This window comes from Alkalispirochaeta alkalica DSM 8900 (assembly GCF_000373545.1).
In the GTDB taxonomy this organism is placed as follows: Bacteria; Spirochaetota; Spirochaetia; order DSM-27196; family Alkalispirochaetaceae; genus Alkalispirochaeta; species Alkalispirochaeta alkalica.
This window is the reverse complement of sequence record NZ_KB891692.1, coordinates 2,097-232,782: the sequence shown is the minus strand read 5'-3', so window position 1 is coordinate 232,782 and position 230,686 is coordinate 2,097. Positions and strand designations below refer to the sequence as shown.

168 protein-coding genes and 2 tRNA genes are annotated in these 230,686 nt (G+C 62.8%); 75 read left to right on the top strand and 95 right to left on the bottom strand.

Annotated features, from left to right (window positions below; all coding sequences use genetic code 11):
• Nucleotides 1-793: 793 nt before the first annotated feature.
• The 3 genes from B071_RS0102555 (at nucleotide 794) to B071_RS15480 (ending at nucleotide 5,576) form a co-directional block, all read left to right on the top strand.
• On the top strand, nucleotides 794-3,301 hold the full coding sequence (locus B071_RS0102555; RefSeq protein WP_026244918.1) for a FecR family protein: 2,508 nt from the start codon (nucleotides 794-796) through the stop codon (nucleotides 3,299-3,301).
• 7 nt (nucleotides 3,302-3,308) lie between these two features.
• A complete protein-coding gene (mutL, locus tag B071_RS0102550) occupies nucleotides 3,309-5,264 on the top strand; it encodes a DNA mismatch repair endonuclease MutL (RefSeq protein ID WP_018525538.1) in 1,956 nt (651 codons plus the stop codon).
• Between the two features lie 39 nt (nucleotides 5,265-5,303).
• A complete protein-coding gene (locus tag B071_RS15480) occupies nucleotides 5,304-5,576 on the top strand; it encodes a heavy-metal-associated domain-containing protein (protein WP_018525537.1) in 273 nt (90 codons plus the stop codon).
• Between the two features lie 7 nt (nucleotides 5,577-5,583).
• On the opposite strand, the gene B071_RS0102540 is transcribed toward B071_RS15480, so the two are convergent.
• The 4 genes from B071_RS0102540 to fabV form a co-directional block, all read right to left on the bottom strand.
• The gene (locus B071_RS0102540; RefSeq protein WP_438829536.1) at nucleotides 5,584-6,420 is read right to left on the bottom strand and encodes a cyclic nucleotide-binding domain-containing protein; all 837 of its coding nucleotides are present in this window, start codon (nucleotides 6,418-6,420) and stop codon (nucleotides 5,584-5,586) included.
• Between the two features lie 665 nt (nucleotides 6,421-7,085).
• Entirely contained in the window at nucleotides 7,086-7,700 is a 615-nt protein-coding gene (gene rpsD, locus B071_RS0102535) for a 30S ribosomal protein S4 (RefSeq protein ID WP_018525535.1), read from the bottom strand.
• Nucleotides 7,701-7,780: 80 nt separating this feature from the next.
• On the bottom strand, nucleotides 7,781-9,553 hold the full coding sequence (locus B071_RS0102530) for a DEAD/DEAH box helicase (RefSeq protein ID WP_018525534.1): 1,773 nt from the start codon (nucleotides 9,551-9,553) through the stop codon (nucleotides 7,781-7,783).
• 151 nt (nucleotides 9,554-9,704) lie between these two features.
• Nucleotides 9,705-10,901 (bottom strand): enoyl-ACP reductase FabV, encoded by a 1,197-nt coding sequence (fabV, locus tag B071_RS0102525; protein WP_018525533.1) that lies wholly within the window; start codon nucleotides 10,899-10,901, stop codon nucleotides 9,705-9,707.
• Between the two features lie 714 nt (nucleotides 10,902-11,615).
• Here fabV and hisD point away from each other — a divergent pair.
• From hisD to amrB, 4 genes are all read left to right on the top strand, one after another.
• Complete coding sequence (gene hisD, locus B071_RS0102515) at nucleotides 11,616-12,941, top strand: histidinol dehydrogenase (RefSeq protein WP_018525531.1); 1,326 nt, start codon at nucleotides 11,616-11,618, stop codon at nucleotides 12,939-12,941.
• Nucleotides 12,938-14,401, top strand: a complete 1,464-nt coding sequence (locus B071_RS0102510) for a bifunctional folylpolyglutamate synthase/dihydrofolate synthase (protein ID WP_018525530.1) — start codon at nucleotides 12,938-12,940, stop codon at nucleotides 14,399-14,401. The genes hisD and B071_RS0102510 overlap by 4 nt, the downstream gene beginning before the upstream one ends.
• Nucleotides 14,392-15,870 carry an NFACT RNA binding domain-containing protein gene (locus tag B071_RS0102505; protein WP_018525529.1) on the top strand — a complete coding sequence of 493 codons (1,479 nt, stop codon included), beginning with the start codon at nucleotides 14,392-14,394 and terminating at the stop codon, nucleotides 15,868-15,870. The genes B071_RS0102510 and B071_RS0102505 overlap by 10 nt, the downstream gene beginning before the upstream one ends.
• A 141-nt stretch (nucleotides 15,871-16,011) precedes the next feature.
• Nucleotides 16,012-16,812: an AmmeMemoRadiSam system protein B gene (gene amrB, locus B071_RS0102500; RefSeq protein WP_083914359.1), complete on the top strand. Its 801-nt coding sequence runs from the start codon at nucleotides 16,012-16,014 to the stop codon at nucleotides 16,810-16,812.
• A gap of 1,512 nt (nucleotides 16,813-18,324) precedes the next feature.
• Here the strand turns inward: amrB and B071_RS18150 are convergent.
• Nucleotides 18,325-19,380 (bottom strand): FecR domain-containing protein, encoded by a 1,056-nt coding sequence (locus B071_RS18150; RefSeq protein WP_438829535.1) that lies wholly within the window; start codon nucleotides 19,378-19,380, stop codon nucleotides 18,325-18,327.
• 433 nt (nucleotides 19,381-19,813) lie between these two features.
• Between B071_RS18150 and B071_RS0102485 the strand changes: the two genes are divergently transcribed.
• From B071_RS0102485 to B071_RS0102475, 3 genes are all read left to right on the top strand, one after another.
• The gene (locus tag B071_RS0102485) at nucleotides 19,814-20,776 is read left to right on the top strand and encodes a hypothetical protein (protein ID WP_157702984.1); all 963 of its coding nucleotides are present in this window, start codon (nucleotides 19,814-19,816) and stop codon (nucleotides 20,774-20,776) included.
• Between the two features lie 65 nt (nucleotides 20,777-20,841).
• Complete coding sequence (gene murD / locus B071_RS15465; protein ID WP_083914374.1) at nucleotides 20,842-22,278, top strand: UDP-N-acetylmuramoyl-L-alanine--D-glutamate ligase; 1,437 nt, start codon at nucleotides 20,842-20,844, stop codon at nucleotides 22,276-22,278.
• Nucleotides 22,279-22,363: 85 nt separating this feature from the next.
• On the top strand, nucleotides 22,364-23,572 hold the full coding sequence (locus tag B071_RS0102475; RefSeq protein ID WP_018525523.1) for an adenosine deaminase family protein: 1,209 nt from the start codon (nucleotides 22,364-22,366) through the stop codon (nucleotides 23,570-23,572).
• 13 nt (nucleotides 23,573-23,585) lie between these two features.
• Here the strand turns inward: B071_RS0102475 and B071_RS0102470 are convergent, their stop codons facing one another.
• The 4 genes from B071_RS0102470 to B071_RS0102455 form a co-directional block, all read right to left on the bottom strand.
• Nucleotides 23,586-25,778, bottom strand: coding sequence for a formylglycine-generating enzyme family protein (locus B071_RS0102470; protein WP_094354932.1), 2,193 nt, complete (start codon nucleotides 25,776-25,778; stop codon nucleotides 23,586-23,588).
• Nucleotides 25,697-26,731 (bottom strand): lipid II:glycine glycyltransferase FemX, encoded by a 1,035-nt coding sequence (locus B071_RS15460; RefSeq protein ID WP_018525521.1) that lies wholly within the window; start codon nucleotides 26,729-26,731, stop codon nucleotides 25,697-25,699. Before B071_RS15460 ends, B071_RS0102470 begins: the two co-directional genes overlap by 82 nt.
• A gap of 7 nt (nucleotides 26,732-26,738) precedes the next feature.
• Nucleotides 26,739-29,150, bottom strand: coding sequence for a methionine--tRNA ligase (gene metG, locus B071_RS0102460; protein WP_018525520.1), 2,412 nt, complete (start codon nucleotides 29,148-29,150; stop codon nucleotides 26,739-26,741).
• 101 nt (nucleotides 29,151-29,251) lie between these two features.
• Nucleotides 29,252-30,295 (bottom strand): foldase protein PrsA, encoded by a 1,044-nt coding sequence (locus B071_RS0102455; protein WP_018525519.1) that lies wholly within the window; start codon nucleotides 30,293-30,295, stop codon nucleotides 29,252-29,254.
• Nucleotides 30,296-30,482: 187 nt separating this feature from the next.
• On the opposite strand from B071_RS0102455, the gene hflK reads away from it, so the two are divergent.
• The 4 genes from hflK (at nucleotide 30,483) to B071_RS0102435 (ending at nucleotide 35,264) form a co-directional block, all read left to right on the top strand.
• Entirely contained in the window at nucleotides 30,483-31,493 is a 1,011-nt protein-coding gene (hflK, locus tag B071_RS0102450) for an FtsH protease activity modulator HflK (RefSeq protein WP_018525518.1), read from the top strand.
• Nucleotides 31,490-32,491 carry a protease modulator HflC gene (gene hflC / locus B071_RS0102445; protein ID WP_018525517.1) on the top strand — a complete coding sequence of 334 codons (1,002 nt, stop codon included), beginning with the start codon at nucleotides 31,490-31,492 and terminating at the stop codon, nucleotides 32,489-32,491. The genes hflK and hflC overlap by 4 nt, the downstream gene beginning before the upstream one ends.
• Nucleotides 32,492-32,566: 75 nt before the next feature.
• Complete coding sequence (locus tag B071_RS15455) at nucleotides 32,567-34,120, top strand: UDP-N-acetylmuramoyl-L-alanyl-D-glutamate--2,6-diaminopimelate ligase (protein WP_157702983.1); 1,554 nt, start codon at nucleotides 32,567-32,569, stop codon at nucleotides 34,118-34,120.
• A gap of 10 nt (nucleotides 34,121-34,130) precedes the next feature.
• Nucleotides 34,131-35,264 carry a D-alanine--D-alanine ligase family protein gene (locus B071_RS0102435; protein ID WP_018525515.1) on the top strand — a complete coding sequence of 378 codons (1,134 nt, stop codon included), beginning with the start codon at nucleotides 34,131-34,133 and terminating at the stop codon, nucleotides 35,262-35,264.
• A 30-nt stretch (nucleotides 35,265-35,294) separates the two neighbouring features.
• Here the strand turns inward: B071_RS0102435 and B071_RS0102430 are convergent, their stop codons facing one another.
• Entirely contained in the window at nucleotides 35,295-35,804 is a 510-nt protein-coding gene (locus tag B071_RS0102430; RefSeq protein ID WP_018525514.1) for a nitroreductase family protein, read from the bottom strand.
• Between the two features lie 58 nt (nucleotides 35,805-35,862).
• Here B071_RS0102430 and B071_RS0102425 point away from each other — a divergent pair, with 58 nt between their 5' ends.
• Nucleotides 35,863-38,061, top strand: coding sequence for a hypothetical protein (locus B071_RS0102425; RefSeq protein WP_018525513.1), 2,199 nt, complete (start codon nucleotides 35,863-35,865; stop codon nucleotides 38,059-38,061).
• The gene (gene dinB, locus B071_RS15450; RefSeq protein ID WP_018525512.1) at nucleotides 38,039-39,352 is read left to right on the top strand and encodes a DNA polymerase IV; all 1,314 of its coding nucleotides are present in this window, start codon (nucleotides 38,039-38,041) and stop codon (nucleotides 39,350-39,352) included. Before B071_RS0102425 ends, dinB begins: the two co-directional genes overlap by 23 nt.
• Here the strand turns inward: dinB and B071_RS0102415 are convergent.
• Complete coding sequence (locus B071_RS0102415) at nucleotides 39,324-39,827, bottom strand: GAF domain-containing protein (RefSeq protein ID WP_018525511.1); 504 nt, start codon at nucleotides 39,825-39,827, stop codon at nucleotides 39,324-39,326. The two genes, dinB and B071_RS0102415, sit on opposite strands and share 29 nt — an antisense overlap.
• 231 nt (nucleotides 39,828-40,058) lie before the next feature.
• On the opposite strand from B071_RS0102415, the gene B071_RS0102410 reads away from it, so the two are divergent.
• The 4 genes from B071_RS0102410 to B071_RS0102395 all read left to right on the top strand — a co-directional run bounded on the left by B071_RS0102410 (nucleotide 40,059) and on the right by B071_RS0102395 (nucleotide 43,756).
• Nucleotides 40,059-41,282: an LL-diaminopimelate aminotransferase gene (locus tag B071_RS0102410; protein WP_018525510.1), complete on the top strand. Its 1,224-nt coding sequence runs from the start codon at nucleotides 40,059-40,061 to the stop codon at nucleotides 41,280-41,282.
• A gap of 59 nt (nucleotides 41,283-41,341) precedes the next feature.
• Nucleotides 41,342-41,866, top strand: a complete 525-nt coding sequence (locus B071_RS18145) for a hypothetical protein (RefSeq protein WP_018525509.1) — start codon at nucleotides 41,342-41,344, stop codon at nucleotides 41,864-41,866.
• A gap of 43 nt (nucleotides 41,867-41,909) precedes the next feature.
• Nucleotides 41,910-42,308 carry a cytidine deaminase gene (gene cdd / locus B071_RS0102400; RefSeq protein WP_018525508.1) on the top strand — a complete coding sequence of 133 codons (399 nt, stop codon included), beginning with the start codon at nucleotides 41,910-41,912 and terminating at the stop codon, nucleotides 42,306-42,308.
• Nucleotides 42,309-42,421: 113 nt separating this feature from the next.
• Nucleotides 42,422-43,756, top strand: coding sequence for a hypothetical protein (locus tag B071_RS0102395; protein WP_018525507.1), 1,335 nt, complete (start codon nucleotides 42,422-42,424; stop codon nucleotides 43,754-43,756).
• 120 nt (nucleotides 43,757-43,876) lie between these two features.
• Here the strand turns inward: B071_RS0102395 and B071_RS0102390 are convergent, their stop codons facing one another.
• The 6 genes from B071_RS0102390 to B071_RS0102355 all read right to left on the bottom strand — a co-directional run bounded on the left by B071_RS0102390 (nucleotide 43,877) and on the right by B071_RS0102355 (nucleotide 52,557).
• Nucleotides 43,877-45,937, bottom strand: a complete 2,061-nt coding sequence (locus B071_RS0102390) for an alpha-amylase/4-alpha-glucanotransferase domain-containing protein (RefSeq protein WP_018525506.1) — start codon at nucleotides 45,935-45,937, stop codon at nucleotides 43,877-43,879.
• A gap of 172 nt (nucleotides 45,938-46,109) precedes the next feature.
• A complete protein-coding gene (locus B071_RS0102385; RefSeq protein WP_040586988.1) occupies nucleotides 46,110-46,706 on the bottom strand; it encodes an Rnf-Nqr domain containing protein in 597 nt (198 codons plus the stop codon).
• A 2-nt stretch (nucleotides 46,707-46,708) separates the two neighbouring features.
• Entirely contained in the window at nucleotides 46,709-47,281 is a 573-nt protein-coding gene (locus tag B071_RS0102380) for an Rnf-Nqr domain containing protein (protein WP_018525504.1), read from the bottom strand.
• A 460-nt stretch (nucleotides 47,282-47,741) separates the two neighbouring features.
• The gene (locus B071_RS0102370; RefSeq protein WP_018525502.1) at nucleotides 47,742-48,746 is read right to left on the bottom strand and encodes an RnfABCDGE type electron transport complex subunit D; all 1,005 of its coding nucleotides are present in this window, start codon (nucleotides 48,744-48,746) and stop codon (nucleotides 47,742-47,744) included.
• A gap of 73 nt (nucleotides 48,747-48,819) precedes the next feature.
• Nucleotides 48,820-50,157 carry an RnfABCDGE type electron transport complex subunit C gene (locus tag B071_RS0102365; RefSeq protein ID WP_157702981.1) on the bottom strand — a complete coding sequence of 446 codons (1,338 nt, stop codon included), beginning with the start codon at nucleotides 50,155-50,157 and terminating at the stop codon, nucleotides 48,820-48,822.
• A gap of 1,920 nt (nucleotides 50,158-52,077) precedes the next feature.
• Nucleotides 52,078-52,557, bottom strand: coding sequence for a divergent PAP2 family protein (locus tag B071_RS0102355; RefSeq protein ID WP_245534036.1), 480 nt, complete (start codon nucleotides 52,555-52,557; stop codon nucleotides 52,078-52,080).
• 64 nt (nucleotides 52,558-52,621) lie between these two features.
• On the opposite strand from B071_RS0102355, the gene B071_RS0102350 reads away from it, so the two are divergent.
• On the top strand, nucleotides 52,622-53,800 hold the full coding sequence (locus tag B071_RS0102350; RefSeq protein WP_083914356.1) for an RluA family pseudouridine synthase: 1,179 nt from the start codon (nucleotides 52,622-52,624) through the stop codon (nucleotides 53,798-53,800).
• A 942-nt stretch (nucleotides 53,801-54,742) separates the two neighbouring features.
• Entirely contained in the window at nucleotides 54,743-56,020 is a 1,278-nt protein-coding gene (locus B071_RS15440) for a tetratricopeptide repeat protein (RefSeq protein WP_018525496.1), read from the top strand.
• Here B071_RS15440 and B071_RS15435 read toward each other — a convergent pair.
• Nucleotides 55,988-57,187 carry a tRNA nucleotidyltransferase/poly(A) polymerase-related protein gene (locus B071_RS15435; protein ID WP_018525495.1) on the bottom strand — a complete coding sequence of 400 codons (1,200 nt, stop codon included), beginning with the start codon at nucleotides 57,185-57,187 and terminating at the stop codon, nucleotides 55,988-55,990. The two genes, B071_RS15440 and B071_RS15435, sit on opposite strands and share 33 nt — an antisense overlap.
• Before the next feature lie 297 nt (nucleotides 57,188-57,484).
• Nucleotides 57,485-58,225, bottom strand: a complete 741-nt coding sequence (locus B071_RS15430; protein ID WP_018525494.1) for an HAD family hydrolase — start codon at nucleotides 58,223-58,225, stop codon at nucleotides 57,485-57,487.
• Between the two features lie 195 nt (nucleotides 58,226-58,420).
• Here B071_RS15430 and B071_RS0102325 point away from each other — a divergent pair, with 195 nt between their 5' ends.
• From B071_RS0102325 to B071_RS0102305, 5 genes are all read left to right on the top strand, one after another.
• Nucleotides 58,421-59,968, top strand: a complete 1,548-nt coding sequence (locus tag B071_RS0102325; protein ID WP_083914349.1) for an ABC transporter substrate-binding protein — start codon at nucleotides 58,421-58,423, stop codon at nucleotides 59,966-59,968.
• A 76-nt stretch (nucleotides 59,969-60,044) separates the two neighbouring features.
• Nucleotides 60,045-60,965: an ABC transporter permease gene (locus B071_RS0102320; RefSeq protein WP_018525492.1), complete on the top strand. Its 921-nt coding sequence runs from the start codon at nucleotides 60,045-60,047 to the stop codon at nucleotides 60,963-60,965.
• Complete coding sequence (locus tag B071_RS0102315; protein ID WP_018525491.1) at nucleotides 60,955-61,854, top strand: ABC transporter permease; 900 nt, start codon at nucleotides 60,955-60,957, stop codon at nucleotides 61,852-61,854. Before B071_RS0102320 ends, B071_RS0102315 begins: the two co-directional genes overlap by 11 nt.
• A gap of 1 nt (nucleotide 61,855) precedes the next feature.
• A complete protein-coding gene (locus B071_RS0102310; RefSeq protein WP_018525490.1) occupies nucleotides 61,856-62,929 on the top strand; it encodes an ABC transporter ATP-binding protein in 1,074 nt (357 codons plus the stop codon).
• Nucleotides 62,926-64,029 carry an ABC transporter ATP-binding protein gene (locus B071_RS0102305; RefSeq protein ID WP_018525489.1) on the top strand — a complete coding sequence of 368 codons (1,104 nt, stop codon included), beginning with the start codon at nucleotides 62,926-62,928 and terminating at the stop codon, nucleotides 64,027-64,029. The genes B071_RS0102310 and B071_RS0102305 overlap by 4 nt, the downstream gene beginning before the upstream one ends.
• 103 nt (nucleotides 64,030-64,132) lie before the next feature.
• Here the strand turns inward: B071_RS0102305 and B071_RS0102300 are convergent, their stop codons facing one another.
• The 5 genes from B071_RS0102300 to B071_RS15425 form a co-directional block, all read right to left on the bottom strand.
• On the bottom strand, nucleotides 64,133-65,293 hold the full coding sequence (locus B071_RS0102300; RefSeq protein WP_018525488.1) for an ABC transporter ATP-binding protein: 1,161 nt from the start codon (nucleotides 65,291-65,293) through the stop codon (nucleotides 64,133-64,135).
• Nucleotides 65,294-65,314: 21 nt separating this feature from the next.
• Nucleotides 65,315-67,003 carry an ABC transporter permease gene (locus B071_RS0102295; protein WP_026244915.1) on the bottom strand — a complete coding sequence of 563 codons (1,689 nt, stop codon included), beginning with the start codon at nucleotides 67,001-67,003 and terminating at the stop codon, nucleotides 65,315-65,317.
• Between the two features lie 113 nt (nucleotides 67,004-67,116).
• The gene (locus tag B071_RS0102290; RefSeq protein WP_018525486.1) at nucleotides 67,117-68,130 is read right to left on the bottom strand and encodes an ABC transporter substrate-binding protein; all 1,014 of its coding nucleotides are present in this window, start codon (nucleotides 68,128-68,130) and stop codon (nucleotides 67,117-67,119) included.
• 187 nt (nucleotides 68,131-68,317) lie between these two features.
• A complete protein-coding gene (locus B071_RS0102285; protein ID WP_040587084.1) occupies nucleotides 68,318-69,067 on the bottom strand; it encodes a response regulator transcription factor in 750 nt (249 codons plus the stop codon).
• Between the two features lie 5 nt (nucleotides 69,068-69,072).
• A complete protein-coding gene (locus tag B071_RS15425; RefSeq protein ID WP_018525484.1) occupies nucleotides 69,073-69,873 on the bottom strand; it encodes a sensor histidine kinase in 801 nt (266 codons plus the stop codon).
• Between the two features lie 193 nt (nucleotides 69,874-70,066).
• Between B071_RS15425 and B071_RS0102275 the strand changes: the two genes are divergently transcribed.
• Together B071_RS0102275 and B071_RS0102270 are read left to right on the top strand one after the other, a co-directional pair.
• Nucleotides 70,067-70,387 (top strand): Dabb family protein, encoded by a 321-nt coding sequence (locus tag B071_RS0102275; RefSeq protein ID WP_018525483.1) that lies wholly within the window; start codon nucleotides 70,067-70,069, stop codon nucleotides 70,385-70,387.
• Nucleotides 70,388-70,571: 184 nt separating this feature from the next.
• Nucleotides 70,572-70,645: transfer RNA gene (locus B071_RS0102270), tRNA-Ala, on the top strand.
• 84 nt (nucleotides 70,646-70,729) lie between these two features.
• Here B071_RS0102270 and B071_RS0102265 read toward each other — a convergent pair.
• A complete protein-coding gene (locus B071_RS0102265; RefSeq protein WP_018525482.1) occupies nucleotides 70,730-72,364 on the bottom strand; it encodes an ABC-F family ATP-binding cassette domain-containing protein in 1,635 nt (544 codons plus the stop codon).
• 105 nt (nucleotides 72,365-72,469) lie between these two features.
• On the bottom strand, nucleotides 72,470-74,254 hold the full coding sequence (locus B071_RS0102260) for an AMP-dependent synthetase/ligase (RefSeq protein ID WP_018525481.1): 1,785 nt from the start codon (nucleotides 74,252-74,254) through the stop codon (nucleotides 72,470-72,472).
• Between the two features lie 262 nt (nucleotides 74,255-74,516).
• On the opposite strand from B071_RS0102260, the gene B071_RS0102255 reads away from it, so the two are divergent.
• The gene (locus B071_RS0102255; RefSeq protein ID WP_018525480.1) at nucleotides 74,517-75,005 is read left to right on the top strand and encodes an FKBP-type peptidyl-prolyl cis-trans isomerase; all 489 of its coding nucleotides are present in this window, start codon (nucleotides 74,517-74,519) and stop codon (nucleotides 75,003-75,005) included.
• Between the two features lie 67 nt (nucleotides 75,006-75,072).
• Here the strand turns inward: B071_RS0102255 and B071_RS0102250 are convergent, their stop codons facing one another.
• Nucleotides 75,073-76,416 carry a glycosyltransferase gene (locus B071_RS0102250; RefSeq protein WP_018525479.1) on the bottom strand — a complete coding sequence of 448 codons (1,344 nt, stop codon included), beginning with the start codon at nucleotides 76,414-76,416 and terminating at the stop codon, nucleotides 75,073-75,075.
• A gap of 51 nt (nucleotides 76,417-76,467) precedes the next feature.
• Here B071_RS0102250 and B071_RS0102245 point away from each other — a divergent pair, with 51 nt between their 5' ends.
• The 6 genes from B071_RS0102245 (at nucleotide 76,468) to B071_RS0102210 (ending at nucleotide 85,932) form a co-directional block, all read left to right on the top strand.
• A complete protein-coding gene (locus B071_RS0102245) occupies nucleotides 76,468-77,001 on the top strand; it encodes a DUF2721 domain-containing protein (protein WP_018525478.1) in 534 nt (177 codons plus the stop codon).
• A complete protein-coding gene (locus B071_RS0102240; protein ID WP_018525477.1) occupies nucleotides 76,998-78,368 on the top strand; it encodes an MFS transporter in 1,371 nt (456 codons plus the stop codon). Before B071_RS0102245 ends, B071_RS0102240 begins: the two co-directional genes overlap by 4 nt.
• A 1,711-nt stretch (nucleotides 78,369-80,079) precedes the next feature.
• Nucleotides 80,080-81,609, top strand: a complete 1,530-nt coding sequence (locus B071_RS0102225) for a sodium:solute symporter family protein (RefSeq protein WP_018525474.1) — start codon at nucleotides 80,080-80,082, stop codon at nucleotides 81,607-81,609.
• A 35-nt stretch (nucleotides 81,610-81,644) separates the two neighbouring features.
• Nucleotides 81,645-83,159, top strand: coding sequence for an AMP-binding protein (locus B071_RS0102220; RefSeq protein WP_018525473.1), 1,515 nt, complete (start codon nucleotides 81,645-81,647; stop codon nucleotides 83,157-83,159).
• A complete protein-coding gene (locus B071_RS0102215) occupies nucleotides 83,152-84,069 on the top strand; it encodes an AMP-binding protein (RefSeq protein WP_018525472.1) in 918 nt (305 codons plus the stop codon). Before B071_RS0102220 ends, B071_RS0102215 begins: the two co-directional genes overlap by 8 nt.
• Nucleotides 84,070-84,171: 102 nt before the next feature.
• Entirely contained in the window at nucleotides 84,172-85,932 is a 1,761-nt protein-coding gene (locus B071_RS0102210; RefSeq protein WP_018525471.1) for a response regulator, read from the top strand.
• Here the strand turns inward: B071_RS0102210 and B071_RS15420 are convergent.
• The 3 genes from B071_RS15420 to B071_RS0102195 are packed head-to-tail and all read right to left on the bottom strand — an operon-like array spanning nucleotide 85,888 to nucleotide 89,768.
• Nucleotides 85,888-86,565 (bottom strand): HD domain-containing protein, encoded by a 678-nt coding sequence (locus B071_RS15420; protein ID WP_018525470.1) that lies wholly within the window; start codon nucleotides 86,563-86,565, stop codon nucleotides 85,888-85,890. The two genes, B071_RS0102210 and B071_RS15420, sit on opposite strands and share 45 nt — an antisense overlap.
• The gene (purD, locus tag B071_RS20030; RefSeq protein ID WP_018525469.1) at nucleotides 86,562-88,280 is read right to left on the bottom strand and encodes a phosphoribosylamine--glycine ligase; all 1,719 of its coding nucleotides are present in this window, start codon (nucleotides 88,278-88,280) and stop codon (nucleotides 86,562-86,564) included. Before purD ends, B071_RS15420 begins: the two co-directional genes overlap by 4 nt.
• 45 nt (nucleotides 88,281-88,325) lie before the next feature.
• Nucleotides 88,326-89,768: a lyase family protein gene (locus tag B071_RS0102195; protein WP_018525468.1), complete on the bottom strand. Its 1,443-nt coding sequence runs from the start codon at nucleotides 89,766-89,768 to the stop codon at nucleotides 88,326-88,328.
• A 100-nt stretch (nucleotides 89,769-89,868) separates the two neighbouring features.
• Here B071_RS0102195 and B071_RS18140 point away from each other — a divergent pair, with 100 nt between their 5' ends.
• Nucleotides 89,869-90,663 carry an NUDIX hydrolase gene (locus B071_RS18140; RefSeq protein ID WP_018525467.1) on the top strand — a complete coding sequence of 265 codons (795 nt, stop codon included), beginning with the start codon at nucleotides 89,869-89,871 and terminating at the stop codon, nucleotides 90,661-90,663.
• Here the strand turns inward: B071_RS18140 and B071_RS18135 are convergent.
• Entirely contained in the window at nucleotides 90,596-91,438 is an 843-nt protein-coding gene (locus tag B071_RS18135; RefSeq protein WP_018525466.1) for an aminotransferase class IV, read from the bottom strand. The genes B071_RS18140 and B071_RS18135 overlap by 68 nt on opposite strands.
• 165 nt (nucleotides 91,439-91,603) lie before the next feature.
• Here B071_RS18135 and B071_RS0102180 point away from each other — a divergent pair, with 165 nt between their 5' ends.
• On the top strand, nucleotides 91,604-92,092 hold the full coding sequence (locus B071_RS0102180) for an RrF2 family transcriptional regulator (protein WP_018525465.1): 489 nt from the start codon (nucleotides 91,604-91,606) through the stop codon (nucleotides 92,090-92,092).
• Here B071_RS0102180 and B071_RS15400 read toward each other — a convergent pair.
• On the bottom strand, nucleotides 92,031-93,335 hold the full coding sequence (locus B071_RS15400) for a mechanosensitive ion channel family protein (RefSeq protein ID WP_018525464.1): 1,305 nt from the start codon (nucleotides 93,333-93,335) through the stop codon (nucleotides 92,031-92,033). The genes B071_RS0102180 and B071_RS15400 overlap by 62 nt on opposite strands.
• Nucleotides 93,336-93,352: 17 nt before the next feature.
• On the opposite strand from B071_RS15400, the gene B071_RS0102170 reads away from it, so the two are divergent.
• Both B071_RS0102170 and nifJ read left to right on the top strand, forming a co-directional pair.
• Nucleotides 93,353-93,898, top strand: coding sequence for an isochorismatase family protein (locus B071_RS0102170; RefSeq protein ID WP_026244913.1), 546 nt, complete (start codon nucleotides 93,353-93,355; stop codon nucleotides 93,896-93,898).
• Between the two features lie 1,617 nt (nucleotides 93,899-95,515).
• Nucleotides 95,516-98,725: a pyruvate:ferredoxin (flavodoxin) oxidoreductase gene (gene nifJ / locus B071_RS0102150; protein WP_018525461.1), complete on the top strand. Its 3,210-nt coding sequence runs from the start codon at nucleotides 95,516-95,518 to the stop codon at nucleotides 98,723-98,725.
• Nucleotides 98,726-98,880: 155 nt separating this feature from the next.
• Here nifJ and phnE (B071_RS0102145) read toward each other — a convergent pair whose 3' ends face one another.
• The 13 genes from phnE (B071_RS0102145) to B071_RS0102075 all read right to left on the bottom strand — a co-directional run bounded on the left by phnE (B071_RS0102145) (nucleotide 98,881) and on the right by B071_RS0102075 (nucleotide 114,850).
• On the bottom strand, nucleotides 98,881-99,714 hold the full coding sequence (gene phnE / locus B071_RS0102145; RefSeq protein WP_040586983.1) for a phosphonate ABC transporter, permease protein PhnE: 834 nt from the start codon (nucleotides 99,712-99,714) through the stop codon (nucleotides 98,881-98,883).
• A complete protein-coding gene (phnE, locus tag B071_RS0102140; protein ID WP_018525459.1) occupies nucleotides 99,711-100,514 on the bottom strand; it encodes a phosphonate ABC transporter, permease protein PhnE in 804 nt (267 codons plus the stop codon). The genes phnE (B071_RS0102145) and phnE (B071_RS0102140) overlap by 4 nt, the downstream gene beginning before the upstream one ends.
• Nucleotides 100,507-101,310 (bottom strand): phosphonate ABC transporter ATP-binding protein, encoded by an 804-nt coding sequence (gene phnC, locus B071_RS15390; protein ID WP_215730265.1) that lies wholly within the window; start codon nucleotides 101,308-101,310, stop codon nucleotides 100,507-100,509. Before phnC ends, phnE (B071_RS0102140) begins: the two co-directional genes overlap by 8 nt.
• 63 nt (nucleotides 101,311-101,373) lie before the next feature.
• Nucleotides 101,374-102,384 (bottom strand): phosphate/phosphite/phosphonate ABC transporter substrate-binding protein, encoded by a 1,011-nt coding sequence (phnD, locus tag B071_RS0102130; protein ID WP_215730264.1) that lies wholly within the window; start codon nucleotides 102,382-102,384, stop codon nucleotides 101,374-101,376.
• A gap of 189 nt (nucleotides 102,385-102,573) precedes the next feature.
• Nucleotides 102,574-103,584: a hypothetical protein gene (locus B071_RS0102125; protein ID WP_018525456.1), complete on the bottom strand. Its 1,011-nt coding sequence runs from the start codon at nucleotides 103,582-103,584 to the stop codon at nucleotides 102,574-102,576.
• 44 nt (nucleotides 103,585-103,628) lie between these two features.
• Nucleotides 103,629-104,543 (bottom strand): cation diffusion facilitator family transporter, encoded by a 915-nt coding sequence (locus B071_RS0102120; protein WP_018525455.1) that lies wholly within the window; start codon nucleotides 104,541-104,543, stop codon nucleotides 103,629-103,631.
• 115 nt (nucleotides 104,544-104,658) lie between these two features.
• Nucleotides 104,659-105,324, bottom strand: coding sequence for a metal-dependent transcriptional regulator (locus B071_RS0102115; protein WP_018525454.1), 666 nt, complete (start codon nucleotides 105,322-105,324; stop codon nucleotides 104,659-104,661).
• A gap of 80 nt (nucleotides 105,325-105,404) precedes the next feature.
• Entirely contained in the window at nucleotides 105,405-107,606 is a 2,202-nt protein-coding gene (locus B071_RS0102110) for an MFS transporter (RefSeq protein WP_018525453.1), read from the bottom strand.
• 88 nt (nucleotides 107,607-107,694) lie between these two features.
• The gene (locus B071_RS0102105; RefSeq protein ID WP_018525452.1) at nucleotides 107,695-108,603 is read right to left on the bottom strand and encodes a DMT family transporter; all 909 of its coding nucleotides are present in this window, start codon (nucleotides 108,601-108,603) and stop codon (nucleotides 107,695-107,697) included.
• A gap of 47 nt (nucleotides 108,604-108,650) precedes the next feature.
• Nucleotides 108,651-109,877, bottom strand: coding sequence for a cyclic nucleotide-binding domain-containing protein (locus B071_RS0102100; protein WP_018525451.1), 1,227 nt, complete (start codon nucleotides 109,875-109,877; stop codon nucleotides 108,651-108,653).
• A 201-nt stretch (nucleotides 109,878-110,078) separates the two neighbouring features.
• The gene (gene glyA / locus B071_RS0102095) at nucleotides 110,079-111,365 is read right to left on the bottom strand and encodes a serine hydroxymethyltransferase (protein WP_018525450.1); all 1,287 of its coding nucleotides are present in this window, start codon (nucleotides 111,363-111,365) and stop codon (nucleotides 110,079-110,081) included.
• Nucleotides 111,366-111,398: 33 nt separating this feature from the next.
• Nucleotides 111,399-113,012, bottom strand: coding sequence for a transglutaminase domain-containing protein (locus B071_RS0102090; protein ID WP_018525449.1), 1,614 nt, complete (start codon nucleotides 113,010-113,012; stop codon nucleotides 111,399-111,401).
• Between the two features lie 1,307 nt (nucleotides 113,013-114,319).
• The gene (locus tag B071_RS0102075; protein WP_018525446.1) at nucleotides 114,320-114,850 is read right to left on the bottom strand and encodes an RNA polymerase sigma factor; all 531 of its coding nucleotides are present in this window, start codon (nucleotides 114,848-114,850) and stop codon (nucleotides 114,320-114,322) included.
• A gap of 42 nt (nucleotides 114,851-114,892) precedes the next feature.
• Here B071_RS0102075 and murB point away from each other — a divergent pair, with 42 nt between their 5' ends.
• The 5 genes from murB (at nucleotide 114,893) to B071_RS0102035 (ending at nucleotide 121,673) form a co-directional block, all read left to right on the top strand.
• On the top strand, nucleotides 114,893-115,873 hold the full coding sequence (murB, locus tag B071_RS15385) for a UDP-N-acetylmuramate dehydrogenase (protein ID WP_018525445.1): 981 nt from the start codon (nucleotides 114,893-114,895) through the stop codon (nucleotides 115,871-115,873).
• 1,636 nt (nucleotides 115,874-117,509) lie between these two features.
• Nucleotides 117,510-117,580: transfer RNA gene (locus B071_RS0102060), tRNA-Gly, on the top strand.
• A 145-nt stretch (nucleotides 117,581-117,725) separates the two neighbouring features.
• Entirely contained in the window at nucleotides 117,726-118,355 is a 630-nt protein-coding gene (locus tag B071_RS0102055) for a hypothetical protein (RefSeq protein ID WP_018525443.1), read from the top strand.
• A 1,025-nt stretch (nucleotides 118,356-119,380) separates the two neighbouring features.
• On the top strand, nucleotides 119,381-120,478 hold the full coding sequence (locus tag B071_RS0102040; protein ID WP_018525440.1) for a hypothetical protein: 1,098 nt from the start codon (nucleotides 119,381-119,383) through the stop codon (nucleotides 120,476-120,478).
• A gap of 193 nt (nucleotides 120,479-120,671) precedes the next feature.
• Nucleotides 120,672-121,673 (top strand): adenylate/guanylate cyclase domain-containing protein, encoded by a 1,002-nt coding sequence (locus B071_RS0102035; protein ID WP_018525439.1) that lies wholly within the window; start codon nucleotides 120,672-120,674, stop codon nucleotides 121,671-121,673.
• 91 nt (nucleotides 121,674-121,764) lie between these two features.
• Here the strand turns inward: B071_RS0102035 and B071_RS20570 are convergent, their stop codons facing one another.
• Both B071_RS20570 and B071_RS20415 read right to left on the bottom strand, forming a co-directional pair.
• Nucleotides 121,765-123,180 (bottom strand): MutS-related protein, encoded by a 1,416-nt coding sequence (locus B071_RS20570; RefSeq protein WP_498365792.1) that lies wholly within the window; start codon nucleotides 123,178-123,180, stop codon nucleotides 121,765-121,767.
• A 236-nt stretch (nucleotides 123,181-123,416) separates the two neighbouring features.
• On the bottom strand, nucleotides 123,417-124,325 hold the full coding sequence (locus B071_RS20415) for a MutS-related protein (RefSeq protein WP_438829533.1): 909 nt from the start codon (nucleotides 124,323-124,325) through the stop codon (nucleotides 123,417-123,419).
• 910 nt (nucleotides 124,326-125,235) lie between these two features.
• Here B071_RS20415 and B071_RS15370 point away from each other — a divergent pair.
• Nucleotides 125,236-126,315 carry a GGDEF domain-containing protein gene (locus tag B071_RS15370; RefSeq protein WP_018525436.1) on the top strand — a complete coding sequence of 360 codons (1,080 nt, stop codon included), beginning with the start codon at nucleotides 125,236-125,238 and terminating at the stop codon, nucleotides 126,313-126,315.
• 40 nt (nucleotides 126,316-126,355) lie between these two features.
• Here B071_RS15370 and B071_RS0102015 read toward each other — a convergent pair whose 3' ends face one another.
• From B071_RS0102015 to B071_RS19825, 3 genes are all read right to left on the bottom strand, one after another.
• On the bottom strand, nucleotides 126,356-128,506 hold the full coding sequence (locus tag B071_RS0102015) for a chemotaxis protein CheA (RefSeq protein ID WP_018525435.1): 2,151 nt from the start codon (nucleotides 128,504-128,506) through the stop codon (nucleotides 126,356-126,358).
• On the bottom strand, nucleotides 128,506-128,838 hold the full coding sequence (locus B071_RS0102010; protein WP_018525434.1) for an STAS domain-containing protein: 333 nt from the start codon (nucleotides 128,836-128,838) through the stop codon (nucleotides 128,506-128,508). The genes B071_RS0102015 and B071_RS0102010 overlap by 1 nt, the downstream gene beginning before the upstream one ends.
• Before the next feature lie 13 nt (nucleotides 128,839-128,851).
• Nucleotides 128,852-130,978 (bottom strand): methyl-accepting chemotaxis protein, encoded by a 2,127-nt coding sequence (locus B071_RS19825; protein WP_438829532.1) that lies wholly within the window; start codon nucleotides 130,976-130,978, stop codon nucleotides 128,852-128,854.
• Between the two features lie 504 nt (nucleotides 130,979-131,482).
• On the opposite strand from B071_RS19825, the gene B071_RS18125 reads away from it, so the two are divergent.
• Nucleotides 131,483-132,631: a GAF domain-containing protein gene (locus tag B071_RS18125; protein ID WP_083914343.1), complete on the top strand. Its 1,149-nt coding sequence runs from the start codon at nucleotides 131,483-131,485 to the stop codon at nucleotides 132,629-132,631.
• Nucleotides 132,632-132,684: 53 nt separating this feature from the next.
• Here the strand turns inward: B071_RS18125 and B071_RS0101995 are convergent, their stop codons facing one another.
• Entirely contained in the window at nucleotides 132,685-133,926 is a 1,242-nt protein-coding gene (locus B071_RS0101995) for a sensor domain-containing diguanylate cyclase (protein WP_018525431.1), read from the bottom strand.
• 229 nt (nucleotides 133,927-134,155) lie between these two features.
• Between B071_RS0101995 and B071_RS0101990 the strand changes: the two genes are divergently transcribed.
• From B071_RS0101990 to B071_RS0101975, 4 genes are all read left to right on the top strand, one after another.
• Nucleotides 134,156-134,662: a flavodoxin gene (locus tag B071_RS0101990; RefSeq protein ID WP_026244908.1), complete on the top strand. Its 507-nt coding sequence runs from the start codon at nucleotides 134,156-134,158 to the stop codon at nucleotides 134,660-134,662.
• 358 nt (nucleotides 134,663-135,020) lie between these two features.
• On the top strand, nucleotides 135,021-135,935 hold the full coding sequence (locus B071_RS0101985; RefSeq protein WP_026244907.1) for a DUF7973 family transport facilitator: 915 nt from the start codon (nucleotides 135,021-135,023) through the stop codon (nucleotides 135,933-135,935).
• A 295-nt stretch (nucleotides 135,936-136,230) separates the two neighbouring features.
• The gene (locus B071_RS0101980) at nucleotides 136,231-138,354 is read left to right on the top strand and encodes a ribonucleoside triphosphate reductase (protein ID WP_026244906.1); all 2,124 of its coding nucleotides are present in this window, start codon (nucleotides 136,231-136,233) and stop codon (nucleotides 138,352-138,354) included.
• Complete coding sequence (locus B071_RS0101975; RefSeq protein ID WP_018525427.1) at nucleotides 138,344-138,943, top strand: anaerobic ribonucleoside-triphosphate reductase activating protein; 600 nt, start codon at nucleotides 138,344-138,346, stop codon at nucleotides 138,941-138,943. Before B071_RS0101980 ends, B071_RS0101975 begins: the two co-directional genes overlap by 11 nt.
• Before the next feature lie 85 nt (nucleotides 138,944-139,028).
• Here B071_RS0101975 and B071_RS19385 read toward each other — a convergent pair whose 3' ends face one another.
• Nucleotides 139,029-139,913, bottom strand: coding sequence for a ribonuclease D (locus tag B071_RS19385; protein ID WP_018525426.1), 885 nt, complete (start codon nucleotides 139,911-139,913; stop codon nucleotides 139,029-139,031).
• Nucleotides 139,914-140,068: 155 nt separating this feature from the next.
• On the opposite strand from B071_RS19385, the gene B071_RS0101965 reads away from it, so the two are divergent.
• Both B071_RS0101965 and B071_RS0101960 read left to right on the top strand, forming a co-directional pair.
• Nucleotides 140,069-140,824, top strand: a complete 756-nt coding sequence (locus B071_RS0101965) for a YaaA family protein (protein WP_018525425.1) — start codon at nucleotides 140,069-140,071, stop codon at nucleotides 140,822-140,824.
• The gene (locus tag B071_RS0101960) at nucleotides 140,821-141,990 is read left to right on the top strand and encodes an MFS transporter (RefSeq protein WP_018525424.1); all 1,170 of its coding nucleotides are present in this window, start codon (nucleotides 140,821-140,823) and stop codon (nucleotides 141,988-141,990) included. Before B071_RS0101965 ends, B071_RS0101960 begins: the two co-directional genes overlap by 4 nt.
• A 38-nt stretch (nucleotides 141,991-142,028) precedes the next feature.
• Here the strand turns inward: B071_RS0101960 and B071_RS0101955 are convergent, their stop codons facing one another.
• The 6 genes from B071_RS0101955 to B071_RS0101930 form a co-directional block, all read right to left on the bottom strand.
• Nucleotides 142,029-143,078: a GGDEF domain-containing protein gene (locus B071_RS0101955; protein WP_018525423.1), complete on the bottom strand. Its 1,050-nt coding sequence runs from the start codon at nucleotides 143,076-143,078 to the stop codon at nucleotides 142,029-142,031.
• Nucleotides 143,079-143,100: 22 nt separating this feature from the next.
• On the bottom strand, nucleotides 143,101-143,613 hold the full coding sequence (locus tag B071_RS0101950) for a nitroreductase family protein (RefSeq protein WP_018525422.1): 513 nt from the start codon (nucleotides 143,611-143,613) through the stop codon (nucleotides 143,101-143,103).
• 40 nt (nucleotides 143,614-143,653) lie between these two features.
• The gene (locus tag B071_RS0101945; protein ID WP_018525421.1) at nucleotides 143,654-144,490 is read right to left on the bottom strand and encodes a carbohydrate ABC transporter permease; all 837 of its coding nucleotides are present in this window, start codon (nucleotides 144,488-144,490) and stop codon (nucleotides 143,654-143,656) included.
• The gene (locus tag B071_RS15355; RefSeq protein WP_157702977.1) at nucleotides 144,483-145,334 is read right to left on the bottom strand and encodes a carbohydrate ABC transporter permease; all 852 of its coding nucleotides are present in this window, start codon (nucleotides 145,332-145,334) and stop codon (nucleotides 144,483-144,485) included. Before B071_RS15355 ends, B071_RS0101945 begins: the two co-directional genes overlap by 8 nt.
• Before the next feature lie 133 nt (nucleotides 145,335-145,467).
• Nucleotides 145,468-146,628, bottom strand: coding sequence for an ABC transporter substrate-binding protein (locus B071_RS0101935; RefSeq protein WP_438829531.1), 1,161 nt, complete (start codon nucleotides 146,626-146,628; stop codon nucleotides 145,468-145,470).
• Nucleotides 146,629-146,825: 197 nt separating this feature from the next.
• On the bottom strand, nucleotides 146,826-148,124 hold the full coding sequence (locus B071_RS0101930; protein ID WP_026244904.1) for a Gfo/Idh/MocA family protein: 1,299 nt from the start codon (nucleotides 148,122-148,124) through the stop codon (nucleotides 146,826-146,828).
• On the opposite strand from B071_RS0101930, the gene B071_RS0101920 reads away from it, so the two are divergent.
• The 3 genes from B071_RS0101920 (at nucleotide 148,047) to B071_RS15350 (ending at nucleotide 153,724) form a co-directional block, all read left to right on the top strand.
• Nucleotides 148,047-149,147, top strand: a complete 1,101-nt coding sequence (locus tag B071_RS0101920; RefSeq protein WP_083914331.1) for a helix-turn-helix transcriptional regulator — start codon at nucleotides 148,047-148,049, stop codon at nucleotides 149,145-149,147. The genes B071_RS0101930 and B071_RS0101920 overlap by 78 nt on opposite strands.
• Before the next feature lie 276 nt (nucleotides 149,148-149,423).
• A complete protein-coding gene (locus B071_RS0101910) occupies nucleotides 149,424-150,599 on the top strand; it encodes an efflux RND transporter periplasmic adaptor subunit (RefSeq protein WP_083914328.1) in 1,176 nt (391 codons plus the stop codon).
• Complete coding sequence (locus B071_RS15350) at nucleotides 150,596-153,724, top strand: efflux RND transporter permease subunit (RefSeq protein ID WP_018525413.1); 3,129 nt, start codon at nucleotides 150,596-150,598, stop codon at nucleotides 153,722-153,724. Before B071_RS0101910 ends, B071_RS15350 begins: the two co-directional genes overlap by 4 nt.
• 831 nt (nucleotides 153,725-154,555) lie before the next feature.
• Here B071_RS15350 and B071_RS15340 read toward each other — a convergent pair.
• From B071_RS15340 to B071_RS20410, 4 genes are all read right to left on the bottom strand, one after another.
• Nucleotides 154,556-154,972 (bottom strand): response regulator, encoded by a 417-nt coding sequence (locus B071_RS15340; RefSeq protein ID WP_018525411.1) that lies wholly within the window; start codon nucleotides 154,970-154,972, stop codon nucleotides 154,556-154,558.
• Nucleotides 154,965-155,915, bottom strand: coding sequence for a sensor histidine kinase (locus B071_RS0101890; protein ID WP_438829530.1), 951 nt, complete (start codon nucleotides 155,913-155,915; stop codon nucleotides 154,965-154,967). The genes B071_RS15340 and B071_RS0101890 overlap by 8 nt, the downstream gene beginning before the upstream one ends.
• Nucleotides 155,916-156,340: 425 nt before the next feature.
• Nucleotides 156,341-157,528, bottom strand: a complete 1,188-nt coding sequence (locus tag B071_RS0101885) for an ABC transporter substrate-binding protein (RefSeq protein ID WP_018525409.1) — start codon at nucleotides 157,526-157,528, stop codon at nucleotides 156,341-156,343.
• An 89-nt stretch (nucleotides 157,529-157,617) separates the two neighbouring features.
• Entirely contained in the window at nucleotides 157,618-158,307 is a 690-nt protein-coding gene (locus B071_RS20410) for an OmpA family protein (protein ID WP_438829529.1), read from the bottom strand.
• A 939-nt stretch (nucleotides 158,308-159,246) separates the two neighbouring features.
• On the opposite strand from B071_RS20410, the gene B071_RS0101875 reads away from it, so the two are divergent.
• Complete coding sequence (locus tag B071_RS0101875; protein WP_018525407.1) at nucleotides 159,247-159,981, top strand: substrate-binding periplasmic protein; 735 nt, start codon at nucleotides 159,247-159,249, stop codon at nucleotides 159,979-159,981.
• Between the two features lie 140 nt (nucleotides 159,982-160,121).
• On the opposite strand, the gene B071_RS0101870 is transcribed toward B071_RS0101875, so the two are convergent.
• Both B071_RS0101870 and B071_RS0101865 read right to left on the bottom strand, forming a co-directional pair.
• On the bottom strand, nucleotides 160,122-161,312 hold the full coding sequence (locus B071_RS0101870) for a methyl-accepting chemotaxis protein (RefSeq protein WP_438829528.1): 1,191 nt from the start codon (nucleotides 161,310-161,312) through the stop codon (nucleotides 160,122-160,124).
• A gap of 686 nt (nucleotides 161,313-161,998) precedes the next feature.
• Nucleotides 161,999-162,718, bottom strand: a complete 720-nt coding sequence (locus tag B071_RS0101865; RefSeq protein WP_018525405.1) for a substrate-binding periplasmic protein — start codon at nucleotides 162,716-162,718, stop codon at nucleotides 161,999-162,001.
• Between the two features lie 213 nt (nucleotides 162,719-162,931).
• Here B071_RS0101865 and B071_RS0101860 point away from each other — a divergent pair, with 213 nt between their 5' ends.
• A complete protein-coding gene (locus B071_RS0101860) occupies nucleotides 162,932-165,007 on the top strand; it encodes a cation:proton antiporter domain-containing protein (RefSeq protein ID WP_245534033.1) in 2,076 nt (691 codons plus the stop codon).
• Here the strand turns inward: B071_RS0101860 and B071_RS0101855 are convergent.
• A complete protein-coding gene (locus tag B071_RS0101855) occupies nucleotides 164,964-166,571 on the bottom strand; it encodes a xylulokinase (RefSeq protein ID WP_018525403.1) in 1,608 nt (535 codons plus the stop codon). The genes B071_RS0101860 and B071_RS0101855 overlap by 44 nt on opposite strands.
• A gap of 261 nt (nucleotides 166,572-166,832) precedes the next feature.
• Here B071_RS0101855 and B071_RS18120 point away from each other — a divergent pair, with 261 nt between their 5' ends.
• Nucleotides 166,833-167,783, top strand: coding sequence for an AraC family transcriptional regulator (locus B071_RS18120; protein ID WP_018525402.1), 951 nt, complete (start codon nucleotides 166,833-166,835; stop codon nucleotides 167,781-167,783).
• On the opposite strand, the gene B071_RS18870 is transcribed toward B071_RS18120, so the two are convergent.
• Complete coding sequence (locus tag B071_RS18870; protein ID WP_040586972.1) at nucleotides 167,704-167,988, bottom strand: hypothetical protein; 285 nt, start codon at nucleotides 167,986-167,988, stop codon at nucleotides 167,704-167,706. The two genes, B071_RS18120 and B071_RS18870, sit on opposite strands and share 80 nt — an antisense overlap.
• Entirely contained in the window at nucleotides 167,985-168,515 is a 531-nt protein-coding gene (locus B071_RS0101840) for a hypothetical protein (RefSeq protein ID WP_018525401.1), read from the bottom strand. Before B071_RS0101840 ends, B071_RS18870 begins: the two co-directional genes overlap by 4 nt.
• A 194-nt stretch (nucleotides 168,516-168,709) precedes the next feature.
• Here B071_RS0101840 and B071_RS18115 point away from each other — a divergent pair, with 194 nt between their 5' ends.
• Nucleotides 168,710-170,173, top strand: a complete 1,464-nt coding sequence (locus tag B071_RS18115; protein WP_083914321.1) for a sensor domain-containing diguanylate cyclase — start codon at nucleotides 168,710-168,712, stop codon at nucleotides 170,171-170,173.
• Here B071_RS18115 and B071_RS0101825 read toward each other — a convergent pair whose 3' ends face one another.
• On the bottom strand, nucleotides 170,174-171,043 hold the full coding sequence (locus tag B071_RS0101825) for an HAD-IIA family hydrolase (RefSeq protein WP_018525398.1): 870 nt from the start codon (nucleotides 171,041-171,043) through the stop codon (nucleotides 170,174-170,176).
• 1,425 nt (nucleotides 171,044-172,468) lie between these two features.
• On the opposite strand from B071_RS0101825, the gene B071_RS15320 reads away from it, so the two are divergent.
• Entirely contained in the window at nucleotides 172,469-173,941 is a 1,473-nt protein-coding gene (locus tag B071_RS15320) for an MATE family efflux transporter (RefSeq protein WP_018525395.1), read from the top strand.
• A 9-nt stretch (nucleotides 173,942-173,950) separates the two neighbouring features.
• On the opposite strand, the gene B071_RS0101805 is transcribed toward B071_RS15320, so the two are convergent.
• Nucleotides 173,951-176,032, bottom strand: coding sequence for a DUF4954 family protein (locus B071_RS0101805; protein WP_051075244.1), 2,082 nt, complete (start codon nucleotides 176,030-176,032; stop codon nucleotides 173,951-173,953).
• Between the two features lie 370 nt (nucleotides 176,033-176,402).
• Between B071_RS0101805 and B071_RS0101800 the strand changes: the two genes are divergently transcribed.
• The 3 genes from B071_RS0101800 to B071_RS0101790 all read left to right on the top strand — a co-directional run bounded on the left by B071_RS0101800 (nucleotide 176,403) and on the right by B071_RS0101790 (nucleotide 178,696).
• Nucleotides 176,403-177,140: a nucleotidyltransferase domain-containing protein gene (locus B071_RS0101800; protein WP_018525393.1), complete on the top strand. Its 738-nt coding sequence runs from the start codon at nucleotides 176,403-176,405 to the stop codon at nucleotides 177,138-177,140.
• Nucleotides 177,137-178,033: a TPM domain-containing protein gene (locus B071_RS15315; protein WP_018525392.1), complete on the top strand. Its 897-nt coding sequence runs from the start codon at nucleotides 177,137-177,139 to the stop codon at nucleotides 178,031-178,033. The genes B071_RS0101800 and B071_RS15315 overlap by 4 nt, the downstream gene beginning before the upstream one ends.
• A gap of 90 nt (nucleotides 178,034-178,123) precedes the next feature.
• Complete coding sequence (locus B071_RS0101790) at nucleotides 178,124-178,696, top strand: LemA family protein (RefSeq protein WP_018525391.1); 573 nt, start codon at nucleotides 178,124-178,126, stop codon at nucleotides 178,694-178,696.
• Here the strand turns inward: B071_RS0101790 and B071_RS0101785 are convergent.
• Nucleotides 178,677-180,590 (bottom strand): MinD/ParA family ATP-binding protein, encoded by a 1,914-nt coding sequence (locus tag B071_RS0101785; protein ID WP_157702975.1) that lies wholly within the window; start codon nucleotides 180,588-180,590, stop codon nucleotides 178,677-178,679. The genes B071_RS0101790 and B071_RS0101785 overlap by 20 nt on opposite strands.
• Between B071_RS0101785 and B071_RS0101780 the strand changes: the two genes are divergently transcribed.
• Entirely contained in the window at nucleotides 180,589-181,413 is an 825-nt protein-coding gene (locus B071_RS0101780) for an HD domain-containing protein (RefSeq protein WP_040587025.1), read from the top strand. The two genes, B071_RS0101785 and B071_RS0101780, sit on opposite strands and share 2 nt — an antisense overlap.
• A 102-nt stretch (nucleotides 181,414-181,515) precedes the next feature.
• Here the strand turns inward: B071_RS0101780 and trxB are convergent, their stop codons facing one another.
• Nucleotides 181,516-182,532, bottom strand: a complete 1,017-nt coding sequence (trxB, locus tag B071_RS0101775) for a thioredoxin-disulfide reductase (RefSeq protein WP_018525388.1) — start codon at nucleotides 182,530-182,532, stop codon at nucleotides 181,516-181,518.
• A 77-nt stretch (nucleotides 182,533-182,609) separates the two neighbouring features.
• Between trxB and B071_RS0101770 the strand changes: the two genes are divergently transcribed.
• The gene (locus tag B071_RS0101770; RefSeq protein ID WP_018525387.1) at nucleotides 182,610-183,644 is read left to right on the top strand and encodes an Ldh family oxidoreductase; all 1,035 of its coding nucleotides are present in this window, start codon (nucleotides 182,610-182,612) and stop codon (nucleotides 183,642-183,644) included.
• Nucleotides 183,645-183,706: 62 nt separating this feature from the next.
• A complete protein-coding gene (locus B071_RS0101765) occupies nucleotides 183,707-184,681 on the top strand; it encodes a dihydroorotate dehydrogenase-like protein (RefSeq protein ID WP_018525386.1) in 975 nt (324 codons plus the stop codon).
• Nucleotides 184,682-184,805: 124 nt separating this feature from the next.
• Here B071_RS0101765 and B071_RS0101760 read toward each other — a convergent pair whose 3' ends face one another.
• From B071_RS0101760 to B071_RS15310, 7 genes are all read right to left on the bottom strand, one after another.
• Nucleotides 184,806-185,378: an electron transport complex protein RnfA gene (locus B071_RS0101760; protein WP_018525385.1), complete on the bottom strand. Its 573-nt coding sequence runs from the start codon at nucleotides 185,376-185,378 to the stop codon at nucleotides 184,806-184,808.
• A gap of 10 nt (nucleotides 185,379-185,388) precedes the next feature.
• On the bottom strand, nucleotides 185,389-186,012 hold the full coding sequence (gene rsxE, locus B071_RS0101755) for an electron transport complex subunit RsxE (RefSeq protein ID WP_018525384.1): 624 nt from the start codon (nucleotides 186,010-186,012) through the stop codon (nucleotides 185,389-185,391).
• A complete protein-coding gene (locus B071_RS0101750; RefSeq protein WP_438829527.1) occupies nucleotides 186,009-186,545 on the bottom strand; it encodes an RnfABCDGE type electron transport complex subunit G in 537 nt (178 codons plus the stop codon). Before B071_RS0101750 ends, rsxE begins: the two co-directional genes overlap by 4 nt.
• Before the next feature lie 26 nt (nucleotides 186,546-186,571).
• Nucleotides 186,572-187,582 carry an RnfABCDGE type electron transport complex subunit D gene (locus B071_RS0101745; RefSeq protein WP_018525382.1) on the bottom strand — a complete coding sequence of 337 codons (1,011 nt, stop codon included), beginning with the start codon at nucleotides 187,580-187,582 and terminating at the stop codon, nucleotides 186,572-186,574.
• On the bottom strand, nucleotides 187,579-188,958 hold the full coding sequence (rsxC, locus tag B071_RS0101740; protein ID WP_018525381.1) for an electron transport complex subunit RsxC: 1,380 nt from the start codon (nucleotides 188,956-188,958) through the stop codon (nucleotides 187,579-187,581). The genes B071_RS0101745 and rsxC overlap by 4 nt, the downstream gene beginning before the upstream one ends.
• A 30-nt stretch (nucleotides 188,959-188,988) precedes the next feature.
• The gene (locus B071_RS0101735; RefSeq protein WP_438829526.1) at nucleotides 188,989-189,738 is read right to left on the bottom strand and encodes an RnfABCDGE type electron transport complex subunit B; all 750 of its coding nucleotides are present in this window, start codon (nucleotides 189,736-189,738) and stop codon (nucleotides 188,989-188,991) included.
• 125 nt (nucleotides 189,739-189,863) lie between these two features.
• Nucleotides 189,864-190,358, bottom strand: coding sequence for a SoxR reducing system RseC family protein (locus B071_RS15310; RefSeq protein WP_018525379.1), 495 nt, complete (start codon nucleotides 190,356-190,358; stop codon nucleotides 189,864-189,866).
• A gap of 239 nt (nucleotides 190,359-190,597) precedes the next feature.
• Between B071_RS15310 and B071_RS18110 the strand changes: the two genes are divergently transcribed.
• The gene (locus B071_RS18110) at nucleotides 190,598-191,674 is read left to right on the top strand and encodes a succinylglutamate desuccinylase/aspartoacylase domain-containing protein (protein WP_018525377.1); all 1,077 of its coding nucleotides are present in this window, start codon (nucleotides 190,598-190,600) and stop codon (nucleotides 191,672-191,674) included.
• Nucleotides 191,675-191,702: 28 nt separating this feature from the next.
• On the opposite strand, the gene flcA is transcribed toward B071_RS18110, so the two are convergent.
• Nucleotides 191,703-195,290: a periplasmic flagellar collar protein FlcA gene (gene flcA, locus B071_RS20405; protein WP_018525376.1), complete on the bottom strand. Its 3,588-nt coding sequence runs from the start codon at nucleotides 195,288-195,290 to the stop codon at nucleotides 191,703-191,705.
• 118 nt (nucleotides 195,291-195,408) lie between these two features.
• On the opposite strand from flcA, the gene B071_RS0101710 reads away from it, so the two are divergent.
• A complete protein-coding gene (locus B071_RS0101710) occupies nucleotides 195,409-196,266 on the top strand; it encodes a glycogen-binding domain-containing protein (RefSeq protein WP_018525375.1) in 858 nt (285 codons plus the stop codon).
• Between the two features lie 1,047 nt (nucleotides 196,267-197,313).
• On the opposite strand, the gene B071_RS0101700 is transcribed toward B071_RS0101710, so the two are convergent.
• Both B071_RS0101700 and proS read right to left on the bottom strand, forming a co-directional pair.
• Nucleotides 197,314-198,279: a GNAT family N-acetyltransferase gene (locus tag B071_RS0101700; RefSeq protein ID WP_438829525.1), complete on the bottom strand. Its 966-nt coding sequence runs from the start codon at nucleotides 198,277-198,279 to the stop codon at nucleotides 197,314-197,316.
• A 37-nt stretch (nucleotides 198,280-198,316) separates the two neighbouring features.
• Nucleotides 198,317-200,038 (bottom strand): proline--tRNA ligase, encoded by a 1,722-nt coding sequence (gene proS / locus B071_RS15295; RefSeq protein WP_018525372.1) that lies wholly within the window; start codon nucleotides 200,036-200,038, stop codon nucleotides 198,317-198,319.
• Between the two features lie 170 nt (nucleotides 200,039-200,208).
• Here proS and eno point away from each other — a divergent pair, with 170 nt between their 5' ends.
• Complete coding sequence (gene eno / locus B071_RS0101690) at nucleotides 200,209-201,504, top strand: phosphopyruvate hydratase (RefSeq protein WP_018525371.1); 1,296 nt, start codon at nucleotides 200,209-200,211, stop codon at nucleotides 201,502-201,504.
• A 129-nt stretch (nucleotides 201,505-201,633) separates the two neighbouring features.
• On the opposite strand, the gene B071_RS15290 is transcribed toward eno, so the two are convergent.
• From B071_RS15290 to B071_RS0101635, 10 genes are all read right to left on the bottom strand, one after another.
• The gene (locus B071_RS15290; protein ID WP_146049458.1) at nucleotides 201,634-202,125 is read right to left on the bottom strand and encodes a peptidase S1; all 492 of its coding nucleotides are present in this window, start codon (nucleotides 202,123-202,125) and stop codon (nucleotides 201,634-201,636) included.
• Entirely contained in the window at nucleotides 202,118-202,417 is a 300-nt protein-coding gene (locus B071_RS0101680; protein ID WP_018525369.1) for an acylphosphatase, read from the bottom strand. Before B071_RS0101680 ends, B071_RS15290 begins: the two co-directional genes overlap by 8 nt.
• Nucleotides 202,418-202,562: 145 nt before the next feature.
• Nucleotides 202,563-203,183 carry a response regulator gene (locus B071_RS0101670; protein WP_018525367.1) on the bottom strand — a complete coding sequence of 207 codons (621 nt, stop codon included), beginning with the start codon at nucleotides 203,181-203,183 and terminating at the stop codon, nucleotides 202,563-202,565.
• A 60-nt stretch (nucleotides 203,184-203,243) separates the two neighbouring features.
• Entirely contained in the window at nucleotides 203,244-203,822 is a 579-nt protein-coding gene (locus B071_RS18105) for a regulatory protein RecX (protein WP_018525366.1), read from the bottom strand.
• A gap of 142 nt (nucleotides 203,823-203,964) precedes the next feature.
• Entirely contained in the window at nucleotides 203,965-204,351 is a 387-nt protein-coding gene (rpsI, locus tag B071_RS0101660; protein ID WP_018525365.1) for a 30S ribosomal protein S9, read from the bottom strand.
• 4 nt (nucleotides 204,352-204,355) lie between these two features.
• Nucleotides 204,356-204,802 (bottom strand): 50S ribosomal protein L13, encoded by a 447-nt coding sequence (gene rplM, locus B071_RS0101655; RefSeq protein ID WP_026244897.1) that lies wholly within the window; start codon nucleotides 204,800-204,802, stop codon nucleotides 204,356-204,358.
• An 88-nt stretch (nucleotides 204,803-204,890) separates the two neighbouring features.
• The gene (locus tag B071_RS0101650) at nucleotides 204,891-205,172 is read right to left on the bottom strand and encodes a hypothetical protein (protein ID WP_018525363.1); all 282 of its coding nucleotides are present in this window, start codon (nucleotides 205,170-205,172) and stop codon (nucleotides 204,891-204,893) included.
• Nucleotides 205,173-205,199: 27 nt separating this feature from the next.
• Nucleotides 205,200-205,502: a hypothetical protein gene (locus B071_RS0101645; RefSeq protein ID WP_018525362.1), complete on the bottom strand. Its 303-nt coding sequence runs from the start codon at nucleotides 205,500-205,502 to the stop codon at nucleotides 205,200-205,202.
• Nucleotides 205,483-206,163: a hypothetical protein gene (locus tag B071_RS0101640; protein ID WP_018525361.1), complete on the bottom strand. Its 681-nt coding sequence runs from the start codon at nucleotides 206,161-206,163 to the stop codon at nucleotides 205,483-205,485. Before B071_RS0101640 ends, B071_RS0101645 begins: the two co-directional genes overlap by 20 nt.
• On the bottom strand, nucleotides 206,160-208,388 hold the full coding sequence (locus B071_RS0101635; RefSeq protein ID WP_018525360.1) for an ATP-dependent helicase: 2,229 nt from the start codon (nucleotides 208,386-208,388) through the stop codon (nucleotides 206,160-206,162). The genes B071_RS0101640 and B071_RS0101635 overlap by 4 nt, the downstream gene beginning before the upstream one ends.
• Nucleotides 208,389-208,541: 153 nt before the next feature.
• Between B071_RS0101635 and B071_RS20020 the strand changes: the two genes are divergently transcribed.
• The 4 genes from B071_RS20020 to B071_RS0101615 all read left to right on the top strand — a co-directional run bounded on the left by B071_RS20020 (nucleotide 208,542) and on the right by B071_RS0101615 (nucleotide 216,308).
• Nucleotides 208,542-209,471, top strand: a complete 930-nt coding sequence (locus B071_RS20020) for a helix-turn-helix transcriptional regulator (protein WP_018525359.1) — start codon at nucleotides 208,542-208,544, stop codon at nucleotides 209,469-209,471.
• 224 nt (nucleotides 209,472-209,695) lie between these two features.
• Nucleotides 209,696-212,110, top strand: coding sequence for a TolC family protein (locus B071_RS20150; protein ID WP_094354929.1), 2,415 nt, complete (start codon nucleotides 209,696-209,698; stop codon nucleotides 212,108-212,110).
• Entirely contained in the window at nucleotides 212,107-213,237 is a 1,131-nt protein-coding gene (locus B071_RS0101620) for an efflux RND transporter periplasmic adaptor subunit (protein ID WP_018525357.1), read from the top strand. The genes B071_RS20150 and B071_RS0101620 overlap by 4 nt, the downstream gene beginning before the upstream one ends.
• Before the next feature lie 2 nt (nucleotides 213,238-213,239).
• Nucleotides 213,240-216,308 (top strand): efflux RND transporter permease subunit, encoded by a 3,069-nt coding sequence (locus B071_RS0101615; protein ID WP_245534037.1) that lies wholly within the window; start codon nucleotides 213,240-213,242, stop codon nucleotides 216,306-216,308.
• 194 nt (nucleotides 216,309-216,502) lie between these two features.
• Here the strand turns inward: B071_RS0101615 and B071_RS0101610 are convergent, their stop codons facing one another.
• Nucleotides 216,503-217,663, bottom strand: coding sequence for an ROK family transcriptional regulator (locus B071_RS0101610; protein WP_018525355.1), 1,161 nt, complete (start codon nucleotides 217,661-217,663; stop codon nucleotides 216,503-216,505).
• Nucleotides 217,664-217,781: 118 nt separating this feature from the next.
• A complete protein-coding gene (locus B071_RS0101605) occupies nucleotides 217,782-218,051 on the bottom strand; it encodes an amphi-Trp domain-containing protein (protein WP_018525354.1) in 270 nt (89 codons plus the stop codon).
• 466 nt (nucleotides 218,052-218,517) lie between these two features.
• Here B071_RS0101605 and B071_RS0101600 point away from each other — a divergent pair, with 466 nt between their 5' ends.
• Nucleotides 218,518-219,816 carry a DEAD/DEAH box helicase gene (locus B071_RS0101600; protein ID WP_018525353.1) on the top strand — a complete coding sequence of 433 codons (1,299 nt, stop codon included), beginning with the start codon at nucleotides 218,518-218,520 and terminating at the stop codon, nucleotides 219,814-219,816.
• 1,359 nt (nucleotides 219,817-221,175) lie between these two features.
• Here the strand turns inward: B071_RS0101600 and B071_RS0101590 are convergent.
• Together B071_RS0101590 and B071_RS0101585 are read right to left on the bottom strand one after the other, a co-directional pair.
• Entirely contained in the window at nucleotides 221,176-228,483 is a 7,308-nt protein-coding gene (locus B071_RS0101590; protein WP_157702972.1) for a FlgD immunoglobulin-like domain containing protein, read from the bottom strand.
• 778 nt (nucleotides 228,484-229,261) lie between these two features.
• Nucleotides 229,262-230,236 (bottom strand): Rpn family recombination-promoting nuclease/putative transposase, encoded by a 975-nt coding sequence (locus tag B071_RS0101585; protein ID WP_157702971.1) that lies wholly within the window; start codon nucleotides 230,234-230,236, stop codon nucleotides 229,262-229,264.
• Nucleotides 230,237-230,686 lie beyond the last annotated feature (450 nt).

The following is a 230,686-nucleotide window of genomic DNA, read 5'->3' as shown; positions in this document are numbered from 1 at the left end:
GTTCTGCTCTCCCGCATCCAGACAGGAGCCACCCTGGCGGTGGACCGGGACCCCTACTACCACGTCCAGAAACAGGAGACCCCCCAGAACCCCTTCGCCGACGAGTCCACACCGGACCCGGTGATTATCTGGGGGGTGGATACCCGCATTCCCCTGGTCGAAGCGGAGCGGCTGAGCCTGGCCGTCTTCGGCGATGTGGTGAACCAGGACAACCGCCTGGGGGGAATGGTCGGCACGGGGGGAGTCCTCCAGACGGGTCCCCTGGGGCTTATCTACGGCGGCCAACTCCGCCTCTACGAGGACAACTTCGTTCCCACCTATTTTGACGGCACCTACGACCGGCGCAGGGTCGAACGCTTCCGGATCTACGACGGAGAGCGGGACGTGAAGGGAACCCTGGGCTGGCTCGCCCGCCTGGGCTTCTCCTCTGCCCGGGAGGGCCTGCGGTTTGTCACCACCATGAGCGGTCCCTTCGAGGATGGAACAGGAACGGGTCCGGACCTGAAGAGCACCCTCACCATCGCCGAGGGGGCCTTCCCGGGGTTCCCCGGCCTGAGTGTCTCCGGCACCTACCAGGCCTTCGACCTGACCGAACCGGCCGATATCGTGGAGGCAGAAAACACCCTGATGGGCCTGCGTCTTAACATCCGTTCCGGTCCGGTGGTGATCTCCCTGGTAACGGATTTGCGCCACGACCCTCTGGCTCAGGGCGATCCCTGGACGGTCACCTCGGGGCTGGAGACGAGCATTGCATTTTAGGATCTTCGCACGGGCGGCGAGGACAGGAGGCATCATGAAGCGCGGTTACAGATCTTCTCTTCTCCTTCTGGCGGGGCTCCTGGCTCCCCTGGCGGGAGGATTTCTTTCCCCGGAAGGTTCGTTCCTCTGGGCCCAGGAAGGGGCCGTGGCGGTTCTGGAGTACGCCGATGATCTCCAGGAGCTGGAGGTGGTCGACTCCGACGGCTTCACGGTGGAACTCTTTCTGGGGATCGGTCTCTCGCCGGGGGACCGGATCACCACGGGAGAGAGCGGGGCAGAGCTCCGCCTGGACCCTGCGGGGAGCCTCCTGCGCATCGCACCCCGCACCGTCTTCGAGATCAACTCGATTCAGGGGCACCGGGGGGCCACCACCACCCGGAGCACCCTCCGCAGGGGCGCCGCCAGGCTCGTGGTAGCTCCCTCGGGGGACCGCAGTGCCCGCTACACCCTGGAGACCCCCGGGGCCGTCCTGGGCGTTCGGGGTACGGACTTCGCCGTTTCCCTGGGGCCCCGCGGGAGCGAGCCGCCCCGGGAAGGCCCTGAGGAGGGCCCTCCGGGTGAGGAAGGCCCGCCCACGGAGGAGCCCGCCCCGGAGGGAGATGGCCCACCGGAAAGAATCATCCCGCCGGAAGGAACCCTTCTGCCCGGGGAAGACGCCTCGCCCGAGGGAACCGCCTCACCCGAGGGAACCGTCCCGCCTGAGGGAGACGCCGCCCCGGAGGGAGCAAACTCCCCGGAAGACCTCCCCCTGGAGGATGTTTTTGTCTTCTCGGGACAGATCATCGTCACCGAACGCGCCCGGGAACGGGAGATCTACCTGGCGGCCCGGCAGGGCGTTACCCTGGGCAGGGAACCCTTTCTGCCCCAGACCTGGAGCGATGAACGAATCCAGGCCTTCCAGGAAGAGCTGGAATTCGAGTTTCTCAACCCCGCGAGCCTTGTGGAGCAGGAAACCGACACAACCGAAGCAGACGATCCCGACCGGGAGGATACCCGGGAAGGAGCCCCGGACCTCTCCGCCACCGTGGCGGTACCGCTGGAGCGTCCCCGCGATNNAGCCCCCGAAGCAGAAGAACCAGCTCCCCCGGGGGCCCTCGAACGCGGTCTGGGCCGGGTTGTCCAGGCCACGGGAATGCAGGTGGGGGCCGTCACGATCAANCGCGAGACCTANGGGCAGGTGGTCTTCCAGCCCCGGATCACCACGGAGCGCCTGGACGCGGCCTTCTACCTCCCCTTTACCTATCGGGAAAACCTCTTTGACCCCGACGACTGGTACCAGCCCGAAGGAAACAACGAGTGGACCTTCGGCAGCGACCAGGACTGGTCGGGCGATCCNGCCGGAGCGCTGCACGATCTGCTCACCGACCTGGCNCTGAAGGTCCAGTACATCCGCTACGGCCGGGAGGGGGACCCCTTCCAGCTTCATCTGGGAAACCTGGACTCCTTCACCATCGGCCAGGGCCTTCTCATGAGGGACTACGCCAACGACCAGGAGTTTCCCACCACCCGCCGGCTGGGNGTTTTCCTGGCTATCGACCGCCCCGACTGGGGGTTCCAGGCGATGGTGAACGACGCAGCCGATCCCGGGATATACGGAGGCCGCCTCTTTGCCCGCCCCGCAGCACCGGTGATCCCCGCCGAGGTGGGGTTCAGCGCCGTGGCCGACCGCACTCCCGCAGCCACCCTGCCCCGGGAACNGACCGACGCCCAGGAGGCCGCCAGCGAGGGCGACCCCCGCTTTACCACTCTCGCCATGGACGTGGCGATCCCCTTCATTCGCAGGGAGCGATCGTCCCTCATCGGCTACACCGAGGCGGGCTTTCTGGTCCCCATCGTGCGGAACTCCACGGATCTGGAGGGCCAGTCGATCTCCTCGGGGATCAAGACCAACGCCCTGGTGGATTTCGACTCGGGTCGCCCCCGGAACTTCGGCTGGACCACGGGCATCCGGGGGTGGACCCCGTCCCTGCGCTACCGCCTGGAGTACCAGTTCTATAATGGCGCCTTCCGGCCGGGCTTCTACGGCCCCACCTACGACCGCCTTCGGGGCACCTACGCCGCCGAGACCATGGCTTATCTGGCCGACCCCGACGCGCGGGAATACCGCGACCAGTCCATGGCTGTGGCCGGAGAGGCGGGGATCACCCTCTTTCAGGTGCTTCACCTGACGGCGAGCTACCGGTGGCCCTGGGAAGTCACCTCGTCGGGATCCTGGGAAGCGCTCCCGGANGACGAGTTTCTCCTCCGCCTCGGTATCGACGAGGGGGTTCTGCCCCTGGGTATCGGCCTGGGGGCAGAGTANCGGCGGAGCTATTTTGCCCCGGCCCTGGGCGAATGGAACGGCTACGACCGGTCGGATCTCCTGGACGAACACACCACCCTGGCGGGCCACGTCACCTACCCCGTGACCGATCTGGTGAGGGTCACCGCCCGGATCTCGACTGCCCTGGAACGGGACAGGGACGGGGAGATCGTCTACGATTCGTCGGGACGCCCCAAGATGACCCCCACGGTTGTCATTCAGACCGAGATCGGGTTTTAGTAGGGGGATGGAACACCAGGAGAACCAGNCCCCCTCCTCCCCCCGGCCCGGCGTTGCCCTTCTTCCGCCCGAGGTGGCCCGGCGGATCGCCGCGGGGGAGGTCATAGAGAAACCGGCTTCGGTTGTACGCGAACTTCTCGACAACGCCCTCGATGCGGGGTCGTCGTCCATCGATATTTCCTGGGAGAACGGCGGAAGCGATCTGATCAGGGTTCGCGATGACGGGGCTGGGATGAGCCGGGAAGACCTGCTTCTCTGCTGGCAGACCCACGCCACCAGCAAAATCAGATCGATGGAGGATCTGGAACGGGCCACCTCCCTGGGATTCCGGGGCGAGGCGCTGGCCAGCATCGCTGCCGTGAGCGATCTCACCATCGAGAGCACCCCCGGCAACCACCCCTCGGGGCACCGGGTCGAGGTACGCGACGCCGAGCTGCAACGGATTCAGGCGGCTCCCCCCAGGCCGGGCACGGCCATCACCGTGGCGCGGCTCTTTGCAAATATGCCCGCCCGCAAACGGTTTCTCTCGAGGCCCCAGAACGAGGCCCAGGCGATCAGGGAGACGATCCTGGAGAAGGCCTTCCCCTTTCCCGGAGTCCGGTTTTCCTTTCCTGCCGCCGGGGGACGCCAGGAGGTATTGCCCGAGCAGACCCTGCTGGAGCGGGCTGGTCACATCTTTTCCAGAGTCTGCCCGCCCCAGAGCCTGACCCAGCTCCAGGGCAGCGGCGAGGGTTTCTCCTGCACCGTCATCGCCGCCCACCCCGAGGTTATCCGCAGGAACCGGAAAGCGATCCATATCTATATCAACAACCGCCGCGTGACGGAGTTCAAGTTCGTCCAGGCCGTGGAGTATGCCTACCAGGATGTCCAGCACGGAGGGGTTTTTCCCGTGGCGGCGGTTTTTCTCACGGTTGACCCCGAACTGACCGATTTCAACATTCACCCCGCAAAGCGGGAGGTCCGCCTGCGCAGGGCTGCCGAGATCCACCACCGCCTGGTGGAGCTGCTCCGCAGCCACCTCCACGCCTTTGCCCTGCGCGCGGCACGGTGGGAGGAAGCAGCCGAGGCGCCCCCTTCGCTCTTCCCCCGGGAGAACCCGTCGCCTCGGCCGTCCCGGCCGCACCTGCCACCCCGGGGGGGCAAGTCCTCNCCGGGTGCCCTTCCCTCCCGGGGAGGACACGGCCCGAAGGAACCCTTCGGCCACACCCTCCGGGCCGTACCCTCCCCCACCGATGCGGTCTGGCCTGCTCCCCCGCCTTCCCCGGCGCCCTCCCGGGAGGAGATCCCCCTGCAGGATCNCACCTCATCCCGGAGAGAGCCGCCCCCCCGGGGGCACGCTGATCCCCGGGAGCCCTCCGCAGCCTCCCCGACGGGGGCCCTCCGCTTTCANGGAACGGTCTTCGGCACCTTCAATCTGGTGGAACGGGGAGACGATCTGTACATGATCGACCAGCACGCAGCCCACGAGCGGCTCCTCTACGACCGCCTGGGGGCAGACCGGATCCCCCAGAAGCTCCTCATACCCGAGGAGTTCGAGGTCACGGCCGATCAGGATACGCTCCTGGAACGCCACCAGGAGGAGTACCGGAAACTGGGCATCATCCTGGAGCGAACAGAGGGCCTCCGCTGGTCCATCACGGCCCTGCCCGGCGAGTATCGCCTCTGCCGGGAGACCCTGGTGGAGACCGTCCTGGAACTGGGAGGGCTCCAGGACCAGTTCGACCGGGAGTTTCTNGCCCGGATCGCCTGCAAGGCTGCCATAAAAGCGGGGGACTATCTGGACAGCATCACCGGTGAGGAACTGGCTCGTCGCGTTCTGGAGCTGGACGAGCCCCGGTGTCCCCACGGGCGCCCCCTCTGGATCACCCTCAACCGGGCCCACCTGGAAGAGCTCATCGGCCGCCGCCAGGCCCCGCTCTCCGGGGGCGTTTCAGGGCCCGGAGGGGGCCCTTCCCTGGGGTAAATACTTTACCAGAGAGATAAGGTTTATTACCTTGTGATCATGAAAACTGCAACGCTTTCCCTGGCGGGGGCAACCTGCACATCCTGCTCGATCGGAATTGTCCACATGGCCCGCAGACTCCCCGGGGTCGACACAGCCCAGGTGGACCGGGCCACGGGCACCCTGCACCTGGATTTTGACGGAAACCCCGAAACGATCANNAAAATCNGGGGCTTTGTCCAGGCNATCGGCTACGACATCACCCTGGATCGCGTGGAGAACGCCCAGGACGCGCCCCCGGAAGGCGCGCNCCCCGACGGCGCAGCTANCTGACCCGGGGCTACCCCGTGATGGCGATCTGCCGGTTCAGACGGGAGAGCCGTTGCGCCAGAAGCCNCGCGAGAAAGATACCGTAATGGGGCTGGCGCCGGATCCCCGAGACGAAGGTGTTTTTTGAGACCCTGATCAGGGTGCTGGGCGTCCTGGCCACNACCGTGGCGGAGCGCCGGTTTCCCAGGAGGAAGGACATCTCCCCNAGAAAGATATCGTCGGGGCTCAGGGTTGCCACGAGCTGNTTCTTGCTCANGATATCCAGGGTCCCGCTCACGATGTAGTAGAGATCGTTCGAATCGTCACCCTCGCGGAAGACCGTCTCCCCCTCCTCCAGGGTGAGGGGGGGCTCCTCGGAGAAGATTCCCGGCGTGGCGTTGGCTTCCTTCTGATGGCGCACCTCGAAGGAGACCTCCGTGCCCCGGTCGTTATAGGAGAGATCGCTGAAGTAGTGGCGGGCCATGCGGATTCCGTGGCCGTGGAGGTCCAGGTTCACCTGGTTGTCCTCGAAGCGCTTCCGCCAGTCGAAGCCCGCTCCCTCGTCGGAGACGGTGAAGGACGATGAGTCCTTCCCGATCGTGTAGGAGACGCCTACGCGGCGCCGTCCCGTCTCGGGGTCCCGGCACTTTTCCCTGATCAGGGGGATGATATCGCCGTGATCGTGGAGGTACCGGTTTTTTTCCTCGTAGGAGATCCCNCAGTTGCCGTGCTCGATCGCGTTCATGATGAGCTCGAAGAGGGTCACGTGGAGCCGGTCCCGGAGTTCCAGATCGATATAGTTGCTGTTAAAGAGAAAGTTGGCGATCAGGGCGGCGTAGGTCCGGGCGTTGTAGGGGTCGTTGTCCATCTCCAGATTTCCATGAATGGTCCCGATGAAATCCATCTGCAGATCCCGCTGGAAAAGAATCTGCCTGTTCTTGTGGAGCAGGTANAGGACCCGAAAGAAGGTCTCCACAAACTCCCCCCGACGGATCATGGTCACCACGTTGGTCTCGCGGGGCAGGTTCTCCACACGCGAACTGTCCTTGCGGGAGTAGACGCCGATGACCCCGCCGTAGTGAAGCCAGGGATCTTCCGTTATGGCCTGGATCAGGGCGACCCCGTCTATGCGGGGGTCGGAGAAGTGAACCACCTGGAACTCCGGGAGCTCGTACCGGATATACTCCAGGGCCTCCTCGGCGGAGGTCAGGAAGAGCGGCTCGAAGGCCTGGCCAAAGCGGCTGCAGATTCGCCCGATCCGGTCGTTCAGGGCCGGATCGCTGCTGATAACGGGAAAACGTCGCATTGTGCAAGTATCGGCAGGCAGGCCAAATCTATTGAATCGCCCGGGGCCGGGAAGGCCAGGAGAGACCAGGAGGGCCCGTAGAGGACTTTCACCTCCACGTGGGTGCGCCCTTGCCGGGCGCACATAAAAAAAACGGAGCCACCGAAGCGGCCCCGTTCCCTCTGCAACCCCGTTCTTTTCGAACGGCGACCACCCCCCGCGGGGACAGCCGGTCTGCTTGTGCAATCTTACTTCGAGTAGAACTCGACAATAAGCTGCTCTTCCGCAATCGTGGGAATCATATCCCGCGTGGGAAGCATAGTCACCTTACCGGTGAGGTCATCCTGGGAGACCTCGATCCACGGCGATGCCTGCCGGGAAGAGTTCTCCGAGACGAGTCGGCGCATGAGCATTTCGGTGCTCTTTTTTGGCTTTCCGGCGATCAGATCTCCGGGGCGTACCAGCGCGCTGGGAACGGTCACCTTGCGTCCGTTGAGGTGGATGTGACCGTGGCTCACGAGCTGACGGGCCTGCCGTCGGCTTGCAGCCATTCCCATGCGATACACCACGTTATCCAGCCGCCGTTCCAGCATGATCAGCATGTTGTGTCCGGCCACGCCGCGCATTGCCTTTGCCTTGTAGAAAAGGTTCCGGAACTGCCGCTCCGAGAGGCCATAGGCGAACTTGACTTTCTGTTTCTCTTTCAGCTGACGTGCATACTCGGTCTCGCGAATGCGCCCCTTTTTGGGGTTGCCCGGCCCGTAGGGTTTCTTTTTGAGCAGACGGTCGTACTTAGGGTTTCCAAAGACGTTAATGCCGAGGTGACGTGCGATCTTTCCCCGGGCTTTTGAAGGTCGGGCCATTCACTATTCTCCTTGTTTCTTCCAACGAACGCGTATCGAGGCGGAATAATATGCCAACGACCGCGCCCTGTCAAGTCGGTTCATTGTTTCTTGCGGACTCCGAAGAGGCCTTTCAGTTTATCCAGAACACCCCGGGNTTCGTCCCGGGAGGNCTCCGTCGTCGCGGGCGGTGCCTGTTTCGGCGCACCCCGGTGTCGCTGTCCGTCGGCGGCTTTGGNCGGTGCCGCGCCCGCTCCGGCTGCGGCAGCGGTGGACCCGGAGCTTCCCCCGGGANCACCGGAAGAACCTCCCCGGCGNCGCCNCGAGGAGCGGCTGCTCTTTTTCCGGGGCTTCTCCCCCCCGAAGTTGGCCAGCATCTCGTCGGTGGGCTGAAAATCCTCGCCGTATTTCTTGCGGTAGTAGGCCAGGCGCTGTTCCAGGCTGTCCCCNGAACCGGGAGCGGCTCCCAGGGGCTCGGCGCTGCGTCGGGCCCGTNCCGGGGGCGCGGGTTTTCTGGTCCGCGGACGATCGTCNCGNTGATCCTCCTGGCGGGCATCCCGCCGGGGTCCCTCATGACGCCGTCCTTCGTGACGGCGCCCCTCGTGATGNCGCCCTTCCGAACGGGGGCGATCCCGTCGCCGATCGCCACCGGAGCTGCGACGTCCTCCGTCGCGATCACGGCCCCGCTGACCGTCGCGGTTCCCCGATTCAAGATGGATCCGCTTGCCGGCGCTGGCGTCCTCCCGATACAACTCGGGTGTGAGCTCCCCCACGGGGATNTTCTGGTTGATATAACGCTCGATCGCGTCAAGGCTGAAAACATAGCGCTCGCAGGCCAGGGTAACGGCCTTGCCACTCTCGCCGGCCCGCGCGGTGCGCCCGATCCGGTGNACATAGGCCTCGATATCCTCGGGNAGATCGTAGTTGACCACCATCTCCAGGTTGTCGATGTGGAGTCCCCGGGCGGCCACGTCGGTGGCTACCAGGAACTCGGCCTCGCCCGCCTTGAGTTTCTTGATGATCGAGAGCCGTTTTCTCTGGGGGAGATCACCGCTGATATACTCTGTGGGAAAGCCGTTCATGGCCAGACGGCGGGAGATTTCCTCGGCCGCGCGCTTGGTGTTGGTAAAGATGATCGCGTTCCGGGGCTGATCGCGTTCGAGGATTCCCAGCAACACCGACATCTTGTCCCGGGAGGCTACGTGGAGGAGCTCCTGGTGAACCTTGTCCACCGTGATATGCTCGGGCTCCACCTCGATCTCGGCGGGGTTATTCATGTGCTCCCAGGCGATGTTTCGGGCTTTGGTCCCCAGGGTGGCGCTGAAGAGCATGTTGAGCCGCTCCTCGCGGGGCCGCATTCTGCGAAGCATCTTCCGCAGATCCGGGTAAAAACCCATGTCCAGCAACCGGTCGGCCTCGTCGATGATCACCACCCCGTTGGTCCGCAGGTCCATGTGGCCGGACTGGCTCAGATCGAGGATCCGCCCCGGAGTGCCAACCAGGATGTTCACACCCTGGGAGAGGGCTCTTTGCTGCCCCTCGTAGCCTACGCCACCGTGAAAGACTTCGGTTGTGATGGGGAGCCCTTCGGCCAGAAGATTCGCCTCGTCCTTGATCTGGACCGCCAGCTCCCGGGTCGGAGCGATGACAATGGCGGTGGTACCGCGAAAACGTTCGTTGTGTAAAAGCAGATGAAAGGTGGGCAGCAGGAAAGCGGCTGTTTTTCCCGTTCCGGTTTGGGACTGAACCATCACGTCCCGCCCGTTCAGGACCAGGGGGATGGCCTCCGCCTGTACAGGAGTGCACTCCTCGAATCCGGCAGCCGCAACGCCCGCGAGGATCGCATCATCCAGTTGAAGTTCGTCGAATTTCATATCATCCCAGCCTATCTGATATTGCGCTCAACGACAACGTGCCGGGGCGCTCTTCTGCCCCGGAGTTGTGCCGAAGGTGTCCCTGCGTTGTTCCGGAAATGTTCCGGAGTTGCCCCGGAGTCAGCCCCGGCCGCCCTCTTCCGGGGATCTTTCACCCGGCCCCGTTGTCGTCGGTCNGGGCCTGGATATCCACATCGGCAGAATAATCGATCCCGGGAAANCCGAAGCCGTGAATTCTGAGAAAATCTTCCTTGATCCCCTCGACATCGCCCAGGCGNGGGAGGGTCTCGGCGGTGATCTTCTCCCAGTCCCGCTCGACCTCGTCCTGCACGTCCTGGCGCATCTCCCAATCGTCGATGCGAATTCTGCCCAGGGAGTCAACGGGCGGCTCCTCTCCGGCGAAGAGCTTCTCCGAGAAGAGGCGGACACACTGCTCGATGGTCCCCTCGTGGATCCCCTTTTCCTTCATGATCCGGTAGAGGAGCGCCAGGTAGAGGGGAACCGCAGGGATNACCGANCTGGCTCTGGTGACAAGAGCCTTGTTCACCGAGACCCAGGCCCGTCCGCCGGAATCGCGCANGNCCGTGTCCAGCCTGCGGGCGGTCTCTTCCAGGTGATCCTTGGCCCGCCCGATTGTTCCGTCACGATAGAGGGGGAAGGTCAGCTTGGGGCCGATGTAGGAATAGGCCACGGTGACCGCTCCGGGGGCCAGAACGCCCCCCTCCTGAAGCGCCCTGATCCAGAGCTCCCAGTCCTCTCCCCCCATGACCTTCACGGTCTGGGCGATCTCTTCCTCCGTGGCGGCGGGGACGGTGGCTTCTGCGACCTCGCCGGTGCGGCTGTCCAGGGAGAGNGCCCGGTAGTCCCGGCCGATCGGCTTGAGGGTTGAGCGGTACATCTCGCCCGTGTCGGGATCGATCCGGATTCCCGAGGCGAGGCTGTACACCACCAGGTCCACCTGGNCCATCATGGAGCGGATCTCCTGCACCGTTTCTTCCTTGATCTGGTGGGAGAAGGCATCACCGATGATGCTCTTGTGCTCCAACCCCGCCGCGCTGGCCTCCTTCCGGAAGGCCTGGTCCAGGTACCAGCCCGCCGAGGCGGTGCGGGANCCTTTGGCGGGGGTCTCGAAGGAGACGCCNATCGTCCGGGCTCCGGCTCCGAAGGCTGCGGCGATGCGCGAAGAGAGACCGTAGCCGGCGGAGGCCCCGATAACCAGAACCCGTTGGGGGGCCGGTACCGGGCTGTTGCGGCGTACGTAGTCGATCTGCTGCTTCACGTTGAGCTCGCACCCCCCGGGGTGGGCGTTCATGCATATATTGTTTCGTATCATCGGTTTGATAATCATGGTGTTTCCCCGTTCTTTTTTCTGCTTGTCTGTTTGTCTTCTACTGCTTGTCTTCTACTACGTGTCTTCTGTGGCCCCCTCCGGGGCCCTCCCTGTGGTCCTGCACACCTCTGGTCCGGTGGTGTCCGGCCTCGCGTGGCCGGGATTACCCCGGCTTCGGCCAGCTCCGTCCAGCTTCGGCCAGGCAGTGTCGGTCCGAGACCGCTAAAATACCACAGATGAGCAGCCTCTGGCCAGCACCACAAAAACCTTCTATTCTGGAAGTATAATGGATATCTACCGGTTTCTGACAGACCTTGCGGTGCGAAGGCTCCTCCTGGGGACGATTCTGGCCCTTGCGGGGGCGGGGGCGCTTCTTGCTGCTCCTCCCGCCGGGCGCGGGGCGGGGACGGTTCTCGCAACGGGGGGGGCGGTTTTACTCCTTTCGGGGATCTGCGCGGGGCTCCGGGCGCGGCGGGGTGCGCGGGGCTACCCCGACGAATATCGGGCAATCGCCCGGACGCTGGGCCTGCGCAGGAGCCTGGGGCTGGCCCTGCGGCTGGAGNTGCTGNTTCTTCTGGCCGGTGCCGTGACNGCTCCCCTGGCGGAGGGGGATTCCTTTCTGCGGGGAGCGGCNCTGGGCGCTGCNNCNACGGCGGGAATCCTCCTGCTTTTCGACGGGATTCACCGCCGACGTCTACCGTCTCACCCCCCTGCGTGGTATGATCCGGCGGTATGAGCACCACCAAGATTGAACCAAAACGATGGGATGCCCTGAGCGATCCCGAACGGGCCCGCATCATGGCCCGCTCCCAGATCGANATCGATTCTCTGGTCGAGCANGCCCGGCCGATCGTCCAGGCTGTCCAGCACGAGGGGGACGCGGCCNTGATCCGCTACGCCCGCCAACTGGACCAGGCCGACCTTACTTCCCGGGGAATCGCCGTATCGCCCGCCGAGTTTGACCAGGCCGAGGCGGAGCTGCCCCGGGAACTGCGGGAGGCGATCGATTTCTCGATCGAGAACATCCGGCGCTTTCACCAGGCCCAGGTAGAACGCGCCATGATCACCGTGGAGGTCCGGCCCGGGATCATCGCTTCGGAACGATCTACTCCCATCGAGCGGGTGGGGCTCTACGTCCCCAGCGGCAGGGGCAGCTTTCCCTCCATGCTCTACATGCTGGCTGTACCGGCGGTACTGGCCGAGGTGCCCCTCCTGGCCGTGACCACCCCGCCCCGGCCCGATGGCTCGGTGGACCCGGCGGTACTCTACGCCGCCCGCCGGTGCGGTCTGGAGCGGGTCTACCGGGCCGGCGGCGCCCAGGCCGTAGCCGCCCTGGCCTTTGGAACGGAAACGGTTCCCGCCGTCTGCAAGATTGTCGGTCCCGGGAGCGCCTGGGTGGCCGCAGCCAAGCGGATCGTGGCGGACCGGGTCGATGTGGGCGTCCCTGCGGGCCCCTCGGAGTCGNTCGTTCTCGCCGACGAGAGCGCCCAGGCCTGGAAGGTCTCGCTGGACCTGATGATCGAGGCCGAACACGGGAGCGACTCCTCGGCCCTCCTGGTTACCCCCTCGGAGAAACTTGCCCGGGAGGTAGCCCTCCAGGTGTCATCCCTGATCGANGAGGTTCCCGAGCCACGCAAGACCTTCCTGCGCGACGTCTTCACGGGCTACGGGGGNATCATCGTCACCTCCGGCGAGGACCAGGCCGTGGAGATCGTGAACGACTTTGCCCCGGAGCACCTGCTGATCACCTGCCGGGATTCCCGGGCTGTGGCCTCGAGAATCACCAACGCCTCGGAGATCCTGATCGGCGAACACACCGCCTTCAGCCTGGCAAATTATGCCACTGGCCCCAACGCCGTTCTCCCCACAGGGGGNTGGGCNCGCACCTTCGGCCCCGTGTCGGTGCGGGATTTCCGGAAAAGTTCTTCCCTGATCGAGGTGACCCCCCGGGGATACGAGGCGATGAAAGATCACGTGATCGCCCTGGCCGACAGCGAGGGNTTCTATACCCACGCCATGGCCCTCCGGCGACGGGACGAGGGCTCCACCACCTCATGACCCCCGACGATCAGGACCGGGGAGCGCAGCCACTCCCCTCCCNGACGGGAGACCATCGAGAGGNAGACCCTCANGATGGAGNCCCCCGGGAGGAGTGGACCCTGGACGGGGCCTTCCGCCGCTTCGAGTCCCGGACAAACCTGGAGCGAGGCGGCACCCCCCACCTGCGTCAGTACCGCCTCAACCGGATGGAGGCCCTTTTGCAGCGGCTGGGCAACCCCCAGGAAAGCCTTCCCGTGATCCACGTGGCGGGCTCCAAGGGAAAGGGCTCCACCGCAGCCTTCACGGCGGAACTTCTCGCCGCAGCGGGCCACCGGGTCGGGCTCTACACCTCTCCCCACGTGACAGACTACCGGGAGCGATTCCGGGTCCTGACTCCCCGAAGCGGAACCGGCGAAACCCGGGAGCCCCCCCGGGGAGACTCGCCGGAGGAAATCCTCCTGAAAGAGAGCCGCCGCGTCTGGGAGCTGGTCCCCGCCCTGGAGCGCGAGGGATGCCCCCCCGATGAACTCCCCACCACCTTCGAGCTCCTCACGGCCCTGGCCTTCTGNGCCTTTACAGCCGCTGACTGCGAGTTCGCCCTCCTCGAGACGGGGCTGGGGGGCCGCCTGGACGCCACCAACCTCTGCGTCCCCCTGGTGACGATCATCACGCGGCTGGAACTGGAACACCAGGAATACCTGGGCGAAACCCTGGCGGAAATCGCCCGGGAAAAGGCAGGAATCATCAAACCGGGGATCCCCCTGATCACCGCACCCCAGCGAAGAGAGGCCCGAAGCGTCCTGGCCCGCCAGGNAGCCCTCCAGAAGGCACCGCTCCTGCGGCTNCGCCCCCTGGACCGGTCCATCCCNCTGACCCTGGGGGGCGAAGTCCAGCGGATCAACGCCGCCCTGGCCCTGGGGGCCTTCGGGGAACTCCACCGGCAGGGCCGCGTNNAGGACGCACCCNNGCGGGTCCTGGAAGAAGCCCTGACCCGCACGACCCTGCCCGGCCGGGGCGAGCGACTGGCGGACCTCTACCTGGACGGCGCCCACACCCCCGAAAGCGTGGCCCAGGTGGTCCGGACCCTGACCCCGCCGGGGGGCGTGGCGATCCTGGGCGTGGTCCAGGGAAAAGATCTGCGGGGCATCGCCAGAGCTCTCGCACCGGCAGTCTCCCGGGTAGTCGTCTCCCGACCGGGGACATTCAAGCCGGGAGACCCCTCTGAGGTTTTCAGAACNCTTCTGGACGAGGGAATCCAGGCAGAACTGATCCCCGACCCCCTGGAGGCCCTCACCCGGGCGCGGGAACTGAACCGCCTCATCGCCCCCCCTGCCGAGGAGCCCCCCCCCATCGTGGTGACGGGATCGTTCTACATGGTGGGAGAGATCCGTCGCCTCGTCCTGGCAGAACCATCTCCTGCCCGGGAACCCCGTACAGCCCGTACACCCCGTACAGAAGGAGCAGGGCCGTGTCGCTGAACAACGCCGAAATCGACCTGATTCTGGGGGAGCTGGAACTTCCGGGCCAGTCGATCCAGAAGATCATCCAGCCCGACTTCCGCAACCTCTTCCTTCAGCTCTATCGGCCGGGCCAGGCGCACCGGCCCGACCAGACGAACCAGCCCGACCAGACCCACCGGCCCGGCCAGACCTGGTGGCTGCGGATATGCCTGGAGCACCCCCGGGTGAGGCTGCACAGCACGAACACCCCACCCCGGGCAAAGCGGAGCCACCAGCGCTTCGAATCCTTTCTCCACGCCCGCCTCCGGGGCGGGCGCATCGTCTCGGCGGAACACCTTTTCCAGGACCGGATCGTCCGGCTGGAGGTGCTGCACAACGGCGAACTCACCTGGACCTATCTGCGCTTCTGGGGCACCCGCTCGAACATCATCGTCACCGATAGCTCCGCCACCATTCTGGACGCCTTCTTCCGCAAGCCCTCCCAGGGAATAGAGAGCGGACAGCCCTTCCAGCCCACCCCGCCGGAGCGGTTCGAGCTGCGCGAACCCCGGGCCGTNCCCGAGGGCAGCTCCTTCAACGAGGCAATCGCCGGGATCTACCGGCACCAGGAAGAGACCCTGGAGCNGGAACGGCTCGAANCCACCTGCCGCCGNACCCTGGAACGACGCCGGGACCGCCTGCGGGCGCGCCTGGCCGAGATCGACCAGGGCCGGCACAGGGCAGCCGAAGCGGACCAGTACCAGCACTACGGAGAGCTGATCCTCGCCTTTCTGTACCGGGGGACCCCCGGCCAGGCCTGGATCGATGTGGAGGACTACGCCCGGGAGAACCGCCCCCTGCGGATCACCCTGGATCCGGGGCTCTCCCTCACCGACAACGCCCAAGCCTACTTCGGGAAGGCCGCCAAAGCGCGAAAGACCAGGGATTTTCTCCGGGATACCGCCGGGAACCTCCAGCGGGGCATCGCCGCGGCCGAGGAGACCCTGCTCGAGCTGGACCGCTGCGACCTCCCCCGGCTCCGGGAACTGGCGCGGGAGCTGGAGCAGATCGGCCAGGGCAACAGGGGCAGCGGGACCGGAGCCCCCCCCGAAACGGGCCTCCACTTCTCCTCCCGGGGCTTTCAGATTCTGGTGGGNCGAAACTCCCGGGAAAACGACGAGTTGCTGCGGCGNTCCGTGCGCGGAAACGACTGGTGGCTCCACACCAGGGACTACCCCGGGGGCTACGTCTTTATCAAGGGCCAGAAGAACCGCTCCGTCCCCCTGGATGTGCTGCTCGATGCGGGAAACCTGGCGGTGTTCTTCAGCAGGGCCAGAAAGAACGGCCAGGCCCACCTCTACTACACCCAGGTCAAGTACCTGCGCCGCGCCAAGGATGGCCCCAGGGGGCTGGTCCTCCCCACGCAGGAGAAAAACCTGGAAATCCGACTCGACCAGGAACGGCTCCGCACCCTGGGGATCGGCTCGGACCTCGCCCTGGAAGAATAGAAACGGGCGCGCCCGGGGCGCATCCACNGGCAGGGCACGCCCGGGAGCCCCCNCACCCAAAAAACCGGGAAAAATCGGGAAGAACCGGGAAAAAACAGGATCAACTCGAATCTCCCCGGGAAATAATCTATACTGGGATCAATGATTCGAGCGATGGTTGCCGAAGGCCTGTTCTACGAAAGCGACCCCGGGCAGCTGCGGAAAACCCTGCAGCGGGCCCTGGCGAATACCTCGGCGACCCCGGGCCACTCCCGCACGGTGGTGGCTCCCTACGGAGCCTACAGCATCACCCTCCCCTACGTCATGAAAGCCCTCCGCACCGTCCTGGACCAGCGCCCCCAGGTCATCATCCTCCTGGCAGCGCCCCACGCCGACGCCCGGGGCCGGGTGTTGCTCCCCGAATCGACCAGCTTTGCCACACCCTTCGGGGAGCTTCCCGTAGAAACCGGCGCCGTCTCGACCCTGGCGAAAACCTCGACGATCTTCCAGTTCGACGAGGTGGCGCACCTCCAGAACCACAGCCTCGAGCTGATGCTTCCGCCCCTGCACTACCTCTTCGGGCCGGTCCCCCTGATTCCCCTGCTGGTGGGGGAACTCACCCCCCTGGAGATCCGCTACGTGGCCAGAACGCTCGCTCACCTGGCCGCAGAGGGCCAGGCCCTCACCCTGGTGAGCGCCAACCTCAGCGGGTTCACCACATCCCGCGAGGCCGACGTCCGGGCCCGAACCATGATCAGACTCATCATGGACTCCCCGGGGGAAGCCATTCTCACCCCCCTGGAAACGATCACCTCACCGCCCCGGTCGCTCTCGCCCCTCGCCGTAGGGCACATCCTGGCGGGCGATACCACTCGCCCTTCCCTGCTCAGCCGTGGTACCTTCGAGACCGATTACCACGGCGAAACGGCGAGTGTTGTCTTCGCCTCGATCGCCTACATCTAACCTCCGGCACAGCACCGCCGGGCAGGACAGGGAAGGACGCGCCATGACCACACACCACCCCGAAACGGGGGTTTTTCTCTCGGGCCATCTTTCGGATCATCTTCAGGATCATCTTCAGGATCATCATTCTGATCAGGAGCCGCCCCTCCTGGCGATATCCTGCGGCATAGAACCCCGGGGACACATCGCGCAGAAGGTAAGCGCCGCAGCCAGACACGGCGGGGCCCTGGCCGGCCCCGAAGAAACCATCCCCTGGCCGATAACCCGGGTGGTTCTGCACCAGGGGGCATCCTGCCTCGCCGGCCCCTCCCTGGAGGGCGAACCTCTGGAGGCACTCCTGCCCCGCGAACCCGGNCAGGCCGTTCCCTCCTGGCTCACGCCCTTCCTGCAGGCCCTGATCCGGGAGCTGCCCCGGGAGCGGTTCTTCCTGTGCAACATCAGAACCTCCCTGGTCACCCCCCGGGGGGAGGTACTCCTCCTCGATTCCCGACTCTGCCAGGAGATCAACCAGGGCCTCCCGGGAACGCTCCGAAACGAGGTCCACGAACCCTACTGGGACGATCGCCTGGGCCGACAGGCAGCGGCCGATCCGCTCCCCGCNGCGGTATACCAGATAGGGGCGATCATTTTTCACGCCCTGACGGGAGAGCCCCCCCTGGGGCAAGCCCCGGAGGGAGAGACCCCGGCGCCCCGGCCGATCCAGAGTCTTNGCCCCGAGGTTATCCCGCCGGTGGCCACCGTTCTGGACGAACTGCTCCAGGGAGAACGACAGGCCGATCTCGAGGCGCTCCGGCAGATCCTCGAGGCGGTCCGGACACACCAGGGACGATGGCTCGACGANATCTCTCCCCGGGAGTGCCAGGCCAGAAAGGCCGCCGCCCTGGAGGAGTTTCACCGGGNCCAGCGCCAGCGCCGGGGGAAAACCTTCTGGCGAAAAAACCGCTCCCGTATCGCCGTGATCGCTGCCGTAACCCTGGTGCTCTCGTCGATCCCGATAGCGATGATCAGAAACCGCCTGGCCCCTCCCGCCACGGCCGGGCTCGCCCCCCTGGAGCTGGTCCAGGGGTTCTACCGGGCCTGGAACGATCTGGACCATCTCTTTCTGGACGACGCCACGGCGAAAGGCGTAGCCCGCGCCACGATCCGGGAGGTAACAAATCTGTACGTGATCGACCGGGTCCAGACCGCCCACGAACGGCACAGCCGGTTTCGGACTCCCCGGGAATGGCAGGAGGCCGGAAGCCCCCCGGACCTGATCCCCTACGGGATATCGGACCTGGTTATTACCCCCCTGGGGGAAGAGGACCAGGCCCTGCTGGTCCAGGCCGAGTACGCCCTCTGGAGGCCCGAGGGGGCAGCCTCGGAGGAGCAGGACCAGGCCCTGATCATCGTGGCCCGCACCCGGGACCTGCTGAGGCTCGAACCCTCACGCCACGGATGGATCATCACAGAGATCTCCTCCTCGGTGAAGGAGCTGGAGGAGATCATCCCGGAATAACCTCCCCGGGGCGACTAATCCACCACGAGGCTGATCAGGTAGGAGATGAGGCCCGAGCTGATCAGCACCGCTCCCGTGCCCAGGAGCGCCACCGAGGCCCCTCCCTCCTCGAGATCGGAAAAACTGCGGTATCCGTCGTCGTACCAGGCGAGGGCAGCCCCCCCGATCTCCAGGGCGAGCCCCAGCCCCACCATCCAGTGCCCNGCCCGGCGGATCTGCCGTCCCGGAGTGGGCGCGTCCCGGGGCTCGATAACCCTCCGGGCCCGGCCCGAGGGNGTCTCGTCCCGCAGATCGAGGGTCCTGTCGGGGACAACCGCCCTCTCCGGGAGAAGCTCTTCCTCGGCCAGGAAGGACTCCAGCACCGGGGAGTCACCGCTCTCCCGAAGCCGCCGGGTCTCCTCAAAGCGCTGACGCTCCTGATCGATCTCATCCACCCGCTGGCGGAGCCCGGGGAAGCGATCCTCCACCGCCCCCGGATCAATCGGCGCTTCGCGGTAATCCTGGCGCTGCCAGAAGACCTGAATCTCCTCCTCCAGCTCCCGCTGCTCGAACCGGGCGGGCCGGACCGGGGCGATCTCCCCGGGAGAAACCACCCGATGCCCCGGGTCGTCCTCGTCCTTCGGAATCAGTGCCTCGGGGACCTCGGTCCTGACCAGAACCATCTCGTTTGCGCCGAGCCGGACCACCTGGGGTTCCCCGGCATCGGCCGGAGCCTCGGGGTCGGGGCGATCGCGCACCTCCACGAGGCCCGAGAAGGTATAGACCCGGGTCTGCAGCTCTCCGGGGCTCTCCCGGTCGATCATCGTGTCGAACCCGAAATCGGTACCACGAACCCCCGCCACGGCTGAAAATCCGCGAACCTCGAAGGGGTCATCCTGAAGAACCCGCTCCACCCTGGCCCGCAGACGGCCGTAGGAGACCGCCAGTCCGCCGCCCCCCTCCCCGCCGAGGCGTTCGATCTCGAAGGTGGTGTTCTCGGCGACCTTCACCACCGTCCGGGAGGGAAGGAGCTGAATTTCCAGAAACGTTTCGGGGTCGGTCTGGACCAGATCACCCGCCAGAAGGGGCATTCCGATCACGTCGTCGGTAATGACATCGTAGGAGGAGAGCTGGCCGTTGCGGAAAACCGACATATCGTACCCCTCGGCGTAGATCACCACCGCAAAGGGCCGCTCCGCCGGGGCCCTGCCGCCGTCCCCGGCGAAGACACCCCCTGGCCCGGCCACCGCCAGAACCAGAACAGAGAGAAAGAGAGGAAGACCACCCCGGATCAAGCCGTCGAAGGCAGACCCGCCGAAGGCAGGCCCATCGAAGGCACATCCGCCGAAAGCCGACCCAGAGAAAACCCGCCCGCGAAAACCAGGAGGAAAGAAACGGTTCATACCCTTACTGTACTGCCAGAGGCCGGGAATCACAACTGCCGGAACGCCCCCGGAGGCGTTCCCCCACGGGAGCCGCACCCCATGACTTGCGCGAGCCCTCGTTTAAGAGTACTTTTTACGGGTGAACCTCTCTGCGACCCCCGGCATGCTCGGCCTGGTCGCCGCCGATGCGGAAATCACCGAGCTTCTTCAAACTCCCCTCGCCCAGGACGTGCGCTACACCTCCCACTTCAGCCAGAGCGAGGAGTTCTTTCTGAAGCTCGACCGGCCCTTTCAGGTCCCCTCCTTTCCCATCCATCACGACGTTCGCCTCACCACCCCCGGCAGGGAATACCAGAGCGCGCTCCGCTCCCTGACGCAGGACCTCTACCGGCTCCTGCCCGAGATCTTTCAGGGGCTCCACTACGCCTTCGACCCCCGGGAGATCCTCCGGCCCGTCTTCTACAAGCTCTTCCGCCTCGAGGAACGGCTCTTTCTCTACCATCTCCGTCTGGACATATCCTTTCGGCCCGCCCTCCACCGGGTGCTGGAGAAAGGCACCAACGACCAGACACCGCTCTACGAGACGGACCAGGCCCGCCTGGAGGCCAGCATCCTGCCCCTGGCGTCCCCCCCGGCAGGGGGAGACCCCCGGGAAATCCGGATAGACCAGTTGATCTCCGACACCTGGATCGGCGAGACCGGACGGGGCTACTTTGTGGAGGGAATCTGGATCGACAACGACCTGACGAAATTTTTTTCCCGACTGATTATCCCCCAGGGGAAACGGCTCTATCCCTACTATCCCCTGACGAGCCGTTTCAGGACCGTCTCCCACACGCCCCTGGATCTCCGTACCCGGGAACTGCCCCGGACGGTACCGCTGCTCCACAGGGCGAGGCTCTTTCTGGAGCCCCACCTGGAGGCGATCCAGCAGACCCTCCGATCCGAATCCTTCTCGGAGGAACTTCCCCTCTTCCGGGAACTGAAACAACAGGTCCCGGAGGAACTCCAGGCCCCCTGGCAGGATATCTCCCTCCGGGTCTATCTGAACGAGGACGACATGAAAGAGTTCGAAGTACATATCCCCGGAGCCCCGTCGTGACAGACCGGCCGGACAGAGCAGCACCGGAGGAAGAATCCCCCCTGGAGGGGCGTCGCGTAACCGTCATGGGGCTGGGTCTCCACGGGGGCGGGCTCGCTGCGGCCCGGTACCTGGCAGGCTGCGGGGCCCGGGTAACGGTCACNGACCTGCGCTCGCCCCGTGAGCTCGCCCCGACTCTGGAGCAGCTTCCCCGGGAGGTCCGCTGCGTCCTGGGAGAACACCGGGAAGAGGACTTTGCCGGGGCAGACCTGGTGGTGAAAAACCCCGCCGTCCCCCGCACGGCTCCCCTCCTGGGGAGGGCCCCGGCTGTGACCACCGACATCGCCCTCTTTCTGGCCCACTGGCGAGCCCCCCGGCGGGGANAGCNGNCCCGNCCGGGTCCGCTCGTGGCGATCACCGGNACCAAGGGGAAGAGCAGCACCGCCGGCGCCGTGGCCGCGCTGCTCTCGCAGCACCTTCCCGGGACACGGCTGGGAGGGAACATAACCATCTCCCCCCTGAGCTTTCTGAACGATCTCGGACCGGGAGACCCCGTGGTGCTGGAGCTCTCGTCGTTTCAGCTGGGAGACCTCCGGTTCTGCCACCGCCACAACAGCCAGCGCCCACACCAGACCCTCCCCCGGGAGATTCTCTTCCCCGACCTCGCCCCCTCGGTGGGGATCATCACCAACATCCTCCCCGATCACCAGGACTACTACCCCTCCCTGGAGGAATACGTCCTGGACAAGGAGGAGCTGCTTCTCTCCCTTCACGGAGAGGCGCTCTGCCTCGTGGGTCACCAGCCCCCCTGGAGCGACCGCTTCCGGCGAACCCTGGGTGCGCGCCCGGGGGTAACCCTGGAGGTGATCGCCCGGGAGACCGTTCCTCCAGGGCTTCTGCCGGAACAGCCCCTCCTCCGGGGAGATCACATGCTGGGGAATCTTGCCCTCGCCGCCTCGGCAGCCCGGTATCTGGGGGTCCCCCCCGAGGTAATCCGTTCCGGGGCAGAGACCTTCGCGGGGGTCCCCCACCGGCTCGAGCACCTGGGCCAGGCGGGGGGGATCTCCTTCATAAACGACACGGCCGCCACCATTCCCGAGGCGGCCCGGGCAGCCGCCCGGGCCTACCCGGGGAGGACGATCCTTCTGGCCGGAGGAAGCGACAAGGGCCTCGATCTTGCCCCCCTGGCGGAGGCAGGGGCGGAGGCGGTCGCCGGGGGGGGAGCCCTGGTTCTTCTGGCGGGGTCCGCCACGGAGCGGCTTTTGGCGCTCCTTGGGGAGCGGAAGGTGCCCTTCCACGGTCCCTGTCCGTCCCTGAAGGAGGCCTTCTCCCTGGCGCTGGATCTGGTCCGGGTCCCGGCCCGAGGCCGGGGGCACGAACCGTCGGGAACGGTTCTGCTCTCGCCGGGGTGCGCCTCCTTCGGGATGTTCAGGAACGAGTTCGACCGGGGGAACCAGTTCCGCGATCTGGTCCGGGAGGCCCTGGCAGCGGCCCCGGAGGCGCGGCGGGAAGCGCCCTCCTGAGAAGGGCTCCCCGAGTCCGTATTTTTTCCTTCCCCTTTTTTCTTTCCGGGTTTTCGGCGCCCTCCTTCGGGGGTATAGTATTACCATGCACCACTATCCAAAAGAGTTTATTCAGAGCATTCCCAAGACCGACCTTCACGTNCACCTCGACGGGAGCCTGCGCGAGCAGACCCTGATCGATATCGCCCGGGAAGAGAAGATCGAACTTCCCTCGTACACCCCCGAGGGGCTGAACGAGCTGGTCTTCAAGCCTCATTACGAGAGCCTCGACGAGTATCTGCGGGGCTTCGGCCTGACCACAAAGGTGATGCAGCGGGCAGAGCACCTGCAGCAGATCGCCTTCGAACTCGCCTGGGATAACGCCCGGGAGGGGGTGCGGCACCTGGAAGTCCGCTTTGCACCGCAGCTGCACGTCACGGAGGATCTCTCTTTTTCCCAGGTCATGCACGCCGTGGACGAGGGGTTGCGCCGGGCCCGCACAGAGATAAACGCCACCCTCCCCCCGGAAGAACCGGAGTTCGACTACGGCATCATCGTGATCGCCATGCGCTTCTTTGCGCCGAACTTTTCCCGCTACTACCAGACCCTCAGCTCCGTCCACAGTTATTCAAGCCAGCAGGAGATCATCCAGATGGCCTCGCGGGAGCTGGCCCGGGCCACGGTGAAGCTCCGGAACGAGACGGACCTGCAGATCGTGGGCTTCGACCTCGCCGGAAGCGAGTTCGGCTACCCCGCCGGTGATCACGAGGAAGCCTTCGACTACGTCCACGAGCATTTCCTGAACAAGACTGTCCACGCCGGGGAGGCCTACGGGCCCGAATCGATCTTCCAGGCCATTACAAAACTCCACGCCGACCGGATCGGCCACGGCCTCCGCCTCTTCAGCCCCCACCATATCCGGGACACCTCGATTGAGGACCCGCAGCAGTACGTGGAACGCCTGATCGACTACATCGCCAACAACCGCACCACCATCGAGGTCTGCCTCACCAGCAACCTCCAGACAGCCCCGGATATTCCCACCGTTCAGGATCATTCCCTGAAAGACATGCTCACGCACCGTCTCTCGGTCTCGTTCTGCACCGACAACCGTCTGGTGTCGCACACCACCGTGACCAAGGAGATCGAACTGGCCCTGGAGAGCTTCTCCATCCCGCCAAAACAGCTGAAGGATATCATCGTCTACGGGTTCAAGCGGTCCTTTTCGTACAAGCGGTACCCCCAGAAGCGGGAATACGTGCGCCGCGTCATCACCCGCTACGAGGAGCTGGAAAAGCAGTACGGCATCGTCTGACCCCGCCCCGCCCTCAGGGAGCTTCCCCGGGAGGGGGCGCTGGAGCCCCCCGGGCCGGGCGAACACCGATGCTGTGGCTCGCCGCACCGGGGGCAAAGGCTCCTCGCAGGGTCGGGCGGAGCCCCTCCCGGGGGGTGTTCCAGGCCCCGCCGCGGACAACCCGCAGGACTCTCCCGTAGAGGTCGGGCTCGGGTTCTTCGGGTCCCGCGTAGTTCCGGACCAGGTCTCCCTCCCGCTTCGGGCTGTACCAGTCCCAGCACCACTCCCAGACGTTCCCCAGAAGATCCTGGATTCCCGCCGGCGCGGCCCCGGTGAGCGCCCCCACGGGAGAGGTGGGACCGCCGGCCCGGGTATAGGGCGGCAGGGGATCCTCCCAGGCGTCGCCGCTGCGAAGAAAGTTGATCCCCCGGAGTTCCCGGGAAGAAAGTTCCCGGAAAACCACCAGCGGCTCGGCCCACCCCTCCCGGGGAAGACGCCTGCGGGCAGCCGATGCCAGGGCCCACTCGGCCTCCGTGGGAAGGCGATACCCCGAGGCCCCGCGATCCCAGACGATTTCNCCATCCCTGACCAGGTAGGCCGGGTCCCGCCCCTCCAGGAGCGAGAGACGGTTCATGAGCCACACCGCCCCGAACCAGGTGACCCCCACGGCAGGATGGGAGCGATACCCCGGGATGACTCCCAGGCGCGGNGCTTCCCGTCCGTCCCGGCTGCCCCGGTCCGGTTTCAGCTCTTCCCGGAGTCCCANCTGGGAACCGAAATCGAGCCCCTCCAGCGCCAGCAGCACAAACTCCTGATCGAACCCCGTGAGGCGCCCCCCCGAGAGAGAGAGCTCNCCCGAACGGAGCCCCTGGTTAAAGAGTTCCGCCACGGCCTCCACCGTGAGCGGCGTCCGGGCGATNCCGAAGGGGCCATCCAGCACCACCGGCACCTGGGGCATCTCGTCGGACCGGGCCCCGGGCGTTCCCCGGGGAGCTCCCAGAAGAAGNTGCACCTCCCCGCCGGGATGAATCAGGGGCTCCAGGGCCGAGACGAGCAGGAGATACGTTGCCTCGTGATAGTCACTCCAGGGCGTGGAAACTCCCTGGCTGTTCTCGCCGCGCAGACGCCAGCGCAGGGTTGCCCCGGCACCCGCCGCCGAGAGGAACTCCGCCTCTTCACCGGAAAAATGGTAGCCCTTCTCCCCGGTGGTGGCACTCCCCTCCAGACGGCGGTCCCCCACCTCCAGATGGTACTCCAGATGATACCGCAGGGTTCCCTCCACACCCGTCCAGACCAGGGCCGGCCGGGAAACCACGGTGCGGTCCCCCGATCTGAGCCCCCCGGGAAGGGGCACGCTCCTGGCAGGATCGTAGCTGATGCGGCCCTCNCCCGACCAGGGACCCCGCACACCCCGGGGGGAGACAGCCCGCACCCGCCAGGAAAGCTCGGCCCCCTGGNTGATCTCCCCGGGGGAGAGAATATCCCGGGAGGGTCTGAAGGTTACCCGATCATCCCCGGCCTCCCGGTCCGCCTCGACGATCTCGCGTTGCCCGGCCAGGGATATCTCAAAGGTCGAAGGGGCATCATCCCGGCTCCAGGAGAGNAGCGGCCGGGGGTCCAGTGTCAGAAAATCGTCGCCCCTCCCCCCGGGCGGGGAGAGGCCAAGGTCGAAGGTGACCCTGAAGGGATCGGCCACGGGCACAGAGCGACCCTGGTGAAGTTCGAGAGAGGCCTCGACCCTGACGGGTCTCCCCTGGGGGACGCCCTGGAGGGGGAGCAGAAGGGAGATCAGCGGCGGGTCCTGGCGGGAGGAGAGACCGGAGAGCTCCTTCCGTACCTCGAGTTCCCCCGCCCCGCCTTCGCCGTCAGAATCGGCCCGTGAGTCCGGATCAGCCCCGGGCCAGGTCAGCCGGAGAAGCACCGCCTGAATCCGGGCGGTCTCCAGAGTTCCCGGGGAGATCACCAGGGGAACCTCGTCGGTGGTCAGGACGGCACCATCGGCAGGGACCTGATAAAAGCGGACCTGCCAGTCCTCCTCCCCGGGGGGAAACTCCTCCTCGGGAACGGACCGGCACCCCGCGAGCGCTCCCAGGAGCACCACCAGGAGCGCCCCGAGCACCCTCCCCCCGAGCCAGCCCGGGGAGATCACGCGCTCCCCCTCCCGAGGGCGGTCCCGATCCGGCCGAGACTCCCGGCGAGGCTCTTGCGGAGACTCTGATAATACCATCCCCGCACCCCCTCGGCGCCGCGATAGCACCAGGCCCGCCCCCGGCGGAGCGGCAGATCCCAGCACCCGGGCCGGTGGAGGATCTCCCCTCCAAAGCCCGTCTTGAAACGGTAGAGGCCGTGCATGGGGTGGGCGGGATCATCCGAGGGGGGAATCCCGAAGAGGTCGTAGGCCCCGTCGCCCCGGGCCCGGGCCCCGCGCAGGGCCTCCCACTGGAGGAGGTAGCTCGCCATGAGGTTCCGCTTTATGTCGGCTCCGGCGCCGTAGAGGTAGGTCGAGGTCCCCTCCCAGGAGACCACCACGATTCCCCCGAGGAGATCCCCCTCGTGACGAGCCTGATACAGCGTGAGCAGCGGGGCATCCTCCCGGCGCGACAGTTCCAGCACCCGCTGGTAGTACCGGAGGGGATGGATGGTGATCCGGTCCCGCCGGGCCGTATCCTGGTAGAGGCGGTACCACAGAGCCAGTTCGCGGTCCGCCCGGGGATCATCGGCGGGAAACGCCTCGATCGTGACCCCCCGGCGCCGGGCCAGGCGGATATTATAGCGCGTCTTGGACTTCATCCGCGAGAGCAGGGTCTCCTCGTCCCCGTCCAGGGAGACCACCACCGTATCGGGGGGCTGAACCCGAACAGGAGCGGGCCGCAACCCCGCTGCCAGGGCAGCCTCCCGGTCAAAATGATCCACCCCCCAGGGGACATCCCAGCGCAACAGGTCGAGCCGCCCCGGAAGTTCCCGGGCGGCTGCTCTCATGGACCGGACAACCCCGTCGGTTGCCTCCGGTCCGGGAAGATCCCCACCGGGCCGGGAAAACCCGAAGGGGATATACCCCAGCCTGAAGGGCCCCAGGGAGCGGCAAAAAACCCGCTCCCCCCCGGAGACGGCGGTCACCGACCAGCCGAACTCCTCCTTCAGCTCACCCCACCAGGCCGTCTGCAGGAGCGATCCCGTCATGCCAGGGTCAGCCCACGGCTCCATCGGAAACGCGGAGTGTCTTCAGGGGGTTCCCCCCGGCGTCCACCAGCGGTGTCTCGCCCACAAAAACCGTTCCGCCCGAGGCCCGTATGGGAAGGGCAAAGAAATCGTCGGCCTTCAGCCGCTTCAGGGAATCCTCGGGGGAGGCCTGCCGCTCCTGCCCCTGCAGAAGAACCCGGGACCCCGGCTCCACCCCTTCCAGGAAGAGCACATCCACGATCTCCTGGTCGCCCTCGCCGGAGCTGGCCGCCAGAAGCATCCCCTCGCTCTTGACCCCCCGGAGCTTGGCCGGTTTCAGGTTTGCCACCACCACGATCGTTTTTCCCAGAAGCTCCTCCGGCGTATAGTGACCGCGCAGGCCGCTCACGATCGTCCGCCCCTCGGGGGTTCCATCGTCGAGCCGCTCGATGTAGAGCTTGTCCGCCTCGGGGTGCTGCTCCACCTCGATGATCTTCGCGGCCCGGAGCTCGACCTTTTCGGCAAACCGGTCCTCGATTTTTTCGCTTGCGGCATTCCCGTCCGGTCTGTTCTCGTTCACGGTATTTTCACTCACAGTATTTTCACTCACGGTGTGATCCTTTCTGGTTTTGTCGCTCTTCGCGCCGGGTTTGCCATCCCGGGCTCCTTTGGGGCTCCCGGGCTTCGCCCCGGAGGCAGCGTCTGCCTCGAGGGCCCGCCGGGCACGGTCGGCCTGACTGCCGGAGAAGCGGTCCCGCAGCTCCTGAATCAGTTCGTCCGAAAGCTGCTCGAAGAGAATCTCGGGAAGAGCGATCCGGGAGAGCCCGCGCGGTTCACCCAGCATATCCCAGCTCCAGGACTCCCCGGGGGCAGCCCCCAGGAGCAACCTGATCCGCTCCGCCGTAGCGGGAAGGTAGGGTTCGATCAGAATCGCCAGATCCCGTACCAGATAGACCAGGTCGGCCAGGAGCAGGTGGGTGCCCTCGGGGTCGGTCGTGCGGGTTTTCCAGGGCTCCGCCGCCTGAAAGACCCGGTTTCCGTAGCTCGAGAGGGCGAAGATCCGCCGCAACCCGTCGCGGAGCCCGGCCCACTCCATCTTCTCCGTTATCTCGGCCTCGCGCTGGCGCACCTCGTTCCAGAAGGCCTGGCGATGGTGCGCTCCGGCCGGGGCCGCTCCCTCGGGGGGCACCGTTCCCTCAGAGAGGGCCGCTCCCTCGGGGGGCAGGGCCCCATCAAAGAAGCGAGTCAGAAACGTGGTGGTGCGGTTCACCAGATTCGCCAGGTTTCCGATCAGCTCGCCGTTTACCTTCTCCTGAAAATCATCCCAGGTAAAGGTATAGTCGCTGGTCTCGGGCCGGTTGTAGAAGAGGTAGAAGCGCCAGACATCGGCGGGGATACCCGTCTCCCGGGCATCGGTGCCAAAAACACCGATCCCCTTGCTCTTGGAAAACTGCCCCCCCTCGTAGTTCAGATACTCCGAGGAGCTCATATGGTGCAGCATGGTCCAGTCCTGGCCGCTCCCGAGGAGCGACGAGGGAAAGATCACCGTGTGAAAGGGAATATTATCCTTTCCGATGAACTGAAAGAGCTCGACCTCCCGGGGATTCTTCCACCACTGCTCCCACTGGTCGGTCAGGGTAGCGGTGATCGAGATATAGCCGATGGGGGCGTCGAACCAGACGTAGAAGACCTTATCCTCAAACCCCTCCAGCGGAACGGGGATTCCCCACTTCAGGTCCCTGGTGATCGCCCGCTCCTTCAGGCCGTCCCGAATCCAGGCCTCGGTCATGCGGATCGCGTTGCGCGCCCAGCGGCCCCGCTCGCTCGCCTCGGCCATCCAGGTCTGCAATCTGGGCAGGATCGCCGGAAGGTCGATGTAGAGGTGGGTGGTCTCGCGGATCACCGGCCGTGTTCCATCCATCACGCTCCGGGGGTCGATCAGGTCGGTGGGATCCAGGAGCGATCCGCACTCCTCACACTGATCACCCCGGGCATCGGTGTAACCGCATTTGGGGCAGGTTCCCGCCACGTAGCGATCGGCCAGAAACATGGCAGATTTTTCGCTGTAGAGCTGTTCAATCGTCCGTTCCCGAATGAATCCCTGGGCGTGGAGGCTCAGGAAGATCGACTGGACGATCTCCGTTTGTTGGGGCGTGGAGGTCCGGCCCCATTTGTCGAAGGAGATCCGGAACCACTCATAGATCTCGGTATGGACGGCGTGGTAGCGCGAACAGAGTTCCTCGGGGGAGATCCCCTCCTCGCGAGCCCTGGTCTCCGTGGCGGTACCGTACTCGTCGGTACCACAGACGTAGAGCGTCTCGTACCCCCGGGAGCGGCAGAACCGGGCGAAGACATCGGCCGAGAGAACCTGGATCAGGTTGCCCAGATGAGGAATGTTATTTACGTAGGGAAGCGCACTGGTAATGAGGCGTTTTTTCATGACGCCTCACTATAGGGAGAGCCCCCCCGGGTGGTCAACCGTACCATGCCCGGGGGATAGCCAGGTCCGGACGATACCCGGCCCCGGCAAGACATCCGGGGTCAGTCGATCTCGATAAATTTCTCGATCCGGGCGGCCTCACGCAGGGAGGTCACGTAGGTGCGGGCCGCCTCGTTCTGCAGGTCCTCCAGAAGGAACTCCTCGATCTCGGGGAGAACATCGGTGAAGGCGATGACCCGACCGGGGATCCGCTCCGTCACCTGCACCAGGTGGAGGCCGAACTGGGTCTCCACGATCTCCGAGAGCTCCCCCGCTTCCAGGGCGAAGGCAGCCTCCTCGAAGGCGGGAACCATCTGGCCACGACCGAAGGCCCCGAGATCACCGCCCTGGTCCGAGCTGGGGCAATCGCTGTACTCCCGAGCCAGCGCCTCGAAGTCGGCGCCCTCCAGAAGCTGCTGCCGGATCTCACCGAGCCGGGTCCGCAGCTCATCCGTGTCTGCGCCCTCGTCGGTGGCGAGGAGGATATGGCGGGCCGCTACCTGCTCGGGCCGTTCGAAATACTCGGGATGGGCATCGTAGAACTCCCGGGCCGTGGCCTCGTCCACGGTCAGCCCCTCAAAGGCCCGGGTGTTGATCAGCGTCTCGATGGCGATCTGCCGCAGGACCTCGGCTTCGAAGAGTTTCTCGGAAAACCCCTGCTGCTCCAAGGCCGCACGGTAGGAGTCATCGTCGGGGAACTGACTCCGGAACTGGGCCAGGGTCTCACCCAGCTGCTCGTCGGAGACGGTGATCCCCTGGGCCTCGGCCTCGGTCTCCAGAACGGTACGGGTGATGAGCCCGTCCAGAACCTGCTGCTCCAGCTGTCCCCGCCGGTCCTGGGGAAAGGGTTCCTCATTGTGCTTCTCAAAACGGTAGATGTTGGTCTCCACCACGTCGTTGAACTCCTCCCGGGAGATTCCCCGACCGTTTACCCGGGCCACCATCTCCTCCCGGGAGAGTTCTTCCCCGGCCTGCTGCTCTTCCTGCACCGCCGGTGCGGTGGGTGCTGCCTCCTGCTCTTTTTCCTGTCCTCCCCGTGCCCAGAGGGGGCTCGCCATGAGGAGGAACAAGACTGCCGCTACTGCGGGTATCCGTGTATGTTTCATTCCTATACTCCTTCGCCTGTCATTGAGGTTCGTTATAATGCCTCCAGTCCACCACGAATCGGAGGGGTCTGTAAAGGAGCCTTCCGGGGGAACCTTCCTTGACGACCTTGCCTTCCCAAGCTACTGTGGTGATGAATCGAACCAGACCGATCCTGAATCCAGGATCACACTATCAAGGAGCATTCGTATGTCGGAACAGGACGACTCTACGCCCCGCTTCCCCTTTTCGGTCAACGGGAAGGCCCTGGCGATCGTGGCGGCGGTCATCGTTCTTCTGGGTATGATCACCACCAGTTTCTTCGTGGTCGATCAAACCGAGGAGGCCGTGGTATTGCGGCTCGGGCGCTATCACCGGACAGCAGCCCCGGGCCTTCACTTCAAGTTGCCCCTGGGGCTGGAGCAAAACTACAACGTGCCAACCCAGGCGGTGCAGAACATGCAGTTCGGCTTCCGCCTTCAACAACCGGGCATAACTCCCGTCATGTCTCAAAGTGACTACAAGGAAGAGTCCCTCATGCTCACGGGGGATCTGAACATCGTCGATGTGGAATGGATCATCCAGTACCGCATCACCACCCCCACGGACTGGCTCTTCAACGTGGAGGATCAGGAACGGACGATCCGGGATATCTCCCAGTCCACGGTAAACCGCCTCGTGGGGGACCGGGCGATCATCGACGTCCTAGGCGACGAGCGCCCCGCCATCGAACTTCTGGCCCAGGACCAGATGAACGAGGTCTTCCAGGGCTATAACCTGGGCGTAACGGTCACGGCCGTCCGTCTCCAGAACATCGTTCCTCCCTCGGGACGGGTCCAGGACGCGTTCGAGGATGTGAACCGGGCGATTCAGGACATGAACCGCCTGATTAACGAGGGCCGCGAGGCCTACAACCGGGAGATTCCCCGCGCCCGGGGTGAGGCGGAACAGCTGGTGCAGGTTGCCCGAGGGTACGCCGCCGAACGGGTCAACCGTGCCCGGGGAGACGCGTCACGCTTTGTCAACGTTCTGCGGGAATACCGCAACGACCCCCGCACCACCAGAACCCGTCTCTACTACGAGATGGTGGAAGACGTCTTCGCACCCGATGAACCCAAAACGGAGCACGACCGGCCCGAGCTGATCGACCGGAATCTCTCAAACTTCATTCCCTTGCTGAACATGCAGCGTCAGGACAACACCCCGGGAGGTGCCCGATGAAAAAGATATCATCAATCCTCACGGTACTCCTCGTAGCGGGTATCTTTCTGGTCATTCTGGGGCCCTTCTACATCGTTCCCGAGGGACGCCAGGCCCTGATCATCCGCTTCGGCCAGATCGTGAAGGTCACCCAGGAGGCGGGCCTCCACCTGAAGACCCCCGTGATCGACCAGGTGGTCCCCTATTCGGCCAAGATCCTCTCCTGGGACGGCGAAGCCCGGCGGATGCCCACCTCGGAGAACCAGTTTATCTGGGTAGACACCACGGCACGCTGGGTCATTCAGGACCCGGACCTCTTCTACCGGGCCGTCACCACCATGGAGCGGGCCTATTCTCGCCTGAACGACGTGATCGAGAGCGCCGTGCGTACCGTGATCTCGGGACACTCCCTGGAAGAGGCGGTGCGGGATTCGAACGTGATCAACAAGATCGTCCGGTCCCAGCCCATGCCCTCCCAGGCCGAGCTGGCCGCCGAGGATGGCGACGACCGGCGGCTGCGCGAGATCACCAACCTTCTGGCGGTGGTGGAGGATCAGCCCAATATTTCCATCGGACGGCAGGCCCTCTCGGAGGTGATGCTCGCCCGGGCCAACGAGACCGCCCAGGAACTGGGTATCGAGATCAAGGATATCGTGATCCGCCAGATCCGCTACTCGGCAGACCTCACGGAGAGCGTCTACGAGCGGATGGTCTCGGAACGGCGGCAGATCGCCGAGGCCTACCGCTCCTACGGAGAGGGGCGCAAGCAGGAGCTCCTGGGACAGCGGGACAACGAACGCCGGTCGATCCTCTCCGAGGCCTACGAGCGGGCCGAGACGATCCGGGGAGAGGCCGATGCCCAGGCTGCAATGATCTACACCGACGCGTACCGGCAGGACCCGGAGTTTTTCGCCTTCTGGAGGGCCATCGAGTCCTACCGGAAAACGATGCCCCAGTTCCGCAAGACCCTCAGCACCGATATGGACTATTTCAACTTCCTCTACAGCGAGGAGGGCTAGTTTCTCCTCGGGGCCTCCTTCGGGAGGCCCCCGGGATGGTTGCCTTGACCCACCGCAATTGCTACCATGCGGGCCATGGCTGAAATGCATCTCTCCCGGTTGGCCAAGTGCCTTCCGACGGTCGCTTCCTGTGGTTCCGGCGATCCCCTGATCCGCCGTCTCGTCTACGACTCCCGTCAGGCCGGTCCGGACAGCGCCTTCGTGGCCCTGCCAGGCATCCATGTGGACGGACACGATTTCATCGCTCCGGCGATCGCCGCAGGTGCGCGGGCGGTCTTTTGTGAGGCGATCCCCGACGAACCCGACCCCCGGGCCGTGTACATCCAGGTAGCAGACAGCCGCCACGCCATGAGCACCCTGGCAGCCCGACTCTACGCCGACCCCTCCCGGGAGATCCCCGTCATAGGGGTTACCGGCACCGACGGCAAGAGCACCACCACCTGGCTGATCGATCAGATTCTGACGCAGCAGGATCTGGAATCGGGGTTCATCTCCACGGTGCTGATCAAGCGGGATATCCGGCCCGAGAAGAACAGCTTTCGCCAGTCCACGCCCGAGGCCCCCGAGATTCAGGGCTTCCTCCGGGAGATGATCGACAACGGCAAGGAGGTGGCCGTGGTGGAGGCCACATCCCACGGCCTGAGCGAGCGGACCTCCCGCCTCCGGGACGTCCAGTTTCACGTGGCGGTTCTCACCAACATCAACCACGAGCACCTGGAGTTCCACGGGAGTTTCGAGCAGTACCGCAGCGACAAGGCCAACCTCTTCCGGGCGCTGGACCGCTGTGCAAAGCGGATCGGCGACTCCGACTGGCCGATCTTCGGCGTGGTCAACGCCAACGACCCCAACGCCTACTACTTTCGCAACGCCACCAGACAGGAAGTCCTCTCCTACGGGGTAGATAACCCCGAGGCAGACCTCATTGCCACCGATCTGGAGTCCACCGCCGAGGAGACCCGGTGTGTGGTCCACTGGAACCGGGAGGCCCGGGAGGTAACGATCCCCTTCCCCGGACGGTTCAACGTGGACAACGTCCTGGCGGCGATTCTCGCGGCGGCCCATCTCCTGGACCGGAACCCCCTGGATCTCTTCGATGTCCTGGGACGGATCAAGCCCCTGCCCGGACGGATGCAGATTATCTCCCGGGAGCACCCCTTCCTGCCCATCGTCGATTACGCCCACACACCGGGAGCCTTCGAGACGGTGCTTCCCATGATGAAGGACTTCACCCGGAACCGGCTCATCCTGGTCTTCGGGTCGGCGGGGGAACGGGACCTGGAGAAACGCCCCATGCAGGGATCGATCGCCGCGCGCCACGCCCAGGTAGTGATCCTCACCGATGAAGACCCCCGGGGGGAGGATTCCTGGACAATCCTGGAGGAGATCGCCCGGGGCTGTGACCAGGAGGACCCCGCCATCCGTAGCGAGGGGCGGCTCATCCTGGAACCGGACCGCCGCACGGCCATACGGAGGGCCCTGGACATGGCCGAGCCGGGAGACACCCTGCTCTTCCTCGGCAAGGGCCACGAATCGTCGATCATCTACGCCGATCGGGTCGAGCCCTGGGACGAGGCGGCCGTGGTGAGGGAGGAACTGGAAAAGACCCTCGCGAAAAGCCTGACCCCATGAGGAGGTTCCCGTGAAAGTGATCGTTCTCTACGGGGGCCAGTCCCAGGAACACCAGGTCTCCTGTGTCTCGGCGGCCGGCGTGGTTCAGGAACTGGCGGGCATGGCCGATCTCTCCCTCACCCTGGTGGGCATAACCCTGGAGGGCCGGTGGTTCCTCCAGGACCAGGCCGAACAGCTCCGTCGCGCCCGCGAGGAGGGAACCCTCGGCATCACCCCCGACCCCCGAGCCCTGCTCGGCCTGCGGCCCGGCGAGGGAATCGTCGATGCCGAGGGCACACTTCTTGCAGCCGACTGTGTTTTCCCCGTGCTCCACGGGGCCTGTGGCGAGGACGGCACCGTCCAGGGACTCCTGGAGATGTGCCACCTTCCCTGCGTGGGAAGCGGTGTCACCGGAAGCGCCCTGGGCATGGACAAGATACGGGCAAAGCAGATCTGGGAGCAGCGGGGTCTGCCCGTCGTTCCCTACATCACCGTGAATGACAGGAGTCTGGATGGCTGGAGTGTGGATGGCAGAAGTGTGGGGGACTGCACCGCCGGGGTGGCCCGGGATGCGGCAGAACGCATCGCCGGCACCTTCGGCTTTCCCGTCTTCGTCAAACCCAACGCCGCCGGATCGAGCGTGGGAATCACCCGCGTGGAAGCCCCCGAGGGGCTCGCGGCGGCCCTCGAGCGGGCCTTTCGTGTCGACGGGACGGTCCTGATCGAGCAGGCCCTGGCGGTACGGGAGATCGAGACAGCCGTTCTGGGGAACCAGGATCCCCGAACCTTTCCCCCCGGCGAGGTGATCCCCTCGCACCAGTTTTATGACTACGAGGCCAAATACACCGATCCCGAGGGGGCAGCCCTGAAGATCCCGGCCGATCTGGAACCGGCCCTGGCGCAGCGAATCCGGGATATCTCCCGGGAGGCCTTTTGCGCCGTCGACGCCGCAGGACTCGCCCGGGTCGACTGCTTTCTCCATCGCGAGACCGGAGAGGTCTACCTGAACGAGATCAATACCCTCCCCGGGTTTACGCCGATCAGCATGTACCCCAAGATGGTCCAGGCCGGAGGGGTTACCTACGCGGAGCTGCTGCGGGAGCTTATCTCGCTGGCCCTGGAACGCGCCCGTCACCGCTCAGCCCGGGACTACCGGGCCAGATAGGGCCCCGAAGGGGGCCGGACAACACCGGCCCTACCAGTGCTCGTACCCCACCACCCGCTCCGGGGGAAACCGGGGCGTCAGATCGCCCCGCTCCCCGGGCACACCCACGGCGAGCAGCATCACCACCCTCATCTTGTGGGGAACGCTCAGAAGGACCTTGACATCGGCCTCCTGGAAGGTCGTGACCGGGCACGAACCGAGGCCCTCGTGTTCGGCCTGGAGCATCATGAAGGCCGAGGCGATCCCGATATCTACGGGGTGGCTGGGCTGGTTGTTGGGCATGATGTAATCGACATTGGTGGTGCAGAGCGCGAAGACCACGCCCGCCTGATCCACCTGTTCCTGGCCGAAGGAGGCCTCGGCGAGTTTCCCCTTTTTCTCCCGGTCGGTCACCACGATGAAGCGCCAGGTCTGCCGGTTTTTTGCCGACGGAGCCCGCCGCCCCGCCTCCAGAATCCGCTTGACCACATCGTCGGCCAGGGGCTCCGGTCTGTAGACGCGGATGCTGCGACGATTCGCGATTTCCGGAAGCATTTCCATGGTTCCTCCTCCTTGACCCGAGGGACCTCACCTCCCTATGCTCGGAGTATAGATCGTCATGGGCCTCAACCGAATTGTTCTGAGTGTATCAATCATCTTCTCTTTTTTATACCCCTTCGGGACCGCTCTGGCGGGCCCCGCTCCGGCGGGTTCCGACCCGGGAGGCTCCGCCCTGGGGGGCCGGCTGCCAGGAGGCACGGCAGGGGAGGCCTCCACCCCGGGAGGAACCGGGGGGGCGTCACCTCTGGAGCAGCTCTTTCCCGGGGCCCTGGTCCAGGAGGTGATCCTGCCCGACCAGCCTCTGGGTCCCAGCTTTTATCCGGATTACCTGATCTCCCGGGGTGATGCCCCGCTGCTCCTGGTGGTACTGGATTATCCCGGTGCCGAGGAACTGCTTCTGCACCTCTCGCACCTCACCGACCCGCGCCTGGCGCTCCTCCTGACAGCACCCCGCCACGACCCGGGGGACCGGGGGCTGATCGCCGCAGCCCTTCCCCGGATTCCTCCCGATGTGCCGCGCCTCTTTCTTGCACCGGGAACATCCACGGAATGGCGCGTGGCCGTTCCCGACCGGGCCGCTCCCCTCTGGCTCGTGGAGGCGATCGCCGAAGAGGGGTTTCCCCTGGTCAATACGGCCCAACTGAACGCCGCCCGTCTGGGCTACGGCCTGGCCGACCCGCCCCTGGAGCGCGCCCTCGGCGAGGGGGCCCCGGCGGCACGGCTCTTTCTGGAATCTCCCGGGGATATCACCCGGACGATCGCTCCCCTCCTGGACCAGCTCCAGGATCGTGGCGACGCGCCCCGCCGGGAGGACCTGAACTATCTGATCCTGCCCCTGCACCGGCCGGTCATTATCGACGAATTTACCCTGGTGCGCAGCCTCGTGGTGCTCGCCCTGGTGCTCCTCCTCTATACCGTGAGCTTTCCCCGCCGGGCGCTCCACTATCTCCGTTCCATGGGTCATAACATGCCGGCGATTCTGGTGAGTCTCCTGGTCATCCTGGGGAGTCTCGTGGCGGCGAACCTGGCGATCCGCGCGATCCTGCACCTCTTCCCCCACCCGCCGCCGCCAGCCATCCTGGTGGCGGGCAAGATCTCGGCGGTCTGTACCGCCCTGGGAATCATGGCCACAACCCTGCGCCACCGCCTCCGCCGCGCCACGGCGGTCTATTCCGGCACAGCGGTATTCCTCCTTCTGACGGGCGCGATCGTGTCGGGCCTCACCAGCCTGGTGGTGGGGGCCTATTTCACGGTGAGCTTCCTCTTTGGCGTGCTCTTCAGCCTGGGTCATCGCGCCTGGATCAAGATGGTGACCCTCTTTCTGACCCTGACCCCCCTGGTCTATCTCATCGCGGTCCTGACTCCTGCGGCGGATATGCCCATGATCACGGCACTCCTCACGCCCCCCCTCTACCAGGAGGCGCTCACGGCAGCGGTACTCCTGCCGGCGTTGCTCATGTTCTTCCGCCTGGACGCGATCGCCTCCAGGATTCCCCTGGTGCCCCTGGTGACCATGACCGCCACGGTGGGGCTGGCCCTGACCTCGGCTACCATGATCACCCATTTCCGGCAGGACCGGCCCCTGCCGCTCAGGGTGATCGAGGAGTTTTCCCGGGAACCTGCCGGGGCCGACCGCAGCGACGAACCCTCCCGTCCCGAGGGATACCGCAGCGTCACCTCGGGAAGAAGGGAGATACCCCGGGAGGTAACGATTCTCCTGGCCGGCGAGGAACCGATCCGGTGCGAAGCGATTCCCTGCCGGGAAGAGCTCTCGTCGGCACCGCCGCCACCGCTTCAGCTGCGACTGCGCACCTCCCGCCTCCTGGATCGCCATTCTCTCCACTGGAGCGTGGAGTTCCAGGAGCAGGCCCGGGACCTGAATCTCTCCTTCCAGGCGAGCCAGCCCGTACAGCTCTACGCCTCGGACCACCCCCTGGAAGAGCCCTTCGGCAGCCGGGGCGTGGCGTTCTCCCTGAAGACCGGGCCCGTACCACCCTCGCAGGTCGGGGGAACCCTGGTCTTCCGCGCCGACGAGCTGCCGGTCACGATCACAGCCAGAGCAGAGGCCACCTTCGCCGTGCCCGCCGCGGTCCTGGAGGACGTCTTTGTGCTCTCCTCTTCGCTCTCCTCTTCGCTCTCCTCCCCGGAATCACCCCCACGGGGCTGGCGAAGCGGCGGGGAACCTCCCGAGGCAGCCTACGCCCGAAACACCATAACCCGACGATGGACACTCCATGAGCGGGCAACCCTGGAATAACGGCCCCTCTCCCGGGGAGCAGCCCGGGAAACACCCCGGACGGCAACCGGGGGAACCTCCCCGGGAGAAACTTTTCTTTCACGTCGATATGGACGCCTTCTTTGCCTCGGTGGAGCAACTCGATACCCCGGCCTACCGGGGGAAACCCCTTCTGGTAGGAGGGCGGAACAAGCGGGGGGTGGTCGCGGCCTGCAGCTACGAGGCCCGCCGCTTCGGCATCCACAGCGCCATGCCCATGCAGCACGCCCTGAAACGCTGCCCCCAGGCGATCGTGGCGGCCAGCAGAATGGAGCGCTACCGCCAGGTCTCGCGGGAGATCACCAGCCGCTTCGAAAACTATTCACCCCGGGTGCAGATCGTCTCCATCGACGAGGCCTTTCTGGACATGACCGGCACGGAACGTCTCCTGGGCCCCCCCGAAGGGGTCGCCCGGAACCTGAAGGAGGAGATTCGCACCGCCACGGGGCTCACCATCTCCGTCGGGATCGGCCCTTCACGGCTCATCGCCAAACTTGCCAGTGATATGGACAAACCCGACGGGCTCTACCGGGTCTTTCCGGGCGAGGAGGCCTCCTTTGTGGCGGGGCTGAAGCTGAAAGACCTCTGGGGGCTGGGCGCCGTCACCCGGCGACGGCTGGAACAACTGGGGATCAACACCGTCCTGGCCCTGAGGGAACAGCGGGCGGAGTTCCTCCGGGGCCATTTTGGAGCCTCCACGGGGGATTTTCTCTACCAGCTCTGCCGTGGCCAGGACCCGGGTATCCACGAAGGCCTCCACGAACGACACAGCATCTCGGCGGAACGGACCTTTGCCGACGATATCGACGATCCGGTGCTTCTGAAACAGCAGATTCTGGCCATGGCAGAGGAGGTGATCCAGCGGTCGCTTCAGGAGGACTGGCGGGGCCCCACGGTGCAGGTGAAGCTCCGCTTTCCCTCTTTCGAGACCCACTCCGCCTCCCGCACCCTGACGGAACCTCCCGGGGGGACGCGCCAGCTCGTTGCGGTGGCCTGGCAGCTTCTGGAAAAGCGCCGCCAGGGGAAGCCCCTCAGGCTTCTGGGGGTGGGAATCGCCGGCCAGGCGCGGAGGAACTCCTGGAAGGAACCCCTGCAACAGGACCTCTTTCCCCGGGAGACCCGCCCCCGCGATTCCCGGGAGGACGCGCTGGACCCCACCATTCGCCAGCTTCGGGACCGCTTTGGGAGCGGATCGATCCGGCGGGGCCTCTGGATCTCCCCGCCGGGGGAGGGGACGGAGTCCCCTAGCGACCCGAAGGAACCCTCGGAATAAAGGGCGCCATCTCGGGAGCCAGGGCCTGGAGAAACCGCTCGTCGTCTCCGGAGAAGGCCCCGGGCCGGTGGGAGTCGATGTCGATCTCGCCGATCACCACCCCCTCCCGGTCCGAACCGGCCGGGCCGAAGATCGGCACCACGATCTCGCTGCGCACGCTGAGGCTGCAGGCCAGGTAGTTCTCCTGGGCCGACACATCATCCACCAGAAAGGTCTCGGCCCGTTCCGCCGCCTGGCCACAGATACCCCGTCCGTAGGGAATCCGCACGTGCTCCGTGGGTTCCCCCGCGAAGGGTCCCAGCACCAGCATCCGTTCCCCGGGAACGGCGATGTACAGCCCGAACCAGTCGTAGTGCGGGACCTCCCGCCTCAGAAGATCACAGACCAGCTGCAACCCGGCCTGGCGCGGGGCTCCCCGCAGCAACTCCTGGCGGCACTGCTGAAGAAGTGTCTCGTAGTCAATGTTGCCTTTCACGTTCTCCTCGCTTTCTGCCCTGCTCGGCCTGGGGGCTCGCTTCTGGAAGCCCCTTCCTGGGGGCTCGCACCGAAACCCCGTTGCCCCCCGCCGGGCCGGTCCCCTGCCCCCGGAAACCCGGTGGTTCGGCTCCCGGGGTTGGTGCCCTCTGCGGGTATTCGCGGCAGCACCCTTTTCATGACCGTTACTATCGCGTATTTTATGGGACGAAGACAAGAACGGAGACAAGAGATGATACAAATCAACGAACATTACCAGAAACTCAAGGCGTCCTACCTCTTTGTGGACATCGCCAAAAGCGTCAGGGCCCACCAGGAGGCACACCCCGAACAGGAGGTGATCAAACTCGGGATCGGCGATGTCACCCGCCCGCTGCCCGCCTCGGCTCTGGAAGCCCTTCATACCGCCATCGACGAGATGGCCTCGCCCCGGACCTTCCGCGGCTACGGCCCGGAACAGGGCTACGATTTTCTCCGGGAGGCGATCGCCCGCGAGGACTATCAGAGCAGGGGTGTGAATATCTCGGCCGCCGACGTGTTTGTGAGCGACGGCTCCAAGTGCGACACCGGGAACATCCAGGAGCTCTTCTCCCCTGAACAGCGCGTAGCCGTGCCCGACCCGGTCTATCCGGTCTACGTCGATACCAACGTTATGGCGGGTCGCACAGGCCCCTTCCAGGGAGACCGCTACCAGGGTCTCACCTACCTGTCGGGGACACAGGAAAACGGCTTTGTGCCGCCCCCTCCCGAGGAAGCGGTTGATCTCATCTACCTCTGCTTCCCCAACAACCCCACGGGAGCAACGGCCACGCGGGAGCAGCTCGCGGCCTACGTGGACTACGCCCGAAAGCACCGGGCCCTCATTCTCTTCGACGCGGCCTACGTCTCCTTCATCAGGGACCCCGATCTTCCTCACTCGATCTTCGAGATCCCCGGGGCGGAGACCTGCGCCGTGGAGTTTCGGAGTTTCTCAAAAACAGCGGGCTTCACCGGCCTGCGCTGCGCCTTCACGGTGATCCCCCCTACCGTTCAGGCCTGGACGAGCACCGGTTCGGCCGTGGCGCTGCGGGACCTCTGGTCGCGCCGCCAGACCACCAAGTTCAACGGCGCCTCCTACCCGATACAGCGCGCTGCCGAGGCGGTCTACACCACCCGGGGCAGGGAAGAGGTTCGGGAGCTCACGGACTACTACCTGGAAAACGCCCGGATCATCCGCCAGGGGCTGGCGCAGGCGGGGTTCAGGAGCTTCGGCGGGGAAAACGCCCCCTACGTCTGGGTGGAGGCCCGCAGGCCCTCGTGGGATCTCTTCCACCTGCTCCTGGAACGGGCCGGTGTGGTCACAACCCCGGGGGCGGGCTTTGGCGCCGCCGGCGAAGGGTTCATCCGCATCAGCGGATTCAACGAACGGGAACAGGTCGAGCGCGCCATGGAGCGCATCCAGGCCGCACTCGCATAGATCGATCCCCGGGGCTGCGGACCCTGAACTCCGCAGCCCCTCGGAAAAAGGACGAAGCCATGACGATCTTCCCCTCCCCCCGGGAGGTCGAACATTTTTCTGCCCTCCTCCCCCGGGGGGGAACCGTCCTGGCAGCAGGCCCCGTCCCGGGCGCCCTCAAGCGGGCTGTGCGCCGCCAGCAGGGGCAGCTCACCCTCCTGGACGCCCCTCAGGGCCGACAGCTCCTGGAGGCAGACCAGGTGATCGCCCGACAGGGCCTCCCCGACCTTCTCTCGGTCCACTACCGGAACGAGGAGGATGAGATCCTGGCGGCCCTCTCCCGGGCCGTCAAAACGGTACGCCTCCGGTTCACCCCGGAAGACCCCGAGGTCGCACTCCGGGCAGTCCTCCGGCTGGAACGGCTGGGAAGGTACCTCCACAACTTCTCCCTCGACGAGACCCACCGGCTGGTCCTGCGCGGCCCCTGGTGGACCCGGCAGGAGCTTCTGGAATACCTCCAGGAGATCCCCCCCGAGGGGCCCCGGGGCTACATCTACGCCAGGCTCACCCCCGGAGAAGGTCTCCCCGGCCAGGAAAATCGATGAAAACATTGCACCCTTCCCCTCCGGGCGCTACAATACCCCTCCTATGGACGATCTGGAACAACTTTTTCAGAAGGCCCTGGAGGCGCGCCGGAAGGCCTACGCGCCCTACTCGGGCTTCAAGGTGGGAGCTGCCCTGCAGATGGAAGGCTCGGGGGAGATCATCACGGGGTGCAACGTGGAGAACGCCAGCTACGGGGCCACGGTCTGCGCCGAACGGAACGCCCTCTTCACGGCCATCGCCCGCTACGGGGAGATCCGGGTCGCCCGGATTCTGGTCGTCACCGATGCCGACCCCCCGGCGGTGCCCTGCGCGCTCTGCCTCCAGGTGATCCAGGAGTTCTGCGCCCCCACGACGCCGATCCATCTGGCTCATCTGCAGGGAATTGCTCGTACCCTCACCCTGGGAGAACTGCTCCCCCATCCCTTCTCGACTTTTTCCTGAAGGGCCCTCGTGCTCCTGAAGAGGCCTCGTGTTCCGGGTGTTCGGAAACTTTGTGGAGCCCCGGGCTACGGAGACGGCCCCTCTGTGCCGATGAGAAGATCAGGGAGGAGTCCATGAATCGAAGAAGAGCCCCGTTTTTTCTGATCTCCAGCGTCATCGTGGCGATGGCCGCCCCCGCTCTCCTGGCGGGAGAAACCCGGCCCGGGGAAAATCCCCCACCGGCAGAAACACCGGCCCGGACAGAAGAAGCGCGGCAGGAGGTCTTTGCTCCCTTTGTATCGCGGCTCCGTGTCGCTGTCCGGGACCCCCAGATCCGCCTCACCTGGCGAGACTCGCGGGACCTCCCGGGCGGGAGCTACCGTATCTACCGCCATACCCGAGAGATCACCCCCGACACCTTCGCCGGGGCCCGCCTGGTGCACACCGCGCCCGGGGGAGTAGAAACCTACCTGGACACCCCGCCCGAGGTGGGGTCCTATTTTTACGCCGTGGTGGCTGTGGACAGGGAGGGACAGGAATACCCCGTCTTTGTCCCCTTCAGGAACAAGACGATCCGCCCCGTCCGGATCTCCCGGCTCGACACCGAAGAGGATCGGGCCGCCCGCGTCTACGACCTGGTGGCGCGCCCCCAGGACGCCGTGGTGGTCCTTCGCTTCAGCCCCTCCCGGGGAGAACGGGAACTGGCGGTCTACCGCAGCCTGGAACCCCTGCTGGAGCAGTCGGATCTGGCCGGGGCCACCCTGCTGGAACGCATCGACAGCAACACCCGGCGGTTCGTCGATCATGCGATCCCCGGCGTGGCCTACTATTACGGAATCTTCGACACCTCCCTGGTGGAGCGGGGCACCGTGGAGATCGTTCCCGGCGCAAACGTCCTCACCGAGGCCGTGCAGATATCTCTCGGGGAGCGTCCCTCGCCCCAGCTGCGTCTGACGAGCCCTCCGAAACGGCCCGCGCCCCTGCCCATGCTGGAGCTCTCCAGCCAGGCCGTGCCGGGGAGCCACCGCCTGATCGTCCGGGAACTCCCCCACCAGGGACGCCCCCAGGAGCTGAACCCCGAGACGGAACGAATCCTGGCACGCCTTCTGGAGGGAGCCCCCCGGGAAGAACCCTTCAGCCCGAAACCGAGAATCCTGCCCCCGGAACGGGACCCCGCAGCGGAGGGGACGGAGCGGACAGTTGCCCAGGTCATTACCGAACATTTCGAGCGGGGCGACTACGCCGGCACCACAAAACTCCTGAAAAACCTTCTGGAGCTCCCCCTGAGCCAGGATCTGGAGGCACGGGTACGCTTCTATCTGGGGCAGTCCCTCTACTTTGACGGGCGCCGGGAACCGGCGTTCGCGGAGTTTCTCCTGGCTTCCCGGGGAGATCTCTCCCAGGAGGTGCGCCCCTGGACCGAAGGAATCCTCCGGAGGCGCGCCTTCCAGGGCCGGGCAGAACTCTGACTCCTGGCCGCCCGACCTTCTCCGGGGACGCCACGCCTTCGGGTCGCCTCCGGTGGCACACCTCGAGTGACCTTTCCCGGACCTGACTCCCCGGGGCTCCGGGGACACGCTCCGGGGGCGCTAGCGGTTCTGTTCGATCTTCATGGAAAGGGAAATCCTCCGGGACTCACCGGGGGAAAGGTTCAGGGGCCAGCGGAAGACGCTGCAGTTCGACTGGTAGAACCAGTGGAGCCGATCACCCAGGAGACCCACGGCTTCCACGGGGAAGCTCCACAGATCGGGCCGTTCCGAGGGATTAACCTGGATTCGTGTGCTGTTCCGCAGATCGTGGAACTGGATATCCGATACCCCCTGGAGCTCGGTCATATCGGGGGCGATCTCCTGCCGCAGCCTCCCCTGACGCACGTGCAACCGGAGGCTGTCCACCTCCAGGGAATGGAAGGAGAGATTAAGCTCCACGGCAAAGGCCGCCTCGAGCGTCTCCATCCCGGTGTTTTCGATCTCGTACTCCACCTCGATACGGTTCTTTATGAACCGGTACCGCTTTTGCAGGGTTAACTCTACCAGGGTATCTTCCGTCCGGCAGGTTCCCAGGAAGGTCACGGCGTTGTGGTCCTTGTCCAGGGAAGCGATCCGGTACTCCAGAGAGGAGATGTCGCAGAGCGACCGCCGGTCTCCCCGGGCGAACTGCGAGGCCCTGTTCTCGGGCAGCAGAAGATGATCCACAAAGCCGGCCCTGGGCCAGCGATCGTACCCCGCCGTTACGGTGGCCTCGTCGTGAAAATCCTCGGGACACCGCTGGAAGGTATCGAGGTAGTTCCAGTTCCTGCTGATCCAGTCCAGCTCGAAGAGGCGGGCCCCAAAACGGTGAAGGTAGGCGTTTATCTCGTTCCCCTGGTACAGCACCTCTTCGCGGCCGTCGAGATCAACATCGACCCGGGAGATGGCGGGAATGAAGATTCCCCGCTCCCGGGTCGTCTTCTCCGCCTCAATCAGCGCCGCATAGGTGGCTTTTCGCAGGTTTGCCCGGTATATTCCCCCGGAGTTGTTGGGCCAATAGGCAAAATGGCTCTGCCCGCGCCACAGCTCCTCGCGGGCCGTCATCTTCCGGTACTTGTCCCCCCGAATCTGGTTTACCAGCACATGGGTGTGCTGCATCCGGGCGTAGAGGCGCGCGCTCTCGGGATACATCTCCATGATCGAGCGGAAACTGCTCTGCTCTGCCCGGAGAGCGCTCTCCTCTTTTACGGCGCCGGCCTGGACAACTTCCTCCTGGACCGTCCCTTCCTGACCGTGCTCACCGGGGGTGAGCTTCGGCAACCAGTCCATGAGAGCCGCCACGGTGCTGGCCGGGGCGTAGGCCCGGTCCACGGGCCGCTCGTTCTGGAGGATCCGACCCGGCACATCCACGTGTATCCAGTCCCGGTTTGCCGTGACCAGATCCAGGAACCGCTCGTACCAGACCATGGCAGAGGCTGACTGGTCGGGAGTATACCCCGCCCGGATCCCGTCGAACATGAGGGCCACCAGGGGCTTCAGGGCAGAACCGCCGGCCCCCTTCCTGACGGGGTTGGCCTCGCGCACCCCCTTCAGGAAGGCGATCACCTGCTCGGGAGTCTGCTGAAAGAGGGTCTCGCTCATGCCGTGGGCCACGGGAAGGACGATCAGGGTCTTTCCCTGATCCTCGGTGAGGACGGGCCAGAACTGCTTCTCCGGGGGGAGCGCCCCGCCGAAGACCGATTCCCGCAGGAGCACATAATCGAGCCCTCCCGTGTTCAGACTGGCGGCGATACGCTGGTCCCAGACGCTCTCGGGTACCCAGGCTCCCCGGGGTCGTCGGCCAAAACACTTGCGCACGTGCGTGGTCATCCGCTCGATCTGGCCGATCCTGTCCGTCTTGGGAATCAGGGGCAAGAGCGGTTCGAAGAAGGCCCCTCCCAGGAGCTCTACCTGCTTCCGCCGAACCATCTCCATCAGGACATCGACAAACTCGGAGTGATGCTTCTCCAGCCACTCCAGAAGAAGCCCCGAGTAATAGAGTGTAAAGTTCAGATCTCTCCTGTTGTAGAGGAGCTTCAGAAAGGGCTTGATGCCGTACTCGTACTGCGCCCTCTGGTCGGCCTCGGAGAGATCGAGGATCTGGCTATTATGGGAACCAAGAATGAGGTTGATCGAGCTCATAACATCGAGCGAAGTGTACTCTCTCCTCCTTTACCGTGCAACCCAACCAGACCGTGCAACCCAACCAGATCTCGTACCCCGACGATACCGTGCACCCCGGCCACACCGGGAACCCCGCGCACCACAAACCGGCCGGTGCCCGCGCATCCGGGGGGCACCGGACACAGCGCCCTCACCACAGGGGATGTACAAAGGACGCCAGAAGACCATCGATCTGCTGAAGCGCCAGGGCAAAGGCCGCCACGGCCAGGAGCACCACCACCTCTCCCCGCAAGACCCGGGGAAGGCGCAGTCTCCTGAGGCGATCCGCCACAGCAGCGACGGGCACCAGCGCACACAGAAGCCCCACCCCCGCCGCCGCAGCCACAGCGGGCATCAGCCGGAGAGAATCAACCTCGGCGGCGATCGCCATGGGAACTACAAAAAGCGTACTGTTGAAAAAGACCACCGGAAGAGCCCGGCACCAGCGCTCCCGCGAAAAGGGAGCCACCCACGACACCAGGGCGAGCCCCGCGCTGGACGAAAAGGCCAGCACCCCCAAGAGAGCGAGCGTTGCCAGATACTCCAGGGAGAGGGGAACCAGCACAAACCTGAAGAGAACCCCGTAGATCAGGGAGACCCACACCAGAGCAAAGGTTATGGCCAGGGAGAAGAGAAAACTCTGACGAACCGATCGAACCAGCTCGGGCAGGGGCCAGGGCGCCAGAAAATGAACCAGCACAACGTTCTGCGCCACCGCTGCGGTCAGCAGCAAGGCTCCAAATCGCATCGTCACCCTCTCTCCTTCTCCGGGGAGTTCCCCCGAACCGACACTTTATTTACCACAATGCGCCCCAGGGCGAGCAGAAAAAGACCAAACGCGACCGAGTGAGCGGGCTTGAAGCCCCCCTGGATAACGGGAATACGCATAACCGATAATATCACAAGCCCCAGGAGAAAACCCACGGCCAGACCCGTCGCCCGGGAGATTCGCTCCGTGGCAGACTCTTCCCGGCGCCGCCCCTCCCGCACCGGCCAGAGCATCACCCCCGAGACAGCGATGGATCGGAACAGATACAGCCCCCGGGTGGGCAAGACAATACCGGCCAGAGCGAGCCCCAGCTCGGTCAGGGAGATCAAGGTTCCTCCCGTGAGCAAAACCACCAGAAACGAATAATCAGGAGGAAACCAGCGCTCGAGGAATGCCGCGAGCGCGTGGGTAAGAACCACCAGAAGCGGGACCGCCAGGGCAAAGAGAGCCGTCATATACCAGGACTGGCTCGCAAACAGGGCGATGGGCAGGGCCAGAGGGGTCACCCAGAGCGGGTTGCCCTCGGCTATCCCTCGTACAATATCTCGGTTCATTCCATAGCCTCTCTTGTCCGGACGATATCCTGCCGGGCGAGCAGCAACGCCTGCTCGATGGCGCGCCGTGTCCAGGTTGCTCCAGTCAGCCCGTCCAGAGTCCCCCGGGAGAGGCGGTGCTCCAGATAGGGCCCCTCGTAGCCCCGGAAAACCAGAAACCGTTCCAGGGACAGATCCTCCCGAAGATACAGAAGAAGATCCATTCGGGACTGATATCCCCGCGCTGCGGCGCGAATCACCACCCCTCCCGTGGAAGGCACATCCCAATACTCCCGGCCCTCCAGAGTCACCCCTGGTGTTGCCCGATCAGCACCGNCGGAGACCTCCTGGAGAGCCCGGGCCAGCGCCCGGGCCTGAACCCGGGCAACTCCAGGCTCCAGAGCGAGATNGGCAACCACCACAACCAGGGCTGTCCCCAGAACCAGGGCCAGCGCCTTTCCCGTTCGTTCCAGCGACTCTCTCACCGCCGCCTCACCCTGCACACCAGATTGTCCACGAGGGGAACAAAGAAACCGGCGATAAAGATCGATGCCGTTGCGGGGATCGCCACCTGCCGGGAGATCCAGAAGAGCGCCGCAAGCGCCCCCGCCAGCACGCCGAAGAAGGCCATCCCCCCCCAGGAAGCGGGCCTGCTCCCGGGGTCCGCCAGCAGAAAGACAAGGACGAAGACCGCGTTGGTCATGAAGAGCGCCTGGAGCGGATCGCCCCCGNCCANCCCCTCTCCCTGGGGGAGCCCCCCCAGGAGCCATACCAGCCCCAGATAGGAAACCAGGAAGAGCAGAGAGGTGACCACAGGGGAAAGATCCTCACCAAAGACGATCATCGCCCCCAGCAGGGAGGGCCAGACCAGGCCGGCCGTCAGGGAAGACCCGTGAAGCGCCGTTTCTCCCAGAACGAGACTCCAGGCCTCGCCAGGAACCCTGACGCCCAGGGGCTCCAGCAGAACCTGCTCCAGCGAGGGCACCACCCGGGAGATCAGCCCCGGGAAAAAGGAGAAGATCCCCGATCCGCCCGCCTCGAGGATCACACCCGTCCCGGGAATCAGGGCACCCGCCAGGGCGATCCCCACCAGGGCCGGGTGCATCCAGTAGCGGCCCGGCCCGCCGAAGAGCCAGACNCCGGCAAANACCGTGAGAAGCGAGGCCAGGGTCGCGATCACGGGGTCCACCGAAACGGGCAGGAGCGCAGCCACCACCAGCCCCAGATACACCGACCGCCCCTCCGAGGGAAGGGTCGGCTGGCCCGAGAGGAGCGCCGCCGCGAGCAAATCGGCCAGCACGGCCCCCGTCACGGCGGCCACCACCAGGATCAGCGCCGGAAGCCCTNCCCGCATCACCCCCGCAGCAACGGGGATAAAGGCCGCCACGGAGAGCCTCCAGTAGAGACCGTGCACGGTGAGATACCGGAAGGAATGAGGAAACTGCGGAAGCCCTGCTGCGGCCGGCGCACCTGCCTTATCGCTCATAATAACCCCTCTGCTGCTCCCTGCCGGATTCCCGGCAGGATTCTGCCTTTCATACTTCCCTTGTTTCTGACCATCATGCCTTCTCTCGCTGTCCCCTGCGCAGCGCGATCTTGCCGCGCCGCAACCGCTCTACCAGGGGAATCCGGGAAGGGCAGACGTGGGCACAGAGACCGCATTCGACGCACCGCTCCAGATCGGCCTCCACCTCCGCCGGAGCCTCCCCGGCAAGGCCGTTGCATACCTGAATCGGGAAAATTCCCGCCGGACAGGCCCGCAGACAGGCCCCGCAGGAGAGGCAGGGCATCTCCACACCGGCCCGGACATCTTCCCCGGTCAGGGCCAGAAGCGCCGGGACCCCCTTCGGGAGCGGCGCCTCGATATTGCGGACAACCCTGCCCGTGAGAGGCCCTCCGGCGATGATCCTGGCGGGCTCGCTCCTGAGCCCGCCACACTCGGCAAGTATATCGGCAATAGGAGTTCCCACCTTCACCCGCACGTGGGCAGGCCGCTCCACAGCCCCTCCCCCGACGGCCACGATCTGGTCTGTCTGGGGTTTTCCCAGAACCACCGCCTCGTAGAGAGCCAGCGCTGCGGCAGGATCGATCACCAGCAGATCCCGCACCTGGTCGCGGACNTCCCGGGGAGAGAAGACCCTCCGGTACAGCTGGTCGTGGAGGTTCGCCGGGTACCGCCGGGCCACGCGATGAAACCGGACAGTTCGCTTCCAGGACGTCCCGGAACCGGCCCGGCGCACGGCCCGGTACGCGCCGCGATCACCCCGGACGGCCACAACGTGACACTCCCCGGTTCGGGCGATCCTGGCGGCGATCTGCAACCCCGTGAAGACCTCCAGGGGATAGCGCAGGGTGATCTCCCTCCCCGCCGTAAGATAGGGCTCGGTCTCGGCCATGTCGAGAACCACCACGGGGGGCTCCACGTCCCTACCCCGCTGCAGGTAGAGATGAAGCGGCACGGGAGAACGTCCCCCCAGGATAATACCGGCGCTCCGCACGAGAGACGTCAGCTCCCGGGGCTCCAGATCTTCCCAGGGCGACCCCTCCCGCTGTCGACCCAGACGGTCGAACTCCCCCGACAAATCGATCTGCACGGCGAGGCTCCTGGTACCGTCCAGGAGCTCCGTCGTGCCCACCGTAGCGACCCGACCGGGAACGGGAGCGTGCACGGGAAGCGCGAACCGCCCCGAGCCGTCGGCGAGGAGCATCTCCTCCCGCACCAGGTCCCCCCGGCGCACCAGGGGAGAAACCAGGCTACCCGCGTGCTGTTGCAGGGGAACCACGCATACCGCCGGTACCGCGGCGTTCCAGAACCCCCCTTCCAGTTGCCGCTCTTCCCGTAGCGGACGAATTCCACCGATCCCGTTCCTTCTGATGGCGAACCCCCTGATAGTCATTCCTCCATTCCCCGATACCCCGGTACCGCCAGAATCCATAGCGTCTATTCCGGGTTCCGCAGGGCGAGCCCAACCGTACCAAGCCGACTCCCGTAGGGCAAGCGCATACCGCACACAAGAACGGCCAGTCCCGCAAGAAAGGCAAGAAAAGCCCACCCCGCCCGATCGTGGGGGACGGGACGGAGCGTCAGCTCCCGGGGAGCGATCACCGTCTGCGGCCCCTCCAGGGTAAAAAGCCCGTACACCGACCGGGCAGGAGGCACCCGTTGTGCCTCGAGCCAGCTCTGATCGAAGACAAGCCTGGTCTCGGAAAAATCGAGAACGCGCCCCCCCTCCCGGGTGAAACGGGTGATCTCGATCCGGTCCCCCGGCTCGGGCACCGAAAAATCCCCCCCGTAGAGCAGCGACTGCTGGTACCGGCGGTGGGCCAAATACCCCGCCACGGAGAGAGGATACTCCCCGGGAGGAAACTCCTGCGCCAGAGCGAAGACCTGCCACGCCCAGACCAGATTCTGATCGTTCCCCGAGTCACCCCAAGAGATCCCCTCCGTCCCTCCCGGAAGCTGGGAGGGAACGGGGATAACCAGCGCCCCCTCCCGGGGAGACCGCACCTGCCCGGCAAAGAGGGAATTCCCCAGGAGCGAACCGGCCGGGGGGGAAAATCTCCCGGCCCCATCCAGCACNGGGAGGATCAGGGGCCCCGCCAGAGCGAGAAGAATAACACCCCCCGCCGTCACCCGAAGCGCCACCCCACGGGGCGCGCCCCGTCCGGGCAGGATCGGCCGGGGAATAAAAACCGGATGCTCCCGCCGCGCACCCCTCCAGGCCCCGACAAAAAATGCCAGGAGCCACACAAAGCCCAGCGCGAGAAAAAAGAGAAGAAACGACAGCCCGGCCCCGGTAGCACGATACCTGCCAAGGGTCACGGCCGTCGCGATCAGCCCCGCCAGGATCGCCGCCAGGGAGAGACGGAGAAACGCCCCGTCCCTGACCGGAGAAACCCCGTAATAGAACCACTCCTCCTCCCGTGGAAACGCCCGGTCCTGCCACACCGTCCAGGCGAGGAAGAGGAGCACCGCACCGGCCTCCTCCACGGGACCGGCCCCGAGACCGTGCAGAACGGTCACCCCCCCTGCCAGCACCACGGGCCACCAGCGCCGGCGAACAAATACCAGCGCCGCCAGGGAAACCAGCACCGAGGGCAGGCCCGCGAGGGGGGATGGCGCGCGGCCGGCACCGGCGATCTCCACGGGAAGCCCCTCAAGGACATCCATAATTTCTTTTCTTGCCCTGAAACGATCTTCCCTGGAGCGATGTTCCCCGAACCGGTCGCCCCGGGGACGCTCCCCCCCCTCCCCTGAATCGCCCGCTTCCTGGCTCCCTCGGGGAGAAGAATCCCCGGAGGGAAGAAAGACCAGCTCCAGAGGCTCTCCATCGAGGCTCCCCCGGAAGAGGTCGGGCAGGGCCCTCATAAACGGATCAAAACGGGGATCGCCTGTGTCGAAGCGGGTGGCCAGCTCTGCCACCGGAACCTGACTCTTCTTGAAAAAGTCCTCCACCTCCACCGTGGCGGTATAGCGGTCCAGCGGAGGCTTTCCCGCAGCCAGAAGGCGCTCCCGCACCTCCTGGAGGTCTTGCCCTTCCGGAACCAGGAGAACCTCGAAGGACCGCCAGGGAGTAGCCATGGCGTGCGTATCGCCGGGAGAAGTCCGCATCATCGCCGCCGAGAGGAGCAGAATCAGGAACGTTACCAGGAGAATCCGGATCACCCCGCGTCGGGGGGCTCCCTGGTGGACCAGCCTGAATCGGACCGTGTCAGACCAGGTGGTGTCAGGCCGGGTGGTATCAGGTCGGGTGGAGCAAAACCGGGGCGTGCTTGATCGGGGCGTGCCGGAAGAGGCCATGCTAGGACGGGCCATATCAAAGGAGAACGAACCCTGTGGCGATAACAAACCCCAGGAGCGCCCCCACACAGACCTCGGAGAGGGTGTGGCCACTCACCTCCTTCACCGGCGAGAAGGGGACGTCCAGTTTTTCCGACACCTGCCGTCCCAGACGGTTCAGGGCCTGGGCCTGAAGGCCCGAGGAGCGGCGCACACCCAGAGCATCGCGAATGGTGAGCCCCCCGTAGAAGAGCGCGAAAACGAAGAGCGGGGAATGGGCCCCCTGGGAAAAACCGATCGCCGTGGCCAGCCCCGTCACCAGGGCAGAATGGCTCGAAGGCATTCCGCCGGTCTTCCAGATAAAGACCGCCACCATATCCCGGGACCCCCGGGTTTTTCCCCGACCGTAATCGATTACCATTTTCAGAAACTGCGCGAGAAACCAGCTGAAAAATCCCGCAAGGAAGATCCGGCTCGAAACGAGATCGTAGAGGTAGTGCAATGACGGATTACGCACCGGAAGAGTTTCACCGCTGTATCTGCCCTTTGTCAAGTCTGCCCGAAGCGGCTACAATCGCCCCATGAGAACCCTCGCAGTGAGAGACGACGATCACCAGAGGAGGCTGGACCGGGTCCTGCGGAAAGCCTTCCCCCACGTGCCCCCGGGCGCCCTGGCCCGAGCGGTCCGGCAGGGATCGGTACGGGTGAACGGCAAACGCTACCGCCACAACAGCCGTCTCCAGGAGGGCGACATCATCACCACCCCCTCCTGGGAAGCACCCGCCGGGGAGCCCCGGGGGGAACCTCCCCGCNCCAGCGGGTCGCCCCGGCTGGAGGGGGACCGGATCATCGCCGGATCCCGGGAGATCCTCATCCTGGAGCAAACACCCCACCGGATCGCCCTGNCAAAACCCCGGGGCCTCCTNTCCCAGGGCCAGAGTTCCCCGGGTCAGGAATCGCTGGACCAGATCGTCCGGGAGGTTGCCCGCGCCCGGGGATGGTGGAAGGAGAGTCTCAGCTTTCGCCCCGGGCCGGTCCACCGGCTCGACCGCAACACCACGGGCGTGCAGCTCTTCGCCCTCTCGACCCGGGGGGCCCGGGAACTCAGCCAGGCCTTTCAGACCCCCGANGGGGTGATCAAGCTCTATCTCACGGTCCTGGAGGGGAACCTGGCCGAGCCGCTCCTGATAGACCTGCCCCTGTGCTACCTGAACGGAAAGCGAAAGGCCTATCCCCGGGGATCTGCCCCGGACCACTCCGGAGAAGAGCCGCTCCGCTACGCCCCCGCACAAACCGAAGTGATCCCCCTGGCCTGGGGCTCGCGTTCCACTCTGGCGGCAGCGATTCCCCACACCGGAAGAACCCACCAGATCAGGTGCCACTGCGCCGCCGCAGGATACCCCCTGGAGGGCGACCGAAAGTACCAGCCCCCNGACCGGCGCGCCGGAACTACCAGCCGGGACAGTAGCCGGGNCAGTAGCCGGGGCTCCAGCCAGGGCAGCAACCGAAACACCGGCAGCAGCGCCGGCCCCTACCGGAGCTCCCCCCAGGGTCCCGACAGATACGACCCCGGCTACATTCTCCACGCCCGAACCCTGATCATCCCCGCGATCGCCTCCTGGCGNGCCCCCCTCCCCCCGGAGGTGACCCGCCACCTGGCCAAAACCTTCGGAGACACGGAACAATTCCTGGCCCGGGCCGATACCCTGGCCTCCAGAGGTTGTGCCGGCTCATCCCGGAGCGATACAATAGAACCATGAGGCAACTCTTCTTTACCCTCTTCTGGTTCGTGCGGGGTCTTCAGGTCTACGCCCTGGTGGGAAAAAGCGGCACCGGCAAAAGCTTCCGGGCCCGGCTGGTCATGGAAAAATACGGCATTAACCTCCTCGTAGACGACGGACTCCTGATCGAGGACCAGCGGATCGTGGCCGGCAAATCGGCAAAGCGCGAGGACGCCTACATGGCGGCGGTCCGGACCGCCCTCTTTACCGAGCGGGCCCATCGGCGGGCCGTACGACACGCCATCGAGAAATCAAAATTCAGGAAAATCCTCGTCCTGGGCACATCGGATCGAATGATCTACAAGATCTGCAGCGCCCTGAAGATCCCCGAACCCAAGCGGATCATCAGAATAGAGGAGATCGCCACGGCCGAGGAAATCCGCACGGCCATCACCCACCGGACCGCCTCGGGGCGGCACGTGATACCGGTTCCCTCCATCGAAGTGCGCCGGAACTACCCCAAAATCATGGGCGACTCGATCAAGGTCATCTGGAAACGGGGACTGGGGCTGGTGCAGCGCGACAAAACCTACGAAAAAACCGTAGTCCGCCCCTCCTTCAGCACCAAGGGAACGGTCACNATCAGCGAGGCGGCTCTCACCCAGATGATCATGCACTGCGTAGCCGAAAAAACCCCGGGCCTGAGCGTGCGGCGGGTGAGCATCAGCACCGATCACCGGGGGTACCGCATCGACGTTCACCTGCGAGTCCCCTACAGACTGGAACTCAAGGGGAGCATCTACAGCCTGCAGCAGTACATCGTGGACCACGTGGAGCGCTTCACGGGCATCATCATCGACGCCCTGAACATTATCATTGATAACGTAACGGACACCCACTAGACTAAAGGAGCCGGGAGACCGGGAAACTACACATCCCCTGCAAAGGGACCGATAATTCCGGATACCGACAGTTCTGGATATGGAGGAAACCATGACCGACCGACCCGCCCGAAGAGAGACACCACCAGCCTTCGCAGCGACCCCGCTGGTGCTGGTCTTTTCCCTGCTCATCATGATCGGAGCCCTGCCCGCGCCGACCCACGGGAGCAGTCGGCCCCACCAGGTCCGCAGCGAGCACTATCTGGTCATCTCCCAAACCAGCCAGGACGAGGCCGAGCAGGTCGCAGACACCCTGGAAGCGCTCCTGGGCCTCTACAACAGGAAGTTNCGCTTCCCCCTGGAAACGCTGGAGANNCCCTTCCGGGTCGAGCTTTTCGGGAGCAGCCGGGATCTCGACCGGTTCCTCCCCGAATCCCTGGAAAGAGGCGATCACCGCTTCGTCTACCTGCACTACAGCGACCCCGCAGAGAACCTCCTGGCGGGCCTCGCCACCACCGATACCCCGGAGACAAGGCACCTCCCCCCCGCGCTGGTTCACCAGAGCTTTGTCCAGTTCTTTCGGGCCTTCGTACCACACCCGCCCCTCTGGATCAGGGAAGGCTTTGCCCTCCACTTCGAGGCCGTGCAATACGATCAGGAGTACCGAACCATCAGTTTTCGGGAGAACCTGGCCTGGCTCGACGTCCTGCACAATCTNCTGGCGGGCCGCACCGAAGGGGCCCCCATGACCCTCGAGGAGATCCTGGCAGCCTCACCCGATGAGGTGCTCCAGCGGAGCGAGGTCTTCTATCCCCAGGCCTGGGGGATGATATCCTTTCTCCTGAACGCCGGGGACCCCGAGATCAACCGCATTCTCTGGGACAGCATCAGCGCCCTCTCGGAGGAGGCCAGCCTGGAGGAGAACATTCGCCGGGTCTACCGCAGCGCCTTTCGCTGGACCGAGCAGGATCGGCTGAAGGAGGCCTTTCTGGACTACATCGGTTCCCGAAAAACCTTCCGGGGGTGGGTCGAGGCGGGGGTAGCGGCCTTTCACCGCCAGGATCTGGAAGAGGCCGAGGAAAGCTTCACCCAGGCCGCCTTCATCGAGGAGACTCACTACGTGCCGCCCTATTTTCTGGGGCTGATTCACTACCAGCGGGGGGATTACGGGAGGGCCGCGCAGTTTTACCAGCGCGCCCTCGATCGCGGAGCAGACCGGGCCACCACCCTCTACGCCCTGGCGGTAACGGCCTTCGCCGCCGACCGCCCCGAAGAAGCCGAGGAGTATCTGAAAGAGACCCTGCTTCTGGAACCGGAATACCAGGACCGGGCAGAGGAGCTGCTGCTACGCCTTCGGCGCGGGCGACGCAGCTCCTGACCCCGAGGAAGCCCGGCCGCCATTACTGCCGCCTCCCCGCCTGCGCCTTCGTCGTCGGCCTCTCCCGCCGGCGCGGCGGTCCTCGTCACTCTCGGCCGGTTCCTCCCGCAGGAGTCGCCCCTTGTTCCGGAAAATCTCCCGCAGGGCCGCCTCGACCTCCCTGTTTGCGGGGGTGACGGGCTGGAGGAACTCCTTCATGGCGTAGTAGCCCTCGCGGAAGGGAATCCGCTGCTGATCGGCAAAGGGCCCGAAATCCAGCAGATAATCGGCACAGAAGAAACAGAGCAGATCCTTACGGTCCAATCCGCCGGGGCGGTCCGCTTCACCGGACGAGGTCTCCCGTGCGCGGTCCAGGGCCGCCAGACGGTCGAGAAACTTCTGGCGATAGCGCTTGTCCGAACGGGCCAGCTCTGCCGGCACGGGCAGGATATAGCGGAACGCATCGAGTCGCAGGAGCTCACCGATGATCCCCGAAGCGGAACCGGTGGAAAGAATCTTGAAGAGTTCCTCGGTCATCCTGCTGGAGGGAACATCGGCCAGCAGAGCCCGGTCGCGCTGAATGGACCGCACCACGCGCCAGGGAAGGCGGAGCCCCCCGGCCTGGGCGTACTTCACGGCGCGAATGATTCGCACCGGATCCTCCCGGAATATGCGCGACAGGGGAATCACCGGCTGGAGCACCCTTTTGCGGATATGCTTCACACCGCCCACGTAATCGATCACCCGGTTATCGAGAGGATCCAGGAAGAGCGCGTTGGCCGTAAAGTCGCGGCGCTGCACGTCCTCCTCGATCGTACCGTAGACGTTCTTGAACCCCTCGGCCTCGCAACTGCGGAAAGTAGAGACCTCGATGATCTTGTCCCGAAAAAGGATATGCACCAGGCGGAACCGCTTGCCGATCACCCGGCTGTTCCGGAAGATCTTGCGGATCTGGGCCGGCGTGGCAGAACAGGAAACATCAAAATCCTTGGGGCTCTTGCCCAACAGAAGGTCCCGCACGGCACCTCCCACGATATACGCCTCGTAGCCGTGCTGCTGCAGCCTCCGCACCACCTTTACCGCGTCGTGGTCGATCCCCCTGGGATCAATGCCGTGGTCGGCAGCGGTATAGATCAGGGCACTCTGAATAATTTTCCCCTCGGGGGAACGGGAGTAACGTTTTCGCACCGTTCGTCTAGTCCTTTCGGGAAGGGAATTCCGGTGATTCTCCGCACCAGACTTCGCCACAATCGCCCGGGCTCGCGCTGGCCCCCGACGTCCCTACTCTCTTTCTGCCGCTCGCACCAGCCGTCCGGAACCGCCTTCGCCCAGAACACCGAGCGAGCAGGCCATCCCGAGGATCACCGGATTGTTCAATCATGAACCTGATCGTACCACAGGAAAGAGCCGGGAGGCTACACCCGTGACGCAAGACCTCCCGCGACACCGGAAAATAAATCGATATCCAAATATTTATTACCCTTACTATTTTCCCTGCTCCGGGGGATTCCCCGCCCCGCACCCCAGAAGCGAGGGAAGACCAGCGATGCTCTCGAGGACAACATCACACCTTCCCTCGAGGCTTTCCCGGCCCAGAGCGCCCGTAAGCACCCCCACAACCAGCGCCGCTCCGGCATCCCTGCCCATGGTCAGATCGTGCCAGGTATCACCCACCACCGCCACGGCACCGGAAGAGACCCCCGCAGCGCGGCCAAACTCCTCCACCACCGCCGGATCGGGCTTCTTTGCCCCTCCACTGTCGTAGCCCGCCACCCTGACAAAGAACGATTCCAGCCCAAACCTCTTCAGGGTGGCCCGAGCCGCCGCCTCGGAATCACTCGTGGCCAACCCCAGAGGATAACCCGCGCGGCGGAGCTCCCCAAACAGCGCGGAAAGATCACAAACCGGCACGGACGCCCCGGGCCCCAGGTCCGAACTGGCCCGATCGATACGTTCCTGGAGCTCCGCGAGAGAAAATCCCTCTGCCAGAGGACGCCAGGCCCGGGCGATATCACCGGCGTTACCCGCCGCAATCGGCCCATCGGGGGCAAAAACATCCTCCCCGGGGTCGTAGCCGGCAGCGCGCAGAAGATCTTCCGAGAGCACTCGATCTCCCCGGGAAACATCCAGGGAAACCCGCTCCATCACGGGGATCCAGGTCCTGCGGAAATCGAAAAGGGTCCCGTCCTTATCAAAGAGAACAGCTCGAACATCTCTGGTTTTCATGATTTTTCCTCATGGATTATTGACGATTTTCGGTCCATACTATACCCGAAAGGGGGGGCTAAACACGCCCGCCCCGATCTGGTATGCTTTGAACTCAATGCATTATAGGGCATTGCTTCAGCAAAGAGAAGGCGTCTCTTTGCCTTTGTCCCTATCTTGATTTCGCAGACCCGTGTTCATAAAAGGAGTTATTACATGAGAACGAAAGCACGATTGGTTACCACAGCGATCATGGCTGCCCTGGCAGCAACCGTGATCATCGCGGGGTGCCAGGCCCGGGAGGATGAAGCAGACCAGCTCGTCACCCTCAGGGTGGCGGTTTCCAACTTCCCCAACTCCCTGGACGCATCGATCGCCGCCGAGCGGAACGCCCAGAACGTGGCGTGGCAGATGTTCGACAGCCTGGTCTGGGCCAACGATGACAACATTATCGAGCCCGCCCTGGCCGAATCCTGGGAGGTCTCGGAGGATGGTACGGAGTACATCTTTCACCTGCGGGAGGGAGTCACCTTTCACAACGGCGAACCCTTCAACGCCCAGGCCGTGGTCTACTCCTGGGAACGGGGGAAACGCCCCGTCATGGAGTGGAGCGACCGCTGGGCCCGGGCAGAAGTGGTGGAAGCTCTCGACGAGTACACCCTGCGCATAACCACCGAGGAGCCGGATCCGCTCTTCTTGAGCGTCATGGCCCAACACTGGAACATCGTCCCCCCCCTCTACACCGAAGAAGCGGGCGACGACGCCTTTGGCGAAGCTCCCGTGGGAACGGGGCCCTTTCAATTTGTGGAGTGGGTTCGGGAGGACCGGATCGTCCTGGAACGCAACCCCGACTACTGGCGCATGGGCCTGCCCAAGGCGGACCGCGTAATCTACCGCCCCATACCCGAGGCCTCAACCCGCATGGCGGCGATCCAGACGGGTCAGGTTGATATCGTCAGCCGCCTCACCCACGAACAGGCCGAAGCGCTGGAGTCCGTCTCGGGCGTAACCGTGGTAACCTACCCCATCGACCGGGTCTTCTACATCGCCTTCAACAACCTCACCTCGGGCGTGGGAGAGCCCACCGAGGATGCCCGGGTACGACGGGCCATGAACTACGCCGTGGACCGCCAGGCGATCATCGACAGCCTCTTCGGAGGACGGGCCAGACTCGCCACGGGGCTCATGACCGAATCGAACCTGGGGTACAACCACTCCATCGAGCCCTACCCCTACGATCCCGACAAGGCCCGACAACTTCTGGCAGAGGCGGGCTACCCCGAGGGCTTCAGCATCGGCTTCGCCGCTCCCAGCGGAGCCTACACCAACTTTGAACAGGTCGCCGAAGCGGTCCAGGGGTACCTGGCCGATGTGGGCATCCGGGCCGACCTGGACATCATGGAATCGGGGCGCTTCTGGGATCTGGAAGGGGAAAAACAGCTTCCTCCCCTCTTTGGCGACAGCTGGTCCGAGCGGTCCGGAGAATCCCTGCCCCGTCTGAGAGGAGCCCTCGACGGCTGGGACGCCAGCTTCTCCGCCTGGAGCGATCCCGAAATCGACCGGTACCTGGACCTCATCTCCGTGACGATCGATCAGAACGAGCGGGCCCAACTGTACAAGGATCTTCATTCCTATATGTACCAGGACCCTCCCTTCATCTACCTCTACGTGCCGGAAACCTTCGAGGCGACCCGGGATAACGTGGTAGACTACCGGCCCCGGGCTGCCGAGGATTATTTCCTTATGTTCACCACGCTTCGCTAGGCTCATAGTATACTACGATCCGGCACGGCCGGCCTCGTGAGAGGCCGGCCTTCTTATCCCCATTTCAGGAGAACCTATGCAACGGTACCTTTTATCCAGGCTTGTCCAGTCGATCCTTCTCATGATCGGAGTCCTGGTTCTAGTCTTTTTTATCGTGCGCCTCACGGGGGACCCGGCGCGGCTCATGATGCCCCGGGACGCCTCTCCCGAGGAGGTTGAGGTCTTCCGCGAGGCCATGGGATTCAACGAACCCCTGCACCACCAGTTTTTTTCCTATCTGCGGGGTGCCCTGCGGGGTGATTTCGGACGATCCCTTCACTATCGCTCCCAGGCGATGCCCCTGGTCATCGCCCGCCTCCCGGCAACCCTGGAGCTGGCNCTGGCGGCACTCCTCTTCGCCCTGGCGATCTCGATCCCCCTGGGCATCATCGGGGGCTCCCGCCCGGGGAGCATCTGGGACACCCTCTGCCGCGCAGTCGGCCTGGTAGGGCAAACGGTTCCCAATTTCTGGCTCGCCCTGATGCTCATCGTCTATTTCTCNGTGCAGCTCCAGTGGTTCCCCACCTTCGGGAGGGACGGGATCCGTTCGCTGGTGCTCCCCGCAATCGCCCTGGGCTTCTTCCCCCTGGGAAAGTTCACCCGTCTGGTACGATCGGCGGTTCTGGAAGTAAAAAGCGAGGACTACATCAGAACGGCCTACAGCAAGGGGCTGCTGGAACGGAAAATTCTCTCGCGCCACATCTTCCGAAACGTGGCGATCACCCTGGTAAGTATCGTGGGGGTTCAGTTTGGCTACATGCTGGGCGGTTCCATCTATATTGAATCGATCTTTGCCTGGCCCGGAATCGGCCGGATGATAAACGAAGCGGTTCAGGCACGGGATTTTCCCCTGGTCCAGGCTATCGCCGTCTTCAGCGCCGGCTTTGTGGTGCTCCTGAACCTTCTCACCGATGTGGCCTACGCGCTGATTGACCCGAGGATTCGCTATGAAGATTAATACCCTTGACGACACCGGTCTGCGATCACCGGTGGCACGCTTTTTCAAACTGATCTGCCGCGACAAGGCAGGGCTGGCGGGAGTCATCCTCTTTGCNCTGATCCTGACCACAGCAGCCCTGGCTCCACGGATCGTTCCCCACGACCCCCTCCAGCAAAATCTCCGGGCAAGCCGTCTGCCCCCGGCCTGGCAGGAGGGAGGAACCTGGGAATACCCCCTGGGAACGGACAACCTGGGCAGGGACATGCTCAGCCGCATCATGGTGGGAACCCGGGTCTCCCTGACGGTGGGATTTCTGGGCGTTGTGATCGCCGCAACCATCGGAATGGTCCTGGGAATGATCGCCGGCTACACCGGAGGACTCACGGATAACATTATAATGGGGGTGACCAACCTCTTTCTGGCGATCCCCTATCTTCTTCTGGTGGTGGTGGTAGCCTCGGTGCTGGGGCGAAGCCTGACGAACGTGATCCTGATCTTCGGGTTTACCAACGCCCCGCTCTTTGTCCGGATCACCCGGGGNGAGGTGNTGCGAATCCGCCAGTCGGGGTACGTGGAATCGGCCATCAGCCTGGGCGCAACCCGGGGCCGCATCCTGGTGGATCATATCCTGCCCAACCTGGTGGGACCGCTCCTCACGGTGGCCACCTTCGAGATGTCGGGAATGATCTTCTACGAGGCAGGACTGGGCTTTCTGGGCCTCAGCGTCCCCCCGAGCATCCCCAGCTGGGGCAACATGCTCGCTGCCGGACGTCAGTACATCCAGTTTTCTCCCTGGATCGCGGCCTTTCCGGGGCTGGCCATCGTTGTAACATCCCTCAGCATGAACCTCCTGGGTGACTGGCTGAGAGATATCCTGGATCCCAAAATGCGACGGAGCGCATCCTGATATGAAACCAATCTTGCACGTCCAGGACCTTCGGGTCCAGTTCGACACCGTTGACGGCACAGTCCACGCCGTGAACGGTGTCTCCTTTGACCTCTTCCCCGGCGAGACCCTGGGGGTGGTGGGTGAGAGCGGGAGCGGAAAGAGCGTCTCCATGATGTCCCTCCTGAGACTCATCCCGGAACCACCGGGGAAGATCGTTTCCGGCACCGCCCGCTTCTGCACGGGCGATACCGACATGGATCTGCTCACTTTGAACCGGAAGGAGATGGCCCGGGTCCGGGGAAACCGGATCGGCTTTGTCTTCCAGGACCCCCTGAGTTCACTGAACCCCCTCATGACGATCGGGAGACAGATCGAGGAGTCCCTGGAGCAGCATACCGATCTCACGGGACCAGCCGCGCGGAAGCGGGTGCTCTCGCTCCTCGAGCAGGTGGGAATCCCCGACCCCGAAGCGCGNTATCGCAACTACCCCCACCAGTTCTCGGGGGGGATGCGCCAGCGGGTGATGATCGCCATCGCCATCGCCTGCGATCCCGACATCATCATCGCCGACGAGCCCACCACCGCCCTGGACGTGACGGTCCAGGCCCAGATCGTGGATCTCATGAACCGCCTGGGCAAGGAACGGGGAATCGCCGTGATCTGGATATCCCACGACCTGGGCGTTGTGGCCGGGATCGCCGACCGGGTGATGGTGATGTACGGAGGAACCGTGGTCGAANGNGGCCCGGCCGATCCGGTCTACTCGCACCCCCGCCACCCCTACACGGTGGGGCTGCTGGGAGCCCTGCCCAANCTCCACGAGAACACCCCCGAGCTGGTNGATATCACGGGAACCCCGCCCGATCTCTACGCCCCGCCCCAGCAGTGTCCCTTCGCTCCGCGCTGTCCCTGGGCGTTCCAGCGCTGTAGATCCTGGATGCCCCGTCTCTTTCCCGTAGATCTTCCTGCGGCGCTTCCCCGGGACCGGTACCAGACTCACGAGAGCGCCTGCTGGTACGATCTGGAGACGCAGGCACCCCGNCAGCTCCCGCCCGGGGAAAAGAACCCCGCCACCTCGAAAGGACGGTCATGAGACACAACGATACACCACAAGCCACAACCGGGGACGCCTTTGTCCGGGTAGAACATCTCCAGCAACATTTTCCCATCAAGCGGGGGGTCATCTTCAGCCGTCCCGTGGGCGCGATCCGCGCCGTGGATGATATTTCCTTCGANATCCCCCGGGGAGAAACCCTGGGGCTGGTAGGAGAGAGCGGGTGTGGAAAATCCACCACCGGCAGGAGCATGTTGCGNCTCTACGANCCCACCGCAGGGGAGGTCACCATCGACGGGGTTTCCATCACCGGCCTTTCCCGGGAGGAGCTTCGCCACGCCCGCCCCAGAATGCAGATGATCTTTCAGGACTCCTATTCGTCGCTGAACCCGCGCCACTCCGTGGCAAAGATCATCGCCGAACCGCTGGTGATCCAGAACAGGGAGACCCCCGGGGCGATCCGCACCCGCGTAGCCGATCTGCTGGACATGGTGGGGCTCGACCCCGACCACGGGAAACGGTTTCCCCACGAGTTCTCGGGAGGNCAGCGACAACGCGTAGGTATTGCCCGCGCCCTGGCGCTGAACCCGGAGTTTGTCGTCTGCGATGAACCGATATCAGCCCTGGACGTGGCGATCCAGGCCCAGGTAGTGAACCTCCTGGTCCGGCTCCAGCGGGANCTGGGGCTGACCTATCTTTTTATCGCCCACGACCTGAGCATGGTCCGTCACATATCCCATCGCATCGCCGTGATGTACCTGGGAAAGATCATGGAACTCGCCACCTACGACGAGCTCTTCCAGAACCCGCTCCATCCCTACACCCAGTCGCTGATGTCGGCCGTGCCGATCCCCGATCCGGAGATCGAAAAATCCCGAACCCGGCTCCTGCTGAAGGGGGATGTACCGAGCCCCGCATCTCCCCCTCCGGGGTGCGTCTTTTCCACACGTTGCCCCTTCGCAACGGACCGATGCTCCCGGGAGGTTCCCCAGCCACGACAGCTCCGCCCCGAACACACCGTGGCCTGCCACAACGTGGACGACCCCACGACGGGTCCCCGAATTGGCCAGACCGGGGAAGAGATCGTGGCGAGCCTTCGCAAAGCCTCAACGGGCGGGCCCGACCGGACCTTCCCCTGACCGGGAGAGTACAGCCCGGCCGGGTTTCCCCGCCTCGCTGGACAAAAAAATCCCCTGCCCGATTTCTCGAGCAGGGGATCCTCTTCAGAGACGTTCCCGCTGATCAGGCCCGATAAGCCCGGAGCGACTCCATCTCGAACTCGAGCGCAACCTCCTCGCCCGACCGGTGGACGTGGGTCTTGCCAGGACGATTGGGCTGCAGGGCGGTGATAATCCCGTCACCAAAGACGATCTTGTACTCCGTGATGGGACCCACAAAGGCCGAAACATCGATCTTTCCCGTGAGTTCCGCACCCGCTCCGGCGGACCCCGTCACCCTGATCGCCTCGGGCTTTACCGAGAGCAGAACCGCTTCACCCGAAGCGATATCCCGGGGACAGCGGGAAGCGGGAAGAACGAACTTGGCCCGATCCACCGAGATGGTAACCTTGTCGTTCTGGACATCCACCACCTCACCGTCGAGAAAGTTGGCGTTCCCGATAAAATCCGAGACAAAGGGAGTCTTCGGCTCATTGTAGATCTCTTCAGGGGGACCCTGCTGAACGATCTCGCCCTTGTTCATGATCACGATCTGGTCGGAAAGGCTCAAGGCTTCGGACTGATCGTGGGTTACATAGAGCGCCGTGATCCCCAGAAGCTGCTGAACGCGCTTGATCTCCGTCCGGGTCTGAATTCGCAGCTTCGCGTCGAGGTTCGAGAGGGGCTCATCGAAGAGGATGATGTCCGGCTTCAGCACCAGAGCCCGCGCCAGGGCGACCCGCTGTTGCTGCCCCCCCGAAAGCTCACCGGGATAGCGCTTTTCCAGCCCCACCAGGTTCACCATCTGGCTGGCCACGGCCACGTCGTGACGCATCTCCTCGCGGCTCACCCCGCGCAATTTGAGACCGTAGGCGATGTTGTCAAAGATTGTGAGGTGCGGAAACAGGGCATAGCTCTGGAAAACCATGGGCATGTTCCGCTGGAAGGGGGGCACCTGGGTGATATCCTTCCCATCCAGATGAATGGTACCCCCGTTGGGGCTCTCGAACCCGGCGATCATCCGCAGGGTCGTGGTCTTTCCGCACCCCGAGGGCCCCAGGAGCGTCACAAACTCTCCCTTGCTCACACTCAGGGAGACGGAGTTCACGGCCCGGACAATTCCCCCGGAACCATCGACAAAATCCTTTACGATATCCTTCAGGACGAGATAATCGGGCTTTCTTGAATCCTTGGGGTCCGCTGCAAATTCTGCGGCAGCGGACCGATCGATCGTCTGTTGTTCCATGATATTTCTCCCTCCCGGACCCTACTGGCCCGATGAAAAGACCTGATCCCGTTTGAGACCGGTAAGCTTCATCATGATTCCGATAACGGCCATGATAATAAGAATAAGAATAAACGACATGACCGAGGCGACACCGAGACGCATGATCTCCGTCTGCGCCAGGATCAGGACCGTCACGTGGTTCCAGCGAGCCGATACGAGGAAGATGATCGCACTGATAGCGGTCATACTCCGCACAAAGGAGAAGGTGGCCCCCGCAAAAAAGGCCGGCTTTATGAGCGGCAGGGTAACGTTCTGGAAGGTTCGGGCACTGCTCGCTCCCAGGTTTGTGGAGGACTCCTCGATCTCGGGCGATATCTGCTTCAGCGCGGCGATCCCGCTCTCCACGGCGATCGGTACATGGCGGAACACATAGGCCGTCACCAGGATAAAGGCCGTGCCGGACCAGCGGAAGGGAGCCACGTTAAAGGCCAGAACGTAGCCGATACCGATGGCAGTACCGGGAATGGCGTAGCTCAGCATCGCCAGAAGGCTCATGGCATTCCGGCCGGGGAAGCGCTTGCGCATCACCAGGAAGGCGATAGCTGTCCCCATGAGCGCCGTGATGGGCGTCGCGATCAGGGCCAGGAAGATCGTGTTCCTCAGGGTAGAGAGTCCCACATCCCAGCTGTAGTTGAAATGCCGCAGGGTAAAACTCCAGTCCACACCCCAGAGCCGGACAAAGCTCCCCACAATGATTGTACCGTAGAAGAGCACCACGATCACCGTAATTCCCAGGCAGAAAACCGTCAGGAGAGCCCTCAAGGCGGGGCTCGAGTTAGGCTTGCCCCGTTTTGAGGACTTGCCCGTGATGGTAGCGTAGGAACCGCGGCCCATGATGTACTTCTGGAGGAAGTAGACCATCACCGTGGGGATCAGCAGCAGTACCGCCAGGGCAGCACCCCGGGGCAGGTTACCCATTCCGGTAAACTCCAGGTAGGCCTGAACGGAGAGAACATCGAAACTCCCCCCGATCATGATGGGGTTTCCGAAATCGGTCATGGAACTGACAAAGACCACCAGCCAGGCAGCGAGGATACCCGGTTTTGCCAGAGGAAGGGTAATGGTGCGAAACACGGTGAACCGCGATGCCCCCAGGTTCATGGCGCAGGTCTCAACGTCGGGATCGATCCCCTGGAGGATCCCGCTCAGGGTAAGATAGGCAATGGGGAAGAGGTTGATCGTCTGCACCAGAACCAGCCCCGGCAGGCCGTAGATTCCGCTCGTATCGAGCCCCAGCAGACGGGCCGTGATCAGCCCGTTGCGTCCAAAGAGCAGGATAACCGAGAGGGCAAACATGAAGGGCGGAGATATGATCGGAAGGATCGCCATGGTCTGGAAAAACCCCCGAAAGCGGATTCCGCCCCGATAGATAGCAAAGGCAAAGACAAATCCCACGATCGTTGCCAGGGTGGCCACCACAGTACCCAGAAGGATGCTGTTTGTTATGGACCGCACATAGCGCACGCGGGAAAAGAGATCCTGATATACGGCGGTCGAAAATCCCCCGTCCTGGGTAAGACTCAGACGAAAGACCGCGTAGATAGGATAAATGATAAAGAGAGCAAGCATTGCGAATATCGCCAGAATCGTTATTACGACAACAGGCTCGCGAAGAACTTGCGCAAAATCAGCACGCCGGCGAGCCCGGGCTATTGCTTGTGACGACATCGGTTCTCCTTTTTCTGGATCACGTGTACCGGATCAGGTTAACAGGTTTGGCAAGAGTTATTGTCCGGGAGCCACAGGCCCCCGGACAACAGAAAGGGAATCGGTGGCCCGGACTACTCGGTCCGTGCCGAGGCGCCGATCGTATCGTTCCACTTGTCCACCAGGCGAGCCCGCTCCTGAGCGGCCCACTCGTCGTCCTGGTCGATCACGTTCACTTCCCGGATGGGGACCGCTCCCGGTGCGAGGGGCACATCCACGAAGGGAACCACGAACTGCTCGGCGTAGAGCTTTGCAGCGGTCTCTCCCAGAGCCCAGTCGAAGAGCTTCCGGGCGGCTTCCTGCTGATCCTCGGGCCCGTTGGCGATCAGGGAGACAGCGGCAACCTCGAAACCCGTACCCTCGGGAACGGTCATGGTCATGGGATATCCCTCGGCGATCAGCCGCACGATATCGTGGGCGTACCCGATGGCAACACCCACCTCACCGATAGCAACGTTACGTCCCGGTGCGGAGCCGGAGCGGGTATACTGGGTTATGTTGCGGTCCAGCCGCTCCATGTACTCGAATCCGCCCTCTTCCCCGTGAACCTGCACCATCGTGGCAAGCACGTTGTAGGAAGTTCCCGAAGATCCGGGGTTGGCCATCTGGACCTGGTTCCGGAGCCGGGGATCCAGGAGCGCTTCCCAGGAGTCGGGAGCATCAATCCCCAGGCGCTCCATAACGTTGTTGTTACTCGCGAAGGCCAGGGGACCGGCGTAGATTCCCGACCAGTAGCCGTCGGGATCCCGGAACTGCTCGGGCATGGTAGCTGCCGGAGAGTTGTAGGGAGTTGTGAGGCCCTTGTTCTTCGCCTCGATATGACCAAGGCCCACTCCTCCGTACCAGATACTGGCCTGGGGGTTCGCCCGCTCGGCCTCGATCCGGGCCACGGCTTCTCCCGTGGAGAGACGCACCCAATCAACCTGGATACCCGTCTCCCGGGTGAAGGCAGCAAAGACGTTCCGTGCCAGCTCTTCGTCCAGGGTCGTGTACGCCGTAATCCGCTGTCCTGCTTCCTGGCGGCCTCCTGCAAAGAGCACCGTGGCGCTCATCAGGGCCACAAGACCAAGCATCATCGCTTTTTTCATGACAATCCTCCTTCAGATAATTCCGTGCAAATCGTTCACGGATGCACTATTGTAGGTGCCTCTCCGCAAAATTCACAAGGAACAATCAGGTTACAGTTACGTTAGATTTTGGTTACAGGACAGAAGATCACGAAAAAAATCATCACCAGGGGATTTCCCGGCGAGCCCCGCTACAGCCCCGGCGATCTCACCCCTCGGCAAGATAGTAGCCCATGCCGCGACGGTTCAGGATGTACAGGGGCCGCGAAGGATCGGGTTCGATCTTCTGCCGGAGACGCCGGATATTTACCTTCACCATCTCGGCACCTCCCTCCCAGTCGGAGCTGTTCCATATCCGTTCCAGGATCGTCTCCACCGCCACGGGGTGGCCCGGCGCCAGGGCCAGTAGCGAGAGCAGACGAAACTCGGTAACCGTGAGCTGCACCGCCACCTCGCCCCGAAAGACCTCGCCCCGCAGCGGATCGATCCGGAGATCCCCCAGGACCAGAGGTTCCCGAAGAAAGACCCCCTTGAGGGCTCCCCCGGGCGTCCCCTCCTGATCTTTCTGACCGGACCGCTCCCGGCCACGGGACCATTCCAGGAGCTTTTCCACCCGCAACAGCAACTCCCGGTGGTTGAAGGGCTTGGTCACATAATCGTCAGCCCCCTCTTCGAGGCCTTCCACCACCTGGTCATCCTTGTCGTGGGAGCTCAGAACCAGCACGAGGGTACCCCTCTCGTGGAGCACCCGGCAGACCTGGAGCCCCCCGATCCCGGGAAGGCCGATATCAAGAATCACCAGATCAGGGTTCCAGATTCGGGCTATCTCCAGAGCCGTATCGCCCCGACCGGCCGAGCGAACCTCATAGCCCTGATCCTCGAGGAGAAATACCAGAAGATCCACAATCGCCTGTTCGTCGTCCACCACCAGAACGCGCGCCATCTTTTCACCGCCCATGGGGTTCATCCTTTCTCATCCGGCTCCGGGGCCGATTCCGGAGTCGGCTCCAGGGGAAGGGTGAAGGAGACCATCGTCCCCAGACCGGAGGCCGTAGTAACATAGACCTTTCCCCCGTGGCGCTCGATCACGTTTCTCACGATGGCGAGCCCCAGCCCCGAACCCTGGAGAGATGCATCCGCCTGGGGCTCCTCCTGATAGAACTCCTCGAAGATCTTCTCCCGCCCCGCCCGGAGCAGACCGTGCCCGTTGTCACTCACCGTGAGGGAGACACAATGGTCGTGCTGGGTCACGGAGATGATCACCACCCCTCCCTCACCGGCGTGCTTTGCCGCGTTGTGAATGAGATTGGTCAGGACGTGGTAGATCCAGGTCTCGTTTCCCCGGGGACGCGAGAGAAGCGAGGGGAAGATGATACGCAAGGACTGGTGCCGTTCCTCCAGAAGGGGCTGCATGGAGGTCTTCACCCGCTGGACGATACGGCGCAGATTCAGATATTGCGCGTTCAGCGGCATCCATTCACGGCCCACCTTGATATCGGCCAGCATCGCCTCGGCGAACTGAACCATTCTGCAGGTGTTCTCGTGCATCGATTCGAGAAAGTGCCGCTGCCGGGGCGAGAGCGGACCGGGCAACTCCTCAAGCAACACCGCCGTGGTGGTCTGCATCACCGTCAGGGGTGTCCTGAGCTCGTGAGCCAGGGTAGAGAGGATACGGTTTTTCTCCTCCAGGGTGCGCCGCAGCTCGTGGAGCTCCTGCTCCCTCCGGCGCCCCGGAAAAAACCGGGAAATCCAGGACAAGGCCATGAGACAAGCATAACGAATTAATCAGATTTAGGGCACCACAGGAAGGCCCCCGGGCAGCTCTGCTCAAGGGTGTATACACAACTCCACAGAAGCACGCCCTGCCCGGATTCTGCGGGGTCTCCCATGACGCTACCGGGCCTCCCCAGATTCTGCCTGGCTGTGATAGGATGGGGAAAATTCCCGGGAGGTTCCTGTGGTCAAACACCTGGTATTCTGGAAACTGAAAGCCCGCGCGGCAGGCCGGTCGGCCGCTGAAAACGCCGGGGAGATACAAAAACGGCTCGAGGCGCTCCAGGGGCGCATTCCCGGCCTGCTCCGGATCGAGGCGGGGATCGACAGGAGCCGCACCGCTGCTTCGGCCGATCTTGCCCTCTACTCGGAGTTTTCCGACCAGCAGGCGCTCGAAAACTACCAGGCTCATCCCGAACACCAGGCCGTGGTGGACTTTATGGGCGAACTGGTGGAGTCCCGCCAGGTTGTGGATTACCTGGTCCCCGAGAATCCCCCCGGGTGATGCCTCCGGCCCGCCTGACCCGGCCCGCCCGAAGACTGCGGTCCCGCAGGCGCCCAGGCCCGAATATTTTCCTTGACAAAAGCCCGAGGGGCCGGTAGTTTTGCTCATGGCCCTTCACGGCCCTGGCAGGATCGGCGCCCCCCAGGGTGACCTTCCGCAGGGGTGCACCGGGCCTGCCGAGATCGGGGAATTAGCTCAGTTGGCTAGAGCGGTTGGTTCGCAATCAACAGGTCACCGGTTCGAATCCGGTATTCTCCAGAACTAGCAAAAAAGCCGCCCCGGAGCGGCTTTTTTGACCCTCCACCCCCGGAGCCCGAGACTCCAGGGGCAGCCCGCCGGGGATTAAATCTCCAGGGTGTGATGCCCGTGATAGAGCGAATCCCGCAACTCCCGCACATCATCGCTCTTGAGGTACTCGTCAAGAGACATGGTCTTGTCGATGATCCCCCCGGGGGTGAGCTCCACGATCCTGTTTGCCACGGTATTCACAAACTCGTGGTCGTGACTGGAAAAGAGAACGTTTCCCGGAAAATCGATGAGGGCGTCGTTCAAGGCGGTGATCGATTCCAGATCCAGGTGGTTCGTGGGCTCGTCCAGAATCAGGGCGTTGGGACGGGACAGCATAAGCATCGAGAGCATGCACCGCACCCGCTCCCCTCCCGAGAGAACCTTGACGCTCTTCAAGGACTCATCCCCCGAGAAGAGCATTCGCCCCAGAAACCCCCGGACGTAGGCCTCCTCCTCGATCCTGGTGTACTGGCGAAGCCAGTCGATGATCGAGAGATCGGTCTCGAAATGGGAGCTGTTATCCTTGGGAAAGTATCCCGCTGTCATGGTGGTGCCCCACTCGTACTCGCCGGTTTCACCCTCGGCCTCGCCGGCCAGGACGGAGAAGAGCGCCGTCTTTGCCTGGTGGTAGGGGCCAACAAAGGCGATCTTGTCCCCCGGGTGCACCGTGAGCGTCAGATCCTTCAGTACATCCTCGCCCTCGACGGAAAGCGAGAGCCCCCGTATCTCCAGCGCCTTCTTGCCCGGTTCCCGTTCGGGATCGAAGTTGACATAGGGACGTTTCCGGCTTGAGGGCTGGATATCGTCGATCGAGAGTTTGTCGATCAGCTTCTGACGGCTCGTGGCCTGGCGCGACCGGGCCGCGTTTGAGGAGAAGCGCTGAATAAACTCGCGCAGTTCCGCCACCTTGTCCTCGCGGCGTTTTTTCTCGTCCCGCATCTGCTTCTGAATGAGCTGACTGGAGTGGTACCAGAAATCGTAGTTACCCACGTAGAGCTGGATCTTGCCGAAATCGATGTCGGCGATGTGGGTACAGACGGTGTTCAGGAAGTGCCGGTCGTGACTCACCACGATCACGGTATTGGGGAAGCCGTAGAGAAAGTCCTCGAGCCACGACACCGATTCGAGATCCAGGTTGTTCGTGGGCTCGTCGAGAAGCAGGATATCGGGCTCGCCGAAGAGCGCCTGGGCCAGAAGGACCCGCACTTTCTGCCCTCCCTCAAGATCGGCCATGAGCTTGTGGTGGTATTTTTCCTCTATCCCCAGACCGGAGAGCATGCGGGCCGCCTCGGATTCGGCCTCCCAGCCCCCCATCTCGGCGAACTCGCCTTCCAGTTCCGCCGCCCTGAGTCCGTCCTCTTCAGTAAAGTCCTCTTTCTGGTAGATCGCGTCCTTTTCTACCATCACATCGTAGAGCTTCCGGTAGCCCATGATGACGGTATGCAGCACGGGATACTGATCGAACTGAAACTGATCCTGCTGGAGCACGGCCAGCCGTTCTCCCGGCGTGATCGCGATGGTTCCGCTGTCGGGGGTTATCTCTCCCGAGAGGATCTTGAGGAACGTCGATTTTCCGGCCCCGTTCGCCCCGATGATGCCGTAGCAGTTCCCGGGGGTGAACTTGATGTTCACGTCCTTGAAGAGAGCCCTCTGGCCAAAAGAGAGGGTTACGTTTGATGCACTAATCATATATCTATCCTTGTGAGTTGGTTTCCGGTGTGACGATGCAACAGGGTCTACCCAGGGGAGTGCAGAAGCACCCCCTGGGAGGGAGTATAAACGGGAGCGGGCGCTCTAATCTACCGTGTCGCGCTTGATTTTTTTTGTGGAGGTGGTGGCCATCTCCTGCTCCACCAGCTGCGTCCGGGAGATTCGCTGATAGGGCTGAAGCCGCTTGTTTACCTCGTCCACGATCGCCTTGATTCGAGCCTCCACCTCCCGGGATGACGCTTCCTGATCCGGCCCGGCTCCGCCGGGAGCTCCCGCTGCGAAGAAATCCCTGTTGGGGTACACCAGAGCTTCGATCAGCTCTGCCCCCGGGGTCCGCTCGGACTGGTAGCCCCGCACCAGAATCTGGGCGATCTCGTCGTAGAGCTGAAAGGCGTTTTCGATCTCCTCGGGGTAGACGTTCTTCCCCCCCTCGCTGACAATCAGGTTCTTGGCGCGCCCCGTCAGGTAGAGGTACTGTTCGTCGTCCAGATACCCCATGTCGCCCGTCCGGAAGTAGCCGTCGTCGGTGAAGACCTGGGCCGTCTCCCGGGGCATCTCGTAATAGCCCTGCATAACCATGGGGCCCTTTACCACGATCTCACCCACACCCCGCTCGTCGGCGTCGATGATGCGGATATCCGTCTCGGGGAGGACCTTCCCCACGCTGGTCTCCTTGTAGCGTTCCACGGGGTTCAGGGTGAGGATGGGCGATGTCTCGGTGAGACCGTAGCCCTGGATGAAATCGATCCCCAGCTGGTTGTAGGCGCGGAAGACGCTGGGCGCCAGCGGCCCCCCTCCGGAGATGCAGATACGGATTGTGGAGAGCGAGGCCTTCTCCAGGACGGTGCTGAAGAGCCGTTTCCCGAGGTTAATCCCCGTGAGTTTCTTGACCAGACCGCTCTTCCACATGAGGATGCGGATGATTCCGTACACCACGGGGCCCTTCTCGCGGATACCCCGCATGATCCCCGCCAGCAGCTTGTTGAAGAGCAGGGGGACCCCGAGAAACATGGTAACCTTCGCGGCCCGCAGGTCGTGAAGGACCTGGGAGATCACCACACGCTTTCCGAAGACCGTCTCGGCCCCCACGGAGAGGCTCTCGATGAAGACCGCCAGCATGCAGTAGCTATGGTGCAGCGGCAGAAGCGCGTAGAACACATCGGTATGATAGAGCGTCAGGTGCGCCTGGGCCAGAAAGCAGTCGGCTACCAGGTTCTCGTGAGAGAGGACAACGCCCTTGGGACGCCCCGTTGTGCCCGAGGTGAAGAGGATCGCCGCCGGGGTCTCCACCGGGACCGACGGAAGCTCTTCCTCCTGGTCCACGGGCTCTCCCGCAGGCTGGCCCTGCTCCCGGCCCGGAGGGGGGGCGAGGGAGTACAGGTAGGGTTCTTTCGAGCGGGCCAGACTAAGCACCGCCTTCAGCGGAACCGCCCCGGCCTGGAAGAAATCGAACCGTTCCTCGTCAACGAAGAGAACCTCGGCCCCCCCCGCCCTGATGAGGGTTGCGATCTCCTCCTGGTGGAGCTGGTAATCGATGGGNACCACCACGGCNCCGGCAAAGAGCACCCCCAGATAGGCCACGGCCCATTCGGGGCTGTTCTTGCCCGTCACGGCGACGCGATCCCCCGGGCGAACACCCAGGGAACGCAGATGCCGCGCCACGGCGGTGATCCGTTCGTGGGCCTCCCGGTAGGTGAGAGAGACCCGCCCGGGCTCGTACACGGTAAAACAGGGACGGTCCGGGAACCGCCGGAGGGATATCTCGAATACCTGGGGAAGGGTGGGCCATCTGCCGGAGAAGAGCTCTCCCCGGTAGTCGTCCAGAAAATCCCAGGGAAGGGATCGGCTCTTGGTTGTTGTCTGTGCCATTGCTACCAGTCTACACCCTCCCATGGTGCGTTGCAAAGGTTCCCGTCCCCCAAAGGACCCGCCCCGAGGGGGTTTGTTCCTGTTGACAGTACCGCAGGGCGGTCCCTACAATGGAGGAAACGGGCAGAAGAGAGGTGTCTCGCCCGCATCGACGTGTGGAAGCGCCAAGCCGGACAGACAGCCCCGGTTTTTTGTTTTTCTGCGGGGCACTTACATCTGCGGAGCACTCAGAACAGACGCAAGCCGCAAGGAGGCTTCCATCATGACCATTGCAAATGATTCAGTAGTAACAATCCAGTACACTCTCCGCAACGGAGAGGGCTCGGTCCTCGACTCTTCCGACGAGACGGGGGGGCTGGCCTATCTCCACGGCCACCAGAACATCATCCCCGGGCTGGAATCGGCCCTGGAAGGAAAGTCCGTGGGCGACACGGTGAACACCACCATCGCTCCCGCCGATGGCTACGGCGAACGCCAGGAGGAGCTGGTCTTCACCGTTCCCCGAGACCGACTCCCCTCGGAGGAAGCCCTTACCCCGGGGATGCAGTTCCGTGCCCAGGCCGCAGAGGGCCAGGACCTGGTGGTAACTCTTGTTGAGGTGGGCGACGAGCAGGTAACCCTCGACGGAAACCACCCCCTGGCGGGCGAGACCCTGGTCTTCGACGTGGAGATTACCGATGTCCGCGCAGCCACGGCCGACGAGCTCGACCACGGCCACGTCCACCAGGGTCCCGGCGGCGTAGACCACTAGACCCCAGGCAGAGGCTCCCCGCCGGAGAATCTGCCTGGGTCCGCCAGGGNCCGCCAGAGATCGGGAATCAGAGATCGGGAAAGCGGGGAGGTGGCTCCGAGGGGTGGTCCGGACCGGGTCTTCGCGGGCCGGTCCGGAAGCTCCCCGCCACGGCGGCGGCGTAGATCTCTTCCAGCAGATCGGCGCTGCGGTTCACGTCGTGGCCACGGGCGATCTCTATACTCCGCCGGGAAAACCGGGCGTAGAGCTCCCCATCGGAGGTGATCTGAAGCGCCCGGGCGGCGATCTCCTGATCGTCGAAGGGCCTCGCCAGATACCCGTTCTCTTCGGGGTGGATNAGCTCGGGCAGCGCGTAGGAATCGACACCCACGGCGGGAAGCCCGCTGGCNAGAGCCTCCAGAACCACCAGCCCCTGGGTCTCCATGGTGGAGGCCGTCAGAAAACAGTCGTACCGGGGATAGAGCCGGGCCAGTTCCTCCCGGGAGACGAAGCCCATGAAATTGACCGACCCGGAAATCCCCAGCCGTTCAGCCTCTACCCGCAGGGAGGAAAGGGCCGGGCCGTCACCCACGATGTCCAGCCGCGCCCGGGGNTGCTCCTGGCGGATTCTGGAAAAGGCCCAGAGCAGGATGTCCACGTTTTTTTCAAAGGAGATCCGNCCTGCGTGGAGATAGCGGATCTCCTCACCCGCGAGCTGNCGGGGCTCCCCGTGGAAGGTCTCGAGATCGAGACCGTTGGAGACGATTTTCAGGGGACGACGAACCCCGGCAGCGCGAAGTTCCGCCGCGATCAGTTCCGTGGGTGAGATGACCACCTCGCACCGGTTATAGAGCTCGTTGGTCAGGCGCAGGATGATCTTGTTCGCCAGCGAACGCCGGGGCGAGTGCTCGGCCCGGCTCAATTCGGTCCTGAGATCCAGCGAGAGGGTATCCTTGACCTTCTCCACCAGTTTGTCCAGCTTGAACAACCGATAGGGTGAGAGATACATCCCCACCTCGTTCACCATGGTGTGATAGGTGCCCACCACGGGCACCGAGTAGAGCCGGGCTGCGGCGATGCCGTACTGGCCGAGGAGCCCGGGGGTCTGGATGTGAACCAGGTCGGGTTTTTCGGACATGGCTTCCCGGATCCTCCGGAGCGAGAGTCGCGCCAGCTTGACCTCGGGATAGGAGGGAAGGGCCCTGTTGGGAAAGCGGATGATCCTGATGCCCTTACCCTCGCCCTCACTGTAACCNGGCTCACTGTGACCGGACTCACTGTGATCGGGCTGATTGTGGTCATCACCGTACTGGGGCGCGCAAATAATGAAGTCGTGCCCCTTNGCCACCAGAAGCCGACAAAACTGGTCCGTCGATATTCCGACGCCGTCGATCTTCGGGAGATAGGTATCGGTAAAAATCACAATTTTCATACATTTCACCCCCGCCATAGTATAAACACTCTTCTCCAGAGGGGAAAGGAGATGCCTCCGGCCCCTGCCCTATGGTACATTCTTCTCATGGATTTTACACTCACCACGCCGGCTCTGCTCTTCCCCGGAATATCCCTGCTCCTGCTTGCCTATACCAACCGCTTTATCACCCTGGCGGGTCTGGTGCGCCAGCTTCACCAGCAGTACCAGCAAGATCCCAGAACCCACGTGGCGGGACAGATCAGGAACCTCCGGATTCGCCTGAAGATCATCGTCTGGATGCAAGCCATGGGGGTGACCTCCTTCTTTCTCTGCGTGGTCACCATGCTGCTGCTCTTCATGGGCCGGATTCTGGCGGGAGAGGTTCTCTTTATCGCGGCCCTGGCGGCGATGCTGGCCTCGCTGGGCCTCTCGCTCTGGGAGGTGAATATTTCTATCGGGGCGCTCAAGCTCCAGCTCGCCGATATGGACAAGGCCGATATGGCCAGACCCGGCAGGAACAGACCCGGCAGGGGCANGCCAGACAGAAACACATCAGACAGGGACACCCCCGGCNGGGGCGAGCCGGGCAGGACTGACCCATGAAAGGATTGACCTGGAGGGTCAAACTCGGCTTTGGCGCAGGGGATCTGGGAGGAAACCTCTTCTTCACCATGAGCGGCTTCTATCTGCTCTTTTACCTGACCGACGTGGCGGGAATGGCCGCNGCCACGGCGGGTACGGCCCTGATGATCGGAAAGATCTGGGACGCCCTGAGCGATCCCCTCACGGGGTATCTCTCGGATCGAACCCCGGGACGCTTCGGACGACGTCGCCCCTGGATTTTTGCCGGGGCCTGGCTGATCTGGGCGGGGCTGATCATGATGTTTCTGCCTCCCCGGGGGCAGCCCTTTCTCTGGGTTGTCCTGACGTACTGTCTGGTAAACACGGGCTACACCTTCATCAACATTCCCTACGGGGCTCTCACACCGGACCTGACCGACGATTTTCACGAGAGAACCCTCCTCAACGGCTACCGCATGTCCTTTGCCGTGGTGGGGACCTTCATCGGCGCCGGGGCGATCCTTCCCCTGGTGAACCTCTTCGGGGGCGGTGCGCCGGGGTGGGTGGCCATGAGTGCCGTTATNGGCGGGGTGATCGCCGCCTCCAGCCTGGTGGTGGTTGCAGCGATCCGGGAGAAGCCCTGGCGCGGAAATCTGNCGGGCCAGAACCTTCTGANGTCGCACCTGGCGGTACTCCGCCTGAGGCCATTCCTGCTGGCCCTGATTCCCTGGTCCCTCCACATCGCGGGGATCAATATTCTCCAGGGAGCACTCCTCTANTATTTCCGCTTCATCTACCGCGACGAGGGGGCCTTTCAGATCGCCCTGCCCATCCTCCTGGGGGCCACCATGGTCTGCATTCCCCTGTGGGTCCGGATATCGGCCCATATCGGCAAGCGGAGCAGCTACAACCTGGGTATGGGGATCTTTGCGGCAGCGGTGCTGATCTTCTACGTGCTGGGGCACCGCACCGGTCCCGGCCTGGCCTACCTCATCATGGCCGTAGCCGGGGCGGGCTTTGCCACGCAGTACGTGATGCCCTTTGCGATCCTCCCCGATATCGTGGACTACGACTACGCCGAGAACGGTCTCCGGCGGGAAGGCGTCTTTTACGGCCAGTGGACCTTCATGGCCAAAATCGGCCAGGCCCTGGGNATCGCCCTGAACGGCTGGATCCTCNCCCTCTTCGGATACCGCGAGGCCCTGGGAGGAGTAGTTCCCGAGCAGCCCCCCTCGGCCCTGCTCGGAATTCGCCTTATCGCCGGTCCGCTGCCGGCGCTCTGCTTCATTGCGGGGATCGTGATTCTCCACTTCTACCCCATCACCCGGGCCCGTCACGATGAGATCCGGCAACGGATCGCCCTGAAAGAGGCCGAAGAGAAGNGGTTACCCCNGGAGCCCCGGGAATGATCTCTCCAAAATCGGCCCGAACCGTGCTAAGCTGTCACCCAGGGAAAACCGCACAACTCTGACAGGCGCCATCGCGGGCCTGCCCGGGAGGAGACATGAAGATGGAACAGAGGCGAGCCTCCTCGGCGAGGCGCCCATGAATGTGACCATTGCGGGAATCGGGGCCCCCTACCTTGAATACCCCCGGAAGGCTCACCACGACCCGGCCCGGGGGATCCTGGGGGGATCTGTGGCGGTGGCACTNTTTCACGCGGCGCAGCTCCTGCGTCCCCGGGGGATCCCCGTCTCGCTCTACGGCCTCCGGGGCAACGACTCCGCCGGAAACCGCCTGGTGGAGNTCCTCTCCAGGACGTCGATCCACTGGGATCACTTTATCCAGACCCCCGGAAAGACTCCCCAAGCCCGGTATGCCCGGGATGACAAGTCCCCCGGGGAGGGAACAGACCCTCCCTCCCAACCGGCGGGTCCGCCCGAGCTGTTCTACACTCCGGGCGTGACAGAGACCTTCCGGCTCAAGCATATCCCCGAGAGCTTCTACCGCCACAGCATCACCACCTTCGAAGCAACGGGGACGCTGGCGCCCCTCCTTTCCGGCCTTCACAAGGCGGTGGACCGGGCCCGGGCTGCCGGAGCGCTCACCATCGTCCACGACGCTCCGGACAGTTTNCTGATTCCCGAGGGAACCAGCCCGGGGAACCACAGCGGCGACAGCAACACCCGCAGTAGCTGCTTCNACGCTGCCGGGGGGGGCTCCGAGGCTCTTCAGCCCGCCTGGACAGCCACAGAGCTCCTGATTCTCACCGAGACCAGGGCCCTGACGCTCACGGGCCAGTCCGGGNCCTCCGAAGCGGCCCGGGAATTTCTCCGACGGGGCGTATCGGCCGTGGTCATCGCCTGCACCGGTGGCGNCATCCTCTTCAGGAGCAGCGCCGGAACCTTTCAGCCCCGGGAGGAGTCCCTCACCACCCAGCCCCTGCCAGCCTACTGGGAGCCCTTCACGGGAGCCCTTGTGGCTTCCCTGGCAGAGCAGATGGACCAGGGCAAGCAGGCCCTGGACCTCCACCAGGCGGTTCGCTGGGGGATCGCCACCAGCGAATACTGCAGGACCCAGGGGTCAGCTCTGGCGAGTCAACATCGCCCCCGGGAAAAACGCGAGCGAATCAGGGAAATTTTTCTCACCCTCTCCTGAGCGACTGCTCCCGGGGAGCCCGCTCCCGCGATCCCCGGCCCCCGGGAGCCCTATCCCGGGGAGGGCTCCCTCCCGGGGCAACTTCTCCTGAAGGGCTCTGTCCCCGGGGCGCGGCGGGGCTCGCCGCACCGGACCGCGCCCGGGGAACGCCNCTCCCCGGGGTTTTTTCTGCAATTTTGTCGGTCGATGACCGAATTTTTATTGACAGTGCCTCCCGTCCGCTGTAGTTTGAATTTANCTATTTATCTTTTATCAATGAGGAGGCGCAGCATGCGCGAGATGCTGGGTCACGGCCCGGGGAAAGTGTACCTCCTGTTTCTTCTGGCAACGGTGGTTGCCCTGGCAGCCACGGTTTTCACGGGGTTACTCGAACTACCTCCCGGCGGTGAACCGATTCTGATTTTCGGGTGGATGACCATGCCCCTCTTCACGGGNGTCTCCTTTGTGGCGGCCTGGCTGGTGTCCTACGTGATCTATTTTTTCTTTTTCTGGCCCTATCGCTGACCCCCGGGAGGTACCGTGATGACATTCGATCTCTTTGCCCTGGCTCTTTTCGGCCTGATTATCATCGTCATGGCCGCCTACGGCTACAAAATCTCGGCGCGTACGGCCGAGGACTTCATGCTGGGCGGACGCACCATCGGCGTGGTGGTGATGTTTTTCTTTGTTCTCTTCGCCATCTCCTCGAGCTGGACCTTCTACGGCTTCCCGGGGGTTCTCTACCGGGAGGGCCCGGGCTATGTTTTCTTCATCTGGGGATCCGTAGCNGGTTTCGCNGGCCTCTATATGTTCCTGGGACCCCGCTTGTGGGCCCTGGCGAAGCTGAACCAGTTTCTCTCGCCCGTGGAGCTCCTGGCTGAACGGTATCAGTCCAAAGCACTGCGGCTCATTCTTTCGGTGACGATCCTGGCCTTCATCGTTCCCTACGTGGGGGTACAGCCCNTGGGCGTGGGCCGGGGGTTCGAGGCGCTCACGGGGCTCCCCCTCTGGGTGGGGGCGGCCTACACGGCGGTTCTCCTGATCGTCCTGGTCCTTCTGGGGGGAATGAGGATCGTCGCCTGGGTGAATATCTTTCTGGGCACGGTCTACGTGACGGCCCTGCTGGGTTCCCTGGTGTGGATCGTGGCGGTTCTCTTTCCCCAGGGGGGGCTCGCCGAGGCGGCGGCCCGGATCGCCCAGGCCGAACCGGCAAAGCTGGCAGCTCCCGGGCCTGAGGGAACCTACACCCCCGTACTGATCTTCGGAACCTTCGTGGTAGGCCTTCTGGCTTTCTCCTGGCCCCATATCACCATCGGTGCCATGACGGCCCGGGACAAGAAGCTCTTCAAGTGGTTTCCCCTGCTGATCTTCACCCTGGGAGGGCTTTTCTTCTACATTATTCCCTTCATCTGGGGTTCCCTGGTCGCTCCGGCCGTGGCACCGGGCATAACCGATCCCGCCGAGGCCGATCGAATAGTCCAGACCATCATTCAAACCTATCTNCCCGCCTGGTTTGGGGTCTTTGTCCTCATGGGTGTTGTGGCCGCCGCAATTTCCACCGCNGCGGTACAACTCATGATGTCCAGTATTCTCGTGGCCCGCGATCTGGTGCAGGGGGTAATCAATCCCCACGCCAGCGACCGGGAGATTACGGCCATCGCGCGATGGGCCGTGATCGGGATCGTGGCCGCCAGTCTCCTGGTAACGGCAGCGGTCGAACTGGGTCTGGGCCAGGAGGCGATGGCGCTCTATCTTACCGACGTGAGTGTGCCGGGCTTTGCCCAATGGGCGCCGGCTCTGGTGGGAGGACTCCTCTGGAAGCGGGGATCAAGACAGGGAGCTATCGCAGCGACCCTGACGGGGACNATATATCTCATCCTGGGACTGATCGTGCGCGATGCCCAGGGTGCCCGGGTTCTGCTCTTCGATCTTCATCCCGTGATTCCCACCCTTCCCCTGAACGCCCTGGTCTATGTGGTGGTGAGTCTCCTGAGCCCTCCCATAGACGAGCAGACCGAGGCGATCTTTTTTGACGAGGTGGAGGAGTTTCTCCTCGCCGAGAGCACCCGCTGATTCCGGAGGAGAACTCCGGGAGGAGGAGCAAAATCATGGCTTTCAATTTTTTCAGGAAAAGCACCGGGGCATCCCGGCGCGGGAACTCCCCACAGGAGGATGCCCGCCAGGAACCTCCCGGGGCTCCGGGCCCCCGGGGGTTCAGACTTATCTTCAACCCCTCGGGTGACGCCGCCGATATCCTGGCCTACGCCACGGGGCTGGCCGAGGGACGAATTGCCGGAAAATATATGCTCTCCAAGGACCAGCTGCCCGATACGGTGGTGATCCAGGGGGTCTCCCGCAAGGGCATTATCGCCGGGGCGGACCTCTCGGTGGACCAGGAGGCAGCAAAACGGGAGGAGATCGACGTGGCCCGCCAGCCCCGAAGCGGCCGCTCGGGGGCACAGCCCGTAGATACGGTCTCGCTGGGGGCGCTCATGACCGGGGCTTCCGACTCCTTCACCGCCGAGCGGGTGGAGATGGATCAACCGGCGGTTCTGCTCTACACCTCGGGTACCACGGGAAAACCCAAGGGGGTCATGCTGAGCCATGCCAATTTCTACGCCCAGTGCTCCCAGGTGGTTCCCTCGGTAATGGAGATGCGGACCGAGGACCGGGTAGTTCTGGTGCTTCCCCTGTTTCACGTCTACGGTCTTTCCAACGGTCTGGTTGCTTCGGTTTTCAACGGCTGCTCCATGGCCCTGGTCTCGCACTACTCCCCGGCAAACCTGCTGGCCACCATCACGGAACAGGAGGCCACCCTGCTGATCGCGATNCCCACGATGTACCAGCACCTTCTGCAATCGGCCCGCGTGCGAAAACAGACGATTCCCAAATCCCTGCGAGGGTGCATCTCCGGGGGTGCTCCCCTGGCCGTGGCAACGATCCAGGAGTTTGAGGAGCTCTTCCAGACCAGAATCAACGAGGGCTACGGTCTCACCGAGACGACCTCGGCGGTCTCGCTCAACCCCAGCGGGGAGGCCTACAAGGAGGGCTCCATCGGCCCTCCCGCAGGGAGTATCGAGATGGCGATCATGGACGAGGAAGGATCGCTGCTCCCGGATAACCAGGAGGGGGAGATCGTGATCCGGGGGCCTGTGGTTACCCAGGGCTACTGGAATAACCNCGAGGCCACCGACGAGGCGATCCACCACGGCTGGTTTCATACGGGGGACCTGGGCTATCGCGATGGCGACGGCTACTATTTCATCACAGACCGGAAGAAGGANCTGATCATCCGGGGCGGGTTCAACATATCACCCCGGGAGGTGGAGGAGACGATCGCCACCCATCAGGCGGTGCAGGAATCGGCCGTTGTGGCGGTCCGGGACAAGCGGGGACGCGAGGCGGTAAAGGCCTTTGTGGTACTCAAGGAAGCGGGCTCCCTGACCCAGGGAGAGCTTTCGGAGTTCTGCACGGCCCATCTTGCACCCTACAAGGTGCCCAAGCTCTTCGAGTTCGTCCAGGCCCTCCCCAAAAGCGCCGCCGGAAAGGTCCTGCGGCGGGAATTGCGCGGAGAGGTTCAGGACGATCGACTTATCAATCGGGAGGATTCCAGCCATGTCTAATCAGCCAATCCTGACAGAGCCGGCACCCCTGGGGGTTATCCTCCAGGAAGTTGCCCGGAAACTGAAGCGGAAAGAGGCNATTCGCTTCGCCAACCGTCAGATATCCTACGGCGAGCTCGACAAGAACGCCAACCGCGTAGCAAACGGCCTGAAAAAGCTCGGGATCGAACCGGGAGACAGGGTGGCGCTGATGCTCCCCAACATCCCCGAGTTCATCTACAGCTTCTACGGGATTCAGAAGCTGGGCGCCACGGCGGTGCCCTTCAACGCCATGTACAAGGGGCGGGAGATCGCCCATATCCTGAACGACAGCGGGGCCCGGGCGATCATTCTCCTGGCCAATTTTGTCAGTCTCCTCGACGAGATCCGCGACGAGGTTCCCGCCCTGGAGCAGGTTATCCTGGCGGGCCAGCGCACACTGGTCTTTGTCAGCCCCGATGCGACGGTGAATATCCAGTTCGTGGTGGAGAAAGCCCGCTTTGCCGACGGTGATGAGGCTTTTCGCAGGGTTGGCGGGATGCTGGAAAAAACCCTCCACGATCTTGGAGCCCACGAAGCCTGGTACAAACACCGGGGCAGCATCCGCGCCCGAGGCAGAAAACTGGCCACCATCCTGGTCTCGGAGATCGAAAATCTCTACGTGATCAACACGGTCTGCTTTCTGGCTCCCCTGAAGACGGAAGATTTTTTCCGGGTCATCTGGGTGACTCCCGAGGTGAAGGACAAGGTGATGGAACCCCTGATCAGCGTGGAAGAACTCACGGGAGCGCGGCCTCCCCTGGAGTCCTTCCGCGATGCCTTTGCAGCGCGCCTGGAGGAGGCCTTTGGAGAAAGTGTCGATCCGGGCGACCTGAAACGGGACGAGCTCTTTGGCTACGAAAAAACCCGAGCCCTGGCCTACCGGAGGTGATCATCTCCGGCCGGGGCCCGGGAGAACNGCACCTTCTGTTTTAAATCGGAAAATATATAGTGACAGAATGTAAAAAAGCGGGTATGGTATCGCACTAATTGTATGGTACGCCTTCTCGTAGTCGATAACGACCCGGACATTCTTGACCTCCTGCGAATCGGCCTGGAATCGCTGGGATACCAGGTTCGTACCGCCGAGAGCGGTCTGGCAGCGCTCAGGGCGATCGAGGAAGAGGTCCCCGATATTCTCGTTACGGACCTGATCATGCCCAACATCAGTGGCGAGAAGCTCCTGAAGATCATCAGGGCCGTCCCGGAGTGGAAGGGCCTCAAGACCATCGTGATCTCCGGCGTTGCCGCCGAGGCCCCGGAACTCCGCAAGGCCGTGCCCTGCGATATCTACATCGCCAAGGGGCCCATCGCCAGCACCCTCAAATATCTCCAGGATTCGATCAGCCATTTTGAGCAGATGCGGACCATCTGCNACAAGGGCCGCGTTGTGGGGGCCGACGAGATCCACTCGCGCCACATAACCCGGGAGCTGATCGACTTCAAGGCCGAGACAGACAAGATTCTGGATCACATCACCGACGGAATCTGCCGGGTCGATTCATCGCGGTCGGTCATATGGATGAACGTGGCCTTCAGCAACCTCCTGGAAACCCCGGAAGAGCTCATCCTGGGGCGTGATCTGGAAACGTTCCTCCACCCCGCAACCCGACCTGCCCTGGCGGCTCTCCTGGATGACCAGGATACCCTGGCGGTAGAGGTGGAGGTTCCGCTCTCGTCGGGGGGAACCCGGCTGGTCCGGGCCCGGAGAATATCGGCCCGGCCCCGGGGAGACTGCTGCACCACCCTGCTCTGGCAGGACGTGACGGACCGGCTCCTCTCGGAGGAGTACTACGAGAATATCGTGGAGAGTACGAGCAGTCTGATCTGCACCACCGACCAGGAGGGGTTCATAAATTACGTGAGCCGCTCCTGCCATCGCATGATAGGCCGCGCGCCCCAGGAGATGATCGGCAGAAAACCCTGGGATTACGTGGCCTGTTCCCACCGGGACCAGGCAGAGGAACGGTTCACCAGGATTCTGGGCGCCTTCCTCTCCGGAGAATCGCCCGAGACGAATCTCTGGGAGGTCCCCCTGATGTTACCCGACGGCACGGAGATCATAGGGGAGGTCCAGGCCAGCCCTTTTCGGAACAGGGCCAACCGGATCATGGGAATCCAGTTGGCCCTCACCGACATCACGGCCCGACGCCACCTGGAAGACGAACGGCAGGCCCTGCTCCACGAGGTTCAGCACCGGGTTCGGGACAACCTTCAGCTGGTGGCGAGCCTGGTCAGNATCAGCAATCCCCTCCACGTGGATACCAGGATCGCNGCGGTGAGCGAGGTCTTCGACGAGCTCTACCGGGAGCAATCCTTTTCCCGAATCAAGGCCCGGCCCCTGCTCGAGCGGATCATCTGCCTGGGCCTGACAACCCCGGAATACCGGGTAACGGCCGATGTCTCCTACCACGTGGAAGCGGAGTTCCTCCCCATGCGCGCCGCTGTACCCCTCTCGCTGATCATCACGGAGATCATGGAACGCCTCATGCCGGAACGGACCAGGCGCATCACCATCGCGGTCTCTCTTGTCTCCCGGGAAGAGCAGCTGGTCCTGACCATTACCGGGATATCTCCCGCCGAGGGGCTCTCGCTCCCCGAGGGGTGCCGCGAAGGCAATCACGCCTGGAACGAGGGGTGCCCCGACATGCTGGAGGTTCTGGCCAGCCAGCTCCGGGGAACCTGTCAGGANGAGACGCTCCCCGAAGGGTTAGGNTTCACCGTGGCCTTCGCCGAGGATCTCCTGGTATCGTAGCTCCAGGGCACGAAACAGCGCCTTCCCCAGGGGGGTGCAGAAACGGGGCCCGCTGGTAGCAAAAAACTCTTCCAGACGGGAATAGTCGGGGAAAGCCTGCCGGTTCTCCTCGGGGTCGTAGCGNCGGCCTCTCTCGTAGATCACCGCCTGGAGACACAGGTCGACCAGATTCATATCCCGTACGAACCGGGCCGTTTCGGTGGCACCCCGGGCGTACTCGCGCCAGAGTTCGNCCAGAANCGCCAGATCGGGGGAGCCCACCCCCGGCACCGTTCCCGTCTCTCCACAGAGCGCCTCCAGAGCCGCCGCCTCGAGCTCTTCTTTGACNNCTTCCGGAATGGTTCGGGCATCGGGGNAGACTCTCCGGGGAATATCACCGGTATCAACCTCGGCGATATCGTGAACCACCGCCATGGCGACGGCCCGGAAGGGGTCCACCTCCGGCGGAGCCAGGACGAGGCAGAGCTGCGCCGTACCCCAGCTGTGGTCGGCCACGGATTCGGGGCGCTCAACGCCCCGCAACACCCACCCCGTTCGGGCAACCTCCTTCAGCTCGGCAAACCGNTCCAGCCGATCCAGCANGGCCCCCAGCGCGGGGTCTGGAGACTCCGNNGAGGGGGNCGGCCCCTTCATGAACAGCACCCTCCCGACTCGGAGCCATGGTGAGGAGCCTCGTGAGGACCATCGGAAAAGGAGAGCTCCCGGCGCTCCTTCACAGACCGGTAGAAACACCGCCTGCGATGGGCCCCATCGGCCTGGCGGGTGTGGCAGACACCCTGTCCGTTCAGGCGCACCCGATAGAGAAGGGCATCCTGGTCGCAGTCCACCCGAACCTCTTCCACCGTCAGGGTGTCACCGCTGGTCTCGCCCTTGATCCAGAGCCTGTTCCGGCTGGTGCTCCAGAAGGCAGCCCGCCTCGAGGTCAGGGTTTCCTCCAGGGCCTCATCGTTGGCGTAGGCCACCATCAGGATATCGCCACTCTCCACCTCCTGAACCACCACGGGGAGAAGCCCTCCCCGCTTGCTGAACTGGGGCAGGAAGACATCGCCCTCCTCCATAACCCGGGAGATGACGGGATCACCCCCGATATCGCGCCGGAAGGTGATTCCCCGGAAAGAGAGCTGCAGCATCCTCTGGTAGGCCCGAAGCCGGGCCTCATCGGGATCGCCTGCCACGGCGGAGACGGTAAGAACGCGTCCCCCGGCGGTAGAAAGCCCCGCACCCTCCTCCTGAACCTCGTGAAAGAAGACCATCGACGTCCCCTGCCGGGCTTCGTCGCCCCCCCTCTGGTCGTGCAGAAACTCACCCGGGGAGGAGGGCCCGGGATACCCCGCTGCCACAGCCACCACCGAGCAGGCGGCGCCGGAACGCACCCCGAAGGAGCTCTCCCGGGCAGCCTCCATGAGTCGTCCCTGGGCGAGCCCCAGCAGGAGCCCCGCAAAATCGCCCTCCAGGAGCGGCAGCGTCACCTGCGCCTCGGGATCGCCGAAACGGATCTTGTAGTCCACCATCTGGGGACCGTCGTCGGAAAGGATCAGTCCGAAGTGGAGGAAGCCCCGATAGGCTCCTGCCCCGGGAGCCGCTTCCTGATGAATCGCCTCGATACTGGGCTTGATGATCAGGTCCTCAATCGACTGGATGATCCCGGGCGAGACCGCGGGGTTGGGGATGATCGCCCCCATGCCGCTGGTATTGGGCCCCTGCCCTCCCTCGCCGGCCTGCTCGTAGCTGCGGGCCACGGGCATGAGGAGGTACCCCGACTCGTCCACCAGGACGGTGAGGGAGACCCCGTCACCCCGGAGGTGTTTCTCTATAACAACCCGTTCCCCGGCGGCTCCGAAGCGACGCTGCCGCAGGGCCCCGTCGATAGCTATTTCGGCGGCGTCCCGGGAGGTACACACCGTCACTCCCGATCCCCGGGTGAGGCCATCGGCCTTTACAACTACGGGTATTCCCAGGTCATCCACCGCCGCGAGTGCCTGGTCGGTATCGCTGCAGGAGCGGAAGGGTGGGGTCGGTATTCCGTGACGAACCATCATCTCCTTGGCCGCCGTCTTGCTGCCCCCCAGGCGGGCTGCCTCGGCGGGAGGGCCCACCACAGGGATGCCCAGGCGCCGCACCTCGTCGGCGAGCCCCGCCACCAGAGGCGCCGCAGGCCCTACCACCACCAGGTCGGGAGACTCTCTTTCCAGGAGATCGGGCGTCACCTCCCCGGAGACGCACCGGTAGTCCCGGGCGATCCCGGGGTTCCCCGGAACAACCGTGACCTCCGCCGGAGACGCCCCCGCAGAGAGGCGCCAGGCGAGGGCGTGTTCCCTGGCACTGGAACCGACGACGAGAATTTTCACATTTCCCTCCTCGCTGATGCAGACGGACCCCGGGAGTTCTCCCGTTCAGGAAGGGGTCTCCGCGCGGAGCCCGGCCACCCGCTCACGGTGGGTGGCGCAAATCTGTCTGGTTCGGGCAGCGGCACGCCCGGTATACCGGGAGGGGTCCGCAAAAAATTCTTCCGGGTCCCCCCCTGTCAGACGCCGGTAAGTGGCGGAGACCACAGTCCACACCTCCTCGTCGGCCCGGGCCAGCTCCAGAAGCTCGCCCTGCCCCTCGTCGGCCGCCAGGGTAAGGCGCCGAACCTGCTCGTGGGCATCGGCCACCCCGCCGGCAGCAAGGAGGATATAGAGAGGCTCGGCGATCACCCGCCGGGCGCCTTCCCGAAGGTTCCGTTCGATCCCGCCCCGGTCGACCCGAAGGCGCTCGATGATGGAGCGCATNCGCTCCAGGGCTGCCACAAAACCCGCCACGTATTCTACCACGAAACGACCCGAGGCGGAGTTGGAAAGATCCCGCTGATGCTCCGAAATCTGGTCCATAAACCAGGTCATGGCCCGGGGCGAGAAGGCCTTCCAGAGACTCTTCACGTGCTCGGCGTTCCAGGGATTCCGTTTGTGGGGCATGGTGGAGGATCCCACCTGGCCCCGGGCAAAATATTCGGAGAACTCCCCGATCTCGGAGCGTTGCAGATGCCGCAGGTCGTCTGCCAGGTTTGCCACCACCCCGAAGGCGGTGTTCATCTCCAGAAGAAGCCGGAGAAGCGGCTCGGGACTCACAATCTGCGTGGCGTGCTCCCCCGGTTTGAGCCCCAGATCGGCAAGAACCTGCCGTTCCAGCTCTTCCGGATCGGGATGGAGTACGCTCGTGGCGTTATAGGCCCCCACGGCACCGGCCAGCTTGCCCCGGAGCTCCCCCGCTGCCCCGGCGATCCTGGCGATGCTGTCCCCCAGACGGGAAACATACTCCGCCAGGGCAAAGCCCAGGGTTATGGGAACCGCGTACTGGCCGTGGGTGCGCCCGATCGATACCGTCTCGGCCTCGTTCTCGGCCAGCTGAATCAGGAGTTCCTGAAGATCCAGAAGCAGTGGAACCACCACCTGCTGTGTCGCCTCGCGATACCGGATCGCAGCGGCTGTATCCAGAATATCCACCGAGGTAGCGCCCAGATGAACCAGGTGCTGCACCTCCTGCGGAACGTGACGCTGGATCACATTCACGATAGCCCGCACGTTGTGGCGGGTGGTCTCCTCTTCCCGGTAGACCTCACCGGCGCTGACCCGGCCGGGCAGATCCTGTATCTTTTCGAGATACTCCTCCCTGCGGGGATCATCGCGGAGCACGTGCGAAACCAGGTGCCGCAGCAATACCGCCTCCACCTGGACGCACTGCGCCACGGAGGCCTCCTCGCTGAGAATATCGGCCAGACGGTCAAAAAGAGCCTGGTTGGCCAGATAATACCGATGATCCAGGGGAGACAGATTGCGAAAACGATTCTCACTTTGCATACGCTATGATGGAAAGAACGGAGACCTTTGTAAAGACCGGACCATAGAGAAGCGCTTCTGCTGGTTGATCCTGCCCCGATCCCGGCGGTAGCTTTCTCCCATGACACAGGATCAAGAGTTCCGTCTCCTCCTTGATAATCTGGGGAGGCGCCTGAATACCCCCGGAGAGGCTCTCCCCGGGGCAAGAGCGCACACCACGATGGATCCCCTGGGAACAAGAGAACCCCCAGGCCCTTCCGGAGAACGCCGGCAGAAGACAAGGCGGGGAGAGGCCCCCGGAATCTACCGGGAAAGCGCCGTTCTGATCCTCCTGACCCCTCGCCCCGGCCCCGAAGGGCTGGAGGTCTTTATCCCTCTGATAGAACGAGCCCGGGACGGGGGGCCCCACGCCGGACAGATCGCCCTGCCCGGGGGGGGACGGGACCCCCGGGACACCAGTCTGGAAGAGACCGCCCTCAGGGAAGCCCGGGAAGAGATCGGCCTGGACACCGGGGGCTGTACCGTCCTGGGGAGGCTCTCTCCCCTGGCCGTGGCGGTCAGTTCCTACCTGATCACCCCCGTCCTGGCCTGGACAGAAGCCCCCCTCGAGTCGATCCCTCTCTGTCCCAACCCCCGGGAGGTCGCGCGTATTCTCCCGCTCTCGCCGGGGCGGCTCTCCGGCACGGAGGGCACGGTGAGCCTGGAGGTACGGGGAGTTCTCCGCAGCGTTCCGGCCTACCGCCTCACCCCCCGACCGCTCTGGGGGGCCACGGCGATGATCTTCGCCGAGCTTCTCTCGCTCCTCCCCCGGTGGCCCCGCACCTCCCTGGCCGAGCCTGCCCTGACGATCACCCCTCCCCGGGGGGAGCCAGAGGCTCAAGATGCTCGTCGAGCCAGCGATTGTAGCGGCGGGTGATCTCCCGGGTAATCTCCCCCGGGGGACCCAGCCGATGGTCGTCGATCCGGCGAACGGGAACCACGCCCCGTGTGGCCGAGGAGATAAAGAACTCCTGTACCCGGGGCAGATCTTTCTCTCTCACGGGGGTGAACTCCAGCGGAAGAACCTCCCGGGCGGTGTGGAGCACTATCTTCCGGGCGATCCCCTGGAGAACCCCCTCTCCGGCCGTTCGCAGGACTCCGTCGATCAGGGCGTAGGCGTTTGAGGTCGCCCCCTCGAGAATACGCCCCTCCCGATCGGTCAGAAGATACTCGTAAACCTCCCCGTCTCCCCCGGCCGCGAAGAAGACCTGGCGTTGGTGCACCCAGGAAAGCGATTTGACCCGGGGGTTCGTCCGGGCCGCGCCCCGCTGAATCCGGCAGAGCGCCCCCTCCCGAAGAATCTCCGGCGGAACCGGGAGCGCCTCCTCCAGAACAAGGCGGTACCAGGGATCATCGTCCAGGACAGCCGTAACACGAAACCGCACATCCCTGACCGCTCCGGACCCGGGGGCTGTCCCGGGGAGGTGCGAGGCCAGAACCGAGCGGATGCGATGGCGGGGAACCGTCAGGTTCCGGCCCAGGGCACGGGCAGAATCCTCGAGACGCTGAAAATGCCCGTCCAGATCCAGAACCTTATTCCCCTGCCAGGTGCGGGCCACAAGATAGACCCCCTGCAGGGGATCGCGGTTCACCTCCCCGGAAGGCACCTCCCGGACCGTCTCTCCCCGCAACTCCAGACAACGACTGATCATGAGAAACCCTCCCTGGGGCCCGGAACCTCCCTGGCCACCCGGCGCTCCCCGGCATCCGGCGGCCGGTATACCCGATTCCAACAAAAACCCGGGAAAAACTTGAGCATTTCCCTCACACTTACTATACTCCAGAAACTATTTTCAACCACACCCGGAGCACAGACCATGCGAGTAACCACAAAAGGCCGCTACGCCCTGCGAGCCCTGATCAACCTGGCAGCCACCTCCCAGGGAAGACCCAAACCGATCAAGGCGATCGCCAAAGAAGAGAACATATCCCCCGAGTTTCTGGAGCAGATCTTCTTCAAGCTGAAAAAAGCCGACCTGATCAACTCCGTTCGGGGCCCCGGGGGCGGATTCATGATTCACCGGGACCCCGCCACCATCTCGGTGAAGGCAATTTTTCTGGCCGTCGAGGAGGGGCTGGACCTGACCCCCTGCACCCCCTGCATCCCCTGCGATGACTCCGAAGGGGAGAACCTCCGGAACGGGGCAGACCCCTGCAGCAACACCGACCAGTGCGTGGCCCGGAGCGTGTGGAAAACGATCTCCGATCAGATTATCCGGTATCTTGAGAGCATCACCCTCGCCACTATTCTCGAGGAGAACCAGGAGCAGCTCCAGTCCCTCCTGGACCAGTCCCGGCCTGACTAGAACCCTCCCCGATCGAGGCCCCTCCGGGGGAACCGCCCCCTCCGGACAGGAGGGTCCCCTCGCCGGCACCTGGCAGTCCCCCGGCCATCGGCTGGCCCCCGGCTGCGCTGCGCACATGGAGATCCATCTGGGGAAAGGGAATCTCTATCCCCTCCTTCCGGAAGGCGCGCCAGATCTCCAGATTGCACCAGCTTGAAGCAGGCATACGCTCCCGGGCATCACGGATCCACGTCCCCAGCCGAAGGGTGATCCCCGAATCGTCGAAGGAAATCACCCGGAAGAGTGGCTCTTTGCCCGGGACGGCAAAGGGGCAGCGCCTCCCCACCTCCAGAAGCACCTCTCCCGCCTGGTCAAGATCGGTGGAGTAACTCACCTGGACGGTATTCAGCAGGAGGATCGAGAGGTCGTTATAGGAATAATTGTGCATGGCGTTACTGGTTATCTCCGAGTTGGGGATAATCAGGGTCTCGTTGGTCACGGTATTCACAATGGTGTGAATGAACTTGATCTGCTGAACCGTTCCCTCAATGGACCCCACCAGAATGCGGTCACCCTCCTTGATGGGCCTGGTGAGGACGATGATGATTCCGGCAAAACTGTTGGCCACCACATCCTGAAGTCCGAAACCGACACCGATACCAAGCACACCAAAGAGAACAGCCAGCGAAGAGAGGTTGATACCAATGACGCTGAGCCCCACCACGATGGCGAGCCCCATAGCCGAAAACCGGACAACGCTCAGAAGAGAGAAGGCCCGGGCCGCGTCGAGATTCAGATGACGCATGAGGCCCTGCTCCACGGACTGCCGGGCGAGTCGTGAAAACCACCCGGCAAAATAAAAGACAGGGATCACCAGAAGGAGCGTCACCACCGAGATGGAGGTCCCTCCGGACTGGAAAAAAGGCTGGTTCAGGGTCCGCACGGCGAAGGTCACCCACCGGGCCATCTCCGCCCCCAGCAAACGGGAGGCCAGCAGCAGGATCGACGCGATCCAGGCGAGGCGGGTTATCCTGTGAACCCAGCGCTCGGCCCGATCCCTGATCGCTTCCGAGGCGGGGAGCCCCCGGATAAACCCCCGGAGAACCAGAAAGAGTATCCGCAGCAATCCCCCTAGCAGCACCAGGGGGAGGAAAAACTCCAGTACCAGCTGAAGGGTCGAGAAGGGAAGATCCAGCACCCCCAGGCGCAGGGGCTCCAACAGAAGAGGAGGAAGGGCGGGCGGGAGTTCAACAAGTTCGTTCATTCCTTCATAATACCAGCATGCGCATTACTCGTGACAATACAATGGCTCTCATCATCGATGTTCAGGAACGGATTCTCCCCGTTATCGACCAGGCGGATCAGACGGTGGCACGAATCGTCACCCTCTGCAGGGGGTTACATCTTCTGGGAGTTCCCCTGACGGTAACAGAACAGTACCCCCAGGGTCTGGGAGCAACCCTGCCCGCAGTGCGGGACGCCGCCGGGGAGGAAGCACCCCTTCTGGTGAAGGCCTCCTTCAGCTGCTGCGACGATCCGGCCTGCATGACCCACCTGGAAGGGCAAAACCGGAAGGTGGTGATCCTGGCGGGGATAGAAACCCACGTCTGCGTGCTCCAGACGGCACTGGACCTGCTGGAGCGGGGCCTGATCCCCGTGGTTCCTGTGGACGCCGTCTCCAGCCGGAACCCCCGGGACCGGGAAACAGCCCTGGTTCGGCTTCAGCAGGAGGGGGCCCGCCTGACCACCACGGAATCGATCCTCTTTGAACTCACCCGCTCGAGCGCGGCCCCGGAGTTCAGGGATATCTCCCGCCTCATCCGCTGACCCCACCCCTGGCAGTACCCCCGCCCCGGTAACACCGCCGCCCCTGGCGAGGTGCCTCACCCCGGGGCGGATCACGGGTTAACAGAGGTCAGTTCCGTCTCACTCCGGCGATGATTCCCCGAAACGGAGCCACAGGACTTCCCGGGGCTGGAGTTCGAAGGAGAAGAGCTCCCCTTCCCGGGAGGGAAAAACCAGATCCCCCGTGAGGATATCCTCTACCACGGCGCTCTCGGGCCAGGGGTACCTGTCCAGCCGGTCGCGAAACTCCACGGGATCGCGCGAGAGGTTCTGCAGGCAGAGTACCGGCCGTGCTCCGGCACCGCCCCGCTCCAGCACCACCATCCGGGGATCCCCGGGCACCACCCGCTGGGAGCTCACGGGATCGAAGGCGGGCTCTTCCAGGCGTATCCGCAGAAGATCCCGAAGCCGGGGCAGAACCAGCCCCGCCAGTTCCCCCAGCTCGCTGTCGCCCTTCGCGTCACCGTCACCGGCACCGTCACCAGCACCGGCACGGAGGTCCTCCGCGCCCTGAAGGATAGCCCGGGGCAGAACAAAGGCGGGAACCCCCGCCAGGGCACACTGCAGTGTATGAAGCGCCTCGAGGCTCCGGGCCTGCTGGTCCAGTGGAAGGTTTACGTCCATTCTGGCCCCTTCCCCCGCTCCCCTGAACAGGAAGGGCACCTGGTTGATCCAGGCCCGGCAGGACTCCCGATCGGGCAGAGCCTGGAGCCACTCCCCCAGCCCCCGGCCGTCCTCATTCAGGACGGCCTCGAGCAGAACCTGGCCGAGCGGCTCCCTTCCCTCCCGGGGGCGCCCCCCCGGCCAGGCGAGATCGTGGCCCCTGGCATGATCCCCCGCCAGCAGGAGATCCGGATTGGCCTCTTTCAGGACCCCCACGATACCATCCTCTTCCTCCCGGGAAGGCCTGAAAAGATCGGGAACCGCCAGAATCTGCACTCCCCGGGANAGATCTCCCAGAAGCTGCTCCAGCATCGCCAGAAAGGACTCGGCCCCTGACGGAGGCTCAGGCGACGGTTCCGGAAGCAGCTCNGTCATGAGCCGATNCTCCCGGACCAGGTCCCCGGAAATCGCCCCGGAGAGATCGGCCAGCGAGGAAACCATAATTCCCGAGAGGGTGTGCTCCCAGACCTCCTCCAGCACCTGCTCCAGTTGCTCCGGCACGATACCGCCCGGGATATCCCGGGGCACCACCAGCAGGGACTCGCCGCTATCCAGGGGGAAGGCTCCCGGCGGGGAGGGGAAATGGCTCCGCTGCTCTTCCAGGGCCGGTCTCACCCCATCAATCAGGACACGGAGGCGATCAACCAGATCGGATCGCTCCGGAAAGGCCCGCTCCAGGAGGCCCGCGCATATATTCGTCATCCCTGCAGAATAGAGAATGAAGACCCTCCCGGCAAGGCCCGATCCTGCCAGAAGTGACGCAGGGTCATTTATCGTGAAATTGGGTGCAACAAACGATCTGTTAGCACATCTCCACGCTTGCATTGAACGGTAAAGAGAGCTATAGTTACCTCATCAAATCTCCCGAAACGTCGGCTCCCGCGCCGAGTCTCTCGGCACGGCCTGAGGCGGCAATCACGAGATAAAGGAAGAAATATGCCGAAAAAATTCATCACACTCGACGGAAACGAGGCGACAGCACGAATCGCCTACGCCTTCAGCGAGGTGGCGGCGATCTACCCCATCACACCCAGTTCCAACATGGGGGAGTTCGCTGACGCCTGGGCCGCAGAGGGACGCAAGAACCTCTTCGGAGAAACCCTGGAAATCATCGAAATGCAGAGCGAGGCCGGTGCAGCCGGTGCTGTTCACGGATCCCTCACTGCGGGGGCCATGACCACCACCTTCACCGCCAGCCAGGGTCTGCTCCTGATGATCCCCAACATGTACAAGATCGCAGGAGAGCTCCTCCCCACGGTCTTNCATGTCTCGGCCCGGTCAATCGCGGCCCAGTCGCTCTCCATCTTCGGGGACCACTCCGACGTCATGGGCGTGCGCCAGACCGGATTCGGCCTGCTCTCGAGCGCCAACGTACAGGAAGCCCAGGACATGGCCGCGATCGCCCACCTGGCATCCCTGGAATCGCGCATCCCCTTCGTTCATTTCTTTGACGGNTTCCGGACCAGCCACTCCATGCAGAAGATCGAGGAGCTCGACTACGACACCCTCCGGGACATGCTGGACATGACCCACGTGGAGCAGTTCCGCGCCAACGCGCTTCGCCCGGAGAAACCCATGGTGAAGGTGGGAGCCCAGAACCCCGATGTCTACTTCCAGGGCCGGGAGACGGTGAACAACCTCTACGACGCCACCCCGGAGATCATCCGGAAGTACATGAAGCTCTTCGCCGAGAAGACAGGCCGCACCTACGATCTCTTCCAGTACGTCGGTGCCGACAACCCCGAGAAGGTGGTTATCGCCATGGGCAGCGGTGTCGAGACGATCGAGGAGACGGTAAACCACCTGGTAAAACAGGGAGAAAAGGTGGGGCTCCTGAAGGTCCGCCTCTACCGCCCCTGGTCTGCCGAGGATCTCGCCAAGGCTATCCCCGCCTCGGCAAAAAAGATCGTGGTCCTGGACCGGACCAAGGAACCGGGCGCACCGGGCGAACCCCTCTACCTGGACGTGGTTCATTCCCTGCGGGGCCGGGACGTTGAGATCATCGGCGGCCGCTACGGTCTCTCCAGCAAGGAGTTCACCCCGGCTATGGTCAAGGCTGTCTACGACCACGCCGACGGCGCAGCAACCCACGATTTCACCGTCGGTATCAACGACGATGTCTCCAACAAGAGCCTCCCCGTGGGCGATGTGATCGACACCGAACAGGAAGGCATCGTGCGGTGCAAGTTCTGGGGCTACGGTTCCGACGGTACCGTGAGTGCCAACAAGAACTCGATCAAGATCATCGGAGCCGAGACGGACCTCTTTGTCCAGGCCTACTTCAGCTACGACTCCAACAAGTCCGGCGGCTTCACCGTGAGCCACCTGCGCTTCGGAAAAGAGAAGATCCAGTCGGAGTACCTCCTCACCACCAGCGATTTCATCGCGCTCCACCGGCCCCAGTATATCGGACGCTTTGACATCCTCGAGGGAATCACCCAGGGAGGAACCTTCCTGATTAACACCACGGCTGCGCCGGAAGATGTCTTCTCTACCTTTACCGCCTCCATGCAGCAGACGATCCTGGACCGCAAGGTGAAGGTCTACGCGGTGGACGCCTCCAAACTGGCCAAGGAAGCCGGGCTGGGCAACCGGATCAACACGGTCATGCAGGTAGCCTTCTTCAAACTCGCCAAAGTGATCGATCCCGACAAGGCGATCGAGCTGGTGAAAAAGTACGTGGAGAAGCAGTTTATCAGCAAGGGCCAGGAGATCGTCGAGAAGAACTGGAAGGCCATCGATATGGCTGTGGACGCCGTGAAGGAAGTCCCCATCCCCGCGCAGGCTGAAAAGTCCGTCGCCGAGACCGTCCTGGTTCCCGAATCGGGAAGCGAGTTCGGCCGGAAGATTCTGGAGCCGATCTGGAAGATGAAGGGCGACGATATCCCCGTGAGCGCCATGCCCCTGGACGGGCAGATTCCCACAGGGACCAAGCGGCTTGAGATGGGCGGACGCCCCGGACCGGTCACCACCAAGTGGGCCGCCAAGAGCGAGCGGGTCCAGGCCCTGGATGCCCAGTTCGAGGAAGCCTATTTCGAGTATCCCGGAAGCTGCATGGGCTGTGGAGAGATCCCCTACGTGAGTCTCATCACCCAGCTCTACGGAGACCGGATGATGATCGCCAACGCCACGGGCTGTTCCTCGATCTACGGAGGAACCTTCCCGGCCGTACCCTACACCACCGACAGCAGAGGGCGCGGCCCCGTCTGGGCAAACAGCCTCTTCGAGGATAACGCCGAGTACGGCTTCGGAATGCGCCTGGCCGTTGATGCGCACCGGAACCAGCTGAAGCATAACGTGGAGGCCCTCCTCGAGAAGGGCACCACGGGGGAACTGACAGCATCGCTGAAGAAGAACCTCGACCTCTGGACCTCGGTGAGCCGCGAAGCCAAGGACGCAGCCGATCAGACCAGGGAACTCCTGCCGGCGGCGCTCAAGAAAGCCACCACCGAGACCAGGCCCATCCTGGCCAAGATCATCGAGCTGGGCGACTACTTCGTGGACCGCTCCATCTGGATCTTCGGAGGTGACGGCTGGGCCTACGACATCGGCTACGGCGGTCTGGACCACGTCATGGCGCAGCAGAAGAACGTGAACGTCCTGGTCATGGACACCGAGGTCTACTCCAACACGGGAGGACAGGCCTCCAAGTCCACCCCCCGGGGAGCGATCGCCAAGTTCGCTGCCGACGGAAAGAAGACGGGCAAGAAAAACCTGGGCCTGATGATGACCACCTACGGTCACGTCTACGTGGCCAGCGTGAACATGGGCATGAACAGGGACCAGGTCCTTGAAACGATCCTGGAGGCAGAAGCCTACGACGGACCGTCGATCATCCTGGCCTACAGCCCCTGTATCGCCCACGGCTACGACATGAAGAACTCCGTGAAGCAGTCCAAGAACGCTGCCGAGTCGGGGTACTGGCCCATCTACCGCTTCAACCCCGCCAACGAGCTCGCCGGAAAGGCACCCTTCCAGTGGGAGACTCCCGAAACCACGGTGGACTTCAGCGTCTACACCGGCGCGGAGATCCGCTACCGGGGACTGGAACTCTCCCAGCCCGAGGAGGCTGCACGGCTGCACGAGCTGGCCAAGAAAGACAACAAGCGTCGTTTCGAGGATCTGAAGAAACTCTCCGACGCCTGATTCCACGATCCGGCGGGTTGCCCCAAGGCAGCCCCGCCGGAGTTCACCACAAAAAAACCCGACGGGGATATCCCCGCCGGGTTTTTTTTGTATCTCCAGGACTTCCCGGCAGACCCTTCTGCCGGGAATCTGCCGGAAAAGCCCCCTCAGGAACCTCAGATCAGCTTGCGCCGAACCATGGAGGTGATCAACTCGCCCGAGAAAACCACCCCGACGATCACGATCAGAACCATGGAGACCGTGTTCCACTGGAACAGGTCGATCGCACCCTGGAAGATAAGCCCGATACCACCCGCTCCAACCAGCCCCAGAACGGTAGACTCCCGGATGTTGATATCCCACCGGAGAATCGAGATCGCGCAGAAACTGGGCACAACCTGGGGAACGATCCCGTAGGCGATCACGTGGGCGCGGGAGGCGCCAACCGCCTCGAGCGCCTCGATGGGGCCCCAGTCGATCTCTTCGATCGCCTCGGCGATCAGCTTGCTCAAGAACCCGATCGAGTGAAAGGCCACGGCCATGATTCCCGCAAAAGACCCGGGGCCGAAAATCGCCACAAAGATGAGCGCCCAGACCAGGGTATCCACCGAGCGCGTTCCCACGATGATCAGCCGGGCAAACCAGAGTGTGATCGCGTTGGGGGTCACCGTCTGGGCCCCGAAATAGGCCACGGGAAGAGCCAGGATGATCGCGATGAGCGTGCCCAGGAAGGCAATATTAATTGACTCCACCAGGGCGTAGAGGATCGGATTCAGCTGCACCAGCGAAGGGGGGAACATCCGAAACATCATATCGCCGATCTGGGCGGGAGCCGACCAGACCCAGGGCCAGAAAATATTCACCGTTGAGAGAGCCCAGTACATGAGCGCCACCACCAGGATGTAGCTGATGCTCCGCACCATCCGCTGGAGCCGGGTAAACCGGAACCACTGATAATGGTCGGGCCGGGCCATGTCTGTAAGAGTGGTACCGTTGTTGCCTGTACTCATTTTGTCAGCCTCCGCAAGTATCCGCTGATCCCCTCCGTAACAAGGATGATCGCTACCATAACAAGAAGAATCGCCGCCGCCGTGGCGTAGTCGTAGCGGCCGAAGGCGGTATTCAGCGTGCCTCCGATCCCTCCTGCTCCTACAAGGCCCACAATAGCCGAAGCCCGCAGGTTAATATCAAGCTGATACATGGAGAGCCCGATGAGCCGGGGCAGAACCTGGGGAAAGACCGCGTAGACCAGGACAGAGAGAAATCCCGCCCCCGTAGAGCGGACCCCCTCGACCTGGCCGAACTTGATCTCCTCGATCGCCTCAGCCAGCAGCTTGCCCACAAACCCGATGGTAAACATGATGAGCGTGAGAATCCCCGCAAAAGCTCCGAATCCCACGGCTGCCACAAAGAGCACACCCATAACCACGGGGTGAAGGCTCCGGCTCACCACCACAATGGCCCGGCCCACCAGGTACACCGGCAGGGGAGCGATATTCTTGGCCGCCATAAACCCGATGGGAACACTCAGCAGCACTCCTGCGGCCGTGGCGATCACGGTCATCTGAAAACTCTCGATAAAGCCCCGCACGATCAGGCGTCCCCGCGATCCGTAATCGGGGGGGAAGGCCATGCGAAGCATGTTTCCGGCCCGGGGTATCCCGTCGAGCACCCGCTGCCAGCTCACCTGCATCATCTGAAGGGCAAAGATCAGATAAAGCACCGTCACCAGCAGCACGGTGTAACGCACCCAGGGGTTCTCAATAAAGTGTGGTCTTCGCCACCGGTACCGTGTGGTTGCGTCACTCATCGTCATACTCCGCTGCCCCGACCTTCATCTGCTTCTTCAGATCGTCCTCGTGGCCGGCGTAGATCTGTTCGAGCCAGTCCTCGGTGAGTTCATCGGGGTTTCCATCGAAGATCATCACCCCGTGGCGAAGGCCCAGAATCCTGTCTGCGTAGGTGGTCGCCTGGGGAACGTTGTGAAGGTTGATCAGAACGGGCAGATCCAGCTCCTCGGTGATACCCGCGATGAGCTCCATGATCCGTTCCGATGTCTTGGGATCCAGCGAGGCCGTGGGCTCGTCGGCCAGGAGGATTCGCGGGTTCTGCATAAGCGCCCTGGCGCAGCCCACACGCTGCCGTTCACCACCGGAGAGGGCATCGCACCGCTTGTTCACGTACTGGGAAAGCCCGACCCGCTTCAGCAAGGCGTAGGCGCGGTCGACATCTTCCTGGGGAAACTTGCGAAAAACACCGCGAAAGAAGCCGGTGTAGCCAAGACGACCCGAGAGAACGTTCTCCATCACCGTCAGGCGGTCCACCAGGTTATAGGCCTGAAAAATCATCCCGATCTGTCGCCGGGAATCCTGAAGCGCTCGCCCCGAGAGGGAGAGGATATCCGTCCCGTCGAGCTCGATCGATCCCGAATCGGCTTTTACCAGGCGGTTAATGCACCGGAGAAGGGTACTCTTGCCTGCTCCGGAGGAACCGATGATCGCCGTGAGCCTGCGCTCGTCGGTTGTCAGATTCAGCCCCTTCAGTACGGGGGCTCCCTTGGTGTAGCTCTTCTCCAGGTTTGTTATCTTCAGCATTGTCTGTGTCACTCCATACTGCAGGGGAAAATAGGCGGAGCGGGATAGCCCGCCCCGCAGGAAGAGAGAAAAGGGTTAGTCGATATCAGAGAGCCGATACTGAACGCCGTTATACTCCTGAATTGTACGGACGGCGTCCCAGTGGTCCTTGTAGACGATCGGAATAAAGCCGTCCACCTCGAACTCCTCACCCAGGGGGGTTCCGGCGAAACTGTAGGAGAAGAAGGCCTCGCGGATCTTTTCCTGCAGATCGGGATGGAGCCGGTGGGCTATGCCGTAGGAGGTTGTGGGGAAGGGATCGGTCTCGAAGATGATCCGTACATCGGCGGGATCAAAGAGGCCCCGCTCTGCCATGCGGTCCACCACTTCCGATGCCACGGGCGCCGCGTCGTAGTCACGAGCCACCACGCCCAGGGCGGAGTTCTCGTGGCTGCCGGAAAAGACGGGCTCGTAGTCAACCCCGGGGGTCAGTCCGTACCGGGGGAAGAGCGCCATGGGAGCCTGGTGGCCCGAGTTTGACGTGGGGGTCACGTGGGCAACCCGCTTGCCCTTCAGGTCTTCCAGACTGTGGAGATCGCTGTCGGCATGGACGTACATCTGCAGGGTATACCCGAACTGGCCATCGGCACCACCCATAATGGCGATGGGCACGTAGCCTGCCAGGTTCACCGCGAAGGGCGTGGGACCCGTGGAGATACCGGCAATATGGAGCCGGCCCGCGCGCATCGCCTCGACCTGGGCGGTGTAGGAACTGACACTGAAGAACTGGACGTTTCGTCCCGTTACCTTTGCCAGGTGGTCCAGGAAGGGCTGCCACATATCCTCGTAGATCGCCGGATCTTCAACGGGGGTGTAGGCAAAGACCAGGGTCTGGGGATCGAGCCAGAACCGCTCGTCCTCGGGCATGTCTGCCAGCAGGTCACCATCCTTGTCACAGAAGAAAACATCGAAATGGCCCCGTGCCTCGGGCGGGCACTCCGACGACGGAATGGGCTCCAGGGCCGCCCCCCGTTCCCGCGATCCTCCGGCAAAGACCGCGCCGGTCAGAGCCAGGGCCATCACTGCAACAACAAACAGTTTCTTCATGGGGTCCTCCTTTTCGGGAAGGGGCACGCACCCGGAAACGTTCTGTCTCCGGCTCACCCTGATCCCGGAACAATATACTTCCGGGACAGCGCGCTGCCCCGGAACAACACCAACGTGCCGAATTATACCACGGCCCGTTTCAGAACCGCATAGTTACATTTGTCACATTCTTTTTTGATTAAAAAAGAGTCAGGGAGCGGGGTTTTCCTGTGACGGCCCGAACAGGCCGGCAGCAAGGCGCTGATTCATCAGAAAGACCAGGAGAATCTCCTCCAGGGTGCGGCGGGGCCCCTCGGCTCCCGCGATCCTGCGCCGGAGGATCTTGCGACTGCGGCGGTGGTAGAAGCGGTACATCTCGCGAGGATCGTCCTCCTGGATGGGCTCCGGCGGAACCTCCCGGGCGAGCATCTCCTGGAGACTCTCCCGGTTCACCGCAGCGATTCCCCGGCTGTCCATGGTTTCCCGGACCAGGCAGATCTCCTCGTGAACGATCCCGAAGACAAACTCTTCCAGAGCCTGCTGAACCTCCCGGACCTCCCCCTGTTCGTCGAGGAAGCGGTACCACCGGTCCGATAGGAGCGACGAGAGCCGCATGAGCTCCATGGTTCCCATCATGGTACCGAAGACGGGGGCGATCTGGAGGCGGGCACGCCAGAGTTCCACCACAGCCGGGGCGTAGTCCGTAACGGTCTGGTCGAAGCGGTATTCCCAGAGGTGGATCAGCTCCAGGGCCGCCTCGCGCCGCAACTCCGGGGAGTAGTAACCGTTCCGCTCGATGATCACCTGATAGACATCCTCGATAAGGAGGGAAAAGAGCAGGTGTTCCCAGACCTCCTGAACCTCCTGATCGTATCGGGCGAGTCCCTCGTAGCGGGAGCAGATCTTCCGGAGAAAGCCGAAAAAGTTGAACTTTGCCACCGTGAAGGTACGCCCCACCATGACCTTTGTGGGCAGAAGGACGGTATGGTCGCAGCCATCCCGAAAGAGCCGCTCGATCAGGGTGTCCACGGAGTGGATCTCGTCGCCAAAGTGCTGGTTGTCCAGGATGGAGGGATAGCTGCAGAAGACCCGGGAGAGACTTCCCAGCTCCGCCTCCATCAACCGGCAGGTGGCGTACATGTCGGGGTCGATCTTTCTGAGATTCTTCTTCAGTCTGTCCCGGAGAGCCTGTTCACGCCCATCGTAAAGCTCGATGTTCATGGCACTATCATAGCCCCTGCGCCGGAAAGTTTCATGTTATCCGGCTAGAGCCAGCGCTTGTCCATGGTGAAACTCACGGTGAGCCAGGTTTTCATGCCAAGTTTTCTGGTTTTATCCCAGATGATCTTCCTGATCCGGTCCTGACGCCGGGTTGGCCATTTCTCCTCGTCGCCGATCAGGAAGTTGATCTCCAGATCGTACTCGCGACCCGTCTTGGCCAGATGGCAGGTGTAATCCTGAAACTTGTACTTTTTGCAGAGCTCCTTCACCAGCGCCTCCACCGCATCCTGGTAGGTATCCTCGGGGGCCACCAGGAGCACCTCGGCGAAGTTCCGCCGCAGCACCTTGAAGGGCAGGATCGAGGCCGCCAGGGACATACCCGTTACCAGCACGGGGTCCACGTAGGGCCCCAGATGCGCGTACCCCCGGAGAGAGAGGATGAGGGCCACGGAGAATCCCACCAGGATTGTTCCACTCAGAATACCGTCCACGAGCCACTCCTGGGTATCAACCCGGACAATCTCGGAGTTGGCCACCCGGGCGATATGCCGCTCGATGAAGAAAATGCCAAAACAGAAGAGGGTTGTAAATATGGTATAGACTAGGGCGAACTCCAGGGCGATTTCCCTGCCCCCCGTGAGAAGGGTTCGCAGCCCCTGAACGAAGGCGAAGAGACAAGCCGAGAGGATAAAGACCCCGTTCACCACGTTGATCAGGGGTTCCAGGTGGGCGTAGCCGAACTGGAAACACTCGTCGTCGGGCTTGGAAATGAGGAAGGCCGTGTAGAGACTCAGGCCGGTCATGCCCATGCTCAGGAGCGAGAAAACCCCGTCCAGAAGAATTGCGTTCGAATTGACAAGACTTCCCACCACCAGGTCAGATCCTGCCATCACCATCGTACCGACCAGCGATATCCGCAACGCCAGGCGTTCGGACCTGAATTGACTGGTCACTGCCATATTCTCACCTCGTTGATCTGAATCTCCCCCGGGCCCACGGATCACGGTCCACGGATCACAAAGAGCGTGTGCACAGGAGTGCCTGTGGGGCTGATATAAAATATACGGGAAGGGCCTACTGTGGTGCAACTGCGATCCGCGCGCCCTGGTCTGCCCCCAGAGTGAGGGTCTCCCGCGAGCCGGCGTGCCGCACCGTTATGGTCCCCGCCTGGAGGCTCCGGGTCTCCAGAATGAATTCCTCTCCCGGCGTAAGGCGGTGGGCTTTCAGGAAGGAGAGAAAATCCTCCTGGGTGTCGCCCACCCGGGAGATACGAAAGCGGCTCCCCTCCTCGCACTGATCCAGGGGAATTGCCCGGGAGTTCTGGACACGTCCCTCGCGGGAGGGGATGGGAGCCCCGTGGGGATCGGTGGCGGGGTATCCCAGATAGGAGTCGATGCGTTCCACAAAGCGGTCCGACACGGCGTGCTCCAGGTCCTCGGCATCGTCGTGGACCTCGGCCCAGTCGTATCCCAGAACCTGTTCCAGGAAGGTCTCGATCAGCCGGTGGCGGCGCACCATGGTGAGCGCCAGCTTGCGTCCCTCGGGAGTAAGAACAACCCCCTTGCGGGGCACGTAGGAGACCAGGGAGAGCCCTGCCAGGTGTTTGACCATGGTGGTGGCCGTGCCGGGGGTTACCTCCATGGCCGACGAGAGGTCCTTCATGGGGACGATCTCACCGGGAGCCTGCTCCTCCTGCTGGTATATTGTCTTGATATACTGTTCAACCGTGCTCGTGGGCACCCTCTGCGACCTCCCCGGAAAATAGCCCTGCCATGGTACCGGTCATGCCCTGCCTGTGCAAGCCGTCATCACTACCTGTGTCAGGGCTCGATCACGGCATCGAGACAATGGTGAAACACGTACAAGGCGGCCAGCGCACCCAGAGGCTCCAGCCCCTCCGGCACGGTTGCCCCCTCGACGGAGCGGGCAAGCCCCGTCACCCAGGAGGGTGCCCGGGAGAAGGCCTCCAGCTCCGTCCGGAAAAAGGACTGAACCAGCAGCCATACCTCCCGCCATTCCCCCCGCTGGAGGTGGTCGCGCATCTCCTGACGATGCTTCAGAACGAGGGAGAACTCGCTGGCATCGTCGATCAGCTCCATTAGCCCTCTGCCCGGAGCAGCCACCTCGGAGCGGAGATATTCCTGAATCCCCGGGGAGAACCCGAGCTGCCCCAGAGCGATAGAGAAACGCGTCTCGGCGAAGCTCCGGCTCCCCCGGCGCAGGGCCCGGTGAAAGAGATCCTCCAGATGAGGCCCCCGGGGGTCCAGAATCGACTCCGCCACGGCCAGGTCCAGCTCCATTCGGGGAGAGAGGGGGCCTGCCATGAGCCGCCTGATCCGGGGGAGTTCATCGCCACAATCCAGCCGGGCCAGGCTCTTCAGGGCGATGATTCCCTCCTCGAGCCCCTCTTCCCGGCGGGCGATCTCCCGAAGCAGGGTCTCGCTACGGGCATCGGGGTAGGCCCCCAGACAGAAGAGGGCGTCCCTGCGGGTATAGCTCCCCTGGTCCGCCGCCTCCTTCAGGATATCCTCCAGGAGCTCCGGTCGGGGCGAGCGGAAGAGGCTCCGCAGCACCCGTTCTCTCTCCGCCACCGAGGGCCCCCGCAGACGGTCCCGCAGGCGGGAGGTGGCAATGGGGGTGGAACTCCGCTCCAGCGAGAGAAGGAGGCTCTCCCGGCGCGAGGGATCACCCGAAAAATCGAGCTGGTTCGCGTCCAGAAAGGCCCGCAGGTTTCGGATAGAGAGGACGATCTCGGCCGTCTCGCGCAGGGAGAGGCTTCTTCCGTCGGGGAGGAAGAAACTCAGCACCGCCGTGGTCAGGGCCACCAGAAAGGTGAAGAAGAAGGTGAGGCTGTACTCGTGCACCACAAAGGGGGCCCTGGCAGAGAGGTCCGCCAGGATCCCCCCGGCGATCCCCAGGGAGAGGGCCACCAACCCCAGAAGCATGTTGGCCATGGATGTGTAGGGGACGCGATCGCGCTCGGGGATGGACCGGACCAGGGCGGCGCTCTTCAGGGTAAGCAGGCTGCGCAGGAAGAAAAAGGTGAAAAATCCTGTGAGGAAATAGGCGGCCACGGGCAGCGATCCCGGCAGAACGGCCCAGGTCAGGGCCATGACGGCGAGCCCGACGTTCATGATGATCAGGAGGGGCTTCTCACCCAGGGTATCGGCGAAGGGCTTGAGCCAGTTATTCGCCAGAATGGAGGCCACCGCCCCCACCAGGGTAAAGAGGATCGCCATATTGTCGGGCATCCCCAGCACACGGCGCAGAAAGGCCACCTGAAAGGCGAAGAGAACGTGGAGCCCCATGCCCAGGGCATGAATCATCAGGGGTACCACGTGGTGGCGGTGGCGAATGATCCGTCTGGCCGTGCGCAGAAAGGCCCCCGAGCCGGGGTGCTCCACCACGGAACGCCCGGGGATCTTCAGGAGGTAGAGCGATGCCACGGTATTCATCACCGCCCCGATATAGACGATGGTCACCAACCCCCCGAGCCCCTCAAAAAAAGCCAGGGAGAGGAGAAAAAACCCCATAAGCTGCGAAGCGAACTGGGAATAGGCCAGGCGGATATTGAGGCGCACCATGGCCCCTCCCATCTCGCGCTCCCGCATGACATCGCGTTGCACCGCGTGAGCCACAGACACCCCCATGGCCCGGGTAACACAAAAGACGGTAAAGATGGTAATGATGGCGATCCGGGCGGCCTGGCCGCTGAGGAAAAAGAGCACCCCGTAAAAAAGCACCACAAAACCGCGCAACAGCCAGGCCATGCCGAAGACGCGGGTGATCCTGCACCCCCTGAAAAGCCGGGGCACCACCAGAGAGACGATACCCGTCACGTGGAAGGCGGCGTTGATGTAGCCCAGCTCGAGGTTGCTCGCGCCGAAGTGGATCGCCATGAGGGAAACGATCGTATCGTTCAGGAGAAATACTCCCAGGCCGTTCCAGCTGATGTGCCTGGAAAAGGAGGCAAATCCCTGTTCCCGCTCGGCAGCGGAGAGTACGTCGGTGCGGCTGCTCATGGGGTTATCATAGCCCGGGACAGGATCTTCTGATAGCCCCGGGAGCTGCCCCCGGGAAGCTCCACAGGTCAGGGAGCTCCGACAGACCTCAGGAGGCCACCGAGGGGAGCGGCTCCTGCCGGGAGAAGGCGGCCCGCCGGAACCCCGCCACCTGGGAGAGAATCATGCCCGCGAGCAGAAGAGCACAGCCCAGAACCGACCGCAGGGAGAGCACCTCCGAGAGGATCAGCCAGCCCCCCAGAGCGGCGAAGGAACCCTCGAGACTCAGCAGGATCGCTGCGTGGGAGGGGGCAGCCCGGCGCTGCGCCACGGTCTGAAGGGTATAGGCGATAGCGATGGACCCGATTCCTCCGTAGAGGATGGGCACGGCGGCCCCGCGCATCCCCGCCAGATCGATCGGCTCACGAACCACCGCCACGGCGAGGCTCACCAGAGCCACCACCCCGTACTGAACCAGGGATATCCAGAGGACCGGATATCGCCGGGAAAGGTGATCGATCAGCTGAACGTGAAGGGCGAAGAACAAGGCACTGGCCATGACGAAGAGATCACCGGGGTTCACCGATGCCCCGGGCTGAACGCTCAGAAGATAGAGCCCGGCCACGGCGAGGAGCACCGCCCCCCAGCGCAGCCCCCCCACGGCCTGGCGGCGAAAGATGCCCAGCAGGGGAACCATCACCACGTAGAGACCCGTGATAAATCCGGCGTTTCCGGCAGTGGTATAGACGAGCCCGATCTGCTGCAGCGCCGACCCCGCAAAGAGCACCAGCCCCGTCACGGCGGCCCCCGGCAGGAGCGCACCCGGAACGCGCCGGGAAGGCCCTCCCCGGAGCAGCGCTACCGGCAGGAGAACCATCGCTCCCAGGAGAAAGCGGACCCCCGTAAAGAAAAAGGGGCCCACGTGATCCATACCCAGGCGCTGCGCCACAAAGGCAAAGCCCCAGATCGCCGCTGTTACAAGAAGAAGAGCATCGTTAAGAATCGCGCGAGGTTTCACACATAACTCCCGGGGTATTGTCCCTGTTGTTTCCGGAGGAAAAGCTGCTAGAGGCGGCTCTGGCGACGCGCCCGTTCTATCTTCTGCATCTTCCGGTAGTACTTGGCCTGTTTTTCAATCTCGGCCCTGTCGGATATCACGATCCGGTCATCGAGGACCTTGATGCGGGAGTTCTTGAGCAGCTCCCGCATCGCCTCCCGCCCCTCGGCCATGGGAAGCCCCACCATGTTGATCAGCTCCTTGGGCCCGAACTCGAAGATGTAGGACTCACCCTGCCGCAGGGGAACCCGGTTTCGCTCGAGCTGAATCAGGAGCCCGTCGTAGAGACGCCCCACCTTGTCTTTCAGCAACGTATTTGCCAGCTGCTTGTAGATGAACCAGATCCGCTCGGCCAGAAGCTGGGTCAGACGCGTGATGATCTGCGGCTGGGAAGAGACCATGCGGGCAAAGTTCTCGCGGTTCACCGCCAGGAGCTGGGTATCCTCGAAGGCGATCGCACTGGCCGAGCGGGGTTTGTTCTCGATCAGGGACATCTCCCCGAAAATATCCCCCTGCTTGAGCACCGCCAGGAGCACCTCGTTGTCGTTCACGATCTTGGTGATCTTCACCGAGCCCTTCTGGATAATATACAGCTCGCCCCCGGGCATCATCTCGGAGAAGATCATGGTGTTCTTCTTGTAGATTCGGGTGAACTCTGTCTCGCTGCCGTCCAGGTAGACCGCCTGGGAATAGGGCTGGATCTTCTCGAGCCGTTCCCGTGCCCGCTGCGCGTGGGGGCCGTTGGGACAGTACCGCAGGTACTGGTGATAGGCGTAGTGGGCCTGGTTGAACTGACTCTGCTTCGCGTAGAACTCCGCCACAAAAAAGAGGTGCCCGATATCGGGCTCGGTGCTCTGCTGAAGGGTGATCCGGGCCAGGGCCTCGTCGAGGTAGCGCATGCGCCGGCTGAAGCCCTGGATAATCTTCATTGCCACGGGGGTGTTCTGGACGATCAGGTCCCCGAAGTTGTCCTTGTTCACCGAGATCGCGGAACAGTCCGTAAGAGCCTGGGCGGTCTCGATATGGCTGTGCCCCGACATGGCGGCCACAACACCAAAGAAATCGCCCGGCCCCAGAACGTTGCCGCCCTCTTCCTGAACGACCTCCACCTCTTTGCTGACGCGGACCTTGCCACTGCGGATAATATAAAAGTGGTCCGCGTTCTGCTTGCCTTCAACGACGATATAGGCGTCTTTTGTGAAATTGACAATCTTCAGTTGCAGTGGCGTGGGCATTATATCGGGTTCCTACCGCCAATCAGCATAGTCACCTCCGCAGAAGATGTCAATTTTTCTTTCTCATCTTTTCCACTTTCACGCATAACGCAGTTCACACATAACGCAGTTCACACATAACGCAGTTCACGCATAACGAAGTTCACGCATAACGCAGTTCACACATAACGAAGTTCACGCATAACGCAGTTCACACATCTTTCACGCATGAAGGGGAAAATCCGAACAGAAAGAATCCACGCGATCGGCCACAGCCTTGATTGTCGACTCGGAGCCCTTGCTTTGCAGGACATCCAGAATTGCCTGGGCCACAAAGGCCATATCGTCTTCCTTCATGCCCCGGGTGGTAAGAGCCGGTGTACCCAGACGAATTCCCGAGGTCACCAGGGGACTCCGGGTGTCGAAGGGGATACCGTTCTTGTTGCAGGTGATGTTGGCCCGGTCCAGCATCTGCTCGGCGTCCTTGCCCGAAACATCCCAGGATGAAAGATCAACCAGAAGCAGATGGTTATCGGTGCCCCCCGAGACCAGACGAAGCCCCCCCTCGGTGAGGTGCCGTGCCAGGGCCTGGGCATTCAGGATCACCTGCCGCTGGTAGAGCGCAAACCCCGGTTGCAGCGCCTCGTAGAACGCCACGGCCTTGGCGGCGATCACGTGCATGAGCGGCCCCCCCTGAATCCCCGGCATAACCGCCGAATCGAGCAACTCCGACCAGCGCTTTACCCGACCCGATTTGGCAGCCACCGCTCCCATCGTGTTCTCGGCGTCCTTCCCGATGAGAACCAGCCCGCCCCGGGGGCCGCGCAGGGTCTTGTGGGTGGTGGTGGTGGTAAAGTGAGCGTGGGGGATCGGCGAGGGATGCTCTCCCGTCGCCACCAGCCCGGCGATATGGGCCATGTCGGTGACAAAAAAGGCATCCACCTCGTCGGCGATCTGGCGGAACCGGGCAAAATCGATCTGCCGGGGATAGGCCGACGCTCCGGCGATGATCAGACGGGGTCGATGCTTGCGCGCCAGGGCAGCCACGGCATCGTAGTCGATCAGTTCGGTCTCGCGGTCGACACCGTAGCTCACCACGTTATAGAGTTTTCCGGAAATATTTACCGCGGCACCGTGGGTCAGGTGCCCCCCGTGAGCGAGATCCATACCCAGAATGGTATCACCCGGCTTCAGCACGGTCAGATACACCGCCATATTGGCCTGGCTTCCCGAATGGGGCTGGACATTGCTGTATTCAGCTTCGAAGAGGGCACAGGCGCGATCGCGGGCGAGGTTCTCCACCACATCCACGTGCTCGCAGCCACCGTAGTAGCGCGCACCGGGGTACCCTTCGGCGTACTTGTTGGTCAGAACCGTTCCCGCTGCCTCCAGGACAGCGTCACTGGTGAAGTTTTCGCTGGCAATCAGTTCCAGTTTGGTCTTCTGGCGCTCGGTTTCGCGACAGATTGCATCGTACAGTTCGGAGTCCCGGTGGCGTAATGTTTCCATGGTCGACAGCATAGAAACAAAGCGGCACCTCTGTCAATTCTGAAGGTCCGGCCGGTGCCAGAGGACCGGTTCCTGCCCGGAGTCGCCCTCGATGGTCTCTCCCGGAGGCAGTTCGAGCCGCAACGCCCCCCCGGAAAATCCCCGGGGCCCCTCAAGCAGGGCACCCTGGGGAAATCGCCTCGAGTCGGGAACCCCCTCTACACGCAAGGCTATTCGCCGGTCATCGAGAGCCCCGAAGGTAGCGCTCTCGAGAGACTCTCCGTAAAACGAGAGGACCCGGGAAAACTCGCCCTCCCCGGGATCGCTCCCGTACATCCCCGATCCCAGAGCCGTATCGAGGGGAATCCAGCCCGCCCGGGGGATGAAGGCCTCCACCCAGACGTGGTCCACGGTCTCTCCCGTGTCCTTCAGAAGCACTCCCCAGGAACGGCGGGAGGGAATACCGGCAGAACGCAGAAGCGCCGCCGTGAGATCGGCGTAGGCCCCCGGGGCCGCGCCCTCACCCTCCAGCGCCTCCTCCCAGGACCAGGTGCCCTCCCGATCGGGGGTGAGGCGGCGCAGAACCTCCTGATGGATCCTCCGCGCGTTGGGCACGGGCGGGTTCCGCAGGTTGATCACCCGGCTGCGTATCTGCTGGACCGCCGGAGCCGAAACGGGCAGATCTTCCTGATCAGCGAGGAAGGGACGAAAGGCGCGGCGAAACCCGGCGTCCTCCAGAAGCGCGCGGCCGGGACTGGCGGTTATATCCCAGCGCTGGGAGCGCCGCTCCAGCCGGTCAACCCGCTCCACCACCATGGGCCGGGGTTTCTCGGGCTGTTCCTTCTGGTCCGGGGAGAGATCCCGGTCGGGCTGATCCCCCTGCGAGTCTTCCTCGCGGGGTTTGAAAACGGGGAGAACCGCCCAGGTGGCCGGACTATGCCCCCCCTCGTCGGTTCCCAGAAGGGAGACCTCCTCCCGCAGAACCTGGCCCGGGGCGGAGGGGATACGGGGAATCAGCAGAACCGCCGAACCGGGAGAATCGGGAAAATCAACGCGCTGCCGCAGGAGGTACTCCCGGGGCTCGCCCTCCTCCAGACGCGCTCCCGGGGCAGACACCTCCAGCGACACCTCCCCGGGCTGACCGTTGATAAAGAGCCCCAGCTCCCCCGGGGGAAGCTCCTGGGGCACCACAAAGCGGATCACCCGATCCGACCAGGAGACGATCCACCACTGGTCCCCTCCAAAGGTGAAGATTTCTTCCCGCCCCGATTCCTCACCGGGAGAAGCCTCACCGGGAAGAGAGCGAAACTCCAGCAGGGACCGGGCAGTTCGGGGACCGAAACCGTCACCCTGGAGGGTGACCATATCGCCCGGTCCGGCCTGCCGGGGAGTTATCAGGGCAACCCGCAGACGATTCTGCCGGTCAAGACGGGGAATATCCTCCCGGTTGATCAGAAAGAGGGCGTTGCTCAGCCCCCCTTCGGTTCGTACCCGCACCATGCCGCTGGGAAGCTCCCGGGGCATGGTGAAGACGATTCTGGAGGGAGCCCACTCCCGCAGGGCAGCCGAGTCCAGGGCGACCCCATCCACCTCAAGACGCCCCGATTCGCCCAGATGACGCCCCGTGAGCGTGACGGTCTCCCCGCCACGAACCTCCTCGGGGCGCATCCCCTCCAGACGGGGAGCCCTGCGGGCATTACCGAGGAAAACCAGCGCGAGCGCCAGAAGGACCAGAAAGAGGAGAATCGGGACAATGGGACCTATCTTCGATCGTTTCAGGACTGATACCGCTCCACCGAGATCTCGAGTTCGATATTGAGGTGATCGGCCAGGTCCGTGTCAAGGCCATTCCCGGCATCGGCTGTACCGGCTCCCAGGGGCAGAAAGATAATGGGTTCTCCCAGGCGAATCGGAAGCGTTGTAAAGGACGTGCGGTAGGTGGTCTCGCCCTCTCCCCGGGGATCGGTGATCCAGGTTTGACCCTGGGCAACGAGAAGCAGATCGTCCTCGTTCTCCCAATAGGGGGTGAAGTCGGCCACCACCACGATCCCCGTGCCGTCCAGCCGAACCCGCACGGAGCGGCCTCCGATGGTCACCCGGGTGAGGTCCATGGCCCAGACCGCCTCATCCTGATCGGGGGATACCAGGCGGGCGTTAATATGAAGGCGCAGGGCTCCCTGGACAAAGGCNTCGATCGACTCGGCCAGGTCATCCACGGAGATCGCCCGAGCCCCAACGGGAGCGCCAGCCCAGAGGAGCGCCGCAANAAGTGCCACCGGGAGNGGCCCGGCGCGACGCACCGTCATTGCCGGTACTCCTCTCCCGGATAATCCCGGAGCACCGGGTATTCCTCGATCGGGTAGGAGAGCGGATAGGAATCGAGGGGAAGAATTTCCAGATCCCGGGCGGGATCCCGACGGACCATCACGGGCTCACCCCGGAACTGAAACCTGGCCTGTTCGGGCAACTGGATGGTGAGCTGCTGTGCCTGGCCCTGCTCGTTGAGCCACTGGAGAAACTGCTCTGTCCGGTCTGCGTCTACGTGGACCTGGACATGGATGTTCCGATCCTGCAGGGAGAGCCCGGCCAGCCCCCGGGAGGTGTCTCCCGAAACGGAGGGGCGCTGAACCCACCCCGCTGCGAGAACCCCGGCAAGAAGGAATACCGCCACAGCCGCAGAGGCCAGGGGGAGCGGCACCGAGAAGGACTGGCGCCACCAGGGCGTCTCGGGAGGCCGAACCCGAAGGGTGCGGCACACCTGCTGGTAGACCCGCTCCTGCGCCNCCTTGCAGGACTCCTCCCCGGGAGGATCCACAGCGAGCAGCGCTTCCAGGGCGCGATGCCTCGCTACGCGCCGNTCCAGCCCCCCCTGGGGGAGAAACCCGGGATACTCCGCTGCTTCTGTACCGGGAGGGAATCCCCCATCGGGGAACTGGTCAACAAGGGTGGAGACTATTTCTTCCTGTCGGGCCGATCTACTCCGGAATATGTACATCGCTCTCCTCCAGCATCGACGCCAGGCGCTCCCGCGCCCGATATACCCGGACCTTCACATTGCTCACGGTGATGCCCAGCACCCGGGCGATCTCCGTATAGGGAAGGTCCCCGTACTCCTTCAGCACAATCACGTCCCGAAGGGTTTTGGGCAGCCTGTTCACGGCCTGGCGGATCAAAACCTGGGACTCGCTTTCGAGGGTATCCGAATCGGCTGGCCGNGACGGCCGCTGCGGCTCGAAGAAGGCCCGCTCNAAGGCTGTCCGTTCCCGGCCCCGGCGCTTTGCCAGGTTGAAGGCCAGGTTTTTGGCAACCCGGATNACCCAGTACCGGGCCTGGTCTCCGTCGGGAAGAGATCTACTGTGCTGAAAAAACTTGATGAAGGCGTCGTGACATATCTCCTCTGCCGACTCCTGATCACCCACGATCCGGAGCACCACCCGAAAAACCACGGGAAAAGACGATGCGTAAACCTGATTGAAAAAACGTTGCTCATCCCTGCTGGTATTCATAACACGTGGACCCCGGCAAAGGTTACATAGTATCCTCTGGTGATGGCCAACCTACAGCGGGAACTGGAAAAATTCAACCTCACCATGCAGCTCTCCTACCAGGAACCTCTGGCTCCGTACACCACCTTCCGCGTGGGCGGCCCCGCCGAGGTGCTGGCCCACCCCTCGTCGGAAGAAGAGGCCGCTCAACTTATCCGCATCAGCCGGGAATTGGAAGTACCTCTCACCGTCCTGGGGGGCGGTGCCAACGTGGTGATCAGCGACAACGGCATCAGGGGCATCGTGCTCCACACGGGGAACCTCGACGGAGTCACCCGGGAGGGGCCCTTTTTGCGGGCGGGAACGGGCACCGCCGTGAGTGATCTTGCTGCCACGGCTGCAGACCTGAATCTGGCCGGCCTGGCCTTTATCTACGGCATGCCCGGCAGCGTGGGGGGAGCGGTCTGGATGAACGCCCGCTGCTACGGGGGGGAGATCTCGGCGATACTCCAGGAGGTCTCCTTCCTGACCCTCCGGGGAAGCCAGGCCGGTACACCGGGAGTCTACACGGCCCGGGCCGAAGATTTTTCCTACAAGCGCTCTCCCTTTCAGGATGGGNCCCGTCTTATCACGGGAGCGACCTTTGCGCTGCACCGGGGCAACAAGGACGCACTGTGGGAAGAGATGCGCCGCCACGAAGAGGATCGCCGCGCCAAGGGGCATTTCGAGGCTCCCTGCGCGGGCTCCATCTTCAAGAACAACCGCGCCTTTGGCGCACCCAGCGGACAGATCATCGACGAGGTGGGGTTGCGCGGCCTTCGACGCGGCGGAGCCCGCGTAAGCCCGCGCCACGGCAACATCATCGTGAACACCGGTGGGGCCCTGGCCCGGGACATCCGGGAACTGGTTCTGGAGGTACAACAGCGGGTACACCAGGAACGGGGAATCCTGCTGGAGCCGGAGGTGCTCTTTCAGGGAGACTGGTTCGGGGGAACAGGCCCCTTTCAGGAAGAAGGTCTCCCTAAAACCGCCCCTCCAGGGTGATAGAGCCCGTCAGTNCCCGGGGATCGTCGCGGCGAACATCCTGATCCACCCGCAGGCGGGGCATCAGGCGCCAGCGCGCTCCCAGGGGAATCCCCCCATCGAGAGAGCCGTACCAGTGGGCAGGGCCCTCCCGGGAATCCCACTGCACCCGCGCCGCAGCACTCACCGAGAGGGACCGTCTGCGCGACCCCAGAGGAGTCAGCAAAGAGAAAACTCCCGCCAGACTCCGTTGATCCCTGGTGTCCCCCCGGCCCGATACCCGGAACCGGAGCGTCCCTCCCGGAGAGCGCAGATGNAGCCGCGCCTCGCCCCGGTAGACGGTGTCGAGCTCTTCCCGGGGATACCGCTGAACCGCCCCGACCAGCGCTACCCGGTCGAGAAGTGGCGCCCCGGCAAGGCGCACCCTGCCCGCCGAGACCACCCCCTCCAGCTCCTGCCTCGACGGCCCGGGATGCTCCTCCTTCCAGCCNCGGGTCCCGGACCACCGCAGGTGGCTCTCCAGAATTGCTGCGGGATGNAGGCTCCGGTGAGCAACCTGAACGGAGGAAGAGCGGGAGTAACGCGTTCTGCCCCCCTCGACGGTCCGGAATCCCCGTTCTGCCCCCGAGACCCGGCCGGACCAGCGGAGAGCCTCCGGGCCCGCCGAGGCCGAGGCGGTTCCAGCCAGACGGGGAGGGCCCCTCCCCTCGTCCTGATACCGCCAGACCTCTACCAGAGCCTGGGGCCCCCGCGTCCTCGCCCAGAGCCCCTCCTCGCCGGGCCTGCGACGGCGATCCAGCTCCCAGGTGACGGCCTGACGTTCGCTCTGGTTCGATCTCAGGGGAGGCGCTGCAAAAAGCCACCCCTGCTTCTCGGGGGAGCGCAGCCGCTCCTCGTCCAGGGTAACCCGCGAGAGAAGAACGCCCAGACGACCCGCAGCACCGCCAGGTCCCAGGTCAACCCACCCCCGGACCCCTTCGGACTGGTATCGATCCTCCCGGGCGAGATACCAGAGGTCGAACCCCAGCGGGACGGCCCCTCCACCCAGGGAGAGCGCTGCACCAAGACGGTCCTGGTCTCCCTCCTGCAGGGCAGGAACAAACCGCGACTCCTCGAAGAGCGCTCCCCAGAGAACACCCCCGGCGGTGGGATCAAAAAAACGATGATATATTCCCCGGCCCCGGATCGGCCCCAGAACAAGAGGCCCCGCCTGCGCGCCCATGGTCCAGGAAAGCCCCTCCAGGGGTGATCGAAGGGATACCGATTTCTTCTGATATCCCGGGGGTGCGGCCTCTTCCTGGTGGAGCATGATCTCCGAGCTCCCGAGACCAAACCAGCGGACTGGCCCCCAGGTCCAGTCAAAACGGCCCTGAAGCTCCCCCTCCTGATCCAGACGAAGGCGAACCTCCCCGCTCCGGAGAATGTGCGGTGGCGCATCCCGGGCGAATGTTCCCGGACCCGTTACGGAGACAAGAACGAGGAGTATCGCCTGGCATCGCCAGTGCCGTGATGGCAGGTATCGGGATTGCACATTTTGCAAGAGAGCGGGACAAGCCCCCTCGCTTCGGTCCCGGGCCCCGGTTTCCCCGTGATTCCTGACACCCGTGATTTCTGACTTGACGCCCCCCCCGGAAAGGCTCTATTATTTCGAACGCAGGCGGTGGTCGTATAACGGCATTACCCCAGCTTCCCAAGCTGGAGACGCGGGTTCGACTCCCGTCCACCGCTGCCGTTCCAACTCCCCGTCGCTGTATACTCCGTTCAGGCAGGTGCNTTCGCTCTCCGGCTTCCCGCGATTCCCCGGTCCGGAAGGTCCTGTACTCCTGCGGAGAATCCTTCCCGGTGTGGTGAAACGGAGGGAGAGGAACGAACGATGCTGCGAACCTTCGAAGTTCACGCCCACGGAATCAGGAGGATATGGCTCCTCCGGGAGAGCAATGCCTCTATTCGCAGCCGTCTGCTCCCGACACCCTTCCCGGAAATAATCTGCACCAGGAAAAGCCCCATCTACTACAACTCGGTCAGGGCAGTGGCCTTTCACCTTCGGGGAGGATTCCCGGGATACTCCACGGTTCGCCAGGAGGGGGTCACGGACAATGTGGGGATCACCCTGGACCCGGAGATTCCCGGGTTTCTGACCGGCCAGAAAGCATCGGTTTTTTCAGGAACGACCAGGGACGCCAGCCGCTACCCCTCGCACTTCCTGAGCACCCTGAAGGAACTCCTCCTGAAAGAAATGGCCTTCGAGAAGACAGCTCAGGGTATCGTGAGCTTCTTTGAAACACTTGTGCTCCCCGAACCGGAACCTTCGGTGCAGATTGTAAAAAATTTTATGGAAACCGGAAGCTCTGCGAAGGTGGGTGATTTCTGCAGGGTGAACGGGATCTCTACCAGAAGTCTGGAGCGGTATTTTTCGCGCCTTGTCGGCCTCTCTCCGATGGCGGTGCTGCAACTCAGACTTTTTCAAGAGAACCAATCCTCCTCTGTCGGAAAATTACTATAGCTGCTGATCAGCCTCGTGCGACGGTACAGCCTGAGACTGTACAGGAGGAGATATGCTCATGAAAAATCTGATTACAGAAGTAGCTTCGTTCAAGACGCTGGGGGACCGCCCGGACTCGGAGATCATCGAGATTGTATCCGAGCTGGAACGGGAGTTTCACGGGAGGCAGGAGGGATTCATCGATTCGGAGCTCTTTCACGATGCCCGGGGGGAGACCTGGCACATGGTGCAACACTGGAGATCTCTTGATGANGCGCGTGCGTCCAGCAGGGAGATGATGCGGAGCGATATAACAACGCGATTCAGGGAGGCCCTGGACCCCGGGACGGTGACGATCCGGTTCTACCCCTGTCTCGGGAGGTGGAGCGCCGCATCTGACTGATCTCCAGAATCGTTCCGGGGGGTTGACAGGTCCGCAACGGTTAGGGTAAACAATTATTGTTAGTCAGGCCAAACTAAATTGGCCTGAACCACATCACGTATCGTTATGCGGAATCGTCACAAGGAGGACGACTTTTATGTCAGGGAAAACCCTTATGTCAGGAACGAACCGGACTGTTTTCGTTGGAGCTCTTGTACTCCTGTTGGTGCTGATCTCTTCGGGGATCGCCTTTGCCGAGNCTGTGCAGCCCCCCCAGACGGGCGAAGAGGCGCTCATCACGGCTGTCGAGCGGCTTGACGAGTGGCGGACCTGGGAGATCCGTCGGGAGCTCCACCGGATTCATCACCACCTGGAGTTTATGCCGATCATGATCTTCACCCACGTGGGAATTCTGCTTGTCCTGGTCGCGTTCCTGGGTATCAAGATCAAGGAGATGAAGAAGCCTCAGTCCTGAGGATCTTTTGCTGCAGGCCGCGCCCTCTCCCGAGGGGGCGGCTTTTTTTTACCCCTCCCCCCCCGATACGCCCGAAACGAACCCCGAACTACCACTTTACAGGTCCCAATTCATGTTTTGGGACGCTCTCCTGACAGTTCCGCGCTAGGTTTTGTGTATGAACCAATACATATGTCAGGAGGATTTATCATGAATCAGGTACCAACAAAGAGAGGGGTCCGCCTGCTGGAGCGCCTCGGGGGAGCGATGGTGATACTCGCGGCGGCGGCCATGGTAACGGCCGTGGCCTGCGATACGGGAACCAGTTCGAGTTCGGGGCCGCGGCGCCAGGAGGCACCATCCCCACTGGAAAGGGTTGGAGATGTGACTCTGATCTCCGAGGCCGAGGCCGGGGGAACGCTCGGGGTGATTCACTTTGTGATCGAGGCGCTGGACCAGGATATGTCACAGCACACAGGATCTGTGACGGTGGCCCCCGATGGCGTCGATCTGGCATCAATTCTGGAAGGGGGAGGTACCGTCACCATAGAATTTGATGATTTTAAACCAGCCACACCCACCGGATTTCCCGAGTCTCTGGACGGATTTAAACTGGATGGCGAAATCACCGTGGGGGTTTCCATCGGAGATGGAGAGGAGTCTCTTACCTTATCCGGCTCATTAACGACCGGAACTTCTGTTCCGAATATCTCTTTCCAGAATGCGCGGGTTAAGTTCACCCGGCTTCCCCTCGGGGATCACGACGAGGCTCCAGCCGAGGCATCGGGCACGGTCACGTTCGGAGGAGATGAGGCAGAGCTGTCCACCATCGTTGATGCGCTCCGTGCAGTGGCCAGCGCCGGAGATCTCACGGCAGATATTTTGGTGGGAGCAGCACTGGCTCTTCTGGACGCTGCCCCCGGGAGGGAAAGTGTAACGCACGATTCGGATATTCTGGTGGAATGGCTGGACCGGGATGCGGGAAAACTGGCGATTCACCTGGATGGGTACCGTTCGGGCGGCGGGGTGACGCTTCGGGGCCGTTTCGATATGACGGTGACACAAGGTGAAAATGGCTGGGAGAGTCTTGAACTGGACGGCGCCTTGACTATCCAGGGCTACTCTCTGGGCTACATCGGGTTTGGTGCCGAGGGCGAGGGAGGATTGGTCCTGAGCGATCTCAAGGAGGACAAAATACCGGGCGATGCCCAGGGGTGGGTCATTACTGACTCCAGAAGATACAACGCCGGGGACTTGTTCAGTTTTGGCAGGTTCCTGGAGGATATGGGGATTATGGGAGGTGATTGACGGGGAGNAGCCGGCTCCCTGCGCGGGGGATGCGTGAGCGGGCGGAGGGGCGCCGCAGGCGGTGCGCCCCTTCGGGGCGTACGGGACCCCCGGAGCACGCGCCCCCGGCCGATGGCCGGGGCACGCCCGGGTCCGACGGATTCTGGTTTTTTTACCGTCCCGGGGGTAGACTTGTACACCGGGAGGAGTGGCTATGAAGATTCTGCCCGGGATGCGCGAGGGGGGGCCGCGCGATACGATCGCTCTTGCTCATTGGGGGTGGATTCTGACGGGCTTTGCTCTGGCCGGGGCGGTGATGTGGGGGGTGGGGGNNTTTNTGTCCCCTCCGGGGAAGGGGTTTCCTGCCGGGGTGCTGGCTCCGGGTGCGGGGGTCCTTTTTTTTGTGTGCTGGTCGGGGGTGGTGAGTTTTTTGCATCTTTCGCCTGTGGGGCGGTTCTGCAGGGTTGTGGATGCGGTGATCCAGGGGGATTACGCTGCCAGGGTGCGGGCGGGGGGGCATTGCCAGTGGGGGTATCTGGCCACCCGGTTTAACCAGATGTTGCGGGTCTTCCGCAAGAAGATTGCCGTAGAGAAGTATGTTTCCAGGTCCACAGCTCAGATGGTGGAGAGTCTCAAGACGGGGGAGTTTTCCTCGGCGCCTCATCGTCAGGAGGTGTCTCTTTTTTTCTCCGATATCCGGGGGTTCACGCGCTACGCCGAGCAGAGCGATTCTTTTGTGGTTGTTTCCACGGTGAATGAAATTTTCAATATCCAGGTCGATCAGATTCAGCGGTTCGATGGGGATATCGACAAGTTTGTGGGTGATGCGGTGATGGCGGTTTTCCCGAGTCCGGGCCAGGCGTTCCGCGCGGCCCGGGAGATCCAGAAGAAGATGGGGGCTTTCAACGAGGGCCGGGGGGAGGTGCTCTCGCTTGGGATCGGTATTCACTTTGGCACGGGCGTGGTGGGTGCTGTGGGGGGGCGCGATTCCCTGGACTGGACGGTGATGGGGGATGTGGTGAATACGGCGGCGCGCTTGTCGGCCTCCTGTCCGGGGGGGTGTATCTTTGTCTCCCGCGAGGCCCACGAGCGGTTACGAACGCGCCGTGCGGGGCGCGCTACGACGCTCCGCCTGAAGGGNCGCAGGAATGCCCAGGAGGTTTTTGTCTTCGGGGAGGAGGTCTCTTCCGTGGAGGATGGTCCGTCCCGGGAATAGGGTTTGTCCCGGAAATAGGGTCNGGCCCGGGGGCGTTCTGTCCACGGGATGAGGTCTTTCCCCGGAATGCTGCCAGTCCCGGCGCGGAGTGTCAGGCCCGGTTGTGCAGGGCGCTGCGCCTCCAGAGGTCTGTGCCGAAGCTTGTCGAGAGGGGGGCGCCCGGGGTTACCCGGTAGGTTCGCCCTCCCTGATCGTCCCGGTNTGCCCGGAGGAAGACCCAGTCCGGGCGGTTCTGGTCGTGCAGGTCCTTTGCCAGCCCGTAGAGGTGGGTCACAAAGAAGGTGGTGACCTGCGTGTCTGCCAGGGCCCGGATCACGCCCCGGGCTATTTCCGATCCCTCCCGCTCGTTGGTGGCGGCGAAGGATTCGTTCAAAAGAACCATCGATCCCGGTACCAGGGCGTCGGCGATCCCGCTCATGCGCCGGAGTTCCTCGTCCAGTTTCCCGCTGCTCATGGTGTGGTCCTCGCCGCGCCGGTAGTGGGTACATAGTCCGCGACAGAGCGATCCCCGGAAGGACCGGGCCGGGACAAAGAGCCCCGCCTGCATCATGAGCTGGGCCGTGCCGATGCTCCGGAGAAAGGTGGATTTTCCTCCCTTGTTCGCGCCGGTGACCATCACCAGGGAGGAGCCGTCCAGGATCGCGTCGTTTCCCGCCAGGGGTTCGGGGAGCTGAACCGCCAGGGCCGGGTCGTAGAGCCCCGAGAAGCGGTGTTCCCGTGTCTCCGGGACCCCGTCGGGGCCTGCGGGATTCCTGGGACCCGTGGGACCCGGGGGGCGCCGGGGAAGGTCGCTGCAGCGGGGNATGCAGAGGGGGTTTCCGCGGGCTTCCAGGGTGTCCCGCAGGTTCAGGGCTCCTGCATAGAAGGAGAGTTCTTCCCGAAGGTGTTCCAGGAATCCCACGATGTGATCGGCCGATTGCAGGAGGACGTGGGAGACTGCGTTGAGGCCCCGATTTTTTATTTCTTCCATGATACGGTAGCCTATCTCGTCGCCCTCCACCAGGGAAAAGGTGTAGGGCGAGGGGATTTTCTTCCGGAGCCAGCCCTTCCAGCGCCGCTCTGCCCGGGGACGAAGAAGAGAGAGGCCCGTGCAGCTGTTTCCCGGCCCCAGGCGCGCGCCCAGCAACGTTCCCTGGTCCTGCCGGAGGGTTTTGATCATGCTNCGGACCTCCTCCAGGTATTCCCGGGGGAGTTCGTCCTGGAGCATCCCGAAGAGGTGGCGGAACCCCCGGGATCTGAAGCGGTCCTGTTCCGTCCGGGCTATCCGGGAGAGTTCTTCCAGCAGGTTCGTGAAGACCTCCAGGGGCATCAGGGCGTTCTGGAGGACCGAGGCCGGCTGGGTGGAGAAGACGCCCTGATAGAGTCGGCCCTCTTCTTCCATCACCTCTCCGATGATTCTGTAGAGGGTGCGCACCACCTCGGGGTTATCCAGGGCGTCCTGCATCACCTCCTGACGATAGTGGATTGTTTCCAGTGAGAGGGTCCTCCGAAGCAACTGGGTCTCCATGGTCCGGGCGATGAGGGGGTCTTCCCGGGCCATTTCCCGGAGAACCGGCTCCAGCTCCAGATCCCGCAGAAGGTCATCGCTGCATCGGCTCCGGTTTCCCGGCGCTGCGGGAGCTGCCGGGCCTGTGGGGACTCCAGGATCCGTAAGGCCTGAGGGAGCTGCCTGGNCGGCGTCGGGGCGGGCCGGGGGGGTCGAGGGGTTCACGGCGTCGTTGGGGCGGGCCAGGAGGAAGGCTCTCATGATTCTATCCTTTCCCGTAATTGCCCGTAGGTGAGTCCGTACCGGGCGGCCACGGCTGTTGCGAAGGACTGGCCGTCTGCGGGTGCCCTGGTGACCCGAAATGTTCGCGCTCCCCTGTCGCGGGGGTCGATCCCCGCCACCAGGCTCACCAGACCGGGTGTGTCCTCTGCCAGGTCNTCCAGAAAGGTGACCATCACCGTGAGGGCGCCTCCCCGGCGTAGTTCAGCCAGAACCCGTTGCGATAATACCAGGGCGTCCTCCAGGGTTGTGGAGGAAAAGAGCTCGTTCAGAAGTACCACGGTGCCGGGGCCAGCCTGCTCCAGNATCTCCTCCAGCCGGTGGAGATCGTCCTCCAGAGCGCTGCGAAGNTCCTGAAGGTCTTCCTCTTTCCCGAAATGGGTGAAGACCCGGGGGCTGTACGGAAAGGAGGCCTCCCGACCGGGAACGGGGCATCCCAGCGAGGCCAGATGAAACTGCTGTCCCAGGGCCCGGGCGAAGGTGGTCTTGCCCCCCTGGTTTGGTCCGGTAACGATNAGAACCTGTTCGTGGGGAAGAAGGTGCAGGTCGTTCGTNACGGTTTCCTCGCCCTGGNTGATCAGCTCCCGCGCCAGAACCGGATCGTAGAGGTCCCGGAAGAAGATTTCCGTCGCTCTGTGTATCCCCCCTCGGGCGAAATCGTCCGGTTCGTGCTCGTGCCGATCATCTTCCTCCGATGCTCCTTCCGATACCGGGAGCCAGACCCGAGGGTAGCAGAGGGGCAGGCCGGCCTGCTGCAGGGGGGCAAGATAGTCCAGGACCGAGAGATAGAACTGGGCTTCCCGATCGAAGGTCTCTATGCCGGGGTCAATAAAATCCCGGCAGGTCCCGAAAAAGGATTCCAGACGGGTAAAGGAGTCGGGATACATCAGGGCCACCCGATCAAGAATCTGGGCCTCCATATGATTCATCGAACCCGACCCGGGGTAGTCCTTCAGGTAGTTTCTGGATGTCCCCCGACGAAACTTCCTGAAGAGCTCGTATACGGGGCCCTCGAGCTCTTCCTCCTCCTGCCAGGCGCGAACTTCTATGTCGGGCAGGTCCAGAAGGANAGAAAAACGCACCGCTCCGAGTTCCTTCTGCAGGGTCTCCTGACTGCGGGAGAGGTTCCGGAAGGGCTCGCTCTCCCGATGGGAGCGGAGCCAGTCCCGGAATCCCTTCAGACCGGCCGAGGTCAGGGGCGCCGCCTCCAGAGTCTCGGCGAGCCCCCTCAGGGCGTCGCAGTAGCCCGTGACCGCGTCCAGGTGCCACCGGTGCCGCTCCTTGGGATAGGACGCCCGNTCGGCCTGGGCCCGGCTCCGCCGCACCGCCGAGAGTCTCCGCGCAAAGGCAGAGAGCCCCTGGTAAAGAGCGGGCTCTTCCAGGTCCCGAAAGATCTCCTGCCGGAAGGAAACCTCCTCCGGGTTGGCCAGGGGAAGGGCGAAGAGGGGTTCCAGAGAGTATTCCNTTTTTCCCGCTGTGATATCGGCCACTGCCCGGTGGAGGTTCAGGTCGATCAGGGTCTGATCGGGCGTCCGGTGCNGTTCGGGGCCCGCCCCCTCCCCCGGGATTTCCCCGTCCGGTTCAGCCCCGGCCCAGAGAATTGAACTCATACAGAAGGTCTCCTTGGGGGACGAGGATACCGGAAGAANGAGATTTCATCAAACCGGGATGACACGCCGGGTTTGACCAGCAGGAATCAGATCGATACAAAAATAATTTTGGGGAATTCTGTTTGATTTTTCCCTTTTTTGCCCGCTTTCACTGGACAGACCCGCTAAAGGAGGTATAGTTAGGTCCATGGCCTCTGCACAGAATACCGCCACGGAAGATCTCATCCGGCTGAGTTTCTTCACCGATATGGCCCGGGATATCGCCGCAGCCACCACCCTGGAAGAGACCCTCCAGCAGGTGATGAAACACATCGGCGCTGTCTTCGCACCCCGCAACTGGTCGCTCCTGCTCAAGGACAACCAGACCGGGGAGATGGTCTTTGCCATAGCGATCGGCGGGGAAAACGTAGCCGCCCTTCGGGGCAAGCGCCTCCCTCCGGGAACGGGGATCGTGGGCTGGATCGCCGAGAACCGCCAGCCCCTGATCATCGAGGATGTCTCCCGGGATCCCCGTTTTGACGCCTCCATCGACGAACTCACCAAATTCAGAACAAAGAGCATCATCGGGGTTCCCCTGATCACACGGAACCGGGTCTTTGGGGTGATCGAGCTGATAAACAAGGTTAACGGCGAGGCCTTCACCGCCCTGGACATGAAGGTGCTCTGTACAATCGCCGATTTTGCCGCGATCGCGATCGAGAAGGCCTACTACTTCAGGGCCCTCCGCCGGGCTGCCCTGGAGGATTCCCTCACGGGACTTCAAAACCGGCGGAGCCTGAGCCGTACCCTGGAACGGGAAATCCGGCGGTGCTCGCGCACGGGAGCTCCCCTGGCAGCACTGCTGATCGATCTTGACCGCTTCAAGGCGATCAACGATTCCTGGGGACACGCTGCGGGGGACATGGTCCTGCAGCATCTGGCATCGATTTTGAAAGAATCNGTGCGCGAAACCGACGTTGTATCCCGCTACGGGGGNGACGAATTCATCGTGGTGATGCCCGAGACGGACCAGAGCGGTGCCAGAGAGGCCAGACGGCGGCTGGAGGAGGCCCTGGAACGGGGAAAGGGCCAGGCCCCCGTCCCCTACAGCGTGAGCATCGGCGTCTACTCGGGAAGGCCCACCTCACCGGAAGATCTTTTTCAGGGAGCTGATATCCATCTCTACAGCGAGAAAGACCGGAAACGGGACGCGCACCTGGACGAGATGGCCGAGCATATCATCGAGTTCATGGACGAGGCGACCTGTGCGAGGGAATGCTCCTCCTGAGCCCGCCCTCCCCCGGCGGCGTGCCCCCGGGCTCGGGGTCCTATCGGGTGGCGGAGAGCCCCGTGATCATGCGCGGCACGTCCAGAATGAAGGAGATACTGCCGTCCCCCAGGATGGTAGACCCGCTGATCTCGGGAACGGTCCGGACCGCCTCGTTGAGCGGCTTGATCACAACCTGACTTTGCCCCATGATCTGGTCCACCACAATCCCCGCCTGCTGCGATCCCGAATCAACCACCACCACGTTGGCGATATCGGGGACCTCACCGCCCATCTTCATGTGTCTGCGCAGGTTCACCAGCGGCAGGGGGTGCCCCTCGTGGTTGACAACCTGCTGTCCCTGCCCTAATACCGTGGGGGCATCGCGGAGAATGAAGCATTCCTTTACGTCATTCAGGTGAATGGTGAAGAACTTCCGGTCCAGCCGCACCAGCAAGCTGTCAATGATGGCAAGGGTCAGGGGCAAACGGATGGTGAAGGTGGNCCCCTGGCCCTGAAGGGACTCCAGGAAGAGCTGCCCCGACAACCGCTCCACCTCGGTGAGGACCGCGTCGGTACCAACCCCCCGGCCCGACACCGACGAGACCTGATCAGCNGTGGAAAATCCGGGAGCAGCCAGGATCGAGAGAACATCCTCCATTCTCAGATCCGCCTCGGGAGAGAGGACCCCCCGTTCGATAGCTTTCTTCTTCACCTTCTCCAGGTTGATTCCCCGACCGTCGTCGCGGACCTCTATCTGTACTTGTGAACCCACGTACTGGGCGCGGAGAAGGATCGATCCCGCCGGTGGTTTTCCCGCCTCCACCCGCTCCTCGGGAGATTCGATCCCGTGGTCGACACTATTGCGGATCATGTGCACCAGCGATGACTTCAGGACATCGATCACGTTCTTGTCCAGCTCCGTATCGCCCCCCTCTACCTGGAGATCTACCTTTTTCCCCATATCCTGGGAAATATCCCTCACGAGCCGCCGGAAACTCACAAAGGTGTCCTGCAACGGAACCAGACGCATCTCCATAATTCCCTCGCGAAGGTCGCCCGTGAGGAAATTCAGATTCTCGGCGATCGTGTTCAGGGCCGGGTCCTTCAACTCCGAGGCCCGACGAAGAAGCCGCTCCTTGAGTGTCACCAGTTCCCCCACAAGATTCACAGCGCTGTTAATCTTGTGATCGGGAACCATCAGGGACGAGGACTGAACCTTCTGCTGGTACTTTTTCTGCTGGTCCCTGAAAAAGTTCTGAGCCTCCAGGGATACGGCCACATCGCTTTCCCGGGCAAAGCCCTTCTCGACAGCAATTTCTCCCAGGCGCTTGTTCTTTTGTTGTTCCTCCAGAAGTTTCTCCACGTGCTCCTCCGAGAGGTTACATCGCCTCTGGAGAATCTCCCCCAACCGCGGGGGATCATCACCNTCTTCCACAAACGCCACGGGGGTTACCTCCACGGTACTGTGGGCCGCAATGAAGATGAAGACCTCTTCCACCGTCTCCTGTACAGCCACCGTGGAAAGGAGCATATCAAAATCGATGTAGCAGTGGGTCGGTTCGAGCTCTTCCCACGAAGGAAGGCGACGATCGTTGGCAAAGATGAGCATCTCGCCCAGCTCAGCCAGCTCCCGGAACAGGGGAATCACGCTGTTCCCGCTCTGAAGGGCCGACTCCTCCGGTCTCAGGCGAATATGAAAGACCGTGAGGGGCCCCTTCTTCCGCGCTCCCTGCCCCGGACGGCCCGTCTCTGCCGGGAGCGATCGCGATGGACCGCTCTCTCCGGCCTCCCCCTCCCCGGAGGAAGACTCATCTCCCCCATCCTCCGGCAGGGCCTTCCCGGGGGAGCCCTCGGGGGAGATCTTCTCCAGAATCGTCCTCCATTTTTCGGTATCGGCCTGGCACTCGGGATCGTTCAGCATCAGGTGGATTCGATCCAGCCCCGCAAAGGAGGCGTCGATGATCTCCTTGGTCACCTGGAGCGATCCCGAACGGAGCGCGTCGAAAACGTTCTCCATCACGTGAGCCTCCTGGGAGATGTGGTCGAAGCCGAACATGCTCCCCGATCCCTTCATGGTGTGGACGTTCCGGAAGATCCGGTTCAGCAGCTCCTCGTCGCGAGGCGTCTCTTCAAGGGAGACAAGATCCTGCTCAAGCTTCTTCAGAAGTTCCCGTGTCTCGATACAAAAGGGCTCACTGGAAAAATCCATTATCTTCCTCCACCTCCCCCCGGGGAGGGCCGAAAAAACTGGGTGCATCCGAGTTCACGGAGCGCTTCCTCNAGGACATCGCCCGCAGCAGAGACCATATCCAGGGAGATCGACCGGGAGGCAGCTTCCCTCGCCANGGCGAGAAGGAGCTGAACAAAGGAGAGGTCCGCAAAGGTCAGCTCCCGGGTATCAATCCGGAGGGTTGTTCCCGCCCCCTGCTCCAGAGCCCGNCCGAAGAGGCTGTAGAGCTCATCGGCGTCACCGAGCGTCACCCCGCCCCGGACCACCACGGTCCGTACCCCGTCCTGATCCTGTATCTCTGCCCTGGCCATACCGCGATACCCCCTACATGTCCTCAAACTCGAGATCGATATCATCGGCACTCCCCCCGCGAGTATCCCGGGGCAGCGTTATCCCCGTGGTCTGCGGCAGGGATCCGATCTGTTTCTCCTGCGCGGTCTGCGTCTCTCCTTCGGGGCGAGGTTCCCTGGGGGGCAAGGCCTCCCGGGAAGAGGGTGTCGGACCGCCTGACCTGGCAAGGGGCACCCCCCCGGAATCGGGCGATGGCGAGGGCTGCCCCTGGATCTGTGCCCCCCGGAGCGAACCGGCCCCCCCCGAGGAGGCAGGTGCTCCGACACCGAAGTTTTCCCCGCTATCACCACCGGCAACACTGGTGCTAAAGAAGGAGATCACCTCCTCCAGCTTTTGCGCCTGCTGCAGGAGATCAGCCGAGGCCGAGGCCAGCTCCTCGGTCCGGGATGTCTGTTCCTCGCTCGCCGAGGCGACTTCCTCGGAAGAGGCGGCCGTCTGCTGCACCACCTGGTCCAGCTGGAGGATCGCCTGGTTCACCTGCTTTGCCCCGACGCTCATCTCCTGACTCGAGGCGCTTATCTCCTGCACCAGTTCCGACGTTTTCCGGATGTTGGGAACGGTTTCCTCCAGAAGACGTCCGGCTTCCTCGGCGACCTTCACCGAGGAGATGCTCAGCTCGCTGATTTCCTTGGCCGCTTCGGCGGAACTCTCGGCGAGTTTCCGCACCTGCGTGGCCACAACGGCAAAACCCTTGCCGTGTTCTCCCGCTCGGGCCGCCTCGATCGCTGCATTCAGGGAGAGCATGTTGGTCTCGCGAGCGATATCCTCGATAATGCTGATCTTTTCGGCGATCTGCTTCATGGCCAGCACCGTTTCTCCCACGGCAGTCCCGCTCTGCTCGGCATTGATCGCCGACTGGGTGGCGATCTTCTCCGTCGCCTCGGCGTTATCTGCGCTCTGCTGGATATTGGACGTCATCTGCTCGATAGAGGCAGAGACCTCCTCCACCGATGCGGCCTGCTCCGAGGCACCCTGGGACAGTTGCTGGGCAGCGCTTGCCATCTCGCTGGCACCCCGGGCGGTGCTGGTTCCGATGGTGGTGAGATTACTGCTTCCGCTGGCCACCTTGCGGGCCGAGCTCTGGACCTGGAAAACAACCCCGCGAAGGCGATCCTGGAGCGAATCCAGCCCCCGGGCGAGGACACCGATCTCATCGGACCGGCGGGCTGCCTTTGGGTCACCCGCTGAATCGAGGGTTCCCCGGGCCAGGTCTTCCAGCCTCCGGGCCGCGCTGCGAATGGGTGTGGCGATACGCCCCGCCACAAGGACGGTGGTGACCACCACACCGGCCAGGGCAAGAATGACAGCGATAACGATCACCCAGGCCAGGCGGTACACAGGAGCGTTTATGTCGGAGTAAGGCAAAAAGAAGGCAACGCTCCAGTTGTTGGACCCGGGGATGGGGGCAAAGATCGCATGATACGGCTCACCCCGGGGATTGCGAAAATCACCGGCCCCGGCCACACCCTGTGTAATGTGCGCGCCGATCTCCCCGAGCCCCGGCCAGTCCGGTGCATCCAGGGTATTCAGGTTCATCACCACCGCCGGATCGGGATGGCCGATCACCAGGCCCTCACCGTCGATGATTACGCCGTGGCCGGCCTCGCCGAAGTTCATCCCCCGGGTCATCTCGACTATGGCGTCCAGGGAAACGGCCGCAGCGAAGGCGCCCTGAAGCACCCCCTGGTCGTTGCGCACCTCCCGGGCGATAACGGTAATACCGTTACCGGTGGTGGAACTNACCAGCCCGTTATCGACATAGAAGGGCTCGTTTCTTCGCAGAATCGCCTCGGCGTAGTCGCGGTGCATGAGGTTTCCCGTGTAGGCGGCGCTATCAACAAAATCCCCNTGGGTGTCCAGGAAGAAGTAATCCTCGTATTCCCGGGGGCGTCGTTCGTGGCGGGCAATCAGTGAATCGGTGATGGCCTCAAAATCTCCCCGGAGATACTCGGGCGACGCCGAGACCTGACGGAGGATCTCCAGGTTCCCCTCGATCCATTGCCCTGCCTCGGAGGCCCGGGCCAGCACAATCTCCTGGACCAGGTTGTCCACGGTCCTGCGCTGGGCACGCCCCCCCTGCCACAAGAGGAAGGCGCCCATAAGGAGGAGCAGAAGGGCCGAGACCCCCCCGAAGAGAAAAATCATCCGGCCCCTCAGGGTCTTCAGACCGGACAGCTGATACTTTGTCGTACTTCCCATGGTTCGATTCCTTTCTCCCTGGTTCCCGTCGCCTCGTGCAGGGCGAATGAGTCCCTGCGGGCCTGGCTGGCCCAGGCANGTCNGGTTGGCCCTGCCATGGCCGACTGTTCCCGACATCACTGCAGAAAGTATGAATCAGGGCGGTACCGAACGCAACATCGTGGCGAAAATACCTTGAGTTCTTCCTGGTGGATGTGTATCGTGCCTTTCTTGATGCCCCCCTCTTTCCCCCAGACGGGTAATCAGGCGGGGGAGGAATCGTGCGCCCGCCGGGGGAATCCCCCTTGTTCGCCGGAAAAGCCGTGGTATAATGGAGGTCGTCGCCGGGATCCTTTTCACGGTGATGGTCTGCGCGCGTGCTCGTGTGCAGGTTATATGTAATAATACCGCTCCGGGAGGTCGCCTGTGGAATCTGCCCCGTCTCGTTGCCACTCCGAAGAACGAGTGGCCCGTGTGCTGGAAAAAGTACTGAAAGCCCATCAGGATCTGCTCTCGGAGTCTCCGCCCGGAGAGGCGATCAGGGAAGCCCTGGGGAAGGTGGGCCAGGCCGCTCAGGTGGATCGGGTCTACGTCTTCCAGAACCACACCTCCCCGAACGGCGTGGTCTGCACCTCCCATCGCTTTGAATGGGCGGCCTCGGGGGTCCCCCGCGAGATCGACAACGAGACGCTCCAGAATCTTCCCCTGCGCGAGTCCGGCTACGGTCGCTGGCTCGATTCATTTCTCGAGAACAAACCCGTCTTCGGGAACATCTGCGATTTCCCCGCCCCGGAGCAGCCCATTCTGGAAGCCCAGCAGATCAAATCGCTTCTGATTCTCCCCATTTTTGCCGGGGGAGAGCTCTGGGGGTTTGTCGGGTTCGATGATTGCACCAGCCAGCGGGAATGGTCGGCGCCGGAGATAAACCTTCTCTTCTCCCTCACCATCGTCCTGGACACGGTCTTCTCCGGAGCGCCCCTGCCCGCCTCCGAATCGGTAACGCTGGAACTCATTGCCTTTATCGGGCGCATGAGAGATATCCACGTGGCCATGTTCTCCAGCTGCTCCGAGCAGGAACTGGCCGAACGCACCTGCGCCCGTATCAGTTCCCTGGTCCAGGCCTACCGGTTCTTCAGCACCCGTCCTCCGGCCCCCCAGGTGGAGGTAAAGGACCTCTTCGAGGCGGTCCAGCCCTTTTTCAGAACCCTGCGCGACGAGAGCACCGCCCTGGGGGTCCCCCTGCCTCCCCTGGAACTCAGGGTCGACGATTTTTCCCTGCCCCTGGCCCGGACACTGGACCTGATCCTCACGGTAACAGAAGTTCTGGCTATCCTGGGCCAGTCCCGGGAACTTGCCCGCTCGGCCACCACTCTGAGTATCTCCCTGATGGCGAAACAACGCCAGGGTGAACTGGCCATCTGCGTAGACGACGAGCGCAGNCAGNCCACGGCGGGCACCTTCGCTCCCGACGGGATGGCCTTTCTTATCCTGCGCCCCCTGAGGGAGCGGCTTAACGCCGTGGAAGCCCCCCCGACGTCCCCCGGACAGATGTTCCGGCTCGTCTTTCCTCTCTAGACCACTCCAGGCCACTCCAAAGCGCGCGCGAAGGTGAACCAACACCGGGGGGATCACCCCTCGATGCGGTTCTTGCCCTGACGCTTGGCCTGGTACAGNAGCGCGTCGGCCCGGGACACCAGGATCTGGGCGCTCTCCTGCCCGTCAAAGGTTGCCACACCAGCCGAGACGGTGATTCCCAGTCCCTGGAAATCGTGATCAGCCAGAACCCCCCGAAGCTTGTCAGCACCTGCCCGGGCATCGGCCAGAGCGGTTTCAGGAAAGATGACCAGAAACTCCTCGCCACCATAACGACCAACAATATCGCATTTCCGGAGATTCTCTCCCAGAAGCTGACCGATCCCCGCCAGAACCTCGTCACCCTTCCGGTGCCCGTGAGTATCATTGACCCTCTTGAAATCGTCCACGTCGATCATCACCACCGAGAGATCCCGCTGGTACCGCTTTGCCTTGGATATCTCCTGCTCCAGCCGTTCGTAGGAGTGCCGATGGTTATAGAGTCCCGTCAGACCGTCCGTCACGGCCAGCCGCTCCAGGCGCTTCTTGAGCTGGTAGGAGCGGACGTTCACCTTGATGCGCGCCATGAGGCCCGCTGAATCGAAGGGCTTGTGGATGTAGTCGTCTGCGCCGGCCCCGAGAATGTTGGAAAGCGACCGCTCCCCACTGAACTGGGACATGCTGATGATGATCGCATCATGATGATCCTGGCGGATCAACGAGACNAGGTGATCACCGGAAACACCGGGGAGCACGATATCACAGATGTAGAGGTCGAAGGACTGCTTCTCCTGCAAGAGTTTTTCGGGATGATCAAAGAGAGTCACCGACGAAAAGCCGTTCATCGAGAGGATGCGCGAGACGATCTTGAGGGTCACCTGGGAATCGTCCACCACGGCTATTCTGAGGGTTCTCATGAAACGGGAAAGCTCATCATCGGAGGCGAGGGTCTCCAGATAGCGGATGAACCGGTCCTCCGAAAGCTCATTCTTGAGCATATATTCCACCACACCCAGCGAAAAGAGCCGTTCCCGCTGCTCCAGAGAGTCCGTGGAAGTAACGACGATCACGGGAATGTCCTGGCCTGCCGTGCCTGCCATCGCCGTGATGAGCGATTCGGCCCCGCCGTCGTCGAGCTTCAGGGCTGTGACAACCAGATCGATATCACCCTGGGCGATCGCCTCCAGGGCATCTTCCTTGGTGGGCACACCCACCACGGAATGACCGCACCGGGTCACCAGTTCCCGCATCACCTTCCGGAAGAGCTCGCTCCTGTCAATATGCAGTATTCTCAGCATACACACCTCTCGCTGTGGGGGTTTTCCTGTCCGGGAAAGTATACTCCAAAGCCCCAAAAAAATCCTCCCGGGAAAACCGGCTTCCCTCCCCGCCTGACTCCCCGGGGATCTTCGGGGCGTCCCCTCGGGGCGCTTCAGGAAAAAAGACCTCGAAAGGCCGACAAACGCTCAAGTTCCTGTTGATTAATTTTGTTAGCCATGCTTAACTACTATTGAAAGGACGGATCCTATGGCAAAGACATTGATTGTGTTCGGCTCTTCCACAGGCGTCACCGAGGATGTGGCCCGCTCGATCGGGGGCTCCCTGGACGATGCCGTTGTTGTAAACGTCACCGACTGGAACGAGGACTCCCTGAAGGAGCTGGACTCCTTTGATCTGATCGTGCTGGGAGCTTCCACCTGGGGGATCGGCGATCTCCAGGACGACTGGCACGTAAAACTCGGGCTTCTGGAGAACGCTCCCCTGGCGGGGAAAAAGGTTGCCCTCTTTGGAACGGGGGACCAGGAGAGTTATCCCGATTCCTTTGTCGACGCCCTGGGGATACTGGCCGAGGCGGCGGAACAGGCCGGTGCAACCATTGTCGGCCAGACCTCCACCGAAGGNTACACCCACGANGAGTCGCGCGGTGTCCGGGACGGCCTGTTCCTGGGACTCGCCATCGATCAGGACAATCAGGGGGATCTCACCCCGGAGAGAATATCCAGCTGGGTATCCACGATTACATCCGCCGTCTGAACCACGGCGTTTTTGTTTGTGTCGGCTCACCTTTTCGAGGGACCCGCACCCCGGACCGCAACTCCCGGGGCAAGGGTCCCTCGATCCTTTTTCGCGTTCTCTTTCCTCCTCTTTCCTCCTCTTTCCCCCTTTTCTCCCTCATCACCTTCTGCCCACAGCTCTATCATCTCTACTGCCCTTCACAAAAGTTGCCGGTATCGCGGCATGGCAGAGGAGAGCGATGTAATTTGACATACCACACAGTGGCGATGCAAAAGAAACTTTTTTGTTGACGATTGTTACAGGTAGCCCTACAATACATACGGTCGAAGAAATTCTTCGGTGCTGTGGTTTATATCTACGTAATAAGGAGCAGGAAATGGTAGAACTTGGTTTGTGGGATCCTGTGTTGTTTCTCACCGCTTTTGGTGGAGGACTGTTCGGTGCATCGATCGGTGCCCTGCCGGCCTTTATTCTTACCGGTATCATGGTCATTGCCGGTGAGATGCTGGCAATCAACGGTGGGGTTGACTGGGTAACGGGCGGAATCGCCTTCGGCACGTTCTTTGCACCCAACATCTCCTTCGCCGGTGGTGTGGCTGCAGCAGCGTTTGCAGCCAAAAAGGGAATACTGGCCAACGGAAAAGACATCGCGACTCCCCTGATGACCTTCGGCGTGAAGAGCGATTTCTGGCAGGTCCTGGTGGTTGGTGGTATCTTCGGAATCATCGGTCACATCATCAACGCGTCGCTGGTCACCGTCGGGGCTCCCACCGACACGATCGCCGTTGGTGTCTGGGTAAGCGCCCTCATCGCACGGCTCGCCTTCGGAAGCACCGGTCTCCTTGGCAAGCACGACGCAAGCGTCTCCCCCAGTCGCATGGCTCTGGCCGAGGATCGCTCCAACGCATGGCTCCCCTTCATGAGCCGCCCCGAGCTGATCTTCCTGGTCGGTATCGGCGTTGGTATGGTCTCGGGCTGGATTTCGATCCTCACGGGAAGCGCCGTTATCGGTTTCGGTATCGCCGCCTTCTCCCTGATCTTCCTTGAGACCAAAGGCCCCATGCCGGTCACGCACCACATCGCCCTCCCCGCAGCCCTGGCAGCCCTTGCTGTTTTCGGTGGCGGAGCCCCCGTGCTGGTGGCAGTGCTCGCAGCGGGATTGATCGGTGTTATCTCTGCGTTCCTGGCAGAGCTGCACACCCGGTTCTTCCTGGTCTGGGGTGACACCTTCGTGGATCCCCCGGCGTTTGCCATCTTTGTGATGACCACCGTTGTAATCCTGGTGTTCTAAGAAACTCCTTTCGGTTACACCGGAGGCGGCCTGGCACACAGCCCGGGCCGCCTTTTTTTTGTCTTCTCCGGACCCTTGCCTTTCCCCGTTCCAGCGGCTATTCTCCCTCTGATTCCAGCTTGCAGGGTCTTCCGGCGCTCACCCGCCGGACGCGCCCGCTCCGGCCCCAAAGAAGCGTCTCCTCTGCCCCCTTTACCCTTGACCACCCACTGAACACCATATACAGTGTAGAAAAGACAAACAAAAAACAATTCGACACCATATATCATGAAAACAGATGCTTCAGGAGGTTCCCATGGAAACCAGCACCACCGGATTGTTCCGCAGTGTGGTCAAGCGCAACGGACAGTTAGAGCCCTACGACAACCATAAAATCGCCTCGGCAATCGAAAAAGCCTTCGCAGCCCAACAGGAAGAGATCTCTCGGGAAGAACTCTACCGCCTGGTCGGCGATGCCGAGAAACGGCTCGCCCGATCTCTGGAAGGTCGCCACCCCAACTCGGCCCCGGCGATCGAGGAAATCCAGGACGTGGTGGAGGAAACCCTGATTCTCTCGGGGCAGGTGGCCGTTGCCAAGGCCTACATTATCTACCGGGCCCGCCACGAGGCGATTCGCTCCACCCGATCGCTCATGCTGGACATCGAGCACACCATGGACGGCTACCTGGAGCGATCGGACTGGCGGGTGAACGAAAACGCCAACGTAAACTTCAGCCTGGGCGGACTGATCCTCCATAACTCGGGGACCATTACGGCCAATTACTGGCTGCGAAACGTCTACTCTCCCGCCGTGGCCGAGGCGCACCGCACAGCCGATTTCCATATCCACGATCTCTCCATGTTCAGCGGCTACTGCGCCGGCTGGTCCCTGCGTCAGCTCATCTGGGAGGGGCTGGGGGGGATCTCCGACAAGATCGCCAGCAAGCCGGCCCGGCACCTGGGAACGCTTGTACAGCAGATGGTGAACTTCCTGGGAGTTATGCAAAACGAGTGGGCCGGCGCCCAGGCCTTCTCCAGCTTCGACACCTATCTGGCTCCCTTTGTGAAGGTGGACAACCTGGGCTACGACGAGGTCAAACAGGCGATACAGAGCTTCGTTTTCGGCGTGAATACCCCCAGCAGGTGGGGGAGCCAGGCCCCCTTTACCAACATCACCCTGGACTGGACGGTCCCCCCCGATCTGCGCGACCAACCGGCTGTGGTGGGAGGAAAGGTGCTCGATTTCACCTACAGCGAGTGCCAGAAGGAGATGGACCTCATTAACAGGGCCTTCCTGGAGCAAATGATCGAGGGCGATGCCAACGGACGGGGCTTTCAGTACCCCATCCCCACCTATAACATCACCCGGGATTTCGCCTGGGAGACGGAAAACGCCAGGCTCCTCTTCGAGATGACGGCCCGCTACGGCACTCCCTATTTCCAGAACTTCATCAACAGTGACCTCGACCCCTCGGACGTGCGGTCCATGTGCTGTCGCCTCCAGCTGGACAAGCGGGAACTCCGGAAACGGGGAGGAGGCCTCTTCGGATCAGACGAATTCACCGGCTCTATCGGCGTGGTCACCATCAATATGCCCCGGATCGGTTTTCTCTCCCGATCAAAGACGGAGTTCTTCCAGCGCCTGGACCACCTGATGGATCTGGCCGCAGAAAGCCTCACGGTGAAGCGAAAGGTTGTCAACCAGCTCATGGAAGGAGGGCTCTTTCCCTACACGCGCCGCTACCTGCGTCACCTGAACAACCACTTTTCCACAATTGGTCTGGTTGGCATGAACGAGACCTTGCTCAATTTCCTGGGAACCGACATCAGCGATCCCGAGGCACGGGCCTTTGCCGGAGAAATCCTGGACCATATGCGCGAACGCCTGGTGAAATATCAGGAGGAGACGGGCGATCTCTTTAACCTCGAGGCGACTCCCGCCGAAGGAACCAGCTACCGTCTGGCCAAACACGACAAGGACCGCTTTCCCTCGATCATCACCGCCGGGGAGGAGACCCCCTACTATACAAACTCTACCCACCTCCCCGTGGAATACACCCGGGATCTCTTCGACGCTCTGGATATTCAGGACGAGTTGCAGACAAAGTACACGGGGGGGACGGTGTTCCACGCCTTTCTGGGGGAGGCCATCGAGGACTGGCAGTCCTGTGCATCGCTGGTGCGGATCATCGCCCGGAACTACCACCTGCCCTACTTTACCATCTCCCCTACCTTCTCGGTCTGCCCCGACCACGGCTATCTCAGCGGGGAGCACCACACCTGTCCCGACTGTGGCCGGGAGACCGAGGTCTATTCCCGGATCGTGGGGTACTACCGCTCGCTGAAGAACTGGAACCGGGGAAAGCGGGCCGAGTTTGCCGAGCGCCAGCCCTACCAGATCACCAGGGGAGCACACACCCTGGAACCCCATGCCTCTTGAGAGGCTGGGGCTCCAGAAAACAACCCTGCTTGATTATCCGGGGCGCGTGGCGGCGGTTCTCTTTACCCAGGGCTGTCCCCTGCGCTGCCCCTACTGCCACAACCCCGAACTTCTTCAGGGGCCGCCACCCGATTCGTTCCTGCCCCGGGGAGAGATCCGTGCGTTTCTCCACCGACGCCGGACGGTCCTGGAGGGGGTGGTCATTACCGGTGGAGAACCTCTGCTCCATCAGGATCTGGGAGACCTGGTAGAGGAGATCACCTCCCTGGGACTGGCGGTGAAGCTGGACACCTCGGGAGCCTTCCCCGAGAGCCTCGAACGGATACTCCGGGACAGGCCTGTGGATATGGTCGCCCTGGATCTCAAGACCCGCCCCGAGCGATATCATCTGGTGGGAGGCCGGGGAGATGATCTTCTGCGGTCCCTGGAGGTGCTCCGGGCCTGGGGCGGGCGGTATCTGCTCAGGACAACCCTGGCGCCCCAGGTGGTGACCCCCGAGGATCTCGACGCCCTGGCAGCCCTGGTGAGACCCGACGAGACGTGGATACACCAGCCCCTGCGGGAGCCCCCGCCCCGGGACGGGGGCTGAGGCAAGGGTGGCCACTCAAGCGGGTCACCAGCCCCAGGATGGAAGGTTTTCCGGCGAGACCGGGGCCAGAGAGCAGGAACCCCGATTACTTCCGAAGCCGGGCCATCTCCCCTATCATGGATGCAAAGGCTCCGGCCGAAACACCTTTGCCCGGGCGGAGCGAGTCCAGGGATACCCGGCCCTCCAGAATATCAAGAAGGGTACGGTTGGGAAGCATGCGGTCGGGGGGCAGGTTCTCCTGCCGGGCATAGCCCTCGCGAACCTCGTAGATCGCCTCCAGAAAGGCCTGATCCCGGGCAGAAAGATTCTGGAACCTCCTGGTCCGGAGAAACCCCGGTCTGCGCCCCGTCTGGGGATCCTGGTCCTGAACCTTCAGGTTTTCCAGGATATACCGTTCCAGGAGGCCCTTCTCCTGAAGAAGAGCAAAGAGGTGTTGCTGGAGCGCGAAGAGGTGACGGACGTCTTCCAGGGCGTAGACGATAGCCCCGGGGTCCAGGGGACGGCGCATCCAGTTGTACTGCTGATATTTTTTCTTCCCTCCCGCAGGAACGATGCCGAGGGTCTCCTCGAGCACCGCCGAGAGGCCCTGTTTCCCGAACTTCAGCAACTCCACGGCCGGACGAAGGTCGAGGATCCCCCGCATGCGTATGTTCTGGGTTCGAAAGAGCAGGGCCCGGTCGCTGGCAGAGTCGTAGGTGATCTTAAGGAGATTCCGGTCCTCCAGAAAGGCCCGAAGCAGGTCCATGGAGACTGCCCGGGGATCGACCAGCGCCTCCTGGTGGCCATCAAAAATCTGGAGCAGGCAAAAGTGCTCCCCGTAGACGTGGAGATTGAACTCTGCCTCCAGATCAATGGCAACGGTCTCTACGGATCGTCTGGCCAGATCCTCCCGATAGGATGAAAAAAGCTTGTCCGAGTCAATATAACGATACTCCCTGGTATCCCTTCCCGGCTGATCGGTGGTGTTCATCCCTGGAGATTATCCTTTCCGAAAAAACCCCGCAACCACTGGAGCCGCCACGTCACACCCCGAGCGTTACAGCCCGGATCCCAGCCGGGAAATACTGGCAGGAGTGGCGGCCCGGGAGTTGCAGAAAACCGGCGGGAAGCGGTACCTTCCCAGCCATGATTGTCCTCCTCTCGCCCTCCAAAACCCAGAACTTTCAGGACCAGCCTCCCCTGGAGGACCAGTCAGAACCGCTCTTTCGGGAAGAAGCCCGGGAGATCATGCTCCACCTCCAGTCCTTCTCTCCCGGGGATCTGGCCCGACTAATGAAGATGAGCGACCGCCTGGCCGGGGAGACCGCTGAAAAACACCGTGACTGGACAGCCGAAGAAACGCCACGCCTTCAGGCGATCTACGCCTATACCGGTGAGGCCTACCGGAGCCTGGACGCCCCCAGCCTCTCCCGGGCAGAGCTCCTCCACGCCCAGAACCATCTGCGGGTGCTCTCGGGTCTCTACGGTCTCCTGCGCCCCCTGGACGCGATCAGACCCTACCGGCTGGAGATGGCAGCCCCCCTTGGCCCGGGGGGAACGAAGAACCTCTACCACTACTGGCGGGAAAAAATAACAGCCCTCCTGACACAGGAACGATCCCCCTTTGTCAATCTGGCATCCCTGGAATATTCCCGGGTCATCACCCCCGAGGACCTGCCAGGGCGCTTCGTGACGCCCCTCTTCAAGGAGGACCGGGGGAGCTCCTGCTCGGTCGTGGCCGTCCACGCAAAGCGGGCCAGGGGCAGGATGGCCCGATGGATCATCACCGACCGCCCCGAGCGTGTTGAGGACCTCCAGAGCTTCTGCGCCGACGGGTACCGATACCGGTCCGATCTCTCGGAACCGGACCAGCCCGTCTTTGTCCGGACTGCCCCGGGATGATCCGCTACTTCCTCTTCAGGTTTTTTCAGGATCTCGTTCTGGTCTATCCCGTCTACGTGATTCTCTTCCGGGAATCGGGACTGAACTACCTGCAGGTTTCCTGGCTCCTGGCGATCTGGAGCGTTCCCGTAATCCTTCTGGAAGTCCCCTCGGGAATGGCCGCCGACCGCTGGAGCCGGAGGTGGTCCCTGGTGATCGGCATGATCCTGAAAGGAACGGGTTTCCTGATATGGTACGTCCGCCCGGATTTTCCCGGTTTTGCCCTGGGATTTATCTTCTGGGGATTACAGGAAGCGATCAACACCGGCACTACCGAGGCCCTCCTCTACGACGCCCTGAAGTCCCGCAATAGGGAAGACCGCTTTGTCACCCTGGCCGGAGGGGGAGCCGCTGCGGCCCGGGGAGCCATACTCATATCCCTTCTGGCAGGGGGCTGGATCTTCTCGCGGAGTCCTGCGGCGGTGATGATCCTCTCGGCGCTGGCTATGGCAGCGGCCGCGATCTGCGCGGCCACGCTCCCGGAGGAACGGTCCCCCCCGGACGTCACCGGTTCTTCCCCCTGCTCGCTGAAGGACGAACTGTCCCTGGCTGTGGCCGTACCGGGACTGATCAAGCTCGTCCTCTACGGAAGCCTTGCCACCGTTATCTGGGGTGTGCTGGACGAATACGATTTTCTCTTTGGCCATACCCTGGGTGTTCCCCTGGCAGCGATCGGCCTCTGGGGAGGGACCAGATTTTTTCTGGAGGCGCTCGGTGCGGGGCTGGCAGCACCTCTGCAGCGAGGGTTGCGACTGGATGATCCCCCCAGGCTGGCCTGGTGGATCGCCCTGGCATCGGCGGTGCTCTTCCTGGGAGTAATCACGGGACACCGGTTTCTTCTCCCGCTGTACTTCAGCTTTTACCTCATCATGGCCTCTGCCGAGGTTATCTACCAAGGGTGGCTCCAGGAGCGGATCGGCTCCGGGAGCAGGGCAACGATCTCCTCTCTGGTCTCGCTGATCGCCGAGGTGCTTGGCCTGATTCTGCTGCTGGCAGCAGGACCGGTGAGCCAGCGATGGGGGCTGCGGGCGCTTTTTGCGGGGGGAAGCCTGGTGATGGCCCTGGCTACGATTCTCTTTGCTGTAGCCTGGACCAGGGGGCAGCCCCGAAGCAAGAGGGCCCCATAACCCGGACCCGACCGGGATTTCAGGGCCCCTCTGACAGTTCAGGACCGGGCGATTTCGGCCACCTCGATCCGGTTTCGCCCCCCCTCCTTGGCCCGGTAGAGCGCCCGGTCGGCCCGCTCCACCAGAGATTCGGGGGAATCCCCGGCCGTGGCCTGGGCAACACCAAGGCTCACCGTGACACGACGGGGTATTCCGAAATCATGGACCGCCAGGGTTTCCCTGAGCCGCTCCGCCAGGGCCGCGACCTCCCCGGACGTACCGCCGGGACAGAGAAGGAGAAACTCCTCGCCTCCCCAGCGCGCCACCCGGTCGGTGTGCCGCACCCCCGCCTCCAGAAGCCGGGCTGCCTCGCGCAGAACCTGATCGCCTCCGCCGTGGCCGAAGCGGTCGTTGATCGCCTTGAAGAAATCCAGGTCCAGCAGGACCACCGAGAAGGCCCCTCCGTAGCGTTGCAACCGGGAAAGCTCCTGGTGCAACACCTCGCCAGCCTTCAGGCGGTTGGCAATACCCGTGAGTGCGTCCGTGGCGGCCACCACCTGAAGCCGATCCCGGGCATCCCGAAGTTCCCTGGTCCGCTCCTGAACCAGTCGCTCCATGAGGGCCGCCTGCTCCTCCAGTTTTGCCACGGGATAGGACTCGTAATCGCCCTCCCCCACCGAGGGAAGGGAGTGATGAAGGTGCTCGATGCACCAGTGCCCCCGGTCGGGATAGTTCCGGAAAATCACCGTGAACCGGCAGTTAAGGAGATCCACGGCCTGCCCCAGGACCGAGGCGTGGAGATCGAGCTCGGCCTGAACAAACCCCAGATCCTGGTCCAGAGAGACCCCCTTGAGGGAGAGGATCTCGTAGGCGATCGGACGAGGGGCCTGCTCCAGATCCCGGGAAAAGAGTTCCAGAGACTGCTCCAGGGAATCACTCCGCTCGTTCAGGGCAGTGCCGAAGCCCGTCATGCGGGGACTCAGGAGCGACCTGATCCCCTCCAGATTCCGTTCACCCAGATAGACCTCGAGAAATCGGAGGAAGGCATCCTCCAGCTCCCGGGAGTATCGGTTGCTGTGTCGCGGGCACGCCCGTTCCCGGCGGCGCATACAGGGAGGTCCGCCCGCCCCGCTACCAGCGCTCCCGGCGGACGATCTCCTCCAGGGCGAGGCGCTGTTTCTCCACCGGCTCGGGATCCTTCGGGTAGCCCAGGGGAAGCAGCTCCACCACCTCGATCTCCGGGGGAATCCCACAGATCTCCCGCACCGCCGGGGGGTCGAATTTCCCGATCCAGCACGTACCCAGGCCGAGCTCAACCGCAGCCAGGGTCATGTGGTCCATGGCGATCGCCACGTCGATGGGATAGCTCTCGAGACCACAGGTCATCCGTTCCCGACCCGTCTGGGCACAACAGACGATAACCACCGGGGCCTGGCCCACAAAGGCCTGATTGCCCGCTGCGCTGGCCAGCCGTTTCCGGGTCTCTTCTTCCGTGACCACCACGAGCCGCCACTCCTGGCGATTCCTGGCCGATGGCGCCAGCCGGGCCGCTTCCAGAACGGCCTCGATCTTCTCCTGCTCCACGGGCCGATCCGAGAAGGCCCGTACACTTTTCCGTGTTTTTATTGCTTCCTGTACGGTCATGCACCAAGTGTAATAAACCAGACCCAAAGGGGCCAGTCCTCTAACCCTTGACCCCCGTCAGGGCGATGCCCTGGACAAAATACCGCTGAAGCGAAATAAAGAGCACGATAACAGGCAGCGTGGCCATGACGGCACCAGCCATGATCTGGTTATAATAGATCCGGCTCTGGCCCTGAAGCAGAGCGATTCCCACCGAGAGGACCCGGGTTCTGTCGGAAGAACTTATGATAAGCGGCCAGATAAAATCGTTCCAGGAGTACATCACCGTGAAGATCAGCAAGGCCATCACAGCGGCCTGGGTGAGAGGAAAGTAAAGGCGCGCAAAAATTCCAAAGTGGGTACACCCGTCGATCTTCCCCGCATCCAGAAACTCATCGGGCAGGGTAAGGTAGAACTGGCGCAGGAGAAACATCCCGAAGGCGCTGAACATTCCCGGCAACGCCACGGCAAGGAGGGTGTTCGATAACCCCAGAGATCTCATGATGATATAGTTCGGGACCAGAATCATCTGATGGGGAACCATGAGAACCGCCAGGAGCCCCAAAAATATCACGTTTCGCCCCGGGAAGCGAATCTTTGCGAAGGCGAAGGCGGCCATGGAACAGCACACAATCTGGGAGATCGATCTCATCAAGGTTACAATAACAGTGTTGCGATAGAAGAGCAGGAAGGGAAGGTCTCTCATGACCAGGATATAGTTTTCCGTGACAGGCTCTCGAGGAAAAAAGGATGGCGGAGTCATCATCAGTTCCGTCTCTGTTTTGAGCGACGAGACGGCCATCCAGATAAAGGGCAGCGCCATCAGAAGACCGCCCCCCACAACGACCAGTCCGTAGAGGATTTTCCCCGGCAGATTGCTTTTTCTGAGGTCACCCATAATGAACCCACCTTTTCTGGAACAGGAACTGTCCAATCGTGATCACAAGAACACACACAAAGAGCACCGCAGCTTGGGCGGAAGAATAACCCATGTTAAAAAAAACAAACCCCTGCTCGTAGAGACTCATGACGATCGTGCTGCCTGCCCGGTGCAGCGAACCGGGAGGATCAGCACCCAGGATAACGAAGGCTGTGTCGAAAACCTGGAAGCAGGTAATCAGCTGAGTTACCAGGATGAAAAAGATCGACGGTGTCAGGAGCGGAAGGGTGATTCGCAGGAAGCGGTCCAACCCTGACGCCCCGTCTATTTCGGCAGCCTCGTAATATCCCCGGGGAATGCTTCGTATCCCGGCGATGATAACAATGAGATTATAGGCTACTCCGAGCCAGACCCCGATGAAGACGATGGAGTACAGCACATGGGAGGGAGAAGAAAGCCAGGGTACGGCCCCGATCCCCAGAGCCTCCAGCACCCGGTTGACCAGTCCGAACCGCAGGTTCAGAAGCCATTTCCAGACAAGAGCCGCCGCAACGGGCATGGTCATGAGAGGAAGGAAATACAGGGTCCGCACGTGTCTGGTAAAGGAGAGAACATCGTGAGCCAGGAGCATGCCGAAGCAGAGAATCAGAAGAAGAATCGCGGGGACAACCAGAACCGTGTAGACCGCCGTGTTCCCGAGAGCAGCCAGGAAACTCGCATCCCCGAGCAACCTGCGGAAATTGTGAAATCCCGCCCACTCCATAGCAGAAAGGCCATCCCACTGGTGAAAGGCCAGCAGCACAGACCACATGATTGGCAGTATGTAAAAGACCATCAGCCCAATCGAATTGGGGGCGATCATCAAATACCCCTGGACAGACTCTTTTCCCATCCAGTGGAAGCAGTTCCGATTTCCCGATACACGTCCCATAGTATTCCCTTCAGAGAACTCCGATGCCCCGCCAGGGATCCTGGCCAGACATCGGAGCAGGCTCTCATTCTGCAGCCAGGACCCGATCCATTTCCTCGGCTATTGTCGCCATAGCTTCGGAAACCTCCCGCGCCCCCAACCAGACATCTCGCATCTCTCTCGTCTCGATGCTCATCCACTCCGAGGTGTTTCGCGAAACCGGGTAGGGCCAGGAGTAGGATTGGGCATCGATAAAGACCTGCAGGTCCATCGAGGGAATCGCCTCAATCCAGGCATCAGCCATCCCTTCATACCCGGGAATCGTGATCGCCTCTGCCGCCAGGCGCGCGGCGAATTCCCGTGAGATAAGATGCTCCAGCAGCAGCCAGGTCTCTTCGGGATGCCTGGTGCGCGCCGATCCGGCCCAGCCAAGGCCGTGAATGATGGAGCGGCGCTCCCCCGTGGCAGGACTCACGGGAAGCGGTGCCACATTCACATCCTCACCGAGAGCTCCGTACACGACCGGCACAGACCAGGAGCCTATCGTCGTCATGGCGGCGTTCCCCGAGACAAAAAGATCGAGCGGATTGTTCAGCTCATAGAGTTCCTGTCCTGGCGGTGCCGATTTGTCGGTGTACATGAGGTCCACCAGAAACTGGATCGCCTCGATGCTGCCGGAGTCCCGGAATCCCGATTCCTTCCGATCTTCCGATATGATACGACCGCCGTTCATAACCATAAAGTTGTAGTACCCGGCCTGACTATCGGAGTTTGCAATAAACCCGTACTGCCGTCCCGAGGGGCGGTCCCTGGTAAGCAAAGCAGCCTTTTCCCTCAGGGTATTCCAGTCCCACCCTTCATCGGGATAGGCTACACCGGCCTCATCGAAGAGTCTCCGATTGTAGGCCAGGGCGATCGTATCAAACTGCTCCGGTACGGTGTGAACATCACCGTTCAGGCGATACCGCTCAACCAGATCGTGGGGATACACCGAGACATCGATACCGGCAGCGTCAAGATAGGGCTGCAGATTCATCAGATGACCGTTTTCTGCGTAGCGGGGGAAATTGGGAACATTCATCCAGAACACATCAGGCGCTGTCCCACCCACCATGGTCGTCTGCAGGCGTTGCCAGTACTGCCCCCAGGGAACAATCGTGGAGTTCACACGAATATGGGGATGCGCCTCCTGAAACTCGGCGATTGCCGCATCGATAACGGGTTTCTGCACGTTGTCCCAGTACATCATCTGAAGCGTCACGGNACTATCCGTGCCGGACCCGCACCCCATGATCGCCGGAATCATGATCATCGTTGCCAGTACCACGCCTGATACACCCAGTCTTCCTTTCATGCCGGATACCTCCCTTTGCAGATTGTCTTCAGGATTTTCCTGTTCCACAGGNCGACCGGTTATACAACCGGGATCGCCCATGGATGCTTCTAGACGATACCGGAATCAGTGCCCCGGGAACCCGGAACGTTGTGATCCCTTTTGTAGGTCCTCAGATCGACCGTTCGCCCCGTGTTCATGGACTCTTCCGCTGCGAAGGCCATGATGTGGCTCTCCATGGCCAGATCCAGCGTTGTCTTCAGGGATGTTCTTTCCTTGTCCCGAAGGTGCAGGATCAGATCTCGCAGGATTCCCTCGTCGCCCCCGCCGTGGCGAGTGCCGTTGTGACACCCCCCGAGAGAGATCGTCTGAATCTCGCCGGTCCGGAAATCGTGCACCTCCAGAACCTCCCGTTCCATGTGGCCGCGAATTTCGCCCCGCTCTCCCATAACCTTGATGGTACGACTCGTCTCGTGGGTAAAAGCACTCATGGTAAAGGCGGCCGTGATTCCCCGGGCAAACTCCAGGGAGACCACCTGGTGCTCGACCATGTCGTTATCGCAGGCGTACACGCACCGTCCGTAGGGNCCCTCCCGCAGGGCCTCCAGGATGCCCCGGGAGGAGAGATCGGTGGTGATCACGCTCACGGGCCACCCCGTTTCGCCCTGGTGGTATACCTTTGGTGCGTAATAGGGACACTCCACCTCGTGGGGACACCCCTCGAGACACCGCAGAGGGGCCCCGGCAGGAGCCTTTTCGCGAGAGAAGGAGCCCGCCGACCCGGCCGATGCGAGGGAGACACACTCCTGGTCTGCAAGAAAGGCGAGGATATCCAGATCGTGACAGCTCTTGGCCAGGATCATGGGTGATGAGCTGGCCCGGTTCCGCCAGTTCCCCCGAACAAAACTGTGGGAATAGTGGATATGGCCGATGTTTTCGTTGTGCTGGATACCCCGCAGGGTTCCAATGGCACCCTGATCTATGAGCCGCTTCAGGATAATGAAGAAGGGCGAATAACGCAGGACATGGGCCACAGCAACACTCACCCCGTATTTCCGGGATGCCCCGTGGATCTCCAGGCAATCTTCCAGGGTCGGGGCGATCGGCTTCTCCAGGAGGAGATGATATCCCCTTTTCATGGCTTCCAGAGCTGGCTCCAGGTGCATCTGATCCTGGGTGCAGATGAAGGCAGCATCGGCGAAGCGCTCCTTCTGCAGAAGGTCTTCCCAGGTGGAGAATGTTCCTGACTCGGGAATGCCATGGTCCTGCACCAGATTGTTTCGACGCGCCTCGTCCGGTTCGGCNACCCCCGTAATCTGCAGTTCCGCAGGATGGCGCAGCGCGTAGGAGGCGTAGGCGTCGCGGCCCCTGCTTCCGGCACCGATCACCACGGCTGTTACTGGTCTCATAAACTGCCCTCGCTTTTGTTGCTGTATTGTATGAAGCCCCAGCATATCTCCTGTTTCAGGAAAAACAATGGCATAAATGCGGCATTATTTACCATTTCCGACTCTTCGGGTGGTATACTCACCACCATGAACAGCGGTGAGCGCGAGTCCTCCTTCGGGAGCCTTCACAGATCGGTGGAATCCCTCTGGTCCGGTCTCAGGAGTCCCGGGAATTACTACCAGGGTACGGGGTATCTCCCCTTCCCTGTGCCGGAAAATATTCTGCTCTTCTACCGCAACCGCTTTCACCCGGGGAATCTGGGGGCTGAAACGAGTTTCCACTATCGCCACGTGCTGCTCTTTAACCTGGCCAGAGCCATACGAATCTTTCTCGATGGCTCCATCGTGCACCTGCACCGGGGNGAGGGGTTACTGATCCTGCCCTACCAGTACCACCGCTTTATCAACGAGGGCCAGGACCNACTCTCCCTGGCNTTCCTCACCTTCGAGATNCCTCCCACGATCTGCTTTGAGCGCCTGCGCTACTCNCCCTTCGCCTATACCCGGGAGACGCTCCAGCTCCTGGACGAGACGGGCCGGGCCTTNCTGGACGGCAGCCCCGGCACCCTTTGCTGCTGTGCGGCCCGGGTTCTCTCGCACATCATCGAGACCTCCCACAGGCGGGAGACACCCCTGCACCAGAGATACCACGGGGAGACGCTCATCGGAGAAATTCTCAAAACGGTGTACCACGAGAAAACCCGCACCGTGGAGGCTCTTGCCACGAAGCTGGGATATTCCGGGAGCTATCTCCGGACGCTCTTCAGGAAAACCATGGGACAAAGCCTGGGCCGATTCATGATCGAGGTCCGCATGACCGANGCGATGAGGCTNCTTTCCCGAGGNAACTCGACGGTGGGGAGCATCGCCGAGCGCTGCGGCTACGAGAGCATCTACAGCTTCAGCAGGGCCTTCAGAAGTTTCGCCGGAGAGAGCCCCTCGCAGTACCGAAAAAAGAGAAAAACCGGAGGGAGTGATCCCTGAAAAACATCCCGAACCGCGCTGCTATTTCCGGAATCTTTTTTATATTCGTAGATTTTATCTTCAAAACGCGCTAGCTTTCGGGGTACGCGATGTCGGTGCGGTCTCCTGTTCCCTCGCAGCAGAGGATGTCTTCTCCCCTCGACGTCGACTCNGTCCCGGAGAACTCCGGGAAAAATCTTGTGATGACCAGCCGGAACGCCCCTCNTCCGGGCATCGCCGGGTCTGATTGCCGGGTCTGATCGAGATGAGGAAAACCACAGGCAAGGACCGGAGAAAATGAAAGAGAAACAATCACGACCAAAGGTGGTCTCGCGGAAACTGCTCCTGACCCTGGCAACGATCACCGCCGTAGTAGCTGCTGTTTTTATCATCGGTTCCGCCCGGATGAATCCTCTGGAGGCGCAGGAAGGCAACGATACCGCCTCCACCGGTGAGNAACAGGCCAGACCCATACCGGTGCGGGTCATTACACCGGAGCGCCGCGATTTCACCGAATACGGCGAGTACTTTGGCGAGGTCCGGGGAATCGCCCGGGCAACCCTCAGCGCCGGTACTGCGGGTCGGGTCGTTGCCCTCCACGCCCGGGAAGGCGACCTGGTGCAAAAGGGTGATTCCCTGGCAGAGATCGATCCGGAACAGGCCGAACTACGCTACCGCACGGCCCTGCTGGCCGAGGAACTTGCCCGGGAGCACTACCGGCGGGAGCAGCGTTTCCTGGAGCAGGGTTCGTCCTTTCAGGTTCGCGTCGATCAGGCCCGTCTGGAGTGGCTTCAGGCNCAGTCCCGCCTCCTGGATACGCGCCGGCTCCGGGAAGAGGCCCTGGCCATCACTCCCGTTTCGGGAACGGTGGTGACCCGCCACATCGANCTCAACGATCATCTNGAGGCGGGAGACCTGACGTTCCACGTGGCCGATCTCTCCCGCATGATTGTTTCCGTGGGAGTACCCGAAGCGGATATCGCCGGTCTTCGCGAACTCACCCGTGCAAAGGTTTTCTTCTCGAGCCTTCCCGACCTTTCCTTCCAGGGGGTCCCCCGTTCCTTCTCGCGCCGCAAATCCGATCGCGCCCTGACCTACCGCGTGGAGATCGAGATAGAGAATCCCCGGGGGGTGCTGCTGGAAGGGCAGACAGCCCGGGTAGAACTGGAACTTCGCACCTTTCCTGATGTCCTGGTTGTCCCCAACAGAGCGATCTTTACCCGTGGCAACCAGTCCTTCGTGATGACCGTGGAAGAGGGCAGAGCCCGGGAGGTCCCNATCCGGCCCGGCCCCTCGGACAGGACGGGAACGGCCGTTCTTGAAGGNCTCCGGGGAGAGGAGCTCCTGGTGGCCGAGGGGTTCAACCGCCTGCGNCAGGGGAGCCTCGTGATCGTGCAAGACGATACGACGGCCGGTGCGGCAGCCAGCGTGACGGAGTCCGTGGCAGCAGGGCAGATCAGGAGCACCCCGTGATACGACTCTGCATAGAAAAGTACATGGCTGTCTTCTGTTTTACCGTTCTCATTGCCGTTGTGGGCATTATCGCCTACATCACCCTGCCCAGGGAATCCTCGCCCGAGATCCGGCAGCCCTACATTTTCATTACCACCACCTACGCCGGTGTCCCGGCCACCGATATCGAGACCCTGGTGACGCAGAAGATCGAGAATGAACTGGAAGGGCTGGATGGGCTGAAAGAACTGATCAGCCAGAGCCGGCAGAACGTCTCCTTCATCTTTGCCGAGTTCACCTCCGACGTGTCGGTGGAGGAGGCCCTGCGCAGGACCAAGGACCGGGTCGATCAGGCCATACCGGAACTCCCCGATGATGCCGACCACCCCAACGTGCGGGAGTTCAGTTTTTCCGACTGGCCCGTCTTTGTGGCGGTCCTCTCCCACCCCGACGGCGTGGAGGCGATTGACCAGGCANCCCGAACCCTTCAGGAGGAGCTCCAGCGGATTCCGGGGGTGCTCGATGTGGAACGCGCCGGACACCCCCTGCGCGAGGTGGCGGTTGAGCTGGATCCCGTCCGCATGGAAAGTTACGGCTTCTCCATCGACGATGTCACCGGGGCGATCCAGCGCGAACACGTCACCATTCCCGCGGGCTCCCTGGAGAGCCGGGAAAAAAATTACGCCCTCTCCGTAACGGGAGAGATCTCCGATCCGGCCCACTTCGGCCAGATCATTCTCTCCCGGGGAGAACTGCGGGTTCCCCTCTCGGCGGTGGCTCACGTGGCCTTTCAGAACAGCCCCGACCAGACCCTCTCGCGCTTTAACAGCACCCCGGCCATACAGTTGAGCGTAAAAAAACGGCTGGGGGCAAACATCATCGATCTCGCCGACACCCTCACGGCCCGGATCGAGGAGGCCCGGCCCTTGATGCCCGAGGGAACGGAGATCGCCATCTCCTACGATATGTCCGTCTACATCAGGGACATGCTCATGGATCTGGAAAACAACATGGCCTCGGGTTTTGTCCTGGTTCTGCTGGTGACGATCCTCTTTCTGGGGAAACGGAACGCCCTCTTTGTGGCGCTGGCCATCCCCCTGGCGATGCTTCTCTCCTTTTTTGTCCTCCAGATCATGGGGATAACCCTCAACTCAATCGTGCTCTTCAGCCTGATTCTGGCCCTGGGAATGCTGGTGGATAACGGGATCGTGGTGGTGGAAAACATCTTCCGCCACCAGGCCCAGGGGAAAACCCCCTCCCGGGCCGCCATCGATGGAGCAGGAGAGGTGGCTGGCCCCATCGCGGCCAGTACCGTCACGACCCTCCTGGCCTTTTTCCCCATTATCTTCATGCCGGGAGTCATGGGAGATTTCATGCGATTCCTCCCCATGACGGTGATCGTGGTGCTCTCGGCATCGCTCTTTGTGGCGCTGGCCATTAACCCCGTCTTCTGCGCGCGGTTTCTCTCGCTGAACGAAAAACAGCGGCAGCGCATGGAGGAGGGAGGAGGAGGGTTTCTCCGGTTTCAGGGCTGGTATACCTGGCTTCTGCACCGTGCAACCCGCCACGCGGCGAAAACGGTGGCCCTCGTGACGGTGCTGGTTCTGGCAGGTTTTGCCGCCTACGGGACCTTTGGNGCCGAGGTGCTCTTCTTCCCCGATCTCGATCCCGAACGGGGCCGCATCAGGATCGAGGCCCCCCAGGGAACCCCCCTGGCCCGGACCGACGAGACGGTCCGGCAGATCGAGGCGCTGATTCCCGGAACGGCCATGTCNCTTCANAACTATTCGGCCCTGGCGGGCAGGAGCGGGGGCGACACCGAGAGTCACCTGGGAACGGTGGATCTCACCTTCCATCCCTACGCCCGGAGGGAGATTCCCGGACGCACCGCCCTCGATGAACTCCGGCGAAAGGTGCAAACCGTCACCAGCGCCGTTGTCACCGTGACAGAGGACGATTCGGGGCCTCCCACGGGGGACGATATCTCCTACGAGATCCGGGGGGAGGACTATCAGATCATGGGAGAGATCGCTGCCCGGGTAATGGAGGTGCTTCAGGCGCGGGAACACCTCTTCCGGAACATCGATAACGACCACGAGGCGAACCTCCCGGAATACCGGATCAGCATAGACCGGGCCAGGGCCGCCCATTTTGGTATCAGCACCGCCGAGATAGCCGGAACGATCCGCTCGGCCGTAACGGGTACACGAGCGGGGTCCTTTCGCTTCGACGACGAGGAGTACGACATTACCGTGCGCTATCGCGACGACGCCCGGGACTCCCTGCGAACGCTCAGGAGTATCCAGATCGTGGCCCGCGACGGCCGCCGGGTCCCTCTCAGCGCCGTGGCCTCGGTGGAGCCCCACTCCACGGTGAGTGTTATCAAACGGCGGAACATGAACCGGGCCGTCAGCGTCTGGGCAAACTTTAACCGCGAGGTGGATACCCGCGGGGAGGTGACCGCCCAGGTGGCCGAGGAGGTCCGGCGAATCCAGGAGGATCTTCCCCCCGGATATTCTATCGGGGCCGGTGCCGGNTTCGATATCCGCGACGAGTCCACGACCTTTCTGATGCAGGCCTTTCTGGTGGCGGTTTTCCTGATCTTCATCGTCCTGGTGGCGCAGTTCAATAGTCTGGCCGACCCCTTCATCATTCTTTTTGCTGTTTTCCTCTCGCTGGGGGGGGTCTTNTGGGGNTTTGCCCTGAGCGGGAAAAACTTCATCGTGATTATGTCCGGGATCGGTTCCATCGCCCTGGCGGGGGTGGCNGTGAATAACTGTATTGTCCTGGTGGATTACACCCACCGGCTTATCGCCCAGGGTATGGACTGGCGTCTTGCCGTGGTCGAGGCGGGCAGGACCCGGCTGCGGCCGGTTGTACTGACGGCGCTCACTACGGTGCTGGCCCTGGTTCCCATGGCGCTGGGTGTCAGTTTCAGCATTCACGAGTTGAGAATTATTGTGGGGAGCGAATCCAGCGAATACTGGACGGCCTTCGCCTGGACGATGCTCTACGGGCTCTCCTTTGCCACGGTGACGACCCTGGTGGTGGTGCCGGCCCTCCTGACCGTGAAATACCGGACCCTGGAGAGGTTCCGCCGAAAGCGGGCTCCCCGGGAGGAGAACTCCGCAGCCGAGAGCGCCTGACCGGACCAGGAAGGGCTCAGGGCCGGGTCGAGCCTTCCCGATCCCGGTGCGNGCAGGCCGGGGGAATCCCGGCCTCGCTCAGGAGTTCAGCGTACCGTCCGCTCCGCTTCAACTCCCCAAGCCCCCGGTTGAAGTGCTCCAGGAGCAGACGATTCTCCCCGGGGGTCCGCGAGAGCAGGAGATGGAGGTGCTGCCTTCTCAGGGGGGTGTGGTGATGAGCCACTCTCCCGACCTCCTCAGCAGAAAAATGCTCCCCGAGCAGGCTGTACCCCGCCAGGGTATTCATGGGGAACAGATCGATTCGTCCGAAGAGGAGCTTGCGGAAATTATAGATATCGCGGGAGACCCATTCGACCTCCAGCGTTCCCTCCTCCCAGGCCTCCATGAANGCTTCTCCGTAATCGTAGCCTCGGGTAGCCCCGATCACGAGCCCCTTCAGATCCTCCACGGTCTCCCAGGAGAAGGGCCGTTCCCTGAGGTGAAAGAAGGCCTGACAGTCCTCCACGATGNGATCNGAGACGAAAAAGGTCTCCTCCCGCTGGGGGGTGGAAAACCATCCCGGTGTGCCTTCCAGGCGTTCGCCCTCTTCTGTATACAGGAGCGCCCGGTTCCAGGGCATGAAGCTGTAGCGAACCTCGAGGCCCGCCAGGGCGAAGCTCTCGGTGATTATGCGGGCCAGAATGCCGTACCCCGGCTGATCGCGGGAGATATAGGGAAGAAAGTCATCCACCCCGAGGCGAACCACCTGACGAGGCTCCCCCCGGATTGCACCGGGAAGGAGCAGCAACGCCAGAACCATGGGGACCACCACGGGAAGTCTCGTTTTCAAATTCATGAAAAATCTCCTGACGGGTCCGGGACGGGACCACCCGACGGCGAGGGCTCAATCGCTTGTATGAGAGGCTCCAGCTCGGCGACCCCTGNGGGCTTGACCAGACAGCCCAGGGGATCGACGGCAACCAGGGCCTCCTGATGCAGCCGGTGGGCGTAGCCCGTCATGAAGACGATGGGAACCCGGGAAAACTCCCGGATCTGTCCTGCCGTCTGGACCCCGTCCAGGGGGCCTGCCAGGCCGATATCCATGATCACAAGATCAACGGGGCGGGCCTGAAGGCACCGGAGGGCCTCCTCTCCCGATGCTACCCGATCAACCACACGATGTCCCGCCTCTTCCAGTTCCATGGCAAGGTGCAGCGCGATGAACACCTCGTCCTCCACGATAAGTACCGCCAGTGCCTTCTCAGCCATGGTTCACCCGCTCCGTATATCCCCGGGTCGAAAAGACGATATCCCAGCGGACACCACCGGTCCCGGCAAAGCTTACCCTCCCCTGGAGTTGCTGCTCCCCGATCGCCCGAAGGGTTTCAAANCCCGTGGTTCCCGTCCGCCGCCAGTCAAAATCGGGGCCCACACCGACTCCGGTATCGGCCACGGTGAGGCGCAGGAGGGAGTCTCCCAGTTCTTCCAGGCGAATCAGGATTGTCCCGGGNTCCGTTCCGGGAAAGGCGTGNTTCAGCGCGTTCGATACCAGCTCTACCAGCATGGTGCCGCAGGGGAGAGCCGTGTCGATCAGGAGAGAAACCGGGGCGATCTCCAGGACAATACGGTCCTGGAACCCCGAGAAACCGTGGCTTTTCAGGACCTCCGCCAGGAGTTTGCGGAAATAGGGTGCTATCTCGATCCGGGAGAGGTGNTGCGATTCGTAGAGCGCCTGCTGCGCCAGAGCCATGGCAAGAATCTGGTTATCCACGTCACGCACCGCTTCCTGGAATTCCCGGTTATCCCGAACGCGGGCGGCCCGAAGGTTGAGGATGGCCCGAAGGGACTGCAGGGTGTTCCGGGTCCTGTGGTAGAGTTCCTGAAGCAGGGACTGCTTTTCTTCCAGGGTGGCCTCGAGCGTGTCCCGGGTCTGCTCCAGGCTCAGGATCGCCTCGTCGGTGCGGGAGATCAGGGCGTTCAGGGCCCGCACGATCTCGTCCAGTTCATCGGGGAACCGGCGCTCCCAGGGGGCGCGGGGGAACTCCAGTTTCCGGCCCGCCGGTTTTGCCGGATCGAGGGTATGAAGGAAACCGGATATCTTCCTGAGGGGCTGGAAGACAAGCCCCCGGGCGGCGAAAAAGACAACCAGGGCAAAGCCGAAGATCTGGACCGCGCTCGCCACTGCGATCGCTGAGGTCTGGCGCAGGAGCATCTCGCGAAGGCCCTCCAGACTGGTTATCACCTGGAGTTCTCCGATCAGACGATCCTCCTGGTCGAACCGGTGGACCAGGGGAAAGGCATCCCGCCGTCCTCCCGAGGGAGGTTCCCTGCCTCGCTCCAGAACGGGAAGGGGTTCCTCCCCCTGGATCTCCAGGACTGCGACGTACTCCAGGTACGGCAGGAGAACAAGTCCCTGAAGGAGGAGCTCGAGCTCGGCATCGTCAAAAAAGAAGAGCCGCGAGGAAATCAGGGGGAGATAGCTCTCCTCGAGAGTTTCCAGAAGGGTTTCCCGCTCCACCAGACCGCGCTGATAGAGGGTTCGCACCTGCCAGGCCATAACGACTGCCGAGAAAAACACGCTGGCCACCACCACCACGATCAGGTACTGGACGGCGAGGCTCAGGGGTTTCTTCTTCATCATGGAGCGGCCCCCGGGGAAGAGTTCCCGGGATCGTCCAGTAGCTCGGGCAATCGGGAAAGGGAGAAGTCGTAGCGGCCCATGCCGGGGTTATGGTGTTTTGAAAAGCGGCGATAGTCGACCTCGCGGTACATCTTCAGAAGTTCCAGTACCTGCGCGGCGTTATCTCCCGTGACCCGGTATGGTCGGGGAGAGAAGTCCGTGCCGATCTCATCGGCAAAGTCTATCCCCTGGAGATAATCGTAGAGGTAGACCACCAATTCTGCATAGGAATAGACCGAGCTTGCCACCGTCGCGGTGAGGGTCCCCGCGCGAACGGCCCGAAGGCCCGTCATGGAGAGATCGAGCCCCCCTGTGAAATGGGTCTCGCCGGGGCTGCCCCCCTGGGAGCGTATCCCCTGGACAGCTCCCAGCGCCAGCTGATCACTGGCGGCCCAGATCACCGAAACCTGGGGATAGCGCTGCAGGAGACGCACCGCCATGGCCTCGCCCTCTTCGGGGGTCCACCGGGTAGGCACCGTCTGGAGCAGCTGCGCCCGGGGATCCGCCTCCACAGCCCTGCGCAACCCGGCTTCGCGGAGACGCGAACCGAACCAGGAGGTATCGCCGCCGATCCCCACCACCTGAATAAAGCCCTCCCCGTCGTGCCGCCCCCGGGCAGCGGCAGCATCGATCAGCGTCTGCGCCAGGAGAAAGCCCTTTTCCTCCTCGTCCTCCCGGAACGTTCCCGTCCAGTTGGAAAAGACCTTCCGGGGGGCGCCTCCCAGAGCGTTCTCTTCCTCGGGAAAGAGCGGGCCCTGGATAAGAAAGGGGATTCCCCGCTCCCGGGCTACCTCCGCCAGGGGACGGGCCTGACCAAAGGCGACGGAAAAGATCGCCCCCGCCGGGGCCGGATCCTGCCGCAGAAGTGCAGCCCCCTCGCGGAACTTGGCGAACCGGTCATCCACGGGAAACTCGAAGAACCGTATGCCGACCCCCAGATCCTCCGCTGCTGCTGCCATGGCGCGATGAACCTCGGGCCAGTAGGTATTGCCCTCGGTGGTGGGGGTAAAAACCACCAGAAAGAGAGCCTCTGGCCCCGGCGGGGAGGAGGGATCGGGTGTACTGCCCCTCACCGGGAGCGGTGCCACCAGAAAAAGCGGGACCAGGCAGAGACGCAGAAGACGGGGAATCTGTTCCAGGATCATGAACCGTACCCTCTGATACTCCAGTCTAATGCAATTACGGGCCGATGCAACCCCCGGAGGGCGAAACCTCGCCCCCTGAGGGCGANCCCCTACTCCAGCAGATACACCTCGACCCGCCGGTTCAGGGCGCGCCCCCGGGCTGTCTCGTTATCTGCCCGAGGTTCCGACGCGCCCCGGCCCTGATAGAGAAAGCGGTCATCGGCCACACCCCGCCGGGTCAGTTCACGGACGATCGCCTGGGCTCGCTCGACCGAGAGCCGCTGTTGTCCCTCGGGGGTTCCCACATCGGCGGTGTGACCCACCACCAGAAAGGTTCCCTGGGGATTCACGTTGAGGGCCTCCTCCAGGGCCCGGGCGAGCTGCTGCAACCGGTCTCCCTCCTCGGGGAGGATCGCCGCCTGGTTTGCCACNAANCGGATCGCCGGGAGGGTGAAGCGCAATCCCAGATCGGTCTCTTCCAGAGTGATGAGATCCTCCGGAGGAGCCTCGTCTTCGGGAGGGGAGGGATCTGCTGAGACGATTCGATCTGCCGGGGTTTCCGGGAGGGGGTCGGAAGCGTCTGCGGGACCCGGCAGATCCCGGGTGTCGGGAGGTGCCTGGGCGATACCGGGCTGGGTCTCCCGGAGTCGCTCCCGCAGAATCCCTGCGGTTCGGGGCCGGGGAGTGTCAAAGAAGGTGAGGCGGAACCCCCGGGTGTCCAGCTGTGTCCCGTCGCGGTAGAAAAACTGATCCTCCAGGGTGTCCCGAATAAAGAGGGGATTCCTGCCGTCGGCGCTCATGTAGATCTGGAGGATGTGCCGCCCCTGGACCCTGAGCAGATCGGGATCCCCGGCGGGATCGTCACCGCTGCGGTAGCGCAGGGCGTACTGGGCCGAGACAAGAAGGACCTCCTCGCCCTGGTATTCGGCGGGCCCCTCGAAACGGTAGGCGATATAGACCCTCACCCGGGTGGGGAAGCTGTCCTCAAAGGGATCGATCACGACCTCGCCGAAGGCCTCCCAGGTATCTCCGGGGAAAAGGGGTCTGTCGGGGAAGGAGGGAATCGACCGGACCGCCAGGGCCTGCCCCGACGAAGATACGCGGTAGGTGCCGTCGTAGCTCACGTGAACATCCAGGGGGAGAACATCATCCAGCCCCCGCGCAACCAGGCGCTGATCGCGCACNGTGGCGGAGAGCCTGAAGGCACTCCCGCGATAAAAGGTTCCCGGCGGGAACTGACGGCGCTGCTCCAGCGACACTCCCCGATCTTCGTCGAGAATCACCCGTTCCTCGCCGTAGCGGAACCCCAGATACCGGCCATCCCGGGATACCCGGAGGTTGCTGCGCGTGGTGATCGTCATCCGTTCCCCCGGAGATATTCCGAAGAGAATACCCCCGGCCTCTTCCCGGGCAGGAAGCCCGGGGGGAACAAGAAAGAGAAAGCCCGCCAGAACCGGCAAAAACAGAAGGAATCGGGGTCTCGCTACCATGGGAATCAGTATAGTCCGGAAAATCGCCTGAATCCGGCAAATCCCGGAAAATCTTCCGCCGTCACACCCGGGAAACGATCGGGAGCCGGTCGGGAATCGGTCGGGAACCGGTCGGCATCCACGTCAATTCTCAAAAAACTCACTTCATTTCATTACTTTACTTCACTTGACTTCTGGTGAAATCAGAATACAATTTTTTCAGGCTATAGCGTTCAACTTCGGTTGAGTCACAGAAAAAAGGAGATTTCCATGAAGAAACTTGCGTGCCTGGGTGTTCTTGTCGCTCTTTGGGCCGGTACGGTATCGGCCACAGAGATAACCATGGGCTTTGCCCCCGTGCCGCCCTACGTGATGGAGGAGTCCGGNGGGTCCCTGAGCGGACTGGAGTACGAGATTATCCGGGAGGCCCTGGCGGTCCGGGGGTATACCCTGCGCCCCCAGCTGTTTCCCCTCGCCCGCGTTATCGAGACCGTCAGACAGGGGAATATCCAGGCGGGGGCCCGAATCCTGGAGGCCCACGATACGGGGCGCTACCTCTCCGATGTGTATCTGGTGTTCAACAACGTCGCCGTGGGGCTGAAGGAGAGCAATCTCTCTATCAACAGCGTTTCTGACCTGGGGAACATGCGAATGGTCTCTTTCCAGCGGGCCACGATCGTTCTGGGGCCTGACTTTGCTGCTGCTGCCCAAAATAGCCCGGGATACTCCGAGGCGGCAGACCAGCGAGTCCAGATCCGGATGCTTTTTGGAGACCGGGTAGACGTGGCCGTGGGTGAGTCCAGGATACTCCAACACTTCATCCACGACCCCGAGACGGGCGTTGACACCAGCGTTGCCACAGAAGAGTTTGCCGTATTCCCCGAGACTCCCTACCGGGTCGCCTTTGTGGACCAGCAGCACATGCGGGACTTTAACGCAGGTCTTGCAGAGATCAGGGCCAACGGGACCTACGACGCCATACTGAAAAAATACGCTTCCCGATAACGCTCCGGGACGGGGTTTTCAGGAGGGACCGGACTGTGGAGATGCTGCCAGGCACGCGCCCGGGAGCCCCCAGTCCCGAAAGGGGGAAGCAGCGATTATCGCTTCCCCCTCCGATTCCTCCTTCGCCCTGGATCCTGCATTCATTCTGCTTCCGGGGAGGGTTCTGAATCGGTCTTGAACCGGGCCGTCTCATCCTTCAGGAGGCGAACCCGCTTCTGGTTGTCGTCCACCAGCGAGAGGATCGATTCCATTGCTCCGAATATGGCCTGGCTCTCGTCCTTCACCGTGGCAATGCGGTCCCCCACGTCGCCGCTGACGGAACTGATCTTCTGCATGGACTTGTTGATCGTCTCGGCACCGCGCTGCATCTCATCGGCCCCACCCTGGACCTGGTGGCTCATGTTGTTCAGCAGGACCATGGCCTCGTTGATACTGTCGGTACCGTCTTTCATCTCGGACATGGAGGACGATATCTCGCTGAAGGAGAGAAAGACCTCCTGGACGCCGGAACGAATCTCTTGAAAGACCTCGGCGGTGTGTTCCGACGTCTCCTCCAGCCGCCGGATCCGTTCCACCACCTTGCGGAGCGTCTCGGTTATCACCTTGGAGTTCTCGCTGGTCGACTCGGCGAGCTTGCGAATCTCCTCGGCCACAACGGCAAAACCCCGGCCACTCTCACCGGCGTGAGCCGCTTCAATGGCGGCGTTCATGGCGAGCAGGTTGGTCTGGGCCGTAATACCGTTGATTACATCGACGATCTCGGTCATTTGCCCCACATCGGCACCGATCTCCCGAACCACCGCCGTNGTATCGTTGATGCGCCCGTCGCCTTCCTCGGCCCGCCCCTGGACAACCTTGGCGAGCTCTGCCTTCCGGTCGGTGCTGGAGGAGATGTTCCGGATGGTCGAAAGCAACTCCTCGATAGAGGCCGATGATTCGGTGACCGCTGCCGTCTCGCTCTGTATGGTATTGCGCAACTCGTGAATGTTTCCGAGGATCTGCTCGACGGCAGCCGTAGCCTCGTCAATATCCCCACTGAGCCCCTCAAAGGAGGTCTGGATCTCCCCGACCCCGGAGGAGATATTCTCCGTTGCCCCGTAGGCCAGGCGGGATTGTTCCTCCACCTGGCTCGATGTAGCTGCCGTCTGGTTAACGGAAAACTTGATGTTCGCCGCCAGACCCCGGATGGTTTCCACAAAACGGTTGAAGAGCGAGGCGAACTCCCCCACCTCGTCCTTGCTGCGGATCGTCAGCTGCTGCGTCAGGTCGGCCTCGCCCTCGGCGATATCGCGGAGCCGCAAGACGATGCTGCGCAGCGGCTTGACCACCATGGTTCGCAGGGCAAGACTGAGCGTAACCGACAGGACAAAACCGATCATCAGGGTGTTCAGGATCGTACGCCGACGCTGGCGCGCCAGCTCTACCCGCAGGGGTTCATCGGTAAAGAGGGCCTTCACGGAACCGAGCTCCTGCTCGTTGTGATACACGGGACGGGTCCGGTCCAGCGCGGCCTGCTCCTGGAGCCTGCCAATATCCTGCTCCGCTTCCAGGCGAACCAGCTGCCCCTCCCCGTCCTGGGCCACGGCCATCCAGAGCGAATCACCCTCCTGGACCACAAACCCCAGCACGTCCCGGGCAACCAGATCGGCCGCGAGCTGTACGGCAGCCGCATCGTGGGCGTAGTTCCACATGTGCGGTCCCAGGCCGTTCGCCACGCGCTCCACCACAAACTCGGCGTTCTCTTCCATCTGCCGTCGGGTCTGTAGTGTCAGCCCCCGATAGTCCCGTACTCCCACGGCAGCCATGATCACAAAGACACACGCCACCTGCACCAGGACGATCTTTCTCAGTAGCGACCCGCTTCCCCCGTTTTTCATCTATTCCCCCGTTGCATCACAGATCAGAGTTGTCGGGCTCCCCCGACACCGGAACTAGCTACGGTGGGGGACTTCAGGCCCTGCCGACCCGGAGGCTGTCCCACCGCTCCCGGCCCCACCAGGGGCCGGAATAGGTAATTCTAGTTCCTGGCAAGCACCTCATCAAGTCGCCCCGAGGCACGAAGCGCAGAAAGACCCGCATTAAAGGTGGCGATGATCCGCTCGGCGTCGGGGTGACTTCGGGAAACAATAAAATGGAAGGGCTCGGAATCGACAGCCCGGGGATGATAGGCCACCCTGTCGGCCACGCCGGCCCGTTCTGCCAGGTCCCATCCCACCATGACCTCCTCGAGAACTCCGTCAACGCGCCCTGCAGCGAGCTTCCGGAAGTTGCTCACGGGATCGGCTATCCTGTCCAGGGTGAACCCGTCGCTCTCGCGGATGAAGCCGTAGTTGTATTCCAGGACAGCGCCCAGGGTGTAGCGCTTCAGATCCCCGGGAGCGCTCCATTCGATAGGCCGGTCCTTCCGGTAGAAGATGACCGTGTCCAGATTGATGATGGGGTCGCTGTAGAGAAAATTTTCGGCCCGTTCATCGCTGTATCCGTAGAGGAAGGTTCCGTCGTTCCGGGCCTGCTGCGCCAGGGTGAACCCCCGTGCCCAGGGAAGATACTCGAAGGTCACCTCCCACCCCTGGGAGGCAAAAGCCTCGGCGACGATCACCCCGGCAGGCCCCCCGCCGGGAAGGGTATCTCCCTGATAGGGAGCCCAGTCCCCGCTGGCCACGGTGATCCTCTGCTGGGCAAGGGCAAGGCCCGTCACCATAATCAGTCCGGTCATCAACAGAAAAAATTTCTTCATCACGGTACACTCCTTTTTGCTTCGTGCGCACCCCTCGGGTGAGCTTTTCTCTTCGGGTGATTTTACAGATAACTAGATAATGTAATACAAAAGCAGCGCAGAAACCAGAAATCGTCCCTCATCCGGGGCCGCAGGGAGATCCCTGGCGCCTGCAACGACGCGGCGGGTACACCGGCCTTCTCCTGAGGATGCAAAGAGGAGTATGCTCGGGACATGACACACCGAATGACCTACTTGGTGGTAGAACTTGCTCTCATCCTCTTTGCCGCCCACGGAGCGGGACACCTGGCCCGCCGTTACAAGCTCCCCGGTGTGATGGGAGAGATCGGAGCGGGCATTCTCATCGGCCCTCACCTGCTGGGGTCGCTGCCGCTGCCCCTGCTACCCCGGGGGCTCTTTCCCCTCCACGCCGGGGAGATACCGGTCTCGCCCGAGCTCTACGGTCTTGCCACAATAGCCTCGATCATTCTGCTCTTTCTCAGCGGTCTGGAGACGGATATCAAGATGTTCCTCCGCTTCGCCCTGAAGGGTTCCCTGGTGGGGATGGGGGGGCTGGCGATGGCCTTCGGTGCGGGCTACGCCCTGACAGCGATCTGGCTGGGAGGAGCATGGCTCTCTCCGCAGGCCCTCTTTCTGGGGCTCCTCTGCGTTCCCACCTCGGTGGGGATCACAGCCCGGGTCCTCTCGGAGCATCGGAAGATCGACTCCCCCGAGGGAGTCACCATCCTGGCCGCCGCCGTTATCGACGATGTCCTGGGAATCATTCTGGTGGCGGTCATCGTGGGGCTCGCCGGGGTCCTGACCGTTCCCGGGGCGGAGTCCTTCCAGTGGAAAACCGTCTCTACCATCGCTGCCCAGGCCTTTGGTATGTGGATCGGGTTCACCCTGGCGGGGATCCTTCTCTCACGCCAGATCAGCCGCGTACTCAAGCTGGTGAAGGCTCCCAGCCAGATCGCGGTTCTCGCCTTCGGCCTGGCCCTGCTGCTGGCAGGAATTTTCGAGGCCGCCGGGCTGGCCATGATCATCGGGGCCTACGTGATGGGGCTCTCCCTCTCCAATACCGATATCAATTATCTCCTCCAGGAGCAGATGGAGCCCCTGCAGCGCTTCTTTGTTCCCATCTTTTTTGTGGTTATGGGAATGCTCGTTGATCTTCGGGCCTTCGCGTCACCCCAGGTGATCGGCTTTGGCCTGGTCTACGCGCTGGCGGGGGGTGTGGCGGCCAAGCTCCTGGGAAGCGCCCTGCCCGCTCGCCTCCTGGGTTTTACAAACCTGGGGAGCCTCCGGGTCGGGATCGGTATGGTACCCCGGGGTGAGGTGGTTCTTATCATCGCCGGAATCGGGATCGGTAGCGGCATTCTCTCGCAGGAGCTCTTCGGTGTGGCCGTCCTCATGACCCTGATCTCCACCGTTGTGGCCCCGCCGCTACTGGAAAAGACTCTGAAACACCCCGCCCGGGGGACCACCTTCGAGCCTCCCCGGGACGATTCGGTGATCACCCGCTTCGACTTCGGTTCCAACCGGATCAGCACCATGCTGACGGCGGAGATTCTCAAAACCCTAGGGGACGAGGGGTTTTTCATCCACCTGGGAAGCCACCGCGAACAGCTCTACCAGATCCGCAAGGATTCGGTCTTCATGATCCTCCAGGCTGTCTCCCGGGGGATTCACTTCACCAGCCCGAAGAAGGACGTCACCTTTATCAATAATCTGGTCTACGAGTCTATCGTAAATCTGCAGTATACCGTGACCAGACTCAAAAACTTTTCTGCGCCCCCGGAGCTGCGCACACAACGAGTGGAGGAATCATCGCCCATGACCTTTGAATGGAATCGTTATCTTGCACTCCCGGCAATCTCCCTGAACCTCACGGCCACCACCAAGGACGGGATCATTCGGGAGTTGCTGGATCTTCTTGAGCAGGAGCACCCCCTGGAGAAGCGAAAGATCGTCGAGAAAGACGTCCTGGCCCGGGAATCGATCATGAGTACGGGCATGCAGGAGGGGGTGGCCATTCCCCACGCACGAACCAGCGGAACCTCCCGGCTCCGGCTCGCCCTGGGGCTGGCCCCGGAGGGGGTCGATTTTCAGGCTCTGGACGGAAAGCCCAGCAGGATTTTCTTTCTTCTGGTGAGCCCCGACCACGAGTCCAGCCCTCACCTTCAGGTTCTGGCAGCGATCTCCGGGGCCCTGCACAAGGAGGAGGCCCGGAAGCAGCTCCTGGCCTCGCGCAGCGCCCGGGAGGTCATGCAGGCGCTCCTGGAGAGTTCGCAAAGGGGGCGCGCCTGACCAGCCGGGAGGCCAGCTCCCGGTAGGCCGAGGAGAGCTCCCGGTCGGGGTGGACCATCTCGCCCGGCGGGACCAGGTCCTGCCGCAGCCGGTCCAGTTCTGCTTCGCGCCCCCGGGCGTTACAGAGGGTCTGCCAGGCCGCCAGGGAGCTCCCCAGGGCGGCACCGGAGCTGTCCAGAACGATCACGGGGCGCTCGAAGATCGAAGCGATCCGCCTCCTGATGGAGGGACTCGCCGAAGGCCCCCCCGTGAGCGCCAGCGGCTCCCGGCTCACCTCGAAACTGTCTGCGTAGTATCTGGTCAGGACCAGCGCCGAATCGACGATGCCGCTGTAGAGACGGGCAAAATCGCCCGTCCCGGACCGGGCCTCTTCCAGCTCGATCGGGGGAACCTGGGGATAGCTCTCGGCGTAGGGTTGCCATACCACCTCCTCCCCAGCGGGACGAACCGTCTCCAGGGCTTCCTCTGCCCGGACGAGGTCGGCTCCGTAGATGCTTCTGAGCCGATCCCAGACCATGGCACCGTTGGTGCGACAGGCGAAGACGAAGGGGTTCCCCAGACCGTCGTACATACTGTTGGCGTAGCCGCTGCGGTCTACCAGGGGCGTTCCCGTATCGACCATGTAGACAAAGCTGGTTCCCAGGGAGAGCAGATCCCCCCGGATCATGACCTTTGACTGGGGGTTGTCCCCGCTCCCGAGGTTGACGATACACCGGGGAGAGAAACCATAACGTTCCTGGAAGTATCGGGCGATTGTGCCCGCCTCTGCCACGGGAGAGTCCAGTCCGGGAAGCTTTGCCTCCAGGGCATCAGCCCCACCGGGAAGGCCCCGACTCACCGCCTGGAGGAGCTCCCGCGACCACTGCCTCTTCTGATAATCCATAAGGGTCATGCCCGAGCCGTTTCCCCAGTCGATGGGACAATCGGGGTTTCCCGAGAGCAGGGCCGAGAAGAAACTGCTCAAGAGGGAGATTCGGGCGGTTTGCTCCCAGACGGCAGGAGCCGTTTGGGCTGTACGCCGCACCACGGCGCCGGTAAAACGGGCGGGGCTGTTCGATCCCGAGAGCTCCACCACGGAGGCCACGCCCCCCAGGACCTCCCTGATCTCTTGGGCCTGAAGGCGGGAGTTTGCCGTCTGCCATATGGGGGCGGTTCCGTAGGAGAAGGCCCCCTCGAAGCGCTTCACCAGATCGCTCTCCCCTCCCCGGCCCAGAGAGGCGATCGCCTCCAGGCCTCCGGTCGAGAGGTACACGTGGCCGTGCTGCTGGGCGCTCACCGAGAGGGCTTCCACCCGATCCAGGGGAGCCCCCTCTGCCGCCAGGTCCTGGAAGAGCGCATCCAGCCCTGCAAGAAACATCTCCGGCGGCTGATCGGCCTCACCGGGCTCGCGGGGGGGAACCAGAAGGGATTCGTGGTGAATGCCAAAACAGTTCAGCCGGGGATCATTCCGGTAGGGAAGGCTCACCTGCGCCACAACTCGTGCGGGAGATTCCAGGGGGGACAGAATCACGGCGGAGATGCTTTGGGTGCTGATATCTATTCCCAGGGTCAGTGCTCGTTCCATGGTCGGTATCCTCCGGGTGCAGTCGGGTCTTTTCCTGATGATATCCGGGGTCCGGCGATTCAAACACACCTTTTTTTGATATTATGAACCATCCTTTGATGTCGAGATGCTGCCCCGATGATCTGTTACCCCGATGGTATCGATACTGCAAGGGCATTACTGCGACGACATGACTGCGATGGTATTACTGCGATGGTATTACTGCGATGGTATTACTGCGATGGTATTGATGCAGCGACGACAGCGAGAGGAGTTGCTCCGATGGAGATAAAAGATGTGGTCTTTGTGTATCGACTCTCGTCGCCGGAGCTGCTCGCCTGGCACTCCCGGCACCACAGCCACGGTAGCGACGAGTACGAGCTCCATTTTTTTCTGGATGGCCAGGGACGGTTCGAACGGGACCGGGATCGCTTTCTCCTCTCCCAGGGGCGGCTCTTCTTCTCTCCGCCGGGAGAGCGCCACGCGATCCTTCCCGAGGCGGGGAGCACTCCCCTTTCCTATTACGCCCTGCTGTTTACCCCCGCTCAGGGGGATCCCCTGGCGACGATTCTGGATGACCCGCTCTTCAGGGAGGCCTTTCCCCGGGACGGGGGAGCGCGGCAGCGGCTCCTCTTCGAGGACTGCAAGCACGGCTTTGCCCACCCCCACCCTGCGCGACGCCAGGCAGCCAGCCACCTGCTCCAGTCCTTTTTGTGGGAGCTGGCCGCAGGGATCAGCCCCGTCGGGGAACCCGGCAACATCCCCTCCTGCCGAGGGGTATCCCGGGATGGGCCCGAGGACTACAACGTCCACATCAGCCGGGCGATCCGGCTCTTTGAACAGCACCTGAGAGAGAGAATATCCATGGAGGCCGTGGCGGATTCACTGGACATATCCCTGGAGCATCTCACCCGGCTCTTCACGCAGCACCTGGGGATCCCCCCCCTGCAATACTACCGGAGGTTGCGCATGGACGTGGCCACATCGCTGCTCCTGGACACGACCCTCTCGATCAAGGAGATAGCCTGGGAACTGGGGTACCAGAATCCCTTCCACTTTTCCCGCAGCTTCCGCCGCTACGCCCATCTGAGCCCCCGCGCCTACCGTCAACAGTACTACCGGCAGAACCCCACGGGGTACGACACGCGAATGGTCAGGGCTCCCGAGGGATCCCGACCCCGAGGGCCCGGAGATCCTCCCGGGAGAGAGGATGCTCGTCCTCGACGAGGGTGAGCCGCTTCACCACTGTGTCGGGATAGCGCCGGAAGAGTTCCTCCAGGGTCTGGCCCAGGGCGATCAGCCCCTGCCGGGGATAGACCGAGGCCTTATCAAGGGCTGTGAAGGTAACCTCGCCGGAGCGTATTCGGAGATAGCCCCGGGGATCGCACCCGGGGGTTCGCAGGACGAAGAGCTCCTGCGAGGAACCTCGGGGACTCATCCCGGGGTCTCCCCGGACTCGTCAGGGCCTTCCCCGGAATGGTCTTCCCCGGGCTCATCGCGGGCCTCCTGCCGGGCGCGCTCTACCGCTCCCGAATCGATTCCCCGCAGGAACCCTACCATGGCGGGATAGCTCGCGGCACGGTACGTCCCGATGCGCCCGGCGAGCTCCTCTGTGAGGGTGAAGGTGATTCCTTCGTCGGTGATAACCGGAGCAGCCTCCTCCCACCCCTGGGGAGGGTCGTCGTCCTTCTGCGAGAAGAGCACCCGGCCGCTTCGGTCCCGAATCTCCATGGCAAAGAGATCGCTGTCCACCGAGGAGAGGTCGAAGTGGTACCGTTTGCCCACTTCCAGCCCGATCCGCACCAGACCGACTCCGCTGGCCGAGACGCCCCGTCCCTGAACATCCGTAACCTGCCAGCCCTCGGAACCGATGTTCCGGAAGGTTATCACCCCCTCGGCATCGGCCAGGACTGTGGCGATCCCTGCCAGAAAAAACAGTATGACTGGTCCTGATAATCGCTTCATGATCTCTCTCTTTCCTTCTCTTCCGGTGCACTCCGATCGGCACCGGCTGCCCTCACGGTACCCCGAAGAGCGGTATCCCGCAAGAGACGCCCCGAGAGAGAGCCCGAAAGAAGTCCGGAAAAAGTTTCCTGCAGGAGGAGGGCCCGAAGGGGAGCTGGAAATACCCGGGAGAGCAGATTACACTATCATAACCTATGGGTGATCAAGGACGAGATCGACCGCGTGATCAGGCACCCCGCTGGACGGCTTTGTTCGCGGACCCGGAGCTGGTGGAGCTCCTCTCCCGGTTGGGTGTGCACGCGACACACTACGGGGAGGGGCTCTTTTTCCCCGAACGCCCCCTGCCGGGAGGGGGCAGGATCGAGCCCCGCCAGGCCTGGCAGGACTTCCTGGAGACCCTTCATCCCCGGGACCGGGAGCGGATCTCCCAGGCAGCCCGGGCGATATACACCGGCGAGAGCCGGTCCTTTGAGGAGACCTTCCGCATTCGCAACCCCGACGACACCTACCGGTGGGTTGTCAGCAAGGGCGAGGCCCTGGGCACCATCGAAGCCCCGGGTACCACCGAAACCCCGGATACCGCCGGAGCGGATGCTCCCCTGCTCTACGTGGGAATCGAAACGGACATCACCGCCCACAAGGAGCTGGAAGAGGCGCTTCAGCAGAAGAACCGGGAGCTTCTGGTGCTCCGCGAAGCCGCCGCCGTGATCGGAGCCTCCCTGAGCATCCACGACACGGTGCAGCGAATTCTGGAACAGACACGAAAGATCATCCCCTGCCAGACCGCCGCGGTCCAGATGTTCCAGGACACCCAACTCGAAGTGATCGGGTGCGCGGGTTTCCGGGATCCCGAGAAGGTCCTGGGGCTCCGGTTCCCCTTCCCCGAAGCGGGGAGCCTCAGCACCCGGGCNATCCAGGAACAGCGCCCTTTCATCTCCCTCGATGTGACCACGGACTTTCCCGCCTTCATCCAGCCGCCGGGGGAAGAAAGAATCCAGTCCTGGATGGGGATTCCCCTGATACGTCACGGCAGCGCCATCGGNCTGGTCTCGGCCGATCACCGCGAGCGGGGGGTCTACACGGACCACCACGTGGAGCTGGCAGCGATCCTCGCCGACCATATCGCGATCGCCCTGGAAAACGCCCGACTCCACGAGAAAACCTATACCATGGCCATGACCGATGCCCTGACGGGGCTGGCGAATCGCCACCGTCTGCTGATCGANGGGAGGCTGCTCCTGGAGACTGCCGCCCGCAGCGGNCAGCCCCTGGCGGTTGCCATGATCGATGTGGACCATTTCAAGGCGGTGAACGACCGCTACGGCCACGACCAGGGGGACCGGGTGCTCCAGGCGATCGCCGCCTGCTGCACGGAACAGCTCCGTTCCTCCGACGTGCTGGCGCGCTACGGGGGNGAGGAGTTTGTCCTGCTCTTTCCCGGTACGCGCCCCGCCACGGCACGGATCGCCTGCGAGCGGATACGGCAGCNCATCAGCANCCTCCACGTGCCCGGCCTGGACGAGGCCGTCTCGGTGAGCATCGGTGTTTCCGGGGGGATCCCCCGGCGCGGGGAGGACCTGAACAGCTTCATCACCCGGGCAGACCGCGCCATGTACCGGGCCAAGGAGGCGGGNCGCAACCGGGTCGATCTGGCGTGATCAGCCCTNCCAGCCCAGATCCTCCCAGTACCGCTGGGGCAGGAGCTGGTCTATTCGCTCCAGATGCCAGGTGGGGCGCCGGTCCCGNGGTTCTGCCTCCAGCATGGCCGGAGTTGTCTCNCCCGTGAAGACCAGGGCCGTGTCCATGCCCGAATCGATNCCCATCTTGATCTCCGTGTAGAGCCGGTCCCCCGTGGTGAGGCACTCCTCCACGGGCAGATCCAGGGCCGTCATGATGGTCTGGAGCATNACCGGGCTGGGTTTGCCGCAGTTCACGTCCAGGGGCCGACCCGTGGCGTTTTCCAGAGCCGCCACGACGGGTCCCGCGTCTACCTCGCCGTGGCCCCGGGGGAAGGGGCAGAAGCGGTCGGGGTTGGTGGTGATCAGTTTGGCGCGCCGGTGATACCAGATCGCTTCGAAGGCGATCTGGAGTTTCTTCCAGGTCAGCTCCCGGTCGTAACTGGCCACGACGATGTCGATTTTTGAGGGATCGTCGGAGANGGTGATCCCCGCCGCGCGGAAGGCCCGTANCAGGGGCTCCTCGGCGATGGGATAGACCACCGCCCCGGGGGCGTTCTGCAGGATCCACTGGGTGGTGGTAAANACCGTGGTGATGATCTCCGAGGGTTCCGCCTCGAGGCCCATGCCCTGGAGTTTCCGGACGTACATCTCCACGTCCCGCGTGGGGTTGTTGGAGAGAAAGATCACCCGCTTTCCCCATTGGCGCAGGGTCTGGATCAGCCGGAGCGCTCCCGGCAGNAGCTCCGATCCCAGGTAGATCGTGCCGTCCAGATCGAAGATGTATCCCTGGTAGAGACGGTCCGGACGGCGCAGGGTGCTGCCCGGGGCTGGTTTGTCGTGGGCTGTCATAGGTCGTATCACTCCCTTTGCAACTCTGAGAATTGATCTATCTTAACACAGGATTTCACACGGAAAAGGTTACCACAAGAAAGAAAAAGAAGGGACCCCGGCCGCCCGATCGGGACGGCCGGAGCGGGGGTCAGATGCGGAGGTAGTTCTTGATCTTGATCACCACGGCGTTGAGGACGTTGGCGTTCTCGCCGGCGATGGAGCGGCGGTAGCTGACCTCCAGGGCCGTNGGCACCGTGAGGCCCCGGAAGAAGAACTCCACCGTGGGCTCCACCGAGAGGCGCGAGGAACGGCCGGGGTCGAGGGNGGCGAAGGGCCTGCTACCGGGAATAGGGCCCTCAACCTTGCTCAGGCGGGTGCCGTCGTGGCGGACCTCGGGGGCAAACTCGTAGGTCACGGGCAGGCTCCCCGTGATCTGGAGCCCCGGCGAGGCGGTGTGGATGTAGTGGGGCTCCACCTCCAGGGTGATATCGTAGCCGTAGCTGAAGTCATCCGTGTCCAGGCCCAAGGCCGGATTGGAAGCAATCACATGTACGGGCAGACTGGGGGCGTTCCCCGTGCCGGGATAGTAGATCGCCTCGCCGTAGAAGTTGATAAAGAACGAGGGCGAGACGATGTAGTCCAGAAAGAAGCGCCCCCCAAAGCCCAGGATATTCCGGTCTGGAGCGGTAAGGATGAAGTCGTCACCCTTGGCGGCGCTGGCCAACTCATCGTCCCAGTCGATCTCGCCCGAGGTGGGGATCTTTACGCCCGGAGCCAGGGCGAACCTGATGCGGTCGCTGCGCACCGGGGCCCGCTCTCCCACGACCTGCACCTTGGCCCCCAGAAAGAGGTCGAACCAGGTGCCGACCTGGGGGTCGCCATCGGGTTTTTCTAGAGCTCCACCAGATCCGATGGGAAGCCTTATATCCGCGTCGATCTTCGACCAGAGCACAGCCGTGGGGGTCCATTGGGCCGCCGCGGTGATCCAGTCGGTGATACCGTACTCCAGGGCAAAGCCGATGGAGAAGATATCCACATCGGCCGAGGCGCTCTCGATATCAAAACGGAAGTCGTCCTTGAAATCCTCCCGTGCGAAGGAATAGATGGGAATAACGTGGGTTCGCAGTACCCGGGCGGGAAGGGTTCGGGCGTGATCGGCCGAAAGATGAACCCCGACACTCCCCAGAAGAAGTGCCACGGCGAGGAGGGCGGCCAGAAGAGGCCTGCTGGGTCTTGCTGTTCTCATGATCTGTGATTCTCCCTACAGACTGTCGGCCAGGGGCCGAGAAGGATTCTTCATTATCGGCCCTGAACCGATTTTCTGCAACCGGTTTGTGAATTTTTTTATTCACTTCGCCCCGGGTGGTCCGGAGCGACGGGCAGCCCGGGCAAACCGGCTTGCCCAACCCGAAAAAGAGGAGTAGGCTCGGGGAGTACAGGCCTATGAAGACATTTTTCTCTACCCGGGCAGCCTTTTCGGGGCTCAGTCTATCCTTTGTGCCGGCCCTGCTCAGGCTGGCCATTCCCATCTCCCTGCAGCACCTGCTCATGACCAGTCTCAACCTGGCCGACACCCTCATGATCGGCCAGCTCGGCGAGGTCCAGATCGGCGCGATCGCCCTGGCGAACCAGATCTTTTTCCTCCTGGCGCTCTTTCTCTTTGGTGTGGGAAGCGGGAGCGCCGTCTTCTCCTCCCAGTTCTGGGGAAGCCGGGACATCTCGGGCGTCCGCCGGGCCATGGGGCTCTCGCTTCTGCTGGGGTGCGCCGGAGCGCTGGTCTTCACCGCAGCAGGGATCCTGATCCCCCGACAGCTCCTCTCGCTCTTTACCCCCGACCAGGAGGTGATCCGCGAGGGAACCCGATATCTGCGAATCGTGGCCGTGAGCTATCTCTTCACGGCCATCACCATGGGCTACGCCCACGCCCTGCGCAGCGTGGGCGACTCCCGGTTGCCCCTCCTGGCCACGGCGGTCTCGATCGGCCTGAATATCCTGGGAAACTACCTGCTGATTTTCGGGATCGGTATCTTCCCTGCCCTGGGCGTGCGGGGNGCGGCGATCGCCACGGCGGGGGCCCGGNTGCTGGAACTGGCGGTGATCCTCGTGGTGGTCTACCGACGCAAGGGGCCCGTCGCGGCGTCACCGGGGGAGCTGCTCCGTTTTGACCGCTCCTTTACACGGCGCTTCTTCGGCCGGGCCACGCCGGTGATCTTCAACGAGATCTTCTGGTCCATCGGGTTTACCCTCTACACGGTGGTCTTTGCCCGGATGGGCACGGGCCATCTGGCGGCCTATACCATCTCCGATACCGTGGGGCGGCTGATGCTGGTCCTCTTTATCGGCTCTGCCAACGCCACGGCGATCCTGATCGGGAACCGGATCGGCGAGGGGGCACACCAGGGCAGGCTGGGCTATTCCAGTATCGACGAGAATCCGGCCCAGCAGATCGGTATGACCCTGCTCAAGGTCCTTCCCCTGGTCTCTGCCCTGGTGGGGCTGGTGGTCTTCTTCGGGGTGGCGCCCCTGGTTCCCCGCTTCTTTTCAGTCTCGCCCCAGGTCAGGACCATGGTGACACAGCTCATGCGCGCCTTTGCCCTGGTGATGGTAGCCAAGGTTCTGAACCTTCACCTGATCGTGGGAATTCTCCGGGGTGGCGGCGATACCTCCTTCGCCCTGGGGGTCGACGTGGGGTTTCTCTGGCTTGTAGGGGTCCCGGCGGCTTTCATATCGGGGTTACTCCTGGGGCTGCCCGTGCATCTGGTCTATCTCTGCATCGGCCTGGAGGAGATCGGCAAGCTCATCATGGGGATCAACCGGGTCCGCTCGGGCCGGTGGATCAACGTCCTCACCGACCCCGGGGAGGTTCTGCTCCACGCCGTGCCCGACCCCTCGGATGCGACGGGGTATCCCCTGTAGGATACCCCTTCAGGATACCCCGGCGATGCGGCGGGCCATTTCCTTCGTTTCTTCCCGAATTTGCACGACAAAGGGGTTTTCTTCGGCCGCCCCCACCACGGCGTACATTTCTTCGGCGCAGCGGTAGGTGGCACGGCGGAAGGGGTTCTGGTCGTCCTTTCGGCGGGAGAGGTAGACCCGTTCGGCGATCATCTCCTGGAGCCCAATCGCTTCCCCACAGGCCCGTGTCCAGAGGGATGAATCGATCTCTTCCTGCCCACCCCAAAAGCGCAGCACCGCTGCGGCGTGGCTGCGCTTGAGGGCCTCGTAACGGTCCTGGAGCTCCCGGTAGCGCCCGTGGATCGACTCCCAGTCGGCCAGGGTGCCCCGGGTAATGTCCCGACGCAAGCGCCGGACCTCCTCTTCCGGGACAAGCTGACCGCCCAGATTCACCCACTCCCCCACGGCCTCCCCGGCCATGGCGTTCAGCCGCCGGGGGATATCTTCCCGGGAGCGCCCCTGCTGAAGGAGTTCCTCCACCTGGGGGACCAGGGTTGTCACGGCCCAGGTGAGGAGCATCTCCCGATAGGCCTGGCAGGCTGCCGCCGGGTTATGGACCACCACGGGCCTGCGCGAGCGTTCGTAGCAGGGGCCTTCCCCGGACATCCCCTCCCGGGCGATCTCCACTGGGCCCTCGGCATCCTTCCAGGGTTCCAGGATCTTCAGGGCCTGGCAGATCTCCCCGGTGGTGTCCGGGGCCAGCACGTCGAACTCGATGATCTGTCCCGGGGAGAGACGGCGGTCCCGGTGCCTCACCTTCCAGCCGTTGCGCTGGAGGGCGTACATATTGTGACGCCACCAGAAGGCCGGGGCGATCTCCAGGCGATCCCGGGATACGTTGTTGGAGACCAGGGCGAAGGGAAAGGGAATGTTCAATTCCGCCGGGTAATCGGCCTTGGCCAGGAGGACGAAGGAGGCGAAGCGGGAGCTGTGCTTGATGCTCGTGGCCAGACCGGGCCAGAACCCCCGCCCCGCTTCGATCTCGTTGTCGTTGGCCCGGCTGTTGTGNTTGGACCCCAGGGTTGCCCCGGCGGCGATATTGCTCTGCCCCTTGACCAGGGCGGCCACGAGGAAGGAATTGTTGTGGTGCTGCTCGTGGGCGGGGAAGATCAGGTTGTTCAGGACCTCGCAGCAGGAGATGGTGGAGTTATCCCCCAGGAAGGAGTTGATCAGGCGGGCCCCGTATTTCAGGCTCGAGTTGTTCCCCAGGATAAACCGCACGGCCTTGCATCCGTAGAAGACGCTGCACCCGTAGCCGATGATTCCGTTCACCAGCTCGACCCCCTCGCCGATCTGGGAGGGTTCCTGGAGAGAGGAATTGATCGTCAGGTTCTTGAGTTTGTTGGCCCCCTTGATGTAGCAGCCCTCCCCCACCTTGACGTCCTTCAGAATACGCGAGTTCTTGATCACCGACCCGTTCCCGATCGTTCCGTAGTAGCCCCGACGCGGGTCAAACGCNCCCTGGGTGATTTCCAGGAGNCGCGTCTGGAGGGCCCTGTCGTCGCGGTAGCGCGCCCAGAGGTAGGCATCGGCGCTNACCATACCGTCGAAGGGGAGGATTTTCCGGTCGCCCCCCTCGTTCATCACCTCGAGCCAGATCCGGACCTCCTCAGGCTCACCCTCCTTGACGATCCCGTTGCCGAATTTGGCGTGNTTTGTGGTGTGAACCTCGTCGAGGTTGAAGAGGATCGTGCGGTCACCCACGATATAATGGGCGATGTAGGAGACGTTGTGGAGGGCCGCGTCGTTGCCGATGTCGCAGGAGATGATCAGGCTGTTGGAGATTCCCACGGGCAGAAGCAGGTCGTGGTACTCCAGAACCACGTCGCGCACCGCTCCCAGCCGGACCAGCCCGAAAAAGCGNTTGTTGCGAATCTGTCCGGCGTCGAAGGGNTCCGTCACCANCAGGGAGTCCCAGTTCTCGGCGTAATTGTTGTTTTTTACCAGGCGCTCCACCTCCTGGGAGGTGAGATTGCGCCAGCCCCCGGGCGGGGGCTGAACCTGGGTGTTCCGCAGGGCGTATTCGTCGCCGGGAACAAAGCCCTGGCTCATGGCTGATCTCCCGGTTATGGTCACGCCCCCCCGGGGAGCGCCGACGGTGATGGTGGTATCGGGGGTGGTTTTGGAGGCGCTGCCGGTATCGGGAGTGCTGGAGGTGCGTCTGTCGGTGCCGTCGTTTCCCGGGGTATTTCTTTTCATGGTGCCTGTTCCTGCATCGTCGTGATTCGGGCGATCCCGGAGCTTTCCCTCGGGCCTCCCCTGTCGAGGATAGTACATTTTATCCCCCCTGATTACCCCGGGGCAGGAAATTTTTCCATGGGGTTGCTTCCCAGCCAGATTTCGCGACGGGGGATTGCACGCCACTCCATCAGGTGACAGCAGATCACTTGCCAACGGAGCCTTCATGAGTCATCTTTAGGCCATGGAAACAAGACAGCACGAAATGGAAGAGGCCCTGACCCAGCGGCTCACCTCCTCCTTCGGAGATAATCTGGATTCGGTCACCCTCTACGGAAGCTATGTGCGCGGCACCTTTCAGAGGGGCGTCTCCGACATCAACGCCCTGATCCTGCTGAACCGGCCCGACGGGGCCCAGATCCAGCGCTTCGGAGGCGAGGCCCGCCGCTTCCTCCGGTCCCGGCGAATCACTCCCCTGATCCTTACCAGGACGGAGTTCCTCTCCTCGGCCGATGTGTTCCCCCTGGAGTACGCCGATATCCGCCAGACCCACCGGACGATCTTTGGCGAGGACCCCACGGCAGCTCTGAATCTCCAGGACAGAAACCTGCGCCACCAGCTGGAGCACCAGCTCCGGGGCAACCTGGTCTCGCTGCGCCAGATGGTGCTGGCGGCCCGGGGACGCAAGCGGATCGTGCGGGCCCAGCTGCTGGACTGGTTCGGCCCCCTGGCGGCGGTCTTTCGGGGGCTGGTGCGGCTCGCCGGCGAGGAGACGATTCCGGGGCAACCCCGGGAGCTGATCGATGCGGTGAACCGCCTCTACAAGCTGGAACCGGGGCCCTTCCGAAAGCTCCTGGAACTACGGGATAATTCATCGATCGATCCCGTGGCGCTGAGCTGGGAGCTGGACCAGCGCCTCTCGGATCTCTCGCAATACGTGGACTCCCTGCGGAGCACGCTGGAATCGGGAGGTGACGGATGAACATCGGCGGGAGACGGGTTGCACCCTCCCTGTCCGCGCGACTCCTGGGGCTGCTTTCCTGGATCCTCCTCTCCCTGGTGTTCCCGGGGGGCGGATTCCTCCCGGGGGGGCCGGTCCTGGGGGCTCAGGTTCGGGATTCTCTCCCCTCGCCCAAGGGGTACGTGAGCGACTTTGCCGGGGTTATTCCCGGGGATACAGCCCGGCAGATAGAGCAGATCGCCCGGGCCGTGGCGGACCGGACCGATGCAGAGATCGCCCTGGTAACGGTGAAGAGCTTCGGAGATCTGGGGTTCGCCACCGTGGGGGATCTGGGAATCGCCCTGGCCGACGCCTGGGGCGTGGGGGGGGCCGGGTCCGATCGCGGGGTGATTCTGATTCTGGCCGTGCAGGAACGACAGATACGCCTGGAAGTGGGCTACGGCCTCGAGGGAATCCTCCCTGACGGACGGGCCGGCGCGATAATCGACCAGGTCCTGGTTCCGGCCTTCCAGCGCGGACGCTACGGCGAGGGGTTCCTGGACGCAACCAGGGTCCTGGCGGGTATCATCGGCCAGGAAACGGGGGTGGACCTCTCCGATGCCGGGGCATCCACGGCGAGACCTCCCGAGAGGGCCCCTGCGCCAGCCTCGGGAGGGAACGAAGCGGGGCAGATTCTGGTGCTGGTGCTGGTGTTCTTCCTCTTTGGCGGAGGTCGGTTCATCTTCTGGCCCCTGGTCTTTGGCCGGTTTCGCCGGGGGTTCTACGGCGGTGGCTTCGGCAGCCAGTACCGGGGTTATCAGCACCGCAGTTCCTTCCACGGTAGCAGCTTCGGCGGAGGATTCCGCGGGGGCGGGGGCTTCGGCGGATTCGGTGGTGGCGGCTTCGGCGGTGGTGGCGCCTCCCGGGGGTTCTGATCGTTCGGCCCCGTCGGGGCCGCACCTGCCCCGATGAGCCGTGTCCCCATGAACAACATATCCATGAACAAAGGAGTTCCTGTGAACGCGATGACGGAACAGACAAAGAAGATTTTGATCATCCTGGTGGTGATTCTCGTTGTATCGGGCTGGATGATCAGCCAGCGAAACCGCCTGATCGCGGCCGACGAGACGGTATCGGCGGCCTGGTCCGAGGTGGATAACCAGCTTCAGCGGCGAAGCGATCTGATCCCCAACCTGGTGGCAACGGTGCAGGGTGTCGCCGGGCACGAGCGGGAGGTTTTCTCCGATATCGCCCAGGCTCGGGCCCGCCTGGCTGGAGCGTCTACGGTAAGCGAGACAGCAGAGCACTACCAGGAACTCCAGGGCGCCCTGAGCCGCCTTCTGGTGGTGGTGGAAAACTACCCCCAGCTTCAGTCAAACCAGAGCTTTATCAGGCTCCAGGATGAGCTGGCGGGAACGGAAAACCGCATCGCCGTGGCCCGGAACCGCTACAACGAGGCGGTCCGCCGGTTCAACACGCAGATCAGGACCTTCCCCGCCTCCATGCTGGCGCCCCGGTTCGGCCTGGGCCAGCGCGATTATTTCGAGATCAGCGAGAGCGCCCGCACCGTTCCCCAGGTTAATTTCCAGCAGAACTGATCCCGGCAGAAGCCACCGACGCCGCGGGGGAGATCTTCTCCTCCCGGCGGGTTCCTGCGCCGGGCCGGGCAGGAACCTGCCCCCGGGCCTGAAGAATTTCCTCCACACCCCGGCGGATCGCCTGGCTTGCGGCGTTGTAGGTGGCGCTGATCGATACCCCGAGTCCGGCGTTCACCGTGTCGTGGAGCAGGTGGGTGCTGAGTTTCACGTAGGCCGGGGCGTTGATCGCGCCCTGATCGTCCCGCAGGAGCAGGGGGCCCAGGGTGAATTGCTGGTTCAGGGAGGAAATGCGCCGGGTAATGCCGGGGAAAATTGCCTTTACCACCTGGAAGAAGAGGGTGTGGTAATGATTGTCCCGACTCAGGAGCCGCAGGATCTGGCGATACCGGTCACGCCGGGATTCTCCCCGGGAGGTGCGCCGCTCCGGCACCAGACGAAGCAGGAGGGTCCTCGTCTCGGGGTCTTCGAACTCCTTCTCGGCAGCGATCAGGAAGAGCGCAACCGATGCGGCGTTGCGGGAGAAGGCGGGAAGATGGTCCGCCTCCTGGGCCAGCAGGCGCAGGAGACGGGGGACGGCGCCGCGAACAATGCGGCTGTGGTCCAGGGAGCCCGCCGGGAGAAAGCCCCGCGACCGTTCCACGATCGCCGTGATGGCCTCGTCAAGAATCCGCAGAACCCTGAGGAGCTCCTGATGAAGTTCGCTGCGGCGAAGTGCATCCAGAACGGTTCCCACCGCCCGGGCCTGGGGTTCGGAAAGGATGCGGTACGGTGAGTCTCCCGCCCCGCCGTTCCCGTCCAGACCCGCCAGAAGGGAGCGGACAGCCTCGCGGGTGCTCCCCCGAAGAAGCCCCAGGAGGAAGGAATCCAGATCCTGCACGGCCCGGGTCGTGTCGTCGGGGATAGCGTTCCGGCTCACGTAATAGGCGATCAGATCCCGGCTCCTGGCTCCGGCGGGAACAAGCGATACCCGGTCCCGCACCTGCTGGTCCAGGATGAGGGAAAAGAGCTCCCGCAGTTTACCCAGAATGGTTACGGCCGGATCGAGCTCGGTCTGCAGAAGGTTCAGGGCAGGGTCGGAGGGGACAAACGCCACGTTCCGCAGACGGGCCTGCTCATCCCGGGTTATCTGCAGCTCCGGCTCCACGTATCTGTTGTAGTTGGCCGCCACGGCCCGGGGGTCAAAACCACTCTCCCCGGCGGGCTGGTAGCGGTTGTGCCAGATCATCACGGGAAGGTCGGGTACGATCTCGAAGACGCTCCGCAGATACCCTCCGGCCGAGACGTGGGCCGTGGGTTCGGCGTTGGTAACCAGCAGGAGTGATCCCGTGGAGGGAAGAAATCCCAGGTTTTCCTCCACGCTGATTCCCGCCGGCATGTCGTAGATGAGAAGGTCGTAGGCCCCTACCAGATCCCGGGCGAAACGGGCAAAGAGTTTGTCCTTGGCCGACCCGGGATGGGGAAAGACCAGATCGAGGTACTCTGTGTAGGAGAAGACAAAGGAATCCAGATTTCCCCGGGCATCGTGGCCGGAGAGAACCGGCGCGAGGGCGCCCTCGGGGAGGTCCAGAATGACCGCCACGTTCGAGAGAGGGTCCAGATCCACCAGCCCCACCCGAAACTGTTTCCGTGCCAGGAGCAGGGCGATGTTCAGGGCCGTGGTGGACTTCCCTACCCCTCCCTTTCCCGATCCTATAGCAATGCTCCGCTGGCGAAGCTCCCTGAGAAGGTCTGCGTCCATTTTCCTTGTATCGGAGCGCAGAGGCCGATCCATGAGAGCCGATCGGGAGAAGGACTCAGTTCGGCCCCCGGCGCGAGCGAGACAGGAATACCCTCCCTGGCCCCGGCCCAGAATTGCCATGGACCAGAAGGGAGAAGATCGGTACATTTGTGGCATGAGCGACGAAATACGACCCGCTGGAAAGTCTCCCAAGGAATCCAGTCTGGACCGGCGCATTCTGGAGCTGGTCCCCCCTTCCCTGACCACCATCGCCCAAAGGATGCTCCAGGACGAGGAAATCAAGGCGCTCCAGGATTACGCCAACGTTGTCAGCATCCGCCGGCTCGGCTTCAACGACCACGGGCCGGTGCATATGCGGAAGGTCGTGAGGAACGCCCTGACCTTTGCCGGGCTGCTGAAGGAGGCGGGGATCCCCATGAGTCTGGAGCAGGAAGGAATCGGCTCCTTCGAGGACAGCGTCTTCGCCCTCTTCACGGCGGGGCTTCTCCACGATATCGGAATGTCCGTGACCCGCCAGGACCACGAGCGCTACAGCACCGAGTTGGGCAGGCCCATCGTGGACCGTTATCTGAACCTCTACTGCCCCGACGATGTGGCGCGCCACGTGATGCTTCGGTCGCTCATCACGGAGTGCATTGTGGGTCACATGGGGACGATCAGGATCCATTCCGTGGAGGCGGGGCTCATTCTCATTGCCGACGGCTGCGATATGGAGAAGGGCCGGGCGCGGATTCCCCTGCTGATCAACACCGAGGCCCGGGTCGGGGACATCCACAAGTATTCTTCCTCGGCCGTGGAACGGATCACCCTCTCGGCGGGTCGGGAGAAACCGATTCGTATCGAGATAGAGATGACCCAGTCGGTGGGATTTTTCCAGGTTGAGGAGGTGCTCTTCCCGAAGCTCTCGGTGAGCCCCGCCCGGGATCATATCGAGCTCACGGCGGGGATCATCGGCGAGACGCCCCGCCGCTATCTGTAGCGGGGCTGCCCGGGACTCCAGCCAGCCTGACCGAACTACCCGGCCTTGCCTGCCCAGGCTGGCCGGGCGAAGCCAGGCCCCGGCGGGCGTTCTGAGCGCGTTCTACTGGTCGGCCAGGTACCGTTCCGCTTCCAGGGCAGCCATGCACCCCGTTCCGGCAGCGGTTATGGCCTGGCGAAAGGTCTTGTCCTGGACATCGCCGCAGGCAAAAACACCGGGAACGCTGGTGGCCATGGACCTCCCCCGGGTGATGATATACCCCGTCTCGTCCAGCTCCACCTGCCCCTTCAGGAAGGCCGTATTCGGTTCGTGCCCCACGGCATAGAAGAGGCCGCTGGCGGGCAGAACCCGGGATTCCCCGGTCTGATTGTTCCGCACCAGTACTCCCGAGAGCAGTTTCCCGTCCCCCTGAAGCTCCTGGGCGTTGGTATTCCACAGGACCGTGATCCGGGGGTGTTCAAGAACACGTTTCTGCATGGCCCGGGAGGCGCGCAGAACATCGCGTCGCACCAGCATGGTGACAGAACTGCCAAACTTCGCCAGATAGGAAGCTTCTTCACAGGCAGAATCGCCNCCGCCGATCACCACCAGCGGTTTGTCGCGGAAAAGGGGCAGCGCACCGTCGCAGACAGCGCAGGCCGAGACCCCTCGCTGCCAGTACTGGTCCTCTCCCGGCACCCCCAGACGACGCGCCGTGGCGCCCGTGGCAATGATCAGGGTTTCGGACCGGTGGGTACCAGCGGCTGTGCGAACCAGAAAGGGCCGCTGCGAGAGATCCACCTCCTGGACCGTTTCCGTTCTGATTCGCGTTCCCAGGTTGGAACTTTGTTCGCGCATGGCCCCCATGAGCTCCGGCCCCGTAATACCCCGGGGNAAGCCGGGAAAGTTTTCCACCTCCGTGGTGGTGGTCAGCTGCCCTCCTGCAGCCACCCCGCCCGCCATAAACCCCTCGAACAGGAGCGGTTCCAGATCGGCCCTGGCGGCATAAATCGCTGCGGTATGCGCAGCCGGTCCCGATCCTGCGATGATAACCCTTTCAACCCGTTCCTGATCGCTCTCCGTGGTCGGGGAATCTGTCTTGAGATCCCCCAGAGCCTCCACCTTGAAAGAATGTGCCATACACGTAAGGTAGGGAAATATTCGCAGCCGATCAACAGGGTCGAACAGCTTCGCAAGACGTGATACAGTCCCGGACTATGTATATCCACGAACAGTCCCTGCGCCCCTGGATCACGGGCCTCCTTCAGGCCCTGGGGATGGACCTCTCCCGGGCAGGGACGGTGGCCGACATCTTTGTTCGCGCCTCCCTGCGCGGCCTGGGACACCACGATATTCACGATCTGCCCCACCGGCTGGAACTCCTCCGCTCGGGCCGGATCAACCCGGCCCCCTCCTTTACCATCCTGAGGGACGAACCGGCTCTCCTGGCCTTCGACGGCGACGGGGGCCCGGGGGAACTCTGCTGCAGCCACGCTCTGGAAGTGGCCCTGGAACGGGCCGAATCCCGGGGAATCGGCCTTGCCACGGTACGCCGGAGCAATCACTTCCTGGCAGCCTATCCCTACGTGCAGCGCGGTGCCGAGAGGGGTGCCCTGGTGCTGGTCCTGAGCAACACCGACCCCACCATGACCGGTCCCGGGGGAACCGAGGCGATCATCGGGAATAACCCCCTGGGGTTCGGCGCTCCCGGGGGCCCCCCCCTTCTCTTCGATTCCTGCCTGGCCTACAGCTCCATCGGCCACCTCCATTCACTCTGCCGCAGGGGAGAAACGATCCCGCCCCACTGGGCCCTGGGGCCCGATGCAACCCCCACCACAGATCCCGCCGAGGCGCTGGAGGGGTGGCGGCTGCGCCCCATCGGGGAACACAAGGGGTTCGGCCTGGCGTTGATGCAGGAAGTCCTCACNGCCGTTCTGGCGGGGGGGGAAACCACCACGGCGATCCAGCGTCCGGGGGGAATCAACAGCCACAGCCAGACCGTTATCGCCATCGCCCCCGATCCCGCCCGGCCCGATTCGTTCTCCCGGGGGGTCAAAACCCTGGAAGAGCAGATGGCCGCCCGGGGGCATCGACTTCCCGGCGCACCCGGGCGTCAGGACCGCCCGCAGGAACAGATCCACATCAGGGAAGAGGCCTGGCTGGAGCTGGAGCGCTGGAGCAGGGAGCTGGAGGTAGCGCTTCCGGGAACGATTTCCCGATGCTCCCGGGATGCCCCGATTCTCCCGGGATAATTGACACCCCGGAGCAGAGGGACTAATATATAACAAATTATCCATTATCTGAAGGAAGCGACATGGCCGATCTACGCGTACAGTATATGGGACTCCAGCTCGAAAACCCCCTGGTTGTATCGAGTTCCGGGCTCACCCGCACAGCGGAACAGGTGAAACAATGCGAGGCAGCCGGGGCAGGAGCGGTTGTCCTGAAATCTCTCTTNGAGGAAGAGATCCAGGCTCATATCGACGATGAATCGGGGGGCACCGAGCACACCGAAGCGGTTGACTACATCCGGGAACTCGAGACCGATGCGGGNATTCAGGCCTACACCCGGGTAATCCGCGAGGCCAAATCCTCCGTGAAGATTCCCGTGATCGCCAGCATCAACGCCGTGACCCGCAACTGGTGGGAAGACCACGTGGCCGAGATCGCCCGGGCCGGGGCAGACGCCCTGGAGCTCAACATCTCCCTCATGCCCTACGACTACAAAAATACCGAGCAGGAGATCCTGGATTTCTATGTTCGCACCGTCGAGGCCGTTCGGGCCCGGGTGGACCTTCCCCTGGCCGTAAAGATAGGCCAGCACTTTACCTCTATTCCCGCTCTGGTGGACCGCCTTCGCTGGGCCGGAGCCCAGGCGGTGGTTCTCTTCAACCGCTTTTACCAGCTCGACATCGATATCGAGAATCTCCGGCTCCAGAGCGGATCNCCCCTGAGCATTCCCGCGGATCTGGCGCTGACGCTCCGGTGGCTTACCGTCACCTACGGAAAGACCGAGGCCCAGCTCGCCGCCAACGGGGGCATTCACAGCGGAGCCGATGCGGTGAAAGCGCTCCTGGCGGGCGCAGAGGTAGCCCAGGTCTGCTCGGCCCTCTATCAGAACCAGTACAGCCACCTCACCACCATGCGCGACGAGATCGCCTCCTGGATGGACCGCCACGGCTACTCCGAGATCAGCCAGTTCCGGGGAAAGCTCAGCCAGAAGAAGAGCTCCACCCCCGAAGCCTTCGAGCGGCTGCAGTACATCAAGGCCCTGGTAGGCCACGAGTAGGCACGGTGCCCCGCCGGGGGCAGACGCAAAAAAAGCCCTCCCGAAGGAGGGCTTTTTTTTGCCTGCAGGAATCGCAGGAAGTACAGCGCTTCCCGGCCTGGATACCGGGACCGGATCACCGGGGCTAGACCAGACCGGCGAAGCCCCCAAAGGCCAGGGCAAGAAGCCCCGCCGTGACCAGGGAGATGGGTGCTCCCCGCATCGCCTTGGGAATATCCAGGAGATCCATCTTTTCCCGGAGCCCGGCAAAGACGTAGAGGGCCAGCACAAAACCCAGGGAACTTCCGATCGCGTACACCACGCCCTGTCCCAGGGTATAGCCCTGACCAACCACGATGATCGCCACACCGAGGATGGCACAGTTCGTGGTGATCAGGGGCAGGAAAACCCCCAGCGCCTGGTAGAGCGCGGGACTTACCTTTTTCAGCACGATCTCTACGAGCTGCACAAGGCTGGCGATCACCAGAATGAACGAGACCGTCTGGAGGAAGACCAGCCCCAGGGGCTCCAGAATCATGGTCTGGATCAGAAAGGTGGCGATCGTCGCCATGGTCATGACAAAGATGACGGCAGCTCCCATCCCCACGGCCGTAGAGACCCGGGAACTCACCCCCAGAAAGGGACATATCCCGAGAAACTGCGAGAGGACGATGTTGTTCACCAGGACCGCCCCAATAATTATTACCATATAGTCCATAGCTGTCCCCCTAGGCTCTGCTCGCCGATACGGCGGCTGCTTTTTTCCGCACCGCTTCCACGGCCGCGATCAGGAATCCCAGGGCCAGAAACGCCCCGGGAGGCATCACGAAGAGAAGAATCGGATTGTCACTCAGAAAAGGCACGGGAAGACCGAAAAGCGCTCCGGCGCCCAGTATCTCCCGGGCCGCCCCCAGAAGGGTCAGGGCAAAGGTAAAGCCGAACCCCATTCCGAAGGCGTCCACCACCGACACAACCAGACCATTCTTGCTGGCGAAGGCCTCGGCCCGCCCCAGAATGACGCAGTTCACCACGATCAGGGGAATAAACAGACCCAACTGCTCGTGAAGCGGGGGAAGGAAGGCCGCCATGGTGAGATCGATGATCGTAACAAAGCTGGCGATGATCACAATGAAGGCGGGGATTCGCACCTTGTCGGGAATCAGGTTTTTCACCAGCGCCACCACCACGTTGCTCCCCAGAAGTACCGCCGTGGTGGCCAGCCCCATACCCAGACCGTTTATGGCGCTGGAGGTGACACCCAGGGTGGGACACATTCCCAGAAGCAGAACGAAGACGGGGTTCTCCTTGAGAAATCCCTTGAAGAACTCTTTTTTCATGTTTATGTCGCTCACCGGATACCTCCCTCGAGGGCCTTCCACCCGCGCTGAACAGCCTCGGTCACAGCCCTGGTGCTGATCGTGGCTGCCGTTATGGCGTCCACCGTGCCTCCATCGCCCGTTACCGCCACGGGCTGATCGGCGGGCCGCAGCCCCACAAAGCCGGAGCGAAACTCCTCCTCGGTGATCCGGGCCCCCAGGCCGGGCGTCTCCTGATGGCGAAGGATGCTCAGCCCCGTCACTGCACCCTCCCGNTCGAAGCCCACCATGAGCTCGATGGAACCGGAATAGGCGTTATTCGAGATCGACTGCACGGCGTACCCCACGGGCTCCCCNCCCAGGGTGGCGGGGAAGATCTCNATCGCGGGATCGTCGGCAGAGAAAAAGGACTCCTCCGTGGGAGCGTTGTCGAAATCGGGGACCACCTGGGCAACGGCCTGGATCCGCCGCTGNCTGGCCAGCTCCTCCAGAATGGGAGCNGTCTTGAAGTTCGTCACGGCCAGGGCCGAGGCCGAGACCAGGGCGATCAGGGTCAGTACGATGAACATGTTCGGAAGGGTCGATTCCAGTTTCTTCATTTCCCACCTCCGTACCCGAACTTCCGGGGTTTCACGTGCCGGTCAATCACCGGAACCAGGGCGTTCATGATGAGGATNGAGTAGCTCACTCCCTCGGGGAACCCCCCAAAGAGGCGGATAATCCCCGTGAGCACCCCCGCCGAGGCAGCAAAGATGATNCTCCCGGCGAGAGACATGGGCGATGTGGCCATATCGGTCACCATGAACCAGGCACCGAGCATGGCACCCCCGGCAAGAACGTGGTAGAGCGGATCGATATACACACCGGGATCGACAACCCAGGCGATTCCCGTGACCAGGGAGATCCCGGCCAGAAAAACCAGGGGCATCTGCCAGGGCACGTAGCCGCGCCAGACCAGAAAGAGCCCCCCCAGAATAACCGCCAGGGCGCTCACCTCGCCGATACACCCCCCGATATTTCCGATGAAGAGGTCAAGATAGGAGGGGAGCTCCACGCCGGCGAGCCCCGCCGAACCCGGGTCCTTCACCAGCCCCAGGGGTGTAGCCCCCGTAACAGCCGAAAGATCGAGACTCAGCCGCGCCGCTCCGGGAACGGGCCAGGTGTTCATCTCCACGGGGAAGCTGATCAGCATGAAGGCGCGCCCCACCAGGGCGGGGTTGAAGGGATTGTTTCCGATCCCGCCGAAGGCCATCTTCCCGATACCGATCGCCACGAGCGCTCCGATGACGATCTGCCAGAGCGGAATGCTGGCGGGAACGTTAAAGGCCAGCAACAGCCCCGTCACGACGGCAGAGCCATCGGTAACGGTGGTGGTCTCCCGCTTGAAGACGTAGCGCACGATCAGGTGCTCCACGGCCACCGACGCGAGAACAGCCACGGCGGTAACGATCACCGCCCGAATTCCGTAAAACCACACCCCCGCCAGCGTTGTCGGTACCAGCGCCAGCGCCACGGTCCACATGATCCGCGCCACCGACTGGTTTGCCCGCTCGTGGGGCGGGAGTGCGATGATCAGCCCCTTGGGGTCTGTAGCCTGCGTACTCACTGGTTCCCCCTCACTCGTGCGCGTCGCAACTCGCCTACCTTGCCCTTGCCCAGACGCAACCAGTCCAGAATCGGCCGGTTGGAGGGACAGTCAAAGTTGCAGCTGCCGCATTCGATACAATCCATGATTCCTTCCTGTTCCGCCGCTTCGAAGCGGTCCCGCTGGACGAGTTTTTCCAGCAGATAGGGCTCGAGCCCCATGGGGCACGCCGTGACGCACCGGGAACAGCGGATACAGGCACAAACCGCCAGACGCCGCGCCTCGGCAGCGGGGAGCATGATGAGCCCTCCCGATCCCTTGGTGACGGGCACGTCCAGGCTTGTCACGGCACGGCCTGTCATGGGCCCCCCCATGACGATCTTTCCCGTTCCCTCGGGGACCCCTCCGGCCGCAGCTACCAGNTCCCGCAGGGGGGTTCCCAGGCGAACCCGGAAGTTCCCCCCGCCACCGCCGGCAACGAGCTCCTTGCCGGTGACGGTCACAACCCGGTCGATAAAGGGCCGGTTTTTCTGAACCGCCTGATATACCGCGATGGCCGTCCCCACGTTGCTTACAACGCAGTTCACGTCCAGGGGAAGCTTTCCGCTGGGAACCTCGCGCCCCGTGGCGGCCTCGATGAGCTGTTTCTCCCCACCCTGGGGATACTGCTCTTTCAGGGCCACCACCGAGACAAAGCCCTCGGGAATCTTCCCGGCTGCGGCTTTCTCCTTGATGCGTTTTTCCAGCAACTCGATCGCATCGGGCTTGTTCACCTCGATCCCGATGATGGTCCTGGCGGCCCCCGAGGCCTGCATCAGGAGACGAATNCCCACGATCAGCTCGTCGGCCTGTTCCAGCATCATCCGGTGATCGGCCGTGAGGTAGGGCTCGCACTCCACCCCGTTAATGAGGAGGGTATCCACGGTGCGCCCCTCGGGGATGGAGAACTTCACCGCCGTGGGGAAGGTTGCCCCGCCGGCACCGACGATACCGGCCTCGCTGATCCGGGAGACGATCGCTCCCCGATCCATGGAGATCTCCTCCACCAGATCGGGCGATGTATCCACCGCCTCGTCCCATTCGTCGCCCTCGACGGCGATCACCAGGGCATCGCGGCGGTGCCCCTGGGCGTCTATAACGGTATCGATCTTCTTTATCTTCCCCGAAACCGAGGAATGAACAGCAGCAGAAATGAAGCCACTCGCTTTGGCCAGGAGGGTTCCCACACGCACCTGGGCACCGCGCTCCACCACCACCTCGGCGGGCTTCCCGATGTGCTGACTCAGGGGAATCATCACTGTGGCCGGAGGGGGAAGCTCCGTAATCGCCATGTGACCCGTCAGCTTGTTCGCCGGAGGATGAACCCCGCCGACAGAAAAGGTCTTGACTCTGGACATGTTCGCTCCTTCACTGCAGAGCCCCCTCCATCAGGTGGAGGAGGGCTCGGTCTCTGCCTTCGCGGGCTTGGGTTTGGGGGGATCGAAGGTGGCAGCGATCGCCCTGGTGGGGCACACCGCAACGCACTTTCCGCAGGCAATACATTTATCGGAATCGATGAAGGCGAGATTCTTCTCCAGGGTGATCGCCTGGACCACGGAATCGCAGACCTTCTTGCACTTTCCGCACCCGATACAGGCCACGGAGCAATTTTTCTTTGCCACCAGAGCCGGTTCGTGGTTGCGACAGTTGATCCAGACCCGCCGGTCCCGGCGCCCCACGGGGCGAATCTCGAAGAGACTTCGGGGGCAGGCCTTCACGCAGGCCCCGCAGCTGGTGCAGAGTTCCTGGTCAACCTCGGGCAGACCCGTCACGGCGTTCATGGTGATCGCGTCGAAGGGACAGACCACATCACAGTCACCGTAGCCAAGACACCCGAAGGGACACCCGCTTTCACCGGAAAAGGTGCTGTGGGCGATCANACAACTCCGGGGCCCGTCGTAGCTGGTCTTGGGAGGCGCGCACTCCCGGGTTCCCCCGCAACGAAGAACCGCCACGGTGGCCTTGGCGGCCCCCACCTCGAGCCCGAAATAGGCCCCGATCCTGGTCATCGTCTCGGCGCCCCCGGGAGGACAGGTCATATGGGAGATATCNCCCTTGTCGGCAGCCGCAACCAGCGCATCTGCCATGCCTGAACACCCGGGAAANCCACAGGCACCACAGTTCACACCGGGGAGCATCTCGCCCACCTCGGCCACCCGCGGGTCCTCCTCCACAGCAAATACACGCGAGATCACGTATAGAATTGTTGCAAAGAGCGCGGCCACGGCACCAAGAGTAAGTACCGAAAAGAGAATCATCTGGCTCACGACGTACCTTCCTTCCGCACGATATGGAATGGAGCACCACCTCGCTGCTCCTCCTCACCGGAGTCCACCTCGGAAACCCGAAAACGAACGATCCGGGCAAAAAACCCACGAAACGCGTAGACAAGAGCGTAATAGGGGACCAGCGAGGCCACCGCACCCAACCCGGCAAACTCCTCCCGGGGCACCACCCGGGTCAGGGAAAAGAGCACCGTTACAACCAGCACAAGGGGAATCACAAAGCCCACGGCCACCCCGATCCAGCCGATTCTCTCTTCCAGAGAGACCCGGACGGTCATGCCCGGGCGCAAATTCCCCTGATTCGCAACCTGCACGGTCTTCACCGCCGACTCACCGGCGGCGCAGAGGGCCTTGACGTGGCACCCGGCGCAGGCGCTGCGTTGAAGAATCTCTACATCGGCCACGGCGCCCCGCACGGCGGCCACCACTCCCTGCCGCGATACCTCACGACAGCCCCGTTCTTGTATATCCATAGATTTCCCCGGTCGGGATCGACTCTTGTGTGGCGCGATTATAACGGGCTAATCGATGTTTTTGCAACGGGTTTCACGATAAATCACAATTTAGCGCACAATTAAATGTGATTAATTCTTTATTGCAGTTCAAAAATTATTGCAGGNACAGCAGCGGTCGGGCCTGCACCGTGCGAAAGCACCTTGTCACTATNCGAAAGTCGTTGTCATTGTACGGAAGTTGGGCCAGAATCATATTCATGAGACGCTCCGATCATCACCTGCTCTCTTCCTTCGTGGTAACCTCGGCGGCCCTCTGCGGAGGAACTCACGGCAACGAACTCACGGGAATCACCTGCGTGCGCAGGCGGCAGGAGCAGTTCCCGGCCCTCTCACCGCTGCCGGGCCCCCTCCCCGGGGCGACAGCTGCCGAGACCTTTCAGCTGATCCCGCTGATCGCCAACCCCGGGGCGGCAGAGCGCAACCGGCGGTACNTCGACTTCGATCTGAACCGCTGCTTTGGCGCGGAGGACCTCTGCAGGGACTGGTCCGACTACGAGCGCCAGCGGGCNGAGGTNCTGAACCGCCGCTTCGGCCCCAAGGGATCNGCCGACCCCGCCTGCCAGCTTCTGATAGATCTTCACACCACCACGGCCGAACTGGGGCCCACGGTCATTATCAACGAGGAGGATCTCTTTGCCCGGCTGCTGGCGGCAGCGGTCCAGGCCGAGATCCCGCACCTGCGGATTCTGAGCTACTTTGCACCCCGGGAGGGCACGCCCACCGGGGAGACCACGGGAGCCGAAAAACCGGGAACGGGGACACAGGGAGATAAAATACCTGGTGGCGGGGGGCCCGGGGCGTCACACCGGCCCGGAGACTACCCCTACCTCGCCGAGATCACCTCCTCGGGAATCGAGGTCGAGATCGGCCCGATCGCCCANGGCACCCTTCGGGGAGACATCCAGATTATGAACGAGCGGATTGTAAACNCCCTGNTTGCCACGGTAGACCGCTGGAACANGGACGAACCCCTGNAACTCCCGGGGACAATCACCGTTTACCGCTTCACCGGGGATCAGGACTACCCCCGCGATCACCGGGGGAGGATCACCGCCATGATTCACCCCGAGTTCCAGGGCCGGGATTTTCAGCCCCTGACGCCGGGAGCTCCCCTCTTTCTGGATTTTCAGGGCCACACCATTCCCTACGAGGGGTCTGCGGGGCTCAGGCCGGTCTTCATCAACGAGGCTTCCTACTACGAGAAGCACACGGCCTTCACCCTCACCGAGGAACAGATCCTCCCCCTGGTACCACCCGACCTGAGGGGCCCCTGAATCCGACAGGCTGCTCTCGGGCAGCCTCCTAGAAGAGAATCTGCTCCATGTCCCGGGGCAGACGCCGGAAGATCTGGGGCCTGAAGTCTTCCGAGGGGTTCAGAATTTCCCGGATATTGAGGTAGGCCAGGTTTCTCGCCAGGGCCCGCTCTCCCGTGGCCGAATCCCGAAGGTAGTTCTCGGCGATCTCCGCCGACTCCTGGAGAAAGACCAGAGCCTGGGATTGCAGGTCCCCGGCAGGAAGACTCCGCTCGGTCTGGCGGTGCAGGGCAACGCCCAGGTTGTTCTTGACCCGGTAGAGATNCTCTATCANCCCCCGGTGGGCCGAGTCTTCCTCCACCAGGAGGGTCTGAATCCGGTCNCGGCGCATCAGGAGGCGGCGCAANAGGCTGCGGTAGGTGGCCTCGGCTGCCACGTAGTTTCCCCGCTGAAACAGGGTATTCCCCCGGGCAAAGAGGACATTGTCGACCCCTTCCAGGGCGTTGCCCGAGCCGATCGCCAGAAACTGCTCCATAGCCCTGTCGAAGCGCTCCATCTCGTAGTTGATGAACCCCCGCTTGAACTCCAGCTCATCGGGCCGATACCCCTGGGAGGCAGCACGATCGTAGAGCCGCAGGGCCCGCTCGAGATCTCCCGAGGCGNAGTATTCCACATCGGCGCGCACGGCGAAGACCCGCGCCAGGTCGGGTTTCGGGAGCAGAAGCCCCGCATCGAGGGCGTCCTGGTAGCGTTCCAGGGCTGCATCGGAATCGGCCACGGTCTTGAGCAATTCGTCACGGACGAACCAGTACTCGGCGCTTCGGATGTCCGTATCGATCTGCTGGCGCAACCGTTCCCGGGAGAGGGGTTCGGCGGCGGCAAAGGTGATTCGGGCGTTATCCAGGGCCCGGCGCTCGTCCAGGGGGGCCTGCATTTCCCGGGCGTACCGCGCCATATGGTAATGAATTTCCGGGGTGTTCCGGTCAACTCCCAGAGCTCGAACCAGCATGGACCGCACATCGGAGCGAATCCCCTTGTCCAGCAGATACCCCGCTGCCTCGGCGTAGATCCGGGGCTCGATCTCGGCCCGGGGAGANTGGACCTCGAAGATGTGAATCACCTCGCGCACCCGTTCCAGGTTGTCGGTCCTGACAAAGTATCGCAGGAACCGCATGAGNATGGGGTCCGTGTCGCCGTAGTGTGCCAGAAGATCGGCGTAGGCCAGCCGGGCCCGCTCGTACTGGCGGGAATCCTCCCTGGCCCAGCGCAGGGCGTTGTCCCCCCGCCCCATCAGACCGTCGTAGTCGAAATCATCGCCATGAAGCAGAATAGCATAGAGTTCGTCGGCCCGCTCGTAGTTGGCAAGAACCTCCGACTGCAGGGCAGCGTGCTCCAGGATCGCCTCGCGATCTACCCGGAGAAAATCATGGACCGTTTTGCCCCGACCCCGGGAGTCTACGGTNACGACCTCGCCCAGACGGCCCCGGGAGGCCATTCCCCGGAGGAAGGCCCGGTCCTGGTCGTCCATGCCGAAGACAAGCTGGTCGTATTTTTCCACGGCCAGATCGTACTGGCGTTTCTCCGTGTAGAGCCGGGCGTAACGGAGAAACCAGATCCGCCGGGGCCGCANTTCCCAGGCGCGGANGAAGGTCTCGTTGGCCTGGTGAAAGCGGTCTTCCTGACCGTGGGCGTAGCCCTGGCGATAGAGGATCCCGGCGTGAACCGGTCGGTAGACAAAGCGATGCACAAGAAATCCCAGGACCAGAGCCGCCACGATACCCAGGGCGGCCACCCGCACCAGGGGCAGGATCACGTGAACGAGGCGGTAGCGCAGAGACCTCCGGTAGGCCTCGAAGGCGGCACCGGTGAGCTTCTGGTACCCCTTGGGAACGGTGAGGGTCTTGCCCGTTATATCGGAGACGCGCTCGGCCAGGACCAGGGCGCTCTCACCCTGGATCAGGCCGTCCAGCAGGGCCTCCACGGCCTGGGCGGAGCCTTTGCCCGATCCGATCGCCTCTTCTGCGGCGATTCGCACGTTCAGGGGGAGGGTATTCAGGGTCTTCTGGATCGCCGAAAACTCCTGGTCCGTGAACTGTCGGTCCTTCAGGGCCGAGGGTGCAGCCTCGAGGCTTTCCCCCTCCTCCCCCAGAGCTTGGTCGTCCACCTCGAGTCCGGCGAACTCGTCGATGGAGTCCTCGTCGATATCAAACTCTTCGCCGAAATCCCCCAGGCTGAACCCTTCGTCGGAGAGACTGCTCAGATCATCGTCTACCGAGGGGAGCTCGAAGGGATCATCGTCGTCGGCGAAGGGATCGTCGCTCAGATCGTCGGCGTCCACGTCCGGCAGATCCGCTCCCGGCGATTCCGCCCCGGAGCTTCCGGTGTCGCTTCCCGCCTCCTCCGGTGTCAGGAGATCACCGAACTCGGCGTCCAGCTGAGACCCGAAGCCGTCATCGAAGGTGTCCCCCACATCGAGGTCCTGCAAGTCTGCAAAGGGGTCGTCATCACCACCCGTGAGGGGGTCATCGCCCAGCGCGGCCTGGGAGAGGGCCTCCAGCTCCGGATCGAGCTCTTCCGATTCCGGGGAAGGCTCCTGGTCATCCCTGGAGAGATCATCGCTGGCGGAGAAATCATCCCCTGCCGGGAGATCTCCGCCAAACTCACCGTCGTCGGCGAAGAGATCGTCGTCGCTGAATCCAGCATCGCTGGCGGAGAGATCATCCCCGGCAGAGAAATCATCGCTGGCGAAAAAGTCGTCGTCCCTAAAGGGGTCGTCGCCCTCGGGAGTCTCCGAGGGCTCTGTGCCGGAGAGGTCGCTGTTGTCGAAGAGCTCTTCGCTTCCGAAGTCGTCTGACAGGTCTTCCAGATCTCCCAGCTCTTCCAGGTCTCCCGGATCCTGGAGATCTTCCAGGTCTTCACCAGTATCCGCCCCGGGAGCTTCGAAATCCGGCGATGTCTCAGCCTCTGCTTCTGCACCGGCATCTGCTTCCGCACCGGCCTCCGCCGTCTCAACAGGTTCAGCAAAATCGAAGGAATCCAGGTCCAGGTCATCATCGCCGGGGGAATCGTCGGAAGGGTCGGAGCCACCAAAAAAATCATCCCCGAAGGGGTCATCCTGGTCGGGAGACGGGAAATCTTCATCGGCTTCGGGGAGCCCCCCCCCGGGATCAGAACCGGCAAGACCGTCGAGATCGCCAGAGTCACCGTCAGCCTCAGTGTCCCCCTCAATATCAGCATCATCGTCACCGAAGGAAAAATCGGAGGGAAGGGAAAGGTCGTCGTCACCAAAATCCACGGCGGCGAAGGGATCGTCCTCGTCCCCGGACAAGAGCGCTCCGGAATCACCCTCCCCCCCGGGCTCGTCCTCACCGGGGTCATCGAGGAGACTGTCCAGGTTAGCCAGTAGCGCCGAGGTATCCTGGAGCTCGTCCTCCTGCGCCTGCTCCTCCTGGGTGCGGGCGAAGGCGTCGCTGTCTTCCGGGGCATCGTCCAGGAGCGCCGAAAGGTCGTCGTCCAGGGCGGACTCGGGCCGGGGAGGCGGCTCGATCATCTCCTCCCGGCGCGCGGCTATCTCCGGTTCGTTGCCTAACTGTGCGAGAGACGCGTGAAACTCTTCGATTCGCTCGATTGACGGCATAGTTCCTGGATACCTTTTCGGCCTGTTTCTCCCCTCTTTCAAGCGGGGATTTCCCCATTGGAGGTTCCCCCGCCGAAGAATCAAGAGGAGAGGAGAAAATACCGATAGAGAGTAACACATGAAAGCTCTTTCGTTTGTCCTGGTTCTTCTTTTTTCCCAGGGATCAGCTCCCTTTTTCCGGGACCTCCCTCCCTGGAGCACCGCCCTGGCGGGGGAACAGCACCTGCTCTCGATCGATTCCTTTCTCCGCGTCGCGGGAATCACCGAGGCGGGTCCTCCCCGGGTCCTGGATGATTTTGTTGTCTTTACCTACGAACAGAGAGAGTACGCCCGGCATGTGGCGATCGCCTTCGCCCACGAAAACTTCGAGAGAAAGCACACCTTCACCGCCCGGGCTCGTCCCGGCCGATCCGATCTCTTCTATCTGGCCGTTCCCTATTCCCGGGGCCAGGATATGCTGGAGTACCGGCTCATCGTGGACGGAGTCTGGCTGGCCGATCCGCATGCCCCCCGGAGGCGAAGCGATTCGAGGGGGGTCACTCTGGGGCAGGTGGATTTGCCCGAACAGCCTCTCTACCGCGAGGAGTCTCCCCGCTTTCACCCCGACGGAACGGTGACCTTTCGCTTCTCCTTCGATCACCGCATATCACCAACCCTCCAGACGGTGACGCAACGGCAGATCAGCGTCTCGGCTTTCCACGAACCCCGGATCACCCTGACGGGGAGCTTCTCCGGCTGGGACCCCTTCCGGCACCCCCTCAGGCAGGACCCGGAGAACCCCGCTTTTTACTCGGTTCGGCTGCCTCTTCCGCCGGGAGAACACTATTATTACTTCATGGTGGACGGCGAGCGCGTGCTTGATCCCTTTCACCGCAACTACGCCCGGGACCGGCAGCACGGCACCCTGGTCTCAACGGTGAGGGTCCCCCCCCCATCGAACCGGAACAGCCTCCGCCACGGCACACAAGCGCGTTGACAACCAACGGGAGCCGGGTCTACTGTATTTGTAGTTACGATTGAAACATTTAATCGAGGGTGGGAGTAACAATGATTCAGATTGATGAGCAATTCAAGAAAATTACGGAGCAGCTGATCCGCAATTCACGGCAGCAGCAGGCGGTGAACCCGGACTGCGTCTTTCAGCCAGCCAATATATCCAACCGCGTTCTGGTNGAGCAGATCATCTCCAAACTGGTGCTCCCCGGGAGCCGGATCACGGGCTACGAGAACCTGCTGGATCTCTTTGAACGGGCCCGGAAGGGCGAGTCCTGCATTCTGCTTCTGGAGCACTACAGCAACTTTGATATCCCCTGCTTTTTTTACCTGGCCCAGAACTACGATCAGGGCACGGAGGTCCTGGATTCGATCGTGGCCATGGCCGGGGCAAAGCTCAACGAGGAGAGCCGCTTCGTCCTGGCCTTCACCGAGGCCTACACGCGCCTCGTAATTTACCCGGCCCGCTCCCTGGCCGCCCTCGAGGGAACCCCGAAATACGACGAGGCCCGGAACTGGAGCCGCAGCATCAACCGGAGCGCCCTTCGGGAGATGATTCGCCTCAAGAACTCGGGCCACATGGTCCTGCTTTTTCCTGCAGGAACGCGCTACCGCCCGGGCCAGCCCCAGACGAAGGAGATCCTCCTGGAGACGGATTCCTACATCAAGGGCTTTGACCACATGGTGATGGTGGGAATCGCCGGGAACACCCTGCGCGTGAATCCCTCGGGAACGATGGATCAGGATATTCCCGGAACGGACGTGATGGTCTATAACGTGAGCCCCGTAACCAGTACCAGGGAGTTCCGCGAGGCCGCCCGCCAGGAGATCCCTGAGGGGGGCGACGAGGCCAAGCGGGCCGTGACAAAGGCTATCGAGAAGGAGTTCGAGAAGCTCCACCTCCAGGCCGAGGAGACCCGCTCGGGAGCGCTCAAGGGGCTTGCCGAGAAGGGCGTTCAACCCACCAGCATCGAATTCCCCGGCGCAACCCCCTAGCGCTGGTACATCCCCGCCAGGCCCCGCTATGGGGTCAGGGGGTGAGAGGCACCAGGTGGTCCCGCCTGAGAGGTTCTCCCTCGACCCGGCGCAGGAGCGCTTTCTGGAGCGTCTCCGTGCCGGGAAGCCGGGAGATCAGATGGGAGACCCCGCCGGCTCTGGCCTGACGGGTGGCAAAATCCAGAAGCGCCGAGGCGACCCCCAGCCCCCGGTGCTCAGGGTAGACGTAGAGCTGATGCAGCTCCCAGATCAGAGACCTTCCTTCCGGTGATTTTGCCGCCGGTGATTCTCCTTCCGACGATTCATTCCCCCGAGACGTACTCTCCAGCGATTCTGCAAAGAGCCAGAGGAAGCCGCAGAGCGTTTCCCGGGGCGTCCAGGCACCAAAGATCAGGGCCTTATCGCACCCGGGGTCTCCCGAAAAGAGACCGAACCGGTTCCGTTGCAGGTATCGGCGCAGGTCCTCGGGGAGGTCCGGATAGGCCTCGGCAAAGGCCTCCCCGTCCAGGGAGAGAAGGAGCGGGGAAAGCTTCCGACGCTGGCCCTGATCCAGCGAGACCAGGGAGATATCGGAGAGCACCAGGTCATCCAGCTCCTGGTCGGCGCCCAGCTCCAGGGGATCCAGGCCGGCCAGCTCCACGAGCTGGGAGTACCATTCCCGAACGTAGCGCCGCATCTCCACAAACTTGAAGCGGTAGTAGCGCCGTTCCACCTCGGGGTATTCCCGGATCGTGTCCTTGAAGCGCCGGAAGACCCGCTTCCCGCTGAGCAGAATCTCCTGGAGCGCGTTCCNCGCCACGGGGTTGTGCAACTCGCTGAGAAAACGCTCCATGAGATAGAATCCGTCGGCGCTGGTCCAGCCGGGAAGGGGCTGGTAGCGGAAGGCCGGGTCGAGGAGNTCCTCNTCTNCCGGTGGCCGTTCGCCGGGAGGGACCAGTTCNTCCCGGACCAGCACGCCCAGCTCCGTGTCCAGCATGTAGTGGATATTCTGATTCTCCATGGCAAAGATAATCTGCCGCACCAGCTCGTCGGTCAGTTCAAACACGGCTTTCCTCCGATAGCAGTGATCGCACGGTGGCTACGATCTCCTCCCGGGGAACCCGCAGGGGCTCCGTGCCGGACCGGAGCGCCACCTCTATTACCCCNTCCGTGACGGACTCCCGCGATACTACCACCCGAATGGGTATCCCGAGAAGATCGGCGTCCTTCAGCTTGTGGCTGATCGATTCGTAGCGGTCGTCGTAGAGGGTGATCCCCTGAAGCTCCTGGTAGAGCTCCTCGGCGAGGCCCCGAACGGAGAGAGATTTCCCGATCGACATGAGGTACACCGAGAAGGGNGCAACCTCGGAGGGCCAGATGATCCCCCGATCGTCGTGATTCGCCTCGACGATCGCCGTCATGAGCCGCCCCAGGCCGATCCCGTAGCANCCCATATGGGGGTGGATCTGCCGGCCCCGTTCGTTGCGCACGGAGAGGTTCATCGCAGCGGTGTAGTAGGTACCGAGGCGAAAAATATTGCCCAGCTCCACCGCCCTGACGCGACGCAATATCCCCTCCAGGCAGTGGCGGCACTGGGCGCCCTCGGGAGTCCGGATGATATCGGCCACATGATCGGCNCCGAAATCCCGGCCGAAGTTCACGTTGCGGTAAGACGCGCCGGGTGAGTTGCTCCCGGCAAAGAGGTTGCACCCCGCAGCGAGATTCTCGTCCACCACGATGGAAAGCTCCTTCTGGGCCTCCTCGGGGAGATCCAGCGGGGAAAGCCAGGGNCCGGAGACGCCGATCCCTGCCAGGTCCCTGGTGTCGGCGGGACCAAGAATCGGCTCGACAATCACCTGGTTCAGTTTCTCCTGGCTCACCTGGTGATCACCCCGGATAACGGCCATGACGAGGCCGGTGTGGGTGCGGTAGAGCATGGCCTTTACCAGACGATCCCGGGGGATATCCANGNCCTGACGCAGTCCGTTCAGGGTGCGCAGCGTTTTCCCCTCGGGGGGTACCACTGGTTCCATGGGCAAGGGCGGCTCCTGGTAGCTGTCCACGTCCCCGCAGGCCACATCGCCGTTCGCCGCGTAGCCGCAGGAATCGCACTGGATCAGATCATCGTCACCGCTCTCGCAGGGCATGAGAAACTCGTAGCTCCGCTCCCCTCCCATGTAGCCGACACCGGCCTGGGCGGCGATCACCGGGACCTGACAGCGCGAGAAGATGCGCTGGTACACGGCAAAGACCTTGGGAAAGAAGCCGTTCAGGTCGGTGAAACTGCGGTGAAAGGAGTAGGCGTCCTTCATGAGAAACTCCCGGGTTCGGACGAGGCCGCTGCGGACCCGGGCTTCGTCGCGGAACTTGGTCTGAAACTGGTACAGAAAAACCGGCAGGTCCCGGTAACTTCGAACCCCCTGCCGAACCAGCTCTACCATGGCCTCCTCGTGGGTGGGGGCCAGGACCAGCCGCCGTCCGCTTCTGTCGTTGAAGCGAACCATCTCCTGCTCGATCAGACCATCGCGTCCGCTGGAGACCCAGATATCCCGGGGGTTCACCAGGGGTGTCAGGACCTCCTGCCCTCCCAGAAGTTCCATCTCCTCCCGGATGATCTCCTGAATCTTCCGGAGCACCCGCATCCCCAGAGGGGTGTAGGAGAAGAGGCCCGGACCGAGAGAGCGGATGTAACCGGCCTGGAGCAGGTAACGGTACCCGGGAGTATGAACATCCTTGGGAACGGAGAGAACCGTCTTGGTAAATTGCCTTGAGTACAGCATGTGCGGAAATTGTAGGCCAATGAAGCCCCCGGGGCAACCGTCACTTTTCCCGTGTTGCCTGCACAGGCTTCCGGGGGCAGCTCGTCCGCATAACCCCGGCTTTAACCTTGACACGGAAGGCCGGACCTCTCCATAGTCTTGGTAGCACACAAAAAATCAGGAGAGAACCTATGAGCATGATAGAAACAGTAGAAGCCCGCGAGATTCTCGATTCCCGGGGAAACCCCACGATCGAGGTAGACGTATACCTGGAAGACGGCTCCATGGGCCGCGCTGCGGTACCCTCGGGAGCATCCACGGGTGAGCACGAAGCGGTGGAGCTTCGCGATGGCGACAAGAGCCGCTTCATGGGCAAGGGTGTTCTGAAGGCGATCGAGAACGTGAACGGCGAGATTGCCGAAGAGGTTGAGGGTCTTGACGCCCTGGACCAGGTCGAGGTTGACCGCACCATGATCGAGCTGGACGGTACGGACAACAAGGCCCGTCTGGGTGCGAACGCGATCCTGGGTGTCTCCATGGCCGTGGCCCGCGCTGCAGCGGATCACCTGGGTCTGCCTCTCTTCAAGTACCTGGGAGCGTATCACTCCACGGTTCTCCCCGTTCCCATGGCGAACATCATCAACGGCGGTTCCCACGCCGACAACTCCGTGGATTTTCAGGAGTTCATGGTGATGCCCGTCGGTGCCGACAGCCTCCGCACCGGTGTTCGCATGATCACCGAGGTCTTCCATAACCTCAAAAAGATCCTCCACGACGCCGGGTACAGCACCTCCGTGGGCGACGAGGGCGGGTTTGCCCCCAACCTCAAGAGCAACGAGGAGGCCGTTCAGGTTATCCTGAAGGCGATCGAGGCCGCAGGGTACGCTCCCGGCGAGGACATCATGATCGCCCTGGACCCCGCCGCCAGCGAGTTCTACGATGCAGCCAAAAAGAAGTACGTCTTCAAGAAGAGCGACGGCCGCGAGCTTTCCAGCGAGGAAATGGCCAGCTACTGGGCCGACTGGGCCGGGAAGTACCCCATCATCTCCATCGAGGACGGCCTTGACGAGAACGACTGGGAGGGCTGGAAGATCCTTACCGACAAGATCGGAGACCGGGTGCAGCTCGTGGGTGACGACCTCTTCGTGACCAACACCAAGCGCCTGAGCATGGGTATCGAGAAGGGCATCGCCAACAGCATCCTGATCAAGGTAAACCAGATCGGAACGCTCACGGAGACCTTCGAGGCTGTAGATATGGCCAAGCGCGCCGGTTACACCGCTGTGGTGAGCCACCGCAGTGGCGAGACCGAGGACAGCTTCATTGCCGATCTCGTGGTCGCCCTGGAGACGGGACAGATCAAGACGGGCTCCCTCTCCCGCAGCGACAGGCTGGCAAAATACAACCAGCTCATGCGGATCGAGGAGATGCTGGACCGCACCGCCGAGTACCCCGGCATGAAGACCTTCAACTCCATCAAACGCTAGGGCCCACCCCCATCTGAAGGGGGCCCGAGGCACAGAGCACGGAACGGTGGTTCCGTGCTCTTTTTTTGTCCTGTTTTTTTCTGGTAGTTCAAGCCCGGCAGGGCACGGAAGGTTACGCGGGGAGCCCGCTCACGGGGGATAGGGATAGAAGGCGGTGAGCACCAGCGTGGCCGTGGGGTAGACGCCCCGTCGGAGGGAGCCAACCCAGATGTTGTAGAGCCCCTCCGAGGGGCTCTCGAAGCGGATCAGGGGAGGCCCGCCCCCGTAGCCGTCGCTGAAATGCCACCGCCCCCGGGGGTCGTTCACCAGGAGCACCGTTCCCCCCGAGGCGCGCTCCACCGTTATGGTGAGCCCCTCGTCGCCGGCCCTGTACCAGAGATCAAAATCGGGAGCCTGGGAGATAAAGCCCCGATACCCCACCCGGGAGAGATCCTGATCCCCTCCGGCGACGATCCCCACGCGCTGGGGATCGGGAAGAAACCCCGACAGGAGCTGGCGATCCCCGTAGGAAGGGGCGAGCTGCCAGTCCTGGGCGTAACCCGGGGGCACCCCCAAAAGCATCAGCAGCAGGGCAAGAGATAGTTTTGCCCTGCCGATCCTGGCCGCGCCGATCCTAGCCATGACGAATGGAAAAGGAGGAGAACCTCCCCGTGGCAGGAGGCCGGGAGAGGATCGACAGCGAGGTAACGACCCCCGAGGGAGGCCCCTGGCTGAGGAAATCCTCCAGCNCCTTCAGCGCCTCGGGAGAACCCTCGGCGTAGACCTGAACGGAGCCATCGGGATTGTTCATGACCCAGCCCGTGAGACCGTGACGTACCGCCACCCGGTGCGTGGAGTAGCGAAACCCCACNCCCTGCACACGCCCNCGAAGGAGCGCCTCGAANGCCTCGAGACGCGGGGATTCCCCGCTCACAGNCCCCCCCCGGGATCACCCACACCGTCGGAGGCGTCCAGAACAACGCAGCCCCGCTGCTGGAGATAATCACGAAGACCCAGNCGGAGGGCGTCGTCCTCTTCTACCAGCAGAACCGGCACNTTNTCCCCCACGGGTCAACCACCTAGGACCGGCGGGTGGCCCGGTTCTCGGCCAGTTCCTCGATCAGCGCAGGAAGGGACTCTACATCGATGGGCTTCTGCAGGAAGGCGTCGGCGCCAGCCTCGAGGGCCTGCTCGCGGGTACCCTCATCGGCCATGCCGGTGATGGTGATCACGATGGGTCTGGANAGATTGTCGTCGGACTTGATCTGNCGGCAGAGCTTGAAGCCGTCCACACCGGGAAGGTTGATATCCAGGAGNACCACGTCGGGCTTGAACTCCGAGATCGCCTTGCCCGCNTCGTAGCCGTCGAAGGCCTGGTTGACCTTGTAGTCGGGGTAACGCTTGTCCAGAAACTGCTTCACCAGATCGTTGAAATCGTTATCATCGTCGACAATAAGAACCTGCTCTATCCGGGCCTGCTCGGCCAGGATTTGCTTGAGCTCGTCGGGGAGGCGCATACCCTGCTTCTGGAGAAACTTTGCCAGAACATCAGCGTAGACGCGATACTGGCCACCGGGAGTTGTGTAGGCCTCGAGGTGTCCCTTGTCGATCCAGTTGATTGCCGTCTGGTTGACCACGCCGCATATGTTCGCCACCTCGTGCGCCGAAAATACACGTTCTTTCTTGTTTGTTCGTGCCATACGTTATTTCCTCTTTCTATCTGATCGTCCTACTATGATAATATAAAAAACTCAATAATGTCAACGAACAATTTTATTGATCTCCACGACCTCGAATCCTTTTCTGAGGAGCTTTCGAATGATAGTTTCCCTCTTTTGACCTGCAAGCCGATCATATATCATCTGAAGGGACCGTTCAAAGCACCCGGGATCCTCCTCCTCGTGCTCCTCCAGGGCACGCGCGGCTGTTTTCCGGTCCACCCCACGCGAGGCAAGGCCCGCGAGCAGGGCGTTTCTGCTGGTTCCCCGCCCGCTCATGCGGGAACGGATCCAGGAGCGGGCAAAACGGAGATCGCTCTGCCAGGAGGCATCCCTGACATGCCGGAGGGTTTCTTCCACGGCCTCCCGGCTGAATCCCCGGGCCAGGAGCTTGCGTCGCAATTCTGCCTGGCTATGATCGCGGCGTGCCAGGAAANCCAGGGCGAGCGCGGGGGCAAAGAGGAACCCGCTCGCACGAACCAGGTCCTGCAGGAAGCCGATCGTGACGAGAGCCCCCTCCTCCAGCGGGTCCACCCGGGAGAGGACCTNCCGGGCTATGTCGAAGCGGATCAGCCGACTTTGGCCCCGCCCTGCACCGGCAAANCTCTCTTCCGGGAGCATATCAGGGGAAGCGTCCTCGGGGGGCGCGCAATCAGGAGCAGAAGGGATTTCAGAGGGAGCAGCAAAAACGGAAACGCCCGCAGCGACTTTCGCGTGCGGGCGTATTCCTTTGATAACAGCCGGAGTGTCCGGCGGGTAGTGTTTACCGCTTGGAGAACTGGAAGCGACGGCGCGCACCGCGTTGTCCGTACTTTTTCCGCTCCACCATGCGGGAATCGCGGGTCATGAAACCATTGGCCCGAAGGGTGGGCAACAGGTTCTCGTCGTACTTGACCAGGGCGCGGGCAAGGCCGTGCCGGATTGCCCCAGCCTGACCGCTCTCGCCGCCACCGCGGACCGTCACCAGCAGATCAAAGGCACCTTCCTTCTCGGTCACTGCCAGGGGCTGCCTGAATACCACCATGTTTTCGGACCGGTGAAAGTACTCAGCTGCTTCACGGCCGTTCACCGTGACCTTCCCCGATCCGGGGCGCAAGTATACNCGGGCAACCGAGGTTTTCCGGCGTCCTGTTCCTACATACTGCTCCATGCGATCACGACTCCTTTACCGGAGGGATCGTGTAGACCTCCGGCTGCTGGGCGGTGTGGGGGTGTTCTGCCCCGGCGTACACCTTGAGGTTGGTAAAAAGCTTGCGGCCCAGGCGGTTCTTGGGCAACATGCCCCGAACTGCGTGTTCCAGGGGATACTCAGGACGACGCTTGAGCATTTTCTGGAAGGACTCGGAACGCAGAGACCCCAGGTACCCGCTATGGCGGTAGTACATCTTCTGGGTAGCCTTCCGTCCCGTGACGGTCACCTTGTCCGCGTTGACAATAACCACGTAATCACCAATTTCCTGGTGGGGAGCAAACTCAGGCTTGTGCTTGCCCCGGAGCAGCCGGGCTGCCTCCACGGCGACACGCCCCAGACGCTGGTCTGCTGCATCGATTACGTACCACTTTCGTTCTGTATCGGTCGGTTTGACAAATATCGTTTTCATGTTCTCAACTCGGGAAAAAACTGGACCCACACCCTGCCATATGCCCCGGTTCTTGTCAACCGGCACGCGACAGGAACAATCTGCTCCCTCAGGATTTATCCGTTTCGGGAGCGGATGTCCGGGAGTTCTCCCGGGCGGCCGCACGAGCTTCTTCCGCTTCTTCCTTTTCTGCTTCTTTCTTGTCTTTGATATCGGCGATTCCAATCATAACCGCGATAAGCCCAATAAACAACGCCAGGATCGGCACTCCCCCTGCCAGGACAGCCAGAACCTGTTCCCCCCAGTTGAGTACGGCGAAGGGCACCGATGCCGGGAGCACCGCATACACCGCAAACAGAACCAGAGCTACTCCAAACGCTACTGCACCCACGTGCTTACCTCCCAAAACATGGATTGCCTATTCCTGCAACTGCTTTATCATTGAAACGATCCCGGCGATGATGAACACGAGCGGGACGGCGCGCAACACAACCCAGAACAGGGGCAGGTTCAGCACCCGCAGATCGACGACGCCGATGATACCAAATCTGTCCAGTGTTTGGAAGACCAGATCCCCCCAACGAAGGATAATTCCGATAATAACCAGCATCCAGGCCGGTTCCCTCGTCATGGACCAGAGCATGATCGCCAGAAAGGCTCCTACCCCCGTCAGCGCGAGATCCGTCACCAGGACGCTGAGTTCACCCGGTCCAGCAAGCACAGAGGTCCTCCCAGTTCTTTCGTTCACGCCGGCTCAACTCACCGGGACAGATCAGGCGCTCCCCCGCCTGGGGGGGCAGCACAATCTGCCGCCCCAGGGCCTCCTGCCGGGGAAGGCTCGCTCCGGGAAGCGGAATCCAGTAGACCCCGTCCCGCCGCCACCCCGGGGGGACCGGCAGGGATCGGGCCAGATCGAGCCGTTCCCGGGCCTCGGGAGAATCCAGATACTGCCACAGCAGCTCCGCTGCCACGGCGAGCCCGGCCTGGAGCAGCGACGACGAGCCCTCCCGGGCTGCAGGAAAGGGCAGGATCACCAGTGCCTCGGCAGGAGGGTCTTCCTCCGAGAGAGGATACCAGCGGGGGAGGCTTCTGGCCAGCCCCTCCCCGGGCACGTGCAGCTCCCGGCACCCCGCCCTGTCGGCCAGCCGCACCAGGGATCGTTCCAGTCGGCCCTTCCAGGGCGTCGGCAGAGGGGCCCAGAGACCCCGGTCGATCTCGGCGGCCACAGTTCTGGCGAGCGATCCCGGACGGTGGCCGAGGAAGGCGCTCCCCCCGGCCTGCCAGAAATCGACGTAGCGCGTGCCTCCCTGATCGTAGAGGCGCCACCCCCGGGCCCGGCGGACCCGACACCCCCGGGGCAGAAGCCCCTCGCCGGGGGTCACCAGAACGCTCCCCCGGAGTCTTCCCCGCCGGAGATCCGCTCCAGGGAGCTGTCGTAGGCGGGAAAGAACTGGCCGGTCATGCCCGTCTCGAAACGGACCTCCACGCACCATTCGGCCCCGGCCTCCCTGACCCGCAGAACCACACCGGAACCGTAGTCGTCGTGATAAACCGCTGTACCCCGTTGCCAGGCCTGGCCAGCGCCGCTGCTCCGCCCCCCCTGCAGAGCACCCTCACCGTGAGGAGATTCGACCTGGACCAGCTCCGGGGGGATCTCACCCAGAAACCTGGAGGGCATGAGGTCCAGAAACCGGCCGTGAAGACGGCGCCTGCGGCAGCTTGTGAGGGTCACCTCCTGGTGGGCCCGCGTGATGGCCACGTAAAAGAGACGACGCTCCTCTTCCAGTTCCCGGGGATCGTCCTTGCGGGGGAAGAGCCCCTCTTCCAGGCCCGTGATGATCACCCGCTCGAACTCGAGCCCCTTGGTGTTGTGCATGGTGATCAGCACCACCCGGGCATCCTCGGCCGAGCCCTGATCACGGGAGCTGTCGAGCTCGATCGCCTCGAGAAACTCCACGAGGCCCTCCCGCGAGGGGGGGTAGAGGGCTGCCGCGTTGACAAGCTCCTCCAGGTTCTGGAGTTTCTGGCTTCCCGCGACCTCGTCCTGCTCCTGGTGGTATCGGCTCAGCCCGCTCCGGTCCAGAAGCTGCTCCACCAGGGCGGCCAGGGTTTTTTCNTCTTCGGGCGGAACACNCCGGCTTCGGGCAGTGTCCTGGTCCCGGGCAGCATCCTGGTCCCGGGNGTCCTCGGGGAGTGCGCTGTCGAGGTCGTCGAAGACCTGGAGGAACTCCTTCAGCGAGGCTGCTGCCTTCCGGCTGATCTCGCCCAGCCCGTACTCGCAGGCCCGCCGAAGATCGCCCCCGGCGGCAGCCCGGTGCAGCAGCAAGCGCTCCACCGTTTTTGCCCCGATTCCCCGGGCAGGCTTGTTCACGATCCGGCGGAACCCCACCTCGTCGCGGGGGTTCGCCAGGAAGCGGAGGAAGGCCACGGCGTCCTTCACCTCTTCCCGGTCGTAAAACCGGAGGCTTCCCACGATCCGGTAGGGGATTCCTTCGCGGAGCAGGGCCGTCTCGAAGGGACGGGACTGGGCGTTGGTGCGGTAGAGCACGGCCGTAATCCCGGGCCGGTTCTCCCGCCGGTCGGTCCGGACCTCCTGGATCACCCGGGCCACTTCCTCATCCTGGTCACCCAGGAGAACGATCCGGGGCAGGGTTCCCCCGGGCCGTTCCGTGAAGAGNTCCTTCCCCAGCCGGCCCTCGTTGCGGGCCACCACGGCACCGGCCAGNTCCAGGATCGGGGCTGTGGAGCGGTAGTTCTGCTCCAGTTTTACCACCCTGGTGCCGGGGAAGATCTCGGGAAAGGAGAGAATGTTCTGAACCTCGGCCCCGCGGAACCGGTAGATCGACTGGTCGTCGTCCCCCACCACGCAGACGAAGGTGGTGCGATCGCAGAGGGCACGCAGAAGCCGGTACTGGGCCACGTTGGAGTCCTGGTACTCGTCCACCAGGATCGAGCGAAACCGCCCCTGCAGGCGGCCCGCCACGGCCGGATCCGATTCCAGGAGCTGTACGGGGCGCATGATCAGATCGCCGAAATCCACGTTTCCGATCTCTTCGAGGCGCTTCTGGTAGGCCGCGTAGACCTGGGGCAACTCGGGGGCCTCGCTGATCCGGGAGAGATCGTCCCCGGGGGTGAGGCAGTAGTCCTTGGCCCGGCTGATGGCCTGGCTGTAACGGGCGAGATCCTGCCGTTTCCGTTCGGGATACAGGGAATGGAGAAGCGAGACCGCATCGGCGTCGTCGTAAATTGAGAAGCCCCGGGGCAACCCTGCGGCATCGGCGTTCCGCCGCAGCATCCAGGCACCAAAGCTGTGGAAGGTACGGATCATGGCCTCTCCGGCGCCCCGGGCAAGACCGGCCGCGCGCTCGCGCATCTCTCCTGCGGCCTTGTTGGTAAAGGTCACCGCCAGGATCGAGCGGGGATCGTAGCCCAGGGCCTCGATCTGGTAGGCGATTTTTACGGTGATTACCCGGGTCTTTCCGCTGCCTGCACCCGCCAGGATCAGGAGCGGCGAGGACTGGTGGAGTACCGCTTCGCGCTGCCCCGGGTTGAGTCCTGCCAGGGCCCGCTGGAGCGGTGCGGTCAGCCCTGGTGTGTTATGGTCCATCATCGTCTCCATCATACCGGAGGGACCGGGCCTCGTCGAGCGCGTCGAACGGGCCGGGACGGCCCAGGCCGGGCCAGGGAGCCTTTGTGCGCGACCTTTCGATGTGTTATCTTTGGGGGATGACCCGAGAGCAACGGCGCAGAGGCACCCCCCGTGCTTAACGAGATATGGTTTTTCCTCAACCTGGCCGCACTCCTGGCCGGCTTTGGGCTCCTCCTCACGGTGGTCATCCTGGGGCAGGTGACACCCCAGTCCGAGGGAAAGTATACCCGCAATATCCTGGCCGGCTACTTTCTCATCACGGCCGTCTCCTTTTCCGGCTCCTACCAGGCTGTGGTCGAGCGAATCCCCACGGTTCTGAGCGATCTCCTCTTTGGCCTTGCCGCTACGGTCACCCTGGCGGCCCAGATCCGCTTTGTAATACGCTTTCTCCGCTGGCCCGGGGTGCGGCGCAGGGTGCGGGTGATGCGGGCCACCGCCCTGGTCGTGACGGGTCTCTGGTTCTTTGTGACGCTTCTCCAATGGTCCCCCCTGGCCCTGAGTGTGCCGGGGATACAGCTCTGGGCATCTTTTTTTCTCCACATGACCCTGGCGGTCTTCGCTGTTCTGGTGGCGCTGGGAGCCTTTTCCTGCGCGGGACGGTTGCCCGAATCACCCTGGCAGCAGTTCTTCCGGGGGTTCGGGGCGGCCTTTGCCTTCCTGGCGATGGCCCACATCCCCAACTGGCTCATCGCCAGCGTGGCCTTTCCCGAGGTACGGGTTCTGCGGGCAGACCTGATCTTTGTGGTGGGCTACATAGGGGCCAACGTTCTCCTCCTGACCGCAGTCATCCGCACGCTCCGGGAAGAGAGCGCCGCCCATTCCCGGATCAAGCCCACCCAAACCTTTGTGGATACCTTCGGTCTGACAAAACGGGAGCGGGAGATTCTGGAACATCTCTTTGAGGGCAAGACCAACGCCGCCATCGCCGGGGAGCTGGGGATCGCCGTCCGGACCGTGGATACCCACGTGGCGAACACCTTCCGGAAATGCGGGGTCAGCTCCCGCTACGAACTCTTCCGGCTCCTCTCGCGTCCTTCCTGATCCGGGGGCAGGATCCCCCACCCCGCCCGGGCACGGCGTTGCCCCCCCTTCCGGGTGTTTGCCGGGCATTCTCCGGGTCTTTTGAATAACTCCGTAGTTTTACGTATATTGAATTCCGGAGAAAATACGTAGATCTGCCGATAGAAGCGACCCCTTCGGGGGGCTATCTTTACGTCTCACACTGGTAATCACGCTGCTAAAGCGAGTTATGAAGGAGTAGCAGGATGAAATGGAACCTAGTACGTACGCCCCGCCTGTGGGGTGTGGCCCTGATCCTGGCGGCGGGGTTTTTCGCTGCGGGTGAGAGCCTCTCTGCACAGGCGGCCGAGGCTCTGCCCGAGACGATCCGGGCCGGGGTGGTCTTCGACGGCCCCTGGGAGGAGAACGACGATCTTGAGCGGCGCTTCACCAAAGCCTTCTCTGCGGCCCTGCGCCGTCCCGTAACGGTCTCTCCCGATCACCGCATCGAGGGAGACTGGACCGTCGCGGGTGCAGCCCGGGCGATCACCACCCTGAGCCAGGCCCCGGAGGATCTGGATATCGTCATTGTTCTGGGTGTCCTGGCCGGGGAAGCCGCGATCACCCTGGACAACGCCTCTCCCCGGCAGGTGCCGGTGGTGGCTCCCTTTGTGCTTCCCCAGGCGGTACGAGGCTCGGGCCAGGCCGATTACACGGCGATCCCCCCGGGGATTGTCGCGGTGGAACTGCCCCTTCGTGTCCAGGAGGATGTGGCCCGCATCGCCCGGCTCTTTCCGGTGGAGCACGTCTCCATTCTGGTACCCGCTCCCTATATGGTGCTCCTGGATGATCTCTCGGAGACGCTCCAGGGTCTGGACCATCCCTCGGCGGAGATTGTCCCGATCGAAACACACATTGACCCGGACCAGGTCCTCCTGCCCCCCGGGAGCGCCGCCTATGTGCTGCCCCTTCCCCACGCTCCGGAAGAAGAGGCCCGGGCGCTTATGGGAACCCTCCACACCCGGGGAATCCCCACCTTTGCCGCTCTGGGCAGAAGCCCCCACGAGACAGCGACCGTGGGGGTCCTGCGCGAGTACGTCCAGGATATCGCCGCCACCAGGGCAGCCACGGAATACCGGGAGGTGATCAACCAGGGCGCGAGCCTGGGGCGGGTTCAGAGCCTGCGCGCCCGGGGGATGCTGCTTCTGGACCGGGAGGCCCTGCGCCAGGCCGGGGTCTCTCCCCGGCGGGAAGCCCTGCTTCAGGCCCGGTTTGTCCGGAAGGAAGAGCGTTTCGAGGGGATCAACCTCCAGGAGGCGGTGGAGACCGCCCTCACCCACAACCTGGATCTGGCAGCCCGGAAGGCGGGGCTCGCTGCGGGCGACGCCGGTATCGCCGGGGCCCGATCCAACCTGCTGCCCCAGGTGAACGCCTCTACCACCTTCCGCATCCTCGACGAGGACCGGGCAGAGAGCCTCTTCTTTCCCGACCAGTTTTCTGCTGTGGGAGCGCTCTCGTTTCAGCAGGTTCTCTGGAGCGAGCCAGCCTGGGCAAACCTGCGGATCCAGGAGTTGATCTCCTCGAGCCAGGACTTCCAGTACGAACGGTTTCGCCAGGACACGGCCGAAGCGGTCTCCCTGGCCTACTTTGACCTCCTGCGAACCCAGGCCCTGGTGGAACTTCACCAGAACGACGTGGATCAGCTCCAGTTTCACCTGGACCGGGCCCAGACCCGCCGCCAGGTGGGCGCAGCGGGCCCCGACGACGTCTACCGCTTCCGCAGCGAGCTGGCCCTGGCCCGGCGGAAGCTCACCGATGCCCTCGCCCTGGAACAGCAGGCCCAGATGCAGCTGAACCGCCTGCTGAACCAGCACCAGCGGATGGACCTCCACCCCCGGGAACGGGGCCTGGAAGACCCGCTGGAGGTGCTCCCCACGGGAAGCCTCTTCTTTGAGGTGACCGATCTGGGCGCGCTCCAGCGACTGGAGGAGGAACTGGTGAGGTTTGCCTTTGACTCATCCAGCGAGGTCCAGGCCCTGAACCAGGCGATCGCCGCCAGGACACGGGAACGGCAGATGCGAAGCCGCTCCTTCTGGTCCCCCACGGTGGCCATGGTGGGCCAGGTGGAACACGAGTACTGGTCGGGCGGGAAAGATCCCAGCACGCCATCAAACCCCGCAGCAGCCGCACTGATAAACAGCCTCGACATGCCCGGCGACACCTCCTGGTCCATCGGGATCCAGGCATCGCTGCCCCTCTATTCGGGAGGCCAGAGACGGGCCAGCCTGGCCAAAACAGACGCCGAGCTGGAGGAGCTGGTGAAGGAGACCGAATCGGTGAGCCGCCAGATCGAACAGCGCCTCCGTTCGGCCTTCGTGCGGACCATCGCCGTGGCCGAATCGATGCTCCACGCCCGGGAAGCCAACGAGGCGGCAGCTGAAGCCCTCACCCTGGCGACCCGCGCCTACGACGCCGGCGTTGCCTCGGCAGCAGAACTGGTGGACACCCAGAATCGGGCCAGCGCGGCGGGCCAGCTGGTACAGGACGCAACCTACGAATACCTTCGGGAGTTTACCCGCCTTCTGCGAGCGCTGGGTGCGACCGATGCGATACACCTTCCGGCCCGAGAAGCCGAGATCAGAACCCTGTTTGAAACCATTTCACAAGGAGAAACCCGATGAAGAAGTTTTCCCTCCTCACTGTATTCGCAGTGCCCCTGGCTCTGGCCCTGGCGGGGTGCAGCGGAAACGGCAACGATATCACCGAGACGCCCCGGCCCGTGCGGTGGCAGTACGCAGCGGATGCCCAGGAAACCCTGGCACGNAGTTTTGTGGGGCGCACCCGCTCGGGCAGCGAGGCCCGGGTGAGCCCCAAGGTGGCAGGCATGATCCAGGAGATCCTGGTGGATGTGGGAGACGACGTCCAGGTGGGCGACCTGATCGCCCGGATCGACCCTGAACCGCTCCAGCTTCAGCGCGATGCTGCGGCGACCCAGCTCGCCGGGGCCCAGGCCCAGGCATCGGCGGCCCGGGCAACCTATAACCGGGTACGGAACCTCTACCAGCAGGAACTGGCCAGCCGTCAGGACTACGACGCGGCCCGGGCCTCGGCGGAATCGGCCGAAGCAGCGGTAAACGGTGCCCAGCGGCAGCTCGAACTGGCCGACCTGCAGCTCAGCTACGCCCGGGTAACCTCGCCCTTCAGCGGCCGTGTCTCGGCCCGGGTAGCCAACGCGGGTGAGAATATCGCCGTGGGCCACCCCATCGTGCTGATCGTCTCCCAGGACCGCTGGGAAGTAACCCTCTCGGTACCCGATTCGGTGGTGGCCACCATCGAGACGGGCAACCCCGCCGAGGTAGTCGTCTCGGCCCAGCCGGGCGAGGTCCTCACGGGCACCGTATCGGGCGTGGGCGGAGGCGCTGCAGCCGGAGCGGGAACCTTCCCCGTCACGGTGCGGCTCCACCAGGCCCCGGAGTGGATGCGGGCGGGCATGGTCTCGCGCGTGCAGTTTCCCCGGGCAGCCCAGTGGGAAGGCGCTGCCGTGCGCGTTCCCAGCTCTGCCGTTGCCCAGGACCGGGACGGNCATTTCCTCTACGTGATCGAACCGGTGGACGAGAAGGACGAGCACGGGGCAGACCTGGCGCGGCTGAAACGCGTCTCCATCGCTATCGGCCGGCTCCTGCAGGACGAGGTTGAAATTCTGGAGGGAGTCGAATCGGGTCAGCGCGTGGTAACCCTGGGACTGAACCATATCTCCGACGGGATGCTGGTACGTATCCTGCCCGAGATGGAGGGAGGCACCCGGTGAACATGACCAGACTTTCCTTTGAGAAGAACCGCTTTACCGTGGCGATTCTCCTCTGCCTCTCTGTAGCAGGGGTAATCGCCTACATCCAGTCGCCCAAGGCGGAGGACCCGGGCTTCACCGTGCGCACCGCCGTGGTGGTCACCTATTACCCCGGGGCCAGCCCCCAGCGGATCGAGCAACTCATATCGAAGCCCCTGGAAGAATCGATCCAGGAAATTCCCGAGGTCGAGCGGGTCCGTTCCCAGTCACGCACGGGTGTCTCCATCATCTACATAGACGTATCGGAACGGTATACCGACATGCCGCCGATCTGGGACGAGGTGCGAATCTCCGTGGAGAATACCCGGCGATCCCTGCCCGAGCAGATCATCGGCCCCATCGTAAACGACCGCTTCGGCGATGTCTTCGGNACGATCGTCACCGTCAGCGGCGAGGGCGTGAGNTACGAGGAGCTGGAGGAGATCGCCAAGGAACTCCGGGAACGGGTGATCGCCACCGACCAGGTGGCCTCGGTGAGCCTTCACGGCGTCCAGGACCGCCGCGTCTACGTGGATTACTCCGACGAGCGCCTGGCAGAGCTCGGCATTACCCCCTACCAGTTGCGGGAACTCATCCGCGCCCAGAACATCGTCCTGCCGGGGGGAGAGGTCTTCACGGAGTGGGAGCGGATTATCCTGGGCCCCACGGGGAACTTTGAATCCCTGGAGGAACTTAAAAACCTNCTTATTCCCCTGCCCGCCCGGGGAGAAGTGGTGTTTCTTCAGGATATCGCCCACGTTCACATGGGATACCGGGAACCGGCCCAGACCCACGTGCACACCACGGGGAAACCCGCCGTGGCCGTGGGGATCAGCCTCCGCGACGGGGGGAACATCAACATTCTGGGCGACGACGTGAAGAAGGTGGTAGCCCGGTACCAGCAGGAACTGCCTTTGGGAATCAACCTCGATTTCGTGGCGATCCAGGCCGATCACGTCCGGGACCGGGTGAACAACTTCGGCATCAACCTCATCCAGGCCATGGTAACGATCATGGCGGTTATGCTGATCAGCATCGGCTTCCGCATGGGCATGGTGGTAACCTCCCTGGTGCCGGTGACCATGCTCACCACCTTCTTTGTCTTTCTCCTCTTCGGAATCGGGATCGACCAGGTCTCGCTGGCATCGCTGATCATCGCCCTGGGAATGCTGGTGGACAACTCCATCGTTATCGCCGAATCCACCATGGTTCTCTCTGCGGGAGGGCTCTCGCCCCGGGATGCAGCGATCCGCTCNGCCAAGGAGCTGGGATCGCCCCTCCTGATCAGCTCCCTCATCGTCTGTGCCGCCTTTCTGCCGGCCCTTCTGGCAGAACACTCCCTGAGCGAGTACGCGAGCCCCGTCTTCTGGGGAGTCACAATCACCCTTCTCCTCTCCTGGGTCTTCGCCCTCACCATGACCCCCATGATGGCGGCGCGGTACCTCAAGGCCCAGCCCGAGGGCGGCGCCGANGAGTTCGATACCCCCTTTCAGCGGTGGTACGCAGGGGTGCTTCATTTCTTCCTGCACCACCGGGTGATGATCATCGTGATTCTCACGGTGAGTCTCGTGGGGTCCTTCTACGCCTTCAGACTGGTGGAGCGGCAGTTCTTCCCCAACAACGACCGGGCGGTGATCACCGTGGAAATGGAATACGCCGCAGGGACGCGGCTCGAACGGACCCGCGATCTGGTGGAAGAGATAGAAGCCTTCTACGGCGGTCCCCTGCAGGATTCGGTTAAAAGCTGGCACAGCTACATCGGCGGCGACGCGCCGCGCTTTTACCTCCCCTTTACTCCGGAACCGCCCCGGTCGGAGTACGCCGTGATGGTGGTAAACCTGACCCACCANCGANATATCCCCGAGGTGATCGACCAGACCAACGCCTACCTGGAGAAGCATCATCCCGAGGTGCGNGTGCGNGCCAGACCCCTGGTACAGGGGCCACCCGTGGACGCGGCCGTGGAGGTTCGGGTCTCGGGCTCTGATCCGGACCGTATCTTCGAATACGCCGACCGGGTCCGCGACCGCATGCGCTCTATCGAGGGCATCTATGGGGTGCGCGACGACTGGGGCCCCTGGACAAAGCAGCTCGCGGTGGACATCGACGAGGCCCGGGCCAAGGCTGCGGGAATAACGAGNCAGGAAGTGGCTGTCTCGCTCCAGACGGCNCTCACGGGCCTTCAGGTCTCGGAATATCGCGGTGCCGACGAGGTAATTCCCATTACACTCCGCTCGAACCTGGCTCCCGAGGGACACGTGTCCAAGCTGGAAACTGTCTCGGTCTATTCGAGCACCACGGGCAGGTCCGTACCGCTCCAGCAGATCGCCAACCTGAACCTGGAATGGACCCCCTCGCGGATCATGCGGCGGGATCTGGCCAGAACGGTGACGATCCAGGCCGATGCCTACGAAGGGTTCAACGCCATCGCGATCGCCAACGATCTGGATGAGTGGCTGGCTGAGGAGAGCACGCGCTGGGCAGGAGGATACCACTACGAGATCGCCGGTGAGGCCGACGCCACCACCGAGGCGAACAAGGCTATCTTCGACAAGCTCATTATATCGGCGCTGATCATGCTCCTGCTGCTGATCCTTCAGTTCAACTCCCTGCGGAAGACCTTCATCATCCTGCTGACGATTCCCTTCGGTCTGATCGGGGTTGTCTTCGGGTTGATCGTGACCAGGTCGATCTTCGGGGTCATGACGCTTCTGGGGGTCATCTCCCTGGCAGGAATCGTGATCAAGAACGCCGTGGTTCTGCTGGACAGGATCAAGATCGAGATCGACGAGAACGGGCTGGAACCTTACCAGGCGATCGTCACGGCCTCGCAGCGGCGTATCAGGCCGATCCTGCTCACCACGCTCACCACAATCTTCGGGCTTCTGCCCCTGTGGTTCGGCGGGAGCCCCCTCTGGGAGAGCATGACCATTGCCATTATCTTCGGATTGATTTTCTCGACGATTCTCACCCTGGGATTCGTACCGGCCATGTACTCGCTGCTCTTCAAGGTGGATATCCCTCCCCTGCCGGGCAAGAAGAAACGGGCCTGATTGAGCACCCGTCGGGCAGTGTCTCGGGNATTACCCGGGGCGCTGCCCCCGGGGGCACTGTNTACCGGACCTTCTTTTTGGAGGCCTCGGCATGACGGGGGCCTCTGCTTATCGAGGCCACCTGCCTGCCAGGGGCCTCTTTTTACCAGGGCCACCTGCCTGCCGACCTTCTCTCCGTACCGCGTACCGCCTCTCTACTCGCCGGGAACGACCCGGAAAAACTGCTGAAAGACGATATCGGTTGCGCCGTAACAGGCCTGAACCGGATCGTAGACCAGGGAGATCACCTTCTTGTGCGGCACGGCACGCTCGGCGGCCCGGGCCAGAAAATCCGAAAGAAGCCGAAACCGGGACATGATCAGCACCGCCTCGGGATCCAGAAGATGCACCATGTTCCGCAGAGTCGCCCCAAAGAGGAGCTGCTCCTCCTGCAGGACCTGCTCTACCTCTTCCANGGAGAGTCGTTGTCCCGCCTCGATCCAGCTGGAGAGCGAGAACCGTTCCTGCAGGCGCTGTAACAGGGGAATCTCGGCAACCCGGGCCTCCAGGGGTCGCCTGTCCCCGGCCAGATCCTCCCACGAACCGGCCTCCAGGGTGGTACGCCCCACCTCCAAAGCCGTAGAAGCTCCGCTCAGGAAGATCTCCCCCTGATTGATCAGGGCTCCGCCGATGCCGGAACGGACCAGCAGCGCCAGAAGGCTGCCGGTATCGCGGGCAGCACCGTAGCGGAAGGCACTGGAAGCGATCACCGTGGCGTTGTTGTGGACATAGACGGGAACACCAAAGATCGCGCTGAAGTGCTCTCCCAGGGGAAACCCCTCCAGATCGGCTATCCGGGGATACTCCCGAACACGGCCCTCCTCGGTGTTCACCACCCCCGGGGCAGCCAGGGCGATCCCCAGAATCGATTCCGTGGCGATTCCCGTCTTGTCCAGGGCACGCCGGACCATCTTCTCTATCACCGTGAGGATCTGCCCCCGATCGGGACCGGCGGTGAACTCCTGGTTTTCCCGAAAGATCACGGTATTGCGGAAATCCACCAGGATCACTGCCACGCCCAGACTCGAAAAATCGATGCCCAGGGCGTAGGCGCTGGTGGAAACAACGCGATAGAAGCTGGGCCGCCGCCCCTTGCGCTCGGGCGGGACCATCTCCTCAGGGACGTCTTCGGTTCGGCAGGGCTCGATAAACCCGGCGTTCTCCAGCTTTGAGAAGATACGGTACACCGTGGGGGCCTTGAGCCCCGTCTGGTGCACAATGTGAGACTGGGAGATCGACCGGTGCTCGAAGAGCATTTTCAGAACAAGCTTTTCATTGCTCTGCCTGATGTCGTAACTTCGCAGGGGATGGTGCATATTGCTTTTTTCTTCCTGTAAATAAAAATATACACAGGGTACCACAAAGGGTTCTATTCTGTACAGGAAGAGAACCCTCTCCAGGAGTATTATCTACTGGCCCCACACAATCAAGGGTTTAGCGAATTTCTACCCCCCGATTTGACTGTTCCCCCTCGTACCAGGTGAGTTCCACCTCCATTTTGTGGCGAGGGCCCCGGGAATCTTTCCGCTTTTGATCGATCTCCACCTCGAGTTTCACCGTTTCGGGGATCTCCAGCGAAACCTCCCGGGTTCCGCTTCCCAGTACAACCTGACCGGATTCGATCCGTTCGGCGATCTGCCGAAAGAAGTCAGCGGCTTCACTGCGACTCTGAATCTCTTTTCCCTTGAACAACGTGATTTTCATGATAACCGAAACCTCCTGTGATGATCTTCCTTACTGTACCCCTCAAGGCTCCACTGGTAAAGCCGGGAAGCGGGCCCCTGGGCACTCTGGCCAGGACCACCCACGAGGGTCTTGACGGGGACAATCCATTCCGGTAGGATTCCCCCAGTTTAACGAAGAGATCCCTCCGCGCCCGGTGGAACCGTTGCATCAGCCCCCGCTTGATGCAGGCCCGCCGCTTCGAAGCGGCGCGATCAGTTGTCCTGTTTACCTGCTTCCCGTCGTACCATACGTGGATCGCAGCACAGTCCACATCTTCTCACATTATTATTCGGCCCGGCCTCCGGTTGTACCGCTGCCCAGGAACTCCCTCCGCGCAGGACAGATCTGCCCGCCACTCCAGGCGAAGCGATGTCCCGGGGCGCCACAGGATCTCCCGGGAAGAGGATTGTGCACGCCAGGACGCTGCGAGCGAAAGGACATTCCCATGAACCAGATATCATTTTCCGATCTCGGTCTGCAGAGCGGACTGGAGAAAGCACTCCAGGCAAACAACTTCGAGACCCCCACCCCCATCCAGGCCCAGGCCATTCCCCCCGTACTCAAGGGGCACGACATTCTTGCCTCGGCCCAGACCGGTAGTGGAAAGACAGCCGCCTTTGCGCTGCCCCTGCTGAGCCGACTCGCTGAAGAAGAGAGCAGGCCCCGCCGCGGCGCGCCCCGGGCGCTTATCCTGGCCCCTACCCGCGAGCTGGCCGGACAGATCGCCTCGGTGCTCGCCACCTTTGGCAGGCCCCTGCGTCTGAGCACGGTCGTGATCTACGGCGGTGTGAGCAAGTCGGGCCAGATCAACGCGCTCCGGCGGGGCGTTGATATCGCCGTGGCCACCCCGGGACGTCTCCTGGACCTCATGANCGACGGCTTCATTACCCTCAAGGAGATTCAGATGATCGTCCTGGACGAGGCCGACCGGATGCTCGATATGGGATTCATCCCCGACGTAAAACGGATTATCAAGGAGCTTCCCGAAAAACGGCAGGCCCTCTTTTTCTCCGCCACCGTTCCCGGCCCCGTTGCCCAGCTGGCAGACCAGCTCCTTCGGGATCCGGTGCGGATCAGCGTGGAGTCTGACCGGTCCAGCGACCCCGACATCGACCAGAAGGTGCTCTTTGTCTCCCGCGAGGAGAAAAAGGACGCCCTGAAGATGATCCTCTCCGAGGGGGGCTGCTTTCGCGCCCTGGTCTTTACCCGGACAAAGCACCGGGCCCGGGACCTGGCGAAGCACCTCTCCAAGAACGGGATCCCCTCGGACGACATCCACGGCGACAAGAGCCAGAACGCCCGGTCCAGGGCACTGGCAAACTTTGACCGGGGACGCGTGCAGGTGCTGGTAGCCACCGACGTGGCATCCCGGGGTATCGATGTGAAGGATATCGACCACGTGATCAACTACGAGTTGCCCAATGAGTCCGAGAGCTACGTCCACCGCATCGGGCGGACCGCCCGGGCGGGGAAATCGGGTATCGCCCTCTCGCTCTGCGACGAGACGGAGCTGAACTGTCTCTCCCTGATCCAGCGGGCCCTGAAACAGGTGATCCCCGTTTTTGCCGACCATCCCTTTCATTCCACATCGATCGCCACGGCGGCGACCCGCCGGGACCGTCCCTCCAGGGGACCCGGGCAGGGTGGTGGCAACCGGGGCGGCCGAAACTTCCGCAAGCCCCAGGGCTCCCGATCCCGGCCGGGCCGGCCCCAGGGTCCACGGCCCTTGNGGCAGGCGAGCTGANCCCGTTAGATTTTTTCTCTTTTCGCCGATATATTATGTAGTGTGATGTATCGGCCTTCTTCTCCTGCCCCTTTGACCGTAGCTCTTGCGGCGGGGGCGGTACTCCTGATCCTCTCGTCCTGTCCCTGGGATTCTCCCGGCACGGACTGGAGCGACTTCAGGGGTGTCGACCTCTTGGTAAACCAGAGCTTCGGCAGCNAGGACCCGGATGGGAGCCCCTGGGTTCCCATGCCCGGACTCACCGTGGAGACAGGGGGAGCGGTGGATTTCCTCCGCTGGGAGAGACTTCCCGATCCGGGAGCTCCGGGAGGGGTCGCACCGCCAGGGGCCGTTCCCGACGAGGCGGTGTACCGCCTGGAGGTGCCGAACCTCTTTCGGAACGGTGATTTTGAAGANGACAGTTTGCCCGGCTTGCCCGGCGGTAGCTGGTGGAGCGCGACGGATGATCCGGCGGCGAACCCCTCCCTGGTGGTAGAAGAGCCGGATGACACGATCTCTCTGGACCCCATCGGGGGCGTGCGGTCGCTGGGGCTGAACTTCGACGGCGCCGCTGCCCGCTACGCCGCAGATCTGGAAGAGGCCCTGACAGACGGATTTCCTCAAGACGTTCCCCAGGGCGAGGACGTATCCTACGCCTTTCACCTGGATTACCGCCTGGAGAGCGACCAGTTCCGGCTGGAGCTGAACAATAACGCCCCGGGAACCGATGACCCCCTTCAAAAAAAATGGCTCCTCCAGCCCCAAGACCCCGGCGATTATCGGATCTACTCCTTTCCGGGCAACTCCCTCACCGGGGACGACGGCAAAGCCCAACCGGAGAACTCCAATACCCTGAACCGCATCGCGGGAACTCCGCAGTACTTCTCCTTCAACTCGGTATCAACCCCGCTGGACCAGGACCGGATCCAGGGGGTCTTTGACAACATCCGCTTTGTCCGGGAGCAGCCCCACTATCTGGTCCTGGAAGTACCCTACAGCCAGGAGGGGCGCCCCGATCTCGTGGGAGAGGGATCTTTCAGGTTCCATCTCTACGTGAGAAAGGACCCCACCGTGAACGATCCTGTGGACGGAAGAAACCGGTTCCCCGCCCGATTTATCTCGGCGGGACTGGTCCAGGCCGNATCGGCCGCTGNCCTTCCTGCCGGTGCAGCTGCGGAGAAGAAGGAGCTTCCCGTGGACNACGACGAATGGCAACGACTCGAGTGGACCTTTTCTGGAGTGAATGTGCCCTTCCAGGTACAGCCCGGGGAGACGGCCTTTTTTCTGGTGGTGGAGCCCGGTTACTCCGGCGATCCACGCTACCTGGACGCGGGATCGGTGCTGGTGGCGGCACCCCGGCTCTACTGGTCGCCCTAGGAATCACTTCGCGATGAGAACCTTCCGGTACTCGTCCACCCCGGGCGCAACCACGCGGATGAAGTAGATTCCCCGAGCCACAATCTGATTACTGTTGTTTCGCCCGTCCCAGGCAAGCCGGAAGGTTCCCCGGCCCTGACGGCCGCGCTGGAGCGTCCGAATGAGGCTCCCGTCCAGGGAGAAGACCTGGACCGTCACCATCCCCGGCCGCGAGAGCTCGTAGACCAGGACGGTACTTTCCCCCGCCTCGGGATAGATCACATTGTTCAGGATAGTGACGTTGGCGCGCTGGGCGATAAACCCCGTGCCCAGGGCGATCCGCCAGGGTGCGAGGGAGAGGAGATCCTCGGGATCCAGAAGACGCGCCGCGCCGACTCCCCCTGCCCGGAAGAGGAACTCCAGCTCCTGGCCCGACGAGACGGGCCCCGATGAACCGGGAATCCGGAAGGTCCGTAACGTGCCGTCCACGTCGTAGGGGACGATCTCCATCGCTCCCGTGTGGGGAGGAACACCCCCCTCCACACCGGGGTCGATCAGGCCGGGCAGGAGCTCGGGCATCCAGAACTGGCCCGCTTCCCCGGCAGCTCCCCACTTCCGGGACGCAGGAACATCGGCGTCGACAATCAGNCGCAGGGGGATCCCCTCGTAGGGGGGNTCGGTATGGAGTCTGGCCTGAAGCGTGATATCCGTGCGGGAGAGCTCCTGGTGACCATCGAACTCCCGAAGGGTNCGGAAGGTTCCCTGGCCCGCGTCGTTTATCCCCAGAGAGTCCGTTGCCCACAGGGGCTCCACCACGCCCAGGAGGAGATCNCTCAACCGTCGTGTATCCTCGGGGGGCATGGCGTTCCCCGAGCGGTCCTGGATCAGGTGCCCAGAAGTCCCGCTGGGGGCGATTNTGCCGGCGAGAAAATCCTTGGCTGCCAGGGCGGGCTCTGTCGCGTCCAGACGGAGACGCACCTCCCAGACTGAGTTGCCTTCNCCGGNCCTGAGCACATCGAGCCCTGCGGGGGTCTCCCAGTCCCCTCCCTCGCGACGAACCCGGAAGGCCTGGCGGGTGATCTCTGTGTCCCCCGGGCCGATGACGGGCTCGTTGAACTTGACGTAGAGTTCCCGCCCACCGGCGCGGCCCAGCACAAGCTGCATCCGGGGGGGGACGCGCTGGATCACGCGCATGGCAGGCACTCCGTCAAAGCCAAAGCTCGGCAGGAGGTTCCCGGCGAGATCGGTAGTGAAAGCCTCGTTTTGATTGTAGCGGACCTCCAGATCGGTCAGGAGCCCCCAGTTTCTGTTATCTCCGCCCCCCTCGGGAATGCGCAGGGCGAAGTAGGAGTCGTCCCGCACGTTGATTCCCTCGCCGAAGAGGGAGTTGTTTACGTCCCTCACCATCTCCAGCGGTGCTACGGGAAAGGTTTCGGACCCGGCCTCACCGATGGTAAAGGCTTCGTGGTTCCAGGTGCTCTCCCGGATTCCCTCGTTGTGACGGGTATTGGTGTGGGTCAGGGAGCTCGGCAGAGGTACGCTGGAGGTATTCTGGGGATCCCAAAAACCATCCTCTTGGGGATTGTCTGTAGGATGCGGTAGATTTGCATAAGGATGCGGTGCATTTGCGTAGTCTATTGCGCTGTTGTCCAGGACGTGGAACTCCAGACGGTTGATGAGGTTCGTCACGGGGTCCGTGATCGCCACGATCTCGAAAACCGTACCGCCCTCGTTGTAGCTGCTGAACCGGGGCGGGTCGACGTCCCATGTATTTAACCATGGATCAGCGTGATTCGGCGCAGGTTCCGTCCCGGCAGGGTCCGCCACAAATGCTGTGGGTGATATCTGAAAATCGACCTGATTCCCTTCAAGATCGACGATGTTCTGATTCTCCTCTGTTTGAACGGTAGTGGCATCGGATGGGTCGGGCACGTTCGCGTGCCAGCCAGGAAAGAGAACGTCTGCGGGGTTGGGGCCCTCGTTGTAGCCGGAGAGAAATATGCGCAGTTCCTGTTCGGGATGAGTGAATGGAATGGGAACGCCCCCGTTGGCGCTTGTCGTTGCGTCCCCACGAAAGAGTGAATTTGAAGAAGCGTTCCCCACCCGGGCGCCGCGCGCAATCGGGCCGGCTTCCGCGAGCACAGAGAAACGAAAGTATCCATCCACAAGAACGTCGCTCCCTGCGCCTCCGGTGCTGCGGATATCACCTCCCCAGCCGCCTGCATCACCAACGGCGAGTTCACTGCGGACGTTTTCCGCAGCATCTGCATTTCCTGCGTTTGCGGCACTGAACGCGGGATCCTCACCAATGTTCACCGGTTCGGACCAGTACAGGTGGAAGTAGTTGTGCGCGTCGTAAAACGCTGTTGCGGGGTTGTTGTGTCGAGCCCGGCCGTACTCGACACGATAGAGGACGGGACCCGCCTCGTCGGTGGTGTCGGTAAAACGTGGGAAGACGTTAGATCCACTGTCCTCGTTGTTACCGTAGTTGACCACCGGAATGTTTGCCGCGGCGCTGTAGAATGCTCCCTTTATCCAGCCGATATCCGGGATAACGCCGCCATCTTTGGTCGCGTCATCCCATCTAACGCCGTTACGGTCAAATCCCGCTCCGCTCACGGAAGGGTTGGTACCGGTGGCATCGGTGGCCCATCGTTCACCATCCGTTCGAAGATAAAAAGTGATCAAATCGCCCTTATCATCAGTAGTTTCGAAGGTAAAGGGCATCGCGTCCGGAGTAGCGCTGATATCCACCAATGCTTCGATCAACCGATCGCCACCACCATCGGTGGTCATGTTTGTGGCGGCAAAAGCAGCCACTTGGTGGCTAATCTCATTGTTAGCGTTACGCACCGGTTCGGAGAAAGTCAGCCGGATGATGTCGTCTCGCACCGTCTGGGCATAGGCCAAATACGGGGCAGTAAAGACCCAACCGTAGTCTGGAGTGTCCCTGCGGAAATCCGTATTGGTAGTTTCCGGCGGCAGGGGCGGATCGAACGGGAGAGAGAACGCCGGCAGCGCCGGGAGCGCTACCGGATGGTCGTCAGCGGTTACATTGTGGTTTAGGTGGCCGTTGGAAGGCGATGCAGCGGCAATCCGGCCACCGGTCACTTGGGAATAGGCCACATTGCCGTTGAAGAAGACCGCATAGGGTGACCCGAANGGAGAACTACCTGTCTCCAAGGGGCTGGCATCGCTATTGGCTTGTACATTGAGATTCCAGACACCCCCAGCATTCAGGTCAGCACCGTTAACATAGAAGTTACCACCGACGGTAATAGTACCCTCGTCCAGTAGTGCGAAAGTAGCAGAAGGGGCAGTATCGAAAATCCCAGTAGCTAGTGTATACCCATTTCCTCCAACCGTATGCGCTGGCTCTTCTCCACCATATTCGATGTAAAACCCCGGATACGCAAAAAAATTGTTGTTGGCGGCTGTTACAGCACGGTCCGCATCCAATGGATCATAATTGCCACCAAAAACCACAAAGTCACCGGAACCTTCATCGTCATCAGTTTTGTGTGTCGCTAGAGTTTTCCCATCGAGATTCAATGTTCCGCGATAGAAGATCAACCGTCGGACACGCACGTCTTGGCCCAAGACGATTATGGAATCAGGAGCGTCTATGTATACGTCCTGGTGTCTCAAGTCAACCTCGTCGTCTCCGGTAATGCCACCCGCAGAGAAAAATCTGATGTAGGCCAACGCCTCGTTGTTCCCCACGGCGTTATCGAGAACNACGCTGCCCGTACCGACGTCGAAATCGAGAACGCGGTTATTGGCGGCAAGATCGGCGTTAATCGTGCCGGCAACCGTTATATCAGCATTTTCTGTCGTTAGTTGAGTGTCCGCCTGCAGCTCCACGTTCCCCGTGTATATCTGCGTACCCGGTGCCGCTCCGGTCGTCCGTGCACTACGAAGCTCAATCGCATTCACGGCTACATTCATACTGGTCACACTTAAACTTCCCAGCGCCGTTAACGTGTCGGTTCCGATCTCACCCCCAAACACCACACGGCCCGCTCCCGCGTCGATCGTCAGACTGTAGTTATTCGTGTCGGCAAAATCCCCGTCCACCGTGCCGGTAATCTCAACATTCCCAGCTCCAGTCGCTGCGTTCAGCTCCGTGTCTGCGTCAAGGGAAAGGTCTCCCGTAAACGTAATCGAACTGCCATCAGCAGTAGCCTCGTGCGTTCCGGCCGTTCGAATCATCGTGGCCGTCACCAGCTGGCCTCCTGTAGTAGTCACAGAGGCTCCAAACTCCGCTGTGGCCGCGCTGCCCACTGTCAGGGTTCCCAGGGGCTCGACTCCACCAACAATNCCCGTCAAGGTCACATTGCCTGTGCCGGCCTCAAGGGTCAGGGTTTCTGGATCGCCTAAAGCTGTTCCATTGGTGGTTCCAGCCACACTGATGTTGCCCCCTGCAGCACCACTGTCCAGGGTCAAGGCCACCCCTTCGGCGATCTCCAGGTTCCCATCATCTCCACCAATGTTAATATTCCCGTTTGTCGTCGTGATCCCTGCTGCCAGGTTCACACTGCCACTGGTTCCCGCCGTACTGAACCCCGCACCAGCTTCCGTCAGGCTAATCGCCCCACCGGCTGCCGCCTTGGTCAGTACATCGCTGTTGGTCACACTCACCGCTTCAGCACTAGTGAAACTATCGTTGATGGCGTAACTCGTTCCTCGCAAGGTCGCAGAGCCCACACTCACCGCTCCGCCAAAGGTCGTGGGCCCCGTGGCTGCATTGGTCTGCACCAGGGCTCCGCTTACCGTCAGAGCATCATCAAAGCTTAAGGCTCCCGATCGTGTCACCGTCAGGCTCGCCAAGGGCGTGGCTCCCACCGCTCCGGTAAAAGTTACTGAACCTTCTCCCGCATCCACCGTCAGGGCCCGGGCCCCGCTTACCGATCCGGTTGTTAGCTGACCTCCCCCGGTTTCAATCGTGGACGCCTCATTGAGAATCACCGCCGCCAGTTCTATTCCCTGGTTGGAGGTTTGCAGTCTGCCGGATAGGGTTGTATCGGCTTCCGTATATGTTAATTCCGAACCGACAATCGCGATTGTGTGTTCAGCGCTCGTTCCAAAAATCAGCCCACCTTCTTGCTCCATATTGCCCGCACCGGTTATTTCCAGTGTTCCCGGTGTTTCGTACGGTTGCAATGCTAAAATACCTTCGCCGTTAACGGTGTCTTGAAACTCTAATTGGGGCGTTTCAAGAGTCAGCGTTACATCGCTGTCAATTGATACAGTACTTTCATAGGTGATGCTGTTAGGATCAGATATCGTTGTATCCGTTGTGTAAACTGCGGGTGTACTGATGACCGTAGTATTGCCGGTCATGGTATAGGATGCAGCGCTGAATGTTGCCACACTGGTAACTGGACCGACAACGTATAAAGAACTCGGTCCGTTGACATCGCCGATCACGCTACCGAGCGTTTTATTTCCATCGGACACCAGTGTCAGGTTGTACGCACCGTTAATCGTCGCGTCCGTACCAAACGTTATTGTTCCTGTTCCGCTGTCAATCACGGTGTTCGCAGTCAATTCCAGCGGATTATCGAACCCAAGGTCCTGATCGCCGGACTCGATCAAACCACCGATCTGCGGACCGGTCCAACTCGTCACCCCGGTAATACGTCCATTGTTGATCAGAGTGGTTGTATTGAGCGTATTGCCGTCGAGATCCAATACCGCCCCGGATTCAACGGTTATCGATGCCAGACTTGGAGTGTTTTCGACCAGCACTGGTTGGGTTGTCGTGGCGGGAATGACAACATTGTTGCCGGCGATGGGTACGGCGCCCAGACTCCAGTTGTTACCATCGTTCCAGGATTCGCTCTCTGTCCCGCGCCAACGATTAACAGTGCTGTCGACAACGGAGATGACCTTGCCGTCCTGGATTGGGTACGTTGTCCCCCCATCGAACGAAAGCCGCAGGCGTCCGGATGCTTCCACGGTCCCGGTGTTGACAGCAACTCCGGTTATTGTGAGTTCGTCGCCGGTACCAAAGTCGGCCGTCACTGGGATAACTAAAACGNTGTTTGTACCGCCGTTGTGATTCTCATATGACACGTCGCCGACCGTGCCGGTTCCAGTAACAACGGCATTCACAGTGGCGGTCGTATAGAACGATGATCCTACCAATTCCTCGGGTAGAAGGATTCGGATATTGCCACCTACTGTGATATTTCCCGCTTCGACTTCGGTAATCACAATACCCGCAAGTCCTTCACCGATAGAATTAATCTCGAGCGTACTGTTGGAGTCAGAGCTCAACGTTGGCGGTTCGAGCGCGGTAAAGGCCATTTCGCCGGTTTCGTTCGGCTGTTCGTTTGTGAGGAGATCGCGCTCTAATCCACCGATATTTTCCGGCGGATCGTCGGTGTTCACGGTGATCAGAACGTCCCCGGCATTCGGACTCGTAATGTCCACAAAAGCGAGCCCGTCGGCGTTCGTAGTAACAACGGCTTTGTTTTCGTCGAACTGTCCCTGACTGACAGCATGTACTTCGGGATTAGCTCCGTTGGTTGCTTCTGCCAGAACGTAGACATTTCGCCGATACGGAACGGGGTTGCCTTCGGCGTCGACGAGCTGCAGGATGACTCTCCCGACACCCTCCGCTTTCACGTTTGCGTTGAGAACTGTGACTGAAACGTGATCGGGAGGCTCCGGCTGGTATGGCACCATGTAGGTCCGATATAAATCAGAATCCTCGGGGAGGTCGTTGATACCTTCCGGTGCTTCATCGCGCCCCCAGTGCCATACTTGCCCGGTCAGAACGGCCAAAGCACCTCCGGCCGCATTCGTGGATGTGTACCTGACATGCCAAGTCTGGTTATCGTTTCCCTCAGCAATCTCAATGCTGGTGTTCCGGGCCTCATCGTTCCCGGAAGGCTGTACAACTATTGTTTGTGGTACCCCTTGAAAATCTTCTATCGTTCTGGCCTCCCCGGTGGTGTTAAGGTCTCCTCCCTGATCAAAATCAAAATTGCTGATTACCAGGTGGCGTCCGCTNTCACCATCGGGGACAAAGGGATAAAAGTTCCACTTCCGGGCATTATCACCCGTGTCACCCGCACGAGATACGTTAATTGTCCAGGAATACGCAAAGGCTCGTACACCGCCTACCCCTGTAGGATTGCCATCAGTCGTCATTGAGACATCGAGTTGATAGGCATTTTTCTGATNTGTNNCTNCCTCAGCAATGGTGACAATTTTGAAGTAATACCGGTTGCCAATCCGCTCCCCCTGGGAAGGGGATACCCCCGGAAAATAGTGCCATCCTTCACCTGCTTCCTGCGTTATGTGGCCATACTCGACACCCACCCGAGCATCCTCGGCGCTGCCGAGGTAGNAACGACGACGTGACTTGGAGTCACTCAGTGTCCCAGCCCCGCCAATGAGATAGTGATCGGTCCCCCCCNCTCCCTGATTGGGNCCATCACCTGCAAAACCAGGATCACGGACGCCAAAATAGAGTGTCGATACTGCTGTGGCAACCGGCACCTCAAAGAAAACGACATTGGCTATTGATGACGAGCCCAACNCTGGCTGCCCTACCACTTGAAGCCAGTTGTCCGGATCGTGCTGATCTTCCTGCTGCCCAAATGTCCAGACAGGTAGCAGGGAGATACAGGAAAATATTCCAAGGAAAGAGAGGGTCCGGAATACTTTCAGGCATGAACCCGGACGTGTGCAGGGGAGTGTGAAGAGATGTTTTCTTGATTGCAAGCCTGAACGGATAGTGCGGATCACAAACTCCCCTCGAAACAGAAAGTCCCTGACTCTATTGTGGCGCAGGCCTGTGGCCACGATTCCGGGTACACTTCTTTCAAATATATCGCAGGCCAAGCTGGCCTTCTACAGCGAAATGGTCTCTCAGGATATGTATATCGGCACCAGCTGGCGGAATCTGTGCTGGAGGGAAGGGATTTCGCCGTTGCCGATATGATGCGACCCGGCGGTGCAGGGCAAGCCCTTGCCCGAGGGTTCCGCCTCTTTTGTTTTTTGCGCCGAAGGCGCCGGGTGCGCAGGCAACGGCCTGACCCCGGAAAGCGCGATGTCCCAAAGCCCACCCCAGGAAACCCTGCCCCGAGAACCGGGCTCACAACTGCCGAATTTCTTCCTCTGAGAGGTCCGTGATTTCCGCTATCTCGGCTATCGGCATGTTTCTGGATTTGAGTTTGCGCGCGGTCTCCCGGCGCTCCTCAATCCGACCTTCCTCTTTCCCTTCGGCTTTCCCTTCGGCTTTGCCTTTCTGCTCCGCATCGTGCAGCAGCTGCAGATGGGTGCGCCGAAACTTGTCCCGTGCCTCAAGCCGGTCCTGCAGCTCCGCGTCGGCCACGAATGCTCCGTACCGTTTCTCGGCCTGCCTGATCTCCGATGTGTCCTCCAGGATCGCCTTCATGATCGGATCTTCCATAATCCCCTCCTCTCCCCGGTACGTAATATAGTACATCCACCGGCCAAATGCCGTCGAGGGTAGTACGTCACGGCCGGTAAACCGGGGNAGCTCGATAAAGTGGATCATAAAGTCCGTGAGCGCCACCAGCTGCGGTGCCTCGGGACAGCACGCCCGAAAGGCGGTATGAAGAGGGGCTCCTGCTGCTTCAGGAAAGAGCCGGAAACCCATCACGTTGACCCCCACCACAGGCTGAAGACGACTGTAGATCTCCGATTCCGCAAGCTGTCTGCCGTAGCTGCGAGCCCAATAGTACAGCGCCCGGGAGGAGAACGCCTCGTGGTAGTTTGCCTGCGCTTCCATCGTGTAGATCGCTCCGGTGACGTCCGTGGCCTTTACGTCCACCACCGAGAGCTTGTCCCCGGCATAGTCCTTCTGGTTGAAGGGGTTGGTGATCTGCACTGTGGCCACCGCCGGGTAGCCTGCGTCCTCCTGCACCGCCGAGAGAAGNCTTNTCAGNATCTCCGTGCTGTGCTCAGAGCCAAAGACGTACTTGAAGACGAAGTCCGAGGTGAGGGGGACCGACCGGCGGGNCCTGTCCGGGCTGTGAGGTNCCTGGCGGGCTGTCTCTTTGGTGACGTGGGCAGAGCCCTGGTTGGTGTTTTCTGTCAGGTTCATACCCTGCATACAGGGCTCACGGACCACGGTGCTTGTGCGGGAGGTGAAAGTTCTTCACGCTTATCCGGCAGACCGGCTCCATTGTTGTGGCCCGCCGGCGGTGGAGCTGGAGGTCGATTGAGACGGCGGGATCTCCTTCAGAAACGTGAAGAGCCAGGGTGTGTGGTCATACGCCGCGGAGGCAAGCGCCACCAGCTCTCCCGGGGGGGCACTTTTGGCCCTGATCCGTCCCACCGCGCCAGGGATTGGAGGGGCGCCGCGGGGCGGTGGCCGCCAGGCCAGCGACGCGCGTGCGGTCCGGCGGCGCCGCCGCCGGACGGAACCCCCGCAAAGCCCGGTGCCCCGGAACGGGGCAGGCGCCCAGGACATGTCTGATTACTCAGATGCGCGCCAGGTGCTGTAGTGCATAGAGCGGTAGCGTCTCCAGCGGGCCGGAACGGCCGTAGTTCT

What these genes read in the sequence shown, in the direction of transcription:
- metG (WP_018525520.1), bottom strand. Translation starts at nt 29,150, where the DNA reads ATGAAAAAACGCCTCATTACCAGTGCGCTTCCCTACGTAAATAACATT.
- B071_RS0101790 (WP_018525391.1), top strand. Translation starts at nt 178,124, where the DNA reads ATGACGGAACAGACAAAGAAGATTTTGATCATCCTGGTGGTGATTCTC.
- B071_RS15315 (WP_018525392.1), top strand. Translation starts at nt 177,137, where the DNA reads ATGAACATCGGCGGGAGACGGGTTGCACCCTCCCTGTCCGCGCGACTC.
- B071_RS0101885 (WP_018525409.1), bottom strand. Translation starts at nt 157,528, where the DNA reads ATGATCCTGGAACAGATTCCCCGTCTTCTGCGTCTCTGCCTGGTCCCG.
- B071_RS0101960 (WP_018525424.1), top strand. Translation starts at nt 140,821, where the DNA reads ATGATCCGCTACTTCCTCTTCAGGTTTTTTCAGGATCTCGTTCTGGTC.
- B071_RS0102125 (WP_018525456.1), bottom strand. Translation starts at nt 103,584, where the DNA reads ATGAACATCGAGCTTTACGATGGGCGTGAACAGGCTCTCCGGGACAGA.
- B071_RS0101865 (WP_018525405.1), bottom strand. Translation starts at nt 162,718, where the DNA reads ATGAAGAAATTTTTTCTGTTGATGACCGGACTGATTATGGTGACGGGC.
- phnE (WP_018525459.1), bottom strand. Translation starts at nt 100,514, where the DNA reads ATGAGTGACGCAACCACACGGTACCGGTGGCGAAGACCACACTTTATT.
- B071_RS0102180 (WP_018525465.1), top strand. Translation starts at nt 91,604, where the DNA reads ATGCGAGTAACCACAAAAGGCCGCTACGCCCTGCGAGCCCTGATCAAC.
- B071_RS0101955 (WP_018525423.1), bottom strand. Translation starts at nt 143,078, where the DNA reads ATGCGCCGCCGGGAACGGGCGTGCCCGCGACACAGCAACCGATACTCC.
- rplM (WP_026244897.1), bottom strand. Translation starts at nt 204,802, where the DNA reads ATGAAAACGATATTTGTCAAACCGACCGATACAGAACGAAAGTGGTAC.
- B071_RS0102325 (WP_083914349.1), top strand. Translation starts at nt 58,421, where the DNA reads ATGAGAACGAAAGCACGATTGGTTACCACAGCGATCATGGCTGCCCTG.
- phnD (WP_215730264.1), bottom strand. Translation starts at nt 102,384, where the DNA reads ATGAAGAAACTGTTTGTTGTTGCAGTGATGGCCCTGGCTCTGACCGGC.
- B071_RS0102430 (WP_018525514.1), bottom strand. Translation starts at nt 35,804, where the DNA reads ATGGAAATGCTTCCGGAAATCGCGAATCGTCGCAGCATCCGCGTCTAC.
- B071_RS0102255 (WP_018525480.1), top strand. Translation starts at nt 74,517, where the DNA reads ATGACCATTGCAAATGATTCAGTAGTAACAATCCAGTACACTCTCCGC.
- B071_RS0102425 (WP_018525513.1), top strand. Translation starts at nt 35,863, where the DNA reads ATGGGCCTCAACCGAATTGTTCTGAGTGTATCAATCATCTTCTCTTTT.
- B071_RS20150 (WP_094354929.1), top strand. Translation starts at nt 209,696, where the DNA reads ATGAAATGGAACCTAGTACGTACGCCCCGCCTGTGGGGTGTGGCCCTG.
- glyA (WP_018525450.1), bottom strand. Translation starts at nt 111,365, where the DNA reads ATGGAAACATTACGCCACCGGGACTCCGAACTGTACGATGCAATCTGT.
- B071_RS0101935 (WP_438829531.1), bottom strand. Translation starts at nt 146,628, where the DNA reads ATGTACTGGGACAACGTGCAGAAACCCGTTATCGATGCGGCAATCGCC.
- B071_RS0102055 (WP_018525443.1), top strand. Translation starts at nt 117,726, where the DNA reads ATGCTGCGAACCTTCGAAGTTCACGCCCACGGAATCAGGAGGATATGG.
- B071_RS0102170 (WP_026244913.1), top strand. Translation starts at nt 93,353, where the DNA reads ATGCGCATTACTCGTGACAATACAATGGCTCTCATCATCGATGTTCAG.
- B071_RS0101785 (WP_157702975.1), bottom strand. Translation starts at nt 180,590, where the DNA reads ATGCCACAAATGTACCGATCTTCTCCCTTCTGGTCCATGGCAATTCTG.
- B071_RS0102380 (WP_018525504.1), bottom strand. Translation starts at nt 47,281, where the DNA reads ATGAACCGAGATATTGTACGAGGGATAGCCGAGGGCAACCCGCTCTGG.
- cdd (WP_018525508.1), top strand. Translation starts at nt 41,910, where the DNA reads ATGGACGATCTGGAACAACTTTTTCAGAAGGCCCTGGAGGCGCGCCGG.
- B071_RS0101605 (WP_018525354.1), bottom strand. Translation starts at nt 218,051, where the DNA reads ATGAAAATCACGTTGTTCAAGGGAAAAGAGATTCAGAGTCGCAGTGAA.
- rpsD (WP_018525535.1), bottom strand. Translation starts at nt 7,700, where the DNA reads ATGGCCCGACCTTCAAAAGCCCGGGGAAAGATCGCACGTCACCTCGGC.
- B071_RS0101980 (WP_026244906.1), top strand. Translation starts at nt 136,231, where the DNA reads ATGGAAACCAGCACCACCGGATTGTTCCGCAGTGTGGTCAAGCGCAAC.
- amrB (WP_083914359.1), top strand. Translation starts at nt 16,012, where the DNA reads ATGATTCGAGCGATGGTTGCCGAAGGCCTGTTCTACGAAAGCGACCCC.
- B071_RS0102090 (WP_018525449.1), bottom strand. Translation starts at nt 113,012, where the DNA reads ATGCGCCCCGAGGAGGTTCGTGGCGGGGAGACCGTCACGCTCACGGGG.
- B071_RS15430 (WP_018525494.1), bottom strand. Translation starts at nt 58,225, where the DNA reads ATGAAAACCAGAGATGTTCGAGCTGTTCTCTTTGATAAGGACGGGACC.
- B071_RS0102455 (WP_018525519.1), bottom strand. Translation starts at nt 30,295, where the DNA reads ATGAAACATACACGGATACCCGCAGTAGCGGCAGTCTTGTTCCTCCTC.
- B071_RS15290 (WP_146049458.1), bottom strand. Translation starts at nt 202,125, where the DNA reads ATGGCTAGGATCGGCGCGGCCAGGATCGGCAGGGCAAAACTATCTCTT.
- B071_RS18120 (WP_018525402.1), top strand. Translation starts at nt 166,833, where the DNA reads ATGGAGATAAAAGATGTGGTCTTTGTGTATCGACTCTCGTCGCCGGAG.
- B071_RS0102100 (WP_018525451.1), bottom strand. Translation starts at nt 109,877, where the DNA reads ATGCCCACGCCACTGCAACTGAAGATTGTCAATTTCACAAAAGACGCC.
- B071_RS0102395 (WP_018525507.1), top strand. Translation starts at nt 42,422, where the DNA reads ATGAATCGAAGAAGAGCCCCGTTTTTTCTGATCTCCAGCGTCATCGTG.
- B071_RS15310 (WP_018525379.1), bottom strand. Translation starts at nt 190,358, where the DNA reads ATGGATATACAAGAACGGGGCTGTCGTGAGGTATCGCGGCAGGGAGTG.
- B071_RS18135 (WP_018525466.1), bottom strand. Translation starts at nt 91,438, where the DNA reads ATGATCAGTCGTTGTCTGGAGTTGCGGGGAGAGACGGTCCGGGAGGTG.
- B071_RS0101945 (WP_018525421.1), bottom strand. Translation starts at nt 144,490, where the DNA reads ATGGGTGACCTCAGAAAAAGCAATCTGCCGGGGAAAATCCTCTACGGA.
- B071_RS0102120 (WP_018525455.1), bottom strand. Translation starts at nt 104,543, where the DNA reads ATGGCAGTGACCAGTCAATTCAGGTCCGAACGCCTGGCGTTGCGGATA.
- B071_RS19385 (WP_018525426.1), bottom strand. Translation starts at nt 139,913, where the DNA reads ATGAACACCACCGATCAGCCGGGAAGGGATACCAGGGAGTATCGTTAT.
- B071_RS0102385 (WP_040586988.1), bottom strand. Translation starts at nt 46,706, where the DNA reads ATGCGATTTGGAGCCTTGCTGCTGACCGCAGCGGTGGCGCAGAACGTT.
- B071_RS0101780 (WP_040587025.1), top strand. Translation starts at nt 180,589, where the DNA reads ATGAGCGACGAAATACGACCCGCTGGAAAGTCTCCCAAGGAATCCAGT.
- B071_RS0102040 (WP_018525440.1), top strand. Translation starts at nt 119,381, where the DNA reads ATGAATCAGGTACCAACAAAGAGAGGGGTCCGCCTGCTGGAGCGCCTC.
- B071_RS0101985 (WP_026244907.1), top strand. Translation starts at nt 135,021, where the DNA reads ATGGTAGAACTTGGTTTGTGGGATCCTGTGTTGTTTCTCACCGCTTTT.
- B071_RS0101975 (WP_018525427.1), top strand. Translation starts at nt 138,344, where the DNA reads ATGCCTCTTGAGAGGCTGGGGCTCCAGAAAACAACCCTGCTTGATTAT.
- B071_RS0101860 (WP_245534033.1), top strand. Translation starts at nt 162,932, where the DNA reads ATGACACACCGAATGACCTACTTGGTGGTAGAACTTGCTCTCATCCTC.
- B071_RS0102410 (WP_018525510.1), top strand. Translation starts at nt 40,059, where the DNA reads ATGATACAAATCAACGAACATTACCAGAAACTCAAGGCGTCCTACCTC.
- B071_RS0101950 (WP_018525422.1), bottom strand. Translation starts at nt 143,613, where the DNA reads ATGACCGTACAGGAAGCAATAAAAACACGGAAAAGTGTACGGGCCTTC.
- B071_RS0102265 (WP_018525482.1), bottom strand. Translation starts at nt 72,364, where the DNA reads ATGATTAGTGCATCAAACGTAACCCTCTCTTTTGGCCAGAGGGCTCTC.
- dinB (WP_018525512.1), top strand. Translation starts at nt 38,039, where the DNA reads ATGAGCGGGCAACCCTGGAATAACGGCCCCTCTCCCGGGGAGCAGCCC.
- B071_RS18870 (WP_040586972.1), bottom strand. Translation starts at nt 167,988, where the DNA reads ATGAGTCCCCGAGGTTCCTCGCAGGAGCTCTTCGTCCTGCGAACCCCC.
- B071_RS0102290 (WP_018525486.1), bottom strand. Translation starts at nt 68,130, where the DNA reads ATGAAAAAAGCGATGATGCTTGGTCTTGTGGCCCTGATGAGCGCCACG.
- phnE (WP_040586983.1), bottom strand. Translation starts at nt 99,714, where the DNA reads ATGAGTACAGGCAACAACGGTACCACTCTTACAGACATGGCCCGGCCC.
- B071_RS0101760 (WP_018525385.1), bottom strand. Translation starts at nt 185,378, where the DNA reads ATGGACTATATGGTAATAATTATTGGGGCGGTCCTGGTGAACAACATC.
- B071_RS15400 (WP_018525464.1), bottom strand. Translation starts at nt 93,335, where the DNA reads ATGAACGAACTTGTTGAACTCCCGCCCGCCCTTCCTCCTCTTCTGTTG.
- B071_RS18145 (WP_018525509.1), top strand. Translation starts at nt 41,342, where the DNA reads ATGACGATCTTCCCCTCCCCCCGGGAGGTCGAACATTTTTCTGCCCTC.
- eno (WP_018525371.1), top strand. Translation starts at nt 200,209, where the DNA reads ATGAGCATGATAGAAACAGTAGAAGCCCGCGAGATTCTCGATTCCCGG.
- B071_RS0102110 (WP_018525453.1), bottom strand. Translation starts at nt 107,606, where the DNA reads ATGAGCAGCCGCACCGACGTACTCTCCGCTGCCGAGCGGGAACAGGGA.
- B071_RS0102390 (WP_018525506.1), bottom strand. Translation starts at nt 45,937, where the DNA reads ATGAGCTCGATCAACCTCATTCTTGGTTCCCATAATAGCCAGATCCTC.
- B071_RS0101800 (WP_018525393.1), top strand. Translation starts at nt 176,403, where the DNA reads ATGGAAACAAGACAGCACGAAATGGAAGAGGCCCTGACCCAGCGGCTC.
- B071_RS0102285 (WP_040587084.1), bottom strand. Translation starts at nt 69,067, where the DNA reads ATGGGCGGTGAAAAGATGGCGCGCGTTCTGGTGGTGGACGACGAACAG.
- B071_RS0101710 (WP_018525375.1), top strand. Translation starts at nt 195,409, where the DNA reads ATGAAAGCTCTTTCGTTTGTCCTGGTTCTTCTTTTTTCCCAGGGATCA.
- hflK (WP_018525518.1), top strand. Translation starts at nt 30,483, where the DNA reads ATGTCGGAACAGGACGACTCTACGCCCCGCTTCCCCTTTTCGGTCAAC.
- B071_RS15355 (WP_157702977.1), bottom strand. Translation starts at nt 145,334, where the DNA reads ATGATCGCCCCCAATTCGATTGGGCTGATGGTCTTTTACATACTGCCA.
- B071_RS18140 (WP_018525467.1), top strand. Translation starts at nt 89,869, where the DNA reads ATGACACAGGATCAAGAGTTCCGTCTCCTCCTTGATAATCTGGGGAGG.
- B071_RS0101855 (WP_018525403.1), bottom strand. Translation starts at nt 166,571, where the DNA reads ATGGAACGAGCACTGACCCTGGGAATAGATATCAGCACCCAAAGCATC.
- B071_RS0102300 (WP_018525488.1), bottom strand. Translation starts at nt 65,293, where the DNA reads ATGGAACAACAGACGATCGATCGGTCCGCTGCCGCAGAATTTGCAGCG.
- B071_RS15425 (WP_018525484.1), bottom strand. Translation starts at nt 69,873, where the DNA reads ATGGCCTTGTCCTGGATTTCCCGGTTTTTTCCGGGGCGCCGGAGGGAG.
- hflC (WP_018525517.1), top strand. Translation starts at nt 31,490, where the DNA reads ATGAAAAAGATATCATCAATCCTCACGGTACTCCTCGTAGCGGGTATC.
- B071_RS0101840 (WP_018525401.1), bottom strand. Translation starts at nt 168,515, where the DNA reads ATGAAGCGATTATCAGGACCAGTCATACTGTTTTTTCTGGCAGGGATC.
- B071_RS15455 (WP_157702983.1), top strand. Translation starts at nt 32,567, where the DNA reads ATGGCTGAAATGCATCTCTCCCGGTTGGCCAAGTGCCTTCCGACGGTC.
- B071_RS15460 (WP_018525521.1), bottom strand. Translation starts at nt 26,731, where the DNA reads ATGACGGGATCGCTCCTGCAGACGGCCTGGTGGGGTGAGCTGAAGGAG.
- B071_RS0101965 (WP_018525425.1), top strand. Translation starts at nt 140,069, where the DNA reads ATGATTGTCCTCCTCTCGCCCTCCAAAACCCAGAACTTTCAGGACCAG.
- B071_RS0102295 (WP_026244915.1), bottom strand. Translation starts at nt 67,003, where the DNA reads ATGTCGTCACAAGCAATAGCCCGGGCTCGCCGGCGTGCTGATTTTGCG.